The organism is Streptomyces sp. P1-3 (assembly GCF_050613155.1).
In the GTDB taxonomy this organism is placed as follows: domain Bacteria; phylum Actinomycetota; class Actinomycetes; order Streptomycetales; family Streptomycetaceae; genus Streptomyces.
Genome location: NZ_CP192512.1, coordinates 4,498,778 through 4,724,398, shown reverse-complemented (window position 1 = coordinate 4,724,398; position 225,621 = coordinate 4,498,778). Strand labels below are relative to the sequence as shown.

Genomic DNA, 225,621 nt, shown 5'->3' with positions numbered 1-225,621 from the left:
GTGGCGGCGCGCAGCAGCTGGGCCGCCGTCCAGTGGCCGCGCGTGCGGGTCCGCAGACGCTCGTCGAGTTCCATGGCGCGAGCCTCTTCAAACAGGTCGATGACCGCGTGGCTGTCGCTGCCCAGGCTCAGCGGGCTGCCCGCGCCCTGCACTCGCACGGCCGGGCCTATGCCGTCGGCCAGGTCGCGCTCGGTGGTGGGGCACATGCACACACCGGTGCCGCTGCCGCCCAGGAGCTCGATGTCCTCGGCGGTGAGATGGGTCGCGTGGACGGCCGTGGTTCGGGGACCGAGCGCCCCGTGATCGGCCAGGAGGCGGGTCGGGGTGCAGCCGTGCGCGGCGAGGCAGGCGTCGTTCTCCGCGGTCTGCTCGGAGAGGTGCACATGCAGCGGGGCGCCCCGGTCGGCGGCCCACCGGGCGACGGTGGACAGCTGGGCCGCGGGCACGGCGCGTACGGAGTGGATGGCCGCGCCGATCCGGGCGTGCGGGCGGTCGGTGAGCGCGGCGGCGCGCTCCGCCCAGCGGTCCGCGGTGCCGTCGCTGAAGCGGAGCTGGGGGACGGTCGGCGGTCGGCCGAAGCCGGCGGAGAGATAGGCGGTGTCGAGGAGGGTGATGCGGATGCCGGCTTCGGCGGCGGCCTCGATCAGGGCCTCGCCCATGGCGTTGGGGTCGTCGTAGCGGATGCCGCCGGGGGCGTGGTGGACGTAGTGGAACTCGCCGACGCACGTGATGCCCGCCAGGGCCATCTCGGCGTACACGGCGCGGGCCAGGAAGAAGTAGTTCTCGGGGGTGAGCCGGTCGGCGACCGCGTACATCACCTCGCGCCAGGTCCAGAAGGAATCGGGCGCCCGCCCGCCGGCCTGCGCCGCCTCGTCCGCCGCGGCCGCGTTCCCCGCCCGCGCCTCCCGAAGGACGCCGGCCCGCGCGGCACCGGCCTGGACGGTGCCGCGCAGGGCCCGGTGGAAGGCGTGCGAGTGGGCGTTGGCCAGGCCGGGGACGGTGAGGCCGGGGAGGCTGACGGCGCCGGTGGGCGGGTCGGTCACCCCGGTCCGTACGCCCGTGACGCGGCCGTCCGCGCCGGTCTCGACGACCACGCCCGACTCGACGCGGCTCAGGCCCGGCTCGGCGTGGCCCGGGTCCGGCCCGGCGGCGGCCGGGCCGGGTCCGGAGCGGCCCGGGCCGGGCGTGGCGGCCGCCGGGCCGGGCCCGGCCCCGCCCCCGGCCCGGGAGGGGCCGAGGAGGGCGTGCTCCAACCAGTAGGTCTGCGGTGTCAGCGACACGCGAGGCCCTCCAGTACGTCGGCGAGTGCGGTCACCCCGGCGAGGCAGTCGTCCTCGGCGGCCGTCTCGGCGGGCGAGTGCGAGACGCCCGTGGGGTTCCGTACGAACAGCATGGCAGTGGGCACGCAGCCGGACAGGATTCCGGCGTCGTGTCCCGCGCCGGTGGGCAGCACGGGGACGTCGCCCAGCAGGCCGGAGAGCCGGTCGCGCAGGGCGTGCCCGAACTCGACCACGGGGGTGAACGACTCCCGGGTCACGGTCACGTCCACGCCGTCGCGCTCGCCGCGCTCGACGGCCGCCCGTTCGATCTCGGTGACGACGGCGTCCAGGGTCTCCTGGTCGGCAGCGCGGGAATCCAGCCAGCCGCGGACCAGGGAGGGGATGGCGTTGACGCCGTTCGGTTCGACGCTGACCTTGCCGAAGGTCGCCAGGGCACCGGCGAGCCGGGCCTTCTTGCGTGCGGCGAGCACGGTGTTGGCGTAGGTCAGCATCGGGTCGCGGCGGTCTTCCAGACGGGTGGTGCCCGCGTGGTTGGCCTCACCGTGGAAATCGAACCGCCAGCGGCCGTGCGGCCAGATGGCGGAGGCGATCCCGACCGGGTCACCGGACAGGTCGAGGGCCCGGCCCTGCTCCACATGGAGCTCGACGAACGCGCCGATGCGGGCGAGCCGTTCGGGGTCGGGGCCGATGGCCTCGGGGTCGTACCCGGCGCGCTCCATCGCCTGGGGAAGGCTGATCCCGTCGGCGTCCCGGAGCCGGTGGGCGGCCTCGACGGTCAGCTGCCCGGCGGCGAGCCGGGAGCCGACGCAGGCCAGGCCGAAGCGGGCGCCTTCCTCGTCGCCGAAGTTGACGATGGCCAGCGGCCGGGTCGGCTGGGCCCGGCGCGAGCGGAGTTCGTCGAGTGCGGCGAAGGACGACACGACGCCGAGCGGGCCGTCGAAGGCGCCGCCGTCCGGGACGGAGTCCAGGTGCGAGCCGGTGACGACCGCGTCCCCGGCGGCGGGGTCGCCGAGCCAGGCCCACTGGTTGCCGTTGCGGTCGACCTCGTAGGCCAGTCCGCGGGACTCTGCCTGCGCCTGGAACCACGACCGGCAGTCGGCGTCGGCGCCGGTCCAGGCGTACCGCCGGTAGCCGCCGGTGGCCGCTTCGCGGCCGATGGGCAGCAGGTCAGCCCACATCTCGTGGAACGAGGTTGTGGGCAGTCGTTCCGCAGGGGCGGAACGGGTGGGCACAACCGGACCCGCACCCGGCGACGGTGCGCAACCCCCGGACCGGGGACCCGTTTCGTACGCGGCTGCGGGCCGGTGGTCGGGGTGTGCCCGCCCTCCCCCAGCGCTGCCGCTGGGAGGTGCCCCCAGCCCAGCGGGACGATCGCCCACACCCGGGTCTGGGTGGCTCACGAGTCCTCCCGCATGGGGATGCGGACACCCCGGTCCCGGGCGACCTCGTCCGCGCGGTCGTAACCCGCATCGACATGCCGGATCACACCCATCCCCGGGTCGTTCGTCAGCACGCGGCGGATCTTCTCGCCGCCCAGCTTCGTGCCGTCCGCGACCGTGACCTGGCCCGCGTGGATCGAACGGCCCATGCCCACGCCGCCACCATGGTGGATGGAGACCCAGGACGCGCCGGAGGCGACGTTGACCATGGCGTTGAGCAGCGGCCAGTCGGCGATCGCGTCGGAGCCGTCGAGCATCGCCTCGGTCTCCCGGTACGGGGAGGCCACCGAGCCGCAGTCGAGATGGTCGCGGCCGATGGCGAGGGGGGCCTGGAGCTCGCCCGACGCCACCATGTCGTTGAAGCGCTCGCCCGCGCGGTCCCGCTCGCCGTAGCCGAGCCAGCAGATGCGGGCGGGCAGGCCCTGGAAGTGCACCCGCTCCCCCGCCAGCTTGATCCAGCGGGCCAGGGACTCGTTCTCCGGGAAGAGGTCGAGGATCGCGCGGTCGGTCTTCGCGATGTCCTGCGGGTCGCCGGAGAGGGCCGCCCAGCGGAACGGGCCCTTGCCCTCGCAGAACAGCGGCCGGATGTACGCGGGGACGAAACCGGGGAAGGCGAAGGCGCGCTCGAAGCCCGCGAGCTTGGCCTCACCGCGGATGGAGTTGCCGTAGTCGAAGACCTCGGCACCGGCGTCCATGAAGCCGACCATCGCCGCCACGTGGCTGGCCATGGACTCGCGGGCCCGCTGGGTGAAGTCGGCCGGCTTCTCGGCCGCGTACGAGGCCATGTCCTCGAAGGCCACGCCCAGCGGCAGGTAGGACAGCGGGTCGTGGGCGCTCGTCTGGTCCGTCACGATGTCGATCGGCGCGCCCATCGCGAGCAGCTGCGGGACGAGCTCGGCGGCGTTGCCGAGGACGCCGATGGACAGCGGGCGGCGGGCGTCGCGCGCCTCGACGGCGAGCCGCAGGGCGTGGTCCAGCGAATCCGCCCGCACGTCCAGGTAGCGGTGCTCGATACGGCGCTCGATGGCGCGCGGGTCGCAGTCGATGCAGATCGCCACGCCGTCGTTCATGGTGACCGCGAGCGGCTGGGCGCCGCCCATGCCGCCGAGCCCGGCGGTCAGGGTGATCGTCCCGGCCAGGGTGCCGTTGAACTTCTTCGCGGCGACGGCGGCGAACGTCTCGTACGTGCCCTGGAGGATGCCCTGGGTGCCGATGTAGATCCACGAGCCCGCGGTCATCTGGCCGTACATGGTCAGGCCCAGCTGCTCCAGACGGCGGAACTCCTCCCAGTTGGCCCAGTCGCCGACGAGGTTGGAGTTGGCGATGAGCACGCGCGGCGCCCACTCGTGGGTCTGCATCACGCCGACCGGGCGACCCGACTGGACGAGCATCGTCTCGTCCAGCTTGAGGGTCTTCAGGGTGCGCACCATCGCGTCGAAGGAGCGCCAGTCCCGGGCCGCCTTGCCGGTGCCGCCGTAGACGACGAGCTTGTCGGGGTGCTCCGCCACCTCAGGGTCGAGGTTGTTCTGCAGCATCCGCAGGGCGGCTTCCTGCTGCCACCCCTGAGCGCTCAGCTCCGTGCCGCGCGGCGCCCGCACGGGTCGCGGTCCTGACATGGGACGTGCCTCCCTGCTTATCGACCTGGATCAAGTTATTCACATCTTGTCGCCCTTGAATACCTCTAGTCAACAGGGTCGGCGGGGGCGCGCCGGACCGGGTTCGGATGGTTGGCTGGGGTCATGGCCACCGATCCGCAGTGGGAACCGGCAGAGACGGCCGTACGGGTGGAGGCCGCCGTACGAGCGGAGGCGGCCCGGACGGAAACGCCCGTACGGGCGGAAGCGGCCGTACGGGCGGAGACCGCTGAGCCGGCGGGAGCGGCCGAGGAGGCCGACGCGGCCACGGCCACCGCCACCGACACAGCCACTGCCGCCGCCACGGCCTCGGCCGCTCGGCGCGAGCGCGCCGTCCGCGCCGCCGTGGCACACGGGCTGATCGGGCCCGACCGGCCCGTCGTCGGCCTGCTGGACGTCACGGGCATCCGGGCCGCCGCGGGCGCCCTGCGCGCCGCGTTCGCCGAGGTCACCGCCCCCGGCACGGCTGTGCTGCACGCGTTCGCCGTCAAGGCCGCCGCCCTCGTCCCCGTCCTCCGGCTGCTCGCGGACGAAGGGCTGGGCTGCGAGGTCGCCAGCCCCGGGGAGCTGGCGCTGGCCCGCGCGGCGGGCGTGGGCGCGGACCGTATCGTGCTGGATTCCCCCGCCAAGACCCCCGGCGAGCTGGCCGAGGCCCTCGCCCTCGGTGTCGCGGTCAACGCCGACAACCCCCAGGAGCTGGCCCGTCTCGACGCGCTGATCGCCGTCGTCCCGGGCCCGGAGCCCCGCTCCCCGATCGGTCTCCGCGTCAATCCCCAGCTCGGCGGCGGGGCCATCGACGCCATGAGCACCGCCACGGCGACCTCCAAGTTCGGGGTCGCGCTGCGCGACGCAGGAGCGCGGGAATGGGTCGTGCGCGCCTTCACCGACCGGCCGTGGCTGACCCGGCTGCACGCCCACGTCGGCTCCCAGGGCTGCTCGCTGGAGCTGTTGGCGGCGGGGGTACGGGCCGCGTACGAGCTGGCGGAGGAGATCAACCGGGCGGTCGGCCGCCGCCAGGTCGACACCCTCGACATCGGCGGCGGACTCCCTGTCAACTTCGCCTCGGACGAGGTGACCCCGGCCTACCGCGACTACGCCCGCGTCCTGCGCGCCGCCGCCCCCGGCCTCTTCGACGGCCGCTACGTCCTGGTGACCGAGTTCGGCCGCTCCCTGGTCGCCAAGTCCGGCACCGTGCTGGCCCGCGTGGAGTACGCCAAGTCGGCGGGCGGGCGCGCGATCGCGATCACGCACGCGGGCGCCCAGGTGGCCGTACGCACGGTCTTCGCCCCCGAGTCCTGGCCGCTGCGGGTGGCGGCGTACGACGCGGAGGGGCGCCCGAAGCCGGCGGGGGACGACACCGTGCAGGACGTCGCGGGCCCGTGCTGCTTCGCGGGCGACCTGGTCGCGGTCGGCCGGCGGCTGCCCCGGCTGGCGGCGGGCGACCTGGCGGCCCTGCTGGACACGGGCGCGTACTACTTCTCCCACCACTTCGCGTACAACAGCCTGCCGCGGCCCGCGGTCTACGGCTTCGCCACGGCAGAGGACGGGGACGTGCGCTTCGCGACCGTACGCAGCCCGCAGACGGTGGAGGAGCTCATCGCGGAGAGCGGCGGCGCGCACGCGGCGGCGCTGACGGGGCTGGGCTGACAGAGCTGGGCCGACAGGGCTGGGCGCTGAGGGCCCTCAGTCCGCGAACAGCCCCCGCGCCACCGCCCTCGCGTCGAACTCCTCCAAGCGCGCCTGCGCGTCCGGCAGCGCGTCGCACATCGCCTCCAGCAGCACCCGTCCCAGCAGCATCGGCGCGCACGCCGTGTCGAAGGCCAGGCCCGTACCCACCGCGGCGGGCAGCAGCAGGTCGCTGTGCCGGGCCACCGGGGCGAAGGCGCTGTCGGCGACGGTCACCACGGTCAGGCCCGCGCTCTTGGCGTACTCCAGCGCCTCGACCACCTCGCGCGGGTGGCGCGGGAGCGCGAAGCAGAGCAGGGCGGTGGCGCCCGCGCGGACGGCCGCGTCGACGCGGTCGGCCAGCATGGTGCCGCCCTCGTCCAGCAACCGGACGTCGGGGTGCACCTTGCGCGCGAAGTACGTGAACCCGCTCGCCTGGGCCGTCGCCGCGCGCAGCCCCAGGACGGGCAGCGGCCGGGACGTCGCGAGGAGCCGTCCGGCCCGGATCACGGGAGCGGGGTCGGCCAGCAGCGCGGCGAGGTGGCGCAGGTTGTCGATCTCCGCGTGCACCGCCTGCTGGTACTCGTTGTACGCACCACCAGGGGCGGGCGAGGCGGGCGTGACATCCCGCAGGTGCCTGCGCAGCGCGGGATAGCCGTCGAAGCCGAGAGCCACCGCGAACCGGGTCACGGACGGCTGGCTTACGCCCGCCAGCTCCGCGAGTTCGACGCTGGACAGGAACGGCGCGTCCGCCGCCCGCCCCACCATGCAGTGCGCGATCCGGCGCTGCGTCGGGGTGAGCCTGTGCCCCTCGAACAGCTTCTGCAGGCGGGCGGCGCTGTCCGCGGCGGCGGTCGGCTCGTACTCCGTACCCATGGCGTCCTCCTGCCCCAGCGTGCCCGGCCCCCGACGCGGATATTCACGCGCCTGCGGCTGTGCATGACTATATGCGGAAGCGGGGTGGGAGCAGCAGGACGCCAGTCCCCCGGGCGACGGGCCGGGCCGGCCCTCCCGGCGGCAGACCAGTCCGCTGGCGACGGGCCAGTCCCCCCGGCCGTACACCGGGGCCCCCGTCGGAAGGCCAGCCCCCGGCCCTTCGTCAGTCCCCCCGGCCGTACGCCTCCGTCGCGAGCCGCACCGCCGCGGCCACCCCCAGTTCCGGTTCCGCCTTGCGCAGCGCCCGGACCACCGACACCTGGTCGGTCTGCTCGTCGACGCCCGACCCTGCCAGCGCCCGCCGCACCCAGCGCACCCGCAGCTCGGCCTCCGTCAGCGCGGCCTGCTCGTTGACGAGGGCGACCGCGCGCTCCAGACCCGGGCGTTCGACCTCGTCGGCGGTGGCCAGCGCCCGCCTCAGGACATGGCCCAGCTCCTCCGCGTCACGCAGCACCAGCACATTGAGGCCCTGGTTACTGAAGCCGAGCATGCCACTCCTTGTCGCCCGCACGTGGGGATCCGTCCATCCAGAGATCCCGTCTCGCGCACCGTATGCCCGTCCGCACCTACGGGACATCAGCCGCCAGACCGTTTCCGCACCCCTCCTATGGGCGGGGGCGGGCTACGGGGCCATGGGCGGGGCCGGGTGCCGGGGCCGCGCCTCAGGCCGGCGGCAGCAGCTTCTTCTGCGGCTTGCCCATCGCGTTGCGCGGCAGCTCCGCCAGGAAACGGACCTTGCGCGGCCGCTTGTGTACGGAAAGCTGCCCGGCCACGAAGTCGGTCAACTCCTGCTCCGTCACCCCGTCGGCGACCACGTACGCGACGATCTCCTGGCCCAGGTCCTCGTGCGGCGCGCCGACGACCGCCGCCTCCCGCACCGCCGGGTGGTCCAGCAGCGCGTTCTCCACCTCGCCCGCGCCGATCCGGTAGCCACCGGACTTGATCAGGTCGGTCGAGGCGCGCCCGACGATCCGGTGCGAACCGTCCGCCTCGATGGCGGCGATGTCGCCGGTGCGGAACCAGCCGTCGGCGGTGTACGCCCCGGCCGTCGCGTCGGGCCGGTTCAGATACCCGTCGAAGAGCGTCGGCCCGGACACCTCCAACTCGCCGATGTCGGCGCCGTCCTCGGCCACCACCCGCGTCCGGACCCCGGAGACCGGGGTGCCCACATAGCCGGGCCGCCGCCCGCCGTCCGCCCGCGCCGAGACGGTGATCAGGGTCTCCGTCATGCCGTAGCGCTCCACCGGGCGCTGCCCGGTCAGCCGCGCGAGATCGCGGAAGACCGGCGCGGGCAGCGGCGCGCTGCCGGAGACCAGCAGCCGGGCCCCGCTGAGCGCCCGCGCCGCCGTCCCGTCCCGTACCACCCGGCCCCACACCGTCGGTACGCCGAAGTACAGGCTGCCGCCCGCCGCCGCGTACGCCTCCGGAGTCGGCCGGCCGGTGTGCACCAGGCGGCTGCCGGTGCGCAGCGCGCCCAGGACGCCGAGCACCAGCCCGTGCACATGGAACAGCGGCAGCCCGTGGACGAGGGTGTCCTCGGCCGTCCACGCCCACGCCTCGGCGAGCGCGTCCAGGTCCGCGGCGACCGCCTGGCGGGAGATGAGCGCGCCCTTGGGCGCGCCGGTGGTACCGGAGGTGTAGAGGATGAGCGCGGTGGACGCGGACTCGGGCTCGGGCTCCGTCCATGTGCCGCGCTCCCGCAGGTCCACGGGCACGGTCTCGACTCCCGCGCCGGTCTCGGCGGCGGCATCGGTGGCGGTCGTGTCCGGTCCGTCCAGGAGCAGGGCCGCGCCCGAGTCGCGCAGGATGTGGTCCCGCTCGACGGGCCCGGAGTCCGGGGGTACGGGCACGACCGGCACCCCGGTCAGCAGCCCGGCCACCACCGCGGTCACGGTCTCCAGCGTGGGGGTCGCCCGTACCGCGACCGCCGGTGCCCCCGCGATCCGGGCCGCGACGGCGCCAGCCGCGCCCAGCAGGTCCTCGCGGGAACAGGCGCGGCCCGCGACCGAGAGCGCGTCGGGGCGGTCGCCACCGGGTTCCGTGAGGGACGTCAGCAAGGGTGCGGCCACGGACTGCTCCTTCGGCAGGGGGCTTTTTCCCCCGGGTCGGTTGGGGGGCTAGCCCTACTTACAACGGCACTGCCGCGACCGTACCGTCAAGACCATGGACGCCCGCGACCCGGAGCTGAAGAGAGAACTCGACACCGCCATCCAGACCCGCAAGGAGCTGGGCGAGGAGTACGAGTCGGAGCTGGTCGACTCCTTCCTGGAGAAGGTCGAGCAGCGGTTCAACGACACCGCCGACCGCCATGTGCGCCGGCAACTGGCCGAACAGCAGATGGCGGCCGCCCGCGGCGCCCGCCCACCGGGCGGGGGACCGCCCGGGCTGGGCCAGGGGCTGGGGCTGGGCGAGCGCTTCGGCTTCGTGGCGGTGTCGTTGATCCTGGCGATCCCGCTGTCGGCGATAGCCGCGGCGAACGCGGGCCTGGAGGGTCTGCTGGTCGCCTGGGCCGGGATATTCGGAGTGAACGCGGTGCACGCGACAAGCGGCTTCGCCTGGCTCCGCCGCCACCGCGACCCCGACCACGCCCCCGAGCACGCCCCCGAGCACCGGGACGACGCCGACAACCCCGGTCCGCACATACAGAAATAGGGGGGGGGACCGCCGCACCCCGGTGTGAGCACCGAGGGCGGGACGACGGCGGTCCCCCACTGGGACGCGGGCCAGGTCAGGGCCGGCTGCCACGTCCGGGCGACCATGGAGGTCCGGGAGCCGCTCCGGAGGTCCGTGTCGCCGCACTTCGGGTGTCGGTGTCGTCCTTTCCGACGCCCCTTACTGTGCCGGACCTGTGTTAAGCGCGCGCTGCGGGCGCGTGACGCGTACGTACACCTTGCGGGACATCCGCGCCGATGCCCTTCACCGCATCGTCAGCTGACGGCCACTCAAGCCGACTTCGGGCTCTTGGCCAGGTACGCCAGCAGGTCCTGGCGGCTGACCACACCCTTCGGCTTGCCCTCTACCAGCACGATGGCCGCGTCCGCGCCATGGGATGCCAGCGCGGCCATCAGGTCCTCGACCGGCTCGCCCGATCCGACCTGCGGCAGCGGCGGGCTCATGTGCTTCTCCAGCGGGTCGCTGAGGGAGGCTCGCTGGGTGAACAGCGCGTCCAGCAGCTCGCGTTCGACGACCGACCCGATGACCTCGGCGGCCATCACGTCGGGGTGTCCGGCGCCCGGCTTGACGATCGGCATCTGGGAGACGCCGTACTCGCGCAGCACCTCGATCGCCTCGCCGACGGTCTCCTCGGGGTGCATGTGGACCAGCGAGGGCAGTCCGCCCTCCTTGCCCTCCAGCACGTCGCCGACGCGGACCGCGGGGCCGGCCTCCTCGAGGAAGCCGTAGTCGGCCATCCAGTCGTCGTTGAAGATCTTCGACAGGTAGCCGCGGCCGCTGTCGGGAAGCAGCACGACCACGACGTCGTCCGGGCCGAGGCCCTCGGCCACCCGCAGGGCGGCGACGACCGCCATGCCGCAGGAGCCGCCGACCAGCAGGCCCTCCTCCTTGGCCAGCCGCCGGGTCATCTGGAAGGCGTCCTTGTCGGAGACGGCGACGATCTCGTCCGCGACGTTCTGGTCGTAGGCGGTGGGCCAGAAGTCCTCGCCCACGCCCTCGATCAGGTACGGGCGCCCGGAGCCGCCGGAGTAGACCGAGCCCTCCGGGTCGGCGCCGATGACCTTGACGCGGCCGTCACTGGCGTCCTTCAGATAGCGGCCGGTGCCGCTGATGGTTCCGCCGGTGCCCACGCCCGCGACGAAGTGGGTGATCTTCCCCTCCGTCTGCTCCCAGAGCTCGGGGCCGGTTGTCTCATAATGCGAACGCGGGTTGTTCGGGTTGCTGTACTGGTCGGGCTTCCAGGCCCCCGGCGTCTCCGCCACCAGGCGGTCGGAGACGTTGTAGTACGAGTCGGGGTGCTCGGGGTCGACGGCCGTCGGGCAGACCACGACCTCGGCGCCGTAGGCCCGCAGCACATTGATCTTGTCCGTGGAGACCTTGTCCGGGCAGACGAAGATGCACTTGTAGCCCTTGCGCTGGGCGACCATGGCCAGCCCCACGCCCGTGTTGCCCGACGTCGGCTCGACGATGGTGCCGCCGGGCTTGAGCTCTCCGGAACGCTCGGCCGCCTCGATCATCCGCACGGCGATCCGGTCCTTCACGGATCCGCCGGGGTTGAAGTACTCGACCTTGGCGAGAACGGTCGCCCGGATGCCTTCCGTAACGTGGTTGAGCTTCACCAGCGGGGTATTGCCGACCAGCTCAATCATCGATTCGTAGTACTGCACGCCCTACTCCAGTGTCAGCGGGGTCTCCGCGGTCAAAGGGGCGGCCGCCGTCGCGGGGCCCGTGCTGCCAGCCTAATCGGCCGCCGACGCTCGACCGGCGCGTTGCACACAAGCGCGGGCGGGGCAAGGAAGGTGTGAGGAGCCTGGTGCGTTCGGGAGGTGGATGCGTCCCATGTCTTGGTCGAGGGCGAGGGTGGCCCGGCGGATCGCCGCCGCGGCGGCGTATGGCGGTGGCGGGATCGGGGTGGTGGGCGGGGTGGCCGTCGGGCTGCTGCTGACCGAGATGTCGCTGGCGAAGCGGGTCATCGGCGAATCGGAGGAGACGCCGCCGTGCGCGGACGGGCGGTACGGCTTCGCCCTCGCGCTCCGCAACGGGCGCAGTCCGCTGCGGCTGGCGTTCCTCGGCGACTCCACGGCGGCGGGTCAGGGCGTGCACCGGCCCCGCCAGACGCCCGGCGCGCTACTCGCCTCCGGTCTGGCGGCGGTCGCCGAATGCCCGGTCGATCTGCGGAACGTGGCGACTCCGGGCGCGCGATCCGACGACCTGGACCGGCAGGTGGACCTGGTCCTGGGGCCGCGCGCGCCGGGTACGGCGGGCGGGGACGCGGCGGTCGCGGGGACGGCGGTCGCGCACGCGGTGGTGGGCCCGGGCGCGGCGGAGGAGGCGGCGGACGCGGCGGAGGAGGCCGCGGCCGAGGAGGAGGCGTCGCTCGTCGAGCCGCCACCCGTGGAGCCGCCACCCCTCCCCGACGTCTGCGTGATCATGATCGGCGCCAACGACGTCACCCACCGGGTGCCGCCCGCCAGGTCCGTGCGCCTGCTGTCCGCCGCCGTCCGCAGGCTGCGGGACGCGGGCTGCGAGGTGGTCGTCGGCACCTGCCCCGACCTGGGCACCATCGAGCCCGTCTACCAGCCGCTGCGCTGGATCGCCCGCCGGCTCAGCCGCCAGCTGGCCGCCGCGCAGACGATCGCCGTGGTCGAGCAGGGCGGGCGCACGGTGTCACTGGGGGATCTGCTCGGTCCGGAGTTCGCGAAGAATCCGCGGGAACTGTTCGGGCCCGACAACTACCACCCGTCGGCGGAGGGGTACGCCACCGCGGCGATGGCGATCCTGCCGACCCTGTGCGGCGCACTGGGACTCTGGCCGGAGGAGACCCTGGAGCCGGCCCGCCGGGAGGACGTCATGCCGGTGGCCCGCGCGGCCGCGGAGGCGGCCGCCGAGGGCGGTACGGAGGTCACGGCCGCCCGCGGCCCGTGGGCGCTGCTGCGGCGGCGCAGGCGGCTGCCCACGGAGGCCGGGGCACCGCACCGGACCGCCGCGGAACCGTCCCTCCCCAACTGAGGCCGCCGCCCGGAGGCCGCTGCTCGGAGGCCGCCCGACGAGGGCGGTCGCTGAGCGTGCGCTTAGAAAAGAGTCCCGCATCACAGCCCACAAACCGTGACCCCCGCCATACGTACGGGTAACTTCCCCTTCAGTCCAGCCCTCTCCCCCATGGAGCCGTGATGCCCGAAGCCGTGATCGTCTCTGCCGCCCGCTCGCCCATCGGTCGCGCCTTCAAGGGGTCCCTCAAGGACCTGCGCCCGGACGACCTGACCGCGGAGATCATCCAGGCCGCACTCGCCAAGGTGCCCGAGCTGGACCCGCGCGAGATCGACGACCTGATGCTGGGCTGCGGTCTGCCGGGCGGCGAGCAGGGGCACAACCTGGGCCGCATCGTCGCCGTGCAGATGGGCATGGACCACCTGCCGGGCTGCACCATCACCCGCTACTGCTCCTCCTCCCTCCAGACCTCCCGGATGGCGCTGCACGCCATCAAGGCGGGCGAGGGCGACGTCTTCATCTCCGCGGGCGTCGAGATGGTCTCGCGGAGCGTCAAGGGCACCTCGGACGGGCTGCCGGACACCCACAACCCGCTGTTCGCCGACGCCGAGGCCCGCACCGCCGCGCGCGCCGAGCAGGAGGGCACCGACTGGCACGACCCGCGCGAGGACGGCCTGGTCCCGGACGCGTACATCGCGATGGGCCAGACCGCCGAGAACCTGGCGCGGCTGAAGGGCATCACCCGCCAGGAGATGGACGAGTTCGGCGTACGGTCCCAGAACCTCGCCGAAGAGGCCATCAAGAAGGGCTTCTGGGAGCGCGAGATCACCCCGGTCACCACGCCCGACGGCACGGTGGTGGCCACGGACGACGGCCCGCGCGCGGGCACCACGCTGGAGGGCGTGCAGGGCCTGAAGCCCGTGTTCCGCCCCGACGGCCTGGTCACCGCGGGCAACTGCTGCCCGCTCAACGACGGCGCCGCGGCCCTGGTCATCATGTCCGACACCAAGGCGCGCGAGCTGGGCCTCACGCCGCTGGCACGCATCGTGTCCACCGGCGTCTCCGGCCTCTCCCCGGAGATCATGGGGTACGGCCCGGTGGAGGCCAGCAAGCAGGCGCTCGCCCGCGCCGGACTGACCATCGGCGACATCGACCTGGTCGAGATCAACGAGGCGTTCGCCGCCCAGGTCATCCCGTCCTACCGCGACCTGGGCATCGACCTGGACAAGCTGAACGTCAACGGCGGCGCCATCGCCATCGGCCACCCCTTCGGCATGACCGGCGCCCGCATCACCGGCACGCTGATCAACTCCCTCCAGTTCCACGACAAGCAGTTCGGCCTGGAGACCATGTGCGTCGGCGGCGGCCAGGGCATGGCGATGGTCATCGAGCGGCTGAGCTGAGGCCCCGGCCGGGTTCCGGCCACCGCATCGGTTGTGACCGAATCTCCCCCAGGATGTGACCTAACTCCTGGGGGAGTAGCGTTTTCGCAGGTCAGAGGCGTACCGACCGCATGTGCGGGACGAAATGCCCACCCCTTTGGTGACGTTATGCACTGACAACCCTCTGCGCCACGGGCCAAGCTGAGGTAGGAATCGGGGATCAACCGCAATCGGGAGTACGTCAGTGAGCGCCATGACTCTTGCCCTCCTGCTGGCCGCGGCCGCCGCCACGGCCATGGGCGCCGCCGCCATGCACACCGCTCGCGGCCTCCGCCGGGAGATCGCCGAGCTGCGCATGGAGCTCGCGGAGACCGCCGTTGCGCACGCGCGCGGCGCCGCGTCGGTACCCATGCCGCGCACCACCCCCGCCGCCGAGATACGCGCCGCCGTCGCCGACGCCCTCGCCGAGGAGCGTGAGCGCGAGCTGGCCGAGGCCCGCGCGTTCTGGGCCGCGCAGGAAGCCCGCGACGTCAGCGCCGCGGCCGGCGCTCCCGACACGTCCTCGCTGCTGGGCGGGATGACCGGGCTCGCCGACGACCTGCTGGACGCCCCCCACGCCGAGCCCCAGATCTACGTGCCCCGGCAGACGGACTTCGCCGGGCTGGAGCCGCTGTTCGGCCCGGAGCCGTTCGACGCGGCCGAGGAGCTGGAGCTGGACGCGGACGTCGTGGAGTCCCCCGAGCTCGCCGCCGCGCGCCGCCGCCACCCCTCACACCCCGACTTCAGCCCGTCGCCGGGCATCAGCGACCACGACCGCACCGTGCACCGGCTCGCCGAGCTGTCCGACACCCGCACCCCGCTCGCCGACGTCCGGCCCGGCCCGCTCGGCACCCTGGACGTCTACGTCTTCGCCGACGGCACCACCATCTGCATGACGCCCGGCCACCGGGAGACCTCCGACCGGCTCGCCACGGCACTGCGCGAGGGCGTCGCCCCGGTGCTGCTCGGCAGCTCCGGTGTCTCCGGGGCCTACGCGCTGACCTTCGGCTGCGGCGAGGAGAACGTGTACGTCCTCGCGGACCGCGTCATCGCCTCGCTGTAGGACCCGGGGCCCGACGGAGACCCGCGGCTCGACGGGACGCGGACCCGACCCCGCGGCGGATACCAGGGCAAAGCGGTCTTCGCCGATCAAGGGGCGATCTTCGCCGCCGCCTCCGCCACCCGGTCCAGCGCCCGCGCCAGCACCCCCTCGTCTTCGGCCGACTCCCGGAGCGCTTCGGCCAGATCGTGCCCGGCCACGGCCACCTGGTCCCCCACCGCGAAAAGCCCCGCGTCCGGCACCGTACGCGGGGTGCGGCCCGGCTCCTCGACCTCCTGCGCCCACCGGGCCAACTCCCGTGCCAGCGCCAGCGCTTCGGCCGCCCCGCCCCGTTGCAGCGCGGACTGCGGCAGGGTCCGGAGCCGGTCGGCCAGCCGGTCGACAGCGGTCAGCAATGGCGTCACATCGTTCACGCCATGAGCCTATGCGCCGCCAACGGCCTGTTGCCAACGCGCCAACACTCAGGCACGGTGAGCTGAAGACGAGCCCCCAGGGCCGAAGTGGAACAGCGACTGGACACGCCGGAGGCGCCGATGTCCCACGTCTTCTCCGAAGAAACCCACCGGAACCTGCTCTCTCGAATCCCCGCATGCACCGGCCGTGAAGTCGCCGACTGGCTGCGGACGGTGGACGAGGGGCCCGCCCTCTTCCGCTTCGAGGAGAAGGTCAGCTGGCTGCGCGGCGCGCATGAGCTCGCGTACGGCCACGCCAAGGCGATCATCCACGAGCACGACCTGCGCCGGGCGGCGCGCAAGCTGCTGTAGCGGCCGTGCCGGCGGCGAGCCGACACGACGAAGGGCCCGCGGCGCAGTCGCCGCGGGCCCTTCGCTGCCGGTTGTGGCTGTCGCCGCCGATCACAACTCCCGCAGGATCGCGATCAGACGCAGCATCTCCAGGTAGATCCAGACCAGCGAGAGGGTCAGGCCGAAGGCGGCCATCCACGACTCCTCGCGCGGGGCGCCGTACCGCACGCCGTCCTCGATCTGCTTGAAGTCCATCGCCAGGAAGGCCGCGCCGAGCAGCACGCCGACGATGCCGAAGACGACGCCGAGGCCGCCGCTGCGGAAGCCGAGGCCGTCACCGCCGCCGAAGGCCGCGAACAGGAGGTTGACCGCCATCAGCAGCACGAAGCCGATCGCGGCCGCCATCACGAAGCGCATGAACCGCTGGTCGACCCGGATCAGCCGGGTCTTGTACGCCACCAGGACGCCGACGGAGACCGCCATCGTGCCGAGCACGGCCTGCATCGGGATGCCGGACCAGCGCTCGTTGAAGGCCTGGCTGATGACACCGAGGAAGACGCCCTCGAAGACCGCGTACGCGAGGATCAGCGCCGGCGAGGCCTTCTGCCGGAACGACTGGACGAAGCCGAGCACCATCGCGACGAGCGCGGCGGCGAAGCCTGCGCCCATCGGGAGCTGGGCGGCCCACGCCGCCGCGGCGGCGACGATCACGGTGCCCAGGGTGATCCCCGTCCGCATGACGACGTCGTCCATCGTCATCCGGCCGGTCTGCAGCGGGGCGACCGGCGGGGCGCCGTACATCTGCTGCATCTGCTCGGGCGTCAGGTTGTGCTGGTCACCGAGCGCGTACGGGTTGGTCGGCGGCTGGGTCTGGGCGTACGGGTTGCCCTGGGCAGCGGCGGGGCCCCCGGCCTGCGGCGCCGCGCCGAAACCGGCAGAGCCGCCGTCGCGGCCGAACCCCCGTCGCGAGAAGACCGGGTTGCTGCTCCTCATCTCACTCCTCCATGGCCGCCCTGCGCGACCTTGGGACAAGGGTAATGGCACAGCAAAGGATGCACCCTAGTGCCTGGGCAGGATCTTTGGAGGAACTTCGTCACGCCGCCCGGAGGGTTCCCGGGTGGCGGCGGGAACGGTGGGTGACGGAGTTCGCACGGAGCGTGCTCCCCTGAGACCTGGAGGTGCCCGGAGCCGGACTTGAACCGGCACGGCCCGAAGGCCAGCGAGGTTTAAGCTCGCCGTGTCTGCATTCCACCATCCGGGCTGGGCCCTCGTTCGAGCCACGCACACGACTCTCCCGAAGAGAGCAGAGACGAGCCTATCCGGGGAAAAGTGCCCGAACAGCGGATCGACGGACCGGGGTTGTCTTATTTTATTGGCAACTGAGGGTTCATCAGCAGGGATGCTGAGCCTCTGGCATATGCCAACGGCCTGTAGGGCCTGGTCACCGCTTGCGGTGCCGCCGTAACAGCGAATGACGAAAAGTCGACGTCTTCGTCAGAGTGGCCGAATACCGCCGACCGGGTGTCCTGTTGCCGCCGACGGGTGACCGCGGGGACGCACGTGCCTCTCTCCTACCTGAGGAGGACTCCCCTCCCCCGCAGTACCTCCCAAGTCCCCCTCAGGACGAGAGCACGGGCTGATCCCTCGGGCCGCTCGGGCAAGGACGATGGAGGAAGTCGCCGAGCGGCGCACGTCAGGCACTTCTCAGGCACTTCCGAACCGACAGGAGCTGTTGTCCGTGACCACCTTCCCCTCCGGCGTCGAGACCGGCCCCCGCACCACTGCTGCGGCCGCCGCCGCCAAGGACCTCACCAAGGTCTACGGACAGGGCGAGACCCAGGTGGTCGCCCTGGACGCGGTCTCCGTCGAGTTCCGGCAGGCTGAGTTCACCGCCATCATGGGGCCGTCCGGCTCCGGCAAGTCGACCCTCATGCACTGCATGGCCGGTCTGGACACCGTGTCCAGCGGATCGGCGCGGATCGGCACCACGGAGCTGACCTCGCTGAAGGACAAGAAGCTCACCCAGCTGCGGCGCGACAAGATCGGCTTCATCTTCCAGGCGTTCAACCTGCTGCCCACGCTGAACGCGCTGGAGAACATTACGCTGCCGATGGACATCGCGGGCCGCAAGGCCGACCAGGCGTGGCTGGACCAGGTCGTCTCCACGGTCGGCCTCTCCGGTCGCCTCAAGCACCGGCCGAACCAGCTCTCCGGCGGTCAGCAGCAGCGTGTCGCCGTAGCCCGCGCGCTGGCCGGCAAGCCCGAGATCATCTTCGCCGACGAGCCGACCGGCAACCTCGACTCCCGCTCCGGCGCCGAGGTGCTCGGCTTCCTGCGCAACTCCGTGCGCGAGCTGGGCCAGACGGTCGTCATGGTCACCCACGACCCGGTCGCCGCGTCCTACGCCGACCGGGTCGTCTTCCTCGCCGACGGCCGCATCGTCGACGAGCTGCGCGAGCCCACCGCCGACACCGTGCTCGATCGTATGAAGCGCTTCGACGCCAAGGGACGGGTCAGCTGAGCCGACGCCGCATCACCACAGCGCCCGACCACCGGCCCTCTCCACAGGACTGACCTGACCCATGTTCCGTACCGCCTTGCGCAATGTGCTCGCGCACAAGGCCAGGCTGCTGATGACGATGCTCGCCGTGCTTCTGGGCGTGGCGTTCGTCGCGGGCACCCTGGTGTTCACCAACACCGTCTCCGACGCCTACCAGAAGAGCTCCGAAAAGGGCTATTCCACCGTCGACGTGGCCATCCGCCCCGACGCCGACTCGGACGACGACCGTCCCGGCGCCGCGCCCCGGCTGAGCCAGGGACTCCTGGACAAGACCACCAAGCTGGAGGGCGCCGCCTCCGTCACCGGTCTGGTCTCCGGCTACACGGCCGTGGCCGACAAGGACGGCGACCTGCTGGGCAACGGCTTCGCCAACACCGGCGGCAACTACTACCCCGGCGCCGACGGCAAGGACTCCCGCTACACGCTGAAGGACGGCCGCGCCCCCAAGGCCGCCGGCGAGATCGCCCTTGACTCCAAGACCGCCCGCAAGGGCCACTACAAGGTCGGCGACACCGTGCGGGTCTCCGCCGACGGCCCCGTCCGCAGCGAGAAGCTGGTCGGCGTCGTCACCACCGACGACGGCAACGTCGCGGCCGGTGGCAGCCTGACCCTCTTCGACACCGCCACCGCGCAGAAGCTGTTCGCCAAGCCCGGCCAGTTCGACGAGATCCACCTGGCGGCGAAGCCCGGCACCTCCCAGGCCCAGCTGAAGGCCGCGGCGGACAAGCTCCTGCCCAAGGAGTCCGAGGCGGTCACCGGAGAGAAGCTCTCCGACGACCAGGCCAAGGAGATCGAGAACTCCATGAGCCCGATGCGGACCGGCATGCTCTGGTTCGCCGGTATCGCGCTGTTCGTCGGCATCTTCATCATCGCCAACACCTTCACCATGCTGGTCGCCCAGCGCACCAAGGAGCTGGCCCTGATGCGCGCGGTCGGCGCCAGCCGCCGCCAGGTGACCCGCTCGGTGCTGATCGAGGCCGGCTTCGTCGGCACGGTCGCGGGCGTCGCCGGTCTGGGCGCCGGTATCGGCATCGGCGCGGGCCTGCGCTCGCTGCTGAACTCCACCGGTGCCACCGTGCCGGACGGCCCGCTGGTCATCGGCACGAGCACGATCGTCACCTCGCTGGTCGTCGGCATCGTGGTGACGATGCTCGCGGCCTGGCTGCCGGGCCGCCGCGCCGCGAAGATCCCGCCGGTCGCCGCGATGAGCAGCGTGCACGCCGTCGCGACCACCCGCAGCCTGGTGGTGCGGAACTCCATCGGGGCCGTCTTCACCGGCGCCGGTGTGGCGGCCGTACTGGCCGGCACCACGATGGACGACGGTACGTCGGCCATGGGCTTCGGTGCGCTCGCCGTGCTGATCGGCGTCATCGTGCTCACCCCGATGCTCTCCCGGCCGCTGATCGCCGCCGCCGCGCCGGTGCTGAAGCTCTTCGGGATGTCCGGCAAGCTCGCCCGGCAGAACGCGGTGCGCAACCCGCGCCGTACGGCCGCCACGGCCTCCGCGCTGATGATCGGCCTCACGCTCATCACGGGCCTGACCGTGATCGCGGGCAGCCTCCAGAAGAGCATCGACAAGATGGCCGCCGACTCCTTCCAGTCCGACTACTTCGTGCAGATGGGCGACGACGGCAGGCCGCTCTCGCCGCAGGTCGCGAAGACCGTCAGCGGGCTGGACCAGGTCACCGCCTCCAGCGCGCTGCGGATGGCGCCGGTGCGGATCGCGGGCCACAACGAGGACGTCGGTGGCGTCGACGGCAAGCAGATAGACAAGCTGCTCGACCTCCCGTTCAGCGCGGGCTCCTTCTCCTCGGTCAACGGCGACAAGATCATCGTCGACGAGGACATGGCCGAGGACCGCGGCTGGAAGGTCGGTTCGTCCGTCCCGGTGACCTTCGAGGACGGCAAGACGTCCAAGCTGACCGTGGCGGGGATCTACGAGCCCAACGAGATCATCAGCGGCGTGATGATGGACAACACGGCTCTCACCCCGCACATGGAGACCATCAGCGACCAGATGGTCATGCTGAAGGTCAAGGGCGGTCCCTCCGACGCGGCCAAGGACAGCCTGAAGAAGGCACTCGGCGACAACCCGGCCATCAAGGTGAAGGACAAGGACGACGTCTCCAACGACATCGCGAAGATGTTCACCCTGATGCTGAACATCCTCTACGGACTGCTCGGCATGGCCGTGATCGTCGCGGTGCTCGGCGTCATCAACACCCTGGCGATGTCGGTGTTCGAGCGCTCCCAGGAAATCGGGATGCTGCGCGCCATCGGCTTCGACCGCCGCAGCGTCAAGCGGATGGTGCGCCTCGAAGCGGTGGTCATCTCGCTCTTCGGCGGGGTGCTGGGCGTCGGCCTCGGCCTGTTCTTCGGCTGGGCGGCCGGTGAGCTGATCGCCAGCGGGATGTCCAGCTACACCCTGGTCCTGCCCTGGGGCCGCGTGGTGGTCTTCCTGGTGCTCGCCGCGCTGGTCGGCGTGCTGGCGGCGCTGTGGCCCGCACGCCGGGCGGCCAAGATGAACATGCTGGCAGCCATCAAGTCCTCGTAGGACGCCCGTCGGCGGCATCGGGGCGGGGGCCCGGGACATGACGTCCCGGGCCCCCGCCCCTTTCCCTGCCCCGGTCCTCGGCCGGTCCCGGTGCTCAGCCGCGCCAGTCGCGGGCCCGCAGCGGCATCCCCGAGACTCCCGAATCCGGCGTGCGGACCGCGAGCACCTGGTCGACCCCGATCCGGTTGCGCTCGAAGGACACCGCGGAGGCCGCCATGTAGAGCCGCCAGACCCGGGCCCGGCCCGGGGAGGTGGCGCGCACCGCCGCCACCCAGTTCGCCTCCAGGTTGGCCACCCAGCGGCGGAGCGTCAGCGCGTAGTGCTCGCGGATCGCCTCCACGTCCCGCACCTCGAAGCCCGCCTCCTCCAGCTGGCCGACGGTGCGGCCGACCGGGGCCAGCTCACCGTCGGGGAAGACGTACCGGTCGATGAACGCGTCGACGCGGTACGCCTCCTCGTCCGGTTCCGGGCGCCGGGCGATCTGGTGGTTGAGCAGCCGCCCGCCCGGCACGAGCAGCCGGTGCAGGACGGCGGCGTACTCGGTGTAGCGCGTGGAGCCCACGTGTTCGGCCATGCCGATGGAGGACACCGCGTCGAACGGGCCGTCGGTGAGCAGCCGGTAGTCCTGTACGCGGATCTCGACCCGATCGGTGAGGCCGGCCTCCGCGACGCGCTTGCGGGCGTACGCCGCCTGCTCCTCGGAGAGGGTGATGCCGACCGCCCGTACGCCGTACTCGCGGGCGGCGTGCAGCACCATCGAGCCCCAGCCGCAGCCGACGTCCAGCAGCCGCTGGCCGGGCTGGAGGGCCAGCTTGCGGCAGATCAGGTCGAGCTTGGCGTACTGGGCCGCCTCAAGGGTGGGGGTGCCGTCGACGTCGTCCCAGTAGGCGCACGAGTAGACCATCGAGGGGCCCAGCACCAGCTCGTAGAAGGCGTTGCCGACGTCGTAGTGGTGGTGGATGGCGTCTTTGTCACGGCGCAGGGTGTGCAGGGGGCCGCGCCGCACCCGGACCTCCTCGCGGGGCGGCGGGGGCGGCAGCCCGGGGCCCGCGAGGGCGAGCAGCGAGCGGGCGGCGGCGCGCAGCCGGGGGTCGCCCAGCGCGCGCAGCGCGGCGGGCGCCGCCCGGCCGCGGTGGACGGCGGGGCGCTCCCACAGCAGTCCGGCCAGCAGGTCCAGCGCCTGGTACAGATCGCCGTCGATGTCGAGGTCGCCGGCCACCCAAGCGCGGGCCAGGCCCAGTTCGCCCGGCCGCCACAGCAGCCGGTGCAGGGCGCGGCGGCGGTGCAGGACCAGGGTGGGCACGCTGGGAGTGTCCCCGCCGGACGCGGTGGGAGGGCCGGCCTCGCTGCCGTCCCAGGCGCGGATGCGGACCGGGAGCGGGGCCCCGAGCACCTCCTCGGCGAGCGCGGTGAGCCGTCGGGCGGCGTCGGCCATGTCGCACACCTCCGTGAGGGTGAGTCAGAAAGGACCACCTCTCACGGTAACCGGGGCCCGGGCCGGCATGGGGCAGCCCGGGCACGCCGAAGGGCGTCCGCCCCACGGATTGGCGGACGCCCTCGGCGTCGGTGCGTACGGTCCGGCTGCCGCGGCCGGACCGGCGATCAGCCTGCCTTGGCCTGCTCGGCCGGGGTCTCGGCCTTCTTGGCGGCCGCGGCGGAGACCGGAGCCGCCGCCTCGTAGAACTCCTCGCGGGGGTTCTCGATGGCGCCCAGGGAGACCACCTCGCGCTTGAGGAACATGCCCAGGGTCCAGTCCGCCAGCACGCGGATCTTGCGGTTGAAGGTCGGCATCGCCATGCCGTGGTACCCGCGGTGCATGTACCAGGCCAGGCGGCCCTTGAGCTTGATCTTCGTCTTGCCGAAGACCAGCATCGCGACGCCCTTGTGCAGACCGAGGCCCGCGACCGCGCCCTTGTTGGCGTGCTTGTACTCGCGCTGCGGGAAGCCGCGCATGCCCGAGATGACGTTGTCGCCGAGGACCTTGGACTGGCGCAGCGCGTGCTGGGCGTTCGGCGGGCACCAGGCGCCCTCGCCGACGGCCAGGTCCGGGACCTGGGCGTTGTCGCCGGCGGCCCAGATGTAGTCGGTGCCCTGCACCTGGAGGGTGGGGGCGGTGTCGACGTGGCCGCGCGGGCCCAGCGGGAGGCCGAAGCGGGCGAGCGCCGGGTTCGGCTTGACGCCGGCCGTCCACACGATGGTGCTGGAGTCGACCTCGAGGCCGTTCTTGAGGACGACGTGGCCGTCGACGCAGGACTCCATGGAGGTCTTGAGGTAGACCTCGATGCCGCGCTTCTGCAGGTGCTCCAGACCCCACTGGCCGAGCTTCGGCCCGACCTCGGGGAGGATCTTGTCCGCGGCGTCGACGAGCACGAAGCGCATGTCCTCGCGCTTGACGTTCGTGTAGTACTTGCACGCGTCGCGGGCCATGTCCTCGACCTCGCCGATGGTCTCCGCACCGGCGAAGCCACCGCCGACGAAGACGAAGGTCAGCGCCTTGCGGCGGACCTCCTCGTCAGTGGTCGAGTCGGCCTTGTCGAGCTGCTCGAGCACGTGGTTCCGCAGGCCGATGGCCTCCTCGATGCCCTTCATGCCGATGCCGTTCTCGGCCAGGCCGGGGATCGGGAAGGTACGGGAGACCGCGCCGAGCGCGATGACGAGGTAGTCGAAGGGCAGCTCGTACGCCTCGCCGACGAGCGGCTGGACGACGGCGACCTTGCGGTCCTGGTCGATGGTCGAGACGCGGCCGGTGAGGACCTCCGCCTTGGGGAGCACACGCCGCAGCGGGACCACGACGTGGCGCGGGGAGATGCTGCCGGCAGCAGCTTCGGGAAGGAAGGGCTGGTACGTCATGTACGAGCGCGGGTCGACGACCGTGACGGTCGCCTCGCCGTACCGCATCTTCTTCAGAATGCGGCGCGCCGCGTACAGGCCTACGTACCCACCGCCTACTACGAGGATCCTGGGACGCTCCGTGGTGCTCATGTTTCGAGTATCCAGCACCTGTTGGAGGGGTGCTCGTGAGCCCCTTCACAAGCACGCCAGGGGCATCTGCTACACTCCGCCGCCACCGTGACCCACGCCATAGCCCTCCGGGGGAACCGGGACGCCCCGGGACACGTTAGTCACCCCTACTGAACAGGGATTGGGCCCCGGGAGGCGGGTGAACCACCCCCTCCGCACGCCCCGGCGGAACGCCGCGGGAACGCCCTGCCTGAGGGCCAACGGGCCCGGGTGACCCCCCAAACGGGCCCGACGGGGGCGGGAAGCGGCCGCAGGAGCCTCTTTTTCATGTGAAGGATTTCACGAAGTTTGTTTGAGGCGAGATGCCAGGCGGTGCCGGTGGGGCGCCAGTGGGGCTGTCAGAGATCGAACTCGCCGTCGCACACGCCGAGCGTGAAGGCTTCCCACTCGGCGGCGGTGTACCTCAGGACGGTGCCGTTCGGGTCGGCCGGGTTCCGCATCGCGACGGCCCCGCCAGGCAGCATGGCGACCTCGATCCGGTCACCCGCGTCGCTGCCGGGGGCGCTGAGCCAGGTCGCGCCGGAGAGATCGAGTGCGTAGAGCTCGGCCTTCTCGCGTTCGCTCGTCATCGGGCAGCCGGGGTCAGGGCGCCATCGGCGACGGCGGCCAGGAAGGCGGACCAGGCGGTGCGGGAGACGCGGGCGGCGGGGATGTCGGTGTTCTTGGAGTCACGCACGGCGATGGCGGGCAGGCCGGGGATGTCGGCGACCTCGACGCAGGCACGATCCCCAGAGGTGTACGAGCTCTTGAGCCACCCTGCGCCGGTGAGATCGGCCGCGTACAGCTCGGCCAGCTCACTCATCCTGGACCAGCTCCTTCTCGACGCGTTCGATCAACTCGAGGCTATCGTGCTCCGACAGCGCAGCGTCGGACAAGTTTCCGAAGATGCGGTTCATCCGCCGCACGATGAAGGGATCATCCCGGAAGTGCAAACCGCTCGCTGATTCCATCCACGCCGCATCCGGATCGATCCCCTGCCCGGAAGCGAAGAGGCTGAAGGCTCCCATGGCGGTTGCCGTGACCTCCGCAGCGAAGGGGAGCACCCGGAGCGAGATGTTGTCGTACGCCGTCGCCACATCCCGCAGATGGCGAAGCTGCGCCCGCATGACCTGGGCTCCGCCCATGCGCATGTGCAGCGCAGCCTCCGTGATCACGGCCTCATGCCTCATGGGAACGTCTTCCCGTAGGCGCTCCTGGCGGCGCAACCGCACCTCGACAAGCGTGTCGACCTGATCGGGCCCGAGGGCCACAGTCCCTCCAACGGTCACCGCACGTGCGTAGTCCGGCGCCTGGAGCATCGCGGGAATGAACACCTGCTGGTACTCACGGCAGAGGCTCGCTTCCGCCTCGTAGGACAGGAACTCGGCATAGTTGGCGACGACCACGTCCGCGTACGCCTGCCACCACGGCGGGGTGCGCTGCTTGCTCCTGGCGAACAGGTCCGCCAGTTCCTCACGCTTCTCCTCACTGACCTCGTACAGATCCATCAGGGCTTCGAGGTCCTTGCGGGTGCAGGTTCGCTTCCCTAGCTCGATCCGGCTGATCTTCGAGTTGTGGCAGTTGATCTCGGCTCCCACCTCGTCCAACGTCAAGCCGAGCCGGTCACGCAGTATGCGCAGCTCAGCCCCGAACTTGCGCCGCGCGGTGAGCGGACTTCCGCCGCCGACAACAGCCATAGCTCTACCCGTCTCCCCTTGCTGCATGTCCAGTTGACCAACCGTAGCGCGACGTCTGACGCTCACGCATCTGGATTGGCAATCTGCCAATCCTCAGCTTGACTGAGCAGCACCGTGACCTACACCATGTCGGCAGTTGCCGAGCGTGATGGCTCAACTTCGCTGCGACGCGAGGTGATTGCTGCCGCGCGCTCACGCTCTGGAGGTGCAGTGATGAGCAGCCAGAAGCCCCCGCCGAAGCAGCAAGACCGGCCCAAGCCCAGCTCCGACGAGCTCGCCCGCAGACAGGCAGAGCTCAAAGCACAGATCGAACGGCACTTCGCCAAGCTCCGTAAGAAGGGCAAGAGGTGAGCCGCGACATGCCTGTTCCGATCGTGCAAACCATGGCCGTCCCAGCCGACAGCATCAGGACGCGTGACGTCATCAGCGTGGGCGGAATCCCGCACACCGTCGCCGACGTGCGCGAACTCCCCGGCAACCGCAAGCGGCTCCAGTTCGAGGACGGCAACGCCTACGTCATCGGCCGCTCGGTCCTGATCGAGGTGACCCGCGTCTACGTGCCCGCGAACGCTCTCGCCCGCCAGCGGCCGACTGTCAGCGTCCCCCGAAGAGACCGACGTTTCGCCGTTCCCCAGGAACAGCACGACCACGCCGGCGCGGCCCGCACATGGCTGCACTCGCCGCCGACCATCCGCTGAACGCACTCCCGGACAGAAAGGGCTCGGCGCCATGCCCGACCCCGCGCCACCGCCACAGCCGCGCCTCGCCGACGAGCTACTGCGGCGCATGGCGGCCGATCAGTACGCGCGCGGCGTCCGCGCCGACGGCACCGTCGTCGCCCGCGATAGCGAGCTGATGCGCACCGTTGACGCCGACAACACCCAGGCTCTACAGCGGATCATCAACGACTACGGATGGCCGGGGCACTCCCTCGTCGGTGAGGAGGCGGCCAACGCCGCATGGCTCATCGCTCAGCATGCCGAGCTCGACTTCCAACTGCGCGCCCTCGACCTGCTCCGCGACGCCGTCGACCGTGGCGAAGCCACCACGACGCACCTCGCGTACCTCACCGACCGCTGCCTCATGCGCCAGGACCGGCCACAGCTGTACGGCACGCAATACCTGGACACCGGGGACGGGCGCGGCATGCGCCTGTGGGACGTCGCAGAACCCGATCGCCTCGATGCCCGCCGCGCCGAGGTCGGCCTCGGCCCGCAGGCCGACTACGAAGCCGTCGTCCGAGCAACGTACTGAACCGCGCCATGAGCGCCCCGACGGCCGCGGCAACGGCCGCCGAGGCAGAACGCCACCAGCGAATCAAGGAACTGACAACGTCATGCGCGACTTTATCGCCTGCCTGTACATCTGGTTAGCCGCGGAACTACGCCGCGCCTTGCGCACTGCCCACCGGCGCGCCCGCGCCTGGTTCTGGCTGCCGCCACCGCCGCCCGCACGCCCGGTTCTCCCGCCCGCCCCCGCCTACGCCCGCGGCCCCCTGCCCGCGCACGTGCTGGCGCGCCGCGCTCCCCTCGACGCCTACGAGGTCGCCCTGGTACGCCCGTACTACGTCACGTACGAACAGGCCCTGCGGCAAGGGGGCTCACTCCCGGCGTTCCTCGCTTCGAGGGGGCGGACTTTCGGCCGGGAAGAGGATCATGGTGAGAAGGCGGCGCGTGCGTTCCGGCGAGGGTTTGTTACCCATCCTGGAGCGGATGGCGGAGCGTACCTCGTCGGCCAGCTCGGCCATCTCGTCGTCGCTGAGCCAGAGCGAGAACTGCGGGTAGGACACCGCGTCGGCGACCGGGTCGACGTCGTCGCGGTCGAGATAGAGGTTGAACTCGGCCAGCAGGGATCCCACCACCGCCGTGAATCCACGCCGGTGATCTTCCGGCGCCATCGCCGCGACCGTGTCCTCGTCCAGTACCGCGCGCTTCTGATGCAGCCGGTAACGGCGCTCGACGGCGCCGCGCACCCGCTGCTCGCTCTCCACGTCGAGAAGGCCGCCGTCGACGAGCAGCCCGACGTGCCGGTACACGGTGGTCTTGGGGACATCGGGCATGCGGGCGCACAACTGGGACGTCGTCAGCGTCCGCCCGTAGAGGGCTTGCACGATGCGCAGCCGCAGGGGGTGCAGGAGCAGGTCTGCCGTATCCATCAACCCATTGTTCCCGCACCTGGTACCGTTCCCAAAGTTGGGAACGGTTGGTACTGATGCACCTCTCCGAAGGAGTCTTCGATGCGGCAGCACACGGACGGGCCTCACGGCGGGACGGCCGCCGATGTCTTACCGCCCGTGGGGCGCCTGTACGACGACGGCCGGCGCCTCTTCCTGCACCGCTCAGGCAGCGGTGGCCCGGCCGTGGTGTTCCTGCCCGGCGCGGGCATGGTCGGCCTTGACTACCTCAACATCCATGACGCGGCTGCGGAATTCACCACGTCCGTGCTCTACGACCGCGCCGGAACAGGCTGGAGCGACCAGGTGCCACTACCGCGCACCGGAGCCGAGGTCACCGACGAACTACGCCGCCTACTGCACGCTGCGGGCGTTCCGACCCCGTATGTGCTGGTCGGGCACTCCCTGGGCGGGGCCTACGCCCGCCACTACGCGCAGCGCTTCCCCGACGAGGTCGCCGGGCTGCTCCTGATGGAACCCGCCCATGAGGACTGGGACGCCCACATGCCGGACCCGCGGCTCATGGTGGAGGTGGAGGATCCCCACGCGGCGGCAGGCGAAGGAACGTCCGAGCCGGGCGAAGAGCTCCTCCAGCAGATTCGCGAGCTGTTCACACAGATGCTGGCGGGGTGGCCCGCCCCGATCCGCGAACGGATCGTCGACCTCCACCTCGACCCCGTACGGGGCCGCACGGGCCCGCGAGAGAAGAACTTCCGCACGCTCTACGGCGAACTCCGCCGCGCCGAAGACACCCCCGACGTGCCGACGATCGTGCTCACCGCCATGGCGCTCGACCCCATGATGTCGTGGTTCATGCCGGAACAGCTGGAGCGGCGGATGAACGAGGGCAAGCGCGCCCTCTACGAGGCACTGGCCGCATCCGTTCCCCACGGTGAGAACCGCGTGCTCGACGACGCCGGACACAACTGGCTGCACGCGCAACGCCCGGACGCCGTGCTCCAGGCGATCCGGGACCTGCTCGACCGAGCGGACACGTGACGGCGCGACGTCGCTGCGTGTCCGGCGGGACATCGCCCGCCGGACACGCTGTCCGCTGGTTGGTGCGGTTTCAGCCCTTGGGGGCTTCCACGATCTCACCGGTCGGCGCCTTCGCGTTGACCGGCGTACCGAACTCGGTCCACACGATGCGCGCGGAGCCGCCCTTGTACGGGCCCTCCTGCATCACCATGTAGGGCTTGCCCGTGGTCGCGACGTCGTACGTGCCCTTCTTGCCCTGGTTCTCGATGACGATCGGGATGACGGGCTGTCCCTCGAGCTCCGTGGCCGCGCCCTTGGTCATCTTGACGGAGGCCGTGTCCGGCTTGGTGAACTGACTCGTGTGGCAGTAGCTGGACAGGGCCTTCATGATGTCGTTGCTCTCCGAGCCGTGCATCCACTTGTCGGCGGGGACGGTGCTGCCGTTCTGCTTGGCCCAGTTGGTGAAGCGGGAGTCCACCTTGCCCCAGATGTCGTCGCCCTTGCGGATGATCTCGAACTTGCCGTGGTCCAGCAGGTCAACCGTGCCGACGCAGTCGGTGGCGGAGACCCGGAGATCGGTCTTGGCGTCCGAGCGCGTCTGCCGCTCATGGACCGAGCCCGCGTCGGCGTTCGTCTTCTTGCCCTTGTTGTAGATGTCGGCGGCGGAGAGCTTCTCGACGCCGTTCGGCTTGGCGTCCGCGCCGGCGGGGCTCTGCGACGCCTTGCCGCCGCCCGCCGGATCGTCGGCGGCCTCGTCGCCGTCGCAGGCCGTCAGCGGCAGCAGGATCGCGGCGCAGGCGAGCGCGGCGGCGGCGCGACGGACGGACCGGGCAGAGGTGTGCTTCATTGGGGACCCCATGATGAGCGATTGTGCTGAATGACGTGCACCATTCAATCGGTCGCCCGAGACACTTTGATCACGGGCGTGTCCGGGGTTGATCACAGGGGTGTCGGGGCGGACGGTGTCAGTCGTCGCTGGCACCGATCCACGGGGCAGGGGCCTGCCGCCAGGTTCCGGCGGCAGGCCCCCGTGAGGTCCCGTGGTGGTTCCGAGGTGTTGGTCAGACCCTCGGGGAGTCCGGCAGGGCCCAGGTCACGGCGCCCTTGCCGTCATCAGCCACGTCCCACTTGAGGGTGGCGTCCATCGTGTACTTCCCCTGCCGATCAGAGGTGTACGGGATGTATTCGCTGTGGGAGCCGGAGCTCTTCTCGTTGATGGAGCCGGCCAGGCTCGCGTTGCTGTAGATGCGGTTCCTGCCGGCCCACTCGACGCGCGAGTTGAGCTTGAAGCTGTTGAACCGCTTGTTGCCGAACCAGTCGGCGCCGCCGTCCCAGCTCACCACCGTCCTGGCGTTGAACTGGCCGTCGTGGCCGTTCGCGATGCAGTTCTTGGCCTTCACGGTCACGTCGGGCTTGCCCGGCAGGGCGATGGTGCGGCTGACCGTCTTGGAGCAGTGCCACTTCCACCCGGCGGCCTGCGCGGAGGTGCCGGCGGCGCCGAGCAGCAGGCCTGCGGTCATGGCCACGACAGCCGACGTGGCTGCTGCTGCGCGAATACCGATCTTCAAGGTACTTCCCCCATACATATGTGCTGACCCGCCGGCCGATGCGTCGGCGGGTCAGGCGATCCTAGGAGGGCGCTCGCGAGCGTGGTCCCCCGGGGCCGGACCGGGGCGGCCTCCAGGGTGCGCATTTCCGGCTACATCGCGGCAGGTCAGGACTCTTTCCGAGGCTCCTCGGACCGCTCTGCCACCGCGTACGCGAGGCCGTCGAGGATGTCGTGCTCGCTCACGACGACCTCCTGGGCGCCGGTCCGTTCCATGATCTTGAGGAGGACGAAGGCCCCGGCGGCGATCACGTCGACCCGGCCCGGGTGCAGCACGGGGTTCGCCGCGCGCTCGGCGTGGGTCGAGGTCAGCAGTTGCTCGGTGACCTCGCGGACCTGGTCCAGGGGGATCCGGGCGTGGTGGATCGCGGTGGAGTCGTACTCCTTCAGGCCCAGGGCGATGGCGGCGACGGTGGTGACCGAGCCCGCCAGCCCGACGAGGGTACGGGCCCGGGTCAGCGGCACCGCCTCCTCGGCGAGGTCGAGGGCCGCGGTGATGTCCGCCTCCATGGCGGCGATCTGACCGGGCGTCGGAGGGTCGGTGACCTGGCCGTCGACCACCAGATGGCGTTCGGTCATCCGTACGCAGCCGATGTCCACGCTGCGGGCCGCCTGAACGTGGGCGTCGCCGACGACGAACTCGGTGGAGCCGCCACCGAGGTCCACCACGAGATACGGCGGTTCGACGTGGCCCACCCGTCGCCCGCCACCACCCTCAATCGAAGGGCGCTCCGCGCCCCCTCCGATTCCGGCAGCCAGCTCCCTGGTGGCGCCGGTGAAGGAGAACTCCGCCTCCTGGTCCCCGCTGATCACCTCGGGCTCGACGCCCAGGATGTCCACGACGCCGCGGACGAACTCCGCGCGGTTCTCGGCGTCCCGGGAGGCCGAGGTGGCCGCGAAACGGACGCTGGTCGCGCCCAGGTCCGTGATGACGGCCTCGTACTCACGGCAGGCGGCGAAGGTCCGCTCCAGCGCCTCCGGGGCCAGCCGGCCCGTGCGGTCCACGCCCTGGCCCAGCCGGACGATCCGCATCCGGCGGTCGAGCTCGGTCAGCTCGCCCGTCACAGGGTCGACGTCGGCGACGAGGAGCCGGATGGAGTTCGTGCCGCAGTCGACGGCGGCTACGCGCTTCACCGTCAGCCCTCCTCGGTCTCGGGTGCCTCGGCGCAGGGGGTGACGCACGGGCCCTTGCGCCACCACTCCGGCAGCATCGCGATGGCCTCGTCGCCCAGCGGGTTCACGCCGGGACCGGCGGCCAGGGAGTGGCCGACCAGGACGTGCAGGCACTTCACCCGGTCCGGCATGCCGCCCGCGCTGGGGAAGCCCTCCAGCACCTCGATGGCGTCGCGCCGGGCGATGTAGTCCTCGTGGGCGGCGCGGTAGGCGGCGGCCAGCTCGGGGTCCGTCCCGAGCCGCTCCGTCATCTCCTTCATCACGCCCTCGGCCTCCAGGGTGCCGATGGCGGACGCGGCGCGCGGGCAGGTCAGGTAGTACAGGGTCGGGAAGGGCGTGCCGTCCTCCAGGCGGGGCGCCGTCTCGACGACGTCGGGGTTGCCGCACGGGCACCGGTGCGCGATGGCGCGCAGGCCGCGCGGCGGGCGGCCGAGCTGCTCCTTGAAGGCGGCGATGTCCGCGTCGGTGGGTGGGGTGGGCTCCGTCTGCGGAGGGGGCGTGTCCATGAGTGGCGGGTTCTCTTCGATATCGGTTGTGGAATGGGGCGACCGGATCGGTTGTGGAATGGGGCGACCGGCGGGCCCCGGGCTGCTGTGACGGCGGAGTCCGGTCAGCGGCGGGCGGCCGCGTCCGCCGTGTCCACACCGTCCCACAGGTTGCGGTACCACGGGCGATTAGCGGCCGCGCTGTGGTCGGCGGAGCGGTCGGCGTCCTGCGCGTCGCCGGCGACGCTGTAGCCGGTCTCCCCCGGCCGGACGTAGTGCAGCCGCTCGCGCGCCAGCCGTTCGATGTACGCGGGGTCCTGCAACCGCGCCTTCTCCTCGCGCAGCCGCTTCTCGTCGTCGCGCGCCTGCTGGGCCTGCCGCCGCTGGTCGGCGATCTCCGAGCGCTGGGAGATGTACTGGCGCATCGGATAGGCCAGCGCGATGACGAGGGAGCAGACGACCAGGGCCAGCATCGCCGCGCGGCCGGTGAAGCGGTTGCGGCGGACGCGCGCGCGGTAGACGCGGGCCGCTGCCTGCTCGCCGAAGCTCTTGAGCCTGGTCGCGGTGGAGAACCGGTCCCGGTCCCCGGCCATGTCCGCCTCCACTGCCTCGTCCGTGTGCGTCCGTACGTCGTCCGTGTTGCGTCCGTAGTACGTCGTCCGTGTGCGTACGTACGTCCCCGCACACGGTACGGGACCGGGTACGGGGACGTACGGACGACGGGCGGTCAGCCGTTCAGCCGGGCGTTCGGCCCCGGCCGGGCTTCGGGGGCTCTCAGCCCTTGAAGCGCGGGAAGGCGGAGCGGCCCGCGTACACCGCGGCGTCGTCGAGGATCTCCTCGATGCGCAGCAGCTGGTTGTACTTGGCGACGCGCTCGGAGCGGGCCGGGGCGCCGGTCTTGATCTGGCCGCAGTTGGTGGCGACGGCCAGGTCGGCGATGGTGACGTCCTCGGTCTCGCCGGAGCGGTGGGACATCATGCACTTGAAGCCGTTGCGCTGGGCCAGCTCGACGGCGTCCAGGGTCTCGGTCAGCGAGCCGATCTGGTTGACCTTGACCAGCAGGGCGTTGGCGGCGGCCTCGTCGATGCCGCGGCCCAGACGCTCCGGGTTGGTGACGAACAGGTCGTCGCCGACGAGCTGGACCTTGTCGCCGAGCTTGGCGGTGATGGTCTTCCAGCCGTCCCAGTCGTCCTCGAACAGCGGGTCCTCGATGGAGACCAGCGGGTACGCGGCGACGAGCTCGGCGTAGTACTCGGTCATCTCGGCGGCGGTGCGGGACTGGCCCTCGAAGTTGTACGAGCCGTCCTTGTAGAACTCGGAGGCGGCGACGTCCAGCGCGAGCGCGATGTCCTGGCCGGGGGTGTAGCCGGCCTGCTTGATGGCCTCCAGGATCAGGTCCAGGGCCTCGCGGTTGGAACCGAGGTTCGGGGCGAAGCCGCCCTCGTCTCCCAGGCCCGTGGACAGGCCCTTGGCCTTCAGGACGGCCTTGAGGGTGTGGTACACCTCGGTGCCCCAGCGCAGGGCCTCGGAGAAGGACTCCGCGCCGATCGGCGCGATCATGAACTCCTGGATGTCCACGTTGGAGTCGGCGTGCGAGCCGCCGTTGAGGATGTTCATCATCGGCACCGGCAGCAGGTGGGCGTTGGGGCCGCCCAGGTACCGGAAGAGCGGGAGGTCGGACGCCTCGGAGGCGGCGTGCGCGACGGCGAGGGAGACGCCCAGGATGGCGTTGGCGCCGAGCGAGGACTTGTCCGGCGTGGCGTCCAGGTCGAACATCGCCTGGTCGATCAGGCGCTGCTCGGTGGCGTCGTAGCCGACCAGCTCCGGGCCGATCTGCTCGATGACGGCGAGGACGGCCTTCTCCACACCCTTGCCGCCGTAGCGGTTCTTGTCACCGTCACGCAGCTCGAGGGCCTCGAAGGCGCCGGTCGAGGCGCCGGACGGCACGGCAGCACGGCCGGTGCTGCCGTCGTCGAGGCCGACCTCGACCTCGACCGTGGGGTTCCCTCGCGAGTCGAGGATCTCGCGAGCTACGACGACGTCGATGGACGGCACGAGGTTCTCCTTCGTTGGTCTGCGGCTTAGCAGCATGAGCCTAACCGGAGCGGCGGGCTGCCCCCGCCCGACGCCCGGCCTGTAAGACGCGGAGTGCCCGGACGGGCTGTCTCGACAGCCCGTCCGGGCCTGGGGCGGAGCCCCGGAGAAAGAGCGGGTCAGCTCAGGTGCAGGCGCTGGCCGGGTCAGCTCAGGTGCAGGCGCTGGCCGGGGTAGATCAGGTCGGCGTCGGCGACGACGTCGTCGTTCAGCTCGTAGAGCTTGTGCCAGCCGCCCTCGACGTGCCGGGCCTCGGCGATCGTGGAGAGGGTGTCGCCGGCCTTCACCGTGTACTCGCCGTCGCCCTTGGGCACGGCGCGCTCGGTGGAGCGGGTGGTGGGCGCCGGCTGGGCCTGGCGCTCGGTCTGCTGCGGGGCCTGCCGCTGGGGCTGCGCCTTCGGCTGGGCCGGGGTCTGCGGCTTCGGCTGGGCCTTGGGCTTGCTCTGCTGCTGCGACTGGGTGGAGGCCGAGGAGCCGCCCTCGTAGCCGCCGCTGGTCAGGTTCTTGCCGCAGACCGGCCAGGCGCCCTTGCCCTGCCCGGCCAGGACCTTCTCGGCTATCTGGATCTGCTGGTCCTTGGTGGCCTGGTCGGCGGTCGGGGCGAACGCGGTGCCGCCGTACGCGGCCCAGGTCGATGCCGAGAACTGCAGGCCGCCGTAGTAGCCGTTGCCGGTGTTGATCGACCAGTTGCCGCCGGACTCGCACTGGGCGACCTGGTCCCACTGGTTGGTGGTCGCCGCCGAGGCGTGGGTGGCGCCGAGCAGCGGGACCGCGACGGCGGCGCCGGCGACACCGGCGAGCGTGGCGATCCGGGTGGCCTTGGAGGGACGACGATGCTTGCCCTTGGACTTGAGCATGGTTGGTTCGTTTCCTCACCGACGCCTGCGAGGTGAGCTGTCGGGTTCGGGCGTGTGAGTGGCCCGGCCGGATGCGCTGCCGCGCACCCGGCTTCACCCCTAGCCGGCGGACCGGCGCAAAATCGTGGGTCCCCCGCTCCTGCCTTCGGCGCTTACGCGTCGACAACCCCCCGACCGTTGGCAGGACTCGGCGTGTCGGTCGGCGGTGCCCGCGGTGGCGAGCGATGACGACGGTAAGCACAGCCCCCGGGAGAGCTCAAACCCCAACATCCGTGGAAACTCAGCCCTGTTTGCGCCCAGGGAACCATCATCTCCGCAGGTCAGACCCACCCTGTTAAGGCGGGATAAGGCAGACACACCCGAAAATGCGAAGAGACTCATGTCTCATTTTCATCACGGCGGGCGAGATGGCCCGAACTAGCGTTCGTCGCCGTTCAGGACAAGGCGCTGACCTGGGAGGATGAGATCCGGGTCAGCGCCCACGAGGCTCTCGTTGGCGTTGTAGAGCGCGGGCCAGCCGCCGGGGACGTCGTGCTCGGCCGCGATGGCCGACAGGCTGTCACCGGAGCGCACCGTGTAACGGTCCCGGCCGTCGCCCGAGGGGTTCGCGCCGCGGTCGCCGTCGCCGCGCGAGGCATGCCGTCCGCCGCGCCGCTCGCCGTCGCCGGCGCCGTCGCCGGCGCGGTCGTCCGGTTCGCCGCGGTGCTTGCCGGTGCCGGGCTGCGGTGCGCGCCCGGGGTCGGCGTCCGGACGGGTCGGGGTCGCACCGTCGTCCGTACGACCGTCCGCGCCGTCGTCCGTACGGCCGTCCGCGGGGTCCTCCGACGGCGTGTGCGCCGGGTCGGCGTCCCGCTCCGGGTCCGTACGGTCCGTGGAGCCCTTGCCGTCCTCGTCGGCCTTGTCGCCCTTGCCCTCGTCGGCCTTGCCGTCTTCGTCGGCCCTGCCCTCGTCGGTCTTGCCGTCCGTGTCGGCCTTGCCGTCCTCGGGCGCCTTGCCGTCCGCGTCGCCATCCGTACGGTCGCGGTCCGCGTCCGACGTGTCGTCGGAGCCGGAGTCAGAGTCGGAGTCGGGCTTCTGGGTGGACGTGTCCTCGTCGGCGGGCTTCGTCGAGTCGGCGTCACCTCGGTCCGGCTCCTCGGCCCCGGTGGTGGGCGGCTGGGTGCTGCCGGGGTTCACCTCGGGAGCCTCGCCCCCGTCCTTGAGCCCGGCGTTCAGCGCGCAGCTGGGCCAGGCCTGCGGCCCGCGGTCGGCCAGCATCGTCTCGGCGACGGCTATCTGCTGCGAGCGGCTGGCCAGATCGGGACGCGGGGCGTAGGACGTACCGCCGTAGCTCTTCCACATGTCGAGGGTGAGCTGGAGGCCGCCGTAGAAGCCGTTGCCCGCGTTGGCACTCCACGTACCCCCGCTCTCGCATTCGGCGACCCGATCCCACGTGGCCGTGTCGGCGGCGTGTGCGCCGGTGGCGCCCAGGAGCGGAAGCGCGATGCTCGCGCCGGTCACCCCCGCCGCGACGACGATTGCCGGAGCCTGACGGGGGCGGCGGTGTCTACCGGTCCCGGAGCGCATGCGGTTGCCTCTCGTGTGGCGGCTGAGTTGAGGCTGAAAGATAATCCGACCGCCAACGAGTCACAAGCCGATGTAGCGGAGGTCACGCCCCGATCACGGTGCTGACCGCCCGTCAACTTCCTTCTGGGGTGAACGTTACGGGGAGCGTGCGCAGCCCTCGCATAATGAGTCCGCCGCGCCAGCGCAAATCGGACGGATCGCCGTCGAGCGCCAGGTCGGGGAGGCGGCTCAACAGGGTGGCGAGAGCGGTCCGCGCCTCCAGCCGGGCCAGCGGCGCGCCGAGGCAGTAGTGGATGCCGTGGCCGTAGCCGAGGTGCTGGTTGTCGGCGCGCGCCAGGTCCAGGACGTCGGGCCGTTCGAAGCGCTCGGGGTCGCGGTCGGCGGCGGCCAGGACGACCAGGACGGGGTCGCCTTCGGCGATGCGCTGCCCGCCGAGGACCAGCGGCTCGGTGGCGAACCGCCAAGTGGCGATCTCCACGGGGCCGTCGTAGCGGAGCAGCTCCTCGACCGCGGTGGCGAGCAGGGCCTCGTCGCCGTCGGCCAGCGCGGCCTGGAAGCGCTTCCGCTGCTCCGGGTGGCGCAGCAGGGCGTAGGTGCCGTTGCCGATGAGGTTGACCGTGGTCTCGAAGCCGGCGAACAGCAGGATGAAGGCCATGGCCGCGGCCTCGTTCTCGGTGAGGTGCTCGCCGTGGTCGCTGGCCCGGATGAGCCCGGAGATCAGGTCGTCGGCCCCGTCCTCGCGCAGCGACTCCCGCTTGCGGTGGATCAGTTCGGCCAGATACGTCCGCATCTTCTTCACGGACCGGGCGACGCCGCCGCGCGGCCCCCCGCCGTGGCGGATCATCATGCCCGCCCAGTCGCGGAAGTCGTCCTGGTCCTCGGGTGGTACGCCCAGCATGTCGCAGATCGCGTAGATGGGCAGCGGGAAGGCGAACTCGTGGATGAGGTCGGCCTCGCCGCGCGCCGCGAAGCCGTCGATGAGCCGGTCGGTCAGGTCCTGGACCCGCGGGGCGAACTCCGCCACGCGGCGCGGTGTGAACGCCTTCGACACCAGCCGCCGCAGCCGGGTGTGGTCCGGCGGATCGATGTTGAGCAGATGGGTCATGAGGCCCGCGCTGCGCTCCCCCGGGATGCCGACCTTCCCCTTGCCGTGGGCGTTCTCGCTGTGGTGAACGGGGTTCTTCGACAGCCGGGAGTCGGCGAGCGCCTGCCGCGCGTCGGCGTACCGCGTCACCAGCCAGGCCTCGACTCCGCTGGGCAGAGCGGTCCGGTGCACGGGGGCGTGGTCGCGCAGCCAGGCGTACGCCGGGTAGGGGTCGGTGGCGAACTCCCAGGTGAACAGGGGCGGCGGAGCGGGCACGGGGGAAAGCTGGTCAGGCACGTCGCGACCGTATCGCGCGGCCGTGCGCGGCGGATCGGGGCCGGCCGCGAGGGGCCCGGCGGTCGCGGCGGTCGCGGTCTGCCGCAAGGGACCCGGCGGCTATCAGGGACTCGGCGGTCACGGGCATCCGGCACCGCCGACCGGCCCGCACCGTTGGCCGCCCCGCACCACCGGCGGACCCGCGCCGCTTCCCGTCGCACCGCGCCGCACCGGGCCGTCCCACATCGCCGCCGTTTCTCGCCGCACCAGGCCGCACCGGGCCGTCCCACATCGCCGGCCGGCCCTCAGCGGCGGCCGGTCGTCGCGACACCCAGCCGTCGCGGCCGGGCCGTCAGCCGGTGCCCCACGAGCCGCTGCGTCCCGATGTCCACTTCGGCGGCGGCTCGTCGGTGTCCGACGGCTGGCTGCCGAAGTTGCCGAACTCGTACGGCATGTGCCGCACACCGTCGTGCGGGACCTCCATCGGCTTGCGGCGCTGCGTCTTCACGTCCGTCGGATGCGAGTCCTGATGCCCGGGCCCGTGATCCGGCGACGTCAGCCGACCGCTCTCGTACTCCTGCTCCGTCTCCCAGGCGCCGGCGCGCGGCTGAGGCTCCTGAGAGGGCGGGAGCTCCTTGTTCTTGACCCTGATGCCCAGCCACACGGCCAGGATGAGGCCGATGACGATGCCTATCCCCGCGACGAGCGGGCCGATGCCGACCAGGTGGTCTCGGGCCGCGAGCGGAACAGTGCTGTATGTGCCCATATGTTCTTCATACCCCTATTAGCGCCCTTGCGCGAGAGTGCGCCGGGTACGGGCCGGGGATGGGCGGGCCGGAGGTGGACCGGGGGTAGGCCGGGGCAGACCGGGGACGGGGACGGGCGTAGACCGGGACGAGCTGGGGGCAGACCGGGGACGGGACGGGCGCAGACCGGGACGGGCCGGGGGCAGACCGGGGACGGGACGGGCGCAGACCGGCGGCGAGCCGGGGGCAGACCGGGGACGGGACGGGCGCAGACCGGCGGCGAGCCGGGGACAGACCGGGGACGGGACGGGCGCAGACCGGCGGCGAGCCGGGGACAGACCGGGGACGGGACGGGCGCAGACCGGCGGCGAGCCGGGGACAGACCGGCGGCGAGCCGGGAGCAGACCGGCGCTGAGCCGGGGGGGCAGACCAGCGCTGAGCCGGGGGGGGCAGACCGGCGCTGAGCCGGGGGGGGGCAGACCGGCGCTGAGCCGGGAGCGCGTCCCCCGGGCCTGCGGGGGACGCGGCCCCCCGGGCCGTCGGCGGGAGCCGCGGGGTCAGACCGCGGCGTCCCCGGCCCGCGCGGCGCCGTCCCCGGCCCGCGCGGCAGCGTCCCCCGCCCGCGCGGCACCCTCCGCCGCGCCCTCCGCGGCGCGGATCGCGTCCCGGTAGGCGCGGGCCGCCGCCCGCAGCGCCGTCTCCGGCTCGACCCCCTCCGCCTCGGCGCGCAGCGCCAGGGCCAGCAGTTCGTAGCCCGGCCCCTGACCGGCGGGGACCGGCACCTCCAGTCCGGCGGTACGGGCCCGGGAGGCGAGCTTGGCGGTGAGCGCGAGGGCGGGCTGCCCCAGCGGCACCCCGTCGGTGACCGAGGTGCGCTGCTTCTCGATCGCCTTGGTGCGCAGCCAGTGCGCCTTGACCTCGTCGGCGGTCTCGGCGGTCTCCTCGCCGAAGACATGCGGATGGCGGTGGATGAGCTTGTCCACGATGCCGCCCGCCACGTCGTCGATGGAGAACGGCTCGTCCGGGTCGTCCTGGGCGATCCGGGCGTGGAAGACGACCTGGAGCAGCACGTCGCCGAGCTCCTCGCGCAGGGCCTCGCGGTCGCCCGCCTCTATGGCCTCGACGAGTTCGTACGCCTCCTCGATGCCGTACTTCACCAGCTCGGCGTTGGTGCGCTCGCCGCTCCACGGGCACTCGGCGCGGATCTGGTCCATGACCTGAACGAGGTCGAGCAGCCGCGCGCCGGGCAGGTCGTAGGAGCCGGGCAGCAGTTCCAGGTCGGGCATCTGCTCGCGGCCGGAGCCGGCCATCCGGGCCAGGCCGTCGGTGAGCGCGGACTCGCCCTCCGCGGAGGAGATCACCACGGCCGTGCGGCCGCCGTCGGCGCAGAAGTCCACCAGCTCGCGGGCGGCGGGTTCGGCCCGCTCGACCTCGATGCCCGCCTCCCGCAGATACGGCAGTTGGGGGTGGTCGAGGTCGGCGCACAGGACGCGGTCGGCGGCGCGCAGCGCCTGCCAGGCGGGCCAGGACAGCAGGCCGGGCGCGACGCGGTGACTGGTGGTGAGCAGGACCAGGCGGCCGGGGCCGCTGAGGCGGGGAACGTTCACGCTTCGAACGTAGCGCAGCGCCGCCCCCGACCCGACCCGCGCGCCCTCGCCCCGCGGCCCCGGAGCGGAGCGGAAACCCACCGATTCGCATATGCGAATGTGCCGCGCGACCCCTACTACTGACGCGTAACCCTTCCATTGTGATGTGACGTGTGAAATTTTACGTCTGACACACCGAACACGTGTCCATGTCAACACCCCCATCTCGTTCTCACCCCCCACGGGAGAGCAACAACACGGGAGAGCAACCATGCGATTGCCTTCGGCACGCAAAAAAGCGAGGTCGCTCGCGGCCCTCGCGCTGGCGCTCGGCGTCAGCGGCGGTCTGATCGCCGTCCAGGGGCACGCCGCCCCACCCGAGGCCTCCGGCCGACCCGGCACCCCCATATCCGCCGGGCCGTCCACCGCCGGACCGGGCCCCCAGGCCCAGCTGGGCGCCGTCCCGGACGCCGGTGGCCACGGGCACGACCACGGGCACGTGGACGGGCGGGCGCCGAAGCCCGCCGACCGCGCCCCGCTGACCGTCTCCAACGACGCCCAGCGGGTGGACTACAACCTGCGCGACAAGCCCACCCCGCGCAAGCGCCCCTCCATGCGACAGCAGCGGTCGGCACGCGCCGCCGCCGAGTGCAACGTCAGCGACTTCACCTCGAACACCGGTGACGCGCTGGTCGAGAAGATCAAGGGCGCGACGACCGAGTGCATCAACACCCTGTTCAGCCTGACCGGCTCCGACGCCCGCGGCGCCTTCCGCGAGGAGCAGATGGTCACGGTCGCCGACGCCCTGCGCGCCGGCTCCGCCTCCTATCCCGGCAACAGCTCCACGGGGATGCCGCAGATCGTGCTGTTCCTGCGCGCCGGGTACTACGCCCAGTACGGCCACCCCGACGACGTCGGCGAGTACGGCCCCGAGCTGCGCACGGCCATCCAGGGCGGACTTGACGCCTTCTTCGCCGCGGAGCACTCGAACGACGTCACCGACGCCAACGGCGAGACGCTGGCCGAGGCCGTCACCCTGATCGACAGCGCGTCGGAGAACGCCCGCTATCTGTCGATCGTCAAGCGGATGCTGACCGGCTACGACAGCAGCTACAACGACCTCTACTGGATGGTCACCGCGGTCAACAACGCCTACAGCGTGCTCTTCCGCGGCCACCAGATGCCGGAGTTCGTGACCGCGGTGGAGGGTGACCCGTCCGTCCTCACCACGCTGTCCGACTTCGCCCTCAACCACCTCGACCTGCTCGGCGGCAAGCAGAGCTACCTCGCCTCCAACGCCGGGCGTGAGCTGGCCCGGTTCCTGCGCCACGACTCCCTGCGCGAGAAGGTCCGGCCCATGGCCAAGGAGCTGCTCGGCAAGAGCAGCATCACCGGGCGCACCGCCCCGCTGTGGGTCGGCATCGCCGAGATGACCGAGGAGTACGACAAGGACAACTGCGCCGACTACGGCACCTGCGACCTCAAGGAACGGCTGATCAAGGAGGTCCTGCCGGTCCAGCACGACTGCGGCGACGGCATCACCGTCCGGGCGCAGGAGATCACCGGCCCTCAGCTGGACGAGGCCTGCGGCAGCCTCAAGAACCAGAACGCGTTCTTCCACGACATCGCCCGCGACAACGGTCCGGTGGAAGGCGACCTCAACGACACCATCGAGGTGACCGCCTTCGACTCCAGCACCGACTACAAGACGTACGCCGGGATCATCTACGGCATCGACACCAACAACGGCGGCATGTACCTGGAGGGCGACCCGTCCGCCGAGGACAACCAGCCCCGGTTCATCGCCTACGAGGCGGAGTGGCTGAAGCCGGAGTTCGCGATCTGGAACCTCAACCACGAGTACACCCACTACCTCGACGGCCGGTTCGACATGTACGGCGACTTCGAGGCGGGTGTCACCACGCCCACCGTGTGGTGGATCGAGGGCTTCGCCGAGTACGTGTCGTACTCCTACCGCAAGGAGTCCTACGAGAAGGCCATCACGGAGGCCGGCAAGCACACCTACAAGCTCAGCGAGCTGTGGAACACCACCTACGAGAACTCCAACACCACGCGGACCTACCAGTGGGGCTACCTCGCGGTGCGCTTCATGATGGAGAAGCACCGCTCCGAGGTGGACACCGTGCTCGGCTCCTACCGCACGGGTGACTGGGACGGCGCCCGGAGGTATCTGACCGAGTCCATCGGCGACCGCTACGACAGCGAGTTCGACAGCTGGCTGACCGAATGCGCGGAGGGCGCCTGCAAGGCCGCCTGATCCGACGAGGGGCGCCGGGCCTGTGGCCCGGCGCCCCTGACGTTTGTGACCTTTCCTACGCCTCCGTGGCGGCGTGCAGCCACGGCTCCCGGGCGAGCCTGGCCGTGCCCTGCGTGTCGTCCCACGAGCCGTACCGCGGGTTGACGTCGATGCGCAGCGCCTTCGAGGTGGCCGCGAAGGTCGCGTTGACCTTCCGCGGGCCGAGCTTGCGCAGGAGCTTGTCCCGGGTCAGATCCATCCGGACCTGGTCGTCGATCTGGCCGGGCGCGATGCCCTGCTGGAGGTACAGGGCGCGCACCCGGGCCGCCCCGCCCTCGTGCTCCGCGGCGTCCTTGAGGGCCTTCTGCACCTCGCGCCGCGTGACATGGACGCCGTTGTCCGCGCCCGCGCGCTCGATCACCCGGTACTGGATCATCCGGATCAGCGTGTCCTTGCTCAGCCGCCCCGAGTTGGCCACGAGCTGGTCGGCCTGCGGGGAGTCGCGCTGCGCGTCCCGTACCACCCGCACCTGGGCCTGGAGCTGTGCGACGGAGATCCGCTCGCCGTCCACGACCGCCGCGGCACCGGGGTGTGCGTCACTGCCGCAGGCGGTGAGCAGGGGGGTCGCGAGGAGCAGCGCGGAAGCGGCGGAGACGGAGAGTGCGGTGCGGCTTCGGAACATTCGTTGGCCTCCCGGCAGAGATCGTGCGGCGGTGCACGGACCTGGCGTTGATCGATGGTAGGGAGTCGGCGGCCGGGTAGCCACCGCTTCGACAAACGATTCGCCAGGGCTCGGGTAGCGCGCGGTCAGCCGACCGGCAGCCCGGTGTCCGGGCAGCCGTTCAGCACCCGCGCCATCGCGGCCTGCTCCGCCGGCGTCACCCACACCCCGTACTTCCGCTTCACCGCCACCTGGTGCGCGACGTAGCCGCAGCGGTACGCCCGGTTCGGCGGCAGCCACGTCGCGGCGTCGCCGTCGCCCTTGCGCCGGTTGGCCGAGGCGTCGACGGCGACCAGGTTCAGCGGGTCGTTGGCGAACGCCACCCGCTTGTCCCGGTCCCACTTCGCCGCGCCCTTCTGCCACGCGTCGGACAGCGCGACCACATGGTCGATGTCCACCTTGCTGCGGCCGCGTATGAAGGTGACGTCGCGCCCGGTGTACGGGTCGTTCCGCAGCGTGCCCGACGCCACCAGGCAGTCGCCGTCGCGGAACCGCACCCCGTCCAGGTCCCGCCTGAGGATGTCGTCGCGCGTACCGCAGCCGTTGCGGTCGGTGTCCACCCAGGAGCTGCCGAACTCCCGCCGGTCGTAGCCGGTGCGCGGCGCCCGGCCCTTGACGGTGAGCGCGGCGACCGCGTCCAGCGCCGGGCCGCCCGCCCGCGTCTCGCGGCCGGCGCCCGGGCTCCCGCCGCCGTCCTCGCCGCCACCGTCCCCGCCCGGGGCGCAGCCGCCCACCGCGAGCAGCGCGCCGAGCGCCGGCGCGACGAGCCACCCCTTCAACCGCCCCTGCAACCGTCCGCCCTCTTTCCCGTATCTTTTCGCACTGACGCCCACACGATATGGATTTCGAGGACCTTTGCATGGACATGGCTGCCGCAGCACCGTCCGGCACGTCGGCCCCGGACGCCGCGGCGGCGCCGAGGTCCTCCCGGTTGCGTGACCGGGCGGCGGCGCTGCGCCGGCCCGGGGCGGACCCGTACCTGCTGGCCGCCGTGCTCTTCGTCGCGTACGCCGCGCTGTCGGTGTCCCGGCACCGCCGCATGGAGGCCATGTCCTGGGACCTGGGCATCTTCGAACAGGCGATACGCGCCTACTCGCGCTTCCAGGCCCCGATAGCCGACCTCAAGGGACCCGGCGCGAACATACTCGGCGACCACTTCAGCCCCGTCACGGCGCTGCTCGGCCCGCTCTACCGGATCTTCCCCGGGCCCGTCACCCTGCTCGTCGCCCAAGCCGCGCTGTTCGCCGTCTCCGCCGTCCCCGTCACCCGGGTCGCCGCCCACCTCCTCGGCCGCGGCCGGGGCCTGCTGATCGGCATCGCGTACGGACTGTCCTGGGGCGTCCAGCGCGCCGTCGACTTCGACTTCCACGAGATCTGCTTCGCCGTCCCGCTGCTGGCGTTCGCCCTCGAAGCGGTCATACGGGAACGCTGGTACGCGGCGATGCTGTGGGCCGCCCCGCTGGTCTTCGTCAAGGAGGACATGGGCGTCACGGTGGCCGCCGTCGGCGCCGCCGTCCTGATCCGCACCTGGCGGCGGCGCGAGAGCCGGGTGCCGCTCGCCGCCATCGGGCTGATCGCCTTCGGGCTGATCGCCTCGGCGGTGGCGCTCGGCGTGGTCATCCCCGGCTTCAACGGCGACGGCGACTACGCCTACTGGCAGAAGGTCGACGGCGGTGACTCCGACGGCACCATCCCGTTCGACACCGCGCTGCGCACCCTGGCCTGGATCCTGCTGCCCACCACCGGACTGCTGGCGCTGCGCTCGCCGCTGCTGCTGGCCGCCGTGCCGACCATCGGCTGGCGCTTCGTCTCGCACGAGGAGTTCTACTGGGGCACCGACTGGCACTACAACGCCGTGCTGATGCCCGTCGTCTTCCTCGCCCTCGTCGACGCCCTGCACCGCTCCCGGGACAGCCGCCGCGCCTGGCTGCGCTCCTACAGCGGCCAGCTGCCGACCGCGGTCGCCGCGGCCGCCCTCGCGCTGACCAGCTCGCTCCCGCTGTACTCGCTGACGGAGCCGGACACGTACCGCAAGCCCGCCCGCGTCGCCGCCGCCGAACGGCTGCTGGCGAGGATCCCCGACGGGGCGACGGTCGAGGCGAACGTGGGGCCGATAAGCCGGCTCACCAGCCGCACCCGGGTGTTCTGGGTCGGCGACACCCGGGGGATCGCGCCGCGCTACATCGCGTTGCAGGAAGACGGCCCGCGGACCGCGCGCCACATGCTCGACTACGCGCGCCAGCTGCACCCCGACGCGGAGTACCGCTTCGTCGGCACCGCCGGGAACCTGTACGTCCTCGAACTGACCAGGGACTGAGCGGCGGACGCGGGGTCGTGCGGGGGCCCGCCCGACGGGACGGGCCCCCGCACGGGCCTACTTGGTGAGGTAGGCGCGGAGGATCGACTGGCTCACGGTGTTGCCCTGCTTGTCCGTGGCCTTGGCCTTGAACGAGACGCTCTTGCCCGCAGCCGGGTTCTTCACCGTCACCTTGCCGCCGGTGACGGTCAGCTTCTTCCAGTGCGCGCCGTCGTCGTAGCTGACGTGGACGGTCAGCGACTTCAGGTTGCCGCCGGCCGCCGCGCCCCGCACGGCGACCGGGACGTCGAACGTCGCGCCCGCCTTGGCCGTGCTGTCCGCGGCCAGCCGCGGGGTGAAGCGGACCACCGAGGCGGGCAGCCTCGTCCTGTCGGCGACCCGCTTGGAGGAGAAGGTCCAGGCGGCGGTGGTCTCGGTGGACACCTTGGCGATCTTGGCACTGCGGGTGACCGCCGTGGTGAGCTTGTAGTCGGCGCGGCCCGCGGGCACCTTGAACACGGCGCCCCCGGTCAGCGGGTCGTCGCTGGTGCCGACCTTCTCACCGCCGCGGTACAGCGTGGTGACCGCCTTGTCGTAGCCGGACCAGCCGTCGTTGCCCTGGCCGTCGGCGAAGAGCGGCAGCTCGCCGCTGATCTCGTCGCCCTCGCGGAACAGGCCCCTGTCCGGGCCGAGCCCGGGCCCGAAGACGCCGACGTTGAACTGCCGGACGTACGCGCTGCCGGGCCGGTACGCCTGCTCCCTGACCTCGTAGGCGGCCTCGACCTCGCCGTTGGCGGCGACCTGGTCGAAGGCGAACCTCCACTTCACGCCCCGGCCGTTGACGAAGACCGTGCCGGTGCGCGGCAGCTTGCGCTCGAAGGAGACGGCCACACCGCCGGTGTCGCTGCCGGTCTCCGGGAACGCCGCCAGATAGCCGGACTTGCCGGGTGCCGGCGCGCCCAGCTTCACGGTGACCTCGGCCAGCTCGGTGTCCTTCACATGCCGGACGAAGCCGGTGGCCAGCCTGGTCACCTTGCCGCCGTACGCCACGTGGTACTCGGGCCCGTCACCGCGCTTGAAGCTGTTCGCCACCTGCTGGGTGAGCTCGCCGGGGGCGGACTCCGGTCCGAGGTGGGCGGTGCGGAAGTTCTTGTACGAGTCCAGCCACCACCCGTACCCGGTGGCGTTGCCGCCGGTGAGGACGGTCATGTCGATGGGGGCGAACTCCGAGGTGGCCCGGTTGTCGGGCACGGTGATGTCGACCGGCTTGGCGGTGCGCGCGTCGATCGTCACCGTCGTGTTCCGGGTGATGTCGAGCTTGGGCTGGTTGATCCAGTCCGCGCCCTTGAACTCCTCGCCGCCGGAGACCAGCACGGAGCTGCTGAGGATGTAACGCCCCTTGGGGGCCCGGACCTTCGCCGCGCCGGTGGTCTGGTCGAAGCTCTGGTACCGGCCCTCGGCGAGGCCGCTGAGCCCCTGGAGGTCGCTCTGGAAGAACTTCGCGGGCCTGCCGTCACGCCCCAGGTGCCTGAGAGTCAGGTCGTAGGACTCGACCTCCCGCTCCACCGCCGCGGCCGTGCGGACGGCCTGCCCGCCGCCGGTGGCCGTGACGTACGCGCTGTACGCGCCGTCCAGGGTGCCGCCGAGGCGGGTGTCGGTGGTGACGGACGTGGTCGCGGTGCCGTTCGCCGGGACCGTGAGCCGCTTGTCCTTCAGCGTGAAGAAGCCCCCGGGTGCGGGCTTGCCGTCCGGCCCGGTGGCGGCGACGGCCAGGTCCAGGGTGACCGGCTTGTCCCCGAGGTTGCGGTAAGTCAGCTCCTTGGCCAGCGGCTTGTCGTCGGCGTGCGGCCAGGCCTGCGTGCCGAAGGAGAGCGAGACCTGGTCGGCGACGACCGACTGCTTGATCGCCTGGCGCAGGTCGATCCGGCCCGAGCCCTGCTGGAAGGCGCTGTAGCCCTTGCCGGGGGTGGTCGAACCGGTCAGCGCGGCCTTGATCCGGTCGCCGGACCAGTCGGGGTGCTGCTGGGCGAGGATGGCGGCGCTGCCCGCGGTGTGCGGGGCGGCCATGGAGGTGCCGGAGATGGCCACATAGCCGTCGGCGACCGGGGTGCCCTCCTCCGCGATGAGGCTGCCGGGCGCGGCCGCGGCGCCGATGTCCACGCCGGGCGCGGTCACATCGGGCTTGATCGCGCCGTCGCCGACCCGCGGGCCGGTGCTGGAGAAGCCGGCGAGCTTGTCCTTCTTGTCGACGGCGCCGACGGTGAGCGCGGCCTGCGCGCTGCCGGGTGAGCCGATCGTGCCCGCTCCGGGGCCCTCGTTGCCCGCCGAGATGACGAACAGCGTGCCGGTCCGGGCCGAGAGCTTGTTGACCGCGGCCTCCAGCGGGTCCTCGCCGGGGGTGTCGGTGCCGCCGAGGCTGAGGTTGACGACGTCCGCCTTCTCGGCCGCCGCCCACTCCATGCCCGCGAGGATGCCGGAGTCGCCGCCGGAGCCGCCGTCGTCCAGGACCTTGCCGTCGAGGATCTTCGCGCCGGGGGCGACGCCCTTGTACTTGCCGCCGGACTTCGCCCCCGTACCGGCGGCGATGGACGCGACGTGGGTTCCGTGGCCGACGCGGTCCTTGGAGTCGGTCGCGTCGGAGAAGTTCTTCTCGGCGATCTCCTGGCCGGCGAGGTCCGGGTGGGTCTGGTCGACGCCGGTGTCAAGGACGGCGATTTTGACGCCCTTGCCGTCGTACCCGGCCTTCCATGCCTCGGGCGCCCCGATCTGCGGCACGCTCTTGTCCAGATCGGCCTTGCGGATGCCATCCAGCCACACGGCGGCGATGCCGGACGCGGCCGTGCGGAACGGGCCGCCACCACCCGCCGGCCCGTCGGTGAGCGCGTCCCAGACGGCGCCGGCGTCCTGGCGCGGGGTGCTCACGGCGTCGGCGTTCAGCGTACGGAAGGTGCGGCGCACCTCGGTGTCCCCGGCGGCGCGCACCGCGGACCTGGCGGCGGGGTCGTCGCCCCGGTACGTGACGATCAGCCGCAGCCCGTCGCGCTGCCGCTCGAGGTAGTCGGGCCTGCTGAGCGTGGTGAGGTCGAACAGCCGCTGGTCGAGGCGGCCTTGGCTGATGAGCCGCTGGGCGTCGAGGGGCACCGCGTAGGTGTGCCCGTCGGCCTTCCGGATCTGGATGGGGATGTCTTCGCGCCCCTCGGCCCGCTTCAGGGCGGTGGGGCGGCCTGCGGTGTCGACCGCGATCCGGTCGCCGGTCAGGAGGGTGACCCACTGTGTGTCGGCGCTCCGCATGCCGTCGCCGACCGGGGCGCCGCCACGGTCCTGGGCCGCTGCCGGCGCGGCGGTCAGACCTGCCGTCATCGCTGTGGCCGCGGCCGCGGCTACGGTGGCGACCCATAACGCCTGTGCTTTTTTACGCAACTTCCCCCCAAGTGAGGACAGTTCACGAAAGGGGCTGTCATCAGCCCCTGCATACCGAGTATGCAGGGGGTGGTACTGACGTTCAACGGGGCGTCTGGAGTGGCAGGTTGGGGGCGGGGAAGACACGCGCCGGGCGGCGGTCGGCTGCCTGTTCGCTGCCGACCGCCGCCCGGCGGTGAGGGGTGCGGAGTGTGCTGGGGTCTGCTCCGCGCGGGGTCAGGAGCCGGTCGCGCTCCCCGCGACCCACTCGTTCCAGCTCATGTTCCAGCCGTTGAGGCCGTTGTCGGGCTTGATGGTCGTGTCGTCGGAGTTCTTGACCACGACCACGTCACCGATCTGCGTGTTGTTGAAGAACCAGGCACCGTCCTGGTTCGGGTCGCCCGCGCCCTTGGCGTCGTTCAGCCCCACGCAGCCGTGGCTGGTGTTGACCGATCCGAAGATCGAGTCGGCACCCCAGTAGTTGCCGTGGATGAAGGTGCCCGACGTGGACAGCCGCATGGCGTGCGGCACGTCCTTGATGTCGTACTCGCCCTTGCCGTCCTTGCCGGTGAAGCCGACGGTCGAGCCGTCCATCCGGGTCTCCTTGAACTTCTCGGAGATCACCATCTGGCCGTTGTAGGTCGGGTTCGCCGCGCTGCCCGCGGAGATCGGGATGGTCTTGACGGTCTTGCCGTCGCGCACGACCGTCATGGTCTTGGCCGCGACGTCGACCGTGCTGACCTGCGAGTGTCCTATCTTGAAGGTGACCGTCTTCTCCTGGACGCCCGTGACGCCGTTGGACGCCTCGACGCCGTCCAGGTCCAGCTTCATGGTGACGGTGGAGCCGGCCTTCCAGTACTCCTGCGGCCGGAAGTCCAGGCGCGTCGGGCTGAACCAGTGGCCGACGACCTGCTGGTTGCTGCTGGAGCTGACGGTGATGTGCGACTGCACGTCCTTCTTGTTGGTCACCGCCTTGTCGAAGTTGATCGACACCGGCATGCCGACGCCGACCGTGGCGCCGTCCTCCGGCGTGAAGTTGCCGATGAAGCTGTTGGTCGGGGAGACCGTGGTGAAGGACGAGTTCTCGGTGGCCTTGCGGCCCTCGGCGTCCTTCGCGACAGCGGTGATCTTGTACTGGGTGGAGCGCTCCAGCTGACCGGCCGGCTTCCAGCTGGTGCCGTCGGCGGACATGGTGCCGTTGACGACCGCGCCGGTGGCGGCGGCCGTCATGGTGACGCTGGTGAGCTTGCCGCCACTGACGGTGACCTTGGCGTCGCTGTTGATCCCGGCGTTGGTGGCGCCGTTCTTCGGCGTGATCCTTATTCGGGCGTCCGAGGCGTCCTTGGCCGCCGCCTCGTCGACCTGGGACGACTTGTCCTTGCCGGTGGCGTTGCCGCCGTCGCCGCCCTTGTCGTCCCCGCCGCACGCGCCGAGGGTCAGTACGCCGCCGAGCAGGGCGGCCACGGCCACCATGCCCTTGCGGCGCTTACCGTCCGTCATCACTGGTCTCTCCATCGCTGCTGGACCCCAAAAACCCCGAACCGGCGCACTCTTCGTACAAGCACTCCGGCCGTCCATGAAGAACGCCCCCACATGCCGGGCGGTTCCCAGATCAGTAAAACTGTGGGCGACGCCACTTAGCAAAAGCACCGGTCAGACGCGGCGTCCGACCGGTGCGTGAGGTGGTGCGCGATGCGCCGTCCAGGCCGCCTATCAGACGATCAGACGTCGTCGTCCATATCCCAGTCGTCCGCGTCCGGATCGTAGGCCGCGCCCTCGCTCGTCCAGGACGCCTTCGCCAGCTCAACGCCCGGCACCCCCTCGATCAGGCTGAACGGGTCGATGAGATACGCCAGGGCCTCGGCCTCGTCGTCGCGCACCGCGTCCTGCGCGTAACCGCGCTCCTCGTCGGGCATGAAGTCGTCACCGCCGATGTGGTCCAAGGCGGCCTTGGTCAGCGCGCCGGAGTCGGAGACCTCCAGCATGAGGTCAACCCGGATCCGGACATACCGTGATGTTTGTGTAGTACTCATGCTACGGAGCGTAAGGCGGCGGGGACCTCGCTTCCGCGCGACCCGCAGTTGTCACTACGATCGGACGCACGAGGCCAATTCACCGCAGCCTCAAGGGGGATGCATTCCGTTGACCGCACGCCGACCGCTGCTGACCGCCGCTGCCGCCGGCTCGCTGCTGTGCGCCCTGTGGTTCGTACCGTCCGCGAACGCGACCGCCGACAGGGACGACCGGTCCTCGACCGGTCAGACCCAGGTCGAGGAGGCCGAGGCCCCGGCCGCGTCCTCGGACGAACTGAACCTGGCCGACTCCGGCAGCATCGACGTCACCCCGTACCTCTTCGGCGGCACGGCGTTCCTGGGGCTGGGTGTGGCCATGGTGACCGCTTCCGTGCGCCGGACGCGCACGGAAGCGTACCGGGGCGCCGCGCTCTAGCCGCCGTGCCCCGCTCCGCGGCGGTTCAGGCGAGCGGTCCGGTGACCGCTTCCGCGGCCTCGACCAGGCCCCCGGAGCGCACGAACGCGTCCGCCGCGGCCAGGTCCGGCGCCAGGTAGCGGTCCCCGCCCGGCCCCTCGACCCCCGCGGCGCGCACCGACGCGAGCACCGCCCGGGTGGCGGGCCCGGGCGTCAGCCCCGTACGCAGCTCGACCGCGCGGGTCGCGGCCACCAGCTCGACGGCGATGACGCGGGTCAGGTTGTCCACCGCGGTGCGCAGCTTGCGGGCGGCGGACCAACCCATCGAGACGTGGTCCTCCTGCATGGCGGAGGATGGGATCGAGTCCACCGACGCGGGCACGGCGAGCCGCTTCAGCTCGCTGACCAGCGCGGCCTGCGTGTACTGCGCGATCATCAGCCCGGAGTCGACGCCCGCGTCGGCGGCGAGGAACGGCGGCAGGCCGTGCGAGCGGTTCTTGTCCAGCAGCCGGTCGGTGCGCCGCTCGGCGATGGAGGCGAGGTCGGCGGCGGCGATGGCGAGGAAGTCCAGGGCGTAGGCGACCGGGGCGCCGTGGAAGTTCCCGTTGGACTCCACGCGGCCGTCGGGGAGGACCACCGGGTTGTCGACGGCGGCGGCCAGCTCGCGGTCGGCGACCAGCCGGGCGTGCGCGAGGGTGTCCCGGCCCGCGCCCGCGACCTGCGGGGCGCAGCGGATGGAGTACGCGTCCTGGACGCGGGGCGCGTCGTCCTGGTGGTGCCCGGTGAGCCCGGAGTCCGCGAGCACCCGCAGCATGTTGTCGGCGCTGGCGGCCTGGCCGGGGTGCGGCCGGATGGCGTGCAGCTCGGGCGCGAGGACCTTGTCCGTGCCGAGCAGGGCCTCCAGGGACAGCGCGGCGGTGATGTCGGCGCTGGTGAACAGCCGCGCCAGGTCGGCGCAGGCCATGACCAGCATGCCGAGCATGCCGTCGGTGCCGTTGAGCAGCGCGAGCCCTTCCTTCTCGCGCAGTTCCACGGGCGCGATCCCGTGCTCGGCGAGCAGCTCGGCGGCGGGCCGTACGACGCCGTCGGGGCCCTCCGCGTCGCCTTCTCCCATCAGCGCGAGGGCGCAGTGGGACAGCGGGGCGAGGTCGCCGGAGCAGCCGAGCGAACCGTATTCGTGGACGACCGGGGTGATCCCGGCGTTGAGCAGCGCGGCCATGGTCTCGACCACGACGGGCCGCACACCGGTCCGCCCGGAGGCGAGCGTCTTGAGCCGCAGGAACATCAGCGCCCGCACCACTTCGCGCTCCACCCGCGGTCCCATCCCGGCCGCGTGCGACCGCACGATGTTGCGCTGGAGCTGCGCGCGCAGGTCGGGGCTGATGTGCCGCACGGCGAGCGCTCCGAAGCCCGTGGAGACGCCGTAGACCGGTTCGGGCTTGGCCGCCAGGTCGTCGATGACCTGCCGCGCCGCGGCGACGGCGGACAGGGCCTCGGCGGCCAGCTCGACCCGCGCGGCGCCGCGCGCCACGGCGATGACATCGTCTGCGGTCGTCCCGGACGACCCCACCACCACAGTGTGCATATCCATATTCAGGCACCCTAGAGACTGAATCGCGACCTGTCACCACCCGAGTTTCCGCAGCACCGACGTCCGTGGCGTCGCCCGGGGGCGCACCCGCACCCGGGCTACGGCCCCTGGCCGGGAGGCGCCGGACGCCCACGGAAGCGGCGGCGTTCGGCCGGCGGCGCCTGCGGCGGCGCGTCCGCCAGGCGCACCACCGGATCGTCCGGGCCGCCGTCCCGGCCCGCCACCACCGGCTTCTCCGAACGGGCCGCCTTCGCGCGGTATTGGGCCGCGTCCGCCAAGCGGAACAGCCGCCGCGCGCTGCGTACCGGGCCGATCGGGTCGCCCGTCGACGCGACCCCGCACGCAACACCCTCCCCTATCTCCAGCTCCGACGCCCTGCGGCACAGCTCGTCCGCCACCCGCACGACCTCGTCCGCCGAGGGGCCCACCTCCAGCAGGCAGAACTCGTCGCCGCCCAGCCGCGCCGCCAGCGCGCCCGGCAGCATCGCCCCGCACAGGGACAACACGGTGCCGAAGCGTTCCAGCAGCCGGTCGCCCACGGCGTGCCCCAAGGTGTCGTTGACGGTCTTCAGCCCGTTCAGGTCGCACACCACCAGGCTCACGACCGTGCCGTCGCTGCGGTGCGCCTCCAGCGCCTCGTCCAGCCGTATGTCCACCGCCCGCCGGTTGCCCAGGCCGGTCAGCGGATCGGTGAACGCCAGTCGGCGCGCCTCCTCCAGCCGCTCCGTCTGGGCGATACCCGCGGCCGTCACCGCCGCCAGCACCGTCGCGAAGTCCGCGTCACCGCGGTCGAACAGCGGCTCCCCCACCGCCCGCGCCACGTACAGCTCACCCCACGCCCGCCCGCGCAGCACGATCGGGGCGACCACGCAGCTGCTCCGCCCGCGCCGCCGCAGCGCGTTCACGCGCTGGTGGCAGTACGCCCCGTACGACCCGGCGCACGGGTCCGCCCCGGGCCCGGCCCCCGGGGGCTCGGCCACCTCCACCCAGGCGTGCGGTTCACCGCCGCGCGCCCACTGCTCGTGCAGGAACTCGGTGATCTCCGGGAACTCGTTCACCGGATAGCACTCGTTCTCCGGGAACTCCCGCTCCCCCGGGGCCAGCGCGCCCACGTTGGCCAGCACCCGCAGCCGCCCCAGCTCGCGCTCCCAGACGGATACGGCCGCGAAGTTCCCGCCCAGCGCGCCGCACGCGCGGTCCGCCGCGGACCGCACCGCCTCCGGCAGCGTGTGCGCGGCGGCCATGGCCTGCGCCAGCGCCACCACGGCCCTCATCCGCTCGCCGCCCCGGCCCGTATCGCCTGCCGCTTCGCCCGTCACCGCACCGCGCCTCGCATTCCGTCGCCGCGCACCCGCCGCGCGCCGCGCCATCCAGCGTAGGAACGTTTGACGGATTCCGCCCTCCCCGTTCGACGATCTCTGGCTTCCGCCTTCGGCGCCGGCGGGGTGGGGCCTTCACGGGGTGCGCGGTTGCGCCTGCGGCGGTGCGCGCGTGGTGCGCGCCCGTCGTGGCTGGGTCGGGGCCGCCGCCGGGTACCTCCTCGGTCGGCGAACCTACTGCTAGACCGCGGAGTGCGGGGCGAGATGTTCGCCGCGCTGCGGGGGCACCCGCCACGTCCCCTCACGCCGGACGCGCGACTGCCGCCCGGTGGGGGCCACAGTCCACGCCGATGCCACGGGGGCACACCCGTCACGTCCTCTTCCGTCGCCTTCGCGGCTGCCGCCCGGTGGGGCTCATCGCGCCAGGCGTAGCGGGGTGCCGGGCTCGGCTGCGATGATCCGGTCAACGATCGTTAACACCGGCTGCACCGGGAGGGCACACCATGACGGAAGAGCGGTTCGGCGAGTGGGTGGGCGTACGGCGGCACGGGCACGTGGCCGAGCTCGTACTCGACCGGCCCAAGGCCATGAACGCCGTCTCCACCGAGATGGCCAGGTGCATCGGGGCCGCGTGCACCGCCCTCGCGGGGGATCCCTCCGTGCGGGTCGTGGTTCTCACCTCCACGCATGAGCGCGCCTTCTGCGTGGGCGCCGACCTGAAGGAGCGGAACTCCCTTACGGACGCCGAGCTCGGCCGTCAGCGCCCGCTGGCCCGTGGCGCGTACACCGGGGTGCTGGAGCTGCCGATGCCCACCATCGCGGCCGTGCACGGCTACGCCCTGGGCGGCGGCTTCGAGCTGGCCCTGTCCTGCGACGTGATCGTGGCCGACCCGACCGCCGTGGTCGGGCTGCCGGAGGTGTCCGTGGGGGTGATCCCCGGCGGCGGCGGTACGCAGCTGCTGCCGCGCCGAGTGGGGGCCGCACGGGCCGCCGAGCTCATCTTCACGGCGCGCCGGGTGGCCGCCGACGAGGCGCGTGACCTGGGTCTGGTGGACCAACTGGCCGCCGAGGGCAAGGACCGGGAGGAGGCGCTGGCCCTGGCCGCCCGGATGGCCGCGAACTCGCCGGTCGGACTGCGTGCGGCCAAGAAGGCGCTGCGGCTGGGCCACGGACTGGACCTGCGGACCGGGCTGGAGGTGGAGGACGCGGCGTGGCGGTCGGTGGCCTTCTCCGCGGACCGGGCGGAGGGCGTCGCGGCCTTCAACGAGAAGCGGACGCCGGAGTGGCCCGGCGAGTAGCGTCCCGCGGCGGCCCCGCCGCCCACCCGCCACCCCGCGACGACGCCTGATGCGGCAGCCGCGAAGACGGCGGACGGGGACGTGGCAGGTGTCCTCGCGGCCCACTGTGGCGTCGGCGTGGACCATGGCTCCCGCCAGGCGGCAGCGCCGCGAGGACGACGGAACGGGACGTGATCCGCAGCCCACCATGGCGTCGGCGCGAGCCGTGGCCCCCTCCGGGCGGTAGCCGCGAGGACGGCGGGAGGGGGCATGACCCCGCACGTGGCGTCAGCGTGGACCGTGGCCCCCGCCGGGCGGCAGTCGCGCGTCCGGCGGAAGAGGACGTGACGGGTGGTGCCCCCCCGTGGCATCGGCGGGGACCGTGGCTCCCGCCGGGCGGCAGCCGCGAGGACAACGGAAGCGGACGTGACAGGCGCCCCCGCAGGCCACCGTGGCGCCGACGTAGGCCGTAGCCCCCGCCAGGCGGCAGCCGCGAGGACGACAGAGGGGCCTGACGGGCACCCCCGCAGCCCGCCGGGGCGTCGGCGTAGGCCGTAGCCCCCCACCGGGCGGTAGCCGCGAGGACGGTGGGAATGGGACGCGACGGGCGCCCCCGCAGCCCACCGTGGCGTCGGCATGGACCATGGCCCCCGCCGGGCGGCAGTCGCGCGTCCGGCGGGAGGGGACGTGGCGGGTGCCCCCGCAGCGCGGCGAACATCTCGCCCCGTACCCCGCGGTCTGCCAGTAGGTTCGCCGACCGAGGAGGTACCCGGCGGCGGCCCCGACCCACGCACGGACGCGCGCGCACCACCCACGCGCAGCTACGGGCGCAACCGCGCACCCCGCGAAGGGGCGCACCCCGCCACGTCAGCAGCCACGCGACACGGCGCGGCGCGGGGCGCCGCGAAGAGGGTCACCCCCGCCGCGTCAGCAGCCACGGCTCCACGACCCCGAGCCCCCGCACCGGCCGCTGCCACATCGGCTGGAGCGCGAACCGGTACACCGGCGGCTCCTCGCCCCGCTTCTCCGCCTCCGCGGCCGCCTCCGCCGCCTCCGCCTCGGATTCCGGCGCCTCCCCGGACCGCGCCAGTTCCTCCGCGAGCGCCCCGTCCACCAGCACCGCGTCCTTCGGCGCTATGGACGTCAGCCGGCTCGCCAGGTTCACCGTCGTACCGAAGACGTCGCCCATCCGGGTCGTCACCGTCCCGAACGCGATCCCCACCCGCAGCTCCGGCATCGTCTGGTCGTGCGCCATCGTCTCGATGAGCCGCACGCCGATCTCCGCCGCCGTACCGGCGTCGTCCGCCGAGTACAGCACCTCGTCGCCGAGCGTCTTGATCAGCCGTCCGCCGTGCGCGGCGACCAGGTCGGCGGCCGTCGTCTCGAACGCCTCGACCAGCTCGCCGAGCTCCTCCTCCTCAAGGCGCCGGGTCAGCCGGGTGAAGCCGACCAGGTCCGCGAAGCCGACCGCCAGTCGCCGGTCCACCATCTCCGCGTCGTCCTGGGCCTGCACCACGCGGCCCGTCGCCGCCGCCAGCTGCCGCCGGTAGACGTAGACGAGGAACTCCTCCAGCTCCGGGAGCAGCAGCTCGACCAGCGGGTAGGCGATCTCGGTCCGGGTGAGCCCCGGTTCCTGGGGCTCGGTGAGCCCCTCCAGGAACGAGTCGATCTGCCAGTCGGCCAGCCGCGCCGTCGTCTGCCCGGTGGACCGCGCGACCTGAATCGCCATCGGCTCGCTCAGCAGCCCGGCCTCCACCAGGCCGGAGAGCCGCCGCAGCGCCAGGACGTCGGCCTCGGTGAGCGCCTTGGCCTGCCCGATGTCGGCGAAGCCCATGGCGTGCCAGAAGCGGGTGGCCAGCTCGACCGAGACGCCCGCGCTGCGGGCCGCCTGGAAGGGGGTGTAGCGCCGCTCGGCACCGAGGATCAGCTGTTCCAGCCGGAGCGCGATCGAGTCGTCCTCGTCGGCGTCCTCGTCAACGGCTTTGTCAGCGGCCTTGTCGCCGGCCTTGCCGTCCACGGCCTCATCGGCAGCGCCCGTACCTTCCGCGACGGGACCAGCCACCCGACCCCCCGCGCCGGCACCCGCACCGGAACTGCGATCCGCACCGGGGCCCACACCGGCCCCCGCGCCGCGATCCGCACCGGCCCCGGCGCCGGAACCCGGGCCGGAACCCGCATCAGCATCAGGTCCCGCACCCGCGCCGCCGACGCCCACGTCCGCCGCCGTGTCCGCCTCCCGCGCAGAGCCCTCCGCCTCCCGCGCAGAACCCTCCGCCCCCCGCGCGGAGCCCTCCTCACCGGCCGAGCCGGACGCGCCGGACCCCGTGTCGTCGACGGTCACCGCCCGCCCCCTGTCCGATCCTGGCGCACTGCTTTCCGCTTCCCTCTCCGGCTGTGGTCCCGGTTACGGGTTCGCCCGCGGCCGCCCCGAGCTGGGCGGACCGCCTCAACGATACGTCAGGTGTGCCGTAGCTCACTCTTCCTCGGAAGCGGCGCGCAGATGCACGATGTCGCCCGCCGCGACCACTCCCTGCACCCCGCCCGCCATCGCGAGCACCAGCCGCCCGTCCCCGTCGACCGCGACAGCCTCCCCGACCGCGGACCGGCCACCGGGCAGCTCCGCCCGGACTCTCCGCCCGAGCGTCGCACACCCCGCTGCGTACGCCTCCTGGAGCCCGCTGGCCGCCGGGTCGCCGTCCGCGGCACGCCACTTCTCGTACCACTGCTCGATCGACCGCAGGACGGCGCGCAACACCGGGTCGCGGTCCGTCGTGGTCGCGCCCGCGAGCGCCAGCGAGCCCGCGGCGGGCACCGGCAGCTCCTCCGTACGCAGCGAGACGTTCAGCCCGATGCCCACCACCACGGCGTCACCGGTGCGCTCGGCGAGGATGCCGCCGGACTTGCGCTCCTCGCCGGCCACCGTCAGCAGCAGGTCGTTGGGCCATTTCAGCGCCGTGTCCACCCCGGCGGCGCGGGCCAGCGCGGCGGCGGTGGCGACCCCGGCGAGCAGCGGCAGCCAGCCCCAGCGGGCCGCGGGCACCCGTTCCCCGGGCCGGAACAGCATCGAGAAGAACAGCCCGGAGCGGGCCGGAGCGGTCCACGCCCGGTCCAGCCGCCCGCGTCCGGCGGTCTGCTCCTCGGCCACCAGGACCGCGCCCTCCGGTGCGCCCCCCTGCGCCCGGGCCACGAGATCGGTGTTGGTGGAGCCGGTGGACCCCACCACCTCCACCGAGGTCCACAGCCCGTCGGGCCGCACAAGCGCCCGGCGCAGGGCCTCGGCGTTCAGCGGCGGCCGGTCGAGGTCGTTCCATCTGCTGCCATGGGTGTCAGAAGGGCTCATATGGGCCAGCCTAGGGTCAGGAGGTGTGGCCAACGACGCAGTGCCACACCGCAGTCCCGCCGATACGCTACGAGCCGGTAGCCGAGGTGACCGACCCGGAAAACCCGTGAACGCCCCTTGATAAGCCCCAGCCCCTGACAGAAGCCCAGTGCCCCGAGGACGAGCAGGAGCCGCATCCCGATGTCCGAGCCGGAGATCGCCCCCGACAGCCACGACCGCCACACCACCGCGGGGAAGCTCGCGGATCTGCAGCGCCGTACCGAAGAAGCCGTGCACGCCGGGTCCGCGCGTGCGGTGGAGAAGCAGCACGCCAAGGGCAAGCTGACCGCGCGGGAACGGATCGACCTGCTGCTGGACGAGGGCTCGTTCACTGAACTGGACGAGTTCGCGCGGCACCGCTCCACGAACTTCGGGATCGACAAGAACCGCCCGTACGGGGACGGCGTGGTCACCGGCTACGGCACGGTCGACGGCCGCCCGGTCTGCGTCTACTCCCAGGACTTCACCATCTTCGGCGGCTCACTCGGCGAGGTCTACGGCGAGAAGATCGTCAAGGTGATGGACTTCGCGCTGAAGACCGGCTGCCCGGTCATCGGCATCAACGACGGCGGCGGCGCCCGGATCCAGGAAGGCGTGGTGGCGCTCGGCCTCTTCGCCGAGATCTTCCGCCGGAACGTCCACGCGTCGGGTGTGATCCCGCAGATCAGCCTGATCGTCGGCCCGTGCGCCGGCGGTGCGGTCTACTCCCCGGCGATCACGGACTTCACCGTCATGGTGGACCAGACCTCGCACATGTTCATCACCGGACCGGACGTGATCAAGACGGTGACCGGCGAGGACGTGGGCTTCGAGGCGCTGGGCGGCGCCCGTACGCACAACACCACCTCCGGTGTCGCGCACTACATGGGCGGCGACGAGAAGGACGCCATCGACTACGTCAGGGCGCTGCTGTCCTACCTGCCCTCCAACAACCTCTCCGAGCCGCCCGCCTTCCCCGAGCAGGCCGACCTCGCGGTCACGGACGAGGACCGGGAGCTGGACACCCTCATCCCGGACTCCGCCAACCAGCCGTACGACATGCACAAGGCCATCGAGCACGTGCTGGACGACGGGGAGTTCCTGGAGACCCAGCCGCTGTTCGCGCCGAACATCATCACCGGTTTCGGGCGTGTCGAGGGCCACCCGGTCGGCGTCGTCGCCAACCAGCCGATGCAGTTCGCCGGCTGCCTGGACATCGACGCCTCCGAGAAGGCCGCGCGCTTCGTCCGCACCTGCGACGCGTTCAACGTCCCGGTGCTGACCTTCGTGGACGTACCCGGCTTCCTGCCCGGCACGGACCAGGAGTACAACGGCATCATCCGGCGCGGCGCCAAGCTGATCTACGCGTACGCGGAGGCCACGGTCCCGCTGATCACGGTGATCACCCGCAAGGCGTTCGGCGGCGCGTACGACGTGATGGGCTCCAAGCACCTGGGCGCCGACCTGAACGTGGCGTGGCCGACCGCCCAGATCGCGGTCATGGGCGCGCAGGGCGCGGTGAACATCCTGCACCGCCGGACCATCGCCGCCGCCGAGGACCAGGACGCCACCCGCGCCGAGCTGATCGCCGACTACGAGGACACCCTCCTCAACCCGTACATCGCGGCCGAGCGCGGGTACGTCGACGCGGTGATCATGCCGTCCGAGACCCGCCGCCACATCGTGCGCGGGCTGCGCGCCCTGCGTAACAAGCGCGAGTCCCTGCCGCCGAAGAAGCACGGCAACATCCCCCTCTAGAAAGGGTTGTTTCCATGATCAAGGTCGTCCGTGGCAACCCCACCCCCGAGGAGCTGGCCGCCGCCCTGGCGGTGGTCCAAGCACGCGCGGCGGCCGCCGCTGCCGCCGCGCCGGGGCAGGGCATACCCGACGAGTGGGCCGACCCGGCCCGGACCATCCCCGGCAGCCGGGTGCCGCACCCCGGCCCCAAGGCGTGGCGCACCAGCTTCTGGCCTGCCTGAACCGGCCTCCGGCCGCCGGCCTGCCGGAACCGGTGAAATAGTGCTTCCCGGCCGTGGCGCCTGAGTACGCGTACTCAGGCGCCACGGCCGTCTCCGGAGCAGGATCGTCCGCATGCTGTGGTCCGACCCGCCCGATGAGCCGCCCGAGGAGCTGCGCCAGGTCCAGGAGAGGCTCCGGCGCGCGGGCGCGGTGATGGCCGTCGCGGTCCTGATCACGCTGCTGATCCTCAGCGCGGGATGATCTTGAGCACACCAGGGCAACCCCGCGGGCGGTTCGCGCCTCTTCCCTGGGAGGAGTACCACCGCCGGGCACAGGGGAGAGCCGCCTACCGATGAACAGACCGATACGCCACATCGCCGTCTTCAGCGGTCTGCTGATCCTCGCGCTGCTGCTACAGACCACCTGGCTCCAGTTCAAGCGCACCGACGAGCTGGCCAACCATGAGAAGAACACCCGCGTGAAGATCGCGGCGTACGCCCATCCGCGCGGCAACATCATCGTGGGCGGCCAGCCGATCACGGGCTCGGTGGAGACCGACAGCACGTACTACAAGTACAAGCGCACGTTCAAGGACGGCGCGATGTACGCCCCGATCACCGGCTACTCCTCCCAGACCTACGGCTCCACCCACCTGGAAGCGCTCAACAACAAGCTGCTCAGCGGCACCGACGACCGGCTCTTCCTGCAGAACACCCTCGACCTGTTCACCGGCGACGACCGGCGCGGCGGCGACGTGGTGACCACCATCGACCCGAAGGCCCAGAAGGCCGCCTACGAGGGGCTGGGCGACAAGACCGGCGCGGTGGTCGCCATCGACCCCAGCACCGGCAAGATCCTCGCGCTCGCCTCCACCCCGTCCTACGACCCGTCCGTCTTCGCCGGCTCCACCAAGAAGGACAGCGATGCCTGGGACCGGCTCCAGAAGGACAAGCGCAAGCCGATGGACAACCGCGCGCTCAAGCTGACCTACGCGCCCGGCTCCACCTTCAAGGTCATCACCGCCGCCGCGGCTCTGGAACACGGGCTGTACAAGGACATCGACGCGCCGACGAGGTCCCCGGACCCGTGGACCATGCCGGACACCAGGGTGCCCCTGCCGAACCACAGCCCGACCGCGCCCTGCAAGAACGCCTCCCTCAACGTGGCCATGCAGCACTCCTGCAACAACGTCTACGGCAAGGTCAGCTCCGACCTCGGCAAGGACGACATGCGCGAGACGGCCGAGAAGTTCGGCTTCAACAACCCCAAGGTCGACACCCCCACCCGCGCCGTCGAGAGCGTCTTCCCCGACAAGATGGACCGGCCGCAGACCGCGATGTCCGGCATCGGCCAGTCCAGCGTCCGCGCCACCCCGCTGCAGATCGCGATGATGACCGCCGCCATCGCCAACGACGGCAAGCTGATGAAGCCCTACATGGTCGACCGGCTGCGCGATCCCGACCTGGACACGCTGGAGAAGTTCGAGCCGAAGGAGATGTCCGAGGCGGTCTCCGAGGACACCGCGAAGAAGGTCCAGAAGATGATGGAGGACACCGCAGAGAAGGGCACCGGCCGCCCCGGCCGGATCTCCGGTGTCACCGTCGGCGCCAAGACCGGCACCGCCCAGCGCGGTGTGAACAACAACCTCCCGCCGCTGGCCTGGTTCATCTCCTACGCCAAGCAGGGCGACGGCTCACCGGTCGCCGTCGCGGTGATGATCGACCCCGATGACAGCATCCCCCGCGACCAGATCTCCGGCGGCGGGCTGGCAGGCCCCATCGCCAAGAAGGTCATGCAGGCGGTCCTCAAGAAGTGAGCCGTTACGCTGGGCCGCATGGCTGACCCCCGCACCGTCGTCCTCGCCTCCGCCTCCCCCGCCCGGCTGGGCCTGCTGCGGCAGGCGGGGCTCGACCCCGAGGTGATCGTCAGCGGGGTGGACGAGGACGCCCTCGACGCCCACTCACCCGCCGAGCTGGCGCGGCTGCTCGCCGAGGCCAAGGCCGCCGCGGTGGCGGCCCAGCCCGCGGCGGCGGGCGCGCTGGTCATCGGCTGCGACTCCGTGCTGGACCTGGACGGCCAGGCGCTCGGCAAGCCCGCCGACGAGGAGGACGCCACCGCCCGCTGGAAGGCGATGCGCGGCCGCTCCGGGGTGCTGCGCACCGGGCACTGCGTGATCGACACAGCCAGCGGACGGCGGACCTCCGCGACAGCCTCCACCACGGTCCGCTTCGGCGAGCCGACCGACGCCGAGATCGCGGCGTACGTGGCCAGCGGTGAACCGCTGTACGTGGCGGGCGCGTTCACCCTCGACGGCCGGTCGGCACCGTTCATCGACGGCATCGATGGCGACCACGGCAACGTGATCGGCCTGTCGCTGCCGCTGCTGCGCCGCCTGCTGGCCGAACTGGACGTGTCCATCACGGACCTGTGGACGCCCGAAAAATCCAGCCCGTCCGGCGATTGAGGACCGGGTCTGGGGCGGAGCCCTGGGGGCACCTCCCAGCGTTAGCTGGGGAAGGGAAGGGGCAGGACAGGGGACTGACTCCGGCGGCCGGATTCACGCCAGACCCGGGTCCGGGTCACCGGCGGGGTCCAGGGCGCCCCGGTCCGCAACCTCGCCGGAGGCATCGTCGTACGCCATCAGCGTCAGCACGATCAGCCCCAGCACCACCATCAGACCCGCGAACGCCACCCAGCCGACCAGACCGACCGTCAACGCGCCGAGCAGCCCGTGCACCACCGCGCAGACGATGAGCAGGATGCGGGCGAACCGGCCGGGGCCGCGGTCGCGGAGCGCCGCGCGCAGCAGCACCAGCCCGCAGAACAGCAGATAGAGGCCGAAGACACCGCCCATGGCCCAGGTGCCGACGGACATCGCGTCGGGGTCCATGCCGCCCATGGACATCTTCTGACGGTCGACCACCAGCCCGAGGATCCAGTTGAGCAGGGCGATGCCGACCGCTTCCACGATCAGTACCACTGCCGCCGCCGCGGCCACCGGCCTACGCGCCGTAGCACCCACCCTGTCCACCCCTTCCCCTGCCGGACTCCGGGCCGTTACCCCGAGTACGTTCGACAGCGGCACGCTACTAACGGGTAAGCCCCTGGACAAGGGGTCTGCGGCGGCTGACTGCGACTCGCGTCCACGCGGCAAAGTTTCCGCCCCCTGTTCGTAGGAATCCCACAAAGAAAGACGGTCCGGCGCTGCTCGCCGCGGCGGAGACCTTGGCCACACCACGAGCCCGCCGGTGACCCCGAAAACCGGGCGTACCGTGGAGCGACAAAGGATTTCGCAGACCGCCCAGAGGCTCCTTCACGCTCCGTGTGGTCAAGCTCACCCCCGGAGTCTCCTCGGCGCGGAGTGTCGCCAGTACCTAAACTCGGCTTGTTTCAAGGAGGGAGCCATCGTGCGCAAGGTGCTCATCGCCAATCGTGGCGAAATCGCTGTCCGCGTTGCCCGGGCGTGCCGGGATGCCGGGATCGCGAGCGTTGCCGTGTACGCCGATCCGGATCGGGACGCTGTGCATGTGCGCGCGGCTGATGAGGCCTACGCGTTGGGTGGTGACACCCCGGCCACCAGCTATCTGGACATGGCCAAGGTCCTCCAGGCGGCGAAGGACTCCGGTGCGGACGCGGTCCACCCCGGTTATGGGTTCTTGTCGGAGAACGCGGAGTTCGCGCAGGCGGTGCTGGATGCGGGTCTGATCTGGATCGGTCCGCCGCCGCAGGCGATCCGGGATCTGGGTGACAAGGTCGCAGCCAGGCATATCGCGCAGCGCGCGGGTGCTCCGCTGGTCGCGGGCACCCCGGATCCGGTCTCGGGTGCGGATGAGGTGGTGGCGTTCGCGACCGAGCATGGTCTGCCGATCGCGATCAAGGCGGCGTTCGGTGGTGGTGGGCGCGGGTTGAAGGTCGCCCGGACCCTGGATGAGGTTCCTGAGCTGTATGAGTCGGCGGTCCGCGAGGCGGTGGCGGCGTTCGGCCGTGGTGAGTGCTTCGTGGAGCGCTACCTGGACAAGCCCCGGCATGTGGAGACCCAGTGCCTGGCCGACGCCCATGGCAACGTGGTGGTGGTCTCCACCCGTGACTGCTCTCTCCAGCGTCGTCATCAGAAGCTGGTGGAGGAGGCCCCGGCTCCGTTCCTGTCCGAGGCACAGAACGCCGAGTTGTATGCCGCGTCGAAGGCCATCTTGAAGGAGGCCGGGTATGTGGGTGCGGGGACGGTGGAGTTCCTGGTCGGCAGCGATGGCACGATCTCTTTCCTTGAGGTGAACACCCGGCTGCAGGTGGAGCATCCGGTGACCGAGGAGGTCACCGGTATCGATCTGGTGCGGGAGATGTTCCGTATCGCCGATGGCGAGGAGCTGGGTTACGGCGACCCGGTGGTGCGCGGGCACAGCTTCGAGTTCCGTATCAACGGTGAGGACCCGGGTCGGGGTTTCCTGCCCGCCCCGGGCACCGTCACCGTGTTCACCCCGCCCACCGGTCCCGGTGTCCGTCTGGACGCGGGGGTGGAGTCCGGCAGTGTGATCGGTCCGGCGTGGGACTCGCTGCTGGCGAAGCTGATCGTGACCGGTGCGACCCGTGAGCAGGCGTTGCAGCGTGCGGGGCGGGCGTTGGCGGAGTTCCGGGTCGAGGGCATGGCGACGGCTATCCCGTTCCATCAGGCCGTGGTGGTCGACCCGGCGTTCACCGCCGACCCGTTCACGGTCCACACCCGCTGGATCGAGACCGAGTTCGTCAACGAGATCAAGCCGTTCGCCGCGCCGGCGGATGCCGAGGCCGAGGACGAGGCGGGCCGTGAGACGGTCGTCGTCGAGGTCGGCGGCAAGCGGCTGGAGGTCTCCCTGCCCGCGTCCCTGGGCGTCGCCTCCACCCCTGCGGGTGGCGGGGCGCGGAAGCCGAAGCGGAAGGCGGCGAAGAAGACCGGCTCCGCCGCTTCCGGCGACGCGCTGGCCTCCCCGATGCAGGGCACCATCGTCAAGGTCGCGGTCGAGGAAGGACAACAGGTCTGCGAAGGCGACCTCGTAGTCGTCCTGGAAGCGATGAAGATGGAACAGCCCCTCAACGCCCACCGCGCGGGCACCATCAAGGGCCTGACCGCCGAAGTCGGCGCGTCCCTCACCTCCGGCGCCGTCATCTGCGAGATCAAGGACTGAACCGGCACCACACGCCGAACGCCGACGGGCCCCCGGGAGATCTTCGCCGGGGGCCCGTCGGCGTGACGTAGGGGTGCCCGAGGGGCACAGAGCCGACGCTCAGCCGTCCCCGTCGGTCACGTCCTCCGGGAACGTCAGCTGCCGCCCCATCCACTCCAGGGACGCGGGCAGTTCCCGCCGCCACGTACGGAAGTTGTGGCTCCCCCGGTCCAGGACGATCGACTCGGCGCGCATCGGCGGCTTGACCGCGTCCAGGAACTCCCGCGCCTGCGGGTAGTTCTTCTCGCCCTCGCGGCTGGTGGCCACCAGGACGGACACCTGCGGCGCCGGAAGGTGCTTCAGCCGCCACAGCAGGTCGTGCTCCCGCATCCGGCGCAGCCGGGACTCTCCGCTGCCGAAGAGGTTCCCGGTCGTGGGGTCGTTCGTGACGCGGTAGTCGGGCGAGAGCGCGGCCGCCGCCGTGTACGTGTCGGGGTGACGCATGGTCAGCTGGAGTGCGCAGCTGCCGCCGGAGGAGTACCCGAGCGCGCCCCACGCACTGGGGTCGTGGCCCACGCGGTAGTGCCCCTTCAGCGCCTCGGGCAGGTCCTTCTGGAAGAAGGTCTCCGCCTGGGGTCCGCCGGGGACGTCGACGCACTGGGTGTCGCGCGGCGGGGCGATCGTGGGCCGGATCATCACGATGACGCTGGGCGGCAGCTTCCCCTCGCCGATCAGCTTTCCGGCGGTCTGCGGCACGCGCAGGTGCTGTGCGAGCAGGAACGATCCGCCGGGGTAGCCGCTGATAGCGACGATGACGGGGAACCGCTGCCGGTCGTACTGGCGCTGGAAGTACTGCGGCGGCAGGTAGACGTACGCCGGGGTCGCCCGCTGGCTGCGGCGCCCGAGGATCCGCACCGACTCGACCTTGCCGACCCGGTCCGGCGGGCCCTTGGGCAGCCCGTGGACCTTGTCCAGCTTCTCCGGGCCCGCGGGCTGGACCAGCCCGCCGGAGAGATCGCCCGGCTTTCCGTCCTCGCCCGGCTCACCCCATTTCGACAGGGCGGCGGGCGCGGTGTCGTCGTTGCCGAGCAACTCGTCCCAGGTGCCGTAGAACTGGAAGTTCGCGTTGACCGCGAGGGCGAAGGAGGTGACGATCGCCACCTGGGTGACCGCGATGGACCCGAGTCTGCCGAGCACGGCGGGTATCGTCCGCCCGGCGAAGCGCGGCCACAGCCAGACCGTGAGCCCCACGCTGAGCACGGCGACCGCGATCACCGTGTACAGCAGCGAGCGGCTGGTCAGTTCCATCATGTCGTCGTCTCCACTCTCGTCCCGCGCGCCCCCCGAGCCACGCGACATGGGGGATGGCGGTCGCGTGGCACGGCGTTGCGGGAGAGGGAAGGACTTCGCGTACTGTTCGCCGTCCCGCATCTGCCGTTGGCCTGGAGGTCACCGCCCGGTCACCGTCCCTCGGACTTCTCCCCCAGCGCGGCCTCTGGGGGCGCCCCCAGAGGTGCCCCCCAGGAGAAGCCCCCAGACGGGGCCATCCGGGGGGTGGCATGCTGGTTCCACCGGGCGCGGCCCCAAGAGCCGCGTGGCCCCGAGGACGGCCCGGAGCCCCACGGGCGGCCTGAGGAAGGAAGGACCGGCGATGGCGACCGAGACGGCGCAGACGCCAGCACGGCCCATGCGCGCGGACGCGCGTCGCAACTACGAACGGCTGCTGGCCGAGGCCCGCACGGCCTTCGCCGAGCACGGCACCGACGCGTCACTTGAGGACATCGCGCGCCGGGCGGGCGTCGGGATCGGCACCCTCTACCGCCACTTCCCCAATCGCACGGCCCTGATGGGGGCCGTGTTCTACGGCGAGATGGACGCGCTCATGGCGCGCTCGCGGGAGCTGGCGCGGGCGCCGCAGCCGTGCCGCGCGCTGGTGGACTGGCTGCGGGCGATCATCGATCACGCCAGCACGTACCGGGGCCTGTCGCAGGCGTTCCTCTCCGCGTCCGCCGGGGAGAGCACGGAGCTGTCCCGGTGCAGCGAGCCGCTGCGGGAGGCGGGCAGCGCGCTGCTGGCCCGCGCGCAGCAGGCCGGGTCGGTGCGGGCGGACGTCGAGATCACCGATCTGATGCAGCTGACGAACGCCATCGCGCTGGCGGTGGAACAGTCCCCGGACGACCCCGGATTGGCCGACCGCCTGCTGACCCTGACCCTGACGGGCCTCAAGGCCCGTTAGACGTGGGTTGTGGGCAGTCGTTCAGCAGGGGCGGAACGGGTGGGCACAACCCACCACCGGCCCGCACCCGGCGACGAAACAACAGCCCCAGCCGGGCTTCCACTACGGCAACGACGCGGCCCCCGCACCACTTCCCCGGCCGCCCGCCGCGAGGCGAAACCGCGTCACGGCCGTCCGCCGCGCGGCGACACCGCCACCCGCCCCCCCTCGCCCATCGGCACCGTCCCGCGCAGCTGTGATCCGCCGCCCGGCCCCTGCGGGTGGCCGCGGCGCGGGCCCGGCAGGGGCATGCCGTCATCGGTGCCGCGCCCCGGGGGGTGCTGCCCGGGGGTGAGGCGTGCGGTCTGCCGCGCCGACGACGGGCCCGACCCCGCCCCGGAACCCGAGGCCGCCCCCGGGCCCGCGCTCGCTTCGGCGCCGCCGGCCGGACCACCGGCCCCCTGGCCGGATCCCGCCCCCGGCCCGGCCACCGTGATCTGCACCCCCTGGTCGGCGAGGGCCTGGAGCTCGGTCGCGGCACGCTCCTCGTGCGCGGGCGGCTCGTCGGTCACCAGCCGGGTGATCACGTCGGTGGGCACCGTCTGGAACATGGTGTCGGTGCCGAGCTTCGTGTGGTCGGCCAGGACCACCACCTCCGCCGCGGCCTGCACCAGCGCCCGGTCGACGCTCGCCGACAGCATGTTGGACGTGGACAGCCCGCGTTCGGCGGTCAGGCCGCTACCGGAGAGGAAGGCACGGGAGACCCGCAGCCCTTGCAGCGACTGTTCGGCTCCGCTGCCGACCAGCGCGTAGTTCGAGCCGCGCAGGGTGCCGCCGGTCATGACGACCTCGACCCGGTTGGCATGCGCCAGCGCCTGCGCGACGAGCAGGGAGTTGGTGACCACGGTGAGGCCGGGGACGCGCGCGAGCCTGCGGGCCAGCTCCTGCGTCGTCGTCCCGGCGCCGACCACGACGGCCTCGCCCTCCTCGACGAGACCGGCCGCGAGGTCGGCGATGGCCGTCTTCTCCGCGGTCGCTAGGTGGGATTTCTGCGGGAAGCCGGACTCCCTGGTGAACCCTCCAGGCAGTACCGCACCGCCGTGCCGGCGATCGAGCAGCCCTTCTGCCTCCAGCGCCCGCACGTCCCGCCGTACGGTCACTTCTGAGGTCTGGACGACGCGGGCGAGCTCGCGGAGCGACACCGCTCCGTTCGCGCGCACCATTTCAAGGATCAATTGGCGACGTTCTGCAGCGAACACGAAACTGACAGTAACGCCAACGACCGTCTTGTTTCAGCGCCTTGCAGCAAATATCGGAAGTTGATCGGCTGCGACCCCGCCAGATGGTATAGGGGATGCCTCTCGGTTCCGATCAGGCTTCGCGCTGTGTCTTCCGCGTGTGCAGCTGCCGCGCCACCTCGGCGATGGAGCCGGACAGCGACGGGTACACCGTGAAGGCGTTGGCGATCTGCTCGACGGTCAGGTTGTTGTCGACCGCCAGGGAGATGGGGTGGATCAGCTCGCTCGCGCGCGGGGCGACCACGACGCCGCCGACCACGATCCCCGTACCCGGGCGGCAGAAGATCTTCACGAAGCCGTCCCGGATGCCCTGCATCTTGGCGCGCGGGTTGCGCAGCAGCGGCAGCTTCACCACCCGGGCGTCGATCTTGCCCGCGTCCACGTCCGCCTGGGAGTAGCCGACGGTGGCGATCTCCGGGTCGGTGAACACGTTCGCCGAGACCGTCTTGAGGTTCAGCGGCGCGACCGCGTCGCCGAGGAAGTGGTACATCGCGATCCGGCCCTGCATCGCCGCCACCGACGCCAGCGCGAAGACGCCGGTGCAGTCGCCCGCCGCGTACACGCCGGGCGCGCTGGTGCGCGAGACCTTGTCGGTTGAGATGTGCCCGGACTCGTGCAGCCGGACCCCGGCCTCCTCCAGGCCGATGCCCGCGGTGTTGGGGATGGAGCCGACCGCCATCAGGCAGTGGGAGCCGGTGATGACCCGCCCGTCGGCCAGCGTGACCTCGACCCGGTCGCCCACCCTCTTGGCGGACTGCGCCCGGGACCGTCCCATGACGTTCATCCCACGCCGCCGGAAGACGTCCTCCAGCACTGCGGCCGCGTCCGGGTCCTCGCCCGGCAGCACCCGGTCGCGGCTGGAGACCAGCGTCACCTTGGAGCCGAGCGCCTGGTACGCGCCCGCGAACTCGGCGCCGGTGACACCCGAGCCGACCACGATCAGCTCTTCGGGCAGCTCGTCCAGGTCGTAGACCTGGGTCCAGTTCAGGATCCGCTCGCCGTCCGGCAGCGCGTCCGGGATCTCCCGCGGGTGGGCGCCGGTGGCGATCAGCACTGCGTCCGCGGTCAGGGTCTCCTCGGTCCCGTCGGCGACCCGCACGACGACCTGGCGGGAGCCGTCCGGGGCCTGACCAGGGGCCAGCCGACCGCGACCGCGCATCACCCGGCCGCCCGCGCGGGTGACCGAGGCGGTGATGTCGTGCGACTGGGCGAGTGCGAGGCGCTTCACGCGGCGGTTGACCTTGCCCAGGTCGACGCCGACGACGCGGGCCGCCTGCTCCAGCGGCGGGGTGTCATCGGCGACGATGATCCCCAACTCCTCGTACGAAGAGTCGAAGGTCGTCATGACCTCGGCGGTGGCGATCAGTGTCTTCGACGGCACGCAGTCCGTGAGCACCGATGCCCCGCCCAGACCGTCGCAGTCGACGACGGTCACCTCCGCGCCGAGCTGGGCGGCCACCAGTGCCGCCTCGTAGCCGCCGGGTCCGCCACCGATGATCACGATCCGAGTCACATGTTCCATTGTCCCGCACCCATCAAAACCACTCCGCCCGGGGCCCTCGGTAGCGGCTCCCCCGCGCGCACCCGCCCGTATTCCATCCGTATGTCGTATGAATCTCTCTACGAGACTGCCACCTCAGAGGCCATCGCGCCGCACTCCCGTACCCTCGAAGTCATGTCGCTCTACGCCGCGTACGCCGGCAACCTCGACGCGCGGCTGATGTCCCGCCGCGCACCGCACTCTCCGCTGCGCGGCACCGGATGGCTCTCCGGCTGGCGGCTGACCTTCGGCGGCGAGCAGATGGGCTGGGAGGGGGCGCTGGCCACCATCGTGGAGGCCCCCCGGTCGCAGGTCTTCGTCGCGCTCTACGACATCGCGCCGATGGACGAGGAGTCCATGGACCGGTGGGAGGGCGTCGGACTCGACATATACCGCCGCATGCGGGTCCGCGTGCACACCCTCGACGGCGACGAGGCGGCGTGGGTCTACGTCCTCAACGGCTACGAGGGCGGACTGCCCTCGGCCCGCTACCTCGGGGAGATCGCGGACGCGGCGGAGTCGGCGGGCGCGCCGCACGACTACGTGATGGAACTGCGCAAGCGGCCCTGCTGAGCGCCTTCGGCGCGGAACGCGCGGGAACGCGCCGGGACCCCGAACGGCCCGGAAAGCCTGGACGACCTGGACCACGCACGTGCGGGAACGCACTGGACCACGAACGCGCCGGAACACGTGGGTCCGAACGCGCTGGAACACCTGGACCACGCGGACGCAACGGTCCGAACATCCGAACACAACGGTCCGCGGTCTGTCGGAACACAACGATCCGAACACCGCTTTCCGGTGCGTCTACGCGCGTAGGCGTTTAGCGGTTACCCTCGTCCGCGTGAACGCATCAGTTACTTCGGACATCCAGGGCGACCCCTACGCCGCCGCCGACGCCGCTGCCGCGCGACTGCGTGAGCTCACCGGTGCCGAGACCCACGACGTGGCCCTCGTTATGGGCTCCGGCTGGGTCCCCGCCACGGACGCTCTCGGCGCGCCGGAGCACGAGTTCCCGGTCACCGAACTGCCGGGCTTCCCGCCGCCGGCCGTCGCGGGCCACGCGGGCACGATCCGCTCGTACAAGATCAATGACAAGCGCGTCCTGGTCTTCCTGGGCCGCACCCACTTCTACGAGGGCCGCGGTGTGGCCTCGGTCGCGCACGGTGTCCGCACCGCCGCCGCCGCGGGCTGCAAGACCATCGTGCTGACCAACGGGTGCGGCGGCCTCCGCGAGGGCATGCGCCCCGGCCAGCCGGTGCTGATCAGCGACCACATCAACATGACCGCCACCTCCCCGATCGTCGGCGCGAACTTCGTCGACCTCACCGACCTGTACTCGCCGCGTCTGCGCGCGCTGTGCAAGGAGGTCGACCCGTCGCTGGAGGAGGGCGTCTACCTCCAGTTCCCCGGCCCGCACTACGAGACCCCGGCGGAGATCCACATGGCCCGCACCCTGGGTGCGGACCTGGTCGGCATGTCCACGACCCTGGAGGCCATCGCGGCCCGCGAGGCGGGCGCCGAGGTCCTGGGCATCTCGCTGGTCACGAACCTGGCCGCGGGCATGACCGGCGAGCCCCTCAACCACGAGGAAGTGCTCCAGGCCGGCCGCGACTCCGCCGCCCGGATGGGCAGCCTGCTGGCGCAGGTCCTGGACCGGCTCTAGGCCTCCCGGCGGGGCACCGTATTGCTCGTGTACGCGGGCGTCCGCGGCCGGTGGCCGGGGCGCCCGCGTCCGTGCGTGGGTCGGGGCTGCCCCGCAGGGGCAACCCCGGTTCCGGGTACCTGTACGCCCGTATCCATCGGCACCACCGCGACATGATCGACCCGACACCACCGACCGACCCCTCCGGAGGAGCACCCGTGGAGTCCGCAGAGTCCGCACTCATCGCCCGCGCCCGCGCCTGGCTGGCCGAGGACCCCGACCCCGACACCCGCGCCGAGCTCGCCAAGCTGCTCGACGCCGCGGACGTGGACGAGATCGGCGCCCGGTTCTCCGGCACCCTCCAGTTCGGCACCGCCGGACTCCGCGGCGAACTGGGCGCGGGCCCGATGCGGATGAACCGCTCCGTCGTGATCCGCGCCGCCGCGGGCCTCGCCGCGTACCTGAACGCGCAGGGCCACACCGGCGGCCTCGTGGTCATCGGCTACGACGCCCGCTACAAGAGCGCCGACTTCGCCCGCGACACCGCCGCCGTGATGACCGGCGCCGGACTGCGGGCCGCGCTGCTCCCCGGCCCGCTGCCCACCCCCGTCCTCGCCTTCGCCATCCGGCACCTCGGCGCGGTCGCGGGCGTCGAGGTCACCGCGAGCCACAACCCGCCGCGCGACAACGGCTACAAGGTCTACCTCGGCGACGGCTCCCAGATCGTGCCGCCCGCCGACGGCGAGATCGCGGCCGAGATCGCGGCCGTCGCCTCGCTGGACGACGTCCCGCGCCCGGCCGACGGCTGGGAGACGCTGGGCGACGAGGTCGTGGCCGCGTACCTGGCCCGTACGGACGCGGTACTGACCCCCGGCTCGCCGCGCGCGGTCGACGTCGTCTACACCCCGATGCACGGCGTCGGCCGTACCACTCTGACCGCCGCGTTCGAACGGGCCGGCTTCCCGGCGCCCACCGTGGTCGCCGAGCAGGCGGACCCGGACCCGGACTTCCCCACCGTCGCCTTCCCCAACCCGGAGGAGCCGGGCGCCATGGACCTGGCGTTCGCGACGGCGCGCGCGGCCGGCCCCGACATCGTCATCGCCAACGACCCGGACGCCGACCGCTGCGCCGTGGCGGTCCCGGACCCGGCGGCCGAGTCCGGCTGGCGGATGCTGCGCGGTGACGAGGTCGGCGCGCTGCTGGCCACGCATCTGGCCCGCAAGGGCGCCCGCGGCACGTTCACGACGACGATCGTGTCGTCCTCGCTGCTGTCCCGGATCGCGGCCGCCGCCGACGCCCCGTACGAGGAGACGCTGACCGGTTTCAAGTGGCTGGCGCGCGTCGACGGGCTGGCCTACGCCTACGAGGAGGCGCTCGGCTACTGCGTCGACCCGGCCGGGGTCCGCGACAAGGACGGCATCACCGCCGCGCTGCTCGTCGCCGAGCTGGCCGCCGTCCTCAAGGCGGAGGGCCGCACGCTGACCGACCTGCTGGACGAGATCGCGCTGGAGCACGGCCTGCACGCGACCGACCAGTTGTCCGTCCGGGTGGATGACCTGTCGCTGATCGGGGCCGCGATGCGGCGGCTGCGCGAGCAGCCGCCGACGGAGCTGGCCGGGCTCACGGTCGACTCCGCCGACGACCTGACCCAGGGCACGGAGACGCTGCCGCCGACGGACGGCCTGCGCTACCGGCTCTCCGGCACGGGTGCTGACGGCGTACGGTCCGCCCGCGTCGTGGTCCGCCCGAGCGGCACCGAGCCGAAGCTGAAGTGCTACCTGGAGGTCGTGGTCGGCGTCCCGTCGGCCGAGGCCCTGGAGTCGGCCCGCACGACGGCCGACCGCGTCCTGGCCGCGCTGAAGACGGACCTGGCGACGGCCGCGGGCATCTGACCGGCACAGCCACCGGCATCGGGGCTCCGCTCCAGACCCGTCGGTCTGGAGCGGAGCCCCGATGTGGTGAGGGCCGGCGGATCCCGGGCTTCGGTGGGCGACACAGCCCCGCCCCAGAGCCTGGGGCGCGGCCCGTCCCGGGCCTGGGGCGCACAGCCCGGTCCGGGAGCGTGGGGGCGCAGTCCGGCCGAGGCGCCTGGAGGCGCAGCCGTGCCCGGGAAGCCTGAGGCCCAGCCTCGCCCGGGGGGCCTGGGGCGCAGCCCCAGTTTCGGGAAGGGGCGGGTTAGGGGAATCCCACCGCACCCGCCGCCCCGGCCACCGCACACCGCCGCCCACGCCCACGCCCACGCCCACGGAAGAGTGCATCTCGTACTGCACGTGCAGCAGCTCCCCGGCGCGGCGGCTTCCCTCTCCGGAGACGCTGGGACTCCAGGCCCCCGCCACAGGAGTTGCTGCTGTGCTCCCCTACGCATCCCCTGAGACCTCGGCCGCGCAGGACGTCCCCGCCGCCGCGCCACCCGGCACCGCACCGGCCGCCGGGCCGCTCCCGCGATTCCACCGTGAGCTGCGCCGGGCCGCGCCCGCGCTGCTCGGTTACGCGGCCGTGCGGCTGCTGGGCATCGTCGTCCTCGCCCGCTGGGCGCACGCCAAGGGCCACGGGCTGTGGCCGCAGCTCGCGCACCAGTGGGACTCCAGGTGGTACCTGGGGATAGCCGATCACGGCTACGACCACGTCCTGACCGGCGCCCGCGACACATGCAACCTGGCGTTCTTCCCCCTCTACCCGGTGCTGGTCAAGGCCGTCGCCGGAGTCACCCCCGGCTCCCGCGCCACGATCGGCCTCCTCCTGTCCCTCGCCGCGTCGCTGGTGGCGGCATGGGGCGTCTTCGCGGTCGGCGACCACTTGCACGGGCGCAGGGTGGGGATACTCCTCGCCGTGCTGTGGGGCGCGACGCCGGTCGCCCTCGTCCAATCGATGGGCTACACCGAGTCCCTGTTCACCGCGCTGACGGCATGGTCGCTGTGGGCGGTGCTGACCGGCCGGTGGGTGTGGGCCGGGTCGCTGTCGCTGCTGGCGGGACTCACCCGGCCCACGGGGGTGGCGGTGGCGGCGGCGGTCATGGTCAGCGCGGTGGCCGCGCTGTGGGCGCGCAGGCACGCGGACCCGGACGCGATGCCGATGTGGGCGCGCAGGCACGCGGGCCCAGACGCGGCCGGGCCCTCACTCGGCCGCCGCGCGGCCCAGCCCGCCGTAGCGGCGGACCGGCCCCGGGCCCCGGCCCGGCCGTACGCCCAGCCGTGCGCCCGGCCGTGCGCCTGGCCGTGCGACACCGGCGGGACACGCCTGCGCGTCATCCTGGGCGCGGCCCTCGCCCCACTCGGCTGGCTCGGCTACCTCGCGTGGGTGGGCCACCGACTCGGCCGCTGGGACGGCTACTTCGCGGTCCAGAAGACCTGGACCAACGAACTCGACTGGGGCATACGCACCCTGCGGGACATACGCGGCAACCTGGTCTACCAGTCCCACCCCCAGCTGTTCCTGGTCGTGGTCTCGGTGACGCTGATAGCCGCCGTGGTCCTGTACGCCCTGTGCCTGGCCGACCGGCAGCCGCTGCCGCTGCTGGTGTTCACCGGGGTACTGCTGGCGATAGTGCTGGGCAGCGGCGGCGTGTACTTCCCACGAGCCCGGTTCCTGCTGCCCGCCTTCCCGCTCCTGCTGCCCATCGCGGCCGCGGTCGCGGGGGCCACGCGCCGTACCAAGGTGCTGGTGCTGGGCGGAGCGGCGCTGTCATCGGCGTACTTCGGCGCGTACATGGCCCTGGTCTGGCCCAGCGCGCCATGACAGACGCGCCATCACCATCACCGGCGACGACGGACCGGGAGAACCCGCCGAACCCGCCCGTACGCCGCCCGCTCAGCCCACCAGGAACAGCACAGCCAGCAGCACCGCCCCCGCCACCGCCGGAGCGAGGACCTCGAACGCCCAACGGACCTCCGGCTCGCCCTGTGCGGCCTCCCGCGAGGCGTTGTCCTCGGCCAGCTCCCGCAGGTCATCGATGATCTGGTCGGCAGGGGCGCGCAGCTCGACGTCCCCACCGCGGGTGTGCGCGGAGGTACGCCCGAAGGGGTCCTCAGCCGCCGCCCGCGACTGCTGCCGCGCGGCGCGCTTGCGCTGGCGCAGCGAGACGGGGATCGCCCAGAGCTGGTACGTGGCACCGCCGGCCAGCACCTCGCTGCTGTACCCGGCGCGTACGCCTTCCACGCAGCTCCAGGGCAGCGTGATCGTACGGAACGGGTTCCGCACCCGGAGCCGGTCCGCGCCCGCGAACACGGCGGGCCGCAGCGTGAACGCCACCACCACCGGCACCAGGCACAGCAGCCCGGCCAGCGCCAGCCACGGCGTACGCCCCTCGCCCCGGACCAGCGCGTCCCCGCCGAGCCACGCCCCCAGCGCCAGCAGCAGCACACCGCCAACGATCCCGCCGGAGGAGCGGAAGACGCGGTCGGCGTACTGCGGCTCCTCGGGCGGCTCGGGCTCGCGGGGTGCGGAGGAGGAGTGATCGTCGTCCGGGCTCGTCATGGGCCCGATTCTGCCTGAGGTCCCAGGCCACGGACGTTGCAGTACGGCATCGACTCACCGGCCGCCGCACGGAAGGGCTTCGCCCGGCCATCGGCTCTCAGGCGCCGGACGAGGCGGGTAAGAGACCCCTGGGACAGAAGCCGCGTACCGCGCCACGCCCCCATTGCACCCATACGACATCAAGGCGCCGCTCCAGCGCCCTCCCGCGCGAGCCACAGCCGAATGGACCCTGAAAAAGGGCCGTCCCTCACCGGCCGCTGAAAGATGTGCACATCGGCACCGCCGCAAGGAGCACGACCATGAGCCGCACCCTCCCCCTCCTCGTGACCCTGGCCTGCACCCCGGCCGTGGGCCTCCTCGCCACCCCACAGCCCGCATCGGCCGCCGCGCCCCGCAACCCCGTCGTGTTCGTCCACGGCTACCAGGGCTCGGCCGACGACTTCGCGGCATTCCGCCGGACCTTCCTCAATGCCGGCTACCGCCCCAGCGACCTCTACGCACTCGACTACCCGGACACGCAGACCAACGAGGTCACCGCACGGCAGTTGGCCGCACTCGTGAACACCGCCCTCACCAACACCGGAAGGTCCAGGGTGGACCTGATCGGCTACTCCATGGGCAGCCTCAGCGCGCGCTACTACCTGAAGAACCTCGGCGGCACGGACAAGGTGGCCCACTTCGCCGGCATCGCGGGCGTCAACCACGGCACGGTGACGGCCTACCTGTGCGGCCTGACCACCACCGATCCGGCCTGCCCGCAGATGGCACCGACCTCGACGTTCCTGACACAGCTCAACGCGGACGACGAAACCCCGGGCAGGACCACGGCGTACGCCACGTGGGTATCACGCTGCGACACCGTCATCGTCCCCATCACATCAGCCCGCCTGAAGGGCGCCGCCAACCACTGGACCAAGCGCTGCCCCGACCACGTAGGCACCCTTAACGACCCGACGGTCCAAGCCGAGGTGGTCGCACTGTTCGGCTCCTGACGGAACCGTCAGCCCCGTCGACGGTTGCGGCCGGCGTCGCCCGACACGCGAGTCAGTAGAGCTGGATGCGGGTCAGCACGATGTGTGGCGAGTCGGCGTCGGCGACGACGACGTACTCCGCGACGCCGAGCGCGCCGTCCGCGCCGAGTGGCATACGCCGCTGCTGAGGCCACTTCCCCGAAGCGGTGCTGCCCGGCACCATGCCACGGGTCTCGTTGATAGCCACCGTGGCGGCCGCGATCGCGCTGAACACGTCACCGGGCAGCGCCGGGTCCTTCAACAGTTCGGAGGCCTCTTCGGACAGCACACATGGCCAGCCCTCGGGTTCCTCGTCGTAGGGCTCACTCAACGGGCAGCCCCGCTCCCTGGCGGTGGGCGATGACATCGGCGACAGAGGTCGTCGGCAGCGTCCCGTTCAGGGCGGCCTCGGTGAGCCGGTCGCCGGACGGGTCGGTGTCGAGCATCGCCTCGCACCACCAGCGGCGCAGCACGGCCTCCGCCTTCTCCGGCGCCGCTGCCAGCAGCTCGCGATAGAACTCCATCCTCTTCACGCCGTCCAGCGCGGCCGCGATGCCCTCGGCGTTGCGCGGGACGCGGTCCGGCTCATGCGGGTGGACCGGCTGTGCGCTCATCGTCGTGCCCCTTCCGTCTGCTTCGAGTCTGCCGTCTTGCGAGGACCTGGTCGACCAGGTCGGCCCTTTTCCGGCGGCTTCGGCAACTCATGCATCGCCGAGGTCGACGGTAGCTCGTGCGCAAACCCCGATCGACTCAGCCGCCCCGGCAGTCCCGGCAGCGCCCCGGGGCAGCCGCACGAAAGGCCCGATCACACCCGTCGCAGTTCTGCAGCGGCATGACAGGCGGCGCGGACGGCTTGGTTCGCGGGCCGACGTCCGGTACGGGCTGCGGCGGCAGCAGTTCCCGCAGCCGGTGGCCGATGAGCCCCGCCGGGCGGGCCGTCAGCCGGTCCGGCAGCGCGGTGGTCAGCGCCTCGACGATCTCGTCCGGCCAGGCGCCCCGCCCGAACCAGGCATCGACGGCGGGCGCCAGCCGGGCGATGTCCCGCCCGGACAACGCCAGCCGCGCGTCCCGCCGCCGCAGGGCGGCGAGCACGCCGACGGCCTGCGGACTGGGAGCGGCGACCGGCGCGGGCCGGGGCTCGGGCTGCGGCTGGGGCGCGGGCTCAGGCTCCGGTACGGGCACGGGGTCCGGCTCGGGCCGGGGCTCGGGCTCCCGTTGCCGCTGCGGCGGCGGTACGGCGGCTACGGCGGCCGGGACCGCCGCCCGCACCCGCGCGCCCGGCTGGTCGTACACGAACGTCCGCGTGATCAGCGTCCCGCGCTCACCCCGCTCGACCCGCCGCTCAAGCCACCCCTCCGCCTCCAGCTCGCGCAGCGCGCGGCGGATGACGATGTCGCCTTCGGCGAAGTGGGCGCATAAGGCCTTGGCGGTGATGGGTGCCCCGTCGGGCAGCGACAGGATGTACGCGGCGACGCCGACGGTGACCGCGCTACCGCTGCGCTGGGCAAGGCGGTTGGCGAGGATGGTGAAGTTCTCGGTATGGCGGTGGCGTACGTGGACGACGCCACCGCAGGGCGCACTGGGCGCGCTAGGCTGCGCAATAGCCATCTGGAAGGGGTCTACTTCCTGATCGGTCAGGCCCTCGTCCGGGATGCCAGTCCCGGCGGGGGCCGAATGCTGTGTGCGGTTGTTGTGGCGAGCGTGAAGCGCGAGCGCGGCTCGCGTCAAGCCCAAGTCACCTGTACGGGTGATGGGTTGGGTAGGGCAGGGAGGGAAGTTTCTCTACCAGAGCCTTTAAAAGACCGCCCGGCCCACCGGAACCCGGCCCACCGGAACCCGGCTCACCGGGCCCCGGCTGCGGCCTGCGGCGTTACTGCCGCTACTGCTGCGCGGCGAACTCCACGAAGGCGGCCCACTCCTCGGGGTTGAAGGTGAGGGCGGGGCCGGTGCGGTCCTTGGAGTCGCGGACGTGGACGGCGCCGGGGCAGGCGGCGACCTCGACGCACGCTTCCCCCTCGCCGCCGCTGTAGCTCGACTTGCGCCACTCGACAGCGACTTCGACGCAGGCTTCGCTCTCACCGCCGCTGTAGCTGGACTTGAACCACGCCAGTTCGGTGCTCATCGCTCTCCCGCCAGAATGCGTTCGATCAGTGCCGCCGACGCCTCGGGGTCGAGGGCCTGCGATCGGATCGTGCCATACCGGTGGCTGAGGGTGCTGACGTCTTCCGGGTCCGAGACAAAGTAGCTGCCCCGCTGGCCCGCGACGTAGCCCATGGTGCGGTGCTCCGGGGTCTCCAGCAGGACGAACGGCCCGTCCGTTCCCGCGTTGGTCTCGCGGGAGTTCGGCATGACCTGAAGCTGAAGGTTGGGCAGTTGAGCGAGCTTCAGCAGATGACGCAACTGCCCCTCCCACACGTCCCGGCCCCCGAACTCCTTCCGCAGCACGGCCTCCTCCAGCACGAAGGCCAGCCGGGGTGCAGGCTTGCGGTGCAGCAGCTTGTGGCTCGCCATGCGGCGCTGCACGGCCCGTTCGATCTCGTCGTCCTCCATGCACGGGACCTGCGACCGGAAGACCACACGCGCGTACTCCTCCGTCTGCAACAGCCCGTGCAGGAAGTGAGTGCAGTAGACGAGCAGCGCCAGAGCCTCCTGCTGGAGGTCGGCGTACTCCTGATCCCACTCGGGGTGCTCCCCCAGGTGCTTCGCCGCCTCGATGAGCAACCCCATCGCGCCGAGCGCAGCGTCAACCGCCTCCACGTACGGCGGCTTCGGTGGTCGCTCACCCCGCTCCACCATGGCGATCATCGATTCCGAGTACGGAATCCGTTTCTCCAGGTCCTTCATGGTCCAGTCGCGCCGCTCCCGCAGCATCCTGGACTGGGCCCCGAAGATCTTCAGGCTGACGGGCGGGGTCTTCTTACGGGTCACGGCACGCCCCCTCGCTGACGCCGGTCGTATCGCGGCACACCGATCACACGACCGTCACACAGAGTCGCACGATCACGCCGATCCTGTGACCAGGCTAGACCCGACCGGGCACGCTGGTTGCCATGTCAAGGAAGCCCGACCAGCCAATCAACCCACCCTCGATCCAGGATCAGTTGAGGCCCGGCCTCCGCTTGCTCCCGTGGAACTCGCCCGACGGCAAACCGTGTTACGTCTCCCCCGCCCCCGACGGCTGCGACGGCTTCGTCTCGGACATGGCCGACAACGTCGAGGCCATCCAGCTCCGCATCGGCGAGGAGCTGCTGCTCCACACCCGCAAGATGCTGGACGACCCGTGCGTACCGCACCGCGAGTTCCGCTACGCCTCCGTCCGCCTCTCGGAGGCCCTGCGCGACGCCGTCCGCATCGCCCACAGCCGAGGCGCCCGGCTGGAGCAGGGCCATCCGAACACGTGAATACGTCCGTGACCGCAACCGAAAGCTTCGGGAAACCTGCATCATGGGGCTGCCAGCCCCGAGGATGGAGACCGGCCGCCATGACTGACCAACCTGAGCAGGCCCCCGCGTCACCCGAGCAGCAGATCACCGCGAGCGTGACCGTTACCGGAGCGCAGGCCGCCATACTGCGGGATCTGGCCGCCGTATTGGGGCGCACACCCGAGTCCCTCGCGCTGGAGTGGGCGGCCGGGGCCCTGGTGATTCCTTCCACGCCTCTTGGCGAGGACCCTGACGTACCCGAGTGGGGCCTCTTCGACGGACCGGCCGACCTGTCCGCCCGCACAGACGAATACCTGGGCGAGAGGTTCAGCCGGTGACCGACGCCCCCGCACCGGCGATCGCCGTCGTGGACACATGCGTACTGCTCGCGGCCTACAACCGCAAAGACGACAACCACGCGGCGGCGGTCACGGCGCTCAACAGCCCTCGCCTCCTGGTCGTATCCCCTCTGGTCCTGGCCGAGCTCGACCACCTGCTGACCGATCGGGCAGGGGAGCGCAGCGCCCTTGAGGCGGTGATCCGAATCGGCGCTCTCGCTCGCACTGGACACATCCGGATCGCGGCAGTGGACGGCAAACTGCTGTCCGAAGCCGAGGGGCTCATGTCGAGGCACTTCGGCCAGTCACTTGGGCTCGCCGACACCATCAACGCCGCACTCGCCTGGCGCCTGCACCGTCCTGTGATCCTCACGTTCGACCACCACTACTCCGACGTGCTCGCACCACGTACACGATCCGAGCGACGGCTCGAAGCCGTACCGGGACCGCTCCGCTGACCGTCCCGCAGGTCCAGACAAGGCCTCGCGCCCCGCGAACGGACTCCACGGCCGGAGGACGAGCAGCCAAGGAGGCAAGCTTTGGGGGAAGCACACCCGCTGGCCCGAACTGCGCGATGAAATCGTCGCCGAGTTCGAGAAAGCCGACTTCGAGGCCGGTAAGGAGCGGCTGCGAGTCGAGCGGCAAGCCGTGGCGGAACGTGAGCGCGAGCGCCGTCTGAGCGAGCTCATCGCTGAGTCCCGGGCCGTACACGGCGCGCCCACGGCCGAAGAGATCGCGGGGTTCGATGCGGCTTTCCAGCGGGCCAGGGAGAAGAGGGAAGGGAGTCGCTAGGCTGCCTTCAGCGACCTGCGGCGGGCTCGTGGGAAGAGACCCCACCCGGCCCCACCACCGAAGGAGACGCACGACTCATGGCCGTACAGCCCGACCCGCCTGGTTTCCGCGATCGCCGGGTCCACGTGATCCCACACACGATCAACGCCATCGGCGATGCCCTGACCGGCGAGAAGCGCGCCCGCTTCTACGCGGAGGTGCTGGCCGCCGAAGAAGGCGAACCCATCAACACGGTGATGCGGAAGTGGTGGATGGAGGCCATGTTCAACAAGGCCCCAGGCGCCGAGCGCAGCCGCGCCAACGCAGCCGCAGGCCGGAACCTCGTCCCCGTCGACCGTCTGGCCGCCCGCCTGGGAACCGCCGAATGAGCGACGAACGGCCCCGCCGTGGCTGGACGGCCTACGTCGAGGAGGAACCAGCCGAAACGATGCTTGACATGCCCCCGGACTTAGCCACCAGGGTCACCGACTTCATCGTGATCTTGGCGCGCGAGGGCGGTACCGCCGTCGACGCGGGCAAGGAACCGCCCGGCGACCCCATGGATGACCTCGGCGTTCGATACGGGGTACAGGTTCCGGGTGAGCCGGTCATCATCGAGTACACCGTCTACCGGGACATCCGCGAGTTCCGCATCCCCGTCCTCGTCTGGTTCCACTAACCGGCCAGCCGGAGTGAGAGACCCTGCGAGCATGCCCCTCACCGGAGCGCAGGCCGTCCGCATGGCAAACCCGGCCGACATCCTTGATCGCGCGCCTGCGGCCTGTGACCGCAGCCACATCCGGCCAACCCCCACCAAGGGGATGACAGGAAGCTACGCGCGTAGATATGCTCACCTGGTGACCATGCCCACCACAGTTCCCGCATACGGCAAAGACGCCGCGGAGCGACTGTCGTCGATGGCGGACGTGACCGCCTCCGACGCCACGCTGCGCCGCTTCCTGCACGGCCTGCCGGGCGTCGACGCGGTCGGTCTTGAGGGCCGTGCCGCGACTCTCGGCACCCGCTCGATCAAGACCACGGCCAAGGCGTACGCCATCGACCTGGCCATCACCATGATCGATCTGACGACCCTGGAGGGCGCGGACACCCCCGGCAAGGTCCGGGCGCTGTGCGCCAAGGGCGTCCATCCCGATCCCACCGACCGCACGGTCCCCAAGGTCGCCGCGATCTGCGTCTACCCCGACATGGTGGCCACCGCCAAGGAGGCCCTCGCCGGGTCCGGTGTCCATGTGGCCTCCGTCGCGACCGCCTTCCCGGCGGGGCGGGCCGCGCTGCCGGTCAAGCTGGCCGACACGCGTGACGCCGTCGCGGCGGGCGCCGACGAGATCGACATGGTGATCGACCGGGGGGCCTTCCTCTCCGGGCGGTACATGTCCGTCTTCGAGGAGATCAAGGCCGTGAAGGAGGCGTGCCGCCGCCCGGACGGGTCGGCAGCGCACCTGAAGGTGATCTTCGAGACCGGCGAGCTCCAGACCTACGACAACGTCCGCCGCGTCTCGTGGCTGTCGATGCTCGCGGGGGCGGACTTCATCAAGACCTCGACCGGCAAGGTGGCCGTCAACGCCACCCCGCCCGTCACCCTGCTGATGCTGGAGGCCGTGCGCGACTTCCACGCCATGACCGGGGTGCAGGTCGGCGTGAAGCCCGCGGGCGGTATCCGTACCACCAAGGACGCCATCAAGTACCTGGTGATGGTCAACGAGACCGCCGGTGACCTCTGGCTCGACCCCGACTGGTTCCGCTTCGGCGCCTCCAGCCTCCTCAACGACCTGCTGATGCAGCGCCAGAAGCTCAGCAGCGGTCGCTACTCCGGTCCCGACTACGTGACGGTGGACTGATCCGATCATGAACGCATTCAGTTACGCACCGGCGCCCGAGTCGCGCGAGGTCGTCGACATCGCCCCGGCGTACGGGCTCTTCATCGACGGCGAGTTCGCCGAGGCGGCCGACGGCAAGGTCTTCAAGACCGTCTCCCCCGCCTCCGAGGAGGTGCTGTCGGAGGTCGCGCAGGGCAGCGCCGAGGACGTGGACCGGGCGGTCAAGGCCGCCCGCAAGGCGTTCGAGAAGTGGTCCGCGCTGCCGGGCTCCGAGCGCGCCAAGTACCTGTTCCGGATCGCCCGGATCATCCAGGAGCGTTCGCGCGAGCTGGCGGTGCTGGAGTCGCTGGACAACGGCAAGCCGATCCGCGAGTCGCGGGACTTCGACCTGCCGACCGTCGCCGCGCACTTCTTCTACTACGCGGGCTGGGCCGACAAGCTGGAGCACGCCGGTTTCGGGGCCGACCCGAAGCCGCTGGGCGTGGCCGGGCAGGTCATCCCGTGGAACTTCCCGCTGCTGATGCTGGCGTGGAAGATCGCCCCGGCGCTGGCCTGCGGTAATACGGTCGTGCTCAAGCCCGCCGAGACCACCCCGCTCTCCGCGCTGTTCTTCGCTGACGTCTGCCGCCAGGCCGGGCTGCCCAAGGGCGTCGTCAACATCGTCACCGGCGACGGTGCCACCGGCGCCGAGCTGGTGGCCCACCCCGGCATCGACAAGGTCGCCTTCACCGGCTCCACCGAGGTCGGCAAGGCCATCGCCCGGACCGTCGCGGGCACGCACAAGAAGCTGACCCTGGAGCTGGGCGGCAAGGCCGCGAACATCGTCTTCGACGACGCTCCCATCGACCAGGCCGTCGAGGGCATCGTCAGCGGCATCTTCTTCAACCAGGGACACGTCTGCTGCGCGGGCTCCCGGCTGCTGGTGCAGGAGTCGGTCGCGGACGAGCTGCTGGAGGCGCTCAAGCGGCGGATGTCGACGCTCCGTATCGGTGACCCCCTGGACAAGAACACGGACATCGGGGCGATCAATTCCGCGGAGCAGCTGGCGCGGATCCGGTCGCTGGCCGAGGCGGGCGAGGCGGAGGGCGCCGAGCGCTGGGCGCCGGCCTGCGAACTGCCGGACACCGGGTACTGGTTCGCGCCGACGCTGTTCACCGGCGTCACCCAGGCGCACCGCATCGCGCGCGAGGAGATCTTCGGCCCGGTGCTGTCGGTGCTGACCTTCCGCACCCCGGCCGAGGCCGTGGAGAAGGCCAACAACACCCCGTACGGCCTGTCGGCGGGCATCTGGACGGAGAAGGGCTCGCGCATCCTGTGGATGGCGGACCAGCTCCGGGCCGGTGTGGTGTGGGCCAACACGTTCAACAAGTTCGACCCGGCCTCGCCGTTCGGCGGCTACAAGGAGTCGGGCTTCGGCCGCGAGGGCGGCCGTCACGGTCTGGAGGCCTACCTCAATGTCTGAGCGGCTGAACGTTCTCAAGACCTACAAGCTGTTCGTCGGGGGCAAGTTCCCCCGGTCCGAGAGCGGGCGGGTGTACGCGGTGACCGACTCAAAGGACAGGTGGCTGGCGAACGCCCCGCTGTCGTCGCGCAAGGACGCCCGGGACGCGGTCGTCGCGGCCCGCAAGGCGTTCGGCGGCTGGTCGGCCGCCACCGCCTACAACCGCGGCCAGATCCTCTACCGCGTCGCGGAGATGCTGGAAGGCCGCCGCGACCAGTTCATCGCGGAGGTCGCGGACGCCGAGGGGCTGTCCAAGTCCAAGGCGGCCGCGCAGGTCGACGCGGCCATCGACCGCTGGGTCTGGTACGCGGGCTGGTCCGACAAGGTCGCCCAGATCGCGGGCGCCGCGAACCCGGTGGCCGGGCCGTACTTCAACCTCTCCACCCCCGAGCCGACCGGCGTCGTGGCGGTCCTGGCCCCGCAGGAGTCCTCCTTCCTCGGCCTGGTCTCCGTCCTGGCCCCGGTGATCGTCACCGGCAACACGGCGGTCGTGGTCACCAGCGAGAAGTCCCCGCTGCCCGCCCTCTCCCTGGGCGAGGTGCTGGCGACCTCCGACGTGCCGGGCGGTGTGGTCAACATCCTGTCCGGCCGGACCGCGGAGCTGTCGGGGCCGCTGGCCGCGCACCAGGACGTCAACGCGATCGACCTCGCGGGCGCGTACGGGGAGCTGCACGGCGAGCTGGCCACGGCGCTGGAGACGGCGGCCGCGGACAACCTCAAGCGCGTGCTGCGTCCACAGGCTGTGGACTGGTCGGCGGCCCCGGGCACCGACCGGATGCTGGCCTTCCTGGAGACCAAGACGGTCTGGCACCCGATCGGGATCTGAACGGGATCCGACCGGCCTGAAGACGGACCTCGTCCGGCGCCGGGTCCCGTCCGATCCGGGCGCACGCCGGGTCCCGTCCGACCCCGCGCGCACAGGACAGAGGTACCGAGCGGCGGCTCCCGCACCGGCTCATGCCGGGCGGGAGCCGCCGTCGTATGTTCCCGTCGTGGGCGCCTTCGTACGCGCCGTACGTGCGGGCGTGGGTCAGCCCGGCAGCGCGTCGGTCGCCGGGCGGGTCGCCGGAATCTCACCGATCTTGGCGCCGTCCGACAGCGGTGCGGTGATCGACTTGGTGCCCGCCGGCTTGAAGTCGGCGATCTTGGTCTCGACCGAGTTGTTCAGCGGGTCGACAGGCGTCCTGGCCCACGGGTTGGCCTGGAGGTGCTTCAGCGTGCCGAGGGTGTTGGTCAGCGCGGCCGGCGCGGTGATGCCCCGGCCCTTGACCATCTTCGAGTTGAGCAACGGCACCGCGGAGGTGACGTTGACCGCGTCGGGCGTCGAGCCGGACGTGGCCGCGGCCTCCGACGCGCCGCTCCCGACCAGGGCCGCACCGGCGGCCGAGACGGCCAGTGTGGCCCTGAACAGGGCGCGCGAGCGGAGGCGCTGCGGAGTACGTGTGTGACGTGCAGATGAGGCCATGGCTACCTGCCAGTAGGTCGTTTACGTAATGGATCGACTGCGCAGCGTAGTTGAGGGAGGCCGGAACCGTCACTCCCAGGCCCCGGAGGGTCCCCCAGGCGGACTAATGCCGCACACTGGTGTCCCGTGACCTCCCATCCCGTCCCCGCCCGCGTCATCCTGCTGTCCGGCCCGTCCGGCTCCGGCAAGTCGTCGCTCGCCGCCCGCACCGGGCTGCCCGTCCTGAACCTCGACGACTTCTACAAGAACGGCGACGACCCCACGCTCCCGCAGCTGCCGGGCGGCGGAGGCACCGACTGGGACTCGCCGCGGTCGTGGGACGCGGACGGTGCGGTGGCGGCCATCTCGGCGCTGTGCCGCACGGCCCGGGCGAACGTGCCGGTCTACTCCATCGCCGCCAACGGGCGGGTCGGCGAGGACTTCCTCGACATCGGCCGCACCCCGCTGTTCATCGCCGAGGGCATCTTCGCCGCGGACATCATCGAGCCGTGCCGGGAGCTGGGCCTCCTGGCCGACGCGCTGTGCCTGTGCGGGCGGCCGTCCACCACGTTCCGGCGGAGGCTGCTGCGCGACCTGCGGGAGGGCCGCAAGTCCGCGCCGTACCTGCTGCGCCGCGGCTGGCGGCTGCTGCGCGCCGAACGCGGCGTGGTGACCCGGCAGACGGCACTCGGGGCGTACGCGTGCGGGAAGGACGAGGCGATGGGGCGGATCGCGGCGGCGGCCGCGGGGCAGCGCCGCGAGCGCGTGCGGAGCTGAGCTCTCTTTTTCCCCGGGGCTCCGCCCCCGGGCCCCCGTGACACGACGAAGCGGGACCGGACAGACTCCCCGACTGTCCGGTCCCGCTTCCGCGTTACCCCGCCACTCCCCCGAATGACGGGCCCCCGTGCTTCCCCCGTGCGTTCCCCCGTTTCCTGGTTCCCCCCAGTTCCCCCGCGTCCCCCGTTGGTTCCCCCGTACCTTCGCTCCCCCAGTCAGGCGACCAGTTCGCCGAAGGACTCTTCCTCGTCCCGGCCGAAGCTGAGGACGTCGTCCTCGCGCAGTCGGCGCAGCGAGCGCCAGATGCTGCTTTTGACCGTTCCGACACTGATGTTGAGAATGTCTGCGATCTCCGGGTCCGTCCGGCCCTCGTAGTAGCGCAGGACGAGCATCGTGCGCTGCGTCTCGGGCAGTCGGGCCAGGGCCTGCCACAGCACGGCGCGCAGCTCGGTGCCGCGCATCGCGTCCTGGTCCCCGACGGTCTCCGGCAGTTCCTCGGTCGGGTACTCGTTGAGCTTGCGCCGACGCCAGGCACTGATGTGCAGGTTGGTCATCGTCCGCCGCAGATAGCCGCCGACCGCCGCCTTGTCCGTGATCCGGTCCCAGGCCCGGTACGTCGAGAACAGCGCGCTCTGCAGCAGGTCCTCGGCCTCGAACCGGTCGCCGGTCAGGTGGTAGGCGGTGGCGTACAGGGAGGCGCGGCGCTCCTGGACGTAGGCGGTGAACGCCGCTTCGGCGTCCTCCCCCGTTGCCTGCGGCACAGGCGGTACGCCCATGCCCGTCGCAGGGTGCCGCTCCCCCGATGCCTCCCCGTACGAGCTTCCCCCGTCAATGGCCACCATGTACGGCGGCCGCTGACGTCCGGCGCCGCGAGCGCACCCCCGCCCGCTCACGACACCGGACTTCTCCGTGCTCCGACCGGCGTCGTGGCGGCGCGTGCGAATGACTGCGCTGGTTTTCGTGCTGTGCAGTGTGCTCATCTCGCGCCCCCCGTCGGTGGAGCCTGCTTGTTTCCGCTGGCTTCCGGGCCGTCGTTCTCCCGGTGCAGAGAACTCTGCCGGGCCAGTTTCATGGCGTTGTCCTCCGTGTGTCACAGGGCTGTCACAGGGGGAGGTGGTGTGTGGACGGCGTGGGGGCAACCCGGAGGAGCTCGGGGCAGGTCGAACTGGAGCCCCCCTGTAGTCCAGAATGACCAACGTGCCTTTCCTGTTGCTGATCGAGGACGATGACGCCATCCGCACGGCCCTCGAACTCTCCCTGACCCGCCAGGGCCACCGTGTGGCGACGGCGGCGACGGGCGAGGACGGTCTGCAGCTGCTGCGCGAACAGCGGCCGGACCTGGTCGTGCTGGATGTGATGCTGCCCGGCATCGACGGCTTCGAGGTGTGCCGCCGTATCCGGCGCACCGACCAGCTGCCGATCATCCTGCTCACCGCGCGCAGCGACGACATCGACGTCGTGGTGGGGCTGGAGTCGGGAGCTGACGACTATGTGGTGAAGCCGGTGCAGGGCCGGGTGCTGGACGCCCGGATCCGAGCCGTCCTTCGCCGCGGGGAGCGCGAGGCCAACGACTCCGCGGCGTTCGGCAGCCTGGTGATCGACCGCTCCGCGATGACCGTCACCAAGAACGGGGAGGACCTCCAGCTCACGCCGACCGAGCTGCGACTCCTCCTGGAGCTCAGCCGCCGCCCCGGACAGGCCCTGTCCCGGCAGCAGCTGCTGCGGCTGGTGTGGGAGCACGACTACCTGGGCGACTCCCGGCTGGTGGACGCCTGCGTCCAGCGGCTGCGCGCCAAGGTGGAGGACGTGCCGTCCTCGCCGACGCTGATCCGTACGGTGCGCGGCGTCGGGTACCGGCTGGACACCCCGCAATGACGACGAACCCGGCCGGCGCGGCGGCCCGCCACCAAGGCGGGGAAGACAGCCGTTGAGCGCCGAGAACGAAGAGCCCGGCCGCACCCGCGGCTGGGCGGCGGGCCTGCTGCGCTGGCTGAGTCTGCGGCTCCGGCTGATGCTCGTCTTCGCGCTGGTGGCGCTGGTCGCCGCGGTGTCGGCCTCCGGCATCGCGTACTGGCTCAACCGCGACGCCGTGCTGACCCGTACCCAGGACGCGGCGCTGGACGAGTTCCGCAAGTCGCTCAAGGACACCACCGGCGCGCTGCCGCAGGTGCCCTCGTGCCCGGACCTCCAGGACGCCGCGCGCCGGATGGCCGACAACACGCAGAAGTACCAGGTCCTGCTGCTCTCCCCGACGCAGGGGCCCGGGACCTGCCCGGCAGCCTCCGCCCCGGAGCTGTTCACCCTCGACGTGGTGCCCAAGACGCTGCGTACCGCGGTGAACGACAAGCGCGCGGTCGACGGCGCCAACAGCGCCCCGTACCACCTGTACTGGCAGCGGATCACCAAGGACGGCACGCCGTATCTGGTGGGCGGCGCCAAGGTGATCGGCGGCGGCCCGACCGCGTACATGCTCAAGTCGCTGGAATCCGAACGGCAGGACCTGAACTCGCTGGCCTGGTCGCTGGGGATCGCCACCGCGCTGGCGCTGATCGGCTCCGCGCTGCTGGCGCAGGCCGCCGCGGCCACGGTGCTGCGGCCTGTCCACCGGCTGGCCGAAGCCGCCCAGCGGTGGGGCGACGGCAAGCTGGAGACGCGGCTGGAGGTCTCCGGCTCCGACGAGCTGGCCAATCTGTCCCGGATCTTCAACCGGACCGCGGAGCGGCTGGAGAAGCGGGTCGAGGAGCTGAGCGCGCGGGAGGCGTCCAGCCGCCGCTTCGTCGCCGACATGTCGCACGAGCTGCGCACCCCGCTGACCGCCATCACCGCCGTGACGGAGGTGCTGGAGGAGGAGGCCGACGCGCTCGACCCGATGATCGCCCCCGCGGTGCAGCTCGTGGTCAGCGAGACCCGGCGGCTGAACGACCTGGTGGAGAACCTGATGGAGGTGACCCGCTTCGACGCGGGCACCGCCCGGCTGGTCCTGGACGACGTCGACGTGGCGGACCAGGTCACGGCCTGTATCGACGCGCGGGCCTGGCTGGACGCGGTGGAGCTGGACGCCGAGCGCGGGATCATGGTCCGGCTGGACCCTCGGCGGCTGGACGTCATCCTCGCCAACCTCATCGGGAACGCGCTCAAGCACGGCGGATCGCCGGTACGGGTCTCGGTGCGCACCGGGGAGGACGAGCTGCTGATCAAGGTACGGGACCACGGTCCCGGCATCCCGGAGGAAGTGCTGCCGCACGTCTTCGACCGCTTCTACAAGGCGAGCGCGTCCCGGCCCCGCTCGGAGGGCAGCGGGCTCGGGCTGTCGATCGCCCTGGAGAACGCGCACATCCACGGCGGCGAGATCACGGCCGTGAACTCGCCCGAAGGCGGTGCGGTCTTCACCCTGCGGCTGCCGCGCGACTCCTCACCGGTCGCCGGCAACGGGGACGCCGACTCCCCGGGCGCGGGCGGCGACGACGGCAAGGAGGACCCGCGATGAGCCTTCGGCGGCGGCCGGCCGCGGCCGACATGGGCCTGGGGGCACTGGCCCTGGGGACACTGGCCCTGCTGCTCACCGCGTGCGGCATCCGCGGGACGTCGGTGCCCGTCGACGCCGGGGCGGCCCCGTCCCGGGTGTCGTGCGAGACGCCGAGCGAGGACCGCTCCGCGCATCACGCGGGGTCCGTCCCGGTGACGGTGTTCCTCGTGTGCGCCTCGCAGCTGCACACCGTGCAGCGCAGCTCCCGGCACGCCGACGCGTACGCGGCCGACGAGCCCCTGCGGGCCGCCCGCGACCTGCTCGAACAGCTCCAGGAGCAGCCGTCGGCGGCTGAGGCGGAGGCGGGGTTCGACACCCAGGTGCGGGAGGACCTCGAGGTGTCGGGACCGGCCGAGGGCGACCCGGCGCGGACCCTGCGGCTGAGCCTGCCGCCCGCCGATCTGCCGGCGGCGGCGCTGGCGCAGGTGGTGTGCACGTTCGCGGGCTCGGCGGCGTCCGGCGGGGAGCGCGGGGTGCTGCTGAGCGGGCCCGACCGCGAGGAACCGGTCCAGCGCTACGAGTGCGACGCGCGGCTGCGGGACCACCCCAAGAGCGCGCTCATCTCCGGTGTGCCGGTCAGCTGACTCGCGCGCGGACGCCGTGCCGACGCACCGGTAACCGTGTTCTGACCAGCGCGGTGGATTCGGAACCGCGGGCCCCGCGGGACGCGTCTGGAGAGGCGTGCAGGGTCATGGTTCCGGCCGTACGGCCGCATTGCGCTTCCGCGCCGCGGGGTTCGCCCTCCTGCTCGCGCACCTCACGTTCGTGTGCTGGCTGACCCTGCGGCCGCTCACCGCGCCGTGGGTGTCGGCGTCGACGCTGGAGCCGCTGGCCTCGATCCGCGCCGATCTGGCGCTCGGGCCATGGCAGGCGGCCCGCAGCATCGGCGGCGAACTGCTGCTGCTGACGCCTTTGGGGGTGCTGCTGCCGCTGGCCGGGGGCCGGGCGGACGCCGGCACGGTCACCTCGATGGCGCGCACCGTGTTCACCGGCGCGATGACGTCGCTGACGCTGGAGCTGGCGCGGAGCTGGACCACCGGCCAGATGATCAACGTGGACGCGGTGCTGCTCAACACGGTCGGGGTGGCGGTGGCGCACGTGGCCGTGGTCCCGGCCGTACGGGCCCGGCTCCGCCGCCGAGCGGGACACGCACACCCCCCGATTCCCCCGGACCTCGTCCGGGGGAATCGGGCATCCGGCATGTGGGGCGGAGCCGCGGCTACTCCGGCTTCTTCGGCGGCTCGGGCTTCTTGTCCGGCGTCTCCGGCTGCTCGGACTTGCTCGGCGGCTCGGGCTTCTTCTCCGGCGTCCCGGACTTCTCCGGCGGCTCGGGCTTCCTGAGCTTCTCCAGCTTCGCGAGCTGCCGTTCCACGATGTGCTCCGGCACCCTGAAGCCCTTGCCGTAGTCCCTCAGGTCGAAGCCCGTGAACAAGGCGACGGTCCGGTCCGAGCGCACCGCCACGAAGTTCATCACGATCTTCTGGCCCTGCGACGTGGCCGTCATGCGGTAGGCGACCGTGTCGTCGCCGAACGACGGGGTCTTCTCCGCGTGGACCTTGGTGTACTGGGTCTTGGTCTTCTTGAGGGTGACCCCGAAGCCCGAACGGCACTCCGGGACGGCGGCCTTGAGGTCGCCGATGAGGCTCTTGGCGCGCTTGGCGGAGTACGAGCTGAGGCTGACGGAGACGCCCTTCGCGGGGTCGTCGGTCTTGTTGACGCCGCGGGCGACGGTGTCCTTCGCGTCCGGGCTCGGCTTGTCGCCGGTGGAGTGGGCGAGCGGCTGGCACTTGGACTTGTCGGCCTCCGGCTGTCCGCTGGACCAGTTGTCGGCCTTGCCGTCGGTGACCGTGTAGCCGGTGAGGTCCTTCGTGACCAGGGCGTACTGCTCCAGTGGGGACCGGCCCTTGTCGTCGTCTCCGTCGGAGCTGCCGCAGGCGGTGGTGAGCCCGAGGGCCGACAGGGTCACCAGTGCCGCCAGAACCGCTCTGCGCGGCCCGCTCATCCGCTTGTCCGTGTCCATGAACAACTGTGTTCACCCTGTCGATCGTCGCCGTACCGCGCCGGACCGCGCCGTGCGCCGTACCGACCTGCGATGTTGACATATGCCAGGTGGGCCGCACACCCGGTCACGGGTGTGGGACCCACCACGTGGTCACCGTGTCCGGGGCTGATCAAAGCCCGAGGGGGCCGCCGGGGCCGGCCGGGAGGTTGAAGCCGGTGACCGACACCACCCTGTTGAGGCTGGGCGCGAGACCGCCGAGCAGTCCCCGGTTCACCTGCTGCTGCGACTGCTGGAGCGGGCCCGACGCCTTGTCCATCAGCGGGCCGGGGGCCGCCTTCTGCATCACCGTGCCGACGGCCTGGTTGGTGGCGGCGGGCGAGAGCGCTCCGGTCGCCGGCCGGGTGACGTCACCGGCGCCCAGCGCGGAGGCCGAGCCGGACCCCGCGGCGACCGCCGCGGCGCCGAGCGCGATCACACCGAGGCTCTTGATGGTTCCCTGCTTCATATGAATTCTGTCCTTGATAGGGATCTTGAGCGGCATCGCACAAATTGCCAGGCTTTGGTCCCCGTCGCAAACATCAAAACGGCCGGGAGTTTCCTCCCGGCCGTTTTTTCCTTTTAACGGCAATCAGCCCTGCTCAGCGGCAGATCCGCTGGTCATCGGCGATACCGCGGCCGCCTGACGGAACAGCCATTCGGACTTCAGCTCGGCGTATCCGGGCTTGATGACGTCATTGATCATGGCAAGACGTTCGCCGAATGGAATGAACGCGGATTTCATCGCATTGACGGTGAACCACTGCATGTCGTCGAGTGTGTAGCCGAACGTCGAGACCAGGTGCTCGAATTCCTGGCTCATGCTCGTGCCGCTCATCAGCCGGTTGTCGGTATTCACCGTGATCCGGAAGTGCAGCCGGCGCAGCAGGCCGATCGGGTGCTCGCCGTACGAACTGGCGGCGCCCGTCTGGAGGTTGGAGGTGGGGCACATCTCCAGCGGGATGCGCTTGTCGCGGACGTAGTTGGCCAGCCGGCCCAGCCGGACGGTGCCGTCCTCGGCGACCTCGATGTCGTCGATGATGCGGACGCCGTGGCCGAGTCGGTCGGCGCCGCACCACTGGAGGGCCTGCCAGATGGACGGCAGGCCGAACGCCTCGCCCGCGTGGATGGTGAAGTGGTTGTTCTCCCGCTTGAGGTACTCGAACGCGTCCAGGTGGCGGGTGGGGGGGAAGCCCGCCTCGGCGCCCGCGATGTCGAAGCCGACGACGCCCAGATCGCGGTAGCGGTTGGCCAGTTCGGCGATCTCCAGGGCGCGGGCAGCATGCCGCATGGCGGTGAGCAGCGCGCCCACCCGGATGCGGTGGCCGTTCTCCTTGGCCCGCCGCTCGCCCTCGCGGAAGCCCTCGTTGACCGCCTCGACCACCTGCTCCAGGGTCAGGCCGGCCTCCAGGTGCTGCTCGGGGGCGTACCGCACCTCGGCGTAGACGACCCCGTCCGCGGCGAGGTCCTCGGCGCACTCGGCGGCGACCCGTACCAGCGCTTCGCGGGTCTGCATGACGGCGCAGGTGTGCGAGAAGGTCTCGAGGTAGCGCTCCAGCGATCCGGAGTCGGCGGCCTCGCGGAACCAGACGCCGAGCTTGTCCGGCTCGTTCTCCGGCAGGGCGTCGTAGCCGACCTCACGGGCCAGGTCGACGATGGTGCCGGGGCGCAGACCGCCATCGAGGTGGTCGTGCAGCAGCACCTTGGGGGCGCGCCGGATCTGTTCCGGGGTGGGGCGTTCCGTGGGGAGTTCGATGTTCTCGCTCGTCATCTCCGCACCATAGCCCCTACGCGCGTAGATCGCTCGTGAACGATACGCAACAGTGACCACAACGCGGGGTGGAGTACACCCGTGTGTCTGCCATCGTGTCGCCATGGGTCAGCAAACGTTGCCGGAACGGGAAGCCCGACTGGGACGTCCGATGGGCGCGGCGGCCGGTGGCCGCACCACGCACGGCGTGGTGCTGGTGCTGCCGGGCGGGGCCGCCGAGGGGACTCGGCGGGGCTCCTGGCTGGCCGCGCTGAACGCGCGCCCGCTGGCGCGCGAGCTCGTCAAGGCGGGCGCCGCCGACGGGCTGACCGCCCATGTCGTCCGCTACCGCTACCACGGCTGGAACGGTTCGGCGGCGCACCCCGTGGCGGACGCGAGCTGGGCGGCCGACGAGGTCGTACGGCGCTACGGCGACGTACCGGTGTGCCTGGCGGGCCACGACATCGGCGCCCGCGCCGCGCTGCGCGCCGCGGGGCACCCGGCCGTCGCCTCCGTGCTGGCGCTGGCGCCGTGGATCCCGGAGCGGGAAGCGGTCCTGGACCCCGACCCCGTCAAGCAGCTGGCCGGCCGGCGGGTGCTCATCGTGCACGGCACGGACGACGAACGGACCTGCCCCGACCTGTCCTACCGGTTCGCGGAGCGGGCGAAGAAGGCCAACCGGGACGTGTGCCGGTTCGAGGTGCACACCGAGGACCACTCCTTCGGGGCGCGGGTGAAGGAAGTGCTGGCCCTGTCGGCCGACTTCGCCCTCGGCTCCCTCTTCGGGCACGGCTTCTCGCGCCCGCTCACCGACGCGCTGGCGGCACCGCCGCCGCTGGGCCTGCGGATGCCTCTGGCGGTGGGCTTCCGCCGTACGAGGCACTGACCGGCCTGCCGGCGCCAGGGACACCGGGGCCGTGGGGCAGGGGCCAGGGACCTGGGCGCCACGGCCGGATCACGCCAGCAGGCTGCCCCGTTGGGCCAGGAGGAAGCGCTTGAACGCGGCCACCGGGGGCGTGTCCGGATGGCCCTCCAGCCACGCGACGCCGATCTCGCGGACCGCGCGCGGCGCGGTGACGGAGAGCTCGGCGACGCCCGGCCGCGGCACCGCCGGGGGCGGCAGGAGGGCGACGCCGAGGCCCGCCGCGACCAGACCGCGCAGGGTCTCCGCCTCCTCGCCCTCGAAGGCGATCCGCGGGGTGAACCCGGCCTCCGCGCACAGCGCGTCGGTGATCCGGCGCAGCCCGAAGCCCGGCTCCAGGGTCACGAAGAGTTCGGCCGACGCCTCGGCCAGCCGCACGCGCTTGCGCCGGGCGAGCCGGTGGTCGTCGGGGACGACCAGGCGCAGCCGCTGCTCGTCCAGCCGGCGGGCGACCAGGTCGGGTGCGTCCGGGACCGGCGAGGTCAGGCACAGGTCCAGCTCCCCGGCGCGCAGCCGGTCGAGCATCGCCTCGCCGTAGTTCTGGACGAGTTGGAAGCGGACGCGGGGGTGCTCAACCCGGAAGGCGCGGATCAGGCCGGGCACGGTCTCGGTGCCGAGGGTGTGCAGGAAGCCGAAGGCGACCTTGCCGCCGGCCGGGTCGGCGTCGGCCCGTACCGATTCGGCGGCGCGCTCCACCTCGGCCAGCGCGCGCTCGGTGGAGAGCAGGAAGGTGCGGCCCGCCGGGGTGAGCGCGACCGCGCGGCCGCGCCGGGCGAACAGCGCGACGCCCAGGTCCTGTTCGAGCCGGGCCATGGCGCGGCTGAGGGTGGACTGCGGTACGCCGAGTTCGTGCGCGGCGCGGGTGACGTGCTCGTGGCGCGCCACGGCGGCGAACTGCGCCAGCCGGGGAGCCAGCTCGGCCGCCCACGATCCGTGGTCGGCGTCGACTGTCACCGCGGTGTCTTTTTCGTTGCGGACGCGTGACACCGACCGCGCTGACCTCTGCTCATGCTGCACAGCATCGATTATGACCGGTCTGTGCATTGGACGCATGAGATGGAGCGTACATACATTCGGGGCATGCCTCCTGCTGATACCGGGGCGTCCACCGCTAGCCGTGTGGGCGCCTCCCCTTCGCCGTCCGTATCCACCGACTCCTCCGAGCGGCTGAGCCCGGGCGGCCCCGGCTACCGCCGGATGAGCTTCGCCCTCTTCGCCGCCGGGGTCGCCACCTTCGCGCTGCTGTACTGCACCCAGGCCCTGCTGCCCGCGATCTCCGCCGACCTCGGGGTCTCCCCGGACCAGGCCAGTTGGACCGTCTCCGCCGCGACGGGCGCGCTCGCGCTGGCGGTGCTGCCGCTGAGCGTGCTGTCCGACCGGTTCGGCCGGCGGGCGATGATGACCGCCTCGCTGTGCGGCGCGGCGCTGGTCTCGCTGCTGATCCCCTTCGCGCCGGACCTCGGCTGGCTGATCGCGCTGCGCGCGGTGCAGGGCGTGGCGCTGGCCGGGCTGCCGGCCGCGGCGATGGCGTACCTGGCGGAGGAGGTGCGCCCCAAGGCGCTGATCGGCGCGATCGGTCTGTTCGTGGCGGGCAACAGCATCGGCGGCATGTCGGGCCGGATCGTCACCGGCTGGGTGGCGCAGGCGTGGGGCTGGCGGGCGGCGCTGGGCGCGGTGGCCGTGCTGGCCGTGGCGTCCGCCGTGGTCTTCCGGCTGCTGATCCCCAAGGCGCGGCACTTCCGGCCGAGTCCGCTGAGCCCGCGCGCGGTGGCCCGTACCGTCGCCGGGCACCTGTCGGACCCGCTGCTGTGCCGGCTGTACGCGATCGGCGCGCTGTTCATGACCGTGTTCGGCGCGGTCTACACGGTGATCGGCTACCGGCTGGCGGGCGAGCCGTTCCACCTGCCGCAGGGTGTGGTGGGCTCCATCTTCCTGGTCTATCTGGTGGGTACGGCGTCTTCGGCGGCGGCCGGGCGGCTGGTGGGCCGGCTGGGGCGGCGCGGCGCGCTGTACCTGGCGGTGGGCACCACGGCGACGGGTCTGCTGCTGACGCTGACCGAGGCGCTGGGCGCGGTGCTGCTGGGCCTCGTCCTGATCACCGCGGGCTTCTTCGCGGGCCACGCGGTGGCGTCGTCGTCGGTGAGCCGGGCGGCCACCACGGGCCGCGCGCAGGCGTCGGCGCTCTACCAGACGGCGTACTACCTGGGCAGCAGCGTGGGCGGGGCGCTGGGCGCCATCGCCTTCAACGCGGCCGGCTGGGAGGGCACCGTGGTGCTGGGCCTGGTGGCGATGGTCGGCGCGGCGGGCATCACGCTGTACGCGACGCGCAAGGCGCTGGTGGAGCGGCGCGCCCTGGCGGCGGCCCGCTGACCGCCGGGCGCCCGGCGCCGCAGGGCACGCGGCCCGCTCCCCGCATCGGTTGGGGGCGGGCCGTCGGCGTACCCGGCAGCCCCGCGACAGGCCTCAGTACGCGAACTGCATGTACTGCGGCCGCTCGGGAAGCGGGGTGAAGCCGGCCTTCGCGTAGACCGGCTGGGCGTCCTCGGTCGAGAGCAGGATCCGCCGGAGCCCGTACGGGGCCAGGCACTCCCGGGCCGTGGCCGCCAGGGCGCCGCCGATGCCGTTCCCCCGGTGGTCCGGGGAGACGTAGACATCGCACAGCCAGCCGAAGGTGGCCAGGTCGGTGACGACGCGCGCATAGCCGGCCTGGGCACCGTCCGGGCCGTAGACGCCGAGGTTCAGCGAGGTCTCCATGGCGCGCCGGACGGTCTCCAGGCTGCGGCCGGTGGCCCAGTACGTGTCGGTGGACAGCCACCGGTGCACCTGGTCGAGGTCGAGCCGGTCCCGCTCGGTCGAGATCTCATACGAGCCGGGCAAACGGACGTTCACAACAGGCATGTTGACGGTCATGACTGACGATATCCGCTCAGGAAGCGGCCGATGCGGCCGATGCCCGCCTCCAGGTCGTCGGCGTACGGCAGCGTGAGGATGCGGAAGTGGTCGGGGCGGGGCCAGTTGAAGCCGGTGCCCTGGACCACCTGGATCTTCTCGCGCAGCAGCAGGTCCAGGACGAACTTCTCGTCGTCGTGGATCGGGTACACCTTCGGGTCGAGCCGGGGGAACGCGTACAGCGCGCCGCGGGGTTTGACGCACGACACCCCGGGGATCTCGTTGAGCTTCTCCCAGGCCCGGTCGCGCTGTTCGTGCAGCCGGCCGCCCGGCAGGACCAGGTCCTCGATGCTCTGGCGCCCGCCGAGCGCCGCCTGGATGGCGTACTGGGCCGGGGCGTTGGCGCACAGCCGCATGGAGGCCAGCATCGTCAGGCCCTCCAGATAGTCGCGGGCGTGCTGCTTCGGGCCGCTGACCACGACCCAGCCGGAGCGGAAACCCGCCACGCGGTACGCCTTCGACAGGCCGCTGAAGGTCAGGCAGACCAGGTCGGGGGCGAGGGTGGCGGTGTGGTGGTGGACCGCGCCGTCGTAGAGGATCTTGTCGTAGATCTCGTCGGAGAAGACCATCAGGTGATGGCGGCGGGCGAGGTCGAGGATCCCGTCGAGGATCTCGCGCGGATAGACCGCCCCGGTGGGGTTGTTGGGGTTGATGATCACGACCGCCTTGGTCCGGTCGGTGATCTTCGACGCCATGTCGTCCAGGTCGGGGTACCAGTCGGCGGACTCGTCACAGATGTAGTGCACGGGCTTGCCGCCCGCGAGCGTGGTGACCGCGGTCCACAGCGGGAAGTCGGGTGCCGGGATGAGGATTTCGTCGCCGTCCTCCACCAGCGCCTGCACGGCCATCGAGACCAGCTCGGAGACCCCGTTGCCGAGGAAGACGTCGTCGACGCCGACATCGGGCAGGCCGCGCTGCTGGTAGTGCTGGGCCACGGCGCGGCGGGCGGGGAGGATGCCGCGCGAGTCGGTGTAGCCGTGCGCCCGCGGCAGCATCCGGATCATGTCCTGGAGGATCTCCTCCGGAGCCTCGAACCCGAAGAGCGCGGGGTTGCCGGTGTTCAGGCGCAGCACGCTGTGCCCGGCCTCCTCCAGGGCGTCGGCGTGCTCGATCACCGGCCCGCGGATCTCGTAGCAGACCTCGCTGAGCTTGCTCGACTGCCGGAACTCCATGCGCTGGCCTTCCCGTCATCCCGTGCGCCGCCCGATGACGACGCCACTTGGTTCTACCAAGTTCGCGCTTGGAAAGTCCAACGACATGTCTAGACTGGGGCGCATGCCACGCCGAAGCTATGCCCAGTACTGCGCGATCGCGCGGGCCCTCGACACCGTCGGTGACCGGTGGACGCTGCTGATCGCGCGGGAACTGCTGGCGGGACCCCGCAGATACACCGACCTGCACGCCGACCTGCCGGGCGTCAGCACGGACATGCTCGCCTCGCGGCTCAAGGACCTGGAGCGCGACGGCGTCCTCACCCGGCGCAGGCTCGCCCCGCCCGCCGCGGCCTCGGTCTACGAACTCACCCCGCGCGGCCACGCCCTGCTGCCGGTCCTGAGCACCCTGGCCGACTGGGGCGCGGAGGGCCTCGCCGAGCGGCGCCCGACGGACGCGGTCCGGGCCCACTGGTTCGCGGTGCCGCTGATGCGGCGGCTGCGGGCGCTGTTGGGGGCGCGGGCCGGGGTGGTGGAGGTGCGGCTGCCGGAGGGGGTCTTCCACCTCCGGTTCGCGGCGGACGCGGAGCCGGCGTACGGGGACGGGCCCGCCGAGCGCGCGGACGCCGCGCTGGCGCTGGATGGCGAGGTGTGCGCGGAGCTGGCGCGCGACGCGATGACGGTGGCGGAGGCGGTGGCTTCCGGAGCGGTCCGGGTATCCGGCGAGGGAGCTGTGGCGGACGCGCTGCGGGGCGATGGCGTGTGACGGCACGCAGCCGCTGCCCCGGCGTGTGACGGCACGCGCCGCCGCCCTGGCGCGTGACGGCACGCCGCACAGGGCGCGCCCTCTCCGTCAGGAGGGCCGCGCCGCGCTGATCAGGCGGCGGGTGGGGCGACCAGGGTGTCGGGCTGGTTCGCGCGGCGCAGGGAGTCGGCGACGAATCCGGCGGCCTTCAGCTCCTCGACCAGGTCGCGGAGGAAGCGGACGGTCTCGGGCCGCCGGGTCCTGGTGGTGCCCACCGCCTGCCGGATCTGCATGAACCGGCCCTCGATCAGCCGGACTTCGGGATGCGCCGCCGCGAACTCCGTCATCGGCTGCCTGATGCCGGCCGCGACCTCCAGGCCCTCGGCGCGGAACGCGCCGACTCCTTCCTCGCCGCGCACGACGGTCGCGTGCCGGAGGGTGCGGGAGAGGTAGAGGTCGTATGCCGAGCCGCGCTTCACGCCGATCCGCACGCCCGCGCGATCGACGTCGGCGACCGTGGTGAGGGCAGAGTCGCGGGGCACGGCGTACACGCCCTCGATCACGACGTACGGCGCGGTGAAGGCGACCTCGGCCTCGCGTGCGGGCTCGACGGCCAGGAAGCACATGTCGGCCCGGCCCGCTGCCATGGCCTCGTACGACTTCCGGGCGGCGTCGAAGCAGACCAGTTCCACCGGCATGTCCAGCCGCGCGCCGACCTCACGCGCGATGTCGACCGTCACGCCGGTCGGTACCTGCGGCGTGCCCTGGGCCAGCACCGGGTTCCCCAGATTGATCGAGGCCCGCAGCACGCCGGTCGGCGCCAGGTCCTCGGCGATGGCAGCAGTCGCGATCCCCATGGGGCGGAGTGTAGGACACGCCCCCGGGACCCCGTTCGGGGGCGTTCCCTAGGGGGCTTGTGGGGGTAAACCCCCACCGACATCTGCCAGTTGGCAGGATGTCGCGGGCGCGGAAGCCGGGCGAGGCTGGTCCGTATGACGAAGTCCAAGCGCAACGCCGCCCTGCTCGCCGCCTCCGCCGCGGTCCTCGGTCTCACCGCACCGCTGACCGCCACGGCGTCGACCGTCGGCGCCCCCGCGGTGCCCACGTCCCTTGACTGGGCGAAGTGCGAGGGGCGCGGGCTCGACCCGCGGCAGGAGTGCGCGACCGTCGAGGTGCCGATGGACTACGCCGACCCCGGCGGCAAGAAGATCGGCATCGCCGTCTCCCGCATCCCCAGCGAGAATCCGTCCGCCCGCCGGGGCGCGCTGCTGCTGATCGCCGGCGGGCCCGGCGGTGACAGCCTCGGCGACCCTTCGGGCAAGGGACAGAAGCTGCCGCAGGAGGTGAGGGACGCGTATGACCTCATCGGGTTCGCGCCACGCGGCAACGCACCTTCGACTTCGGTGAGTTGCGAGGTCGAACCCGGTGACCTCGCCCTCACGAGGATGCGCCCCTGGCCCGCCCCCGACGGCTCCGTAGCCGAGAACATGGCCACCGCCCGGCGCGTGTCGGATGCCTGCGCGCGCAACGGCGGTGAGCTGATGAAGCACATCAGCACCAAGAACAACGCCCGCGACATCGACCGCATCCGGGCGGCGCTCGGCGAGCGCAAGCTGTCGGCGTGGGGCGTCTCGTACGGCACGTATGTCGGCGCCGCCTACAGCGAGCTGTTCCCACACCGCACCGACCGCATCGTGCTGGACAGCAACGGCAACCCCGACCCCGTGCGCGCGGAGCGCGCCTGGCTGCAGGCGCTCGAGGCGGGCGTCGAGGACACCTTCCCCGAGTTCGCCAAGTGGGCGTCCGCGCCCGGCAACCCGGACCGGGTCGCCGACACGGCGGCCGAGGTGCGCCCGCTCTTCCTCCGCCTCGCCGCCCGCCTGGACCGCGAGCCCATCCCCTGGCCCGGCGCCAATCCGGCGGAGCTGAACGGCAATGTCCTGCGTCAGACCATGCTGGACAGCTTCTACGACCCCGACGACTACCCGACCCTGGCCAAGCTGATGCTGGCCGCACGCAAGGGCACGGTGCCACCCGCGCCGCCGACCCCGCCGGAGGCGGCACTGCAGAACTACACCGCGGTCGGCGCGGCCACCATCTGCAACGATGCCGCCTGGCCGAAGTCGGCCACCGGGTACGAGAAGGGCGTCTCCGAGAGCCGGGCGAAGTACCCGCTCACCGCGGGCATGCCGAGGAACGCGATGCCCTGCGCCGCCTGGCCGTACCCGCCGAAGGAGGCCCCCGTACGGATCACCGACCGCGGCCCGTCCAACGTCCTGCTCATACAGAACGAACGCGACCCGGCCACCCCGCTGAGCGGCGCCCTGAAGCTGCGCGACGCCCTGGGCCGGCGCGCCACCATGGTGACCGTGAACTCCACCGGCCACGACGCCTACCTGGCCAACGGCAACGAGTGCGGCGACCGGACCGTCTCCCGCTATCTGGCGACGGGGGAACGGCCCGGTCGCGACATCTACTGCCGCTAGGCGATCGGAAGCCCGTTTCAGGCGATGCGGTCCAGCACGATCGGGTTCGGGGTGAACTCCGCCCCCGGGGCGGCGATCTCGACCGCGCCGTCCAGGGCCGCGAGCGCGTAGTCGTACTTCTCCGGGGTGTCGGTGTGCAGCGTCAGCAGGGGCTGGCCCGCGGTCACCGTGTCGCCCGGCTTGGCGTGCAGTTCGATGCCCGCGCCCGCCTGCACCAGGTCCTCCTTACGGGCCCGGCCCGCGCCCAGCCGCCAGGCGGCGACGCCCACGGCATACGCGTCCATGGCCGTGAGCACGCCGGTGCTCTGCGCGGTGATCACGTGCTGCTCGCGGGCGACCGGCAGCGGTGCGTCCGGGTCGCCGCCCTGAGCGGCGATCATGCGGCGCCAGTGGTCCATCGCGGAGCCGTCGGCCAGCGCGTCGGCCGGGTCCTTGCCCTCCACGCCCGCCGCGGCCAGCATCTCGCGGGCCAGGGCCACGGTCAGGTCCACGACGTCCGCCGGGCCGCCGCCCGCCAGCACCTCGACCGACTCGCGGACCTCGAGGGCGTTGCCGGCGGTGAGGCCGAGCGGGGTGGACATGTCGGTGAGCAGGGCGACGGTCTTCACGCCGTGGTCGGTGCCCAGGCCGACCATCGTCGAGGCCAGTTCGCGGGCCGAGGCGATGTCCTTCATGAAGGCGCCGGAGCCGACCTTCACGTCCAGCACCAGGGCGCCCGTGCCCTCGGCGATCTTCTTGGACATGATCGAGGAGGCGATGAGGGGGATGGACTCGACGGTGCCGGTGACATCGCGCAGCGCGTACAGCTTCTTGTCGGCCGGGGCGAGGCCGTCGCCCGCCGCGCAGATGACCGCGCCGACGTCCCGGAGGACGTTCAGCATCTCCTCGTTGGACAGCAGCGCCCGCCAGCCGGGGATGGACTCCAGCTTGTCGAGGGTGCCGCCGGTGTGGCCCAGGCCCCGGCCGGAGAGCTGGGGTACGGCCGCGCCGCAGGCGGCGACGAGCGGGGCCAGCGGAAGGGTGATCTTGTCGCCGACGCCGCCGGTGGAGTGCTTGTCCGCGGTCCGGCGGGGCAGGGAGGAGAAGTCCATCCGCTCGCCGCTCGCGATCATCGCGGCGGTCCAACGGGCGATCTCCGCCCGGTCCATGCCGTTGAGGAAGATCGCCATCGCGAGCGCGGACATCTGCTCGTCCGCGACCTCGCCGCGCGTGTAGGCGTCGATGATCCAGTCGATCTGGCCGTCGGTGAGGCGGCCGCCGTCGCGCTTGGCGCGGATGACGGAGATGGCGTCCATGGTGCGGGCAGCCTTTCTGATCACGTGCGTATCGCGTGGGTGACGCGATGGATGTGACGCACTGTGGTGCGGAGGTGGAATCCCAAGGGGCGTGGCCCCTGGCCTCGGGCCAGGGGCCACGCCCTTCGGACGGCGGCGGGGAGCCGCCTCCCGGTTACGCGTGTAGACCCTAACGCTGGAGGTCGGCCGGGCCGAAGGCGTCCGGCAGCAGTTCGGCCATCGGGCGGATGCCGGTGGCCGTGTCCACCAGGAGTTCGGGGCCGCCGTGCTCCCACAGCAGTTGGCGGCAGCGGCCGCACGGCATCAGGACGGCGCCGTGCCGGTCGACGCAGACGAACGCGGTGAGGCGGCCGCCGCCGGTGGCGAACAGCGCGGAGATCAGACCGCATTCGGCGCACAGCGCGACCCCGTACGCCGCGTTCTCCACGTTGCAGCCGCTCACGACGCGGCCGTCGTCGACGAGGGCGGCCGCGCCCACCGGGAAGCCGGAGTACGGGGCGTAGGCCCGGGACATCGCGTCCCGGGCCTCCGCGCGCAGCGCCTCCCAGTCGGGGGCGGTGCTCATGTCGCTCACTTGCCCTGTCCCTTGCGGTAGGGCCTGCCGATCGCCTTTGGCATCCGCAGCCGTTGCGCGGCCAAGGCCATGACCAGCAGCGTCACCAGGTACGGGGTGGCGCTGACCAGCTCGTTCGGCACGGTGTCGGTGAGCGCGTACCAGACGACCAGGACCGCCGCGACGCCGGCGTTCACCGCGGCCGCGACCATGGCCTTGCGGTAGACCTTCCAGGCGGCGAACAGGGCGAGGCCGATCGCGGCCAGGAGCAGCAGGGCGTGGACGGTCGGGCCGCCGTTGCGCAGTTGGAGCGCGTCGGTGTAGCCGAACAGGCCCGCGCCCATGGCCAGGCCGCCGGGGCGCCAGTTGCCGAAGAGCATGGCGGCGAGGCCGATGAAGCCGCGGCCGCCGGTCTGGCCCTCGTTGTAGATGTGCGAGCGGACCATGGCGAGGAAGACGCCGCCGAGGCCGGCCAGCGCGCCGGAGGTGACCACGGCCGCGTACTTGTACAGGTACACGTTGACGCCGAGGGACTCGGCGGCCGTCGGGTTCTCACCGCAGGACCGCAGCCGCAGGCCGAACGAGGTCTTCCACAGCACGAAGAACGTGCCGACGACGAGCGCGATGGCGACGAGGGTCAGGGCCGAGATGTCGGTGACGAGGCCGCCGAGGAGACCTGCGACGTCGGAGACGAAGAACCAGTGGTGCTTCTCGACGTCGGCGAGCCAGTCGGACAGGCCCGGCACGGTGAAGTCCTGGATGTCGTCGACCTTCGGCGACTGCCTGGGGCTGCCGCCCTCCTCCTCCAGCGGCCCGAACCAGCGCTTGGCCAGGTAGCTGGTGGCGCCGAGCGCCAGGATGTTGATCGCGACACCGGAGATGATGTGGTCGACGCCGAAGGTGACGGTGGCGATGGCGTGCACCAGGCCGCCGACCGCGCCGCCGAGGACGCCCGCCAGGACGCCGACCCAGGGGCTGGTCTGGTAGCCCGCCCAGGCACCGAAGAAGGTGCCGAGGATCATCATGCCTTCGAGGCCGATGTTGACCACGCCGGCCCGCTCGGCCCACAGGCCGCCGAGGCCCGCGAGTCCGATCGGGACCGCCATGGACAGGGCGGCGGTGACCTGTCCGGAGGAGGTGATGCTGTAGAACGCGTTCTGGTCCTTGGCCGAGACCAGTGCGCTCACCACCGACAGCAGGACCAGGGCTCCCGCGACGAGCAGCAGCACCTTGGCGAACGACAGCCGGCGCGGCGCCTCGGGCCGTACCGAGGTGGCGGACTTGGGAGTGGTAGCCGTGGCACTCATGCTGCCACCTCCTTCTTCTTGGCCTGGGCGGCGAGTTCCGCGCCGACGCGCTGCTGCTGGCGCTTGAGCGCGAAGCGGCGCACCAGCTCGTAGGAGATGACGACACACAGGACGATCACGCCCTGCATCACGCCGACGATCTCCTTGTCGTAGCCCTCGAACTCGAGCTTGCCCGCGCCGCGCTCCAGGAAGGTCCACAGCGCGGCGGCCAGCGCGATGCCGACGGGGTTGTTGCGACCGAGCAGCGCGATGGCGATGCCGGTGAAGCCGACGCCGGTGGGGAAGTCGGCGGTGAACTGGTGGGTGTCGTTCAGCACGGTCGGCATGCCGACCAGGCCGGCCACCGCGCCGGAGAGCACCATGCTGGTGATGATCATGCGCTTGACGTCGACGCCGCTGGCGCGGGCGGCGGACTCCGAGCGGCCCACCGCGCGCAGGTCGAAGCCGAAGCGGGTACGGGCCAGCAGGAACCAGTAGCCCAGGCCCGCCAGGGCCGCCACGACGATGAAGCCCCAGATCGGGTCCAGGCCGGGTCCTGCCGGGATGGTGAAGAAGTGGCTGGACTCCGGCAGCGGCTCGGTGGAGACGACGCCGGACTCCTTGTCGAGGACGGCGAGGCGGCCGTCCACCAGCAGGTAGCCGATCAGCGTGGTCGCCAGGAAGTTCAGCATGATCGTGCTGATCACCTCGCTGACGCCGCGGTAGACCTTGAGCAGGCCTGCGATGGAGGCCCACATCGCGCCGACCAGCATCGCGACGAGGATGATCAGCGGGATCTGGACGAACCCGGGCAGCGACAGGGCGCCGCCGACGACGGCCGCGAGGAACGCGGCGAGCCGGTACTGGCCGTCCACGCCGATGTTGAACAGGTTCATCCGGAAGCCGATGGCCACCGCGAGGCCCGCGAGGAAGTACCCCGTGCCCTTGTTGAGGATGTAGACCTGACTGTCGGACTTGGAGCCGTATTCGAACATGATGCTGAACGCGTTGAACGGCTCCTTGCCGGTCGCCGCCAGCACCAGTGCGGTCAGCAGGAACGCCGCGATCAGGGCCAGCAGCGGCGCCGCGATCGCCAGGACCACGCGCTCCTTGTCGATCCTGCGCAGGATCGACTGCGAGGAGCCCGCTGGGGCCTGCGTCTTCTCGGTGGTGTTCATCGGTCCTCTCCCCCGGCGTCCCGGCCTTCGTCGGTGGGGGTTTCGTGGTGCTCCAGATGGCCGGACGCGGCGCCGGTCATGGCCGAGCCCAGCTCCTCCGGGGTGATCGTGGCGGGGTCGGCGTCGGCGACGAGCCGGCCGCGGTACATCACGCGCAGGGTGTCGGACAGGCCGATCAGCTCGTCCAGGTCCGCGGAGATGAGCAGGACGGCGAGTCCCTCGTGGCGGGCCTCACGGATCTGGTCCCAGATCTGGGCCTGCGCGCCGACGTCCACGCCGCGGGTCGGGTGCGCGGCGATCAGCAGCTTGGGCTGGTGGCTCATCTCCCGGCCGAAGATCAGCTTCTGCTGGTTGCCGCCGGACAGCGAGGCCGCGGTGACCTCGATGCCGGGGGTGCGGACGTCGTAGTCGCGCACGATCCGCTCGGTGTCCCGCCGGGCGGCGGCCGGGTCCAGCAGGACGCCCTTGCTGTTGGGCTTCTCGGTGACGTGCCCCAGGATGCGGTTCTCCCACAGCGGGGCCTCCAGCAGCAGGCCGTGCCGGTGGCGGTCCTCGGGGATGTACCCGATGCCGTCCTCACGCCGCTTGCGGGTGGGCGCGTGGCTGATGTCGGCGCCGTCGAGGGTGATGGTGCCGTGGTCGGCGTCGCGCATGCCCATGATGGCCTCGACGAGCTCGGCCTGGCCGTTGCCCTCGACGCCGGCGATGCCCAGCACCTCGCCCTTGTGGATGGTGAAGCCGATCCGGTCCAGGACCGCGCGCTCCACCCCGTCCACGTCCCGCGCCATCAGGTGCAGGCCGTCGACGGTGAGCATGGCGACGTCGGTGACGGTGGACTCGCGGGCCTCCGGCGAGGGCAGCTCGCTGCCGACCATCAGCTCGGCCAGCTGCTTGGGGGTGGTCTCGGCGGGGACGACCGACGCCACGGTCGTACCGCGCCGGATGACGGTGATGTCGTCGGCGACCGACAGCACCTCGCCCAGCTTGTGGGAGATGAAGATGACGGTCAGGCCCTCGGACTTCAGCTCGCGCAGGTTGTCGAAGAGCGCGTCGACCTCCTGCGGGACGAGCACGGCGGTCGGCTCGTCGAGGATCAGGGTGCGGGCGCCGCGGTAGAGGACCTTGAGGATCTCCACGCGCTGCCGGTCGGCGACGCCGAGGTCCTCCACGAGGGCGTCGGGGCGCACCCCGAGGCCGTACGCGTCGGAGATCTCCTTGATCTTGGCGCGGGCGCCGGACCCGATGCCGTACAGCTTCTCCGCGCCGAGGACGACGTTCTCCAGCACGGTGAGGTTGTCGGCCAGCATGAAGTGCTGGTGCACCATGCCGACGCCGCGGGCGATGGCGTCCGCCGGGGAGTGCAGCTCCACCTGGGTGCCGTCGATCGCGATGGTGCCCTCGTCGGGACGCTGCATCCCGTAGAGGATCTTCATCAGGGTCGACTTGCCCGCGCCGTTCTCGCCGCAGAGGGCGTGGACGGTCCCGCGGCGCACGGTGAGGTTGATGTCGTGGTTCGCGACGACTCCGGGGAACCGCTTGGTGATTCCGTGGAGCTCTACGGCGACGTCTCCTGAGACGTCGGCAGGTGGCTCGCCCGGGACGGGCTTGGCGGCTTTGATGGCGCACTCCTGAGGGGTGGGACAGCGGCGGAAAGATCGCGTGGGGGGCGCGGCGTGCGATGGACCTGGCGGACGGTGCGTCATCCCCCAGGTCCATCGAACACGCTGTGGTGAGCTGCGGCCGGCGATCGGGCCGCGCTCGACGGGCCGGGATCAGCCCTTGTAGGTGTCGACCACCGTGATCTTGCCGTCGATGATCTTCTTCTTGGCCTCTTCCAGCTTCGGCTTGATGTCGTCGAGGAAGCCGCCGGAGTAGGACAGGCCCACGCCGTCGGTCTTCAGCGAGAACCGCTGGGCGCCCTCAAGCGGCTTCTTGTCCTTGAGGACGCTCTTGATGAAGTCGTAGACGGCGATGTCGACGTTCTTCACGGCCGAGGTCAGGATCGAGTGCTTGTAGGCGTCCAGGCTCGGGTCGGCGTACTGGTCGCTGTCGACGCCGATGGACCAGGTGCCCTTCTTCTTGCCGGTCGCCTCGATGGCGCCGGCGCCGGAGCCGCCGGCCGCCGAGTAGATCACGTCGATGTCGTTGGAGAGCATGCCGTCGGCGATGTCCTTGCCGCGGTCGGGCTGGCCGAAGCCGGACGCGTTCGGAGCGACCCACTGGACGTCCACGGTCGCCTTGGGCTTGGTGTCCTTGACGCCCTGCGCGAAGCCGCCGGCGAACTTCTTCAGCAGCGGCGCGCTGGAGTCACCGCCGATGAAGCCGACCTTGTCGGTCTTGGACTTCAGCGCGGCGGCGACACCCGCCAGGTACGAGCTCTCGTTCTCGGTGAAGACCAGGCTGGTGACGTTCGGGGCGTCGACGACGGAGTCGATGATCGCGAAGTCGGTGTCCTTGAACGCGTCTTCCTTGGAGATCTTGGTCACCGCGGCGTTGTACTTGAACCCGACGGCAATCACCGGGTTGTAGCCGGCCGTGGCCAGGTCCTTGAGCTTCTGGTAGCGGTCGGCGTCGGTGTCGGTCTCCTTGGCCGTCAGGTCCTTGCCCGCGACGTCGAATTCCTTCTTGGCCTTGTCGAAGCCCTTGGCGGCGGAGTCGTTGAACGAGTGGTCGCCGCGGCCGCCGACGTCGTAGGCGAGGCCGATGCCCTTGTCCTTGCCGCCCTCTTCGGAGCTGCTGCCACAGGCGGTGAGCGAGAAAGCGAGAGTCGCGGTGGCGATGCCCGCGACGGTGATCGTGGATACCCGGCGCACGAGGGGTCCCCTTCGGCTCGAAAGCGCCTCCTTTGGCGCTGGTTTCGCCGCATCGTAACGCGCGTAGATGTCAGATAAAGGGGTGCTTCGAAGCCGTTATCGGATCGTCGCGAACCTGGCTTGGCCGCCACGTCTACAGAAAGTGTCGATCATGTAAAAGTGGGTGTCCGGACCGAATTCCGGCCACCGCACGCGACCATTCCTACTACGGAACGTGACGATCGAGCATCGCCGCGGCCGTGAAGAGCTCCACACCGACCTGGATGGCCCCCTCGTCCACATCGAAGTCGCCGCGGTGCAGGTCGCGCCGCGTGGTGTCCCCCGGCCGCCGGACCCCGAGCCGGGCCATCGCGCCGGGCACGTGTTCCAGATACCAGGAGAAGTCCTCGCCGCCAAGGCTCTGCTCGGTGTCCTCCACGGAATCCACCCCGTGGCGCAGCACCATCGCCCGGCGCAGCAGCTCGGTGGAGGACGGCTCGTTCACCACCGGCGGCACCCCGCGGACGTACTCGATCTCCGACTTGGCGCCGTACAGGGCGGCGATCTCGTCGATCGCGGCGTGCACCAGGTCGGGGGCCTCGCGCCAGGCGGGCAGGTCCAGGCAGCGGACCGTCCCGGAGAGCTCGGCGCGCTGCGGGATGACGTTGCAGGTGTGGCCGGTCGCCAGCCGCCCCCAGGTCACCGCGAGGCCGGCGCGGGCGTCGACGCGGCGGGCCAGCAGCGCGGGAACCTCGGTGGCCACCTTGGCGGCGGCGGTCACCAGGTCGGTGGTCAGGTGCGGGCGCGCGGTGTGTCCGCCCGCCCCGTTCAGCGCGACCTCCAGCCGGTCGCAGGCGGAGGTGATCGCCCCCGTCCGCAGCCCGATCCGGCCCACCTCCACCTTGGGGTCGCAGTGCAGCGCCAGGATCCGGCCGACGCCGTCCAGCGCCCCCGCCTCGACCACGTCGGCCGCGCCGCCGGGCAGCACCTCCTCGGCGGGCTGGAACAGCAGCCGCACGGGATGCGTGAGCCGCCCCGCGCGGTGCATCTCGGCGAGGACCAGACCGGCGCCGAGGACGACGGTGGTGTGCACGTCATGGCCGCAGGCGTGCGCCCGGTCCGGGACGGTGGAGCGGTACGCCACGGTCTTGGTGTCCGGGATGGGCAGTCCGTCGATGTCCGCGCGGAGCGCCAGCATGGGCCGCGCGCCGACGGCGGTGTCCTTGGGGCCGATGTCGCAGATCAGCCCGGTGCCGGTGGGCAGCACCCGGGGGCTGAGCCCGGCCTGCTCCAGCCGGGCCTTGATCGCCGCGGTGGTACGGAACTCGCAGTTGCCCAGCTCCGGGTACCTGTGCAAGTCGCGGCGGAACGCGATGAGTTCGTCCCGCAGCGCCTCGGACAGCGTGCCGGTCGGCTCCGCGTCGACGGCGGTCACGGCGTCGGCGGTCACCGCGTCGACGGCGTCGACCGTGGCGACAGCGGCGGCAGGTTCGACCGCGGTGAGGGCCTCGGGACTCGTCGCAGGGGACATCACGTGGTTCACCCGATGAAGCGTATGCCGATCCATGCGGCGGCTGGGGCGCGATCAACGAAATTTCAGCCCCATAGGGGACGAAAACCCGGCCTGATCGCGCATGATCTCCCTTGTCAGGGGGTATACCGGCGCTTTTTCGGGACTGTCGTGAAGAAACGGGGTCTTCTCAGAGTGTGGACGGTGCCGACTTCAGGCGGTGCACATCGCGGGCCGTGCCCGTGACACCGGAGAGGAAGCCCTGGGCGCGCGGTGAGGCGTCACGCGTCAGCCAGGCCGGATCCACATCGCAGACCGCCACCCGCACACCGGTGCCCGCGAGCGCGAGCGGCAGCGTGTGGACGACCGTCGACGGGAAGCTGAGGATCGTACGCCCTATGGGACCGCGGCGGGCGATCAGCTCCAGCGGCAGATCGGGCCGTACGACCTCCAACCCGATCTCCGCGCTCACCCGGTGCAGCTTGTCCGCGCTCTCGCGGCGGTGCGCGAAATAGCGGGTGGCACCGTGCGTCCGGGCCAGCGCGGCGACCGCCTCCAGGTAGCGGTCCAGGTCCACCACCCCGGTCTCGACCAGCGACGTACCGACCAGGTCGGTGCCCTGGGTGAGGCGCGGGGGGCCGAACCGCGCGCGGGTCCAGGCGAAGGAGTTCGGGGTGACGGTGACGCCCGGCGGCGGCTCTACGGGCATCGAGCTGAACACCTCGACCCGGCGGTCCCCGCCGGGGGTGAGCCGACGGCGCGCCGTCGCGGACACGGGTGCGAAGACGACATCGCGGGCCCCTCGGCCGCTGCCGCGCCGATGCCAGCGCACCAGGCGCTCGCCCCTCGCCAGCTGGGAGATGAACTCCATCGTGGCCGTGCCGTCGTCCACGACGACCAGGTCGCGCGCGCGGGTGAGGGTCAGCAGGAGCTGGACGTAGCGGGAGAACGGGTCCCCGATGACGATCCGCTCGGCACGCCGCAGCGGGCCGGAGAGCCCGCCGACGGTGCGGAACGGCGCCGCCGCCCCGCCGCGCGCCTCCTCCCAGCGCACTGTGACGCCCTCGTCACGGGCGAGTTCCGCCATCCGGCGGAGCTGGCCACGGGTCATGGGGTCGTGCGGGGAGAGCACGACGATGGTGAGGTGCCCGACGGCACCGCCGAGCACGGGGGCGTTGACGGCGCCGGAACCGGTGACGTCCGGGCCGGGCTCGGCGCGGGCCCCGGCGTCCGGCGCCGCACCGCCGATGCCGCCCGCCTCCGGCCGGGCACCGGACGCGGTCCCGTGCCCGGCGGCGGGGTCCGCCCCTGGTCCGGGCGGCGGCCCGGCCGCGGACGGCGCCCCGCCCGGGGCGGCGGGTCCCGTACCGGACGCCGCCGGGGGCTCCGGGGCGGGAGCGGCCCCGGGGCCCGCGCCCTCCGCGGGCGCGGGCCCCGGCCCGGACGACGCCCCGGACAACGGGCCGTACGACGGGGCGGACACGCGAACCGCGCCCTCACCGGGCACCAGGCCCGGCTCGGACGCGGGTTCCGCGCCGGCGGGCGTCGCCCCCGGCCCGGAGGGGAGGGGTTCGCCCGCCGCCCGCAGGGCGTCGGTGTAGGCCCACTCCAGGACGTTCAGCAGCTGGACCGGGCTCTCCACGAAGGCGAGGGTCTCGGGCTGACGTGCCGCGTCGCGCGGCAGGGGCCGGATGCGGCGCGCGGGAGTACCTGCCGCATCCGGGGGCGGTGGGCCGCTCGGCGGCCCGGCCGGTGTCGTCTCCACCAGTGACCTGTCAGTCCTGTCCGGTTCCGGTCCCGTCGTCTCCAGTGCCGTCCCGTCAGACCGCGGCCGGCTCGCGGTCGCCCGCCTCGGCGACGACGCCCGCGACGCGGCGCAGCTTCTTCATCGGGCCGAGCTCGCTCTCGTAGACCTTCTTCACACCGTCGCCCAGCGACTCCTCCACGACGCGGATGTCGCGGACCAGGCGCTGCAGGCCCTGCGGCTCGACGGACGCGGCCTGGTCCGAGCCCCACATCGCGCGGTCCAGCGTGATGTGGCGCTCGACGAAGACGGCGCCGAGAGCGACGGCGGCCAGCGTGGTCTGCAGGCCGGTCTCGTGGCCGGAGTAGCCGATCGGGACGTTGGGGTACTCGGCCTGCAGGGTGTTGATCACGCGCAGGTTCAGTTCCTCGGCCTTGGCCGGGTACGTCGAGGTGGCGTGGCACAGCAGGATGTTCTCGCTGCCGAGCACCTCCACCGCGTGGCGGATCTGCTTCGGGGTGGACATGCCGGTCGACAGGATGATCGTGCGGCCGGTGGCGCGCAGGGCGCGCAGCAGCTCGTCGTCGGTCAGCGAGGCGGAGGCGACCTTGTGGGCCGGGAGGTCGAACTTCTCCAGGAAGGCGACGGCCTCGGTGTCCCACGGGGAGGCGAACCAGTCGATGCCGCGCTTCTTGCAGTGCTCGTCGATGGCGCGGTACTCGTCCTCGCCGAACTCCACCCGGTGGCGGTAGTCGATGTACGTCATCCGGCCCCACGGCGTGTCGCGCTCGATGTCCCACTGGTCGCGGGGGGTGCAGATCTCCGGGGTGCGCTTCTGGAACTTGACCGCGTCGCAGCCGGCGTCGGCCGCGGCGTCGATCAGCTTGAACGCGTTCTCCAGGTCGCCGTTGTGGTTGATGCCGATCTCACCGGTGACGTAGACGGGCTGGCCGGGGCCGGCGATCTTCTGGCCGAGGGCGCGGAGGCGGATGTTGGAGCTCACGTGAAACCTTTCGGAAGGTCCCGGCCGTCGAGGCCGGGGCGGAACAGAGTCGATTGGGCTGCGCTGCGGCGCCTGGTGGTGCGCGGTGATGCGCGCCGTTGCTTGAGGGGGTGACGGTGAAGGCGCCCCGGACGTCGGGTCAGGGCCCCGGACGTCGGGTCAGGACAGGTCCTTTCCGAGGAGCCACGTGGCGATCTCGCGGATCGCACCGTGCCCTCCTGGTGTGGAGGTCACCGCTCGGGCGGCTCCGCGCACGACGTCGTGCGCGGTGGCCACCGCTACCGGCCAACCGACCACGTCGAAGCACGACAAGTCGTTGACGTCGTTTCCGACATAGAGCACGCGCTCGGGGGCGATGCCCTGTTCCTCGCACCACTGCTTCAGTGCGAGATCCTTGCGGTCGATGCCGTGCAGCACGGGGATGCCGAGCTTGCGCGCACGCGCGGCGACGACCGGGTTCTGCTCCGTGGACAGGATCAGCAGCGCCAGCCCCGCGCGGCGCAGCGCGGCGATGCCGAGTCCGTCGCCGCGGTGCACGGCGACCAGTTCCCGTCCGTCGGAGTCGATCAGCACCCTGTCGTCGGTCTGGGTGCCGTCGAAGTCGATGACCACCGCGTCGATGTCGTCGCGGGTGGGGAGGCTGCCGGGGCGCGGGGCGTCCAGCAGCGGTGCGAGGGCGCGGGCGCGCGCCAGGTCGTGCGGATCGTCGATCTCCAGCACGCGGGCGGCGTCGGTGCGCACCAGTGCGGTGCGGCCGAAGAAGCGGTGCTTCTCGGTACGGAAGCCGTCGACGCGCATGGCGTACGCGGCGCCGGTCTCCAGCAGGTCCTGCGGGCGGTCCTGGCGGCGGGGGCGGAAGGACTTGTCGTGGTTGACGCCGTAGCCTCCTTCGGCGGCGTGGACCCCGATGTCGTGCCCGGTGGCGGCGGGGGCCGGGACCGTGCCGGTGGGGTGCGCCACCGGCCCGCGCGAGGCCGCCGCGGCGGCTCCCGCCGGAGCCGTGGGAGCCGCGGCCGAGGCGCCCCCGAGGGCCGGTTCCGCGGGCGTCGCCGGGTGCGCCGTCGCGTCATACGCGGCGAAGCCGCCGTCGTCCGCCGCGTCGCGCCAGATGAAGCCGTGGAAGGGCGCCACGGTCAGTGCGCTGTCGGCGCCGTCCTCCAGGACGGCCGCGACCACGCCGTCCACGTCCTCCCGGACGATGAACGGGCTGGTGCACTGCACCAGCAGCACGACCTCGGCGGTGGTGCGGTGCCTGGTCTCGAACGCGTCCAGCGCGTGCAGTACGGCGGCCTCGCTGGTGGCCGTGTCGCCCGCGATGGCCGTCGGGCGCTGGATCACCTCGGCGCCCGCGCCCCGCGCGGCGGCGGCGATCCCGGCGTCGTCGGTCGAGACGATCACATCCGTCACCAGGCGGCTCGCGCGGCACTCGCGGACGGCGCGGGCGACCAGCGGCACACCCCCCACGGAGGCGAGGTTCTTGGCGGGCACGCCCTTGGATCCGCCGCGGGCGGGGATCACGGCGACGACGCGCCGCTCGGGGACGGTCGGCATTGCGGCTCCTTCGGGGCCGTCGGGGCGGCTCACAGCGCCTCCCCGGTACGGCCGGTGACGGGGGCGACGCGCGGAGCACCGGGGCGGTGGCCGCCGCGCGCGCCTTCCTGCTGGGTGTGACGGCTGCCCGCGGCGCCGCCCATGCGGCGGATGACGAGCGCCACGCGCCGCACGCCGTGGCGGTACGCACCGCGCGCGCCCCGCCGCCAGGACGGCGGGGAGTGCCGGAGCTGCCGGAGCTGCCGGGCGTGTCGGGGCTGACCGGGCGCGGCGGACCGGCCGAGCTGGGCGGGCTCGGCGGGCCAGCTGGGCTGGCCGGGCTCGGCGCACTGGCCCGGCTGCGCCAGCCGCTCGGGCTGCTCGGGGTGTCCGCGCCACCCGGCGCCGCGGTTGTTCACAGCTCCCCCATCCGGCGGATGACGGGCGCCACGCGCTGCACGCCGTGGCGGTACGCGCCGCGCGCCGCCTCCCGCATCGTGTTGCGGACGACGCGCCGCAGCCCGCTGGGCTCGGCGTCCCCGGTGGGCGCGCCGGGCAGCGGGGTGCCGTCGGGCTGGAAGCCGTACCGGCCGAGGATGCGCGGCAGATATCCGGGCGCGGTGGTCGGCGTGTAGTAGGGGGACAGCGGCGGCGGTTCGGGTGCGGCGGCCAGTTCGGCGACCCGTTCGCGCGCCGCGTCGAAGGCGCTCCGGTACGCCTCCCCGGTGTGTACGCCCTGGCGGGCCACCCAGTCCGGGTCCGGCTTCGGCAGGTGCCCCGCGTCGAGCTGGTCCCAGGAGGCCAGGCAGCCGGAGCCCAGGAAGTGGTGGTTTCCGAGCGTCTCGCGGATGCCGAGGTCGGTCAGGACGGCGGTCGGGACGCCGCGGTGCAGCGACTCCAGGGCCGCGGTCGAACTGACCGTCACCAGCAGGTCGGCGGTGTCCAGGACCTCGCCCATGTTGCCGTAGGAGAGGCGGAAGTTGGGCGGGGCGCCGCCTTCGATCCTGGCCGCCAGTTTCTGGTACGGCAGTTCCTCGATGTGCGTGGTGTGCTCGCCGGGCTTGCTGCGCAGCTTCATCAGCACCTCGCGGTCGGGGTGCTTGCGCGCGTGTTCCACGGCGCGGCGCAGCAGGTACGCGCGGTCGGCGCGGTTGTCGGGGACGGACGGCTGGACGGCGAAGACCACGGTGCCGCCGGGGTGGGCCCGTCGCGCACGGGCGGCCGGGTCGTACGGGGCGCCGCCCAGGAAGGGCAGGGCGCACTCCACGACGCTGCGGGGGTCGGCGCCGACGCCGCGGTAGACCGCCCGGAACCGGTCGGCGTCGTAGGCGGAGTTGGCCAGCACCACATCGGCGCCGTGCCGCAGCAGCAGGCCGTCGGCGAGCTTCTCGTAGACGACGCCGACGTAGCCGGTGACGACCACGGGGCGGCGGGCGTCCGCGGCGTCCCCGGCGGGCGTCCGCCAGGCCCGCCCGAGTCCGTGCAGCATCGCCTGCACGGCACCGCCGACGCACGACAGCACGATCACGTCGTACTCCGAACCGCTGACGGCCCGTACGAACTCCGCGCCCGTGACCTCGCGCAGTGACTGGGCGCGTACCCCCACCTCGGCGAGCTGACGTACCGTCGGCGTCGCCCGGCCGCGCAGCAGGAAGCCGTCCAGCCGGGCGTCGTCCTGATCATCCGAAACCAGGCGGTGCGCGGTGAGCGCGCCCCACTTCCACCGGGTGTCGGAGTCGGCGAGCACTGCTGCGCGCAAGGGGGAATTCGTACGAGTGGGCACGTCGCCGACGGTAGGAAGCGATTCCGATTCTCCGCCCAACGCAGGTGCAACAAACGGTTAACAGCACGTCGACGCTTGGCGAAGCGGCAGGCCGGAGCGTCGGGTTAACCATTCCGACGTTCTTCGTTCACCTTCAGGTACACCACAGGTCAAGACGAATGCCAGACGGCGACCTACCGTCACCCGAGTGGTTAAGCTCTCCGTCATCGTGCCGTTCTACAACGTGCAGACCTATGCCCCTGACACCCTGAGAAGTCTGCGTGCGAACGCACGCGACGACTTCGAATTCATTCTCGTGGACGACTGCTCGGCCGACGAAACCCCGGAGATCCTGGAGCGCGCCGAGCGCGAGCTGCCGGGTGCGGTCCTGGTGCGGCACGAGAGGAACGGCGGGCTCGCCACCGCGCGCAACACCGGACTGGACGCGGCGAGCGGCGAGTACCTCACCTTCCTCGACGGCGACGACTGGCTCGCGCCGGGCTACTACGAACAACTGCTCGATGTCATCGAGGACTTGGGCGTGGACTTCGTCCGTACGGACCACGTCCAGTGCACCGCCCGCGCACGCACGATCCACCGGGTGCCGGTGGGCCGCCGCGGCGTGGTGATGAACCCGCGCGACGCCATCCTCCCCGCCGACCGCTCGACCTCCGTCGACTACGCCTACGCCTGGGCGGGCATGTACCACCGCCGACTGGCCGACGAGGGGCTGCTGCATTTCACGCACGGCCTGCGCACCGCCGAGGACCGGCCGTGGATCTGGCGGCTGCACCGCGAGGCGCGCACCTTCGCGGTGGTCGGCCTGCTGGGTGTCTTCTACCGGCGCGGAGTCGCCTCTTCGCTCACCCAGATCGGCGACGTACGGCAACTCGACTTCATCCGCGCATTCGATCAGGTTATCGAGGAAACCGCCCGGGATCCGGAGGCGGATAAACTCCTCCCGAAAGCCGTCCGAACGTATTGCGCCATCATCTCGCACCATTTGGGCAACATCGAAAGATTCGAACCCGCGGTCGCCCGCAAGCTGCGCGCCATGAGCGCGGCGGCGATGAAGCGCATGCCGCAGGACATACTGAAAGACGCGCTGAACTCCATGGATTATGAGCGTGCCGCACGGCTCAAGCGGCTCCGCCGCAGGCCCGTGGCCGGAGAGGTGGCGGCCTGATGCCCGCGCGCGGCGCACGCAAGCGCACCCAGATCTTCTTCGCCTCCACCCTCTACGGTGCCGCCACGCTGGCCGCCGCCCTGGACGCGGACCTCTTCGGACCGGCCGACCGACGGCTGCTGCTCGTCAGCAACAACGCCGCGACGCCGGAGACCACCCCGGCGCTGGACGAGATGCCGGGCTTCGAGCAGCTGCGGGACCGGTTCGACGGGATCCTGTCCTGGAACGAGACGATCCGCCCGTTCCACCCGGGCGGCTGGTCGCCGCGCGCCAACGACGTTCCGCTCTGGGAGCGGCATCTGCGGCTGCTGTGGGGCCTGGGCGACGACACGGTCGAACTGGCCGTGGAATCCATCCAGGTGGCCCCGGCGCTCTCCCTCGCCAAGCTCTTCCCCGACTCGCCGCTGGACGTCTACGCGGACGGGCTGATGAGCTACGGGCCGACCCGCAACAAGCTCGACCCGCTGGTCGGCACCCGGATCCGGCGGCTGCTCCATCTGGATCTGGTGCCGGGACTGAAGCCGCTGCTGCTCACCGAGTTCGGTGTGGAGCCGGAGATCATCCCGAGCGACGCCTTCGCCAAGACACTCGCCGAGCTGTCCCACGCCGCCCCCTCGACGCCCGAGCTGGACGCGCTGGGCGCGGCGGCCGAGCGGCCGGTGCTGCTGCTGGGCCAGTACCTGTCCGCGCTGGACATCCTCACCCCCGAGGAAGAGGAGCGGCTGCACGTCCGCATGCTGCGCGGCGCCTTCGCGCTCGGCCACCGCAACATCGTCTTCAAGCCGCACCCCACCGCCCCCGCCCGCTGGTCGCGGATGCTGGAGAAGGAGGCCGGGGAGCTGGGCGCCGAGCTGACCGTGCTGGACGCGCCGGTCCTGGCCGAGGTGCTCTACCAGCGGCTGCGGCCGACGCTGGTGGTCGGCTGCTTCTCCACCGCGCTGCTCACCGCGACCGCGTTCTACGGGCTGCCCGCCGCCCGGATCGGCACCGAGGTGCTGCTGGAGCGGCTGACTCCGTATCAGAACAGCAACCGGGTGCCCGTCACGATCGTCGACGCGCTGCTGCCGAACCTGGAGAACCGCGAGGCGGTCGCCGGCTGGACGCCCGCGGCCGGCGAGCGCACGGCGCGGGAGGCGGACCTGACCGGTCTGATCGCCGCGGTCGGCTTCGCGATGCAGGCACAGATCTACCCGCAGCTGCGGCCCGCCGCGGAGCGCTATCTGAGCAGGCGTCTGGACACGCACACCTGGCGCTACTTCAAGCGCCGCCGGCTGACCGCGCTGGCCCTGCCGGGCGCGGTCCCCTCCCAGCTCTCCTTCGTCTCCCGGAACGAGACCGTCCGCCGCGTTGCCCGCCGCGCCCGCGCGGTCCAGCGCAAGATCAAGAAGAAGACCGCACAGTAAGACCACACAGTAAGAAGACCACCCAGTGACAGCTCCCAGCAGCACGCTCCCGGCACCCCAGCCGGGAGTGTCCGAATCACGGCAGCGGGCGGAGATACGACCGGGGGCGCGCGGCCCGAAGAGCGCGTCCCCTTCCCGACCCGCTGCCCGGCTCCGCGCCCTGGACGGGCTGCGCCTGCTCGCCGCCCTCATGGTCGCCGCGTACCACTACGGCGGCCGCGGCGGCGAGATCTCCCAGGCGTGGGGCAGCTCGCCGCGTGACCAGTTCCCCACCGCCTCCGGCTACTTCGCCTACGGCTGCCTGGGCGTCCAGATCTTCTTCGTCATCAGCGGCTTCGTGATCTGCATGAGCGGATGGGGGCGGCCGCTGCGCGGCTTCTTCGCCTCCCGCGTCTCCCGCCTCTTCCCCGCCTACTGGGCGGCGATCCTCCTGGTCACCGCCGTCTTCGCGCTCCCCTGGGTCGCGTACCGGACGGTCTCCGCGAGCGACACGCTCCTGAACCTCACGATGATCCAGCAGCCGCTGGGCGCCGACCGGGTGCTCGGGGTGTGCTGGACCCTCTGGGCGGAGCTCCGCTTCTACGCGCTCTTCGCGCTCTTCGTCGTCCTGCCGGGCGCCAGCCGCCAGCGGGTGGTGCTGTTCTGCGCCGTGTGGACCCTGGCCGCGGCCCTGGCCGACGCCACTGACGAATCCTTCCTTCAGACCGTCCTGATGCCCGAGTACGCCCCGTACTTCATCGGCGGCATCGGCCTGTACCTCATCCACCGCTTCGGCCATGACGCGCTGGCCTGGGGCATCGTGGGCATGAGCTTCCTGGTCGGCCAGCACTACGCGGTCGCCGGGCTCTGGCACGCCTCCTCCGGCGGGGACGTCTTCTCCCACCGCAGCCAGCTCGGCATCATCGCCGTGGTGGCGTTCGGCTATCTGGCGGTGGCCCTGGTCGCGTGCGGCAGGCTCCAGTGGGCCGACTGGCGCTGGCTGTCGGTCGCGGGCGCGCTGACGTACCCGTTCTATCTGGTCCACGAGCACCTCGGCTGGGTGACGGTCCAGGTCCTCCACCGCGAGCTGGGCGTCCCGTCATACGCGACGTTCGCGCTGACCCTCGCGCTGATGCTGGTGCTGGCGTGGCTGCTGTACCGGTTCGTCGAGCAGCGGCTGACGCCCCTGCTGAAGCGGGCGCTCATGCCGGCGCGCTGAGCTCAGGCCCGCCCGGCCGACGGCGGCAGGGTCGCCTCGATGCCCGCGATGATCACGCGCAGCCCCTCCTCGAAGCGCTCCTCGTAGTTCAGGAACAGGTCCGCGCCCGCCGCCGCGGCGAGCGGGTGGTCCGCGCCGATGCGTGCCGCCCGCTCGTCGACGTCGTAGCCGGCGGCGCGCTCGCCGGGCGCGACCTGGACCGCCTGCTCCTCGGTCACGAAGCCGAGCGTGAAGGTGTACGCGATGAACGACGCGCGCGCGGCCGCGCTCGGGGTGAAGCCCGCGTCGACCAGGACGCGCAGGTGGGCCTCCATCGCGGCGGCGTGGCCGGTGTCGGTGAACCGGGTGCCGCTGAAGACCTTGGCGCCGTCGCGGTAGCCCAGCAGGGCCGCGCGCAGACCGCGCTGGGCCCGGGCGAGCTGTTCCTGCCAGCTGGCGGCGGGGGCCATGGGGGTGCGGGTCATCTCGCGGTGGATGGCGGTGGCCATCTCGTCCAGCAACTCGCCCTTGTTCTTGAAATGCCAGTAGAGCGCGGGCGCCTGGACGTTCAGCTCCTTGGCGATACGGCGCAGGGTGAGCCCCTCCAGTCCCACCTCGTTGAGCAGCCGCAGCGCGGTGTCCACCACCAGGGCGCGGTCCAGTCGCGTCGTCGCCATGGGGCCATTGTCCCTGCTCCCCTCACCGCGCTTGACAACTTAACAACGTTAAGCGCATCCTCGACACCATGGAACTTAACAACGTTAAGGAGCCGGTCGAGGTACTGGTCGTCGGCGCCGGGCCCGCCGGGCTCACGCTCGCCGTCGATCTGGCCCGGCGCGGCATACGGGCTCAGGTGGTGGAGCGCGGCGCGGAGCTGTTCCCCGGCTCGCGGGGCAAGGGACTCCAGCCGCGCACCCAGGAGGTCTTCGACGACCTCGGCGTCCTCGCGGCGGTGCGGGCCGCAGGGGGCCCGTACCCGCCGATGATGGGCTGGGAGGGCGACCGGCGGTCGGGCGCGTTCCAGATGATCGACAGCGCCGAGCCGACGCCGGACGCCCCGTACCGCAAGGCCTGGATGCTCCCGCAGTGGCGCACCTCGCGGATCCTGTACGCGCGGCTGCTGGAGCTGGGCGGCGGCGTGCGGTTCGGCACGGAGCTGATCGGCTTCGACCAGGACGCGGACGGGGTGGAGGCCCGGCTGCGGCACGCGGACGGGTCGACCGCGACCGTACGCGCCCGCTATCTGGCGGCGGCCGACGGCGGGCGGAGCACCGTCCGCGCCGCCCTGGGCATCGGCATGACCGGGGAGACCGTCGACCCGCGCCCGATGCTGGTCGCCGACGTCCGGATCGACGGGATCGACGCCGACCACTGGCACGTGTGGCGGCAGGCCCCGGGCGGCGGCTTCGCGCTGTGCCCGCTCGCCGGAACGGACCACTTCCAGGTACTCGCGCAGTACGAGGACGCCGACGCCGTACCCGGCACCTCGCCCGAGGCGGTGCGCCGACTGGTCGCGGACCGCACCCCGCTGACCGCCGCCGACGTCCGCGAGGTCCTGTGGGCCTCCGCCTTCCGGGCGCGGGCGGCGATGGCGGACCGGTTCCGGGACGGCCGGGCCTTCCTCGTCGGGGACGCGGCGCACGTCCACTCCCCGGCGGGCGGCCAGGGCCTGAACACCAGCGTGCAGGACGCCTACAACCTGGGCTGGAAGCTCGGCCAGGTGCTGCGCCACGGGGCCGACCCGGCGCTGCTGGACTCCTACGAGGAGGAGCGGCTTCCGGTCGCCGCCGGCGTACTGGGCATCAGCACCCGCATCCACCGGGCGGCCATGGCGGGCGACGCCGAGGGGCAGCAACGCGCGGCGGAAGTCCACCAGTTGGGGCTGACCTACCGGGGCGGACCGCTCGCCTCGGAACTACGGCCCGCACTGCCGCAGGACGCGCTACGCGCGGGCGACCGTGCCCCGGACGCCCCGTGCACCCTCCCGGACAGCACCCCCTACCGGCTGTTCGACGCCTTCCGGGGCCCCCACTTCACGCTCCTGGCACTGGGTGGGTGCGAACTGCCTCCGTACGAGGGGGATCTGCTGCGCACGTACGCGGTCGGCGGGCCCACGCCCGATCTGCTGGACCCCGCGGGCCACATACGCAAGGCGTACGCCGAGCGCGGCCTCTTCCTGATCCGCCCCGACGGGTACGTGGCCTTCGCGGCGGCGGACGACGCGGAGGGGGTGCGGGCACTGGGCGACTGCCTCAGGCGCTACGGGGTCCTGGACCGGGCGGCGACCCGGTGATCAGTTCGCCGCGAGCACGGCCAGGGCCTGCTCGGTGATGGCGTCCGGCCGGGCGCCGATGTCCAGCTCGGTGCCGCTCTCGTCGGGCTGGAGCGGTTCGAGGGTGGCGAGCTGCGAGTCCAGCAGCCTGCCGGTCATGAAGTGGCCCCGACGGGCCGCCATCCGCTCGGCGATCAGCGCGGGGTCGCCGGTGAGATGGAGGAAGAACAGGCCGGGGGCCGCCGCGCGGAGCCGGTCGCGGTAGGCGCGCTTGAGCGCGGAGCAGCTGACCACTCCGCCTCCGGCCAGGTGCCGGCGGGCCCAGTCGCCGATGGCGTCGAGCCAGGGCGCGCGGTCGGCGTCGTCGAGCGGGAGGCCGGCGGTCATCTTGGCGATGTTGGCCGGGGAGTGGAAGTCGTCGGCCTCGGCATACGGGACGCCGAGCCCGGCCGCCAGCAGCGCGCCGACCGTGGACTTGCCCGTACCGGACACGCCCATGACCACGACGACCTTAGGCGGGTTCATCGGAGCCACCTCGCTGCCTTCCTCGTTGTCTTCCTCGCTGTGCCTGTGGTGCCGCTCATCCGGCGACCGGCGACACGCCCGGCGGCCACCGCTCGTGCCAGCGCTGGTCCGCTTCCAGTTGCGCGGCGAGTGAGAGCAGCGTCGGCTCGCTGTTGGCCGGGCCGAGGAGTTGGGCGCCCAGGGGGAGGCCGTCGCCGGTCAGGGCCGCGGGGACGTTCACGCCCGGCCAGCCCAGTACGTTCCAGGGCCAGGCGTAGGGGCACGCCGCGATCATCGCCCGGTCCGTGGCCCAGCCCGACAGCCGGGCCATGGCGCCGACGCGGGGCGGGGGTACGGCCGTGGTCGGGGTCAGGACGACGTCGTACCGGCGGAACAGCTCGCCCACCCGGCGGCGCAGCGGGAGTTCGGCGGCGCGGGCCAGCCGCAGCGGTCCGCCGCCCAGGAGCCGGCCGGTGCGGGCGGCGGTGCGGGTGCGGGCGTCGAGCAGGGACCGGTCGGGGACGCGGTCCGCCCAGTCCCGCAGACCGGCCGTGGCGCGCGGTACGAAGACCAGGCCCACCTGCCCGTAGCGCGGATCGGCCTCCGAGACCTCGTGGCCGAGGGCCGCCAGCCGGTCCGCCAGCCGCAGCACGGCGGCGCGGACGGCGGGGTCGAGGCGGTGCGGTATGCCGGTGAACGCGGGCTTGAAGGACAGGGCGACGCGCAGCCGCCCCGGGTCGCGGCCGACGGCGGACAGGACGTCCACGGCGGGCGGGCGGTGCAGGTCCTCCGGGCGGTTGCCGGCGGCCGCGTGCAGCAGCAGCGCGGCGTCCGCGACCGTGCGCGCCAGCGTGCCGTGGCAGGTGATGCCGTTGAACGCCTCGGCGTCCGGCCAGGTCGAGATCCGGCCGCGCTGCGGTTTGACGCCCACCAGATGGGTCCAGGCGGCGGGGATCCGGACCGAGCCCGCGCCGTCGGAGCCGAGGGCGGCGGGCACCAGGGCGGCGGCGACGGCGGCCGCGGCGCCGCCGGAGGAGCCGCCGGGAGTGTGGCCGAGGTGCCACGGGTTGCGGGTGTCGCCGAAGGCGGGCCCCTCGGTGAACGGCCACTGACCCAGCTCCGGGGTGTTCGTCTTGCCGACGATCACCGCCCCGGCCGCGCGCAGCCGCCGCACCGCCTCCCCGTCCGCCGTCCTGACCGGGAAGTCGCCGCGGCAGCCGAAGGCGGTCGGCTCCCCCGCCACGTCCGTGTCGTCCTTGACCGCGACCGGCACGCCCAGCAGCGGCAGCCGCTCACCCGCCGCCAGCCGCCGGTCCGCCTCCTCGGCCTCCGCGAGCGCGGCTTCGGCCCGTATCCGGCGGAAGGCGTTGAGCGTGGCCCGCGTGGCGGCGATCCGCCTGAGCGACTCGGCCACCAGGTCGACGGAGGACACCTCGCCCTCGGCCAGCGCGCGGGCCTGTCCGGCCAGGCCCCGGGTCATGACGGCGGTCATGTGCGCCTCCTCGGCCGTGTGTGGGGGGGGCGACGACACCCCTCGAACACTCTGCCCCTCGAACAAACGGTAGTGCGCACGGGGTTGGCCGCGCAGCAGCACAACGCCTACGCACCTTTTTGTCAGTACTTGATCCTCCGGAGCGCCGCGAGGACGCTGGAGCACGACCCGCAAGGAACAGGAGTTCGAATGCACGCGAGCACGTCCGCCCAGGCACCCGTCACCGTCCTCGGCCTGGGCGCCATGGGCCAGGCCCTGGCGGCCGCCCTCCTCGACGGCGGCCACCCCACGACGGTGTGGAACCGCTCCGCGGGCAAGGACGAAGAGCTGGTCGCCAAGGGCGCCCGGCGTGCCGCCACGGCCGCCGAGGCCGTCGCCGCCGGCCCGCTGACCGTCGTCTGCATGACGGACTACGACGCCTCCCAGGCGGTCCTGGAGCCCCTCGCCGACACCCTGCGCGGCCGGACGCTGGTCAACCTCACCTCCGACACCCCGGAGCGGGCGCGGGAAGCCGCGCGGTGGGCGGCCGAAGCGGGCATCGACTACGTGGACGGCTCCATCATGGTGCCGACCCCGGTGATCGGCCTGCCCGACGCCCTGATCCTCTTCAGCGGCACGCGGTCCGCGTTCGAGGCACACGAGCCGAGCCTGCGGGCGCTCGCGGGCAACCTGCCCTTCCTCGGCACGGACCCGGGCCTCGCCGCGGTCTACGACCTGGCGATGCTGAACATCTTCTACTCCGCGTACGGGGGGCTGCTGCGCTCCTTCGCGATGGCGGCCGCGGAAGGCGTGACGGCCGCCGACTTCGCCCCGTTCGCGCTGGAGATCGGCAAGATCATGCCGCCGATCATCGAGGGGATCGCCACCGACATCGACGCCCGGACCTACCCCGGCGCACAGGCCAACCTCGCCATGATGGCGGCCGGCGTGGAGCACGTCCTCCACGCGGGCCGGGCGAAGGGCGTCGACATGACCGGGCTGGAAGCGGTCAAGGCGAGCGCCGACCGGGCCCTGGCCAAGGGCTTCGGTGAGCAGGGGTTCACCAGCATCTTCGAGGTGATGCGGACCGACGAGCCCGCGTAGGCCGTCCCGTACGCCGACCGCTCGGCCGTCCGTCAGAAGAGGGCCTGCTGCCCCGGTGCCGGCGGCTCGTCCGTGGCGAACAGCGGCGGCGCACCCAGCAGCGGCGCGAGGCGCCGCGAACCGGGGCAGGACACCAGGTCGTAGCCGGAGCGCCGGCCGGGAGGGTCGTGACGGGCGAACCGCCCGCCGACGACCGCGATCTGACGCGTGCAGACGGGGCAGGTGCGGCGCGGTGCGGACATGCCGCCAGTGTCGCGCACGGAGACGCGGTGGCGGGGGGCCAGGGGCGCCCGGAGGTGTGGGGCGGGGCGACCCGGGCGTCACAAGCGCGCCACGCGGACGCCGCCCGGCCCGGCGCACACCCGCCCGACGGCCCGCCGGGAGACAGCCCGCCTAGCCGCCGCCGAGGTCGTGGGCCAGCCGCTCGGCGGACTCGCGGGTGAAGCTGCCGCTGATCTGCACCTTGCCGCCGGTGATGGCGGTGAGAACCGACGGCGCGGAGAGCAGCTCGTGCCCGCGGATGACGGCGAGCTGGTTGGCCGGCGGCGTCCGGCCGGCCAACCGGCCGGTGAGGTCCGCGAAGCGCTTGGCGTCGCCGCTGGTCAGCTCGATGTTCACGATCCAGCCGCTGCCGTTCTCCGCGTCGTACTTCGCTTCGGACGACAGCGTGCCCGTGACCAGCATGCCGTCGGCGCCCCCTCCCCCGGAGGCGACGGTGAGGCAGCTTCCCGATGCCTCATCGGTGAAGGACGTGGCCGACTCGGTCGCGCAGGCGCCGGGCCGCTCCTGTTCCACCGCCACGAACCGCAGCGGTCCGCCCCGCACCGCGCGCGGGCTGCTCGACCCCGGGCCGGGGGCCGTGGCGCTCGGCTCTCCCCTACCCGGCCTCTTGCCCAGGAGGCCGCCGCCCTCGTCATCGTCATCGTCACCGCCGCATCCGGCGGTCAGGGTCCCCGCCAGTACCACCACCGCCACCGCCGTCGCGGCCCTGCCCGACCGACCGATCCGCACCAGCCCCGCCCCCCTCGACTCGCTGCTGAAACTCGCTGCTAAAAAGCGTCTGCCGGAACGTACGTACCCCACACCTCCCGCAACGCACCACACACTTCGCCCACCGTGGCGCGCGCCGCCAGCGCGTCCTTCATCGGGTACATGACGTTGACGCTCGCGGCGTCGGCCGCCGCAGCCTCCTTCAGCGCCGACAGCGCCGCGCTCACCGCCGCCCCGTCCCGCTCGTCCCGCAGTCTCGCCAGCCGCGCCACCTGCCGCGCCTCGATGGCGGGGTCGACCCGCAGCGGCTCGTACGGCTGCTCCTCGACCAGTTGGAAGCGGTTGACGCCGACCACGACGCGCTCATGGCTCTCCATCTGGCGCGCGATGCGGTACGCGTTCCGCTCGATCTCGCTCTTCTGGAAGCCCTGCTCGATGGCGGCCACCGCGCCCCCCATGCCCTCGACCTCCTCCATCAGCTCCACGGCGGCCCCCTCCAGGTCGTCGGTCATCGACTCGACGGCGTAACTGCCCGCGAACGGGTCCACGGTGGCCGTCACGTCCGTCTCGTTCGCCAGGACCTGCTGGGTACGCAGCGCCAGCCGGGCGGAGGTCTCGGTCGGCAGGGCGATGGCCTCGTCGAAGGAGTTGGTGTGCAGCGACTGGGTGCCGCCGAGCACGGCGGCCAGCGCCTGGACGGTGACCCGGACCAGATTGACCTCGGGCTGCTGGGCCGCGAGCTGGACCCCCGCGGTCTGGGTGTGGCAGCGCAGCGTCTGCGACCTGGGGTTGCGGGCACCGAAGTCCTCGCGCATGACGCGCGCCCAGATGCGGCGGGCGGCGCGGAACTTGGCGACCTCCTCCAGCAGGGTGGTGCGGGCGACGAAGAAGAAGGACAGCCGGGGCGCGAAGTCGTCCACGTCCATGCCCGTCGAGATGGCGGTGCGGACGTACTCGACGCCGTCGGCGAGGGTGAAGGCGATCTCCTGCGCGGGCGAGGCGCCGGCCTCCGCCATGTGGTAGCCGGAGATGGAGATGGTGTTCCACCTGGGGATCTCCGCCTTGCAGTAGCGGAAGATGTCGGCGGTCAGCCGCAGCGACGGGCCCGGCGGGAAGATGTAGGTGCCGCGCGCGATGTACTCCTTGAGGACGTCGTTCTGCAGGGTGCCGGTGAGCTGCGCGGGAGCCACGCCCTGCTCCTCCGCGACGAGTTGGTAGAGCAGGAGCAGCAGCGCGGCGGGCGCGTTGATCGTCATCGACGTGGAGACCTCGTCCAGCGGGATCCCGTGGAACAGCAGCCGCATGTCGTCGAGGGAGTCGATGGCCACTCCCACCTTGCCGACCTCCCCGTGGGCCAGCGGGGCGTCGGAGTCGTGGCCCATCTGGGTGGGCAGGTCGAAGGCGACGGACAGACCGGTGGTGCCGTGGTCGATCAGCTGCCGGTAGCGGGCGTTGGACTCGTCGGCGGTGCCGAAGCCCGCGTACTGCCGGATGGTCCAGGGCCGTCCCGTGTACATCGACGGGTACACGCCGCGGGTGTACGGATACCCGCCGGGCGCGCCCAGCCGCTGCGCCGGGTCCCACCCGGCGAGCGCCTCAGGTCCGTACACCGGCTCGATGGGGAGTCCCGACTCCGTCTCGCGGGCCATGGTTCACGCCTCCCGGTCCTTCGCCGGCCGGTCGCCGACGAAAACGATCACGTTCGGTCGAGTCAATCGCGTCCCAGGCGTTCACCGTGTCATTCGGTTCGGTCGACACGGAAAGCTTTGCCGCTCTTGTCGGATGTTCACCCCCTGAGGGGCGCGGGCATCAGAGGATGTGCGGGGAGAGTCATGCACCGGGAGGGGAAGCAGATGATCCGGATACGGTCATCCGTCATCCGCGTCGCGACGGCTGTCGCGGCGGCGACCGCGCTGACCGCGGGCTGCGGGGCGGGGGCGGCGAGCTCGGGAGTCTCCGGCGCCAAGGCCGCCGACCGGGGGAACCACACGCGGCAGGAGACGGACGGCGCCGGGGGCGACGGCGCGGCGGCGGTGGCCGCGCAGCGGCAGGCGGAGCGCGCCGCGGACCAGGAGGTGGCACTGGAGACCGCGCCCAGCGAGGGCGCGCGGAGCGCCAACGCGACGGGGGTGCCGCCCGGCAAGCTCAAGGGCAGGTCCGGCACGGTGACGGGCGCCGTCGGCGCCGTCGCCGCACCGGTGCCCGGGGTCCAGTCGCTCGGCTCGACGGGCACGAAGGTCCGCGAACTCCAGGCGCGACTGCTCCAGTTGGGGCTGTTCAAGCTCAATCCGACCGGGTATTTCGGCCCGATCACCCAGCGGTCGGTGCTGGCCTTCCAGCGCGCGCACGGCGTTCCCACCACCGGCAACGCGGGCCCGCTGACCTGGAAGGCGCTGAAGGCCAGGACCAAGGCGCCGACGCGCGACCAGCTGTACCCGGTGACCACACGCCCGGTCGCCAAGCCGGACAAGCGCTGTCTGACCGGCCGGGTGCTGTGCATCAGCAAGCAGAGCCGCACCCTGACCTGGATGGTCGACGGCAAGGTCCGCGGCGCGATGGACGTGCGGTTCGGCGCGCAGTACACCCCGACCCGCGAGGGTTCGTTCACGGTGTTCTGGAAGAGCCGGGACCACGTCTCGTCGATCTACCACACGCCCATGCCGTACGCGATGTTCTTCAGCGGCGGCCAGGCCGTGCACTACTCGTCGGACTTCGCCGCACGCGGCTACAACGGGGCCTCCCACGGCTGTGTGAACGTGCGGGACAAGGCGAAGCTCGCCAGTCTCTTCGAACAGGTGCGCACCGGCGACAGGGTCGTGGTGTACCGGTAGGGCGCGTCGACCGGGGGCCGGGGGCCGGGGCGCGCCACCGCCCCGGCCCCCGGTCATGGCCGGCACCGGCGACCGGGCCCCGGTCAGCCGGACGGCGGCGTCGGCGACCACACCCCGGCGGCGGTCCCGTCGCGGACGTGCTTCTCGTAGGCGGCGACCTTGCCGCTGATGATCTCCAGGCTCGCGTTCAGGTCGGAGATCCTGGCGCGCACGGCCTGTTCGTGCTCCCGCAGCAGCGCGAGGCGTTCCGCCTCGTTGCCCGGCCCCGACCGGACGAGCCGGGCGAACTCCTTCAGCGTGGCGATGGGCATGCCCGACGCGCGGAGCCGATTGCACAGCAGGAGCCACTCCACGTCCGCGGGTCCGTAGACCCGCTGCCCGCCGCCGGAGCGGGGGATCGGACGGAGGAAGAGGTCCTCGCGCTCGAAGAACCGCAGAGCGTGCACGCTCAGCCCCGTCGCCTCGGCGACCTCCCCGATCGACAGCTCACCCGCCCGCTTGCCCATGCCGCCGACGATACCTTGACCTAGAGCGCGGTCTAGATCCTAGGTTCGCGGACATGACGACGAAGCAACACAGGCTCGGCACCGGATTCGGTGCCCACAGCACGGCGGACGACGTCCTCGCCGGGATCGACCTGTCGGGCCGTACCGCACTGGTCACCGGCGGCTACTCCGGCCTCGGGCTGGAGACCACGCGAGCCCTCACTCGGGCCGGCGCGCACGTCATCGTCCCCGCGCGCAGGCCCGCGACGGCGGAGGAGGCCCTGCGCGGCGTGCCGCGGACGGAGGTGCGGGAACTCGACCTGGCGGACCTGGAGAGCGTCCGCGACTTCGCGGACCGCTTCCTGGACACCGGGCGCGCCCTCGACACCGTCATCAACGGCGCGGGCGTCATGGCCTGTCCGGAGACGCGCGTCGGCCCGGGCTGGGAGGCGCATTTCGCGACCAACCACCTCGGCCACTTCGCGCTCGTCAACCGGCTCCGCCCGGCGTTCGCCCCGGCCGGGGCACGGGTGGTGTCGGTGGCCTCGTCCGGCCACTTCCTCTCCGACATCCGCTGGCACGACCCGCACTTCCGCGACGGCTACGACCGGTGGCTGGCCTACGCGCAGTCGAAGACCGCCAACGCCCTCTTCGCCGTACGTCTCGACGCGCTCGGCGCGGGCAGCGGGCTACGCGCCTTCGCGGTCCATCCGGGCAGCATCCTGACCCCGCTGCAACGGCACGTCCCCCGCGACCAGCAGATCGCCCAGGGCTGGATCACCCCGGACGGCACGCCGGTGGCCGGTTTCAAGACACCGGCGCAGGGCGCGGCGACAGCGGTGTGGGCGGCGACCTCGCCGCTGCTCGACCGCCACGGCGGGGCGTACTGCCAGGACTGCGACATCGCCGCACCCGCCGACACCGACGACATGCTGATCGGCGGGGTGAAGCCCTGGGCCGTCGACCCGGACGCGGCGTCCCGGCTCTGGGAGCTCTCCGCGGAGCTCACCGGCCTGGACTCGTTCGGCCAGGGGCCGGGGAAGGCGGCGGTTTAGCCGCAAAGCCCGGGGCGCGGGTGGGGCCGGGGGAACGTGCCCCACCCGCGCCAGGGTTGCGCGGTGCCGTAGGTACGGGGGGAACCCCGGCTCCCGCGCGGCCGATGACCAGTCGGCCTTACTTCTTACAGCGTCACCGCTGAAAAAAACGTCACACCTGCGTTTCGCCGGTGCTCGGAGCGGTGGGGGAAGCCCCGGTGGACGTCGCCGTCGAGGTCGCTGTGGCGGGTGAGGTGGGGGTGGGAACGGGCGTGGCGGTGGAGTCAGGAGGCGGAGGGGGGCTTCCGGTCCCGCTGCCCGATCCTCCGCCGTTCTCACTGCCACCGCCACCGTTGGAGCCGCCACCATTGGTGCCGCCACCACTGGAGCCGCCACCGGAGCCGCCGGAACCCCCGCCGCCGCTCCCGCCGGAACCGCCCGAGCCACCGGAACCACCCGAACCACCGCCCGAACCACCCGAGCCGCCCGAACTGCCGGAGCCACCGCCGGAGCCGCCGGAATCGCCGCCGGTCTCACCCGCGTTCTTGACGACGCGCTCGCAGTAGGAGCGCACCGCCGCCGCGCCGCCCGCCGTCTGCTCCAGCCTCTTCAGCAGCGTCGGCTCGATCGCGGTCCCCTGTCCGGCCACGTACTGGCGGCAGACCCTCAGCACCCACTTCTGCTTGTCCGGGACCGGCGTCGAGCCGGTGTCCGGGCTCTCCGTACGGCCGTCCTCGCCGCCGTCCGCAGGTCTACCGCTCTCCTCGGCCCCGGGGCGCTCGTCCCCTTCGTCGTCGCGGTCACCCGGGCCCGCGCTGCGGCCGTCCGGACCGGTCGTCCCCGGCGACGGCGTGACCGCACCGCCGGAGATCTCCGGTCTGACCGAGGCACCGCCGGCCCCCGCCCCGGCGGACGCCGTCGTCGCGGGCCGCCGCTCGGTGTCGCTCTGGCCGAAAGGCGTCGGCAGGACGCCCACCCCGGCCGCGACGGCCATGCCGCCGAAGGCGCAGCCCGCCAGCGCGACGACCATGCCCGCGCGCAGCGGTCGGCGCAGCCGCGAGGGGTGGTCGGCGCTGAGGCGGCCCAGTCGCGGGCCGAAGGCCCGTATCCCCGCCAGCTCACTCGAACGCGTGGTTCCGGCGTCCCGTGCGGCGCGGAACGCGGCCACGGCCGCCTCCTCGCCGGGCAACGGCTCCACGGGCGGCGCGGGCGGCTCGGCAAGCGCCTGAAGCGCGGCGGTCAACCGCTCCGCTTCGGCGCGCGACCGCTCGCCTCGGCCCTCCGTGGTCTGGCGCGCATCGACCTGCTCACCGCGCAGCAACCGCTCCACGGCATCGTTGTCCAACCAGTCGTAGCGGTGGTCGTCGGCCATCACATGTCCTTCTGCGTACGCGCGCGCGAATCCGTCACACCGGCCGACTTCGCCGTCCCGCGCCGGGTTTCCCGCTGCGCGGGCACGCCGTCGAGCACCGCCTGGTCGCCCTCCGCGGCCGGGCCGAGCAGATCCGCGAGGCGGCGCAGCCCCCGGTGTGCGGCGGTGCGCACCGCACCGGGCCGCTTGCCGAGCACGTCGGCGGCGCTCTTCGCGTCGAGCCCGAGCACCACCCGCAGCACCACGGCCTCGGCCTGGTCCTGCGGCAGCTGCGCGATGAAGCCCAGCGTGCGGTCGGTGCCCAGCGCTTCCAGTGCCTCGCCCGCGGTGTCCGCGTCGGCGGGCCGGCCCTCCAGTTCGGTCTCGTCGCCGCCGATGGCCGGGCGGCGGCCGCGCATCCGGATGTGGTCGAGGGCCCGGTTGCGCGCGATCCGCGCGGCCCAGCCCCGGAAGCGGTCGGCGTCGCCGCTGAACCGGCCCAGGTCCCGGGCGATCTGCAGCCACGCCTCGGAGGCGATGTCCTCCGCGTCGGAGTCGCCGACGAGTGTCCGTACGTATCCGAGCAGGCGCGGGTGCACGGACCGGTACACCGTCCGGAACGCCGTCTCGTCCCCGCTCTGCGCCGCGCGCACCGCGGCGGTCAGTTCCGCGTCGTCCCCCTGCACGCCCTCTTCCCGCTCCACTCGGAGAATTCCACGCCCCGCGATGCCGACGCGGCTGCCGATGCCAATGCCGTAGTCAGCCGTGGCCGCCTCCCCGTCAGTAGCCGGCGGGGCCGGAGCCGTGGGGCGGATAGGACTGGCCGGGGCCCGGCTGGCCGTACGGCGCGGGGCCGGGCTGGCCGTACGGCGCGGCACCGGGCTGCCCGTAGGGCGCGGCGCCGGGCTGGCCGTACGGGCTCGCCGCACCGTAGGGGTTCGGCGCCCCGTACGGCGCGGGGCCGCCCTGCGGCGGGAGGGCGGCGCGCTGCTCCTGCATCGCCGTGATCTGGCGGACGACCATGATGGCCAGAATCGCCGCGGCGATCACGATGACCAGGCCGAGGATGCTGATGGCGACCCCGTTCCTGGCGTCCTCCACCACGCCTTCCACGTCCGAGGGTGAGGGGAACTTCCCGCGCTCGGCGTCGTCCTCGTAGTCCTGCATCTTGTTGTCGGCGACGGTGTACATGACGTTGCCGACAAAGCCGACGCCCGCGGCGGTCATGAAGGTCGCCCACCACGCGGTGAGCAGGCCGCGGCGGACGCCCTGCGGGCCCTGCGGCGAACTGGCGCGCCAGATGTCGTTGGCGATCTGCTTGGGGAACCACAGGTTGACCACGGGGGTGAACCAGGAGCCCGCCGCCCAGCCGGTGCTCATGCGGTGCTGGCCGGGGGCGAAGACCTCGGCGTTGCGCCGCAGCCGGTGGAACCAGATCACCCACACGATGATGATCGGGAGCGTCACCATGCCGTTGAGGACGTACATGGCCGCGTAGAAGCCGTCCGCGTCGTCGGCTTCGTCCTGGGTGACCGCCTTGTGGTCGAGGATGTCGCCGAGCACCGAGTACTGCCCGCCCCGGGCGACGAGCACCAGGATCAGCGTGAAGATGACGACGCCGAACAGCACCGTCAGCGTGGTCGCCAGGCCGCGCCGCAGGTCGACCCCGCCCGCCGGCATCCCCATCGCGGGCGCGGCCGGGTACGGCGTGGGCGCCGCCGGAGCCTGCGACAGCTGCTGCTGATACGTCCCGCACGCGGCACAACGCCCGTCCGGCCCGACGGCGGCAGCCCGGCAGTTCCCACACGGATACATTCTTCGAGTCCCCCAGGGACGTGGCCGGCTCCGGGCCACGTAAGGAATATGACCAACACACCGCACGGCGGCGCGGACCTGCACGTTACGGGCAGGGGCCCCGTCAAGTCCAGAGCGGCAGCGGGTGCCCGGGTGTGACGAAATCCCGGCGTGCGACGCTGTAAGTGATACGGGCTCCTGAGCGGGCCCGCCCTGGACGACGGTCGGGGCCTCTCCTGTGGGGGGTGGCGGCCCCGGCCGTCCCTTTTTCCCCGGCCTTCCGCGCCGCTTCCCCGCCGCCGCGTCTCGGGCTCCCTGGGCCGCATCTAGTCCACGCGCCCCGCCAGCACCGTGAAGTCCTGCCAGCTCAGGGCCGGTGTCCGCGGGTCCCACAGCCGCTGGGCCAGGGCCCGCAGCGGCAGCCGGATGCCGGCGGCCACCTGGTCCTGGGTCTGGGCGTCCGCCCGGTCACACCAGATGGCGAGCCTGCCGCCGAGTACCCGGTCGGGGCCGGTGGGCAGCCCGCCGGGGACCGGCCGGGTGCCGCGCAGTACCGCGGGGGACCACTGCTCGTAAATACGTTCACCTGTGGGGTAGCGGAACTGGTTCGGCTCGCCGAGTACGTAATAGAGGTACTCGTCGTTGAGGTTGACCACCTTCCAGCCCTCGGCCAGGTACTGCGCGGGCGGCCGGGCGCCGATCTCCCTGCCGGTCCAGTACTCGATCTGGAAGGCGCGGTCGGGGGCGACGACGCCGCCCCGGAAGAAGCCGTCGTTCCAGGCCTTGGGCGTCTTGCCGAGCCCGCGCACCAGCTTCGCCCGGTCGTTGAGCCAGTCGGTGGCCAGGTCCTGGACCCCGGCCCGGCCGCCGAAGTCGCGGCGGGCCGCCGCGGCGAGTCCGGGGTAGGACGCCTCGGGATCGCGGGCCGTCAGCGCGAGGTACTCGTCGCCGCCCAGGTGCCAGTACGGGCCGGGGAAGAGCGGGGTGAACTCGCGCAGCAGGTCGTCCACGATGTGGGCGGAACCGGGGTTCGCGATGTCGACGGAGCCGGGGACGGGCGTTCCGGAGGCCCTCCGCAGCCGGAGGTCGGGGTGGGCGCGCAGCACCGCGCCGAGGTGGCCGGGCGAGTCGAGTTCCGGGATGACCGTGATGTGCAGACGCGCGGCGAGCCGGACGATCCGCCGGACCTGGTCCTTGGTGAGGTGGCGGTCGGAGACGATCTCGGGGTGGGTGTCGCTCTGGATGCGGAACCCCTGGTCGTCGGAGAAGTGCAGGGCGAGCTGGTTGAGCTTGAGGTCGGCCATCTCCCGCAGCCGGGCCTCGATCCACTCGGGGGTGAAGTACTTGCGCGCGATGTCGAGGTGCAGGCCGCGCTGCGGGCGGTCGGGCCGGTCCTGGATCTCGCCGTCGGGGAGGCCGCCGGTGGCGCGTACGGCTTGCAGGACGGTGCGGGTGCCGTAGAAGACGCCCGCGTCGTCCGCGCCGGTGATCCGGACGCGGCCGTCGTGGACGGTGAGGGTGTACGCCTCCGGGCCGCCGCCGCGGCCGGACTCGACGGCGAGTTCCACATCGCCGCGGCGGGCCGGTCCTTCGGCGGTGGACAGCCGCAGCTCACCGGCGAGCAGCCGGGCCTCATCGGCGAGCGGGCCCTCGGGATCGGCGACGACGCGGCTGCCGCCGCCGTACCGCCAGCCGGGCCCGGAGCGGGTGTCGGCGGTCCGTACGGCGGGGATGGTGCGCGGTGGAGGCACCGGGTGGCTGGTCGGCGACGGGGTGGCGGAGGGCGCGGGAGAGGTCGAGGGCGGGGCGGTGGTCCGGGTGCGGTGGGGGCTGGAGCCGGGCTTGGGCCGGCCGTTCCCGTCGTCGCCGCCCCAGGCCAGGGTGATGAGGGTCACGGCGATGGCGGCGACGGCCACGACGACGGCCGTCCAGATCGCCGTGGGCCTGGATACGCGCGGCACCCTCATGGACGAAACCTCCTCATTACGCCCGAAAGTACGGGCGTACGCGGACTCCCGCATTCCGCACACCGCGACCGACTGGGCGCGTTCACGTCGAGATCCACGCAAGGGCCCGTCCGCCACGCAGGGGGAACCCTCCCGTCCGGGTGAATTGCGCGTATCCGCCGGACAGAGCCGGACATACCCCGTTACGGTTACGACGCTCCCGTCACTGAACCCCCCTCTGTCCCGCGCGCCCGAGGAGCCCACGCTGTCCAGCGACACTCCCGCCCCGACCTCGCCGGCCCGGCACGTCATACCGGGACCGCCGTCCCGCACCACCGCCGCCGCCGGACGGCACGCCTCCCGGAGCCTGGACCGCTTCAACACGGTGCCCGCCGGGGCCGCCGAGGCCGCGCTGCTCGCCTGCTGCGGCAGCCGCAGCTGGGCCCGGCGGATCGCGGCACACCGCCCGTACCCGGACCTGGAGTCCCTGCTGGCCGCGGGCGACGAGGCGAGCTACGACCTGACGGCCGCGGATCTCGCCGAGGCGCTCGCCTGCGAGGCGCACCCCTCGCACCACCCGCACCACCCGCACCCCGCGCGTCGGCCACGCGGGCTGATCTCGGCGGCCGCCCGGACCGCGCTGACCGCGGCGCACGCGGAGTACGAACGGAAGTTCGGCCATGTGTTCGTCATCTGTCTCGACGCGGTCCGCCCGGACGAGGCGCTCGACGCGGAGCTGGCGGCGATCCGCACGCGACTCGGTCACGACGAGGAAACGGAGACCGCGGTCTGCGCGGACGAATTACGCCGTATCGCCCGCGGTCGACTCAGACACCTCGCCGGATCCTGCCGTTAGATACCGTTTCGCCCCCGTGCGATAGCCCGTACGTGCCTGTTTGATCACACCGCTCGACCCCGAGCGGAGGAACCGACAACACGTCGCTACGATGGCCAGGGCCGGTGGACCGTACCCGGCCGGGCCCGACCGACAGCGAAGCCGGCAGGCCCCGATCCCCGCTCCCGGAGGGTTTTCCGTGCCGGCTGGAACGCTTTACCGCGGCCGGGAAGGCATGTGGTCCTGGGTGGCTCATCGAGTCACCGGTGTCCTCATTTTCTTCTTCCTGTTCGTGCACGTGCTCGACACCTCGCTCGTCCGCGTGTCGCCAGAGGCGTACGACGACGTCGTCGCCACGTACAAGAACCCCATCGTCAACCTGATGGAGTACGGCCTCGTCGCCGCAATCCTCTTCCACGCTCTCAACGGCCTGCGGGTCATCGCCGTCGACTTCTGGTCCAAGGGCCCGAAGTACCAGCGGCAGATGCTGTGGTCCGTGATGGGCATCTGGGTGGTGCTGATGGCCGGCGCCTTCTACCCGATCCTGCAGCACACCCTGCGTGACTGGTTCGGGAGCTGACGATGTCCACTGAGACGACTTCGACCGCGAGCGACGTGAACGACGTGAACGACGTCAGCCTGTACGACGTGGACAACCCGGCGCCGGTCATCGAGCCGCCGCGGGCCCGCAGCAAGAAGACGCCCAAGGCGACCCGTACCAACTTCGAGATGTACGGCTGGCTGTTCATGCGGCTGTCCGGCATCCTGCTCGTCGTCCTGGTCCTGGGCCACCTGCTGATCCAGCTGGTCCTCGACGGCGGCGTCAGCAAGATCGGCTTCGCCTTCGTGGCCGGCCGCTGGGCCTCGCCGTTCTGGCAGACCTGGGACCTGCTGATGCTCTGGCTCGCCACGCTGCACGGCGCGAACGGTCTGCGCACGGTCATCAACGACTACGCGGAGCGGGACAACACCCGCCTGTGGCTGAAGGGGCTGCTCTACACCGCCGCCACCTTCACCATCCTGCTGGGCACGCTGGTGATCTTCACCTTCGACCCGAACATCCGCTAGGCGTCGGGACACGAGGGACAGAGGAACCCATGAAGATCCACAAGTACGACACCGTCATCGTCGGCGCCGGCGGCGCCGGAATGCGCGCCGCCATCGAGGCGACGAAGCGCAGCCGCACCGCCGTCCTGACGAAGCTGTACCCGACCCGCTCCCACACCGGCGCCGCCCAGGGCGGCATGGCCGCCGCCCTCGCGAACGTCGAGGAGGACAACTGGGAGTGGCACACCTTCGACACGGTCAAGGGCGGTGACTACCTGGTCGACCAGGACGCCGCCGAGATCCTGGCGAAGGAGGCCATCGACTCGGTCCTGGACCTGGAGAAGATGGGCCTGCCGTTCAACCGGACCCCGGACGGCACCATCGACCAGCGCCGCTTCGGCGGCCACAGCCGCAACCACGGCGAGGCGCCGGTCCGCCGGTCCTGCTACGCCGCGGACCGCACCGGCCACATGATCCTCCAGACGCTGTACCAGAACTGCGTCAAGGAGGGCGTGGAGTTCTTCAACGAGTTCTACGTCCTGGACCAGCTGATCACCGAGGTCGACGGGGTCAGGAAGTCGGCGGGCGTCGTCGCCTACGAACTCGCCACCGGCGAGATCCACGTCTTCCAGGCGAAGGCCGTCATCTACGCCTCCGGCGGCTGCGGCAAGTTCTTCAAGGTGACGTCGAACGCCCACACCCTGACGGGCGACGGCCAGGCGGCGGTGTACCGGCGCGGGCTCCCGCTGGAGGACATGGAGTTCTTCCAGTTCCACCCGACCGGCATCTGGCGCATGGGCATCCTCCTCACCGAGGGCGCCCGCGGTGAGGGCGGCATCCTCCGCAACAAGGACGGCGAGCGCTTCATGGAGAAGTACGCGCCCGTCATGAAGGACCTCGCCTCGCGTGACGTCGTCTCGCGCTCGATCTACACCGAGATCCGCGAGGGCCGCGGCTGCGGCCCCGAGGGCGACCACGTCTACCTGGACCTGACCCACCTGCCGCCGGAGCAGCTGGACGCCAAGCTGCCGGACATCACCGAGTTCGCGCGGACGTACCTGGGCATCGAGCCGTACACCGACCCGATCCCGATCCAGCCGACCGCGCACTACGCCATGGGCGGCATCCCGACCAACGTCGAGGGCGAGGTGCTGGCCGACAACACCACCGTCGTGCCGGGCCTGTACGCCGCCGGCGAGGTCGCGTGCGTCTCCGTCCACGGCGCCAACCGCCTGGGCACCAACTCGCTGCTGGACATCAACGTCTTCGGGCGCCGCGCCGGTATCGCCGCCGCCGAGTACTCGGTGAAGGCCGACTACGTGGACCTGCCCGAGGACCCGGCGTCCCTCGTCGTCGAGCAGGTCGAGCGGCTGCGCGAGTCCACCGGCAACGAGCGGGTCGCCGAGCTCCGCAAGGAGCTGCAGGAGACCATGGACGCCAACGTCATGGTGTTCCGTACCGAGCAGACGATCAAGACGGCCGTCGAGAAGATCGCCGAGCTCCGTGCGCGCTACAAGAACGTGGCGATCCAGGACAAGGGCAAGCGCTTCAACACCGACCTGCTGGAGGCCATCGAGCTGGGCAACCTGCTCGACCTGGCCGAGGTCATGGCCGTCTCCGCGCTCGCCCGCAAGGAGTCGCGCGGCGGCCACTACCGCGAGGACTTCCCGAACCGCGACGACGTCAACTTCATGCGCCACACCATGGCGTACCGCGAGGTGGGCGACGACGGCTCCGAGTCGGTCCGGCTCGACTACAAGCCGGTCGTCCAGACCCGCTACCAGCCGATGGAGCGTAAGTACTGATGGCTACCCCGACCCTGGACAAGGTGGAGGCCGAGGCGAGCGCCTCGCCGTACATCACCGTCACCTTCCGGATCCGCCGGTTCAACCCGGAGGTCTCGGACGAGGCGATCTGGGAGGACTTCCAGATCGAGATCGACCCCAAGGAGCGGGTCCTCGACGGCCTCCACAAGATCAAGTGGGACCTGGACGGCTCGCTGACCTTCCGGCGCTCCTGCGCGCACGGCATCTGCGGCTCGGACGCGATGCGGATCAACGGCCGCAACCGGCTGGCGTGCAAGACCCTGATCAAGGACATCACCAGCCCGGACAAGGACGGCGCGTTCAAGCCGATCACGGTCGAGCCCATCAAGGGCCTCACGGTCCTGAAGGACCTGGTCGTGGACATGGAGCCGTTCTTCCAGGCGTACCGCGACGTGATGCCCTTCCTGATCACCACGGGCAACGAGCCGACGCGCGAGCGGCGGCAGTCCTCGGCGGACCGCGAGCGCTTCGACGACACCACCAAGTGCATCCTGTGCGCCGCGTGCACCTCCTCGTGCCCGGTGTTCTGGAACGACGGCCAGTACTTCGGCCCGGCGGCGATCGTCAACGCGCACCGCTTCATCTTCGACTCGCGCGACGAGGGCGGTGAGCAGCGGCTGGAGATCCTGAACGACAAGGACGGCGTCTGGCGCTGCCGCACCACCTTCAACTGCACCGAGGCGTGCCCGCGCGGCATCGAGATCACCAAGGCCATCCAGGAGGTCAAGCGCGCGCTGATCACGCGGCGCTTCTGACGGCCTTCCGCGTCCGCGGTCTGACCTGACAGGGCCCTGGCTCCCATGGGAGCCAGGGCCCTGTTCGGCTGTCTGGTCGACTGTCAGGTCGCCCGGCAGCGCCAGGTGTCGAGGACAGCCTGGACAGCGATTGAGACCTGGCCCTGCTCGGAGCGGTCGGCCCACAGGTGAGCGTCGTGCTTCGCGTCGGTCGACGACCTCACCGCCTACCTCGCCCGCCGCTGCCCCCGCCAGTCAGCTGTGGAGGGCCTCCGCAAACGCCTGGCCACCGCGCACGCGTAAGGTCAGATGCGGTCCAGCTTCCACAGGCGCCACATGCCGGTGCCGTCCGACAGGTACTCCGTGCCGGCGATGTCGTTGGTGCTGAGGATGTGGTCCTTCTGCTGCCAGATCGGGATCATCGGCACGTCCTCGGCGATGATCTTCTGGATGGCGCGGAAGTCCCCGACCGCGCGGGAGCGTTCGTCCTCGCGCTGCGTGGCGAGGATCAGGTTGTTGACCTGCTTGCTCTTGTAGCCGTTGTAGAAGACGGGTTCGGGGCCCACCAGCGGGGTGGTGAAGGTGTCCGGGTCGGGGAAGTCCGCGATCCAGCTGATGAGGAACGCGTCGAACTCGCCCTTGGGGAAGGCGTTGGTGAAGTCGTCCCACTCGCGCCGGTCCATCGACACCTTGAACAGCCCGGTGTCCTCCAACTGGCGCCGTACCGCGACCGCCTCCGCCTCGCTGGAGGTGCCGCGCGAGACGCCGAGGGTGAAGCGGACCGGCGTCTGGATCCCGGCCTCCTGGAGGATGGCGCTGGCCCGGTCGACGTCGGGCTTGGGGTAGACGTCGAAGAACGGGGTCTTGTGACCGCTCATGCCCTGCGGGATCAGCGAGTACAGCGGATCCACCGTACGGCTGTAAACATCGCGGACGATCTGCTCGCGGTCGATGATCGACGCGATGGCGCGGCGTATCGCCTTCTCCTTCATCGGCGAGTGGTCGCGCAGGTCGAGGACGAGCGAGCGGGTGCTCGCCGCCGAGATCTCCATGGACCTCAGGTCCGGGTCGGCCGGGTTGAGGTCGGCCAGTTCCTTCGGCGGCAGGCCGCCGCCGACCACGTCGATGTCCTTGCGCTGCCAGGCTCCGCTCAGGGCCGCGGCGGAGTCGAAGTAGCGGACGGTCACGGAGCCGCCCGTCCCGGCGGCGCCGTGGTACTCGCCGTTGGGCTCCAGCACCGCCTTCTCGTCGTCCTTGTAGTCCTTGAGGACGTACGGGCCCGATCCCGAGACCTTGTTGTCCGTGCGCAGCTTGTCCGCCGGGTAGAACTCGCGGTCCACGATCGACCCGGCACCGCTGGCGATCTTGTACGGGAAGGTGGCGTCCGGGCTGTGCAGTTCGAAGACGACCTTCAGGTCCCCTTCGGCGCGCACCGCCTTGAGGGTGTTCAGCAGCGGCTTGGGCCCCTGCTTGTCGCCGATGTCGATGATGCGGCGGAAGGAGAACTCCACATCCTCCGCCGTCATCTTGCGGCCGTTGGAGAAGTGCAGGTCGGGGCGGAGTTCGCAAACGTACTTCAGCAACTCGCCGCCGTCGAAGCCGCAGGATGAGGCCGCGTCCGGGACCGGCTCGCTGTCACCGGAGGTGAAGGTCAGCAGCGACTGGTAGAGGTTGCTGTACAGCGACCACGAGCCGCCGTCGTACGCACCCGCGGGGTCCAGCGCGGTGACGGCCTCGGTCGTCCCGATCCGGATCGGTTCGCCGTCCCCGTCCGACGAGGACACCAGCTGGAACCCGCCCACCCCGGCCGCCGCCAGGACCAGGCAGCCGACCGCTATCCGTACTCCTACCTTGCGCATCCTGTCCCCCTCCGGCACTGAGGCGGACGTACGTATGCATTCGCACATCCATCCCACGGTGGTTCAGCAGCCAACCACATGGAACATCAGTACGTCACCAACTCCCCTGCATCGTTTGCATCTTGTGTCCCTGGGCGTAACAAGCCGTCCGGGCAGGCACCGGCCTGTGCTGATAGGGCGATACGGACGGGGGGTCAGGCCCGGGTGGCGGCCAGCTCGACCACGGTGACGTCCGGCGGCGCCCCGACCCGGACCGGCGGGCCCCAGGCGCCCGCGCCCCGGGTGACGTACAGCTGGGTGTCGCCGTACCGCTCCAGCCCGGCGACGGTCGGATTGGCCAGCTCGGCCACGTAGTTGCCGGGCCACAGCTGGCCGCCGTGCGTGTGCCCGGACAGCTGGAGGTCCACGCCGTGTTCGACAGCGTCGTGGATCACCACTGGCTGGTGGGCGAGCAGCACCGACGCCCGGCCTGGGTCGCGGTCGCCGAGCGCCTTGGCGAAGTCGGGGCCCTGGCCGTCCCGTTCGCCGGCGATGTCGTTGACCCCGGCGAGATCGAACCCGGGCAACTCGGCACGGGCGTTCTCCAGCGGCCGCAGGCCGAGTTCGCGGACGTGGTCGATCCACTGCCGGGCGCCGGAGAAGTACTCGTGGTTGCCGGTGACGAAGTACGCCCCGTGGCGGGCCCGCAGCTCGCGCAGCGGCTCGGCGGCGGGGCCGAGGTCCTCGACGCTGCCGTCGACCAGGTCGCCGACGACCGCGATGAGGTCGGGGCCGGTGCGGTTGATCGTGTCGACGATCCGGCGAGTATGGGCGCGGCCGAGGATCGGCCCGAGGTGGATGTCGCTGACCACGGCGATCCGGAAGCCATGGGCCTGCCGGGGCAGCCGCGCGAGCGGCACGGTGATCCGCTTGAGCCGGGGCCCGCTGAGGACGGTGTACGCGCCGTACCCGACGGTCCCCGTGGCGACGGCGCCCGCCCCGAGGGCGACGGCCCGCGATACGAACAGCCGCCGCGAGGCCGCGGACTGGATCTTCGCGCCCGGCTCGACGTCCGGCCCCGGCCCCGGCCCAGCATCCGACCCCTGCTCGGCATCCGACCCCTGCTCGGCATCCGACCCCCGCTCGGCGTCCGCCCCCGGCTCGGCCCCCGGCCTCGGTCCGGTTTCCGGCCTCGGTCCGGTTTCCGGCCTCGGTCCGGTTTCCGGCCTCGGTCCGGTTTCCGGCCCGGGCTCCCCGTCGGACGTCGGCGTGCCCGCAGGCCGCGGGTCATCGCCGGAGCGATCCGCGCGGGCCGACGGCAGGAAACGCAGCAGCAGGGGCCGTACCGCCTCGCCCGCCAGCAACGCCAGCGTCAGATAGAGGACCAGCGCCAGCCACAGGTACCCCGGCCAGGCCAGCAGCCGCTGGACCGTGAACGGCGCGCCCGCGCGCCCGCTGACCAGCGCGGCGACGCTGACGAGCGGCAGGACGACGGCGGCCACCGTGCCCGCCCGGCGGGCCCGGCCGCCGGGGGCCGTGGTGTCGTGCACCAGCCGCCGCCACAGGTACCAGTGCACCCCGGCCAGCAGGCCGATCACCGCCAGCGCGATGAGCACGAAGACCGCGACCACGTCGTCCCCTTCCCCCGTCGTCCCCCGTTACGTCGTACGAGAGACCCGCCGTTACGTCCTACGAGTCAGGACTCGGCGTCGTTCCGGCGCAGGGCGCGCAGTCCGCGGAACCCGATCACACCGATCCCCGTCCCCAAGAGAAACGAGGTGATCGCAAGCAGCAGATGCACCCAGAAGTACGCGGTGGGGTCGCCGGAGTCGTCGAAGGCCAGGCCACTGCCGTCTTTCCATAGATTTTTGACGAAAGTGGACCAAATGACCCAACTCCATGCCCCGAAGGCGAGCAGGAACCAGGACACGGGGCGGCTGAGCTTCATGGGTTCCAGTATGGGCTCCGGCCGGGGCGTTCCCTCTCGTGGGTCCGGTTCGACCGTGCCGCCCGTCACGACTCGATCGCGCAGCGGTACGTTCACCTCCGTGTCCAGGACTTCCGCCGCCTCCGCCGCGGCCATGACCGTTGCCGTATCCCTGCTGCTCGCCACCGCGCCGGCGGCCCACGCCACCGGACCGCAGAAGGACAAGCCGCGCGAGCCCCAGCCGCCCGCGCGGATGTCCACGGTGGGGGGTGAGCGGCTCGGCCGGCCCGGGACCCAGGTGGCCCTCAAGCCGGGCGCGCCCGCCCTGCCGAAGAAGCTGTCCGCACGGTCGTGGCTGGTGGCGGACGCGGAGTCCGGCGAGGTGCTGGCCGCGCACAACGCGCACTGGCGGCTGGCTCCGGCCAGCACGCTGAAGATGCTCTTCGCCGACACGGTGCTGCCGAGGTTCCCCAGGACGGCGCAGCACAAGGTGCTGCCCTCGGACCTTGAGGGCATGGGTGAGGGCAGCAGCCTGGTCGGCATCAAGGAGAACTACACGTACACGGCGCACGACCTGTGGCTGGGCGTCTTCCTGCGCTCCGGCAACGACGCGGTGCACGTGCTCTCCGCGATGAACGGCGGCAAAGAGAAGACCGTCCGGGACATGCAGCGCCACGCCGAGGAGCTGAACGCGCTGGACACGCACGTGGTCAGCCCCGACGGCTACGACGAGAAGGGGCAGCTCAGCAGCGCGTACGACCTGACGCTGTTCGCGCGCTCCGGGCTCCAGAAGAAGGACTTCCGGGACTACTGCTCGACGCCGAGCGCGAAGTTCCCCGGCGAGTTCAAGAAGCCGGAGAAGAGCGAGAAGGGCAAGCCGGGCAAGCGGCAGCGCGAGTACTTCGCGATCCAGAACACCAACCGGCTGCTGACCGGGTCCGGGGTGCCGTTCTACAAGGGCATCGCGGGGGTGAAGAACGGCTCCACGACCGAGGCGGGCAACACCTTCACCGGGGTCGCGCAGCGCGGCGACCGGGTGCTGCTGGTCACCGTCATGAACCCGCGTGACGAGGAGCTGTACGGGGTCTACAAGGAGACCGCGCAGCTCTTCGACTGGGGCTTCAAGGCGGCCGGTTCGGTCGATCCGGTCGGCACGCTGGTCAAGCCGGGCAAGCTCACCGGGGACGGCGGCACCTCGGGCAAGGACGACAGCAAACCTGGCGACGGCAACGGGCAGACGCAAGCGTCGGCGGGCTCGGGCGACGGGTCCGGCGCCGGCGGCAAGTGGACGGCGGTGGGGCTCACCGCGGGTTCGGTGGCGGCTCTGGGCGCGGTGGCGTTCCTGGTGCGTCGTCGCTGGCCGCTTCCGCAGCCGGTGCGGCGGGGCGGCCGGGGCGACCGGGGCCGCGGCTGACGTCAGCGGCGGCGTCAGCTGCGGCGGTAGCAGCGTCGGCGTCGGCAGCGGCGGACTCGTCGTGGGTGGCGTCGGCGGCCGGGCCCGTGGCGGCTCCGGGGGCCACATCCTCACCGGTGCCGGGGGCCACGTTCTCACCGGTGCCCGGGGCCACATCCTCACCGGTGCCCGGGGCCACGTCCTCGCCGGTGGCGCCCGTGGCCGTCCAGGCGGCGCAGTACAGCGTCAGTTTCGCGGTGAAGTTGATCCACAGGAGCAGGGCGATGGGCACGCCGAACGCCCCGTACATGCTCTTGGCCGCGACGCCTTGCAGATAGCCGCTGAGCGCCAGCTTCAGCAGCTCGAAGCCGACCGCGCCGATGAGCGCGGCGACGAGGACCTGGCGGCGCGGCGGGTGCACGCCGGGCAGCAGCGTCAGGACGTAGCACATGAGGAGGAAGTCGGCGGCGACGGCGGCGGCGAACGCGGCGAGCCGCAGCAGCCAGCCGCCGACGCCGCCGGAGATGTCCAGCTGGTCCGCCGCCCACCCGACGGCGGTCACGGCGAAGGTGGAGACGGCGAAGGAACCGAGCGCGACCCCGCCGAGGCCCATGAGCACCCCGCCGTCCTTGAGTTTGCGCAGCACCGGGTTGCCGGTCTCGTCGTCCAGCTCCCATACGGCCCGCAGGCACTCGCGGAGCGAGCCGACCCAGCCGATACCGGTGAGGATCAGCAGCGCGCCCGCGACCGCTCCGACGGTGGCCGCGTTGTCCACCAGGCCGCTGAGGTCGAGCTGGCCGGAGATGCCGGGGACCCTCTCGGCGAGCTCCTGTTCCAGCTCGTCCATCCGGCGCTCGCTGAGCACGGCCGCCCCGATCGCCGCCGCGACCGTGATGAGCGGGAAGAGCGCCACGAAGCTGACGAACGTGATCGCGGCCGCCAGCCGGGTCCAGTGGACGCGGTCCAGCCTCTCGTACGCGCGCCAGGCGTGAGTGCCCATCAGGCGGGCGGCGAGCGGGCCGATCCACGGCAGCCGGGTCAACCAGTCCATCTTCCAGCCCTCACCGATTCGTCAGCGTTCATGCTTCTCCCGAACCCCGAACCCCGAACCCCGAGCCCGGAACACGAGGTTCCGGGTGCCCCAGAAGCGTAGGCAGGTGGCGAGCGCCATGCCGACTCCGGCACCGGAGAGGGTGTCGGCGCGGGCGGAGGTGAGCCCGAGGCCGTAGTGCGACACGAGCAGGCACAGCAACTGCACGGCGGCACCGGCGGCGTTGACGGCGCAGAAGACGGCGTACTGGCGGGCGCGGCGCACCGGGCGGTGGCGATGGCGGCGACGGCCGGGGTGGTGTCCGGGGTGGGACGGGGCACGGTGTACGACCGCGTTGCCGAGGTAGGCGACGGTGCACGCGGCGGCGAAGGACAGCGCCTTCGCGGACAGCGGCCCGAGCCCGGCGGCCCCGCGCAGCCAGACGAACAGCACGAGGTCGACGGCGTACGCGGCGGCCCCGGCGAGCGCGAACCCGGCCAGCTCGGGCAGCAGGGCCCGAAGCCGGGCGCGGACCCCGGCGGGACGAGGGCGCGGCGGGGCACCGGGACCGCAGCCGGGGCCGGAGCCGGGACCAGGACCGGCGGGACGGCGGAGCGGCACTTCGGGATCGGGGGTCCCAGGCGGCGGGGCACAGGGATCGACCGGTCCACGCGGCAGGGCACCGGGACCGGCGGGCCCACCCGGCAAGGCGCCGGGGCCGGCGGGACCACCCGGCGGTGCACCGGGACCGACCGGTCCACGTGGCGGGGCGCCGGCGTCTCCTGGAGCACCGGGCGCGCTCACAGCCCCGCGACCGCCAGGCCGTACAGCCCCATCCACGCCAGCGCGATCACCGCCAGCGGGCGGTCGCGCAGCACCACGTCCTCCGGCGCCCCGGCCGTGCCCCGGTCCGCGAACACGGCGTAACGCAGGACGGCGAGGATGAAGGGGATCATGGACAACTGGCGCCAGGGCAGCAGTCCCCCGCCACCTCCGACATCACCTGCCACGCCATTCACGCCATCCACCCCCTCCAGCGCCCACAGGCAGTACGCGAGCACCGCCACCCCGGCGGCGAGCTGCCAGACGAACCGCAGATAGCCGATGGTGTACTCGCGCAGTAGGGCCCGGGAGGCGCCCGTCGGGCAGCCCTCACCCCGGACCACCCGGCGGGCCATCAGCAGCGCCTCGCTGTACCGCTTGGCGGCCACCATGAACAGCGCGCCGAACCCCGTGGTGATCAGGAACCAGCGCGACAGCGGGATGCCGAGCGCCAGCCCGCCGACGACGGCACGCATCAGGAAGCCGGTGGTGACGACGGCCAGGTCGACGACGAGGATGTGCTTGAGCGAGACGCAGTAGGCCAGTTGCATACCGACGTAGGCGGTCAGCAGTCCGGCGGTGGCCGGGTTGCACAGCGCCGCGGCGACCGCCGGGGCGAGGACCGCGAGGAGCGCGCCGACGGCGTACGCGACGGGCCCGGGCACCTGTCCGGAGGCGACGGGGCGGCGGCACTTGTCGGGGTGCGCGCGGTCCGACTCGGCGTCGACGGCGTCGTTGATGAGGTAGACGGCGGACGCGGCGGCGGTGAACAGGGCGAAGACGACGGCGAGCCGGGCCAGTACGGGTCCCGAGCCGAGCTCGCCGGCGGCGGCGGGCGCGGCGACGACGAGCACGTTCTTCACCCACTGGCGCGGCCGCGCGGTGCGCAGCAGCCCGGCGGACAGCGACACCGCCTGCGCTCGCGCCGCGGCGGCGGTCGGCGGGGGTTGGGGCCAAGGTCGCGGCTGGGGCTCTTCGAGCAGCGTGTCCGGGTCAGTCACGGATGCCTCCGGATGCAGGGCAGCCAACCGCGGCACCCCGGCCGCTCCCGCCGAGCGGGCCGCGCGTCCACGGGTCGGCGAGGCGGGCGGTCAGGGCGCCCAGGAGGGCGCCCGCCGCGACGTCCGTGGGGTAGTGGACACCCGCCACAAGTCGTGACACGCACATCGCGGCCGCCACCCCCGGCAGCCATCGCCCAGTCGGCCGCAGCGTGCGGTAGGCGACCGCCGCCGCGGCCGAGGACGCCGCGTGCGAGCTGGGGAAGGAGTGCCGGGCCGCGGTGCGGACGAGGGGAGGGCGGCCGGGGAGTTCGGGGCGGGGCCGCCGTACGACCCGCTTCAGGCCCATGCTCGCCACGTGCGCCGCGCCGACCAGCGCCGTACCGCGCAGCCACGCGGCACGCCGCCCTGGGTCCGCCGCCCCGCCCGCCCGCACCGCTCCGGTCAGCCCGGCGGCGAGCCACAGCGCGCCGTGCTCCCCACACCAGGACAGCGCGCGGACGGCGGCGGCCACCCGCGGATCGCCCCCGCGGTCACGCAGCGCGATGAGCAACCGCCTGTCGAGCCCACCGCCACTCGGCGAGCCTTCCAGCCAGCCCGCCGCGAGCATCCCCACCACCCACTGGAACGGCACCGCCGCACCCGGTCCGGCACCGCCGCCCCGGTCGCCGCGCCCCCCTGGCCCGTTCCTCGTACTGGGCGCACCGCTTTGCGGGGCGCCTCCCGGCGCGCCCGTGCGGCGGCCGTCACCGCGACGGCCGCACGCGCGCGAACCAGGCACGGGGCCCTCGATCGGCCCCGCCGACCCCCCGGGCAACTGCCCCGCCGGTTCCCCGGGCAACTGCGCCGCCGACCCCCGAGGCAGCGGCGGCATCAGCCCCCCGGGCTGCGGCGACGTCGGCCACACGGGCGGCGCCGTGGGACCGCCGGACGGGACCACGGACGACGGCCCGGTCTCCGGCCGTGTCTCCAGCCCGGTCGGCCCCCCTTCCAGATGCGTCTCGTTCGGCGGCAGCGGACCCGCCCCCTCTCCTCCGTAGCTCCTCCATAGCGCGTTCCGCCTCGTCCGCCTCCGACTCTCCCCGCCCGGCCCCGGAGTTCCACGGCAATGTTGTCCGACACTCCGCTAATCACCCTTTTCGGCGAGAAAGGTGCGTATCTCCACACCATGGACGTGACGGGCGATACCGTCGCGGGCATGTCCCTTGTCACCGTCGGCTGGGGCCGCACCGCGCCCACCGCCGCCGCCCGGGTCCTGCGCCCCCGCTCGTACGAAGAGGCCGCCGAGGCGGTGCGGGGCTGCGGTGTGCGCGGGGGCATCGCGCGGGGACTGGGGCGGGCCTACGGGGACGCCGCCCAGAACGCGGGCGGCGCCGTCCTGGACATGACCGGCCTCGACCGGATCCGGGCCATCGACGCCGAGCACGGCGAGGTGGTCTGCGACGCCGGGGTGAGCCTGCACCACCTGATGGAGGTGCTGCTGCCGCTCGGCTGGTTCGTACCCGTCACCCCCGGCACCCGCTATGTGACCGTCGGCGGCGCGATCGGCGCGGACATCCACGGCAAGAACCACCACGTGTCCGGCGCCTTCTGCCGCCACGTACGGTCCCTGGAGCTGCTCACCGCCGACGGTTCCGTACGCACCCTCACCCCCGACATGGCCCTGTTCCGGGCCACCGCGGGCGGCATGGGACTGACCGGCGTCATCCTCTCCGCCACCCTCCGGCTGCTGCCCGTCGAGACCTCCTGGATGTCGGTGGACACCGAGCGCGCCCGCGACCTCGACGACCTGATGTCCCGGCTCACGGCCACCGACCACCGCTACCGCTACTCCGTCGCCTGGATCGACCTGCTCGCACGCGGCCGGGCCACCGGCCGGGCCGTCCTCACCCGCGGTGAGCACGCCCCGCTCGACGCGCTGCCCGCCCGCACCCGCCGGGCCGCCCGGACGCTGGCCTTCCGTCCCGGCCGGCTTCCGCCCCCGCCGCGCGGACTGCCCGGCAGGTTGCTCTCCCGTCCCACCGTGGGCGCCTTCAACGAGCTCTGGTACCGCCGGGCGCCCGTCCTGCGCACCGGTGAGCTACAGACCATCCCCGCCTTCTTCCACCCGCTCGACGGCGTGCCGCACTGGAACCGGATCTACGGCCGCGACGGCTTCGTGCAGTACCAGTTCGTCGTCGGCCACGGCCGGGAGGAGACCCTGCGCCGCGTCGTCCAGCGCATCGCGCGCCGCCGCTGGCCGTCCTTCCTGGCCGTGCTGAAGCGGTTCGGCGAGGCGGACCGGGGCTGGCTGTCCTTCCCTTCGGCCGGCTGGACGCTCGCGCTGGACATCCCCGCCCGGCTGCCCGGCCTCGGCCGCTTCCTCGACGCCCTGGACGAAGACGTCGCCGAGGCGGGCGGGCGGATCTACCTGGCCAAGGACGCCCGCGTACGGCCCGAACTGCTCGACGCGATGTATCCGCGGCTCACCGACTTCCGCACCCTGCGGCGCGCGATCGACCCGCACGGGGTGTTCACCTCCGACATGGCCCGCCGCCTGGCCCTGTGAGTCCGCGCCCCGCCCCACCCTCTGGAGCCTCCATGAAAGACGCCTTCGGCGCCCCGCAGTCCCTGCTCGTCCTCGGCGGCACCTCCGAGATCGCCCTGGCCACCGCCGCTCGCCTGATCGCCCAGCGCACCCGTACGGTCTGGCTGGCCGGTCGCCCCTCCCCCGCGCTGGACGCCGCCGCGGCGCGGCTGCGCACCCGGCCCGGCACCGATATCCGGACCGTCCCGTTCGACGCCCTCGACCCCGAGGCGCATGAGGCGACCCTCGGCAAGGTCTTCGCCGAGGGCGACATCGACATGGTGCTGCTGGCCTTCGGGGTGCTCGGCGACCAGGAGCGGGACGAGGCCGAGCCGCTCGCCGCCGTCCGGGTCGCCCAGACCAACTACACCGGCGCCGTGTCCGCCGCCCTGGTCTGCGCCCAGTCGATGCGCCGCCAGGGCCACGGCTCACTGGTGGTGCTGTCCTCGGTGGCCGCCGAACGCGCCCGCCGCTCGAACTTCATCTACGGCTCCAGCAAGGCCGGCCTGGACGCCTTCGCTCAGGGCCTGGGCGACGCGCTGCGCGGCAGCGGGGTGCATGTGATGGTGGTCCGCCCCGGTTTCGTACGGACGAAGATGACGGCCGGGCTGGCGGAGGTGCCGCTCGCGACCACCCCTGAGGCCGTCGCCGGCGCCATCGAGACCGGTCTGCGGCGGCGCAGCGAGACGGTGTGGGTGCCGGGTCCGCTGCGGCTGGTGATGTCGGCACTGCGCCACCTGCCGCGCCCGATCTTCCGCCGCCTGCCGCTGTGACCTACCCAGACCGGGCCTGTGACGTACCCAAACCGGGCCTGCGACCCGCCCAGACCGGGCCGAAGCGATGCGACGCGACGCGACCGGCCTACAGCGACGGCGCGGGCGGGCGGGAAAGGCGGCCCTGCCGGGGCACGCCCGGCGCCGCGCCGCCCCCGAAAGGGAACTCCCGCTCCAGCCGCCAGACCCCGTCCGCCCCCTGCTCGTACAGCGCGAAGCCGCTGATCGTCCAGGACGCCTCGAAGTCCGCCAGCTCCCGCTGCGCCCGGTCCATCGACTCCTCGTCGATGCCGTGCGCCACGGTCACGTGCGGGTGGTACGGGAACTGCAGCTCACGCTCGCACGGCCCGGAGCCCGCCCGGACCCGTGCCTGGAGCTCCGTGCACTGCTCCGCGCCCTCCACGATCGTGACGAAGACGACCGGGGACAGCGGGCGGAAGGTGCCGGTGCCCGACAGCCGCATCGGGAAGGCACGGCTCCCGGCCGCGACGTCCGCCAGATGCGCCTCGACGGCGGGCAGCGCGGAGACCTCGACCTCGGTGGGCGGCAGCAGCGTGACGTGGGTGGGGATGCCGTGTGCGGCACGGTCCCCGAAGCCCGCGCGCCGCTTCTGGAGGAAGCTGCCGTACGGCTCCGGGACCGCGATCGAAACGCCGAGCGTTACGGTCCCCACTGCGATCTCCCTCCTGGCTCTCGCGAGCCCCGGCTGCTGCACCCCGTGTCAGTGTGGCGGCTCCACCGCCCTCGCGGCTACCTACCTCGGTCCCCGGCGCACGGGCCCATAGTCCCTGCGCCGCCGGGGCCGCGGCCCGTGCTCGGCCGTCCGGTGCTCGCCGCTCAGTGCTTGGCGGGCAGGAATCCCATCCTGTCGTAGGCCAGGGCCAGTGTCTCGCCGGCGACGGCACGGGCCTTCTCGGCGCCCTTGGCCAGGATCTTGTCCAGCGTCTCCGGGTCGTCCAGGTATTCCTGCGTACGCGACCGGAAGGGCGTCACCCACTCGACCATGACCTCGGCGAGGTCGGTCTTGAGCGCACCGTACCCCTTGCCCTCGTACTTCGCCTCCAGCTCGGCGATGGAGCTGCCGGTGAGGGTGGCGTAGATGGTCAGCAGGTTGCTGATGCCGGGCTTGTTCTCCTCGTCGAACCGGATCTCGGTGCCGGTGTCCGTCACCGCGCTCTTGATCTTCTTCGCGGAGGCCTTGGGCTCGTCCAGGAGGTTGATGATGCCCTTCGGCGTGGACGCCGACTTGCTCATCTTGATCGCCGGGTCCTGGAGGTCGTAGATCTTCCCGGTCTCCTTGACGATGTACGGGTCCGGGATGGCGAAGGTCTCGCCGAAGCGGCCGTTGAACCGCTCGGCCAGGTCGCGGGTCAGCTCGATGTGCTGGCGCTGGTCCTCGCCCACGGGCACGTGGTTCGCCTGGTAGAGCAGGATGTCCGCGACCTGGAGGACCGGGTAGGTGAACAGGCCGACGGTGGTGCGGTCGGCGCCCTGCCGGGCCGACTTGTCCTTGAACTGCGTCATCCGGGAGGCCTCGCCGAAGCCGGTGAGGCAGTTCATCAGCCAGCCGAGCTGGGCGTGCTCGGGGACGTGGCTCTGGATGAACAGCGTGCAGCGGTCCGGGTCCAGGCCGGCGGCCAGCAGCTGGGCCGCCGCGATCCTGGTGTTGGCGCGCAGGTCCTTGGGGTCCTGCGGCACGGTGATCGCGTGCAGGTCCACGACCATGTAGAACGCGTCGTGGGTCTCCTGGAGGGCGACGTACTGCCGGATGGCACCGAGGTAATTCCCGAGGTGGAAGGAGCCTGCGGTGGGCTGGATACCGGAGAGCGCACGGGGACGGTCGAGGGCCATGGCACCCATTGTCTCAGGTGTCCGATGGTCCTCTCACCGGCCCCGTACGTCGGTCGACCGGCGACGGTCAGTCGGTCGGCAGGCCCGGCGCCGGGAAGGCCGCCATCAGCTCGGCGACCTCGGCGCGGATCTTGCCCAGCGTCTCCTCGTCGCCGGTCCTGGCCGCGTTCACGCCCCGGTCGATCCACTCCGCCACCGTCGCCATGTGCGCGGTGCCCAGGCCGCGCGAGGTCAGCGACGGGGTGCCGATGCGGACACCGGACGGGTCGAACGGCTTGCGGGGGTCGAACGGGACCGTGTTGTAGTTGACGACGATCCCGGCCCGGTCCAGGGCCTTGGCCGCCACCTTGCCCGGCACCTGCTTGGGCGTGAGGTCCATGAGGATCAGGTGGTTGTCGGTCCCGCCGGTGACCAGGTCGAACCCGCGCGCGAGCAGCTCCTCCGCCAGCGCCTTGGCGTTGGCGACGACGGCGTGCGCGTACGTGCGGAACGCGGGCTGCGCGGCCTCGTGCAGAGCCACCGCGATGGCGGCCGTGGTCTGGTTGTGGGGGCCGCCCTGGAGCCCGGGGAAGACGGCCTTGTCGATGGCCTTGCCCAGGTTCTCCGGCTCGCGGGCGAGCAGCATCGCGCCGCGCGGTCCGCGCAGCGTCTTGTGGGTGGTCGTGGAGATCACGTCGGCGTGCGGCACCGGGGAGGGGTGCGCGCCGCCCGCCACCAGCCCGGCGATGTGCGCGATGTCCGCGACGAGGACGGCGCCCACCTCGCGCGCGATCTCCGCGAAGGCGGCGAAGTCGATGGTGCGGGGCACCGCCGTACCACCGCAGAAGATCAGCTTCGGGCGCTCCTTGCGGGCCAGGTCGCGCACCTCGTCGAAGTCGACGACGCCGGTGTCCTGCCGTACGCCGTACTGCACGCCCCGGAACCACTTGCCGGTGGCGGAGACGCCCCAGCCGTGCGTGAGGTGGCCGCCCATCGGCAGCGACATGCCCATCACGGTGTCGCCGGGCTGGGCGAACGCCAGGTAGCAGGCGAGGTTGGCGGGCGAGCCGGAGTAGGGCTGGACGTTCGCGTGCCCGGTGCCGAACAGCGCCTTGGCGCGCTCCCGGGCCAGGTTCTCCACCTGGTCGATGACCTGCTGGCCCTCGTAGTAGCGGCGGCCGGGGTAGCCCTCGCTGTACTTGTTCTGCAGCACGGTGCCGCCCGCTTCCAGCACGGCGCTGGAGACGTAGTTCTCGCTGGCGATCAGGCGCAGGGTCGCCGCCTGGAGCTGTTCCTCGGCGCCGACGAGGGCGGCGAGCTCGGGGTCCGCGGCGGACAGGGCGGGGTGGGAGAGGGGCAGGCTCATGCGGTTCCTCCGGGGCGATCGGCTGATTCCGGTCGTGTTCCCGGGGTGCCCAGGCGGGCGGCACCTCGTGGTGGTTCGGGCCGATGGCGGCCTCGGCGCGCACCGCTCCCTCGTGGTTCGTTCCACGTTCGCCAGTCACGGCACGCGCTGCTCATTTTACGGCGGTACCGGCGCCGCCTCGGTCCGATACCCGCACACCCGGACGTACACCGAAAGGTCCCTTCGTAAATCGGCCATCCAGCGATAGAAATGAGCTGCAGCCAGCCGCAAGACCGAACGGAGCACACGTTGACGTCTACGGAACGCGCCATCGCCGCCGCCGAGGCCCACAGCGCGCACAACTACCATCCGCTGCCGGTCGTCGTCGCGTCCGCGGAGGGTGCCTGGGTGACCGACGTCGAGGGCCGCCGCTATCTGGACATGCTCGCCGGGTACTCCGCGCTCAACTTCGGGCATCGCAACCGCCGGCTGCTCGACGCCGCGAAGGCCCAGCTGGAGCGGGTCACCCTCACCTCCCGCGCGTTCCACCACGACCGGTTCGCCGACTTCTGCGCCGAGCTGGCGGAGCTGTGCGGCATGGAGATGGTGCTGCCGATGAACACCGGCGCGGAGGCCGTCGAGACGGCCGTGAAGACGGCCCGGAAGTGGGGCTACCGGGTCAAGGGGGTGCCGGACGGCCGCGCCAAGGTCGTCGTGGCGGAGAACAACTTCCACGGCCGTACGACGACGATCATCAGCTTCTCCACCGACGCGGAGGCCCGCGCGGACTACGGCCCGTACACGCCGGGCTTCGAGATCGTGCCGTACGGGGACCTGGCGGCGATGGAAGCCGCCGTCGACGAGCACACCGTGGCGGTGTTGCTGGAGCCGATCCAGGGCGAGGCGGGCGTGCTGGTGCCCCCGCCCGGCTATCTGGCGGGCGTCCGCGCGCTGACCCGCGAGCGGAACGTCCTGTTCATCGCGGACGAGATCCAGTCGGGCCTGGGCCGCACCGGCGCCACGTTCGCCTGCGAGCACGAGGACGTCATCCCCGACGTGTACGTCCTGGGCAAGGCCCTCGGCGGCGGGGTGGTGCCGGTCTCCGCGGTGGTGTCGTCGCGCGAGGTGCTGGGCGTGTTCCGGCCGGGCGAACACGGTTCGACCTTCGGCGGCAATCCGCTGGCCTGCGCCGTCGCCCTGGAGGTGGTCGCGATGCTGCGGACCGGGGAGTACCAGCAGCGGGCGACGGAGCTGGGCGAGCACCTCCACCGCGAGCTGGGCCTCCTGGCGGGCAGGGGAGCGGTCGAGGCGGTGCGCGGCCGGGGCCTGTGGGCGGGCGTCGACATCAACCCGGCGCACGGCACGGGCCGCGAGATCTCCGAGAAGCTGATGGAGCGCGGCGTGCTGGTGAAGGACACGCACGGCAGCACGATCCGGATCGCTCCACCGCTGGTGATCAGCAAGGAGGACCTGGACTGGGGCCTGGACCAGCTGCGATCGGTGCTGGCCGCGGACTGAGCGCGGGGCGTTGTAGGGCCCCCGCGCGCGGTGCACGCCGTGCGGGGGCCGTCCGGTGGCCGTACGTCAGCCCGGCTGCATCTGGGCCTTGACGTGGTTGATGACCTTGGTGAACTCCGCGGTCGGCGAGATGTCCAGGAGTTCGCAGTCCTCGAGCGCCACGGGGATGTGACCGGGCGCGAAGTAGAAAGCCTGCCCGGCCTCGTAGATCTCCTCGCCCTCCTTCCGCAGCATCTTCAGCCGCCCCGAGAACAGGTATCCCCAGTGGGGGCACTGGCACATGTCGCCGGGCAGGCCCTTCACACCCGGTGTCATGTCCGTGCCCTTGGGGAACTTGATGAACGCGGCGCACATGTCTCCGCCGATGTCCTGCAGGCGCACTTCGACGTCGCCGCTCTCGAACACGACAGGAGCGTCCTTCCGTGTCGTCGCTGTCATGACGTCCTCCATGACCGGACCAGTCTGGTCCCTTATGTCCAGTCTTGTCCCGGCCGGGACGGCACGTCAAAGGATCACGTGCGGCAGGAAGCGGGCGTACCCGTCGGTCACGAGCCCGGCGGACTCGCGGATGCCGAGCCCGGCCGCCTCGCCCTCGACGACCCATGCGCCCAGCACGACGTGGTTACCGTCGAAGGCGGGGAGCGGGGCGAGCGCCTGGTAGCAGCAGGGCTCGTCGCGCGTCTGGGGCGCCTGGCCGGCCGGGTGCACGGTCACCCCGGCCCCCTCCCGCCCGAGCAGCGGCTTGGCGACGCATCCGGTGCTACGGGCCAGCTCGCGGGGCCCGTCGAGGTACGCGGGCAGCAGGTTCGGATGGCCGGGGAACAGCTCCCACAACACCGCCAGCAACGCCTTGTTGGACAGCAGCATCTTCCAGGCGGGCTCGATCCACAGGGTGGAGCCGGTGCCACCGCCGTTGTCGAGGGTGTCCAGGACGTGCGACCCGAACCGGTCGGTGACCAGCCACTCCCACGGGTAGAGCTTGAAGCAGGCCCGGATGAAGCCGTAACCCTCGTCGACGAAGCGGCCGGAGATCCGGTCCCAGCCGATGTTCTCCACCGAGATCGCGCGGGCGTCCAGTCCGGCCTGCTCGGCGGTCTCCCGCAGATACGCGACCGTCATCAGGTCCTCCCCGAGCTCGTCGCCGGCGGAGTGCGCGAAGTGCACCGGCGCGCCGGGCGGCAGCAGTGCGGCCTGCCGCTTCCAGGCGTCCACGAGGCGTTCGTGGAGGGAGTTCCACTGGTCGGCGCCGGGGAACCGCTCCTCCATCCAGAACCACTGGGGGCTGGCGGCCTCCACCAGGGAGGTGGGGGTGTCGGCGTTGTACTCCAGCAGCTTCGCGGGCCCGGTGCCGTCGTAGCGCAGGTCGAACCGCCCGTAGAGGGAGGGGAGTTCGTCCCGCCGCCGCCAGGACTCGGCGACCCGGTCGGCGACGCGCGGATCGGTGATCCCCAGATCCCCGAACCGGTCGTGCTCCACGATGTGCGCGGCGGCGGCCAGGCACATGCGGTGCAAATCCTCCACGACCTCCTCCAGCGCCTCGACCTCGGGCAGTGAGAACGCGTAGTAGGCGCTCTCGTCCCAGTAGGGGCGGAGGGAGTCGTCGGGGTAGCGGGTCAGGGGGTAGATGAGCCCCTGCGCCTCGACGGTGGCCTGCCAGCCGGGTCGTGGCTCGATGGTGTGCCGCTCCATGGCTTCCGTACGCCCCTCAGCCGCCACCGGACCCTGAGCACCCGAAGCCGCCACGGCTCACCGCGCTCTTGTTGAAGCTGCCGTTGTCGGCGTATCCGGAGCTGCGGTCGGAGTCGTAGTACCACCGGCCGGAGTGGCTCGTGCCGTACGAGCTCCGGGACGTGGACGAGGAACTCTTGCAGGCACTGGAGTCGACGATCCGGTAGCCCTTGACGTAGTCGTAACTGTCCGGGTCGACACAGCGCTTGTCGGGCTCGGACGACCCGCAGGAGGTGAGCGCGGCGGCCAGTGCGCCCATGCCTCCCAGGATCACGGTGCTGGACCGCAGCCGTCGCCGCGTGGGCGTGTTCTCCATGACGCTCCCCCGTGTGTCGTCGTCCCTGCCGCCGAGCGGTACGCCGCACCACCTCGGCGCGGCGGGCGGACCGCTCAGGGTAACCGCACGGGTGTACGCCCGAGCGGCAGGGGCGTGGAGACCGAGTCACCGACGGCGGCCGGCCTCCGGGGCGAAGGGCAGCCCGGTCACCAGCGCGCGGCGGCCGACGACCAACGCCTCGCCGAGGAATCCGACGCCGATGGACAGCTGCGTGGACCGGACCTCCTCATGCATGCCCAGGGAGGCGGACAGCAGAGCGAACCCGGCGGACACCGCCAGGGAGACGACGATGACCAGGAAGGTTCGGCCGGTGTAGCGGTGCCACAGCACCCCGCCCTTGTCGAAGACCTGGATGGTCGCGCCGCGCACCGCACCCAGCGCGAGCCCCAGGGCGGCGCCCGCGACCACCCAGGCGACGTCGGCGCCGGTCAGCTCCTCGGCCTCGCACAGCGCCCAGACGCCGAGGCCGATCAGCACGACCGGCGGCGCGAACAGCTCGCGCGCGTTGAGCGGTTCACCGATCAGCCGCTTGACGACCACGCCGACAACCACGACGGCGATGACCGCCACGACCAGCCATGGGTGCATTCCCATCCCCCTGCTTTATAGCTTGACCATGCCAAAAAGAATTTAGCCCGATCGTGCTATAAAGGCAACGTGCCGAAGATCGTCGACCCCGAGGCCCGCCGCCGGGCCGTAGCCGAAGCCGTCTTCCGGGTCAGCGCCCGGGACGGTCTGGAGCACGCGTCGCTGCGCAACGTCGCCGAGGAGGCGGGGCTGGCCATCGGGTCGGTCCGCCACTACTTCCGCGACCACGCCGAGCTGATGCTCTTCGCGATGGACGAGCTGGCCCGCCGCGTCGGGACACGCATCCACGCCCGCGCCGAGCGCCTCCTGTCCCCCGGCTCCGGCATCGACCGCCTCGCCGCCACGGAGGAACTCCTCGGGGAGTTCCTCCCCTTGGACGCGGCACGCCACGAAGAGGCCGTCCTGCTCCTGGCCTTCACGACCGCGGCCCGCACTCGCCCCGAACTGCGCCCTCGCGCACACGAACTGGACGAGGGATCGCGCGCGTTGATCACCCGCGTCCTCCAGGAGGCGCAACGCATGGGCAGCCTCCCGCAGGACACCGACATCTCCCTGGAGAGCCTGCGGCTGACGGCCCTGCTCGACGGCCTCACCCTCCAGGCGGTCCTGCGGCCGGACCACATGACCCCGGCCGTGGTGCGGCGAGTGCTGCGCGGCCACCTGAAGTCGCTCAAGGGGAGCGCGTAGAGCGGTACCGATCAGCCGCGGCCGCGCAGCACGGCGACGGCCCGGTCGAAGGCGGAGTCGCGGCCTCGGGAGAACTCCTCCTCCGTGAAGACGGGTTCGGATATGTGCGGCGGTATGCCGGTCGCGTCGAAGGTCCGTCCGGAGCGCGTACGGAACACCTCGTTGGGCAGGCCGAACTCCCAGCCGTTCGGCAGGGCACGGACCATCACGTCCGAGAAGACGCCCTGAGTGGGCTCCCCGATCCGTATCGTCCGGCCGGGCCGGTCCATGAGGGCCTGGGTGAAGGTCTCACCCGCGCTGACCGTCGAGCCGCCCGTCAGGACCGCGATCGGACCGGTGTAGCGGGGGCCCGGTGCGGGGTGGACGGTGATCGGCTGGGGGCGGGTGAAGCGGGCCGGGTCGGCGGGGTCGTTGCGGGCCTGCTTGGCGTACGCCCGGTAGCCGCGGTCGGTGAGGCGCTCCGCGATCCGCAGCCCCAGGGCGTCGGATCCGCCGCCGTTGATCCGCAGGTCGATGATCAGGCCCCGCAGCCGGGCGGTGCGCCCGGCTGTGAGGACGGCGTCCAGGGCCCGGTCCAGTTCGGCGCTGTTGGCGGCGTAGCTGTTGTGCCGGTCGGCGGTGTAGCCGCCGAAGCCGGAGACGCGCAGATACCCCTGGTCGCCGGGCAGGTCGGCGTAGCCGATGCGGCCGCGCGCGAACTCCTGGAGCCGGTGGCCGCCGAGGTCGCGCTTCGTGATGTACGACGTGGTCCGCTTGTCCAGCTCCTCGCTCGGGACGACAGTGCCGGGACGGGGCCGCGCGAAGTAGCCCTTGGGGTGGGCGACGTGGACATGCGCGTCGTTCAACGGCTTGACCATCTCGCTCAGGACGGCGAACAGCTCGGCGTCGGACATCGCGGGCTGGACCTTGGGCCGGTAGCGGTCCCGGACCGCGTGCCAGTCGATCCCCTTGGCCGCGAAGAACGGGTAGTTCTCCTCGAACGTCTGCCAGAAGACATCGAAGGTCTCCAGAGGGCCTCTGGGCCGCTGGGCCTCCTTGCAGGCGCGGGGCAGCTCCTCCACGCGGCGCAGGCCCCGGTCCCCGGCCGAACCGTCGATGTGCAGCCAAGCCCGCTCCCCGTCCCGGCCCCGCTGCCCCTCCCGGCCCCCCAGCCCGTGCCCGTCGGTCCGCAGCCGGTAGACGGTCTTGTCGGCGCTGGCGTACCGGGCGGCCCCGTCACTGGTGCCGGTGCGCCGCGCGGAGTCCCCTTCGAGGCAGCTCACGCCGGTGGTCTGGTACTCCTGCATCCGCCCCCGCGAGACCTCCAGCACGGTGCCGTACCCGTCCATCCGCCACACTCCGTCCAGGGACGCGTCCGTGGCGCGCGCGGAGTCCTCGGGCAGCAGCATCACCCCGCCCGCGACAGCCAGCAGTGCGGCCGTGGTGGCGGCGGCCTTGGCGGTGGAACTCCTCAACAGCACGGTCGGGTCCTCCCATGGATCAACTCGCCTTCCGAGGACCATGGTCGTCTTCGCCGCCGGGCCCGAACCATCCTGCTGACTGCCGTTTCAGCAGGGGGGATATCCCCCGTATCGGCAGGGGCTCACGGCTTGCGCGTGCCGGGGCAGACCGCCCCGGAGGCGCCGCCCGGGAGCTTCGGGAGCGTCAGGCCGGTGAGGTAGCGGTCGACCGAGTCGGCGACGCACTTCCCGCCGAGGTCGATGACGGAGTGGCCCGTGCCCTCGTACGTCAGCAGCCGGGCACCCGGCAGCTGCCCGGTGACCCCCGTTGCCCAGGCGTGGCTTGTGGCCGGGTCGTGGCGGGCGTTGAGCAGCAGGACAGGGGGCGTCCCGGTGTGCGGTACATGCTGCGGGTTGCTCGTCGGCCGGGGCCAGCCCGCGCAGCGGGCGGACCACTCCTGGTACCAGGAGTTGCCCCGCGTGTGCGGCGCGGCCTTCCGGCTCGCCGTCCACAGGGCGGCGGCGTTCTCGTAGCCGGAAGGCCCGAAGCTCCAGTCGCCGCAGATCAACGGCGTCGGACGGCCCTCGTACACCGGATCGCCCGCGCCCTTGGGGAGCCTCGGCCTGGGAGCGGGCTTGACCGGCCGGTCGCGGATCGTGAGGGAGGCGAGGCCGTCGAACCAGCCGCGCCACGCCTCTTCCGTCTGATTGCCCAGGTAGGTCCTCTTCAGCAGGCTGCTCACGTCGACGGGCTCGCCGCCGTCCACCAGCTTTCCGCCCTCCGCGGCCGCGAAGAGCCGGTCCAAGCGCGTATCGGGGTTCCGCCCGTGCAGCGGGCACGCTTTGTCCCGCGCGCACCAGCGGGCCGCCGCGCGGTAAGTGTCCTCCTGGGCGCGTGCGGCGCCGGCGATGAAGGACGAGCCCTTCAGGCTGTGGTCGACGACGCTGTCCAGGGCCATGGCGCGAATCCGCTTCGGGAACTGCTCCGCGTACATCTCGCCGATGACGGTCCCGTACGAGATCCCGTAGTAATTGAGCCGCGGCTCCTTGAGGAAGACCCGCAGCGCCTCCATGTCCTTGGCGATGCTGACCGAGTCGACGTGGTCGAACAGCGGTCCGCTCGCTTTGCGGCAGCTCTTCGCGAGGGCCTTGTTGTAGCGGACCCGTTCGTCGTATGCCGCGCGGCTGTTCAGCACGATGGGCATCTGGTCGCCGTGCACGACCAGATGCTCGCCGCACCTGAGCAGGGTGTCGCGGGTGTCGAATGCCACGAGGTCGAAGCGCTTGCCGAACCGGGCGAACTTCCCCGCTCCCGAGCGGAGCTCCGCCGCGTGCAGCTCGCCGGGGCCGCCGTAATTGACGACCAGCGACCCGATACGCCGTCCCGGCTCGGTGGCGGGCCGTTTCACGACCGGCAGCTTGATCTGCGGGCCGTTCGGCGCCTTCCAGTCGACCGGTACGGAAAGCGTCGCGCACTGCACCCGCCGGTCGTCCGGGCACGCCTTCCACGAGGCCTTCGACGCGGCCTTGGCCACCGCCTTGGGCACACCCTTGGGCACCCCCTTGGCCGCCCGGTCCGCGCCCTGTCCGGCGACGGGAGCGGCATTCGCGGCGGGAGCGGCATTCGCGGCGTCGGCGCCCCGCGCGGTCATCACGCCCAGACCGCCCAGCAGTGCCACCGACAGCGTCGCCGCCAGTGCGGCACGGATACCCAAAGCATTCACGATGATTCTGATGGCCGGATACGCGCCCGGGTTCCAGCGTGCCGCCTCTGCCGGCCGCCGAGGCCTCCTCCTCCCCCGCCCGCTCCGGCCCCTGCTCCGGGCGGGTGAACTCGTACCGCGCCCCATACAACCGGACATATCTCGCAACTGTCTCATCCGATAGTGAGACAACTGGCGTGACCGCATGGGATGCGGCCGAACGCCCGCCTGCCTGTCTCTTTCTCTCTTTCCAGGAGATCAGCATGAAGACCCACGCACGCCGGATCCGTCGTGTCGCGATGGCCGTGGGCGCGCTGGCGCTCACCTCGGCGACGGTCACCGGAGCCGTCCCGGCCGGAGCCGCCGCGGGCACCTCCCCCACCGGAAGCCCGAGCCCCGTCCGCCAGCAGACCCAGCGGATCGCGACCAGCACCCTCGGGAAGGACCTCCAGGTCACCCTCACCGCCGTCCGCTCCACGAAGGACCAGCTCGCGGCTACGGTCGACCTGTCCACGTTCACGCAGGTCAACGGCGAGTGGCGGCTCCAGGACAAGACCAGGGTCGGTCAGAAGGACAGCTGGTTCTGGTTCCCGCTCACCGGGTCGCAGGCGGTGTGCGAGTTCTCCACGGCCAGCGCCGCACCGCAGCGCATCAGGGTGAGCCTGCTCGTCACCCCGTCCATCGGGTGCTCGCCGGTGCACAGGTTCCATCTGGAGAACGGGAAGATCGTCACCGGCTGACACCGCCGCGGACGGGTACGTTCGCGTACACGTTGACGCTCACGCACACGTTGACGCTCACACGCTCACGGCAGTACGCGGCAGAGCGCGTCCAGCGCGCCCGCGAAGGCGTGGTCGGGCGGGGTGCCGTACGCGAAGACCAGCGCGTCCGGCCCCTCGCCCTGCGGCCCGCCCGGCAGCCCGCCCGGCCCGCCCGTCCAGTCCGACCCGTCGCCCAGTGGCCCGTCCGCGTACCGGAACCGCGCCAGCCCCTCCAGCGCCAGCCCCTGCCAGGCCGCGCCCCGCACCACCGACCGCTCCGTCCCTGGCGGCAGTCGCAGCACCGCGTGCAGACCCGCCGCGATCCCGGTGACCTTGATGTGCGGCGCGCGTTCGGCGAGCGCCGCCACCAGCTGGTCGCGGCGGCGCCGGTAGCGCATCCGCATCACGCGTACATGCCGGTCGTACGCGCCGGAGTCGATGAACTCCGCGAGCGTGAGCTGGTCCAGGCCGCCGGACTGCCACTCCCCCGTGCGCTTGACCGCCAGCACCTCCTCCATGAGCTGCTCCGGCAGCACCATCCAGGCCAGCCGCAGCGCGGGAGCCAGGCTCTTGCTGGCCGTACCCAGATAGACGACCCGCTCCGGGTCGAGCCCCTGGAGCGCACCCACCGGCTGCCGGTCGTAGCGGAACTCGCCGTCGTAGTCGTCCTCCAGGACCAGCCCGCCCCCGCGCGACGCCCAGTCGACGACGGCCGCGCGCCGGTCCGGATGTAGTGGGACGCCGGTGGGGAACTGGTGCGCCGGGGTGAGCAGGACGGCGCGTACGTCCGGCAGCGACGCCAAGTACTCGGTACGAGCGCCGTGTTCGTCCACCGGAAGGGGTACGGTGCGCAGTCCGGCGCGGGCGAGTACGGCGCGGTGGAAGTCGAGCCCGTACGACTCGATGCCGACCGCGGGGCAGCCGCGCCGTTCCTTGAGCACGCGGCCGAGCAGGGCGAGCCCCTGCATGAACCCGGCACAGATCACGATGCGTTCGGGGTGGGCCCGCACGCCTCGGGCCCGCGCCAGGTATTCGGCGAGCACGCGGCGCAGCTCAGGTCGGCCCTGCGGATCGCCGTAGCCGAAGGCCGCGTGCGGGGCGGCGGTCAGGGCACGGCGGGCCGCGGCGAGCCAGGCGGCCCGGGGGAACGCGGAGACGTCCGGGGACCCGGCCGTGAGGTCGTAGGTGGGGCGGGGGGCCAGTCCGGCGGGCCGGGGCTCGCGCGGCGGCGCGGGCTCCGAGGGCACGACGCGCCGGGCGACACGGGTGCCGGAGCCCTGGCGGGCGGTGAGCCAGCCCTCGGCGACCAGCTCGCCGTAGGCGTCGGCGACGGTGTTACGGGCGATGCCGAGGTCGGCGGCGAGGGAGCGGGAGGAGGGCAGCCGGGTGCCGGGGGCGAGTCGGCCTGTGCGTACGGCGTCGCGCAGGGCGCGGATGAGCGCGGCCCGCACGCCGATCGCGCCGCGGCCGGCGGCCCCGGACGCCGTGGCCCCGGACTCCGCCCCCTCCCCGCGAGGCAGGTCCAGATGCAGATCGGCGCCGAAAGTGGCCCAGGAATCCTCCATGGAAATGGACCATACCCCTGGGCTTATGTCGCTCTAGCGTGGTGGTCATGACGACAGCTGAGAACACCCAGGTACAGCAGGAGCACAAGGCCCGACTGAACATCGCCGCCCACGTCCCCGCGGTCTACAAGGCCATGGTCAGCCTCGACGCGGCGGCGAGCAAGGGCCTGGATCCCGTCCTCGTCGAACTGGTCAAGGTACGTGCCTCGCAGATCAACCACTGCGCCTTCTGCCTCGACATGCACACCAAGGACGCGCGGCACGCGGGCGAGACCGAGGCGCGACTCTATCTCCTCAACGCCTGGGAGGAGGCGGCCGGTTACTACACCGAGAAGGAGCGCGCGGCACTCGCCCTCACCGAGGCGATCACCGTGCTGACCGACGGCTTCGTGCCGGACGAGGTGTACGAGCGCGCGGCCGCGCACTTCGAGGAGCAGGAGCTGGCCCAGCTCATCTCCATGATCATCACCATCAACGCCTGGAACCGGTTCGCCGTCACCACCCGCGCGGTGCCCGGCGCCTACCAGCCGGGGCAGCACGCGTGAGCGGAGCCCCGGTGCGCGCGGACGGGGCGGGCGGCGCCCCAGTGAGCGCGAAGACGGCGAGCGGCGCCCCAGTGAGCGCGTACCCGACGGGCGGCGCCCCGGCGAGCGGAGCCCCGGCCTTCCGCGCGCTGCACCACGGCCGCGCGCCGGACGACCCTCTGGTCCTGCCCGGCCCCTGGGACGCGGCCAGCGCCCGCGTCTTCGCGGACGCGGGCTTCGCGGCCCTGGCGACGCCGAGCGCGGGGGTTTCGGCGTCGCTCGGCTACCCAGACGGCGGCGCGACCCCGCCCGACGAGATGTTCGCCGCCATCGCCCGGATCGCCCGCGCGGTGGACGTCCCGGTGTCGGCCGACATCGAGGACGGCTACGGGCTCGCGGCGAAGGAGATCGTCGAACGGCTGCTGGAGGCCGGGGCGGTGGGCTGCAACCTGGAGGACTCCGACGCCGTGGCCAAACGGCTCAAGGACCCCCGGCGACACGCCGACTGGCTCGCCGAGGTACGCGCGGCGGCCGGTGACAGCCTGGTGATCAACGCCCGCGTGGACACGTTCGTACGGGGCGTGACCGGCGCCGAGGCGGCGATCGAACGCGGCCGCCTGTACGCGGCGGCGGGCGCGGACTGCGTGTACCCGATCGCGGCACCCCCGGAGCTGCTGCCCGAACTGGCGGCCGGGATCGGCACGCCGATCAACGCGATCGCGGGCGTGGAGGCGGGGGCGGGGGCGGATGCCGTACCACCGTCGCGGCTGGGCGAGTTGGGGGCGTCCCGCGTGACCTTCGGGGGCGGGCTGCACGGAGCGTCGATGGCGGCGCTGAAGGTGATGGCGGAACGGCTGCACGGGTCGTAGCCGTACGTACCCGCACATGGCCCCGTGTCCTTGTTGGCCCTTGCCACGGCGCCACGGGACCCGGGGCCACGGTCCCCGGGGACACCGGGCAACCGGGGCCACAGGGCCACGGCGGGGCATGCCGATATTCGGATGCGGGGCCATCCGGGTCGTGCATAGGGTCGACGCCCGTGGAACCCCTCAGCGAGAAACAGATCCGCTCATCCTTCGTGAACTGCACCAAGGGCGAGGCGGCGCGGCTACGGCTGCCACTCGACTTCGCCGAGCTGCCCTGGGAGGACCTGGACTTCCTGGGGTGGGTGGATCCGGGAGCGCCGCTGCGGGCCCATTTCGTGCTGCCCCGGGCGCAGGGCCCGTTGGGGATCTCTCTGCGCGTGCCCCCGGCGAGCCGCACGAGCGCGGTGAAGTCCCGTATGTGCGAGATCTGCCTGACGGCTCACGCCGCCTCCGGGGTCACCTTGCTCGTCGCCCCCTTGGCGGGCACCCGTGGCCGCGAGGGCAACACCGTCGGTGTCTACCTCTGCGCGGACCTCGCCTGCCCCCTGTACCTGCGCGGCAAGCGGCAGCCGAAGCTGCGGTCCGGGCTGTACGAGGAGACCCTGACCCTGGACGAGCGCCTCGCGCGCATGTCGGGCAACCTGGATGCCTTCGTAGGCAAGGTCACCGCGGGGTAAGCCCCTCGCGGACCTCACTCGCCCGAGCGGCACGCGACCACGCCGCACAGAGCGGCTGGGAAGAGCATCGCCGAGGCCCAGACGGGATTCGCGACCTTCGCGGAGGACCTCGACGAACGCTGCCGCTGAGCCGGGTCGGCTCGGCTCGGCTGGCCTAGTCCTTCTCGCCCATGGCGGCACGGAGCCAGTCGAGGGAGCTTTGGCCAAGCAGCCCGTCCGCGAGCCGCCTGGCCGTGTCGGTCACCAGCCGGCCGCGGCTGCTGTCGATCCAGCGCTGAGCGTTCGCGTAGCCCTGGGCCTTGTACTCGATCCCTTGCAGCAGGCATTCGAGCTTGTCCGCGTCCCGAGCGCACACCGCCTCGGCCGAATCCCTCGCCTCGTACTCGGCGACGATCCCCCGCACGGTCGAGGCGAGAGGCTCCGGCATGCCCGCCGTCTGGTCGGCGGTCACCTTCTGCGGACCGACGCTGGGGGTGTACTTCTTGCCCAGGTGGTTCACGTCCCCCGTGCGGGTCTCCTGGGAGTCGTGCCAGACCGCCATAAGAGCCGCCCGCGCGGGGTCCGCGCCCTCCAGCGTGGCGATGATCGAGGCGATGAGCGAAGTGCGCCAGGCGTGCTCGGCGACACTCTCCGGATCACGGACCCCGGCCATCCACCACCCGGTGCGCCGGGCGTGCTTCAGCGTGCCCGCTTCGAACAGGAAGCGCGTCACCGCGCGCAGGTCGTCAGCCACCGTCCGTCTCCTCCCATGTGCGGCTACAGGTTGTAGGCGCCATTGTCGGCAGCGGAGCGGCGGAATCATCGCGTCGTAAAAGGGCGCGTCAGGGAACGGGACGAGTTCACCGAGCCAGTAGTAGCCCCACCGGAGTACGCAGCCCGTGCCACCAGCGGGTTCTTGCCTGAAGCGTGCACCCGTAGGCGGACCCAACCGGTGAGCAGGTCGGACCTGATGTCCGCCACGTCTGCGGCAGGCCCGTACCGTGCACATTCGAGGTGCCCGCTCACAGCATCCGCGACGAGCGTTCCACCTCGATGAACGTCCCATCGATTTCCGGAACGCGGACCAGAGTCGCCAGCATGCAGCGGCCGACCGCGTCGAACTCGTAATTCCTGCAACGCTTCTGGAAAGCGATGAACGGCTCATATCCGAGGCCGCGCAGCATCGCGTGGACCGCGTCGACGTCGCTCACACGCGTTTCGTGCTCCGGCTTCGAGCCGGAGGCCTCGTCGACCTTGGCGCTCTTGAACGTGAGGAGCGAACGGGTCTCTTACGGGCCGTGCACGGTCCGCACCCGCAATTCACGATCGGACGCTCTGAGGCTGCCGGACCGGTCGTCGTAGTAGGTGTCGTGGTACACCTCCGGCCGCCCGGTGGCGCGCTCTTCCAGCGCGCGCAGCACGTTCTCCGGTGCGCGCACCCGGGCTTTCAGCTCAGCTTCGATCATCTGCCGCGCCTCTCCGCTCCGGCGGCTCCCCACAGTTCTCGCAGGCCAAGTGCGCTCACCGCCGCTCTTCTTCCCGCAGCGTCGGCCGGGGACGCCTCCAGTGTGGTCTACGCTGCCCGCATGATTCGCGCAGTGGTATTCGACGTCGGTGAGTGCCTTGTGGACGAGACACGCGAGTACGGAGCCTGGGCCGACTGGCTCGGAGTGCCCCGCCACACCTTTCACGCGATGTTCGGGGCCGTGATCGCCCAGGGACGCGACTACCGCGAGACGTTTCAGGAGTTCCGGCCCGGCTTCGACCTGTACGAGGAGCGTGAGAAGCGCGCCGCCGCGGGGCAGCCGGAGTGGTTCGGTGAGGGCGACCTCTACCTTGATGTCCGGCCAGCGCTCGCCGCGCTGCGTGAGGACGGGCTGTGGCTCGGCATCGCGGGGAACCAGACGGTGCGCGCCGGTCACATCCTCCGCGAGCTGTTCGCTGCCGACGTCGACCTGATCGGCACCTCCGACGACTGGGGCGCCAGCAAGCCCGACCCCGAGTTCTTCGCGCGCGTGGCCGACGTGGTGCCGTTCGAGCCCGGCGAAATCTTGTATGTGGGTGACCGGCTGGACAACGACATCCGTCCCGCCGTGACCGCAGGCATGCGGACAGCGCTGATCCGGCGCGGGCCGTGGGGCACGATCCAGCACCATGCCCCGGACGCCCGCCGCCTGCCGATCTTCCGCCTCGACAGCCTCGCCGAGCTGCCCGAGAGGATCGCCAAGTTCAACGCTGTAGAGCGCTGACCGTGGTACCCCAGCTGTAAAGGCGGTCGTCCAGGTCGCGCACGCACTGCTCGTTCTGCCACGGTCCAAGTGCGCGGCGTACTTCACGCACACGGTCCATGCCTGTGGCGTACCAGGTCACGGCGAGCTGGTCGAGGGCTCGCGAGGCGTACTCGCATGCCTGACGGGGGTCGCCTGCGGCCACTTCGACGGCAGCGAGATCGCCGTAGACCACAGTGCGCTGCTTGTCGGACTCCGGCGGCAGGTCGTCAAGCACCTGTGACAGGGTCGCGCGCGCCTGTGGCAGGTGACCTGCCTTGAGTTGCGTGTTGCCCTTGAAGGCAGCGAGCCGCGTGGCGTCGAACCAGTCCATCCATTCAGGGGTCGGCTGATCGGAGCCCGCCGCGAGTATGTCTTCGCCGTGCCTGATGAGGTTCAGCGCCGTGCGGTTGTTGCCGCATCGGGTCTCGCACTCGGCCTCGACAACGTCCAGCCACGCCAGGAACCGTGCCGACGCGGGGCCACGCCGAGCGTAGGTGCGCGCCGCGATCATTCGCTCAGCCGCCTCGTCACGACGTCCCGCCCAGCCGGGGATGAACGCCGTGTGCGCCAGGACTGCGGCGCCGAGAATCGGATCGTCGGCTTCACCGGCAGCCTGGAGAGCACGGAGCAGCGTTTCCCCCGCCTGTTCCGCTTGTCGAAGGTCGAAGAACTCGATACGGCCAGCGAGGAGGTAGGACTCGGCAAGCGCAGCAGCAACCGTGCGGCGGCAGCCGCCCGTTGTCTCAGACAGCAGAGCACAGCCAAGGCGTGCGTGCTGAAGCACCGTCGGGTGGAGTGTCGCGGGCGCGACCGACCAGTAGAGACGACGGTGGGATCGGGTCACACTCTGGAAGTCGGCTCCCACGCTTGCGGGTTGCGTGGCGCTCGCGTTCTGTGCGGGCACGGCGGCAAGGCCCACAGCGACCGCCGTTCCGGCTACGACGCTACGGCGGGCAGGCCCAGGGCACGCGGTTCCCTCGCCCCACGGCGGGGTGAAGCCCAGAGATTCGATGTCCTGTCCCAGCAGATGGGTGAGCAACTTCTGGCAATCGGGCTGAGGCCAGGGCGGGTTGGCTGACTCAGCGCCGCACTTGCCGCACGCCCACAGACAGCCCTCGGATGCCCAGGGAAAGTGCCACCTGGGTCATGGCTGTCGCCAGAGCCTGTTGAGAGCTGTAACCGGCAGCCGTACGTGCCGCCTTCAACTTGGTGTTGCCGGTGGGTCGGGACACAGTGACCTCCAAGTGGTCCGCTCCATGGGATCGTCCCACGATAGGCATCTTAAGAGACCTCTTATCGCCCTACCGAAGGAATATAAGTCCCCTTCAGGTCCCCTATAGGACCTTTCCAAGCCCTCGAATGGGACGTCGCTGGAGTCCACCCTGTTGTTCACGAGAGGGAGCAACAAGGATGGAGACACAGGGTGATGACAGGAACCCTGCCGTGGGCACCGCCCAACGGCGTGGATGTTGAGGCCTTACCGGCGGGACGCTTGTGGGACGCGGTGCGCGTGACCGAGCCGGTCGGGGCGCTGGCTCTCGAGGCGCTCGGCGACGGAAGCGGCGCCGTGATCGCGGACCTGTACGGACGGTCGCTGTACTGGCTCGTGACGCCGGGGTCTGCTGCGGACTGGCGTCTGCCGCATGTGAGCATGCTCGGCGCGAAGGCTCACGAGGTGACGTACGTGGGGGTGCCGCCCGCCGGGTGCGTACGAGGGCCGGGGGTGCACTGGCGCGTGCCATATGCGCGCGATCGGTATCTCACGGACCCGGACCGACTCCATCGGGCGCTGCTGTCGGCCCTCACCCGCACGCAGGTCTGCCGCCGCTGCGACACACCCACCACCGAGCCCGTGCCCGTCCACGTCACCCATGGCGCCAGCGGGCCCGGGCACACGCTCTACGCCTGCCCGCCGTGTGCCCCGCTGTACTCCGTACGGCACCAGGCGGTGCGGAGTCGGTGAGCACGGCCGACGCGTCCGAAGTCGATGTCCGGCGGCTGGCCTTGGACCAGATGCGCGGCTGGTACTGCGCGCTGTGCCGAGCGCGGCTGTTCGCCGACCGGTCCCTGGGGCGCTTCGAGATCACCTTCGGCCGAACGACAGAGACCGTCGAACTGTGGGCCTGCGCGCCGTCCTGCGAAGCGGTCCGCCAAGCCACAACACGCCGGTCTGCCTAGGCCGGCCGCGCCGACCCCCACAAGACCCCCGCCCCGGCCGCCGCATGTCTTGCCGGACCTGGCGACCGGAGCGGGACGGGCCCGAACGGGCCCCTGGCAGTGCGCCCCGGCGCCCGGAACACGCCGCGCGCCGACACACAGCACAGGAGGTTCACGATGCGCCACCCGCGCGAAGCGGTCAACCACGACCCCGAGGAAGACGACGGCCAGGGCGGCGGCCAGACAGGCGGTTGCGGAGACGGTGACGGCTGCGGCCGCCACTGACACCACGCATCAAGCACCACGCACCACGGTCCCCGCCCCACTACCCCGGCGGCGGGGACCGCACCCTGTTCACAACGAGGACCGATGACACCCACGCCGCCGCACCACCACGCCTACCTCTGGGTCGGCAACGGCCGGGCCCTGGTCAACGACGGCCCCCGCCGCCCCGTGCACCCCGACTTCCGTACCGCCGACGTACCGCCCCTGGAGCGCGCCCACTGGCTGCTCAAACCCGCCACCCGCATCGCGGGGACCTTCGCCCCGCACGACGCCGCCGACTGGTACGGCGCCCAGTTGGCCCAGTACGCGGACGCCATCACCGGTACGCGCGGACCTGCGCCCGACCGTGCCGAGACCATCCGCGGCCTCCGTGCAGGCGACGACATCGTCGGTGGATGGTGGCTCACCGGCGACCGGTTCCTGTCCCTGTCTCTGATCGCCTGCCCGCACCGTGTACGACCCGAATTCCCTTGCCCGCAGCGGTAGTCCGAGACGCCTGCTGACAGACTGTCTCTTCATGAGCGAACCGGAGTTCTGCCAGGGCGGCATCGGCGCCAGTGTCACGTTCGGGCTGCTGGCCGCGTGGGCCGTGCACGACGCGGAGGAAGTGGCCCTGGTGCCGGGCTGGGGCCGGGCCCGGGTGCCGGAGTTGCGGGAGCGGTTTCCGCAGGTGCCGGAGCGGATATGGCGGCGGTTGGAGTCCATCGACGAGCGGGAGTTCGCGACCGCCGTCGCCGGGATGGCCGTCCTGGTCGCCGCCGCGGCCGCCGACGGGCATCGAACCGGCGGGCGTTCCGCCTTCTACCAGACCGCGCTCAACGGATTCGGGCTGCACGGCCTGGTGCATCTGGCGCAGGCCGCTGCCGTCCGCGGGTACACACCGGGCTCGGCTACCTCGCCGCTGGTGGTCCTTCCCTTCACGCTCTGGGCCCGCGGGCGGCTTCGGCGGGCCGGGGTGCTGCGTCCCACACGGCCGCGCGACGCCGTGCAGGGGCTCGCGCTCGCCGCCGCGGCCACGGTCGGGTCGCACATGCTGGCGCGACGGCTTTCGGCGCCTCGCGGCGGCCAGGCAGTCGTCTAGGTCTCTAGGCCGCGACGGATCCCGTCTCGTCCGACCGCTCCACGATCACCAGCGTGCCGTGGCTGCCCCGGCGCACCGCGTGTGCCGTGTGCGCCGGGATGACGTACAGCTCCCCCGTCCGCACCGTCACCGGGTCGCCGGACACCTCGAGTTCGAGTTGTCCGGACAAGACCAGCAGCGCCTCGGGGGCCTCGTGGCTCTCCTCCTCCACCGGGAGTTCGTCCATCCGCAGCACCTTCACGCAGGCGGAGCCCACCCGTCCGAGGACGAGTGAGCTCCATGCCTGCGGGAGACCCGCTGCCGTCTCATTCAGATTGACCGGACTGACCGGACCACTCACCACGCGTCGCTCCTGCCGGCTTCCTGACGATCTCAAGGACGTCTTCGACGCTACGTGGCCAGGGCCTCCGGTTGGGAGACCGTTCGGCAAAGGATGAGGCGGCCCGCCGCGGAGGCCCGCTCCGGAACGTCCGTTGCGGGACGTCCGTTACGGGATCCACTTCTCCCACACCTCGGGGTTCTCCTTCACCCACTTCTCCGCCGCGTCCTCCGGTGAGAGCCCCTCCGACGCGATCAGCTCCGAGACCGCGTTCTGGTGCTCCTTCGTCCAGCGGAAGTTCTTCAGGAACTCGGCCGCCTTGCCGCCGTTCTTCGCGAAGTCCGCGTTGAGGTGCTTCTGCAGCGGCGTCGTGGGGTAGGCGCAGTCGACCGTCTTGGGATCCTCCGCGCCCTTCTCCGCGCACTCGTCCGTGTACTTCGGCAGCTTCACCTCGACCATCGGCACCTCGTTGAAGAGCCACTGCGGCTCGTACCAGTAGGTGAGGAACGGCTTCTTCTTCTTGGCGAACTGCTTGATCTGGGTGATCTGCGCCGCCTCCGACCCCGCGAAGACGACCTTGTAGTCCAGGTCGAGGTTCTCCACCAGCGCGGTGTCGTTGGTGATGTACGACGGCGAGCCGTCCATGAGCTGGCCCTTGCTGCCGCTCTCGGAGGTACGGAACTGGTCGGCGTACTTGTTGAGGTTCTTCCAGTCGGTGACGTCGGGGTGCGCGTCGGCGAAGTACTTCGGGACGTACCAGCCGATGTGGCCGGTGACGCCGAGGTCCCCGACGTTCGCGATGGTCTTCTTGTCCTTGACGTACCGCTGTTCCTGCTCCGGGTGGCCCCAGTCCTCCATCAGGGCGTCCACGCGGCCCTGGCTGAGCGCGTCCCAGGCCGGGACCTCGTCCACCTGGACCGTGTCGACGCGGTAGTCCAGCTCGTGCTCGAGCAGGTACTGGGCGACGGCGACGTTGGCCTGTGCGCCGACCCAGGACTGGACGGAGAGCGTGACCGTGTTCGCGCCGTCCACGTTGGCGTACGGCGAGGACTGCTTGGACATGTCGGCCTTGCCGCAGCCGGTGGCGGTGACGGCGAGGAGGGCCGCGGCGGCGGTGGCCGCCGCCGCGGTCAGGGTCGTGCTACGAGTGCGATGAGTACGAGTACGAGTACGCATACGGGCCATGTCAGGCCCCCTTCCGTGAGCGGCGCGCCGTCGGCTGCGTCACTCGGTCGAGCATCAGTCCCAGGCAGACGATCGCAGCGCCCGCCACCAGGCCGGTGGCCGGGTCGCCTTGGGCCAGGCCGAAGAGGACCTGGTAGCCGAGCGCGCCGGAGCCGACCAGGCTGCCGATGACGACGACGGCGAGGACCAGGACGACGCCCTGGTTGACGGCGAGCAGCAGCGCGGGGCGGGCCAGCGGGAGCTGGACCTGCCACAGCTGCTGGCGCGGCGTGGCGCCGAGGGAGCGCGCGGACTCCAGCGCGGCCGGGTCGACCTGCCGCAGCCCCTGGGTGGTGATGCGGATGACGGCGGGCAGGGCGTAGACGATGGCCGCGGCCGCCGCCGGGGCCCGGCCGACGCCGAACAGTGCGACCACCGGGATCAGGTACACGAACTGCGGCATCGTCTGGAAGACGTCCATTACGGGGCGCAGGATCCGTTCCAGGCGGGGGCTGCGGGCCGCCGCGACGCCGATGGCGAAGCCGAGGACGAGGGTGACGGCGACGGCCGCCAGCACCTGGGAGAGCGTGTCCATGGACGGCTCCCACACGCCGAGCACGCCGATCGCGGCCATGGCGAGGGTGGCGGTCAGGGCGGTGCCCCAGGTGCCGATGAGCCAGGCCAGGGCGGCGACGATCAGCAGCGCCGACCACCACGGCAGGGCCAGCAGGCCGTCGCGCAGCGGGTCGAGGATCCAGCGGACGTAGCGCGAGGCCCAGTCGGCGGTGCCGCCGACGACGGGCACGTCGGAGTACAGGTGGTCGACCATCCACTCCTTCGCGTCGTTGACGGGCTCGACTATGGCGACGGTCCAGCCGTCCGGCCACGTCAGGGCGCCCATGGAGCGGCCGACGAGGGCCACCGCCGCGGTGCCGACGGCGGCCGCGGCCCAGGCGGGCCAGCCGCGCAGCAGGCGCGGGCCGGTGGGTTCGGCCCCGGCGCGCTCGCCGGCCGCCGCCGTCGTGCGGTCCAGGACGACCGCGAGCAGCACGATCGGGATGCCCGCGGCCAGCGCCTTGCCGACGTCGACGGTGGACAGCGCCTGGTAGACGCGATCACCAAGACCGCCGCCGCCGATCATCGAGGCGATGACGGCCATGGAGAGCGCCATCATGATCGCCTGGTTGACGCCGAGGAGGAGCTCCTTGCGGGCCAGCGGCAGCCGCGCGGACAACAGCCGCTGCCACCCGGTGGCGCCGAGCGAGGCCACGGCCTCCAGCACGCCGGCGTCCGCCTGCCGCAGTCCGAGCGCGGTGAGCCGGGCCATCGGCGGAGCCGCGTAGACCACGGTCGCCAGCACCGCGCCGGGCACGCCCATCCCGAAGATCATGACGACCGGCAGGAGGTAGGAGAAGGCGGGCAGCACCTGCATGGTGTCCAGGACCGGCCGCAGCGCCCGGTGCGTACGGTCCGACAGCCCGCCGGCGAGGCCGAGCAGTCCGCCGATGACGACCGAGGCGGTGACGGCGACGACCATCAGCGCCAGCGTCTGCATCGTCGGCACCCACATGCCCAGCAGCCCGCAGACGGCGAAGGAGACCGCGGCGGTGACGGCGACGCGCACCCCCGCGACGCGCCAGGCGAGCAGGGTGGCCGCGGCCGTGGTACCGGCCCAGCCGAGGGCCAGCAGCACGACGTAGACGGCGCGGACGCAGACGATGATCGCGTTGCTGATGTGGCCGAAGAAGTAGACGAAGAGCGGGTGGCTGTCGCGGTTGTCGATGATCCAGTCGCTGGCGTCGCCGAGCGGCTCGGACAGGTCGACGGTCAGCGCGTCCGGCCACGTGCCGCTGGCCCACTTGGCGTGCGCCAGGGGTACGAGTACGGCCGCGAGGAGCGCGAGGACGACCAGCTTGGCCAGCGCCGGGCGCTGCCGGACGGCGGCCAGCAGTGAGCCCGCCGGAGCGTGGGCCGCGGCAGCCGCGTCGTCCTTGGCGACCTCGGTGGACGCCTGGTCGGTACGGGGGGTGGTGACGGCACTCATCGGCGTCTCCCGGGGTTCGTGAACAGGCCCCCCAAGGCGGACGCCCCCTTCGACGCGGCCCGTGCGGTGGTGCGGCCGCGCACCGCGTGCCGCTCCGCCACGCGGCCGCGGGCAACGCCGCGCGCCGCCGAGGGAGCCTCACGCAGGCGCCGCACACGTGCGGCGTGCCGCGTCCGCGCGGACGCGGACCCGGACGCGGATCCAGACGCAGGCCCGGACCCAGACCCAGACGCAGACGCAGACGCAGACGCAGACGCAGACGAGCGTGCCGATGCGGGCGTCGCGGGCACGGTCGGCGCCGGGCCGCGCGCCGCCGAGGCCGACGGTTCGGCCCGCAGGGCGCGTACGCGTACGGCACGCCCGCTGAATCGGGTGGTGGTGCCGGTCGGGGCGCCGACGGACACGGTGTCGCGCCGGATCCGGCGCTTCATGCGGGGCGTCACGCGGCCGCCTTCTCCGGGCGCAGGCCCGCGACCACCGCGAGCAGGCACTCGTGGTCGACCACCCCCAGGCAGCGGCCGTCCTCCATGACGCAGGCCGCGCCGCCGATGTGGGCGACGGTCTCGATGGCGTCGACAACGGCCGTGTCGGGGGCGAGGGCGCCGGGGTGGTCCTGGCCGCCGCCGCAGTCCCCGGCGCGCATGGCGGTGCGCACCGTCATGACCTGCTCGCGCGGCACGTCGCGGACGAAGTCCCGTACGTAGTCGTCGGCCGGGGAGCCGACGATCTCCTCGGGCGTGCCGAGCTGCACGATCCGGCCGTCGCGCATCAGCGCGATGCGGTCGCCGAGGCGCAGGGCCTCGTTCAGGTCGTGCGTGATGAAGACCATGGTGCGGCCCTCGTCGCGGTGCAGGCGGATGACCTCCTCCTGCATGTCGCGCCGGATCAGCGGGTCGAGGGCGCTGAACGGCTCGTCGAACAGCAGCACCTCGGGGTCCGCGGCGAGCGCGCGGGCCAGGCCGACACGCTGCTGCTGGCCGCCGGAGAGCTGGCCGGGGCGGCGGTGCTCCAGTCCGTCGAGGCCGACCTTCGCCACCATCTCGGCGGCCCTGGCGCGGCGTTCGCTCTTCGCCACGCCCTGGATCTCCAGGCCGTAGGCGACGTTGTCGAGGACGGTGCGGTGCGGCAGCAGGCCGAAGTGCTGGAAGACCATGGCGGCCCGGTGCCGGCGCAGGTCGCGCAGCCGGTTCTTGTCCATGCCCAGCACGTCCTCGCCGTCGATCTCCAGGCTGCCGGAGGTCGGCTCGATGAGGCGGGTCAGACAGCGGACGAGGGTGGACTTGCCGGAGCCGGACAGGCCCATGACGACGAAGACCTCACCCTGCCGTACGTCGAAGGAGACGTCCCGGACGGCGGCGGTGCAGCCGGTGCGCTCGCGCAGTTCGGCCGGGGAGAGCTCCGCGTCGGCGCTGCCCGGAACGTGGTCCGCCTTGGGGCCGAAGACCTTCCACAGGTGGCGGACGGAGAAGACGGGCTCGGTGGCCTTCGTGGCCTCGGCGGTCTTGGTGGCCTCGGTGGTCTTGGTGGTCTTGGTGGGCTCGGTGGGCTCGGTGGTCTTGGTGACGGAGACGGCCGTCTCCGTCTTGGGGTCGGCGTTCTTGGGGTCGGCGTTCATCACGCCTCACCTCCTTGGTCGGTGGCTTCGGCGAGCAACTCCGCGCACTTCTCCCCCACCATCAGTACGCCGATCATCGGGTTGACCGCGGGAATGGTCGGGAAGACGGAGGCGTCGACGACGCGGATCCCGTCCAGACCGCGGATCTTCAACTCGGGGTCCACCACGGCCGTTTCGTCGTCGGCGGCGCCCATCTTGCAGGTACCCGCCGGGTGGTACACGGTGTGGTGCGCCTTCCGCAGCAGGTCGCTCAGGCGCTCGTCGTCCGTGACGTCCGGGCCGGGGAAGACCTCGCGCTTGAGCCACTTGGCGAACGGCTCGGTGCGGGCGATCTCACGGGCGATCTTTACGCCGTCGACCAGGGTCCGCGCGTCGTAGCCGTCCTCGTCCGTGAAGTAGCGGAAGTCGAGGGCGGGGTGGGCCTCCGGGTCGGCGGAGGTGAGGTAGAGCCGTCCGCGGGCGCGGGACTTGGGGATGTTGGGGGTCATCGACACGCCGTGCTCGGGCCGTTCGTAGCCCAGCCGCTCCGGGTTGTCGGTGAACGGGATCTGGTAGAAGTGGAACATCAGGTCGGGCGCGTCCAGCGACTCGTCCCGGCGGACGAACAGCGCCGCGTCGGAGTCCATCGCGGAGTTCTCCGGCAGCGGCCCGTCGGTCTCCCACACGATCACCGACTCGGGGTGGTCCTGAAGGTTCTCACCGACGCCCGGCAGGTCGTGCACGACCGGGATGCCCAGCTCCTCCAGGTCCTTCCGCGGGCCGATGCCGGAGAGCAGCAGCAGCCGCGGCGAGTCGATCGCGCCACCGCAGACCAGGACCTCGCGCCTGGCGGAGATCAGCCGCTCCTCGCCGTCCTTGTTCCGTACGTGCACGCCGGTGGCGCGCTTGCCGTCCAGCTCCAGCTTGTACGCCCAGGTCTCCAGGAACAGCTCCAGGTTGGGCCGGTCCCCGGCCTCCATGTGCGGGTGGAGGTACGCGACGGACGCGGAGGAGCGCTTGTTGTTCTCCGGGTGGTAGGCGAGGTCGAGGAAGCCGACGCCCTCGTGGAACGGCTTGTCGTTGAAGCCGATCACCTCGGGGATGTCGAGGGAGGACTTGACCGCGTCGATCCAGTCCTTGGCGATGGCGTTCTGGTCCTTCTCGGCGACCCGCACGATGTTGTTGCGGAGCTTGCCGAAGTACGGCTCCATCGCGGACGCGCCCCAGCCGGTGGCACCCGCGGCCTCCCACTCGTCCCAGTCTGAGGGCAGCGGCTTGAAGGCGATCAGGGTGTTGTGGGAGGAGCAGCCGCCGAGCACCTTGGCGCGGCTGTGCAGGATGTGCGAGTTGCCCTGCGGCTGCTCGACCGTCGTGTACCCGTAGTCGAGGTCGCCGCCCAGCAGGCCCAGCCAGCGGCGCAGGGTGAGGACGTCCTCGCGGTCGATGTCGGACGGGCCGCCCTCGATGACGGCGACCGTGACGTCCGGGTTCTCGGTGAGCCGGGAGGCGATCACCGAACCCGCGGTGCCGCCGCCGATGACGACGTAGTCGTACTGGGACATGGGGAGGTACTCCTGTCGGTGGTGCAAAGGTGCGTCGCGTAATGGGTGTCGCGTCGTGGGTGTGGCGTCCTGGGTGTCGGGTCGAGGGGCGCTCAGCCCGCGAACCAGCGGACCGGCCGGGGCCGCAGGTTCTCGTAGACGTGCTTGGCCTCGCGGTACTCGGCGAGGCCGGTGGGGCCCAGCTCGCGCCCGATACCGGACTTGCCGAAGCCGCCCCACTCCGCCTGCGGGAGGTAGGGGTGGAAGTCGTTGATCCATACGGTGCCGTGCCGCAGCCGGGCGGCGATCCGGCGGGCGCGGGCGGTGTCGGCGGACCAGACCGCGCCCGCCAGCCCGTACTCGGTGTCGTTGGCCAGCGCGATCGCCTCGTCCTCGGTACGGAAGGTCTCCACGGTCAGGATCGGGCCGAACGTCTCCTCCCGTACGACCCGCATCTCGCGGTGGCAGCCTTCTATGACGGTCGGCAGGTAGAAGTAGCCGGTGGCGGGCCGCTCGGCGGAGGGTTCGGGCCGCCGGCCGCCGCAGCGCAGGCGGGCGCCCTCGGCGAGCGCCGAGGCCACGTAGCCCTCGGTCTTCTCCAGCTGCGCGGCCGACACCAGCGGGCCGCACTCCACGCCCTTCTCGGTGCCGCGGCCGAGCCGGATCCGCTCGGCGCGGCGGGCGAGCTCGGCGACGAAGCGGTCGGCGACGGACTCCTCGACGATGAGCCGGGAACCGGCCGAGCAGACCTGGCCGCTGTGGATGAAGGCGGCGTTCAGCGCCTGGTCGACGGCGGTGTCGAAGCCCTCGTCGGTGGCGCAGGCGTCGGCGAAGACGACGTTGGGGTTCTTGCCGCCCAGCTCCAGGGCCACCTTCTTGACACTGTCGGCGGCGGCCTTCATCACCCTCGTACCGCTGGCGAGGCCGCCGGTGAAGGAGACCAGGTCCACCTGCGGGTGCTCGGCCAGCCGGGCGCCCACGGGGTCGCCCGCGCCGGTCACCAGGTTGCCGACACCCGCCGGGAGCCCGGCCTCCACCAGCAGCCTCATCAGCTCGACGGTGGACAGCGGGGTGACCTCGCTGGGCTTGATCACGAAGGTGTTGCCGGCCGCCAGGGCGGGGGCGATCTTCCAGCTGGCCTGGAGCAGCGGGTAGTTCCAGGGGGTGATCAGCGCGCACACGCCGACCGGTTCGTGCACGACGACGCTGTGGATGTCGGGGCTGCCCGCGTCCACGACCCGCCCGCCGGACTCGTTCACGACGAGGTCGGCGAAGTAGCGGAAGGCGTCGGTCACGCAGTCGACGTCGACGCGCCCCTCTTCCAGGGTCTTGCCGGTGTCACGGCTCTCGACCAGCGCGATCTCCTCGCGGTCGCGCTGGAGCAGCTCGGCGACGCGGCGGAGCAGCGCGGCGCGCTCGGCGACGGGCGTACGGGGCCAGGGGCCGCTGTCGAAGGCGCGGCGCGCGGCGGCCACGGCCGCGTCGGTCTCCTCGGTGCCGCCCTCGGCGACAAGGGCGAGTGTGCTGGCGTCGGCGGGGTCGAGGACCTCCCGCTGCGCGCCGGACGCGGCCGCTCGCCACGCCCCGTCCACATGAATGGTCTCGACTGCCGACACTGCTGTTCTGCCTTCCGGTTCCGCGGGCCCGTCGCCCGTCGTTCTTCCGCTGGTCACACACCAACGACTGGGGTCGCCTAACCGGGGGGTCAATTTGTATGCGTAATTCATGCGTCAATGTGGCCCGCATCACTGGATACGCGACCGGCCGCCCGCCCGCTCGGCGACCGGCCGCCCGCTCGCTCGGCCGCGGAACATAGGGTGAAGCGCCCGTAAGCAAGCGTTTTCGATCAAGGGGTGGGGCGTCGAGTGACGGCGAGACATGGGGGGTGGGCCGTCGCCGCGTGCGCGGCCATGGTGATGGGGCTCACCGGCTGCGGCGGCGAGGGCGGCAAGGCCGGCGACGACGGCGGTAGCGACGGCGGCAAGGGCGGCGCGACCGAGAGCCCCACGAGCTTGGACATCGAGAGGCTGCCGGGGCCGGAGATCGCCAAGAGGGCCAAGGCGGAGCAGAGGGCGGCGACGTCCTTCCGCCTCGTGACCGGTACCCAGAAGCCCGAGGCGTCCGGAAAGTGGGACGTGACCATGGACACGGCGGGCAACTGCGTCGGTTCGTGGAGGCAGGACTCGCGGGGCTCGTACGAGGCGATCAAGCACGGCAAGAAGGCCTGGATCAAGCCGGACAGGCAGTTCTGGAACTACTCAGCCCGCCCGGAGAGCGGCTGGCCGGATCTGTTCACGGGGAAGTGGCTGCGCGGCACCCCGTCCAGCAAGATCCTCGAGAGCGTGTTCACGGCCTGCGACATGCGCCGCCTGGTCCACGATGCGACCTCCGTGCTGAATGACGACGTCACCAAGGGCCCGACGGTCATCGTGGAGGGCCAGAAGGCGATCACGCTCAAGGCCGAGGATCCGAAGACCGGCAACCCGGTGACCCTCTACGTCGCCACCGAGGGCAAGCCCTACCCCCTGAAGCTGGAGCAGGGCGACGAGACCGCCCCGACCACCGCGATCTTCACGGACTACGAGAAGCCGGTGCCGAACACGACGCCGCCCGAGGGCGAGACCGTCAACGTGGCACTGCTGGAGACCCCTGGCCGCCGGGCGGACTGACGCCTGCCCTCTGTGTGGCGTCGGCGGTGTCGACCGCCGGCACCGCCGCTCTCCATGGATACGCGACCGGCTGCCAGCACACTCGGCCATGGAAAGTAAGGTAAAGCGCCAGTAAGTAAGCAATTTTTTGATCAAGGGGTAGGGCGTCTCAATGAGAAAGAAGTACGGGGTGTGGGCCGTGGCCGCGTGTGCGGCCATGACGCTGGGACTCACCGGCTGCGGCGGTGACGACAAGAAGGACGACAACGGCGACAAGAGCCCCACCAAGCCGGCGGCTCCGGCCACCAACGGTGTGGAGAAGCTGACCGGCCCGGAGATCGCCGACAAGGCGAAGAACGAGCTCACGAGCGCCACGTCCGTGCGGATGAACGCCGAGGGCAAGGACGGCGGGCAGTCCATGAAGATGAACATGCTCATGGACAACAAGGGCGACTGCCGCGGCTCGATGACCATGGGCTCCCAGGGTTCGTTCGAGATCGTCAAGCTCGGCGACAAGGTGTGGATGAAGCCTGACGCCCAGTTCATGAAGACGATGTTCGGCGAGGACGCAGAGGTCACCAAGCTCCTCACGGGCAAGTGGATGTACGGCTCCACGACGACCGACAAGGACCTCAAGGACATGGCCGACGTCTGCGACCTGAAGAGCGTGCAGGCGAGCGCGGCCGGCAGCACCGAGCAGAACAAGTCCTTCACCAAGGGCACCGTGACCACGCTGGACGGCCACCAGGTCATCCCGGTCAGCGGCAAGAACGGCTCCGGCGAGCCGATCACGCTCAGCGTCGCGCTGGAGGGCAAGCCGTACCCGGTGAAGGTCGTGAAGACCGGGGCCGACTCGACCACCAGCACGCTGTCCGACTACAACAAGCCGGTGGGGACCGAGACCCCGCCGGAGACGGAGAGCATCGACATGGCGGAGCTGGAGAAGTCCGCCTGACCTGGCGGTCGCCGCGTCCCCGGCCTCCCAAGGGACGTCCCCACCCCCCACTTCGACGCCCCCCGGCGGCCCTCGGCCACCGGGGGGCCTCGCCCCTTCACGAGCAGGCCCTCGGGCCGGGTCGGGAACGGCCGAAGGGCCGTGCCCCGGAACAGTTCCGGGGCACGGCCCTTCGCAGCGGTACGGCTGTCAGACGCTGTCGGACAGACGCCGTCAGCTGTCAGACAGACACCGTCAGATGAGGCCGAGGCCGCGCACGGCGTCGCGCTCCTCCGCCAGCTCCTTCACCGACGCGTCGATGCGGGTCCGGGAGAAGTCGTTGATCTCCAGGCCCTGGACGATCTCGTACTTGCCGTCCTTGCAGGTGACCGGGAAGGAGGAGATGAGGCCCTGCGGAACGCCGTAGGAGCCGTCCGACGGGATGCCCATCGAGGTCCAGTCGCCCTCGGCGGTGCCGTTCACCCAGGTGTGGACGTGGTCGATGGCGGCGTTGGCGGCGGAGGCGGCCGAGGACGCGCCACGCGCCTCGATGATCGCGGCACCGCGCTTGGCGACGGTCGGGATGAAGGTGTCGGCCAGCCACTGCTGGTCGTTGACGACCTCGGCGGCGTTCTTGCCCGCGACCTCCGCGTGGAAGATGTCCGGGTACTGCGTCGCGGAGTGGTTGCCCCAGATCGTCAGCTTCTTGATCTCGGAGACCGGGGCACCGGTCTTCTGCGCGAGCTGCGAGATGGCGCGGTTGTGGTCCAGGCGGGTCATCGCGGTGAAGCGCTCGGCCGGTACGTCCGGCGCGGCGGCCTGCGCGATGAGCGCGTTGGTGTTGGCCGGGTTGCCCACCACCAGGACCTTGATGTCGTCGGCGGCGTGGTCGTTGATGGCCTTGCCCTGCGGCTTGAAGATGCCGCCGTTGGCCTCCAGCAGGTCACCGCGCTCCATGCCCTTGGTACGCGGGCGGGCGCCGACCAGCAGCGCCACGTTGGCGCCCTCGAACGCCGCGTTCGGGTCGTCGGAGATGTCGATGCCGCGCAGCAGCGGGAACGCGCAGTCGTCCAGCTCCATCGCGGTGCCCTCGGCGGCCTTGAGACCCTGTGGGATCTCCAGCAGGCGCAGCTTGACCGGCACGTCCGCGCCGAGAAGGTGACCGGAGGCGATGCGGAAGAGCAGCGCGTAGCCGATCTGGCCGGCGGCGCCGGTGACGGTGACATTAACGGGAGTGCGGGTCATGGCGGTCTCCTGCGCTGTGTTTTCTGATCGATCTCTTGGTGTCGAGATACCGGGCGTCAGGCTATCCGACCCTGGCGTACCGGGGCCCCGCCGCCCCTCTGTGTCCCTGCTCACCGCGCCGCGTCGTACGGGGTGCCCCCTCAGCGGCGTTTCACGCACACGGCGGCCGTCTGCTCACAAGGAGGGGGAGCGCAGACGGCCGCCTGGCGGCGCCCGTGGGGGGTCGGGCTGCGCCTGCCCCGAATCGGCCCGCGCATGCCCCCCGTTCGGGGGGCAGATTCGGCCAGAACTTGACGCGGTTTGACGCGGTTCTCAATCGGGCGGCGCCGGTGCGCGCGACATCTCCAGCGGTGGTTCCGGGGGTGACTCCGCGGGCGGTTCCAGCGGCTCTCCCGGCGACGGCGCCCCCTCAGGCGCCGAATCCCCGGTCGCCACCTCGCCGCCGGGAGCCCACTCGCCCGCGTCCTCCCACTCCCCTTCCGCGCCTTCCCCTCCGGCTTCGAGGGCCGGCTGGAAATCGTGCTCCCCGGACCCCAGGAGCACGGCGTCGCCTCCGGCGATCGCGGCGGTGAGCGTCACCCGATCCGGCGAGGCGGTCGCCAGCATCATCGTGCGGACGACGCCGTCCGACGCGGGCAGCGTCCGCGCGCTCCCGTGCTCCGACTCGATGAACAGGGACATGGCCTCGGCCTCGTCCTCGGCCTCCATCTCGCCCCACACGGTGTGGCACCGCGCGCTGTACCAGAGGCGCAACCGCACCACCTCGCGCACCTCCGCCTGTGCCAGGCGCTTGCCGTCGTCGTGACAGCCGTACTCGGCGGGGTCGCGGTTGGAACACTCCTCCGCCCGGCAGCTCTTGGCCTCCTTCTCCGTACGGGCCCGGTCCCCGAAGGCGACGGCCGCACCGCCCACGGCGGCGAGGACGCCGGCGCCGGCCAGCAGGGCGGCCATCAGCCGCCCCCATCGCCGCGCGGGCACAAGCACAGGCACAGGCACAGGCTCAGAAGCCTCGCCGAGGGGGTCGCGCGGGGCCTCGGCGGATGCCTCGGCAGGTGCCTCGGCAGTGGCGCCCGGTGGTTGCGGCGCCGCCTCGTCCCGCGCCCGCTCCCCTTCGCCCGTGCACGGCTCGTCCCGGAGCCAGGCCGCGTCCGCCAGCTCCCACAGCACTGTGAGCCGCCGCGGGTCCGCGCCCGCCACCGTGCCCAGCGCGAGCACCGCCTGCCGGGGCGGCATCTTCTGCCCGTTGAGGTACCGCTGCCATGACGACTTGCTGTACGCGGTCTTGTCCGCGAGCGCCACCAGGCTGAGCCCGGTGCGGTCCTTGAGCCGCCGCAGCTGTTCGACCAGATGCCGCACTTCCGACGGCAGTTCCCCGGACAGCGCTGTCCATCGCGCCACTGATCCCACCCCCGTGTGGACGCGTGCTTCTCCAGGCGCTAGACGGACCACGGTATCGCGGAGGGTTCCGCTCCGGTCAGCCGATGTCCCACTCCCGTCCCCGAACTGGCGCTGCTGCCATGGGCGTTCCCGCAGGCCAGGGGGTGGGACGTCCCACGATGTCCCACGCTGCCCGCCGCCGGTGGCCAGCCGGGCGGCGCGGCCCGCAGTCTCGGCAGGGCAAGCCGGGCGGCGCACCGCTCGCCCCGCCCGGTCCACGACTCAGGGGGAAGGAACCCATCGATGAAGACCCGTAAGAGCCTCGCGCTCGCGACAGCCACGCTGGCGCTCGGATCCGGGCTCGCTCTGGCAGCCCCGACCGCGCAGGCCGACGAAGCGCCTGCCCGTACCACCGCGGCCACCGCGCCCCAGGGCGATGCCGAGGCCCGTGCGACCTGGCACCGGCTCTGGGGACCCCACGGGATCACCCAGGCGGAACTGATCAACGGCCGCGGGAAGTGGACCTCGAACCAGTACAAGACGCCCACCTCCACGACCCGCGCGGTCCTGCGGTGCTGGAACACGCGGGAGAAGATGCGGGTGCGCATCTGGGACTCCGCGGACCAGCGGTGGGTCGGCAGCAGCGGCTGGCAGTACTGCAACCCCAACCGCTCGATGATCGCCGAGGCGCGGGTGAACGTGAACCACAAGCTGCGGGTCCGCGTCGAGGGTGACCAGGGCGCGCGGGTGACCACGTACTACCGCGGCTGAGCACGCACGACGGCGGCCCGCCCCTCCACCAGGAAGGGCGGGCCGCCGTCCGTATTCAAGGCATGTCGCTCAACGCACGGCCGCTCACCGCACCGTGAAGTGGACCACGTCCTCCAGGAACGGGACCTCCAGCCACGGATCCGGCTGGGCCATCATCGACAGCATCACGATCGCGAACCCCAGCCCGCCGTAGGTCAGCAGGTCGGTGAAGCGCGACCGCACCGCCAGCATCCCGACCTCGGGCAGCATCCAGCGCAGCACGGCGCCCAGCAGCAGCGACAGCCCGATGACGATCGTTCCGGGCCGGAACGCGTCGAGGGCGACGATCAGCAGTCCGAGGCCCACCCCGGCCATCACCGTGAGCAGCGGCCACTGCCGTACCGGGGCGGGGGCGTCGCCCGGCGCGGCCCGGCCGCCGCCCTCGGGCCGTGCCGTGTCCCGGGTGATCAGCGGGAAGCGGCGCGACTTGCGCGGTTCGGCAGCCACCAGGCCCTCCGTCGACGTACCCGGCTCAGCCGACATCGCCGATCCCGGCGGCCCGCTCGGCGGCTTCCACCACGTTGACGAGCAGCTGGGCGCGGGTCATCGGGCCGACACCGCCGGGGTTCGGCGAGAGCCAGCCAGCGACCTCGGCGACGCCCGGATGCACATCACCGACGATCTTGCCGTTGGCGTCGCGGGAGACACCGACGTCGAGGACGGCCGCGCCCGGCTTGACGTCCTCGGGCTTGACCAGGTGCGGCACGCCCGCCGCGGCGACGACGATGTCGGCCCGCCTGAGGTGCGCGGCCAGGTCGCGGGTGCCCGTGTGGCACTGGGTCACGGTCGCGTTCTCGGAGCGCCGGGTGAGCAGCAGCGGCATCGGGCGGCCGATGGTGACACCGCGGCCGACCACCACGACCTCGGCGCCCGCGATCTCCACGCCGTGCTCCCGCAGCAGCGTGACGATGCCGTACGGGGTGCAGGGCAGCGGGGCCGGCTCGCCCAGGACCAGGCGGCCGAGGTTCATCGGGTGCAGGCCGTCCGCGTCCTTGGCGGGGTCCATCAGCTCCAGGACGCGGTTCTCGTCGATGCCCTTGGGCAGCGGCAGCTGGACGATGTAGCCGGTGCACTCCGGGTTCTCGTTCAGCTCCCGGACGACCGCCTCGATCTCCTCCTGGGTGGCGGTGGCGGGCAGCTCGCGCTGGATCGAGGCGATACCGACCTGGGCGCAGTCTCGGTGCTTCCCGGCCACGTACTTCTGGCTGCCGATGTCGTCGCCCACCAGCAGCGTCCCCAGGCCGGGCGTGACGCCCTTCGCCTTCAGGGCCTCGACACGGGTGGCGAGGTCGGCTTTGATCGCGGCCGCGGTGGCCTTGCCGTCAAGAATCTGGGCGGTCATACGTCCATCCTCCCGGATGCCGGGGTGTCGGTGTCCATCAGGTCCGGTCGCCGCGCGGGCACGGCGGGGCGGGGCTCAGTGGAAGAAGTGGCGCGTGCCCGTGAAGTACATGGTCACGCCCGCCGCCTTCGCGGCCTCCACCACCTGCTCGTCACGGACGGATCCGCCCGGCTGCACCACGGCCTTGACGCCCGCGGCCGTCAGCACCTCCAGCCCGTCGGGGAAGGGGAAGAAGGCGTCGGAGGCGGCGTACGAGCCGTGCGCCCGCTCCTCGCCCGCGCGCTGCACGGCCAGCCGGGCCGAGTCGACGCGGTTGACCTGGCCCATGCCCACGCCGACGGTCGCGCCGTCCTTCGCGAGCAGGATCGCGTTGGACTTCACCGCGCGGCAGGCGCGCCAGGCGAAGGCCAGCTCGGCCAGCTCGTCGGCGTCCAGCGCCGCACCGGTGGCGAGGGTCCAGTTGGCCGGGTCGTCGCCGTCCGCCTGGAGCCGGTCCCTGGTCTGGAGCAGCACACCGCCGTCGATGGGGCGGATCTCCTGCTCCTGCGCGGGGGCGTCGGCGACCCGCAGCACGCGGATGTTCTTCTTGCGGGAGAGCACCTCGACCGCGCCGGCCTCGTAGTACGGCGCCACGATGACCTCGGTGAAGATCTCGGCGACCTGCTCGGCCAGCTCCACCGTCACCGGCCGGTTGACGGCGATGACGCCGCCGAAGGCGGACAGCGGGTCGCAGGCGTGGGCCTTGCGGTGGGCCTCGCCGACGTCCGCGCCGACCGCGATGCCGCACGGGTTGGCGTGCTTGATGATCGCGACGCAGGGCGCGTCGTGGTCGTACGCCGCCCGGCGCGCCGCCTCGGTGTCGACGTAGTTGTTGTACGACATCTCCTTGCCGTGCAGCTGCTCGGCGCCGGCGAGGCCGCACGGGGCGCCCTCGGCGGTGAAGAGCGCGGCGGGCTGGTGCGGGTTCTCGCCGTACCGCAGCACGTTCTTGCGCCGGAACGTCGCGCCCAGGAACTCGGGGAAGCCCGCGGTGTCGTCCTCGTCGGCCGCGTAGCCCTGGGCGAACCAGTTCGCCACGGCCACGTCGTAGGCGGCGGTGTGCTGGAACGCCTCGGCCGCGAGCCGCTTGCGCGACCGCAGGTCGAAGCCGCCGTCGGCGACCGCCTTGAGGACGTCCCCGTACCGCTCGGGGTTGACGACGACCGCCACGGACGGGTGGTTCTTGGCGGCGGCGCGGACCATCGACGGACCGCCGATGTCGATCTGCTCGACGCACTCGTCGGGGCTCGCGCCGGAGGCGACGGTCTCCCGGAACGGGTAGAGGTTGACGATCACCAGCTCGAACGGCTCGACGCCCAGCTCGGCCAGCTGCGCACGGTGCGCGTCCAGCCGCTGGTCGGCGAGGATGCCCGCGTGGACGCGCGGGTGCAGGGTCTTGACCCGGCCGTCCAGGCACTCCGGGAAGCCGGTCAGCTCCTCGACCTTGGTGACCGGGACTCCGGCGGCGGCGATCCTCGCCGCGGTCGAGCCGGTCGAGACGAGCTGGACACCCGCCGCGTGCAGCCCGCGGGCCAGCTCCTCCAGGCCCGTCTTGTCGTAGACGCTGACCAGGGCGCGGCGGATCGGGCGCTGGGTGGCGGTGGACTCGGCGGTGGACTCGGCGGGGGTGGCGGTCACGGGGGTCACGGGATTCTTACCTTTCGTCCCTCAATGCGGTAGCCGTTACGGGCCAGACGCCCTACGACATCGACGAGCAGCGAACGCTCGACTTCCTTGATCCGCTCGTGCAGCGCGGATTCGTCGTCCTCGTCCCGGACCTCGACCACGCCCTGGGCGATGATCGGGCCGGTGTCGACGCCGTCGTCGACGAAGTGGACGGTGCAGCCGGTCACCTTCGCGCCGTACGCGAGCGCGTCACGCACGCCGTGGGCGCCGGGGAAGCTGGGCAGCAGCGCGGGATGGGTGTTGATGAACCGGCCGCCGAAACGGGCGAGGAACTCCTGGCCCACGATCTTCATGAACCCGGCCGAGACGACGAGGTCCGGGGCGTACGCGGCGGTCGCCTCCGCGAGCGCGCGGTCCCACGCGGCGCGGTCGGCGTGATCCTTGACCCGGCACACGAACGTGGGGATCCCGGCGCGCTCGGCGCGTTCCAGTCCTGCGATCCCGTCGCGGTCCGCGCCGACCGCGACGATCCGCGCGCCGTAGCCGGCGGCACCGTGGTCGGCGATGGCGTCCAGGAGCGCCTGCAGGTTCGTACCCGAGCCGGAGACGAGGACGACGAGGCGGGCCGGAGCCGGGGAGGCCGGAGGAGCGGAGGGGGGCGGGGAGGCCACAGCGGGGCTCTTTCTCGCTGGCGATGCGGTTTGTGTGGTCATACAAGCCGACGCTGTGTCCAATTCCGGGGAACTCTACGAAGCCGCCGACCGTCAGCAACGATACCGGCACTTCACACGGCCCCCACGGGACGGGGGCGGACGCGAGAGGTAGCGTCTGGGCAGGCAGTCCCACCGACGCCCGGTGCGGACCGCCCGACACGTCAGACGTCGTGCCGACGCCGACGGACATCGGCGTCGCGCCAGTGCCGTGCGCGGGGTCACGTCGGCGCCGTGTGCGATGGACGGGTGCAGACGACGACACAAGGGGAAGACACACTCCACATGCCGGACCGACGCCGCCGCGCGGCTCACTCCCCCACACCGACCCCCGACCTCGCGGGGGGTGCGGCGATGAGGCGCGCCCGCACGCCGCACGCAGCGCTGCTGCGGGAGCGGCAGTCGCCGTCCTCCTCCGCCCCGCGGGGCGGCCAGGACGAGCACAACCCGTTCGCCCCGCCCCCCGAGGGCGCCCCGGACCAGCCCTGGCAGCCGCGCCACCCGGCAGGCGGCGACGGCGCGGCCCCGGGAGCCGACGGAAACGGACACGGGGACGGGCAAGGGAACGGGCAGGGGAACGGGAACGGCCCGACGGGCGAGGGCTCCGGCGGCCAGGACCCGCAGCAGCCGCAGCAGCCGCCGACCTGGGGCAGCCAGTGGAGCAGCCGCCAGCCCGGACGGCAGAGCGGCGGCTTCGGCAACGGTGGCTGGGGCGGCGCGGGCGGCTCCGGCGGCCCGGGCGGCTCCGGCGGCCCCGGCGGCCCCGGCGGTGGCAACCGCCCCTCCGGCCCGAACGGCCGGCGCGGCTCCGGAGGACTGCGCTGGGACCCGACGGACCCGGCCCAGCGGCGAGCCCGCTACGCCGTGCTGGCCGGCATGTGGGCGTTCTTCTTCGCGCTGTTCAGCCTGCCGGAGATCGCCCTGCTGCTGGGCTCGCTGGCGACGTACTGGGGCGTCAGCGCCCTGCGCGCCAAGCCGCGGCGCCCCGCACAGCCCGGCCCCGCGGCCCTGGACGCCCCGCCCCCGGCCCCCGACGCGGCCCGCGCCGCGCTCCCGGCCCCCCGCACCGGCTCGAAGCCGCAGGCGACGGCGGCGATCTGCGGCCTGGTGACGGGCGGCATCGCCCTCGCGATCGTGGCGGCGACGTTCAGCTCCCAGCTGATCTACAGCGACTACTACTCGTGCGTGGACGACGCGCTGACACAGAAGTCGCGCCAGGCGTGCGAGGACATCCTGCCGGAGCACCTCCGCCCGCTGCTGAGCACGGACGACTGACCCGGCCGCCGTCCGGCGTCACGGGAACCGGTCCTCCTCGGTGAACGGTTCCACGAAGACCGGGGCCCTGGTCAGCTCCGGTGGGACCGGTTCGCGCGCGTCGTCGGGGGGCGTCCACGTGCGGTCGACGGGCGGCGGGCCCTGCTGGGACCGCCGGGGTTCCGTGGGCCGCCAGTGGACCTGGTCCCGCCGGTACAGCCGCCTCCGGCGCCCGGCAGACGACGGACCGCCACCGGCGGAACCGCCACCGGCAGGGCCGGCAGCGGCGGGACGGCCCCCGGCAGGGCTCGCGGCCGCGAGGTCGGCGGCCCGGGGATCGGCCCGTTCCAGGGCGGCGGGCGCCGGAGCCGACCTCGGCCTCGCCCCCGGCGCCACGGAGTCCGCCGAGCGCGCCGTGCCGCCCGCTCCCACAGAACCCGCCGCGCCCTGGGAACCCGCGGAACGGCCCGCGGGACCGGCGGCGGCCGCCGTGTCCGCCTCCCCCGCGCCTCCTTCCGTACGCCGCCCCGTACCCCGCTCCGTACGCGGCCTGAGCGTGATCAGCCGCGCGCAGCTGTCCCACACGCGCCCCCGCCCGCGCCCCTGTCCCGATGCGCGCCGCTCCCGGGCGCGCGCCGACGCGGCGCGCACCCTCAGCCACCAACGCACCAGCAGCGCGCCCGGGATCCCGATCAGCGCCGTCCAGCCCGCCGCCACCGGGCCCACCGCCCACCAACTCGGGCCGAAGTCGGCCAGCCGCCCGGTGCCCACGGGGCCGCTCGCGAGGCCGGCGAGGAAGGCCGTCGCGGCACCGCAGCCCGCCGCGGCCAGAACCGCCGTCAGCGCCGTACGCCGCAGACTCCACGCCTGCACCGCGCCACCGCCTTGGCCGCCGGCCCGGTGGGCACTCTTCGGATAGCCGCTGCCGCGGTGGCTGTCCCGGGCGACGAAGACCGCCACCGACACCCCTGCCGCGACCGGCACCAGCCCCGCCAGCAGGCCGTGCAGCGTCCCGTCCGCGGCGCTGGCACCGGGCAGCGCGGCGAGCAGCGGGAAGTTCGGCGGGGCCGGATGTTCCGTGACGGCGAGCGGGGCGAACGCGCTGCCCGCGCCGACGGTGAACCCCGGCCCCAGTCCGTACGCCGTAGCCCAGACCACGGCGTTCGGCAGCAGCGTCACGCTGAGCAGCAGCACCGCGAAGCGGCCCGACCAGTCGTGGGTGAGCTGCGCGAACGCCCCGCTCATCGGACCCACATGGCACACCATCGACAGCGCGGTCAGCAGCGCGCCGCCCGCGACCGCCGCGAGCGTCGCGCCCGCCGCCGCGCGTGCGGCGGCGAGCAGGCAGGTGCGCGGCAGCCAGTCGGGGGGCCGCAGCGAGGCGGCGACCTGATCGCCGCCGGGTACGCGGACCAGCGCACCGCGTACGGCGGTGGGCAGCAGGCCGTACGGGCGGCCGCACCCGACCCACGCGCCCACCGCCGCGACGGCGAAGGTGACCACGGGCAGCCGCAGCAGCGCGCCGAACGGCTCGACGTGCACCGGGCCCTCCGCCCCGTAGACCACCGCCGCCAGCCCGACCACCAGGTATCCGGCGGACACCCAGAGGATCGCGCGGCGCGGCACGAGCGGCGGGGTCGACAGGGCGAGTTCGGAGGTCGGCGAGAGGGTGGTCCGGGGCACGGTCACCGGCTCGGGCGGTTCGAGGGCGTGCCGGGCGGCCCGGTAGAGCAGCCAGCAGGGCAGGGCGCTGAGCAGCAGCGGGGTCAGGCCGATGGGCGCGGGGTCACCGGACAGCGTCTCCGTACGCACGAGTTCGGCGCCGTGGGCGAGCAGCCAGAGGTCGGCGGCGAGGTGCAGCGCGCCACTGAAGCCGCTGTCGGGGTACGGCGAGGCGATCCACAGCAGGAGCACGGCGACGGCGAGCATGCCGAGGCCGAGCCCCGCGGCCACGGCCCCGCAGAAGAAGGCCTGGCCGACAGCGCTCGGATCACGGGCCGCCACGGCGAGGCCGGGCGAGGACAGCGACGGGCTGTGGTCGGTCGTCCGGGTCACGTGGTCATGCTGCCAAGAACATCCGTTTCATCCCCGCAGCGGGCGAATGATCGCCGTGTCGCTGAATATGTAGCCATGCATATTTTTGTACGAGTTTGCAGGTCGGCCGGGGGACGTGGGATACGAGCAGGGGGGCGGTGGATATGACGTCCGGTTTCCCGTCCCCCTCGCAGGCCGAGCCGTCACCGGATGACGAGGACACGCTCCCCCTGCCGGTGATCGGCGAACCCTCCGAACCGGAGCCCGGGCCGCGGCCCGGAGCCACCCGGCCCGCCGAACCGGAGCCCCGCACCACCCGCTCGGCCGAAACGGAGCCCGGTACCACCCGGCCGGTCGGGCCCGCCGCGGCGTTCGACGCGCTCTACGCCCGCCACATCGCCTCGCTGACCCACCAGACGTACCTGCTCACGGGCTCCGCGACCGCCGCCCGGCGCTCGGTCGAGGCCGCCTTCCGGCGGGCGTGGCAGCACTGGCCGGAGGTCGCCGTGGACGGCGACCCGGCGGGCTGGATACGGGCCGCCGCGTACGAGTACGCGCTGTCCCCGTGGCCGTGGCCGCGGCCCCGGTCCCGGTCCCCGAAGCGGCCTTCGATCGGAGGCCGCACCCGGATCCGCGACCGCACCGACGCGCGTACCGGCACGCGGGACGACCGGTCCCGGCTCGGCCCGGACCCGGAAACTCCCCGGCGCGCCGCGGCCGGGTCCCGGCGCGCCGCGCGGACACGGCCGCCGCTGCTCGACGCGCTCCTGTGCCTGCCCCGCTCCTACCGCCGCGCGCTGCTCCTCTACGACGGCGTCTGCCTCGGCCTCCCCGAGACCGCCGCCGAGTCGGAGGCGACCACGCGCGCCACCGCGAACCGGATCACGCACGCGCACGAAGCGCTCGCCGAGCGGCTGCCGGAGCTGCGGGAGGCGGCGCCCGCCGACCGGAGTCTGATCGTGCGTGAGCGGCTGGCCGAGCTGGCGGGCACCCAGCCGATACGTACGCGGGAGGCACGGGCCGTACGGCTGGCGGGGGAGCGCGCCGCGCGCCGCTGGACACGGGCGGCGCTCACACTCACGGCCGCGCTCGTGGTGGGGACGGGGCTGGCGACGGTGATCACGCCCGGCGGCGGCACCCCGGCGTCGGAGCCGGCACGCCCCTCGCCGACGGTGCCGGCCGGGCCGCCCGACGCCCCGCGCGCGGAGCGGGACTCCCCTCCCCGCCCGGCGCCCTGACCGCCGAGCGCCTGGGTGAGGACGGCCAACGACGGCCCGCGCAAGAGCCCCGCACGCCAAAGGGGCGTGGCCCGCACCTTCCGGTGCGGGCCACGCCCCTAACCCGTATGACGGCGAATCAGCCCGCGAGCGCCGCCCGCGCCAGACGCGCGGTCTCGGACGGCGTCTTGCCGACCTTCACGCCCGCGGCCTCCAGGGCCTCCTGCTTCGCCTGGGCGGTGCCGGAGGAGCCGGAGACGATGGCGCCGGCGTGGCCCATGGTCTTGCCCTCGGGCGCGGTGAAGCCCGCGACGTAGCCGACGACCGGCTTGGTGACGTTGGCCTTGATGAAGTCCGCGGCCCGCTCCTCGGCGTCGCCGCCGATCTCGCCGATCATCACGATCAGGTCGGTGTCGGGGTCGGCCTCGAAGGCGGCCAGGGCGTCGATGTGGGTGGTGCCGATGATCGGGTCGCCACCGATGCCGACGCACGACGAGAAGCCGATGTCACGCAGCTCGTACATCATCTGGTAGGTCAGCGTGCCGGACTTGGACACGAGACCGATGCGGCCGGGCTTGGTGATGTCGGCCGGGATGATGCCCGCGTTCGACTGGCCCGGCGTGATCAGACCCGGGCAGTTCGGGCCGATGATGCGGGTCTTGTTGCCCTTGGCCTGGGCGTGCGCCCAGAAGGCGGCGGTGTCGTGGACGGCGATGCCCTCGGTGATCACGACGGCCAGCGGGATCTCGGCGTCGATCGCCTCGATGACCGCGTCCTTGGTGAACTTCTCCGGGACGAAGATGACCGTGACGTCCGCGCCGGTCTTCTCGATGGCCTCGGCCACGGTGCCGAACACCGGGACCTCGTTGCCGTCGAAGTCGACGGAGGTGCCGGCCTTGCGCGGGTTCACACCGCCGACGATGTTGGTGCCAGAGGCGAGCATCCGGCGGGTGTGCTTCTGACCCTCGGAGCCGGTCATGCCCTGGACGATGACCTTGGATTCCTTGGTGAGGAAGATAGCCATGGTGTTGGTGTCCTCGTCCTTCTTACTTCGCAGCCAGCTCGGCGGCGCGCTCGGCGGCGCCGTCCATGGTGTCCACCTGCTGCACCAGCGGGTGGTTCGCGTCGGTCAGGATCTTGCGGCCCAGCTCGGCGTTGTTGCCGTCGAGGCGCACGACCAGCGGCTTGCTGACGTCCTCGCCCTTGGACTTGAGCAGCTCCAGGGCCTGCACGATGCCGTTGGCGACCGCGTCGCAGGCGGTGATGCCACCGAAGACGTTGACGAAGACGGACTTCACGTCCGGGTCGCCGAGGATGATCTCGAGGCCGTTGGCCATCACCTCGGCGGAGGCGCCGCCGCCGATGTCGAGGAAGTTGGCGGGCTTCACGTTGCCGTGGGCCTCACCGGCGTACGCGACGACGTCGAGGGTGCTCATGACGAGACCCGCGCCGTTGCCGATGATGCCGACCTCGCCGTCGAGCTTGACGTAGTTCAGGCCCTTGGCCTTGGCCGCGGCCTCCAGCGGGTTGGCGGACGCCTTGTCCTCCAGGGCCTCGTGCTCCGGCTGGCGGAACTCGGCGTTGGCGTCCAGGGAGACCTTGCCGTCGAGGGCGAGGACGTCACCGGAGGCGACCTTGGCCAGCGGGTTCACCTCGACGAGGAGCGCGTCCTCCGCGATGAAGGTCTTCCACAGGGTCACCAGGACCTCGGCGACCTTCTCGGCGACCTCGGCCGGGAACTTCGCCTGGGCGACGATCTCGCGGGCCTTCTCGATCGAGACGCCCTCGATGGCGTCGACCGGGACCTTCGCGAGCTTCTCGGGCGTCGTCGCCGCGACTTCCTCGATGTCCATGCCGCCCGCGACCGAGGCCATGGCCAGGAAGGTGCGGTTGGTGCGGTCGAGGAGGTACGAGACGTAGTACTCCTCGAGGATCTCCGGAGCGGTCTCGGCGATCATCACCTTGTGGACCGTGTGGCCCTTGATGTCCATGCCGAGGATGTCCGTCGCGCGGGCGACGGCCTCGTCGGGGGTGCCGGCGAGCTTCACGCCGCCGGCCTTGCCTCGGCCACCGACCTTCACCTGGGCCTTGACGACCGACTTGCCGCCCAGGCGCTCAGTCGCCGCGCGCGCCGCCTCAGGCGTGTCGATGACTTCACCGGCCAGCACCGGTACACCGTGCTTGGCGAAGAGGTCCCTCGCCTGGTACTCGAACAGGTCCACGCGCGTCCGTCCCTTTTCCCTGAATTCGCGGTTCGTTGTCTGCGCGGGCGTGCCGCGGTGGCAGCGTGAGGACGCGATCTTTTACGAGGGCGGCACACGTGCGCCGGATACGCGGCATGTCCGTCTGGCAGGTTATCCCCGCCGGAGGTGGGTCCCTAAATCACAGGTCACACTCGCGCGGTGATTACGGTCACAGAGCCCACCGGGGCCGGCGGCACCCGGAACTGAGGTCGCGGGCATGCGAAGGCCGGGCAGCCTTGTCCCCAAACAAGGCTGCCCGGCCGGTGACCCCGGCGCCGTTCGGCCGTACCGCCGTACGACCGAATGGCGGAGGGGACGCTGTGGGCTCTCGTGCCCTACGGCCCCGGGGGTGTCTCCCCGAGAGGCGTCAGATGCCCAGGCCGTCGGTGGCGGGCAGGGCCGGGACGGTCGTCGGCAGCTCGGCCGGAACGTCGGCCGGGACAGCCGGAACGTCCGCCGGGACGGTCGGCAGCGCGGTCGGGAGCTCGGCCGGAACGGTGGGCAGCTCGGCCGGGGCGGCGGGGACCGTGGGCAGGTCCGCCGGAACGGCCGGGACGGTGGGCAGGTCCGCCGGAACAGCCGGCGCCTCGGCCGGGACAGCCGGGACAGCCGGGACGCTCGGAACGCCCGGAACGGTGCCGGGCAGGCCCGGCAGCACCGGAAGCGCGGGGATGTTGGCGGCGTCGGTCAGGTCGGCGGGCAGGGCCGGGACGCCCGGGGTGCCCGGCACGGCCCGCTGAACACCGGCGACGGCGTCGGCGGCGGTCGTCTGCGCGTCGGCGACGACGACGGTGACCAGGTCCTGGGCGAACGGGGCGGCGTCGGCGGCCACGCCGTTCGCCAGGGTCTGCGCGTCAGCGGCCACATCGGTGGCCAGGGTCTGGGCCTTGCCCGTCACGGCGGTGGCGAAGACCTGCACGCCGCCGACGGTGCGCTGGGCGAACGGCACGGTACGCCCGGCGGCGTGGTCGGCCAGCTCGCCGGCGTTGCCGACCGCCCGCTGGGCCACCGGCGTCACCTGGACGACGACGCGGTGCGCGACGGGCGGCAGCACGTCGGTGGCGGCCTGGTCGACGGTCGGCCGGGCCTCGGCGATGACCTGCTGGGCGGCGCCGGTCAGCTGCTCGGGACGGATGCCGGCGCCGGACAGGGCGGACAGCAGGTTGTCGGCGGAGCCGGGGGTGGCGGGCAGCTCGGCCGGGAGCTGCGGGACGGCGGGCGCGGCCGGGACCGACGGGACGGCGGGGGCGCCGGGCAGGGAGCCGAGCACCGGGATGTTCGGAACGACGCCGGGCACCTCGCCGGTGGGCAGGTCGAGGTCGGCGCCCTTGGCCGCCTTCTTGGCGGTCTTCTCGGTCTGCTTGGCGGTCTTCTGGGCCGTCTTCACGGCCTTCTTCACGTCGGCGTTCTTCGCCTGGCCCGTGACCCCGTCGAGCGCGGGGACACCGCCCAGGCCGTCGATCGCGCCGGTGGCGCCGGAGACGTCCGGCAGGCCGCCGCCCACGGTGCCGTCCACCGTGTCGGTCGCCTGGGTCTTGGCACCGTCCACGGCACCCTTCACGGTGTCGGTCGCGCCGGTCGCGTCGGAGAGGTCGGGGGCGGGCAGTGCGCCCTTGGCCGTGTCGGTGGCACCGGTCACCGTGCTGGTGACGCTGTCGCTGGAGGGTACGCCCGGCAGCTCGTCAGCGCTCGCGGCGGCGGTGCCGAGGGCCCAGATACCGGTGGCGGTGGCGGCGACCAGGATGGAGCGACGCAGGTTCTTGCGCATGATGAGGGAAGTCCTTCGAATTCAGGAGGATTGGCGAATGGGCAGACCTGTCCACCCCCGCGCGGCAGGTCTCAGCAGACGGGGGAAGGTCTGCCCTAGCCAGGGAATTCGAGGACTTCGTTGAACCGCTCACGCGTCGCGCCGGAGCTGCCGGCGCCGACAGTGCCACGCGCCAGCCCGAACCGCGTCGCGTCGTACGGCGGCAGGGCGGCGTGCTGGTCCCCGCCTCGGGGACCGCTGTTGTCGCCGTTGACGTGGGACGCCGTCCCGCAGGGAGCCTGCGGAAGACGGCCCTGCGTCGGGGCACCGCCGCCGGGAAGGCCACTGTCGGCGGCGCGGACGACGGTGGAGTGGTGGCGCGCGGACTCGTGGGACGCGCTGTCCGGCACGTCAACGGGCGCCCAAGTGGCGTCCCATGCAAGGGAGTCGGCGGCCTCGGCGGCCGGGTCGCGGTCGTCGCCGGACGCGCCGTCACGCGGCTGCGTACGGGCGCCGTCCGGGCGCTGATCGCCGTCGGCGGGCGCGCCGGTGTGTGCGCCGGTGTCCGCGCCGAGCCTGTCGAGGGCATCGGCGGGCAGCCGCACGGGCAGCTCGTCGGCGGTGTCCCGCACGACGTCGGCGACCGGCTTCCCGGCCTTCCGCGCCTGCTCCTCGACCGGCCGTGCCGCGGTCCGCAGGGGGCTTCCGGCGGCCTTCACGGACGTGGCCGACGCCTGTACGCCGTCCTCGGTCCGCTCCCGCAGGGTGTCGGAGGTGCCGGAGTCGAACAGCCGGGCCTCGCCCGGCCGCTGCTCGTCCGCGCCACCGAGTCCGCCCTGCTGGGCGGCGTGCGCGCTGCCGCCGAAGACGGCCGCGAGCACCAGGAAGCCCCCGAGGAAGAGCATCCCCAGCAGCGCCCGCCGCAGCGCCACCGTGCGCGACGAGCGCACGGCGGCGAATGCGGCGGAAGCGACAGACAAGAGGGGGCCTTCCCTAAGGAACGGACAACAGCACACAGACCAGGTGAGGTCAGAGACGATCGGTCGGACGGACAGCGACACGTCCCGGCCGGTGGCTTGATCCTTGCATGACCTACGGGGGGCGGCGCAACCCCCCGGTTACCGATGCTCCGCCTTGTCCGGTATCGGCAATTGGCGCCTCTCGATGGCCGCCGCCATCACGTCGGGGAACAGGTCGGGCGTACAGGCGAAGGCGGGCGCGCCGAGCGCGGCGAGCGCCGCCGCGTGCTCGCGGTCGTACGACGGCGCGCCCTCGTCGGAGAGCGCCAGCAGCGTCACGAACTGCACGCCGGACGCCTTCATCGCCGCGACCCGGCCCAGCATCTCGTTCCGTATCCCGCCCTCGTACAGGTCACTGATGAGGACGACGACGGTGTCGGCGGGCCGGGTGATGCGCGACTGGCAGTACGCCAGCGCCCGGTTGATGTCCGTGCCGCCGCCGAGCTGGGTGCCGAACAGGACGTCCACCGGGTCCTCGATCTGGTCGGTCAGGTCCACGACGGCGGTGTCGAAGACGACCAGGCGGGTGGCGAGGGAGCGCATCGAGGCGAGGACGGCGCCGAACACGGACGCGTAGACGACGGAGGCGGCCATCGAGCCGGACTGGTCGATGCAGAGGATCACTTCCTTGCGCACGCCGCGTGCCGCCCGCCCGTAGCCGACGAGCCGCTCGGGGACGACGGTGCGGTGCTCGGGCAGGTAGTTCTTGAGGTTGGCCCGGATGGTGCGGTCCCAGTCGATGTCGCGGTGGCGCGGGCGGCTGATGCGCGCGGACCGGTCGAGGGCGCCGGTGAGCGTGGCCCGGGTCCTGGTGGCCAGCCGCTTCTCCAGATCCGCCACGACCTTGCGGACGACGGCCCGCGCGGTCTCCTTGGTGGTCTCCGGCATCGCCTTGTTGAGCGACAGCAGCGTGCCGACGAGATGGACGTCCGCCTCGACGGCCTCCAGCATCTCGGGCTCCAGCAGCAGCGCGGACAGGCCGAGCCGGTCGATCGCGTCGCGCTGCATGACCTGGACGACGGAGGTCGGGAAGTAGCTGCGGATGTCGCCCAGCCAGCGCGCCACCCGAGGCGCGCTGGCACCGAGCCCGGCCGAGCGCGGGCCGCCCTCCGCGCCCTGGCCGCCGCGCCCGGTGCCGTCCTTGGCGCCCCCGCCGTACAGCGCCTCCAGGGTGCGGTCCATGGCGGCGTCGCGGCCGCTCAGCGCGTACCCGGTGCCGTCGGCTCCGGTGCCTCCGGCCGCGCCGCCTTCGCCGCCCAGCACCAGCCGCCAGCGGCGCAGCCGCTCGGCGGTCGCGGCGTCGTTCATGTCGGACGTCAAGTCAGTCATCAGGCCGCCCCTGTGATCGTGTGCCGGTGGTCATCGGCGAGGCCGAGCAGCAGGTGGAGCGTGGGGAGCACGGCCGCCGCGCGGTCCTGGTCCAGGCCCGGGCCGAACCCGGGGGCGGGCGGCTCGGCCACGGGCCGCCCGCCGCCCGGGGAGGCGGCCGAGCTCGCGCCCCGGCGGACCAGTTCGCCCAGCGTGCGGCGGACGCCCGCTTCGTACGCGGAGAACGTGCGGCGCAGCAGCGGCAGCACGTCCGTGAACGCGCCGGCGGGCACGCTCGTGAGCCAGTCGTCGAGGAGGGCCAGCAGCCGTTCGTCGTGGACCAGGAGCATGCCGCCACCCGCTCCCCCGCCGGCGAACCCCTCGATCCAGGCGGCGGCTTCGGGCGGCTCGGTGCCCGGGGAGAGCGCGAGCCGCATCAGCCGGGCCGCCTCGCCCTCGGCCAGCCGGCCGTCGTCCAGCAGCAGCCGCGTGGCCCGGCCGCGCAGCAGTCCGGGGACACTGTCGCGGTCGGCGAGCAGGCGGAGGGCGCCGGTCCAGCGCGCTCTCAGCCCGTCGTCGGCCAGCAGCCCGATGGCCTGGTGCACGGCCTCCATATGGGCGCGCATCTCCGCCGCGCCGTCCGCGTCCAGCCCGGCGCAGGCCGGGGGCAGGCCGACGATGACCCGCTCGGCGAGCCCGGTGGCCACCTCGGCGAGCGCCGCCGTACCGGTGCCGCGCACATCGCCGTACCGCACGGAGCGGACCAGGGCGGGCAGCGCCTGCGCGAGGTGCCCGACGTCCGCGTCGAGTGCGGCCCGGTCGGCGAGCGCCCGCATCACGACGGGCAGGGCGTCGGCGAGGTCGGCGAGGAGGCAGCGCTCCGCCAGCTCGGTGATCTCGGCGAGCGCCGCCGCGCCCGTGGCCAGGCTCTCCGCCTTGGCGGTGGCGGCGGACGCCACAGTGGTGCCCCAGACGCCCGCCTCGGCGACCCGTACCGACAACTCCGGCTCCCAGCACAGCCGCCAGGTCTCCCGGAAAGTGCCGGTGGTGGCGCGCGCCGAGCGGGCGGGGCTGCCCCAGTCGACGCCGAGGAGCCGCAGCCGGTGCAGCAGCCGGCTGCGCGCGGCGTCGTTGTCCTTGCGCAGGTCCAGCTCCAGCTCGCGCTCCGACGCCTCGGGCTTGAGGCGCAGCGCACGCTGGGTGCGGGTGAGGTCGCGCTGGAGCGGAACCGCGGGGGCGGAATCCGGCACCTCGCCGAGGACGTCCCCGACCACGAGCCGGTCCCGTACGAGCGCGAGCGGCACATCGGAGCCGTCGCACATCACCGCGCGCGCCGCGTCGAGGGTCTCGGTGAGCCCGGCGAGCGGACGGCCGCGCATGACGGCGAGGGTCTCGGCGAGCCGTACGGCCTCGATGACATGGGCGGAGGAGACGCCGAAGTCCTCGGCGCGGAGGAGGGCGGCGACGTCGGTCAGCCAGCGCTCGATGGGCCGGTCGGGGGCGCGGAAGAGGTGGCCGTACCAGCCGGGTGAGGTGATTCCGGCGCCGTATCCGCTGGCGCGGGAGAGCCGGCGGTGGGTCCACGGCACCCAGCTCAGCTCGGCCTTGACCTTGGGCAGGCCCTTGAGGAGCCCGCGGTCGGCGGTCACGGTGGCCTTCTCGGACAGCGCGGGTACGTGCCAGGCCCCGCAGACGACGGCGATCCCGTCCCCGAACTCCCGCCGCGCCTCCCGCACCCGCAACCTCATGTGCGCCTCGCGGACGGCGTCGTGGGGCTGTCCGCCGTGCCCGTACTCGGCACGCAGGGCGGCCATGGCCTCCGCCAGCGCCTCGAACGGCGCAAGCGCGGAACGGACCGCGGCAGGCACCCTCGACACGCCGCCGTCCGCTGCGGCGGCCGCTTCAGGCGGCGCGTCACCCGCCGTGGTCAACGGGGTGGGTGACTCCCCGTCCGCCGAGCCTCCGGGCAGACGTCCGACCGCCCGGAGCGGCTCCGGGACGGCGGGGCCCGGGCCGGGGGCCCGGTGCTCGACGACGTCCTCCCACCAGCGCTCCGGGTCGTCGTAGCCGGCGGCCTGCGCGAGGACGGCGAGCGGATCGACGCGCGGGTCCGCCGCGGCAGCGTCCGCCGAGGCATCCGGGGGCGGTGCTGCGGCCGCCCCCGGGCCCGGTGTGCGCGTCCGCGGGCCCAGCGCGCCCGTTTCCGCGCCGTCGGCCGACGGCTCCGGCCGTCCGGCGCCCTCGTCGCCGCGGCCGCCCCCGCCGCGCTTGGCGCCGTCACCGCGAGCGCCCCCGCCGCGTTCGGCACCCTCGCCGCTCCCGGCGCCCTCGCCCCGTTCGGCCTGCTCGGCGCCTTCGGCGTCCGTCCGCTCCGCCAGCGCCAGCGACACCGCCGCCGGGAGGTCGATGAACCGCACCGGAACCCCGTGGGCCAGCGCCCACCGGATCGCCACCCACTCCGGCGAGAACTCGGCCAACGGCCAGAACGCGGCGCGTCCCGGGTCGTCGGCGGCGTGGGCCAGCAGCGCGACCGGCGGGCGCATGCCGTCCTCGGCGGCGAGCCCGATCAGCGGGTCCGCCTCCGGGGGCCCCTCGATGAGCACCGCACAGGGCCGGCAGGCGTCCAGCGCCGCGCGGACGGCCCGCGCGGATCCGGGGCCGTGGTGCCGTACGCCCAGCAGCACCGGGCCCGCGCCGGGTCCGCGGGCCTCGCCGTGTGACGCCGTCGTCACGCGCTCACCTCGCGGCATGCCCGGTAGAAGTCCTGCCACCCTTCCCGTTCGCGGACGACCGCCTCCAGATACTCCTGCCAGATGACGCGGTCGGCGGCCGGGTCGCGGACCACCGCGCCCAGGATGCCCGCGGCCACGTCCCCGGCGCGCAGCACGCCGTCACCGAAGTGCGCGGCCAGCGCCAGCCCGCCGGTGACCACGGAGATCGCCTCCGCCGTGGACAGCGTGCCGGAGGGCGACTTGAGCTTCGTGCGCCCGTCCGCCGTGACCCCGTCCCGCAGCTCCCGGAAGACCGTGACCACCCTGCGGAGCTCGTCCACGCCCTCGGGCAGCCGGGGCAGGTCCAGGGAGCGGCCGAGCTGCTCGACACGCCGGGCGACGATGTCGACCTCGGCCTCGGCGGTCGCGGGCAGCGGCAGCACCACCGTGTTGAACCGGCGGCGCAGCGCGCTGGAGAGCTCGTTGACGCCGCGGTCGCGGTCGTTGGCCGTGGCGATCAGGTTGAACCCCCGGACGGCCTGGACCTCCTCCCCCAGCTCCGGGATCGGCAGGGTCTTCTCGGACAGCACGGTGATCAGGGAGTCCTGCACATCGGCGGGGATACGGGTCAGTTCCTCGACCCGCGCGGTCATGCCCTCCGCCATCGCCCGCATCACCGGGCTGGGTACGAGCGCGTCGCGGCTGGGGCCGTGGGCGAGCAGCTGGGCGTAGTTCCAGCCGTAGCGGATGGCTTCCTCGGGGGTGCCCGCGGTGCCCTGGACCAGCAGCGTCGAATCGCCGCTGACCGCCGCCGCCAGGTGCTCGGACACCCAGGTCTTGGCCGTGCCCGGCACCCCCAGCAAGAGCAGCGCCCGGTCGGTGGCCAGGGTCGTCACAGCGACCTCGATGATGCGGCGTGGGCCCACGTACTTGGGCGTGATCACGGTGCCGTCGGGCAGGGTGCCGCCGAGCAGATACGTGGCGACGGCCCAGGGCGAGAGCCGCCAGCGGGCCGGGCGCGGGCGGTCGTCGGCCGCGGCGAGCGCCGCGAGTTCGTCGGCGAAGGCGTCCTCCGCGTGCGGCCGCAGGGCTGCGTTCGTCTCGTTCATCGCGTTCGTCGTGTTCGTCGTGTTCGTCGTGGGTCCGGGCGCAGTCGTGGTCACAGTTCCCCCAACTCGTCACTCAGTCCGTCTCCGGATGCGTTTCCCACCCTGCACCAGCCCACTGACAATCCGTCCTGGCCCAACGAACGTGCAGGTCAGGGCGATTGTCAGTGGGTGGCCGTACTGTCGAAGACATGAATCCGCAGGGGGAACGCTGGACGGCGGAACAGGTGCTCGCGCTGGCTCCTGACGCCGCATCACGCAAGGCGGGAAGCAAGCTGGCCGCGGCCGGGCCCTGGTCGGGAACCGGAGCCGGGACCGTGACGGCGGAAGGGCGCGGACAGGCCCTGTGGGGCCTGTGCAAGGGCAGCGGCAGCACGCCGTACCGGACGATCGTCGACCTCGGCGGGCCGAACGGCCCGGGATACAAGTGCAGTTGTCCGAGCCGGAAGTTCCCGTGCAAGCACGCGTTGGGCCTGCTGCTGCTGTGGGCGGGCGAGACGGGAGAAGGGAGCGTGCGGGAGGCGGAGGGACCTCCGGAGTGGGCCGAGCCGTGGCTGAGCGGACGGCGTGAGCGCGCGGAGCGCGGGGCCGCCGAGCGGGCGGACGGTTCCGGCGCTGCCGGTTCGGCCGGGGGTGGCGGCGCGGGTGCCGCCGATCCGGCCGCGGCCGGGCGGCGCGCGGAACAGCGGGCACGGCGGATCGCCGCGGGCGCCACGGAGCTGGAGCAGCGGCTGACCGACCTGCTGCGCACCGGACTGGCCGATGTGGGCGACAACCACGCCGACTACACGATGTGGGACGAGACCGCGTCCCGGATGGTCGACGCGCAGGCACCCGGCCTCGGCGCGCGCGTGCGCGAGCTGGGGGCGGTGCGCGCCTCCGGCCCCGGCTGGCCCGCCCGGCTTCTGGAGGAGTGCGCCCTCACCCATCTGCTCAACCGTGGCTACCTCCATATAGACGCGCTGACACCGGAGTTGGCGGCGACGACCCGGTCCCGGGTCGGCATCACCATGAACGCCGCGGAGGTGCTGTCCTCCGGCCCGGCCGTCCGGGATCGCTGGCTGGTCCTGGGCCGGCAGGACAGCGGCGACGGCAAGATCACCACGCGCCGGGTCTGGCTGCACGGCGAGCGTACGGACCGGATGGCGTTGCTGCTGTCCTTCGGGGCGGCCGGGCGGCCGCCCGAACCGGCCCTGCCCACCGGCCTCGTCGTGGACGCGGACCTCGTGTACTACCCCTCCGCCCGCCCACTGCGGGCAGCGCTCGGCACCCGCCACGGCCAACCGACACCGCCGCCGGACACGTCCGTGCCGCACGGCGTGGACATCCCCACCGCCCTGGAGGGGTACGGGGCGGCACTGCGCGACGACCCGTGGCTGGATGCCTGGCCCACCGTCCTGACCGGCGTCACCCCGATACCCGGCCCGGACGGCTGGCAGCTCGCGGACGCCCGGACGGCCTCCGCTCTCCCGGTGGACCCGCGCTGCCTGGCGCGCACGAACCTGTGGCAGCTGGCGGCCGTGTCGGGCGGCGGCCCGGTCACGGTCTTCGGCGAGTGCGGCCACCGCGGCTTCGCGCCGCTCACCACGTGGGACCCGCAGCCCGTGTCGCTGTGACCGCCCTGCCTCCCGGCAGCAGAACGACCCTGTACGGACTCGTACGTACGGACTTGTACGGAGGATCGACATGACCCGTACCGCCACCGGCCCGACCACCACCCTCCACACCTCGGGACCCGGCTCCGGCGCCGACCTCGCACCGCCGGAGGACGCGACCGCGGACGGCGCACCTGACGGCCCCGCGACCACCAGCGACGCCCTGGCCTCCGGCGGCGAGCCAGCAGACTCCCGCACCAGGACCGGCACCGACACTGACGCCCGCACCGAGACCGGCACCCGCACCGGATCCGGCCCCAGCCCCGGCACCGGCACCGGCACCGGCACCGGCACCGAGAGTCCGCCGCAGGACGGGACTGGCGCCATGCCCGGGGCCGTGTCCGGGACCGCCCCGTGGGGCGACCTGGTGGCGGCCGCACTGCTCGGGACGGAGCGGCGGGTGCCGCCCGTCCCCGTCCGCCCCGGGCAGGACGCGGCGGCCGGGCTGCTGGACGCCGCCGCGCTGAGCACGGTGACGCGGCGGGCGGGGCTGCGGCCCGCCGCCCCCTGGGCCCTGCCGGGGCCCGCGCCGGAGGATCCCCGTCCGCCGCTACCCCGGGCAGCCCGGCGACGGCTGGGGTTGCTGCTGGCCGACCGTTCGAGTCCCGGCCAGTCCGGTTCGCGGGCCGCGCCCGACCTGACCGAACTGCTGCCGCAGTGGCTCGCCATCGCCAACCGGCACGGTTACGGCGCGCCCGCCGCGCTGCTGCCCGCGCTGCTCGACACGGCGCGTGCCCGTACCGACCTGCGTCCCGAGGTGCTCACGTTCGCCGGGCCGCGCGGGCTGTGGCTGGCGCGGCTGAACCCGGACTGGAAGTTCGCGCTGCGCGGCAGCGCCGGCCGTGGCGCCGCGGCGGGGGCCGCGCCGCCGGAGTCCGCCGGGCCCGAGGCCACGGAGAAGCTGTGGCAGGAGGGGCTGTTCGCGGAGCGTGTGGCACTGCTCGCCGCGATGCGGCACCGCGACCCCGCGGCCGGTCTCGCACTGCTGGCGAGTACCTGGGCGACGGAGCGCGCCGAGGACCGGCTGATGTTCCTCGACTCGCTGCGCGACGAGCTGTCACAGCAGGACGAGCCGTTCCTGGAGCAAGCGCTGTCCGACCGCAGCCGCAACGTACGGGCCACGGCCGCCGAACTCCTGTCCGCGCTGCCCGACTCCGCGCTGGCAGCGCGGATGGCCGAGCGGTCGCGCGCGTATGTGACCCTCGAGCGGGCGGACGGGCGCGGCGCGGCACCGCGGATCGCGGTCGAGGCCCCGAGCGGGTGCGACAGCGGGATGCAGCGGGACGGCATCGTGGCGAAGGCGCCATCGGGGCGCGGGCAACGGTCCTGGTGGCTGGGCCAGTTGGTGGAGGCGACCCCGCTCGCGCGCTGGACGGAGTGGTTCCACGGCCGTACGGCGGAGGAGATCGTGGCGCTGCCGGTCGCCGATGACTGGCAGGCGGATCTGCACGCGGCGTGGTGCCGGGCCGCGGTCCGGCAGCGCGACACGGCGTGGTCGCGCGCGCTGCTGGGGGCGCCCGCGGAACCGCCGACCACCCCTGTCGGCACCGGCGACGCCGTGCTGGCGGCCGCGACTCTCACCGCGTCCTGGCGGGACCCGGCGAAGCTGCTCGCCGCGCTGCCACCGGAGGAACGGGCCGTATGGGTCGCGGAGTTCATCGCCGCGCACGGTCTGTCGGACGCGTTCCGGCTGCTGGGCGTGTGCGCGGTGCCGTGGAGCGAACCGCTGGGCCGGGCCGTGGTGGACGCGCTGGACATCGCGCGGGACGCGGGCAGTTACCCGTGGAGCTTCAGCGGGGTGATGGGGCTGGCCGAGCGCTGCCTGGACCCCGCGCAGGCGGACCGGCTGGAGGTGCTCACCGCGACACGGGACGAACCGGAGGACGGCTCACCGGGCGCGGTGGGGTACTGGTCGGAGACGTTCCAGCGGCTGGTGGCGACGTTGCGGCTGCGCGCCACGATGCGCAGCGAGCTGGAGCCCGTGGAGACCACGGACCGGGCCGCCCCATGACGGGGTGGCCCCCCGGCCCCGCGATCGCCGCGCCCCGGCCCGACCTGGGCACCGCGACAGGGTGCTCCCGCCCACCCCCTCTTGCGGACGGTGGACCGGGGCCGCCGCCCCCGGCCGCGCCGCCGACGCAGGCACGGCGCCTACGCGGGCAAGGCGCCTACGCGGGACCGCCGCCGACGCGGGCACGGCGCCCAGGTGCGCCGGGGCCACCATGGACGGGCGCGCCTGCGACGCCGGGCATGGCAGGCCGACCCCTGGCACAAGCCGGGCATGGCAGGCCAGCCCCTGGCACAAGCCGGGCATGGCAGGCAGACCCCCGGTACGACTGGTACGACTGGTACGACGCGTCGGGGCGTACCGCTATGCCGCCACCGGCCGCACGTTCTCCCGGACCCATTCCACGATCGACGTCGTCGTCGCGCCCGGCGTGAAGATCTCGGCGACGCCCTGCTCCTTCAACGGCGGGATGTCGTCCTCCGGGATGATGCCGCCGCCGAACACCTTGATGTCCTCGGCCTCGCGGTCCCGGAGCAGTTCCAGCACCTTCGCGAAGAGCGTCATGTGCGCGCCCGAGAGGATGGACAGCCCGATCGCGTCGGCGTCCTCCTGGATCGCGGTGTCGACGATCTGCTCGGGCGTCTGGTGCAGCCCGGTGTAAATGACCTCCATGCCGGCGTCGCGCAGCGCACGCGCGATGACCTTGGCCCCGCGGTCGTGGCCGTCGAGCCCCGGCTTGGCGACCACCACGCGGATCGGCCCAGTCACTCCCATCACTGCCTCCATGCCTCCGTGCACGACAGCCATTACCGGCCGTAAGCGGTGAACGAACGTTATCTCCAGCTTCGCGCAAGCAGCAGTTTCGCGGCGAGCGGGGAGGGGGAAATCACACATGGGACACGTTCACAGCCAGCCGCTCCGGGCCTCCCGTCACGGAGGGCTGCCAGGGAGCCGCAGCGGGGAAGCCGTATCGCCGCGCCGCATTCGGCGCGGCGATACGCACCCCGCCCCGGCTGCCCGTGAGGGCACACGGGGACCGAGCCCTCCCTGTGTCGCCGCCGGGAGGTCAGCCATGAGGACCTTGCCCTTCCCCCTCTCCCTCGTGTCCTCGCTGCGCTCCTCCGCCACGGTGATCCGGGCCACCGCCATGGACGCGGCCGTGCTCGCCGGGCACGTCGTCCTCTACCCCACCGGCCTGGCCCAGGAGCGCCCCGCCCCCGCCTCCCGCCCCGACGACCGCGGCACCGTCACCGACGCCATCACCGACGCCGACACCGACACTCCGCCCGGCGCCCGCCGGCTGCCCTCGGCGAACGAGGGCCGCCCTGTCGTCCTGCTGCACGGATTCATCGACAACCGCTCCGTGTTCGTCCTGCTGCGCCGCTCGCTGCGCCGACACGGCCGCCGGCACGTGGAAGCCCTCAACTACTCGCCGATGACCTGCGACATCCGTGCCGCCGCGGAGCTGCTCGGCGAGCATGTGGAGGGGCTGTGCGCCCGCTCCGGCCACGACCAGGTGGATCTGGTGGGGCACAGCCTGGGCGGCCTGATCGCCCGCTATTACGTACAGCGCCTGGGCGGTCACACCCGGGTGCGTACGCTGGTCACCCTCGGCACCCCGCACGGCGGCACCCGCGCCGCCCCCTTGCTGTCCGCGCACCCCCTGGTCCGGCAGATGCGGCCGGACTCCGAGGTGATCGAGGAGTTGCGGCGCCCGGCGCCCGGCTGCGCCACGCGGTTCGTGAGCTTCTGGAGTGATGTGGACCAGGTGGTCACGCCGGTCGAGATGGCATGCGTCGACCACCCCGACCTCCGCTCGCACAACGTGGAGGTGACCGGAATCGGACACCTCGCCCTGCCCGTGCATCCGGCCGTCGTCCAGGGGGTCCGGCGGTCGCTGGAGGAGACGGAGCAGGAGCCGGGCGACGCTTCCGGATCCGCTTCGGTTGCGTAACGACCCGGAAAATTACCGAACAGCAATCGAACGCCCGGCCAAGTTACGCCGCCCAGACAGCCGAAAGGCCACCAAATGCCCTTTCCTGGGCCCCATAAAACCTGTTGAAGATTGTCGCCGTCGCATACCGCCGGGTACAGTCGCCGCACTGAACCGCCCTGGGGGACCTCCCCCCGGACCCCCAGCTCCTACTGCCGAGGCGAAAGAGAAGTTGGTGGTGAACGACCGTCACCCGTCGGGTAACCCGACCCCGACCGTCCCCGCTCCTGACGCCTCCTACACCCAGCACTACGGGGCGTACGGCGAGCAGCAGGGCGCTCAGCACGCCTATGCCGGGTTTGACGGCTACTCCACCGGTACGTTCGACGCCCTCGGCGCCGCCTACGGCGAAGGCGACCCCCTCTACGGTTCCGTGCCGGGCGATCCCTACGGCGAGGTCGCCACCGGATACGACACGGGCCAGTACGGGACCGGGTCATACGACACCGGCCACTACGACACCTCCGGCCAGTGGGACTTCGGCGCCGCCGCGCAGCAGACCGCCGAGCCAGCCGCGTACGGCACCGGCAGCTACGACACGGGCAGCTACGACACCAGCGGTTTCGGCACCGGCGGTTACGACACCGGCGCCTACGACACCACCGGCCTGGACGGCACCGGCACCGGCACGGCGTGGGACACCGGCGGCTATCAGCTCTCCGCCGACATCCCCGGCCCGCACGACGGCTCCGCGGACACGACGGGCCAGTGGGACACGAGCGGTCACTGGGACGTCAGCGACGCGTACGACACCGATGCCGCCGCCGACACCGGCGCCCACGACACCGCCCTGTGGGGCGGGACCGGGACCTACGACGCCAACGGCGTCGACTCCGGCCTGACCCAGACCTGGGACGCCACCGCCTGGGCCACCGGTGACTCCGTCTACGAGCAGCAGTTGATCGGCCAGCCGTACGAGGCCGATCCGGCGACCGGGTTCGAAGCCGACTCCGCCACCGGGCCCGGCTTCGGCTCCGGCGCCGATGCCGACCTCCCCGAGTCCGGCACGGACTTCGGCCTCCCGGCCGACGCGGCGACCGCCCCCGGGTCGGCCGCCGGCGTCGACGCGGCCGGTGCCGACGACCGGGACGACGAGCCCGTACTGGTCTCCGCCGCCACCGGTCCCGGCGGTCCCCGCCGGAACGGCGGATCCCGCCGCGACAGCCGCGACAGCCGCAACCGCCGCCGCACGTCCTCCTCCCGCCCCAAGCGCTCCGCGCTGCTCACCGTCGCCGTGCCCTCCGTCGCCATCATGGGCGTGACGGCCGTCGCCGCGGCCGCCGTCGGCGGCATCGGCGGCGAGGACGGCAAGAAGGACGACTCGACGACGCAGGCCGCGCCCGACCCGGGCTCCGTCAAGCCCTCGGTGGCCAACAGCAAGATGGACACCCAGCTCGCCGGACTGGCCGACCGCGCCGACGACTTCGCCGACCGCGCCAACCGCACCCAGGAGCGCATCGACCTCAAGGAGCGGCAGGCGGCCGAGCGCAAGCGCAAGGCCGAGGAGGCCGCCCGCAAGGAGGCGCTGCGCCCCAAGTTCGCGCTCCCCGTGGCGCAGCACGGCCTCAGCGCCCAGTACGGCCAGGCGGGCATCAACTGGATGTCCGTGCACACCGGCATCGACTTCCCCGTCAGCTACGGCACGCCGGTCATGGCCGCCACCGACGGGACCGTCCGCACGCAGTGGAACAGCGCGTACGGCAACATGGCGATAGTCACCTCCCCCGACGGCACCGAGACCTGGTACTGCCATCTGAGCAGCACCAAGATCCGATCCGGTTCCGTGAAGGCCGGGGACGTCATCGCGTACTCGGGCAACTCCGGCAACTCCACCGGCCCGCACCTCCACTTCGAGGTGCGCCCGGGCGCCGGCTCGGCCGTCGACCCGCTGCCGTGGCTGCGCGGTCACGGCCTCGACCCGATGTAGGCCCTCAGACGGGCTTGTTTCCAAGCCCGTCCAGCAAGCCCGTCCAGCCATGACAGCCAGGACAGCGCCGAGCGCGGACAACGCCCGGCGCGACGCGAGCGCTAGAGCTTCTCCACCGGCGCGTACCGCAGCAGCAGCCGCTTCGGCTTCTCGTCGCCGAAGTCGATCGTGGCCTCCGCCCCGTCGCCGCTGCCCTTGACCGCCATCACCGTGCCCAGACCGAACGAGTCGTGCGTGACCCGGTCTCCGACGGCCAGCGAGACCACCGGACGGTCCTTGGCCCGCCGGGTCGCGAAACCGCTTGCACCGCCCGCGCCACCCCGGGCGCGCGAAGCGGAGAGCCCGGACGACAGGCCCGAGGTGATCGCCGACACCGCGCCCATCGAGGCCGACGGCGCCGACGGCCCCGTCCGCTTCCACTGCACGTACTGGTCGGGGATCTCCTCCAGGAAGCGGGACGGCGGGTTGTACGCCGGCTGCCCCCACGCGCTGCGCAGGGTCGACCGCGTCAGGTACAGCCGCTCCCGCGCGCGCGTGATGCCGACATACGCCAGCCGCCGCTCCTCCTCCAGCTCCTTGGTCTGGCCGAGGGCGCGCATGTGCGGGAAGACGCCGTCCTCCATGCCGGTGAGGAAGACGACGGGGAACTCCAGGCCCTTCGCGGTGTGCAGGGTCATCAGGGTGATGACGCCGGTGCCCTCCGCGTCCTCGTCGGGGATCTGGTCGGAGTCGGCGACGAGCGCGACCCGCTCCAGGAACTCCGCCAGGGTGCCCGGCTCCTCCTCGGTCCGCTCCTGCTCGAATTCCAGGGCGACGGCCGCCAGCTCCTGGAGGTTCTCGACACGGGTCTCGTCCTGCGGGTCCGTGGACGCCTGGAGCTCGGCCAGATATCCCGTACGCTCCAGCACCGCCTCCAGGATGGTGGCGGGTCCGGCGCCGGACTCCACGATCGTGCGCAGCTCCTCCAGCAGCACGTTGAAGCGCTTCACCGCGATCGCGGAGCGCGCCGCCATGCCGTAGGCGTCGTCCACGCGGCGCAGGGCCTGTGCGAAGGAGATCTTCTCGCGCAGCGCGAGGGCCTCGATCATGGCCTCGGCGCGCTCGCCGATACCGCGCTTGGGCACGTTCAGGACGCGGCGCAGCGGGACGGTGTCCTCGGGGTTGGCGAGCACCCGCAGATAGGCCAGGACATCCCGGACCTCCTTGCGCTCGTAGAAGCGCACGCCGCCGACGACCTTGTAGGGCAGGCCGACCCGGATGAAGATCTCTTCGAAGACACGGGACTGGGCGTTGGTGCGGTAGAAGACGGCGACGTCTCCGGCCTTGGCGTCGCCCGCGTCCGTCAGCCGGTCGATCTCGTCGGCGACGAACTGCGCCTCGTCGTGCTCGGTGTCGGCGACGTAACCGGTGATGGTGGCCCCGGCCCCGGCCTCGGTCCACAGGTTCTTGGGCCGCCGGTTCTCATTGCGCTCGATGACGGCGTTGGCCGCGCTGAGGATCGTCTGCGTGGAGCGGTAGTTCTGCTCCAGCAGGATGGTGCGCGCGTCCGGGTAGTCCTCCTCGAACTGGAGGATGTTGCGGATGGTGGCGCCGCGGAAGGCGTAGATGGACTGGTCGGCGTCGCCCACCACACACAGCTCGGCCGGGTCGAAATTGTCAGTGCCCGTGCCGACCAGCTCACGCACCAGCGTGTACTGCGCGTGGTTGGTGTCCTGGTACTCGTCCACCAGGACGTGCCGGAAGCGGCGGCGGTAGTGCTCGGCGACGTCCGGGAACGCCTGCAACAGGTTGACCGTGGTCATGATGAGGTCGTCGAAGTCCAGGGCATTGGCCTCGCGCAGCCGCGCCTGGTACATCGCGTACGCCTCGGCGAGCGTCTTCTCGAAGCCGTCGGCGGCCTGGTCGGCGAAGGTCTCCTCGTCGATGAGCTCATTCTTGAGGCTGGAGATCTTCGCGCTGAAGGACTTGGGCGGAAAGCGCTTGGGGTCCAGATCCAGATCCCGGCAGACCAGGGCCATCAGCCGCTTGGAGTCGGCGGCGTCGTAGATCGAGAACGAGGACGTGAAGCCCAGCTTCTTCGACTCGCGGCGCAGGATGCGCACGCACGCGCTGTGGAAGGTCATCACCCACATGGCGCCGGCGCGCGGGCCCACCAGCTCCTCGACCCGCTCCTTCATCTCGCCCGCGGCCTTGTTGGTGAAGGTGATCGCGAGGATGGAGCCGGGGTGCACCTTGCGCGCGCCGAGGAGGTGGGCGATGCGGTGGGTGAGGACGCGGGTCTTGCCGGATCCGGCGCCCGCGACGATGAGCAGCGGCGCGCCGTGGTGCTCGACGGCGGCCCGCTGCTGGTCGTTCAGCCCCTCCAGCAGCGCGGCGGAGTCCACGGCGGGGCGGGGCGCGCCGTTGCGGTAGTACGGCTCCCGCGCCTGACCGGCCTGGCCTGGCTCCCTGGGTACGGGCACGCTAAAAGTGTCGCCGAAGAGGTCGTGCGGCACCTCCTCCGCGGCCGGGCCGGCCGGATACCCGTCGTGCTCGGGGTCCTCCGGCGGTGGCGGAAGCTCCTCGGGGGCGGCTCCGGGTGCCGCGCCGTCGAGGTTCGCCAGGAAGCTGTCGTCAAAGAGGCTGCTGCTCATCGCCCACCGAGTCTAGGGCCCGGCACTGACAGCCGACACGACAATGTCACGGAAAGATCTCGGACAAATCGAACACCAGCCTTCCCAGGTGCCCCAGAGGTTGGCTAGCGTGCTCCGTCAGGCGGCCCGCTCCCTGCCGGCGACCGAAGCCGGCGCGTGCCGCCGCCGCCGAGTCCGGCCCGCCCATCAGGCGGTTCCGGAGCCGGGGACCCACCCGCACCATCTGGGGTGAATCGGCCCGTACGTCGCACGTACGGCCGTAGGGCAGCCTTCCGTACGCCCGAACCCGACAGCTAACCCGGTAGGCGGTCCACGGAAGGAGTCGCCTCCCTTGGCGTCGCACCGCAAACCGCGTCCCCGGTTGCTCGAATCGCCCGCCGGCCGCCGCACGGCCGTGGGTGTCACCACCGCCGCCCTCGCCTCGGTCACCCTCCTGTCGCAGACGGCGAACGCCGCGCCACGGGCGCCGAAGCCGACGGTCGAGGAGGTGAGGAAGAAGGTCGACGCCCTCTACCGGCAGGCGGGTACCGCCACGCAGAAGTACAACGCGGCCACGGAGGCCGCGGGCAAGCAGCGGACCGAGGTGAACCGCTTGCTGGACGAGGCCGCCACCCGTACCGAGAAGATGAACGAGGCACGGCGCACCCTGGGCGCGTACGCGGCCGCCCAGTACCGGCACGGCGGGATGGACGGCACCGCGACCCTGCTGCTGGCCGACGACCCGCAGGGCTTCGTCGACCAGAACCACCTGATGGACCGGCTCACCGGGCGGCAGAAGGACGCGGTCGACGACTTCCGTACGCAGCAGACGGAGCTGGCCCGGCAGCGCGGCAAGGCCACCCGGAGCCTGGCGGATCTGACCGCGTCGGAGCGGAAGCTCAAGGCCGAGAAGAAGACGATCCAGGAGAAGCTGTCCCAGGCCCGGGCGCTGCTGTCCCAGCTGACCGCGGAGGAGAAGGCACGGCTGGCGGCGCTGGAGAAGAAGAAGGAAGCGGAGGCGCGGCGCAAGGCGGCCGAGCTGGCGGAGAAGCAGCGGCAGGCGGAGGAGGAGCGCAGGCGCCAGGAGGAGCAGCAGGGGGACGACGGCAGCGGTACTGGTTCCGGCAGCGGCTCAGGCTCCGGCTCCGGCTCCGGCACCACGGACCCGTCAGCGCCCTCCGACTCCACCAAGGCCGCGCAGGCCGTGGCGTTCGCGCGCGCCCAGATAGGCAAGCCGTACGTATGGGGCGCCACCGGCCCGAACTCCTTCGACTGCTCGGGGCTGACCCAGGCCGCGTGGAAGGCGTCGGGGGTGACGCTGCCGCGCACCACGTGGGACCAGGTGAAGGTCGGCACGCGCGTGTCGACGTCCGAGCTCAAGCCGGGCGACCTGGTCTTCTTCTACGACGACATCAGCCACGTCGGGCTGTACATAGGCGACGGGATGATGATCCACGCGCCGAAGCCGGGTGACAACGTGAAGATCGCGCCGATAACCGAGATGCCGATCTACGGGAGCGTCCGCCCGGCGTAGCACCGGCCTGCTCAGAGCCTGCTCGGAGCCTCCTCGGGGGCTCCTCAGGTCCACATCACCGCGATGAAGATGTTGGCGGTGGTCAGCAGCCCGACGGTGCCGAGGAGCGGGGCGGGCACCTTCTCCTCGTCCCGCTTCACGTAGACCAGGCCGAGGATGACGACGAGCAGCGCCATCTTCACGCCGATCTTGACGTTGTCAAGGCTGTTGCCGTCGGCCTGGTTGAGCCCCACCAGCGCGATGCCCGTCACCAGCATCGTCAGCGCGCCGTGCAGCATCGAGGGCGACATCCGGGCCTCGCCCGCGCCTATCAGCTTCATCTGTGTGAGGAAGCCGCCGAGCAGCGCGGCGATACCGATGATGTGCAGGCCGACGAAGGCGTGCAGAGTTGCGTCCATGGCCTCGGAGCGTAGCCCGCGCCCGCGGCCGCCACGACGGCCGGGCCGGTCGCCTCGCGGCTACGGGCTACCGGCCACCGGCCACGAGCGACGGCGGACCACGGCCACCGTCGACGGGCCACCGGCCACCGGAGCCGACTCGGCATCGGGCGACTCGGCACCGGTGGCCGGTTCGCCCATAGCACCGCGAGCGTCCTCGCCGGGTGCGGATCGCCGCTTCGGTCATCCGCGTGCGCGAACGTTCCGGCACTCGGTGAGCCGACCGGTCAGCCGCGGTCCGCGATCCACCGAAATCGCTCATTCCCGGCCTTCACCGTGTCCTCGCCCGACGACGGGGTCTAGCTTCCTGCTCCAGGCGGCGGCCCGCTCCCCTGTGTACGGCGTCGGCCGTGCACGGGCCGCCGCCTCGCCCGCTCGGAAGGAAGTGACCCACCGCCGTGGCCTCGCACCGGAAGCCCAGGCAGCGTCCGTTCGCAGGCGGCACCGTCCGCCGGGCCGCGACCATCGCCCTGGCGGGCGCCGCGACCGCCGCCACGGCCCTCGACGGCACCGGGCACGCGGCGCCCCGGCTCACCCCGGCCGAGGTGAAGGCGCAGGTCGACCGCTACCACCGGCAGGCCGAGGAGGTCACCGAGCGCTACAACGGCGCGCGGGCGGACGCCGAGGCGGCGCACACGGCGTACGAGGCGCTGCAGGACGAGGCCGCCCGCAGGACGGACCGCCTCAACGCCTCCCGTAACGCGCTCGGTTCGTACGCCACCGCGCAGTACCGTTCCGGCGCCGTCGCCCCCGGCCTCCAACTCGCCCTGTCGTCCTCCCCCGAGGACTACCTGGACCGCGCCTCGCTCGCCGACCGCGCGGGCAGCCGCCAGGGCGCGGCCGTGGCCCGGCTGATCCGGCAGATAAGAGGGCTGAAGCAGGTACGCACCGAGGCGAGCGGCAAGCTGAGCGAGCTGAACCGCTCCCGCGAGGCACTGGCCCGGCACAAGAGGACCATCGAGAAGAAGCTCGACGCCGCGGAAGCGCTGCTGGACCGGCTGACGGCGAAGCAGCGGGCGAAGCTCCTCGCGGAGTCCGGCGGCGGCGACCTCACCGGCCACGGAGACGCGGTCGGCGGCGGCACCGGTGGCGGGGACGGCCGGGGAGGACACCAGCCGCACGCCGACCGCGGGACGGCCAGGGGGACCCGCACCCCCGTCACTCCCCCGACGGGCCGAGCGGCGCTGGCGGTGTCGTACGCGTACGGGGCGCTCGGCAAGCCGTACGTATGGGGCGCGACCGGGCCCTCCGGCTACGACTGCTCGGGGCTCGCCCAGGCGGCGTGGCGGGCGGCGGGCGTGGACCTGCCCCGCACCACGTACACCCAGATCACCACGGGGACGCGCGTCCCGCGATCCGAACTCGCCCCGGGTGACCTGGTGTTCTTCTACTCGGGCGTGAGCCATGTAGGCCTGTACATCGGCGGCGGCAAGATGATCCACGCCCCGCGGCCGGGCGCACCGGTGCGGATCGCGCCCATCGACGAGATGCCGTTCGCGGGGGCTGCACGCCCGGCGTGAGGGCCAGGATGCGGCCGAGTTGCGGCCAGAATAAGGATTCCTCCATGCGTAAGCACGCCCGGAACGGCCTCGTCGTCGCCTCTTCTCTGGTCACCGCGGTGGCCCTGGCCGCCCCCGCCTCCGCGGCCACCTCGTCGGCCACGGCGCACTCTGAGGGGTGTGGCCTACGAGGCCACGCCCCTCAGCGCATTCGCCCCATCTCCATTTCGGAGCCGGAATGCGTCAGGCCCGGCAGGAGCCAGTCCGTGAACGGGTCGAAAAGGACCAGGACGGCGAGGGCCAGGAAAACGACGCCCACCGCGGTGGCGACGTACGGGCCCCGGCCCCACAGCTTCTCGATGAAGATCACCGCCGCCACCCCGGCCATCGCCGCGACGTTCATGACGCCCAGCGGGACGAGAATCAGCATCAGCCCCCAGCAGCAGCCGACGCAGAACAGCCCGTGGTGGGCGCCGACGCGGAAGTCGCGGGCCCAGGGCCGGAAACCGGCGTAGCGGACCAGCTGCCCCATGGGGCTGCGGCAGTGGCGGAGGCAGACGTCCTTCAACGGGCCGAGCTGATGCAGCCCGGCCAGCGCGAACGCTCCCGCGCCGATCCAGCGCCCCGCCCCGGGGTGCTCGTCGACCAGGTCGCCGGTCGCGCCGAGCGCCGCGTAGACCAGCAGGCCGAACAGGCCCCAGGCCAGCAGATAGCCGCCCGTGAACTGGGCGACACGGGCCGCACGCGCCACGCCCACCGCCCGGCGGCGGATCCCCCGTACCCACGTGATCGCCACCGGCGCCACGGACGGCAGCATCATGGCGGCCATCATCACCAGCCACAGCCCCAGGAACAGGGGCAGCCCCATCCCCATCGTCCCCGGCTCGACCCCCATGTCGCGCGCCTGCGCCACGGTCACCAGCCAGGCGAGCAGCGCGAGCAGCGCCATCAAGGACCAGGCGTACGCGAGCGCCCGTGCGGGAAGCAGGTTCCCGTTCCGCAGGGGCGTCGAGGTACTGAGCCTGGCGCTCCGGAACATACCCTCAGGACATCACATATCGGAACGGAATTCCTGGATCCGGCGGGGACGCGGGGTGCACGATGGAAGGGAGCCCGCGGACGTCGTGAGGAGTCGCGAGAGGTCGCGGGAAATCGCGGGAAGCCGCGAGGAGGTGCCGCGATGACCGAAACCGCGCCGACCATCCCGAAGTGGCACGTCACCGGGGACTGGTTCGACACCTGCAAATGCAACGTGCCGTGCCCTTGCTCGTTCGCCCAGCCGCCCACCTTCGGCGACTGCGAGGGCGTCATGACCTGGCACATCCGTGAGGGCACCTACGGCGACGTGCGGCTGGACGGCCTCAATGTGCTGATCCTCGCGTCCTTCGTCGGGAACGCGTGGGCCGAGCACTCGGACGCGTACGCGGCCGTCTTCCTCGACGAGCGCGCCGACGACACGCAGCGCGCGGCCCTCCAGATGATCTTCGGCGGCGAGGCGGGGGGCTGGCCCGCCGACTTCGTCGCCATGTTCGACCCGGAGATGCGGGGCATGGACACGGCCCCGATCGAGTTCAGCATCGACGAGGACCTGGGCTCCTGGCGTTCCCGCATCCCCGGCCGCGCGGAGTCCAGCGCGGAGGCCCTGACCGGCCCGACGACGCCGGAGGGCGCACGGGTCCAGGTGCACAACCTGCCGGGTTCGGAGACGGGGCCGGGCCAGGTCGCGACCTGGGGCCGCTCGACGGCCGACCGGGCCGACGCCTTCGGCTTCAGCTGGAGCCGGGAGGGTCAGTCCAGCAAGCACATTCCGTTCGACTGGGCGGGGCCGGACGGCGCCTGAGTAACGCCGCCTCAGGGCTCAGGGGTGGCGCGGGCGCCGGAACCACTCGCCGGACGCCCGCTGGGAGAGCATCACCACGATCAGGATCCCGATCACCACCTCGATCAGCCCTCCGGGCCGCCCCTGCCCCATCGCCGACAGGCCGAAGAGGATCATCAGCGAGCCGAAGACGATCGCAGTCACCTTCGCCCCGCCGCCCGCTCCCCCGAAGCACAGCGCGCAGATCGCACAGCCGAAGGCGGGCAGCCCGGCCCCGACGACGTAACCGGCGGTGCGCGGATCCCCGCCGGCGAAGTTCAGCACACAGGCCAGCATCAGCAACCCGGCCATGACGAAGGCCAGCACCTGCGCCGTCCGCACCTGACTCGGCATGGCCATCGGCGCGCCGAAGGGCGGGTACGGAGCGTGGGAGCCTGCGTACGGGGGGTGTGGCTGCTGGGGATAGGGCGTGTACGGGGCGGGCTGCTGCGGCTGTTGGGCGTACTGGGGGTGCGGTGGGTGCTGGTGACCGAGCGGGCCCGGCGCATTCTGTGACATGCCCACGACCCTATGCCAGGGCGCCACTACGCCCCGGGTGCCGCCTACGTACGGGCCGCTGCGCGCAGGCGCTCAGCCCTGGCGTGGACTTCGGCGCTGGACAGGGCGGGGGCGTTCGGGCGTGGGGGTTCGCCTCGGCAGGTTCGGCAGAGGCCGCCGGGGAGTGCCTCGGGACGGCCGGGGATGCCGCAGTCGGTGCATTCCATGATCCAGCGGGGTGCTGGCGCCGTCGGGGGCTCGGCGGGCTCCGGGGGCATCTTGGCGGTGAGGCGGTTGCGGGCGAGGGCGCCCGGGGAGTGGACCTCGGACGGGAGTCCGGCCGTGAGGGCCGAGGCGAGGTGGGCGGGGCCGGTCCCGCGTGCCAGCCACTGGGCGGCGAGCGGTTCGAGGTCGGCGCACTCGGCGGCGGACAACGCCATCCGGGGTTCGGTACGGCCCAGGGCGGCCAGTGCGTCGTACGCGGGCGAGCGCGGGGTCCGTGGAGGCCGGGGGGCGGGTCGCTCGTCCGGCTGAACCTGGGGCGGGGTCCAGGGTTGGTTCGGTGCCGGTGCCGGTGCCGGTTCACGTGCCGGGGCAGGTGCCGGTGGTACGGGTGTCTCCCCTGCGGCGAAGGCGGCCCACCAGGCGTTGTCGCGCGGCTGGCGGGAGAAGAACGTCCTGGTCACCCACTGGGTGCGGCCCTCGTCCACGGTGCCGCTGAGGCGGCGGAGATGGCCCGCCTCGGACAGGGCGTTGAGGGCCGAGCGGACGGCCTGCTGGCCGTAGTCCGGTAGCTCCTTGGCCAGGGTCTTCGCGTCGATCGCGGCACCGTCCGGCAACCGGTCGATGTGCGTCGCGACGATCGCCTCACGGGTGGGGAGATGCGCGAAGTCGCCCCGGCGGCGCAGGGGTTGGTCGGGTGCGGAGCGCTTTCCGAAGCCCGGTTTGGCCATGGGGGGCGTCGCGCTCGGGCGCGGGGCATGGGTAGGGTTGGCGTCAGCCATGAGATCGACCTCGTAGGCGTGCGATCTTGCGGTCAGACCCCGGCTTGGTGTTCCAGCACCTGCCGGGGTTGTTTGTTTGCGCGCAACGCTAGACGGCCGCCACGAGCTGTGGCAAGTCCGTCACGAAAAGTCATCCCCGCTGGTATGCGCGGGAGTTGGGGTCGGGTTTGGGTGGGCGGGTGGGTTATGCAACCCACCCGTTCCTCAGAAAGAGAGCTCGGATCTCGGGGCTCGGCACCCGAAGCCCGGAACCCGAGCTCCGGGCCCCGGTCGCGATGGTCAGCCTGCGAGCACCATGAGGGAGAAGGCGAAGAAGAGGCCGATCAGTACGGGCCAATAGAGCAGCGCGGGCAGGAGATTGTCGCGCCACCCCAAGACGGCGGCTCTCGCCTCCGTACCCAGGAGGATCGAGTTCGCGAACATCCCGACGATCACGAGGTTCTGGGCGATGGCGAAGTACTCCAGATAGGTGACCGAACCGTCGCCTGAGATCTCTCGCAACTGCGCCTGATCCACGATCACGACCAGCAGAACGGTGACGGCGAAGGTGATCGCCGTCCAGGTGTTGAAGCCGAATCGGGGATGGCGGGCATCGTCGCGGGTGAAGACGAAGAGCGCCATGAACAACACGGCGGCGATGAACAACGATTGGACGAGCCTGCCCATGAGCGGGCCCGCGTATGACCGGGTGAGCCCGATGTTGAAATAGAGGTCAGGCGCGGCAGAAAAACCACTGACGTAGGGCGTCGCGCCGAAGGTCGCCGAATACGTGTGATCTCCGTAGCTGTAAGCGGTGTAGTACGGCCGCCAGCCCAGCGAGACGATGTCCTGGTCCAGGCCGTTGAGCGCCTTGTGCTGCCAGGGCGGGTACGAGGAGAAGTCCGGGATCAGGATCTCGTTCTTGAACGTACTGATCGTCCACATCCGGAGCCAGACGTTCTGCTTGTCCAGCGGGTATTCCCTGTAGACGAATTTCTCACGCAGCGTCAGGTGGAAGTGCCAGCCCCGTAGAGCGCGTCCCTCCGTCGTCTTCGTTTCGTAGACCTGCTTCATGTCGAAGCCGTCCGGGGCCTCTGGGAAGACAACCCCACGGCTGCTCTCGGGGACGTCATCGGTGTACCGCTGCCAGACGTACCCGCTTACGTCGACTTCCTCGGGGCCGGTGAACTTCACACTCTGGATGTAGAGACCGGTCGGGATCTTCTGGAGTGGCACGCCGGGCAGCCTCTTCGCGATATGAGCGTCGCTCTGGTGGACCGTGCCGACGGGGGTGCCGACCACTGTTGTGGTGTTCACGTCGGTGGCCGTGATGTGCCAGACGACGACCGTGCCGACGGCGAAGATCGTCATCGCGCCCACGCTCATCAGCCAGCAGCGCC

General features: G+C 72.1%; 204 protein-coding genes, 1 tRNA gene, 3 pseudogenes and 3 riboswitches (2 of these 211 only partly in view). Of the genes and pseudogenes, 83 read left to right on the top strand and 125 right to left on the bottom strand.

Annotated features, from left to right (window positions below):
• From ACQUSR_RS20525 to hutU, 3 genes are all read right to left on the bottom strand, one after another.
• Window positions 1-1,280 carry the 5' portion of a formimidoylglutamate deiminase gene (locus ACQUSR_RS20525; protein WP_431044044.1) on the bottom strand. The gene continues 271 nt to the left of window position 1, outside the view, so 1,280 of the gene's 1,551 nt are visible here — the first part of the coding sequence; the start codon lies at window positions 1,278-1,280; its stop codon lies beyond the left edge, outside the window.
• The gene (locus tag ACQUSR_RS20520) at window positions 1,271-2,458 is read right to left on the bottom strand and encodes an allantoate amidohydrolase (protein WP_431044043.1); all 1,188 of its coding nucleotides are present in this window, start codon (window positions 2,456-2,458) and stop codon (window positions 1,271-1,273) included. Before ACQUSR_RS20520 ends, ACQUSR_RS20525 begins: the two co-directional genes overlap by 10 nt.
• A 218-nt stretch (window positions 2,459-2,676) precedes the next feature.
• Window positions 2,677-4,335: a urocanate hydratase gene (gene hutU, locus ACQUSR_RS20515; protein WP_431044042.1), complete on the bottom strand. Its 1,659-nt coding sequence runs from the start codon at window positions 4,333-4,335 to the stop codon at window positions 2,677-2,679.
• 123 nt (window positions 4,336-4,458) lie between these two features.
• Between hutU and ACQUSR_RS20510 the strand changes: the two genes are divergently transcribed.
• Window positions 4,459-6,000: a diaminopimelate decarboxylase gene (locus tag ACQUSR_RS20510; RefSeq protein ID WP_431044041.1), complete on the top strand. Its 1,542-nt coding sequence runs from the start codon at window positions 4,459-4,461 to the stop codon at window positions 5,998-6,000.
• A 36-nt stretch (window positions 6,001-6,036) separates the two neighbouring features.
• On the opposite strand, the gene ACQUSR_RS20505 is transcribed toward ACQUSR_RS20510, so the two are convergent.
• The 3 genes from ACQUSR_RS20505 to ACQUSR_RS20495 all read right to left on the bottom strand — a co-directional run bounded on the left by ACQUSR_RS20505 (window position 6,037) and on the right by ACQUSR_RS20495 (window position 9,023).
• A complete protein-coding gene (locus ACQUSR_RS20505; protein ID WP_431044040.1) occupies window positions 6,037-6,894 on the bottom strand; it encodes a MurR/RpiR family transcriptional regulator in 858 nt (285 codons plus the stop codon).
• Window positions 6,895-7,117: 223 nt separating this feature from the next.
• On the bottom strand, window positions 7,118-7,444 hold the full coding sequence (locus ACQUSR_RS20500) for a hypothetical protein (protein ID WP_431044039.1): 327 nt from the start codon (window positions 7,442-7,444) through the stop codon (window positions 7,118-7,120).
• Window positions 7,445-7,616: 172 nt separating this feature from the next.
• Window positions 7,617-9,023: an acyl-CoA synthetase gene (locus ACQUSR_RS20495; RefSeq protein WP_431044038.1), complete on the bottom strand. Its 1,407-nt coding sequence runs from the start codon at window positions 9,021-9,023 to the stop codon at window positions 7,617-7,619.
• Window positions 9,024-9,117: 94 nt separating this feature from the next.
• Here ACQUSR_RS20495 and ACQUSR_RS20490 point away from each other — a divergent pair, with 94 nt between their 5' ends.
• Window positions 9,118-9,606 (top strand): hypothetical protein, encoded by a 489-nt coding sequence (locus ACQUSR_RS20490; RefSeq protein ID WP_431044037.1) that lies wholly within the window; start codon window positions 9,118-9,120, stop codon window positions 9,604-9,606.
• 290 nt (window positions 9,607-9,896) lie between these two features.
• Here the strand turns inward: ACQUSR_RS20490 and ACQUSR_RS20485 are convergent, their stop codons facing one another.
• Entirely contained in the window at window positions 9,897-11,294 is a 1,398-nt protein-coding gene (locus ACQUSR_RS20485) for a cystathionine beta-synthase (RefSeq protein WP_431044036.1), read from the bottom strand.
• Between the two features lie 172 nt (window positions 11,295-11,466).
• On the opposite strand from ACQUSR_RS20485, the gene ACQUSR_RS20480 reads away from it, so the two are divergent.
• The 3 genes from ACQUSR_RS20480 (at window position 11,467) to ACQUSR_RS20470 (ending at window position 15,099) form a co-directional block, all read left to right on the top strand.
• Window positions 11,467-12,636 (top strand): SGNH/GDSL hydrolase family protein, encoded by a 1,170-nt coding sequence (locus ACQUSR_RS20480; protein ID WP_431044035.1) that lies wholly within the window; start codon window positions 11,467-11,469, stop codon window positions 12,634-12,636.
• A gap of 161 nt (window positions 12,637-12,797) precedes the next feature.
• Window positions 12,798-14,018, top strand: coding sequence for an acetyl-CoA C-acetyltransferase (locus tag ACQUSR_RS20475; protein ID WP_431044034.1), 1,221 nt, complete (start codon window positions 12,798-12,800; stop codon window positions 14,016-14,018).
• Window positions 14,019-14,241: 223 nt separating this feature from the next.
• The gene (locus ACQUSR_RS20470) at window positions 14,242-15,099 is read left to right on the top strand and encodes a hypothetical protein (protein WP_431044033.1); all 858 of its coding nucleotides are present in this window, start codon (window positions 14,242-14,244) and stop codon (window positions 15,097-15,099) included.
• An 86-nt stretch (window positions 15,100-15,185) separates the two neighbouring features.
• Here the strand turns inward: ACQUSR_RS20470 and ACQUSR_RS20465 are convergent, their stop codons facing one another.
• Window positions 15,186-15,509 (bottom strand): hypothetical protein, encoded by a 324-nt coding sequence (locus tag ACQUSR_RS20465; RefSeq protein WP_431044032.1) that lies wholly within the window; start codon window positions 15,507-15,509, stop codon window positions 15,186-15,188.
• 120 nt (window positions 15,510-15,629) lie between these two features.
• On the opposite strand from ACQUSR_RS20465, the gene ACQUSR_RS20460 reads away from it, so the two are divergent.
• A complete protein-coding gene (locus ACQUSR_RS20460; RefSeq protein WP_431047736.1) occupies window positions 15,630-15,860 on the top strand; it encodes a DUF4287 domain-containing protein in 231 nt (76 codons plus the stop codon).
• A gap of 90 nt (window positions 15,861-15,950) precedes the next feature.
• Here the strand turns inward: ACQUSR_RS20460 and ACQUSR_RS20455 are convergent, their stop codons facing one another.
• Window positions 15,951-16,832 (bottom strand): Bax inhibitor-1/YccA family protein, encoded by an 882-nt coding sequence (locus ACQUSR_RS20455; RefSeq protein WP_431044031.1) that lies wholly within the window; start codon window positions 16,830-16,832, stop codon window positions 15,951-15,953.
• 186 nt (window positions 16,833-17,018) lie between these two features.
• Window positions 17,019-17,100 (bottom strand) — tRNA-Leu (locus tag ACQUSR_RS20450).
• 405 nt (window positions 17,101-17,505) lie between these two features.
• On the opposite strand from ACQUSR_RS20450, the gene ACQUSR_RS20445 reads away from it, so the two are divergent.
• Window positions 17,506-18,360, top strand: a complete 855-nt coding sequence (locus ACQUSR_RS20445) for an ABC transporter ATP-binding protein (RefSeq protein WP_431044030.1) — start codon at window positions 17,506-17,508, stop codon at window positions 18,358-18,360.
• A gap of 61 nt (window positions 18,361-18,421) precedes the next feature.
• Window positions 18,422-20,953, top strand: coding sequence for an ABC transporter permease (locus tag ACQUSR_RS20440; RefSeq protein ID WP_431044029.1), 2,532 nt, complete (start codon window positions 18,422-18,424; stop codon window positions 20,951-20,953).
• 94 nt (window positions 20,954-21,047) lie between these two features.
• On the opposite strand, the gene ACQUSR_RS20435 is transcribed toward ACQUSR_RS20440, so the two are convergent.
• The 5 genes from ACQUSR_RS20435 to ACQUSR_RS20415 form a co-directional block, all read right to left on the bottom strand.
• A complete protein-coding gene (locus tag ACQUSR_RS20435) occupies window positions 21,048-22,388 on the bottom strand; it encodes a class I SAM-dependent methyltransferase (RefSeq protein ID WP_431044027.1) in 1,341 nt (446 codons plus the stop codon).
• 167 nt (window positions 22,389-22,555) lie between these two features.
• Entirely contained in the window at window positions 22,556-23,935 is a 1,380-nt protein-coding gene (locus ACQUSR_RS20430) for an NAD(P)/FAD-dependent oxidoreductase (protein WP_431044026.1), read from the bottom strand.
• Between the two features lie 377 nt (window positions 23,936-24,312).
• Window positions 24,313-24,543, bottom strand: coding sequence for a DUF397 domain-containing protein (locus ACQUSR_RS20425; protein WP_431044025.1), 231 nt, complete (start codon window positions 24,541-24,543; stop codon window positions 24,313-24,315).
• Window positions 24,540-24,776, bottom strand: coding sequence for a DUF397 domain-containing protein (locus ACQUSR_RS20420; protein WP_431044024.1), 237 nt, complete (start codon window positions 24,774-24,776; stop codon window positions 24,540-24,542). Before ACQUSR_RS20420 ends, ACQUSR_RS20425 begins: the two co-directional genes overlap by 4 nt.
• A complete protein-coding gene (locus ACQUSR_RS20415; RefSeq protein WP_431044023.1) occupies window positions 24,769-25,650 on the bottom strand; it encodes a helix-turn-helix domain-containing protein in 882 nt (293 codons plus the stop codon). The genes ACQUSR_RS20420 and ACQUSR_RS20415 overlap by 8 nt, the downstream gene beginning before the upstream one ends.
• 213 nt (window positions 25,651-25,863) lie before the next feature.
• Here ACQUSR_RS20415 and ACQUSR_RS20410 point away from each other — a divergent pair, with 213 nt between their 5' ends.
• From ACQUSR_RS20410 to ACQUSR_RS20400, 3 genes are read left to right on the top strand one after another with little or no spacing between them, the layout of a single operon-like run.
• On the top strand, window positions 25,864-26,001 hold the full coding sequence (locus ACQUSR_RS20410) for a hypothetical protein (RefSeq protein WP_431044022.1): 138 nt from the start codon (window positions 25,864-25,866) through the stop codon (window positions 25,999-26,001).
• Window positions 26,002-26,033: 32 nt separating this feature from the next.
• Window positions 26,034-26,348 (top strand): hypothetical protein, encoded by a 315-nt coding sequence (locus ACQUSR_RS20405; RefSeq protein WP_431044021.1) that lies wholly within the window; start codon window positions 26,034-26,036, stop codon window positions 26,346-26,348.
• A 31-nt stretch (window positions 26,349-26,379) separates the two neighbouring features.
• Entirely contained in the window at window positions 26,380-26,904 is a 525-nt protein-coding gene (locus tag ACQUSR_RS20400; RefSeq protein WP_431044020.1) for a DUF6624 domain-containing protein, read from the top strand.
• Window positions 26,905-27,250: 346 nt separating this feature from the next.
• Here the strand turns inward: ACQUSR_RS20400 and ACQUSR_RS20395 are convergent, their stop codons facing one another.
• Entirely contained in the window at window positions 27,251-27,805 is a 555-nt protein-coding gene (locus ACQUSR_RS20395) for a helix-turn-helix domain-containing protein (RefSeq protein ID WP_431044019.1), read from the bottom strand.
• An 81-nt stretch (window positions 27,806-27,886) separates the two neighbouring features.
• Between ACQUSR_RS20395 and ACQUSR_RS20390 the strand changes: the two genes are divergently transcribed.
• A complete protein-coding gene (locus tag ACQUSR_RS20390) occupies window positions 27,887-28,822 on the top strand; it encodes an alpha/beta fold hydrolase (RefSeq protein ID WP_431044018.1) in 936 nt (311 codons plus the stop codon).
• A 70-nt stretch (window positions 28,823-28,892) separates the two neighbouring features.
• On the opposite strand, the gene ACQUSR_RS20385 is transcribed toward ACQUSR_RS20390, so the two are convergent.
• From ACQUSR_RS20385 to ACQUSR_RS20335, 11 genes are all read right to left on the bottom strand, one after another.
• Window positions 28,893-29,648, bottom strand: coding sequence for a hypothetical protein (locus ACQUSR_RS20385; RefSeq protein ID WP_431044017.1), 756 nt, complete (start codon window positions 29,646-29,648; stop codon window positions 28,893-28,895).
• Between the two features lie 214 nt (window positions 29,649-29,862).
• Entirely contained in the window at window positions 29,863-30,327 is a 465-nt protein-coding gene (locus ACQUSR_RS20380) for a hypothetical protein (protein ID WP_431044016.1), read from the bottom strand.
• A gap of 188 nt (window positions 30,328-30,515) precedes the next feature.
• Complete coding sequence (locus ACQUSR_RS20375) at window positions 30,516-31,541, bottom strand: exopolyphosphatase (protein ID WP_431044015.1); 1,026 nt, start codon at window positions 31,539-31,541, stop codon at window positions 30,516-30,518.
• Between the two features lie 2 nt (window positions 31,542-31,543).
• A complete protein-coding gene (locus ACQUSR_RS20370) occupies window positions 31,544-32,086 on the bottom strand; it encodes a DUF501 domain-containing protein (protein WP_431044014.1) in 543 nt (180 codons plus the stop codon).
• A gap of 104 nt (window positions 32,087-32,190) precedes the next feature.
• Window positions 32,191-32,658, bottom strand: coding sequence for an FtsB family cell division protein (locus ACQUSR_RS20365; RefSeq protein WP_431044013.1), 468 nt, complete (start codon window positions 32,656-32,658; stop codon window positions 32,191-32,193).
• Between the two features lie 181 nt (window positions 32,659-32,839).
• The gene (gene eno, locus ACQUSR_RS20360; RefSeq protein ID WP_431044012.1) at window positions 32,840-34,120 is read right to left on the bottom strand and encodes a phosphopyruvate hydratase; all 1,281 of its coding nucleotides are present in this window, start codon (window positions 34,118-34,120) and stop codon (window positions 32,840-32,842) included.
• Between the two features lie 185 nt (window positions 34,121-34,305).
• Window positions 34,306-35,016, bottom strand: coding sequence for a transglycosylase family protein (locus ACQUSR_RS20355; RefSeq protein ID WP_431044011.1), 711 nt, complete (start codon window positions 35,014-35,016; stop codon window positions 34,306-34,308).
• 7 nt (window positions 35,017-35,023) lie between these two features.
• Window positions 35,024-35,177: riboswitch (cyclic di-AMP (ydaO/yuaA leader) on the bottom strand.
• 256 nt (window positions 35,178-35,433) lie between these two features.
• Window positions 35,434-36,582 (bottom strand): transglycosylase family protein, encoded by a 1,149-nt coding sequence (locus tag ACQUSR_RS20350; RefSeq protein WP_431044010.1) that lies wholly within the window; start codon window positions 36,580-36,582, stop codon window positions 35,434-35,436.
• Between the two features lie 112 nt (window positions 36,583-36,694).
• Window positions 36,695-37,963, bottom strand: a complete 1,269-nt coding sequence (locus ACQUSR_RS20345; RefSeq protein WP_431044009.1) for a cytochrome P450 family protein — start codon at window positions 37,961-37,963, stop codon at window positions 36,695-36,697.
• 331 nt (window positions 37,964-38,294) lie between these two features.
• Window positions 38,295-38,708, bottom strand: a complete 414-nt coding sequence (locus ACQUSR_RS20340; protein ID WP_431044008.1) for a DUF6479 family protein — start codon at window positions 38,706-38,708, stop codon at window positions 38,295-38,297.
• Between the two features lie 537 nt (window positions 38,709-39,245).
• Entirely contained in the window at window positions 39,246-40,295 is a 1,050-nt protein-coding gene (locus tag ACQUSR_RS20335; RefSeq protein WP_431044007.1) for a nucleoside triphosphate pyrophosphohydrolase, read from the bottom strand.
• A gap of 250 nt (window positions 40,296-40,545) precedes the next feature.
• Here ACQUSR_RS20335 and ACQUSR_RS20330 point away from each other — a divergent pair, with 250 nt between their 5' ends.
• Complete coding sequence (locus ACQUSR_RS20330; protein WP_431044006.1) at window positions 40,546-42,552, top strand: collagenase; 2,007 nt, start codon at window positions 40,546-40,548, stop codon at window positions 42,550-42,552.
• Window positions 42,553-42,607: 55 nt separating this feature from the next.
• Here the strand turns inward: ACQUSR_RS20330 and ACQUSR_RS20325 are convergent, their stop codons facing one another.
• Both ACQUSR_RS20325 and ACQUSR_RS20320 read right to left on the bottom strand, forming a co-directional pair.
• On the bottom strand, window positions 42,608-43,213 hold the full coding sequence (locus tag ACQUSR_RS20325; protein ID WP_431044005.1) for a SurA N-terminal domain-containing protein: 606 nt from the start codon (window positions 43,211-43,213) through the stop codon (window positions 42,608-42,610).
• Between the two features lie 125 nt (window positions 43,214-43,338).
• Window positions 43,339-44,043 (bottom strand): HNH endonuclease family protein, encoded by a 705-nt coding sequence (locus ACQUSR_RS20320; RefSeq protein ID WP_431044004.1) that lies wholly within the window; start codon window positions 44,041-44,043, stop codon window positions 43,339-43,341.
• Window positions 44,044-44,111: 68 nt separating this feature from the next.
• Between ACQUSR_RS20320 and ACQUSR_RS20315 the strand changes: the two genes are divergently transcribed.
• Window positions 44,112-45,569: a DUF2079 domain-containing protein gene (locus ACQUSR_RS20315; protein WP_431044003.1), complete on the top strand. Its 1,458-nt coding sequence runs from the start codon at window positions 44,112-44,114 to the stop codon at window positions 45,567-45,569.
• Between the two features lie 57 nt (window positions 45,570-45,626).
• On the opposite strand, the gene ACQUSR_RS20310 is transcribed toward ACQUSR_RS20315, so the two are convergent.
• The 3 genes from ACQUSR_RS20310 to ACQUSR_RS20300 form a co-directional block, all read right to left on the bottom strand.
• A complete protein-coding gene (locus tag ACQUSR_RS20310; protein ID WP_431044002.1) occupies window positions 45,627-48,908 on the bottom strand; it encodes a S8 family serine peptidase in 3,282 nt (1,093 codons plus the stop codon).
• 276 nt (window positions 48,909-49,184) lie between these two features.
• Complete coding sequence (locus ACQUSR_RS20305) at window positions 49,185-50,462, bottom strand: L,D-transpeptidase (RefSeq protein ID WP_431044001.1); 1,278 nt, start codon at window positions 50,460-50,462, stop codon at window positions 49,185-49,187.
• A gap of 206 nt (window positions 50,463-50,668) precedes the next feature.
• Window positions 50,669-50,980 (bottom strand): hypothetical protein, encoded by a 312-nt coding sequence (locus ACQUSR_RS20300; RefSeq protein WP_431044000.1) that lies wholly within the window; start codon window positions 50,978-50,980, stop codon window positions 50,669-50,671.
• A 109-nt stretch (window positions 50,981-51,089) separates the two neighbouring features.
• Between ACQUSR_RS20300 and ACQUSR_RS20295 the strand changes: the two genes are divergently transcribed.
• Window positions 51,090-51,395, top strand: a complete 306-nt coding sequence (locus ACQUSR_RS20295; protein WP_431043999.1) for a hypothetical protein — start codon at window positions 51,090-51,092, stop codon at window positions 51,393-51,395.
• 25 nt (window positions 51,396-51,420) lie between these two features.
• On the opposite strand, the gene hutH is transcribed toward ACQUSR_RS20295, so the two are convergent.
• Together hutH and ACQUSR_RS20285 are read right to left on the bottom strand one after the other, a co-directional pair.
• Window positions 51,421-52,965, bottom strand: coding sequence for a histidine ammonia-lyase (gene hutH, locus ACQUSR_RS20290; RefSeq protein ID WP_431043998.1), 1,545 nt, complete (start codon window positions 52,963-52,965; stop codon window positions 51,421-51,423).
• Between the two features lie 98 nt (window positions 52,966-53,063).
• Window positions 53,064-54,209 carry a GGDEF domain-containing protein gene (locus tag ACQUSR_RS20285; protein ID WP_431047734.1) on the bottom strand — a complete coding sequence of 382 codons (1,146 nt, stop codon included), beginning with the start codon at window positions 54,207-54,209 and terminating at the stop codon, window positions 53,064-53,066.
• A 578-nt stretch (window positions 54,210-54,787) separates the two neighbouring features.
• On the opposite strand from ACQUSR_RS20285, the gene ACQUSR_RS20280 reads away from it, so the two are divergent.
• Window positions 54,788-55,582: an enoyl-CoA hydratase/isomerase family protein gene (locus ACQUSR_RS20280; protein ID WP_431043997.1), complete on the top strand. Its 795-nt coding sequence runs from the start codon at window positions 54,788-54,790 to the stop codon at window positions 55,580-55,582.
• A gap of 892 nt (window positions 55,583-56,474) precedes the next feature.
• Here the strand turns inward: ACQUSR_RS20280 and ACQUSR_RS20275 are convergent.
• Window positions 56,475-57,578 carry an adenylate/guanylate cyclase domain-containing protein gene (locus ACQUSR_RS20275; protein WP_431043996.1) on the bottom strand — a complete coding sequence of 368 codons (1,104 nt, stop codon included), beginning with the start codon at window positions 57,576-57,578 and terminating at the stop codon, window positions 56,475-56,477.
• A 456-nt stretch (window positions 57,579-58,034) separates the two neighbouring features.
• On the bottom strand, window positions 58,035-58,901 hold the full coding sequence (locus ACQUSR_RS20270) for a biotin--[acetyl-CoA-carboxylase] ligase (RefSeq protein ID WP_431043995.1): 867 nt from the start codon (window positions 58,899-58,901) through the stop codon (window positions 58,035-58,037).
• 180 nt (window positions 58,902-59,081) lie between these two features.
• On the opposite strand from ACQUSR_RS20270, the gene ACQUSR_RS20265 reads away from it, so the two are divergent.
• The 5 genes from ACQUSR_RS20265 (at window position 59,082) to ACQUSR_RS20245 (ending at window position 63,342) form a co-directional block, all read left to right on the top strand.
• Complete coding sequence (locus tag ACQUSR_RS20265; RefSeq protein ID WP_431043994.1) at window positions 59,082-60,677, top strand: acyl-CoA carboxylase subunit beta; 1,596 nt, start codon at window positions 59,082-59,084, stop codon at window positions 60,675-60,677.
• A gap of 14 nt (window positions 60,678-60,691) precedes the next feature.
• The gene (locus ACQUSR_RS20260; RefSeq protein WP_431043993.1) at window positions 60,692-60,898 is read left to right on the top strand and encodes an acyl-CoA carboxylase epsilon subunit; all 207 of its coding nucleotides are present in this window, start codon (window positions 60,692-60,694) and stop codon (window positions 60,896-60,898) included.
• Window positions 60,899-61,010: 112 nt separating this feature from the next.
• Window positions 61,011-61,139 (top strand): morphogenic membrane protein MmpB, encoded by a 129-nt coding sequence (mmpB, locus tag ACQUSR_RS20255; protein WP_431043992.1) that lies wholly within the window; start codon window positions 61,011-61,013, stop codon window positions 61,137-61,139.
• Between the two features lie 91 nt (window positions 61,140-61,230).
• A complete protein-coding gene (locus ACQUSR_RS20250; protein WP_431043991.1) occupies window positions 61,231-62,694 on the top strand; it encodes a peptidoglycan D,D-transpeptidase FtsI family protein in 1,464 nt (487 codons plus the stop codon).
• An 18-nt stretch (window positions 62,695-62,712) separates the two neighbouring features.
• On the top strand, window positions 62,713-63,342 hold the full coding sequence (locus tag ACQUSR_RS20245) for a Maf family protein (protein ID WP_431043990.1): 630 nt from the start codon (window positions 62,713-62,715) through the stop codon (window positions 63,340-63,342).
• 93 nt (window positions 63,343-63,435) lie between these two features.
• On the opposite strand, the gene ACQUSR_RS20240 is transcribed toward ACQUSR_RS20245, so the two are convergent.
• The gene (locus ACQUSR_RS20240) at window positions 63,436-63,900 is read right to left on the bottom strand and encodes a hypothetical protein (RefSeq protein ID WP_431043989.1); all 465 of its coding nucleotides are present in this window, start codon (window positions 63,898-63,900) and stop codon (window positions 63,436-63,438) included.
• A gap of 385 nt (window positions 63,901-64,285) precedes the next feature.
• Here ACQUSR_RS20240 and ACQUSR_RS20235 point away from each other — a divergent pair, with 385 nt between their 5' ends.
• Window positions 64,286-66,037: an acetyl/propionyl/methylcrotonyl-CoA carboxylase subunit alpha gene (locus ACQUSR_RS20235; RefSeq protein WP_431043988.1), complete on the top strand. Its 1,752-nt coding sequence runs from the start codon at window positions 64,286-64,288 to the stop codon at window positions 66,035-66,037.
• 99 nt (window positions 66,038-66,136) lie between these two features.
• Here the strand turns inward: ACQUSR_RS20235 and ACQUSR_RS20230 are convergent, their stop codons facing one another.
• Window positions 66,137-67,324 carry an alpha/beta hydrolase gene (locus tag ACQUSR_RS20230; protein ID WP_431047732.1) on the bottom strand — a complete coding sequence of 396 codons (1,188 nt, stop codon included), beginning with the start codon at window positions 67,322-67,324 and terminating at the stop codon, window positions 66,137-66,139.
• A 343-nt stretch (window positions 67,325-67,667) separates the two neighbouring features.
• Between ACQUSR_RS20230 and ACQUSR_RS20225 the strand changes: the two genes are divergently transcribed.
• A complete protein-coding gene (locus ACQUSR_RS20225) occupies window positions 67,668-68,252 on the top strand; it encodes a TetR/AcrR family transcriptional regulator (protein ID WP_431043987.1) in 585 nt (194 codons plus the stop codon).
• Between the two features lie 164 nt (window positions 68,253-68,416).
• Here the strand turns inward: ACQUSR_RS20225 and ACQUSR_RS20220 are convergent, their stop codons facing one another.
• Complete coding sequence (locus tag ACQUSR_RS20220; RefSeq protein ID WP_431047730.1) at window positions 68,417-69,454, bottom strand: DeoR/GlpR family DNA-binding transcription regulator; 1,038 nt, start codon at window positions 69,452-69,454, stop codon at window positions 68,417-68,419.
• A gap of 148 nt (window positions 69,455-69,602) precedes the next feature.
• On the bottom strand, window positions 69,603-71,051 hold the full coding sequence (locus ACQUSR_RS20215) for an NAD(P)H-quinone dehydrogenase (RefSeq protein WP_431043986.1): 1,449 nt from the start codon (window positions 71,049-71,051) through the stop codon (window positions 69,603-69,605).
• Window positions 71,052-71,204: 153 nt separating this feature from the next.
• Here ACQUSR_RS20215 and ACQUSR_RS20210 point away from each other — a divergent pair, with 153 nt between their 5' ends.
• The 4 genes from ACQUSR_RS20210 (at window position 71,205) to ACQUSR_RS20195 (ending at window position 76,449) form a co-directional block, all read left to right on the top strand.
• Window positions 71,205-71,642 carry a gamma-glutamylcyclotransferase gene (locus ACQUSR_RS20210; protein ID WP_431043985.1) on the top strand — a complete coding sequence of 146 codons (438 nt, stop codon included), beginning with the start codon at window positions 71,205-71,207 and terminating at the stop codon, window positions 71,640-71,642.
• A 271-nt stretch (window positions 71,643-71,913) separates the two neighbouring features.
• Window positions 71,914-72,735 carry a purine-nucleoside phosphorylase gene (locus ACQUSR_RS20205; RefSeq protein WP_431043984.1) on the top strand — a complete coding sequence of 274 codons (822 nt, stop codon included), beginning with the start codon at window positions 71,914-71,916 and terminating at the stop codon, window positions 72,733-72,735.
• 197 nt (window positions 72,736-72,932) lie between these two features.
• Complete coding sequence (locus ACQUSR_RS20200) at window positions 72,933-74,606, top strand: phospho-sugar mutase (protein WP_431043983.1); 1,674 nt, start codon at window positions 72,933-72,935, stop codon at window positions 74,604-74,606.
• Window positions 74,607-75,063: 457 nt separating this feature from the next.
• Complete coding sequence (locus tag ACQUSR_RS20195) at window positions 75,064-76,449, top strand: hypothetical protein (protein ID WP_431043982.1); 1,386 nt, start codon at window positions 75,064-75,066, stop codon at window positions 76,447-76,449.
• A gap of 72 nt (window positions 76,450-76,521) precedes the next feature.
• On the opposite strand, the gene ACQUSR_RS20190 is transcribed toward ACQUSR_RS20195, so the two are convergent.
• Window positions 76,522-77,187 (bottom strand): PH domain-containing protein, encoded by a 666-nt coding sequence (locus tag ACQUSR_RS20190; protein ID WP_431043981.1) that lies wholly within the window; start codon window positions 77,185-77,187, stop codon window positions 76,522-76,524.
• Window positions 77,188-77,486: 299 nt separating this feature from the next.
• Here ACQUSR_RS20190 and ACQUSR_RS20185 point away from each other — a divergent pair, with 299 nt between their 5' ends.
• Window positions 77,487-78,179 (top strand): esterase/lipase family protein, encoded by a 693-nt coding sequence (locus ACQUSR_RS20185; protein ID WP_431043980.1) that lies wholly within the window; start codon window positions 77,487-77,489, stop codon window positions 78,177-78,179.
• A 52-nt stretch (window positions 78,180-78,231) separates the two neighbouring features.
• Here ACQUSR_RS20185 and ACQUSR_RS20180 read toward each other — a convergent pair whose 3' ends face one another.
• The 5 genes from ACQUSR_RS20180 to ACQUSR_RS20160 form a co-directional block, all read right to left on the bottom strand.
• Window positions 78,232-78,528 carry a hypothetical protein gene (locus tag ACQUSR_RS20180; RefSeq protein WP_431043979.1) on the bottom strand — a complete coding sequence of 99 codons (297 nt, stop codon included), beginning with the start codon at window positions 78,526-78,528 and terminating at the stop codon, window positions 78,232-78,234.
• Window positions 78,521-78,811 (bottom strand): hypothetical protein, encoded by a 291-nt coding sequence (locus ACQUSR_RS20175; protein ID WP_431043978.1) that lies wholly within the window; start codon window positions 78,809-78,811, stop codon window positions 78,521-78,523. The genes ACQUSR_RS20180 and ACQUSR_RS20175 overlap by 8 nt, the downstream gene beginning before the upstream one ends.
• 136 nt (window positions 78,812-78,947) lie before the next feature.
• Window positions 78,948-79,805, bottom strand: a complete 858-nt coding sequence (locus ACQUSR_RS20170) for a hypothetical protein (RefSeq protein ID WP_431043977.1) — start codon at window positions 79,803-79,805, stop codon at window positions 78,948-78,950.
• A gap of 271 nt (window positions 79,806-80,076) precedes the next feature.
• Entirely contained in the window at window positions 80,077-80,319 is a 243-nt protein-coding gene (locus ACQUSR_RS20165; RefSeq protein WP_431043976.1) for a DUF397 domain-containing protein, read from the bottom strand.
• Window positions 80,316-81,125 (bottom strand): helix-turn-helix domain-containing protein, encoded by an 810-nt coding sequence (locus ACQUSR_RS20160; RefSeq protein WP_431043974.1) that lies wholly within the window; start codon window positions 81,123-81,125, stop codon window positions 80,316-80,318. Before ACQUSR_RS20160 ends, ACQUSR_RS20165 begins: the two co-directional genes overlap by 4 nt.
• A 122-nt stretch (window positions 81,126-81,247) precedes the next feature.
• On the opposite strand from ACQUSR_RS20160, the gene ACQUSR_RS20155 reads away from it, so the two are divergent.
• From ACQUSR_RS20155 to ACQUSR_RS20120, 8 genes are all read left to right on the top strand, one after another.
• Window positions 81,248-81,598 (top strand): hypothetical protein, encoded by a 351-nt coding sequence (locus ACQUSR_RS20155; RefSeq protein WP_431043973.1) that lies wholly within the window; start codon window positions 81,248-81,250, stop codon window positions 81,596-81,598.
• Between the two features lie 80 nt (window positions 81,599-81,678).
• A complete protein-coding gene (locus ACQUSR_RS20150) occupies window positions 81,679-81,957 on the top strand; it encodes a hypothetical protein (protein ID WP_431043972.1) in 279 nt (92 codons plus the stop codon).
• A complete protein-coding gene (locus ACQUSR_RS20145; RefSeq protein ID WP_431043971.1) occupies window positions 81,954-82,415 on the top strand; it encodes a type II toxin-antitoxin system VapC family toxin in 462 nt (153 codons plus the stop codon). Before ACQUSR_RS20150 ends, ACQUSR_RS20145 begins: the two co-directional genes overlap by 4 nt.
• A 411-nt stretch (window positions 82,416-82,826) precedes the next feature.
• A complete protein-coding gene (locus ACQUSR_RS20140) occupies window positions 82,827-83,117 on the top strand; it encodes a hypothetical protein (RefSeq protein WP_431043970.1) in 291 nt (96 codons plus the stop codon).
• Between the two features lie 68 nt (window positions 83,118-83,185).
• Complete coding sequence (locus tag ACQUSR_RS20135; protein WP_431043969.1) at window positions 83,186-83,407, top strand: hypothetical protein; 222 nt, start codon at window positions 83,186-83,188, stop codon at window positions 83,405-83,407.
• 184 nt (window positions 83,408-83,591) lie between these two features.
• Entirely contained in the window at window positions 83,592-84,587 is a 996-nt protein-coding gene (gene deoC / locus ACQUSR_RS20130) for a deoxyribose-phosphate aldolase (RefSeq protein WP_431043968.1), read from the top strand.
• A 7-nt stretch (window positions 84,588-84,594) separates the two neighbouring features.
• Window positions 84,595-86,028, top strand: coding sequence for an aldehyde dehydrogenase family protein (locus ACQUSR_RS20125; RefSeq protein WP_431043967.1), 1,434 nt, complete (start codon window positions 84,595-84,597; stop codon window positions 86,026-86,028).
• The gene (locus ACQUSR_RS20120) at window positions 86,021-86,893 is read left to right on the top strand and encodes an aldehyde dehydrogenase family protein (protein ID WP_431043966.1); all 873 of its coding nucleotides are present in this window, start codon (window positions 86,021-86,023) and stop codon (window positions 86,891-86,893) included. Before ACQUSR_RS20125 ends, ACQUSR_RS20120 begins: the two co-directional genes overlap by 8 nt.
• Before the next feature lie 204 nt (window positions 86,894-87,097).
• On the opposite strand, the gene ACQUSR_RS20115 is transcribed toward ACQUSR_RS20120, so the two are convergent.
• Window positions 87,098-87,532: a hypothetical protein gene (locus ACQUSR_RS20115; RefSeq protein ID WP_431043965.1), complete on the bottom strand. Its 435-nt coding sequence runs from the start codon at window positions 87,530-87,532 to the stop codon at window positions 87,098-87,100.
• Window positions 87,533-87,658: 126 nt separating this feature from the next.
• On the opposite strand from ACQUSR_RS20115, the gene ACQUSR_RS20110 reads away from it, so the two are divergent.
• Window positions 87,659-88,288, top strand: coding sequence for an ATP-binding protein (locus ACQUSR_RS20110; RefSeq protein ID WP_431043964.1), 630 nt, complete (start codon window positions 87,659-87,661; stop codon window positions 88,286-88,288).
• A 215-nt stretch (window positions 88,289-88,503) separates the two neighbouring features.
• On the opposite strand, the gene ACQUSR_RS20105 is transcribed toward ACQUSR_RS20110, so the two are convergent.
• Window positions 88,504-89,268: a SigE family RNA polymerase sigma factor gene (locus ACQUSR_RS20105; RefSeq protein ID WP_431043963.1), complete on the bottom strand. Its 765-nt coding sequence runs from the start codon at window positions 89,266-89,268 to the stop codon at window positions 88,504-88,506.
• 217 nt (window positions 89,269-89,485) lie between these two features.
• Between ACQUSR_RS20105 and afsQ1 the strand changes: the two genes are divergently transcribed.
• From afsQ1 to ACQUSR_RS20085, 4 genes and pseudogenes are all read left to right on the top strand, one after another.
• Complete coding sequence (gene afsQ1 / locus ACQUSR_RS20100) at window positions 89,486-90,163, top strand: two-component system response regulator AfsQ1 (RefSeq protein WP_431043962.1); 678 nt, start codon at window positions 89,486-89,488, stop codon at window positions 90,161-90,163.
• A 106-nt stretch (window positions 90,164-90,269) separates the two neighbouring features.
• Complete coding sequence (locus tag ACQUSR_RS20095; protein WP_431047728.1) at window positions 90,270-91,775, top strand: ATP-binding protein; 1,506 nt, start codon at window positions 90,270-90,272, stop codon at window positions 91,773-91,775.
• On the top strand, window positions 91,772-92,398 hold the full coding sequence (locus tag ACQUSR_RS20090) for a hypothetical protein (RefSeq protein ID WP_431043961.1): 627 nt from the start codon (window positions 91,772-91,774) through the stop codon (window positions 92,396-92,398). The genes ACQUSR_RS20095 and ACQUSR_RS20090 overlap by 4 nt, the downstream gene beginning before the upstream one ends.
• Window positions 92,399-92,495: 97 nt before the next feature.
• A pseudogene (locus ACQUSR_RS20085) lies at window positions 92,496-92,861 on the top strand (VanZ family protein); the annotation flags it as partial.
• A 172-nt stretch (window positions 92,862-93,033) separates the two neighbouring features.
• On the opposite strand, the gene ACQUSR_RS20080 reads toward ACQUSR_RS20085, so the two are convergent.
• The 3 genes from ACQUSR_RS20080 to ACQUSR_RS20070 all read right to left on the bottom strand — a co-directional run bounded on the left by ACQUSR_RS20080 (window position 93,034) and on the right by ACQUSR_RS20070 (window position 95,623).
• The gene (locus ACQUSR_RS20080; protein ID WP_431043960.1) at window positions 93,034-93,834 is read right to left on the bottom strand and encodes a hypothetical protein; all 801 of its coding nucleotides are present in this window, start codon (window positions 93,832-93,834) and stop codon (window positions 93,034-93,036) included.
• A gap of 151 nt (window positions 93,835-93,985) precedes the next feature.
• On the bottom strand, window positions 93,986-94,321 hold the full coding sequence (locus ACQUSR_RS20075) for a hypothetical protein (protein WP_431043959.1): 336 nt from the start codon (window positions 94,319-94,321) through the stop codon (window positions 93,986-93,988).
• 123 nt (window positions 94,322-94,444) lie between these two features.
• On the bottom strand, window positions 94,445-95,623 hold the full coding sequence (locus ACQUSR_RS20070) for an adenosine deaminase (protein ID WP_431043958.1): 1,179 nt from the start codon (window positions 95,621-95,623) through the stop codon (window positions 94,445-94,447).
• Between the two features lie 103 nt (window positions 95,624-95,726).
• Here ACQUSR_RS20070 and ACQUSR_RS20065 point away from each other — a divergent pair, with 103 nt between their 5' ends.
• Window positions 95,727-96,488: an alpha/beta hydrolase gene (locus ACQUSR_RS20065; protein ID WP_431043957.1), complete on the top strand. Its 762-nt coding sequence runs from the start codon at window positions 95,727-95,729 to the stop codon at window positions 96,486-96,488.
• A gap of 69 nt (window positions 96,489-96,557) precedes the next feature.
• Here the strand turns inward: ACQUSR_RS20065 and ACQUSR_RS20060 are convergent, their stop codons facing one another.
• Entirely contained in the window at window positions 96,558-97,568 is a 1,011-nt protein-coding gene (locus ACQUSR_RS20060) for a LysR substrate-binding domain-containing protein (protein ID WP_431047727.1), read from the bottom strand.
• A gap of 36 nt (window positions 97,569-97,604) precedes the next feature.
• Here ACQUSR_RS20060 and ACQUSR_RS20055 point away from each other — a divergent pair, with 36 nt between their 5' ends.
• Window positions 97,605-98,894: an MFS transporter gene (locus ACQUSR_RS20055; RefSeq protein WP_431043956.1), complete on the top strand. Its 1,290-nt coding sequence runs from the start codon at window positions 97,605-97,607 to the stop codon at window positions 98,892-98,894.
• Window positions 98,895-98,987: 93 nt separating this feature from the next.
• On the opposite strand, the gene ACQUSR_RS20050 is transcribed toward ACQUSR_RS20055, so the two are convergent.
• Together ACQUSR_RS20050 and ACQUSR_RS20045 are read right to left on the bottom strand one after the other, a co-directional pair.
• Window positions 98,988-99,422: a GNAT family N-acetyltransferase gene (locus ACQUSR_RS20050; protein WP_431043955.1), complete on the bottom strand. Its 435-nt coding sequence runs from the start codon at window positions 99,420-99,422 to the stop codon at window positions 98,988-98,990.
• Window positions 99,423-99,430: 8 nt separating this feature from the next.
• Window positions 99,431-100,645 (bottom strand): pyridoxal phosphate-dependent aminotransferase, encoded by a 1,215-nt coding sequence (locus ACQUSR_RS20045; protein ID WP_431043954.1) that lies wholly within the window; start codon window positions 100,643-100,645, stop codon window positions 99,431-99,433.
• A gap of 103 nt (window positions 100,646-100,748) precedes the next feature.
• Between ACQUSR_RS20045 and ACQUSR_RS20040 the strand changes: the two genes are divergently transcribed.
• Window positions 100,749-101,390 carry a winged helix-turn-helix transcriptional regulator gene (locus tag ACQUSR_RS20040; protein ID WP_431043953.1) on the top strand — a complete coding sequence of 214 codons (642 nt, stop codon included), beginning with the start codon at window positions 100,749-100,751 and terminating at the stop codon, window positions 101,388-101,390.
• 110 nt (window positions 101,391-101,500) lie between these two features.
• Here the strand turns inward: ACQUSR_RS20040 and ACQUSR_RS20035 are convergent, their stop codons facing one another.
• Window positions 101,501-102,226 carry a transporter substrate-binding domain-containing protein gene (locus tag ACQUSR_RS20035; RefSeq protein ID WP_431043952.1) on the bottom strand — a complete coding sequence of 242 codons (726 nt, stop codon included), beginning with the start codon at window positions 102,224-102,226 and terminating at the stop codon, window positions 101,501-101,503.
• Between the two features lie 135 nt (window positions 102,227-102,361).
• On the opposite strand from ACQUSR_RS20035, the gene ACQUSR_RS20030 reads away from it, so the two are divergent.
• A complete protein-coding gene (locus ACQUSR_RS20030) occupies window positions 102,362-103,855 on the top strand; it encodes an alpha/beta hydrolase (RefSeq protein ID WP_431043951.1) in 1,494 nt (497 codons plus the stop codon).
• Between the two features lie 17 nt (window positions 103,856-103,872).
• Here the strand turns inward: ACQUSR_RS20030 and ACQUSR_RS20025 are convergent, their stop codons facing one another.
• From ACQUSR_RS20025 to ACQUSR_RS19970, 12 genes are all read right to left on the bottom strand, one after another.
• Window positions 103,873-105,150, bottom strand: coding sequence for a thymidine phosphorylase (locus ACQUSR_RS20025; protein ID WP_431047725.1), 1,278 nt, complete (start codon window positions 105,148-105,150; stop codon window positions 103,873-103,875).
• Between the two features lie 169 nt (window positions 105,151-105,319).
• Window positions 105,320-105,715 carry a cytidine deaminase gene (locus ACQUSR_RS20020; RefSeq protein ID WP_431047723.1) on the bottom strand — a complete coding sequence of 132 codons (396 nt, stop codon included), beginning with the start codon at window positions 105,713-105,715 and terminating at the stop codon, window positions 105,320-105,322.
• A gap of 5 nt (window positions 105,716-105,720) precedes the next feature.
• On the bottom strand, window positions 105,721-107,010 hold the full coding sequence (locus tag ACQUSR_RS20015) for an ABC transporter permease (RefSeq protein ID WP_431043950.1): 1,290 nt from the start codon (window positions 107,008-107,010) through the stop codon (window positions 105,721-105,723).
• Complete coding sequence (locus ACQUSR_RS20010) at window positions 107,007-108,116, bottom strand: ABC transporter permease (RefSeq protein WP_431047721.1); 1,110 nt, start codon at window positions 108,114-108,116, stop codon at window positions 107,007-107,009. The genes ACQUSR_RS20015 and ACQUSR_RS20010 overlap by 4 nt, the downstream gene beginning before the upstream one ends.
• A gap of 47 nt (window positions 108,117-108,163) precedes the next feature.
• Complete coding sequence (locus ACQUSR_RS20005) at window positions 108,164-109,870, bottom strand: ABC transporter ATP-binding protein (RefSeq protein ID WP_431043949.1); 1,707 nt, start codon at window positions 109,868-109,870, stop codon at window positions 108,164-108,166.
• Between the two features lie 69 nt (window positions 109,871-109,939).
• Window positions 109,940-110,980 (bottom strand): BMP family lipoprotein, encoded by a 1,041-nt coding sequence (locus tag ACQUSR_RS20000; RefSeq protein ID WP_431043948.1) that lies wholly within the window; start codon window positions 110,978-110,980, stop codon window positions 109,940-109,942.
• A 205-nt stretch (window positions 110,981-111,185) separates the two neighbouring features.
• The gene (locus ACQUSR_RS19995; RefSeq protein WP_431047719.1) at window positions 111,186-112,490 is read right to left on the bottom strand and encodes an amidohydrolase; all 1,305 of its coding nucleotides are present in this window, start codon (window positions 112,488-112,490) and stop codon (window positions 111,186-111,188) included.
• A gap of 169 nt (window positions 112,491-112,659) precedes the next feature.
• Window positions 112,660-113,718, bottom strand: a complete 1,059-nt coding sequence (locus ACQUSR_RS19990; RefSeq protein WP_431047717.1) for a hypothetical protein — start codon at window positions 113,716-113,718, stop codon at window positions 112,660-112,662.
• Between the two features lie 571 nt (window positions 113,719-114,289).
• A complete protein-coding gene (locus ACQUSR_RS19985) occupies window positions 114,290-115,216 on the bottom strand; it encodes an N-acetylneuraminate synthase family protein (RefSeq protein WP_431043947.1) in 927 nt (308 codons plus the stop codon).
• 159 nt (window positions 115,217-115,375) lie between these two features.
• Window positions 115,376-116,767: a cytidylyltransferase domain-containing protein gene (locus tag ACQUSR_RS19980; RefSeq protein ID WP_431043946.1), complete on the bottom strand. Its 1,392-nt coding sequence runs from the start codon at window positions 116,765-116,767 to the stop codon at window positions 115,376-115,378.
• A gap of 29 nt (window positions 116,768-116,796) precedes the next feature.
• Window positions 116,797-117,165: a hypothetical protein gene (locus tag ACQUSR_RS19975; RefSeq protein WP_431043945.1), complete on the bottom strand. Its 369-nt coding sequence runs from the start codon at window positions 117,163-117,165 to the stop codon at window positions 116,797-116,799.
• The gene (locus ACQUSR_RS19970; protein WP_431043944.1) at window positions 117,162-118,529 is read right to left on the bottom strand and encodes a DUF6716 putative glycosyltransferase; all 1,368 of its coding nucleotides are present in this window, start codon (window positions 118,527-118,529) and stop codon (window positions 117,162-117,164) included. The genes ACQUSR_RS19975 and ACQUSR_RS19970 overlap by 4 nt, the downstream gene beginning before the upstream one ends.
• Window positions 118,530-118,716: 187 nt before the next feature.
• Between ACQUSR_RS19970 and ACQUSR_RS19965 the strand changes: the two genes are divergently transcribed.
• The 3 genes from ACQUSR_RS19965 to ACQUSR_RS19955 are packed head-to-tail and all read left to right on the top strand — an operon-like array spanning window position 118,717 to window position 122,295.
• Window positions 118,717-119,694 carry a glycosyltransferase family 2 protein gene (locus tag ACQUSR_RS19965; protein ID WP_431043943.1) on the top strand — a complete coding sequence of 326 codons (978 nt, stop codon included), beginning with the start codon at window positions 118,717-118,719 and terminating at the stop codon, window positions 119,692-119,694.
• The gene (locus ACQUSR_RS19960; protein WP_431043942.1) at window positions 119,694-121,097 is read left to right on the top strand and encodes a polysialyltransferase family glycosyltransferase; all 1,404 of its coding nucleotides are present in this window, start codon (window positions 119,694-119,696) and stop codon (window positions 121,095-121,097) included. The genes ACQUSR_RS19965 and ACQUSR_RS19960 overlap by 1 nt, the downstream gene beginning before the upstream one ends.
• A 25-nt stretch (window positions 121,098-121,122) precedes the next feature.
• Complete coding sequence (locus ACQUSR_RS19955; RefSeq protein ID WP_431043941.1) at window positions 121,123-122,295, top strand: acyltransferase family protein; 1,173 nt, start codon at window positions 121,123-121,125, stop codon at window positions 122,293-122,295.
• A gap of 2 nt (window positions 122,296-122,297) precedes the next feature.
• Here ACQUSR_RS19955 and ACQUSR_RS19950 read toward each other — a convergent pair whose 3' ends face one another.
• Window positions 122,298-122,951: a TetR/AcrR family transcriptional regulator C-terminal domain-containing protein gene (locus tag ACQUSR_RS19950; protein ID WP_431043940.1), complete on the bottom strand. Its 654-nt coding sequence runs from the start codon at window positions 122,949-122,951 to the stop codon at window positions 122,298-122,300.
• A gap of 68 nt (window positions 122,952-123,019) precedes the next feature.
• Here ACQUSR_RS19950 and ACQUSR_RS19945 point away from each other — a divergent pair, with 68 nt between their 5' ends.
• Window positions 123,020-124,567 (top strand): FAD-dependent monooxygenase, encoded by a 1,548-nt coding sequence (locus ACQUSR_RS19945; protein WP_431043939.1) that lies wholly within the window; start codon window positions 123,020-123,022, stop codon window positions 124,565-124,567.
• Here the strand turns inward: ACQUSR_RS19945 and ACQUSR_RS19940 are convergent, their stop codons facing one another.
• Entirely contained in the window at window positions 124,568-125,071 is a 504-nt protein-coding gene (locus ACQUSR_RS19940) for a gluconokinase (RefSeq protein ID WP_431043938.1), read from the bottom strand.
• A gap of 55 nt (window positions 125,072-125,126) precedes the next feature.
• Complete coding sequence (locus ACQUSR_RS19935; RefSeq protein WP_431043937.1) at window positions 125,127-126,542, bottom strand: amidase; 1,416 nt, start codon at window positions 126,540-126,542, stop codon at window positions 125,127-125,129.
• Between the two features lie 189 nt (window positions 126,543-126,731).
• Between ACQUSR_RS19935 and ACQUSR_RS19930 the strand changes: the two genes are divergently transcribed.
• The gene (locus ACQUSR_RS19930) at window positions 126,732-127,625 is read left to right on the top strand and encodes an NAD(P)-dependent oxidoreductase (protein WP_431043936.1); all 894 of its coding nucleotides are present in this window, start codon (window positions 126,732-126,734) and stop codon (window positions 127,623-127,625) included.
• 32 nt (window positions 127,626-127,657) lie between these two features.
• Here ACQUSR_RS19930 and ACQUSR_RS19925 read toward each other — a convergent pair whose 3' ends face one another.
• The 3 genes from ACQUSR_RS19925 to ACQUSR_RS19915 form a co-directional block, all read right to left on the bottom strand.
• Window positions 127,658-127,867, bottom strand: a complete 210-nt coding sequence (locus ACQUSR_RS19925) for a hypothetical protein (RefSeq protein WP_431043935.1) — start codon at window positions 127,865-127,867, stop codon at window positions 127,658-127,660.
• A gap of 151 nt (window positions 127,868-128,018) precedes the next feature.
• Window positions 128,019-128,636 (bottom strand): SecDF P1 head subdomain-containing protein, encoded by a 618-nt coding sequence (locus ACQUSR_RS19920; protein WP_431043934.1) that lies wholly within the window; start codon window positions 128,634-128,636, stop codon window positions 128,019-128,021.
• 38 nt (window positions 128,637-128,674) lie between these two features.
• Complete coding sequence (locus ACQUSR_RS19915; RefSeq protein WP_431043933.1) at window positions 128,675-130,264, bottom strand: acyl-CoA mutase large subunit family protein; 1,590 nt, start codon at window positions 130,262-130,264, stop codon at window positions 128,675-128,677.
• Window positions 130,265-130,447: 183 nt separating this feature from the next.
• On the opposite strand from ACQUSR_RS19915, the gene ACQUSR_RS19910 reads away from it, so the two are divergent.
• Window positions 130,448-131,446 carry a L,D-transpeptidase family protein gene (locus ACQUSR_RS19910; RefSeq protein ID WP_431043932.1) on the top strand — a complete coding sequence of 333 codons (999 nt, stop codon included), beginning with the start codon at window positions 130,448-130,450 and terminating at the stop codon, window positions 131,444-131,446.
• An 83-nt stretch (window positions 131,447-131,529) separates the two neighbouring features.
• Here ACQUSR_RS19910 and ACQUSR_RS19905 read toward each other — a convergent pair whose 3' ends face one another.
• Window positions 131,530-131,952, bottom strand: coding sequence for a MerR family transcriptional regulator (locus tag ACQUSR_RS19905; protein WP_431043931.1), 423 nt, complete (start codon window positions 131,950-131,952; stop codon window positions 131,530-131,532).
• 53 nt (window positions 131,953-132,005) lie between these two features.
• On the opposite strand from ACQUSR_RS19905, the gene ACQUSR_RS19900 reads away from it, so the two are divergent.
• A complete protein-coding gene (locus ACQUSR_RS19900; RefSeq protein ID WP_431043930.1) occupies window positions 132,006-132,986 on the top strand; it encodes an SDR family NAD(P)-dependent oxidoreductase in 981 nt (326 codons plus the stop codon).
• A 151-nt stretch (window positions 132,987-133,137) separates the two neighbouring features.
• Here ACQUSR_RS19900 and ACQUSR_RS19895 read toward each other — a convergent pair whose 3' ends face one another.
• The 4 genes from ACQUSR_RS19895 to ACQUSR_RS19880 all read right to left on the bottom strand — a co-directional run bounded on the left by ACQUSR_RS19895 (window position 133,138) and on the right by ACQUSR_RS19880 (window position 138,077).
• Window positions 133,138-134,337, bottom strand: coding sequence for a hypothetical protein (locus ACQUSR_RS19895; RefSeq protein ID WP_431043929.1), 1,200 nt, complete (start codon window positions 134,335-134,337; stop codon window positions 133,138-133,140).
• Window positions 134,337-135,002: an RNA polymerase sigma factor gene (locus ACQUSR_RS19890; RefSeq protein ID WP_431047715.1), complete on the bottom strand. Its 666-nt coding sequence runs from the start codon at window positions 135,000-135,002 to the stop codon at window positions 134,337-134,339. Before ACQUSR_RS19890 ends, ACQUSR_RS19895 begins: the two co-directional genes overlap by 1 nt.
• 94 nt (window positions 135,003-135,096) lie before the next feature.
• Complete coding sequence (locus ACQUSR_RS19885; RefSeq protein WP_431043928.1) at window positions 135,097-136,131, bottom strand: DUF4328 domain-containing protein; 1,035 nt, start codon at window positions 136,129-136,131, stop codon at window positions 135,097-135,099.
• 305 nt (window positions 136,132-136,436) lie between these two features.
• Window positions 136,437-138,077, bottom strand: coding sequence for a family 20 glycosylhydrolase (locus tag ACQUSR_RS19880; protein WP_431043927.1), 1,641 nt, complete (start codon window positions 138,075-138,077; stop codon window positions 136,437-136,439).
• Window positions 138,078-138,366: 289 nt separating this feature from the next.
• On the opposite strand from ACQUSR_RS19880, the gene ACQUSR_RS19875 reads away from it, so the two are divergent.
• The 5 genes from ACQUSR_RS19875 to ACQUSR_RS19855 all read left to right on the top strand — a co-directional run bounded on the left by ACQUSR_RS19875 (window position 138,367) and on the right by ACQUSR_RS19855 (window position 142,519).
• Window positions 138,367-138,912, top strand: coding sequence for a 2-oxo-4-hydroxy-4-carboxy-5-ureidoimidazoline decarboxylase (locus ACQUSR_RS19875; RefSeq protein WP_431047713.1), 546 nt, complete (start codon window positions 138,367-138,369; stop codon window positions 138,910-138,912).
• Window positions 138,913-139,090: 178 nt separating this feature from the next.
• Window positions 139,091-139,471, top strand: a complete 381-nt coding sequence (gene sdhC / locus ACQUSR_RS19870; RefSeq protein ID WP_431043926.1) for a succinate dehydrogenase, cytochrome b556 subunit — start codon at window positions 139,091-139,093, stop codon at window positions 139,469-139,471.
• Window positions 139,472-139,473: 2 nt separating this feature from the next.
• The gene (locus ACQUSR_RS19865) at window positions 139,474-139,959 is read left to right on the top strand and encodes a succinate dehydrogenase hydrophobic membrane anchor subunit (RefSeq protein ID WP_431043925.1); all 486 of its coding nucleotides are present in this window, start codon (window positions 139,474-139,476) and stop codon (window positions 139,957-139,959) included.
• A gap of 29 nt (window positions 139,960-139,988) precedes the next feature.
• On the top strand, window positions 139,989-141,743 hold the full coding sequence (sdhA, locus tag ACQUSR_RS19860) for a succinate dehydrogenase flavoprotein subunit (protein ID WP_431043924.1): 1,755 nt from the start codon (window positions 139,989-139,991) through the stop codon (window positions 141,741-141,743).
• Entirely contained in the window at window positions 141,743-142,519 is a 777-nt protein-coding gene (locus ACQUSR_RS19855) for a succinate dehydrogenase iron-sulfur subunit (RefSeq protein ID WP_431043923.1), read from the top strand. The genes sdhA and ACQUSR_RS19855 overlap by 1 nt, the downstream gene beginning before the upstream one ends.
• 284 nt (window positions 142,520-142,803) lie before the next feature.
• On the opposite strand, the gene ACQUSR_RS19850 is transcribed toward ACQUSR_RS19855, so the two are convergent.
• From ACQUSR_RS19850 to ACQUSR_RS19840, 3 genes are all read right to left on the bottom strand, one after another.
• A complete protein-coding gene (locus tag ACQUSR_RS19850) occupies window positions 142,804-144,357 on the bottom strand; it encodes an ABC transporter substrate-binding protein (protein ID WP_431043922.1) in 1,554 nt (517 codons plus the stop codon).
• Window positions 144,358-144,551: 194 nt separating this feature from the next.
• On the bottom strand, window positions 144,552-145,967 hold the full coding sequence (locus ACQUSR_RS19845; protein ID WP_431043921.1) for a metallophosphoesterase: 1,416 nt from the start codon (window positions 145,965-145,967) through the stop codon (window positions 144,552-144,554).
• Between the two features lie 65 nt (window positions 145,968-146,032).
• On the bottom strand, window positions 146,033-146,284 hold the full coding sequence (locus ACQUSR_RS19840) for an SCO4848 family membrane protein (RefSeq protein WP_431043920.1): 252 nt from the start codon (window positions 146,282-146,284) through the stop codon (window positions 146,033-146,035).
• 133 nt (window positions 146,285-146,417) lie between these two features.
• On the opposite strand from ACQUSR_RS19840, the gene ACQUSR_RS19835 reads away from it, so the two are divergent.
• Window positions 146,418-147,677 (top strand): D-alanyl-D-alanine carboxypeptidase family protein, encoded by a 1,260-nt coding sequence (locus ACQUSR_RS19835; protein WP_431047711.1) that lies wholly within the window; start codon window positions 146,418-146,420, stop codon window positions 147,675-147,677.
• On the opposite strand, the gene ACQUSR_RS19830 is transcribed toward ACQUSR_RS19835, so the two are convergent.
• The 4 genes from ACQUSR_RS19830 to ACQUSR_RS19815 form a co-directional block, all read right to left on the bottom strand.
• Window positions 147,565-148,707 (bottom strand): YihY/virulence factor BrkB family protein, encoded by a 1,143-nt coding sequence (locus tag ACQUSR_RS19830; RefSeq protein ID WP_431043919.1) that lies wholly within the window; start codon window positions 148,705-148,707, stop codon window positions 147,565-147,567. The genes ACQUSR_RS19835 and ACQUSR_RS19830 overlap by 113 nt on opposite strands.
• A gap of 21 nt (window positions 148,708-148,728) precedes the next feature.
• Window positions 148,729-149,199, bottom strand: coding sequence for a GtrA family protein (locus tag ACQUSR_RS19825; RefSeq protein WP_431047709.1), 471 nt, complete (start codon window positions 149,197-149,199; stop codon window positions 148,729-148,731).
• Window positions 149,200-149,486: 287 nt separating this feature from the next.
• Window positions 149,487-150,509: a decaprenyl-phosphate phosphoribosyltransferase gene (locus ACQUSR_RS19820; RefSeq protein WP_431043918.1), complete on the bottom strand. Its 1,023-nt coding sequence runs from the start codon at window positions 150,507-150,509 to the stop codon at window positions 149,487-149,489.
• Window positions 150,502-151,116 carry a phosphatase PAP2 family protein gene (locus ACQUSR_RS19815; RefSeq protein ID WP_431047707.1) on the bottom strand — a complete coding sequence of 205 codons (615 nt, stop codon included), beginning with the start codon at window positions 151,114-151,116 and terminating at the stop codon, window positions 150,502-150,504. Before ACQUSR_RS19815 ends, ACQUSR_RS19820 begins: the two co-directional genes overlap by 8 nt.
• Window positions 151,117-151,704: 588 nt before the next feature.
• Here ACQUSR_RS19815 and ACQUSR_RS19810 point away from each other — a divergent pair.
• Together ACQUSR_RS19810 and ACQUSR_RS19805 are read left to right on the top strand one after the other, a co-directional pair.
• On the top strand, window positions 151,705-153,054 hold the full coding sequence (locus tag ACQUSR_RS19810) for an FAD-binding protein (RefSeq protein ID WP_431043917.1): 1,350 nt from the start codon (window positions 151,705-151,707) through the stop codon (window positions 153,052-153,054).
• 32 nt (window positions 153,055-153,086) lie between these two features.
• Window positions 153,087-153,845, top strand: a complete 759-nt coding sequence (locus ACQUSR_RS19805; protein ID WP_431043916.1) for a decaprenylphospho-beta-D-erythro-pentofuranosid-2-ulose 2-reductase — start codon at window positions 153,087-153,089, stop codon at window positions 153,843-153,845.
• An 88-nt stretch (window positions 153,846-153,933) separates the two neighbouring features.
• Here ACQUSR_RS19805 and ACQUSR_RS19800 read toward each other — a convergent pair whose 3' ends face one another.
• The 3 genes from ACQUSR_RS19800 to glyA all read right to left on the bottom strand — a co-directional run bounded on the left by ACQUSR_RS19800 (window position 153,934) and on the right by glyA (window position 157,041).
• A complete protein-coding gene (locus tag ACQUSR_RS19800) occupies window positions 153,934-154,518 on the bottom strand; it encodes a 2'-5' RNA ligase family protein (RefSeq protein ID WP_431043915.1) in 585 nt (194 codons plus the stop codon).
• A gap of 164 nt (window positions 154,519-154,682) precedes the next feature.
• Window positions 154,683-155,696, bottom strand: coding sequence for a tryptophan--tRNA ligase (gene trpS / locus ACQUSR_RS19795; protein ID WP_431043914.1), 1,014 nt, complete (start codon window positions 155,694-155,696; stop codon window positions 154,683-154,685).
• 67 nt (window positions 155,697-155,763) lie between these two features.
• A complete protein-coding gene (gene glyA, locus ACQUSR_RS19790; protein WP_431043913.1) occupies window positions 155,764-157,041 on the bottom strand; it encodes a serine hydroxymethyltransferase in 1,278 nt (425 codons plus the stop codon).
• A 40-nt stretch (window positions 157,042-157,081) separates the two neighbouring features.
• Window positions 157,082-157,190, bottom strand: a riboswitch (ZMP/ZTP riboswitch).
• A gap of 139 nt (window positions 157,191-157,329) precedes the next feature.
• On the opposite strand from glyA, the gene rocD reads away from it, so the two are divergent.
• Window positions 157,330-158,538: an ornithine--oxo-acid transaminase gene (gene rocD, locus ACQUSR_RS19785; RefSeq protein ID WP_431043912.1), complete on the top strand. Its 1,209-nt coding sequence runs from the start codon at window positions 157,330-157,332 to the stop codon at window positions 158,536-158,538.
• A gap of 66 nt (window positions 158,539-158,604) precedes the next feature.
• Here rocD and ACQUSR_RS19780 read toward each other — a convergent pair whose 3' ends face one another.
• The 4 genes from ACQUSR_RS19780 to ACQUSR_RS19765 all read right to left on the bottom strand — a co-directional run bounded on the left by ACQUSR_RS19780 (window position 158,605) and on the right by ACQUSR_RS19765 (window position 161,197).
• Window positions 158,605-158,976: a hypothetical protein gene (locus tag ACQUSR_RS19780; protein WP_431043911.1), complete on the bottom strand. Its 372-nt coding sequence runs from the start codon at window positions 158,974-158,976 to the stop codon at window positions 158,605-158,607.
• A 66-nt stretch (window positions 158,977-159,042) separates the two neighbouring features.
• Window positions 159,043-160,227, bottom strand: a complete 1,185-nt coding sequence (locus tag ACQUSR_RS19775; RefSeq protein WP_431043910.1) for a glutathionylspermidine synthase family protein — start codon at window positions 160,225-160,227, stop codon at window positions 159,043-159,045.
• Between the two features lie 16 nt (window positions 160,228-160,243).
• Window positions 160,244-160,582, bottom strand: coding sequence for a hypothetical protein (locus tag ACQUSR_RS19770; protein WP_431043909.1), 339 nt, complete (start codon window positions 160,580-160,582; stop codon window positions 160,244-160,246).
• Between the two features lie 126 nt (window positions 160,583-160,708).
• Window positions 160,709-161,197, bottom strand: coding sequence for a DUF1453 domain-containing protein (locus ACQUSR_RS19765; RefSeq protein ID WP_431043908.1), 489 nt, complete (start codon window positions 161,195-161,197; stop codon window positions 160,709-160,711).
• Window positions 161,198-161,260: 63 nt separating this feature from the next.
• Here ACQUSR_RS19765 and ACQUSR_RS19760 point away from each other — a divergent pair, with 63 nt between their 5' ends.
• Window positions 161,261-161,878: a TetR/AcrR family transcriptional regulator gene (locus tag ACQUSR_RS19760; protein WP_431043907.1), complete on the top strand. Its 618-nt coding sequence runs from the start codon at window positions 161,261-161,263 to the stop codon at window positions 161,876-161,878.
• Between the two features lie 11 nt (window positions 161,879-161,889).
• Here the strand turns inward: ACQUSR_RS19760 and ACQUSR_RS19755 are convergent, their stop codons facing one another.
• Window positions 161,890-163,266, bottom strand: coding sequence for a S41 family peptidase (locus tag ACQUSR_RS19755; protein WP_431047705.1), 1,377 nt, complete (start codon window positions 163,264-163,266; stop codon window positions 161,890-161,892).
• A gap of 194 nt (window positions 163,267-163,460) precedes the next feature.
• Window positions 163,461-165,032, bottom strand: a complete 1,572-nt coding sequence (locus ACQUSR_RS19750; RefSeq protein ID WP_431043906.1) for an alpha/beta hydrolase — start codon at window positions 165,030-165,032, stop codon at window positions 163,461-163,463.
• A 251-nt stretch (window positions 165,033-165,283) separates the two neighbouring features.
• Between ACQUSR_RS19750 and ACQUSR_RS19745 the strand changes: the two genes are divergently transcribed.
• On the top strand, window positions 165,284-165,760 hold the full coding sequence (locus ACQUSR_RS19745; protein ID WP_431043905.1) for a hypothetical protein: 477 nt from the start codon (window positions 165,284-165,286) through the stop codon (window positions 165,758-165,760).
• A 65-nt stretch (window positions 165,761-165,825) separates the two neighbouring features.
• On the opposite strand, the gene ACQUSR_RS19740 is transcribed toward ACQUSR_RS19745, so the two are convergent.
• Window positions 165,826-167,346: a PLP-dependent aminotransferase family protein gene (locus ACQUSR_RS19740; protein WP_431043904.1), complete on the bottom strand. Its 1,521-nt coding sequence runs from the start codon at window positions 167,344-167,346 to the stop codon at window positions 165,826-165,828.
• Window positions 167,347-167,393: 47 nt separating this feature from the next.
• Between ACQUSR_RS19740 and ACQUSR_RS19735 the strand changes: the two genes are divergently transcribed.
• The 3 genes from ACQUSR_RS19735 (at window position 167,394) to ACQUSR_RS19725 (ending at window position 169,413) form a co-directional block, all read left to right on the top strand.
• Entirely contained in the window at window positions 167,394-167,891 is a 498-nt protein-coding gene (locus ACQUSR_RS19735; RefSeq protein ID WP_431043903.1) for a carboxymuconolactone decarboxylase family protein, read from the top strand.
• A 71-nt stretch (window positions 167,892-167,962) separates the two neighbouring features.
• On the top strand, window positions 167,963-168,739 hold the full coding sequence (locus ACQUSR_RS19730; protein ID WP_431047703.1) for an isocitrate lyase/PEP mutase family protein: 777 nt from the start codon (window positions 167,963-167,965) through the stop codon (window positions 168,737-168,739).
• A gap of 170 nt (window positions 168,740-168,909) precedes the next feature.
• Window positions 168,910-169,413, top strand: coding sequence for an FBP domain-containing protein (locus ACQUSR_RS19725; RefSeq protein WP_431043902.1), 504 nt, complete (start codon window positions 168,910-168,912; stop codon window positions 169,411-169,413).
• Window positions 169,414-169,567: 154 nt separating this feature from the next.
• Here ACQUSR_RS19725 and ACQUSR_RS19720 read toward each other — a convergent pair whose 3' ends face one another.
• Entirely contained in the window at window positions 169,568-170,146 is a 579-nt protein-coding gene (locus tag ACQUSR_RS19720; RefSeq protein ID WP_431043901.1) for an HD domain-containing protein, read from the bottom strand.
• A 289-nt stretch (window positions 170,147-170,435) separates the two neighbouring features.
• A pseudogene (locus tag ACQUSR_RS19715) lies at window positions 170,436-170,858 on the bottom strand (class IV adenylate cyclase); the annotation flags it as partial.
• A 120-nt stretch (window positions 170,859-170,978) separates the two neighbouring features.
• On the opposite strand from ACQUSR_RS19715, the gene ACQUSR_RS19710 reads away from it, so the two are divergent.
• A complete protein-coding gene (locus tag ACQUSR_RS19710) occupies window positions 170,979-171,641 on the top strand; it encodes an HAD family hydrolase (RefSeq protein ID WP_431043900.1) in 663 nt (220 codons plus the stop codon).
• Here ACQUSR_RS19710 and ACQUSR_RS19705 read toward each other — a convergent pair.
• Window positions 171,622-172,894: pseudogene (locus ACQUSR_RS19705) on the bottom strand (transcriptional regulator). The gene ACQUSR_RS19710 and the pseudogene ACQUSR_RS19705 overlap by 20 nt on opposite strands.
• Before the next feature lie 278 nt (window positions 172,895-173,172).
• Here ACQUSR_RS19705 and ACQUSR_RS19700 point away from each other — a divergent pair.
• The 4 genes from ACQUSR_RS19700 to ACQUSR_RS19685 all read left to right on the top strand — a co-directional run bounded on the left by ACQUSR_RS19700 (window position 173,173) and on the right by ACQUSR_RS19685 (window position 175,185).
• A complete protein-coding gene (locus ACQUSR_RS19700) occupies window positions 173,173-173,625 on the top strand; it encodes a hypothetical protein (protein WP_431043899.1) in 453 nt (150 codons plus the stop codon).
• The gene (locus ACQUSR_RS19695) at window positions 173,622-173,840 is read left to right on the top strand and encodes a hypothetical protein (protein ID WP_431043898.1); all 219 of its coding nucleotides are present in this window, start codon (window positions 173,622-173,624) and stop codon (window positions 173,838-173,840) included. Before ACQUSR_RS19700 ends, ACQUSR_RS19695 begins: the two co-directional genes overlap by 4 nt.
• Before the next feature lie 348 nt (window positions 173,841-174,188).
• Window positions 174,189-174,590, top strand: a complete 402-nt coding sequence (locus ACQUSR_RS19690) for a hypothetical protein (protein ID WP_431043897.1) — start codon at window positions 174,189-174,191, stop codon at window positions 174,588-174,590.
• Window positions 174,591-174,621: 31 nt separating this feature from the next.
• Window positions 174,622-175,185, top strand: a complete 564-nt coding sequence (locus ACQUSR_RS19685; protein WP_431043896.1) for an HXXEE domain-containing protein — start codon at window positions 174,622-174,624, stop codon at window positions 175,183-175,185.
• A gap of 4 nt (window positions 175,186-175,189) precedes the next feature.
• Here the strand turns inward: ACQUSR_RS19685 and ACQUSR_RS19680 are convergent, their stop codons facing one another.
• From ACQUSR_RS19680 to ACQUSR_RS19655, 6 genes are all read right to left on the bottom strand, one after another.
• On the bottom strand, window positions 175,190-175,411 hold the full coding sequence (locus tag ACQUSR_RS19680) for a cupin domain-containing protein (protein ID WP_431043895.1): 222 nt from the start codon (window positions 175,409-175,411) through the stop codon (window positions 175,190-175,192).
• Between the two features lie 261 nt (window positions 175,412-175,672).
• The gene (locus tag ACQUSR_RS19675; RefSeq protein ID WP_431043894.1) at window positions 175,673-176,689 is read right to left on the bottom strand and encodes an ABC transporter substrate-binding protein; all 1,017 of its coding nucleotides are present in this window, start codon (window positions 176,687-176,689) and stop codon (window positions 175,673-175,675) included.
• Between the two features lies 1 nt (window position 176,690).
• Complete coding sequence (locus ACQUSR_RS19670; RefSeq protein WP_431043893.1) at window positions 176,691-178,712, bottom strand: ABC transporter permease; 2,022 nt, start codon at window positions 178,710-178,712, stop codon at window positions 176,691-176,693.
• Between the two features lie 439 nt (window positions 178,713-179,151).
• Window positions 179,152-180,327 carry a quaternary amine ABC transporter ATP-binding protein gene (locus ACQUSR_RS19665; protein ID WP_431043892.1) on the bottom strand — a complete coding sequence of 392 codons (1,176 nt, stop codon included), beginning with the start codon at window positions 180,325-180,327 and terminating at the stop codon, window positions 179,152-179,154.
• On the bottom strand, window positions 180,327-181,868 hold the full coding sequence (locus tag ACQUSR_RS19660) for a GMC family oxidoreductase (protein ID WP_431043891.1): 1,542 nt from the start codon (window positions 181,866-181,868) through the stop codon (window positions 180,327-180,329). Before ACQUSR_RS19660 ends, ACQUSR_RS19665 begins: the two co-directional genes overlap by 1 nt.
• 92 nt (window positions 181,869-181,960) lie before the next feature.
• Entirely contained in the window at window positions 181,961-183,463 is a 1,503-nt protein-coding gene (locus ACQUSR_RS19655) for an aldehyde dehydrogenase family protein (protein ID WP_431043890.1), read from the bottom strand.
• Between the two features lie 249 nt (window positions 183,464-183,712).
• Between ACQUSR_RS19655 and ACQUSR_RS19650 the strand changes: the two genes are divergently transcribed.
• Together ACQUSR_RS19650 and ACQUSR_RS19645 are read left to right on the top strand one after the other, a co-directional pair.
• Window positions 183,713-184,516, top strand: a complete 804-nt coding sequence (locus ACQUSR_RS19650) for a hypothetical protein (protein ID WP_431043889.1) — start codon at window positions 183,713-183,715, stop codon at window positions 184,514-184,516.
• Window positions 184,517-184,667: 151 nt separating this feature from the next.
• Window positions 184,668-185,450 carry a hypothetical protein gene (locus ACQUSR_RS19645; protein ID WP_431043888.1) on the top strand — a complete coding sequence of 261 codons (783 nt, stop codon included), beginning with the start codon at window positions 184,668-184,670 and terminating at the stop codon, window positions 185,448-185,450.
• A 234-nt stretch (window positions 185,451-185,684) separates the two neighbouring features.
• Here the strand turns inward: ACQUSR_RS19645 and ACQUSR_RS19640 are convergent, their stop codons facing one another.
• A complete protein-coding gene (locus ACQUSR_RS19640) occupies window positions 185,685-186,674 on the bottom strand; it encodes a malate dehydrogenase (protein ID WP_431043887.1) in 990 nt (329 codons plus the stop codon).
• 312 nt (window positions 186,675-186,986) lie between these two features.
• Window positions 186,987-188,072 carry a helix-turn-helix domain-containing protein gene (locus tag ACQUSR_RS19635; protein WP_431043886.1) on the bottom strand — a complete coding sequence of 362 codons (1,086 nt, stop codon included), beginning with the start codon at window positions 188,070-188,072 and terminating at the stop codon, window positions 186,987-186,989.
• Window positions 188,073-188,354: 282 nt separating this feature from the next.
• Here ACQUSR_RS19635 and ACQUSR_RS19630 point away from each other — a divergent pair, with 282 nt between their 5' ends.
• Window positions 188,355-188,822 carry a hypothetical protein gene (locus tag ACQUSR_RS19630; RefSeq protein WP_431043885.1) on the top strand — a complete coding sequence of 156 codons (468 nt, stop codon included), beginning with the start codon at window positions 188,355-188,357 and terminating at the stop codon, window positions 188,820-188,822.
• An 84-nt stretch (window positions 188,823-188,906) separates the two neighbouring features.
• Here ACQUSR_RS19630 and ACQUSR_RS19625 read toward each other — a convergent pair whose 3' ends face one another.
• The 4 genes from ACQUSR_RS19625 to purN all read right to left on the bottom strand — a co-directional run bounded on the left by ACQUSR_RS19625 (window position 188,907) and on the right by purN (window position 192,581).
• Window positions 188,907-189,344 carry a DUF3017 domain-containing protein gene (locus ACQUSR_RS19625; RefSeq protein ID WP_431043884.1) on the bottom strand — a complete coding sequence of 146 codons (438 nt, stop codon included), beginning with the start codon at window positions 189,342-189,344 and terminating at the stop codon, window positions 188,907-188,909.
• The gene (locus ACQUSR_RS19620; protein WP_431043883.1) at window positions 189,334-190,203 is read right to left on the bottom strand and encodes a bifunctional methylenetetrahydrofolate dehydrogenase/methenyltetrahydrofolate cyclohydrolase; all 870 of its coding nucleotides are present in this window, start codon (window positions 190,201-190,203) and stop codon (window positions 189,334-189,336) included. Before ACQUSR_RS19620 ends, ACQUSR_RS19625 begins: the two co-directional genes overlap by 11 nt.
• Window positions 190,204-190,278: 75 nt before the next feature.
• The gene (gene purH / locus ACQUSR_RS19615; protein WP_431047701.1) at window positions 190,279-191,880 is read right to left on the bottom strand and encodes a bifunctional phosphoribosylaminoimidazolecarboxamide formyltransferase/IMP cyclohydrolase; all 1,602 of its coding nucleotides are present in this window, start codon (window positions 191,878-191,880) and stop codon (window positions 190,279-190,281) included.
• Window positions 191,881-191,885: 5 nt separating this feature from the next.
• On the bottom strand, window positions 191,886-192,581 hold the full coding sequence (gene purN, locus ACQUSR_RS19610; RefSeq protein ID WP_431043882.1) for a phosphoribosylglycinamide formyltransferase: 696 nt from the start codon (window positions 192,579-192,581) through the stop codon (window positions 191,886-191,888).
• 351 nt (window positions 192,582-192,932) lie between these two features.
• Between purN and ACQUSR_RS19605 the strand changes: the two genes are divergently transcribed.
• Complete coding sequence (locus ACQUSR_RS19605; RefSeq protein WP_431043881.1) at window positions 192,933-193,853, top strand: hypothetical protein; 921 nt, start codon at window positions 192,933-192,935, stop codon at window positions 193,851-193,853.
• 18 nt (window positions 193,854-193,871) lie between these two features.
• Here the strand turns inward: ACQUSR_RS19605 and ACQUSR_RS19600 are convergent, their stop codons facing one another.
• Window positions 193,872-195,887 (bottom strand): cell division protein PerM, encoded by a 2,016-nt coding sequence (locus tag ACQUSR_RS19600; RefSeq protein ID WP_431043880.1) that lies wholly within the window; start codon window positions 195,885-195,887, stop codon window positions 193,872-193,874.
• 143 nt (window positions 195,888-196,030) lie between these two features.
• On the opposite strand from ACQUSR_RS19600, the gene ACQUSR_RS19595 reads away from it, so the two are divergent.
• Window positions 196,031-197,104 carry an RNA polymerase sigma factor gene (locus ACQUSR_RS19595; RefSeq protein WP_431043879.1) on the top strand — a complete coding sequence of 358 codons (1,074 nt, stop codon included), beginning with the start codon at window positions 196,031-196,033 and terminating at the stop codon, window positions 197,102-197,104.
• 118 nt (window positions 197,105-197,222) lie between these two features.
• Here ACQUSR_RS19595 and sucD read toward each other — a convergent pair whose 3' ends face one another.
• The 7 genes from sucD to ACQUSR_RS19560 all read right to left on the bottom strand — a co-directional run bounded on the left by sucD (window position 197,223) and on the right by ACQUSR_RS19560 (window position 207,220).
• The gene (gene sucD / locus ACQUSR_RS19590; RefSeq protein WP_431043878.1) at window positions 197,223-198,107 is read right to left on the bottom strand and encodes a succinate--CoA ligase subunit alpha; all 885 of its coding nucleotides are present in this window, start codon (window positions 198,105-198,107) and stop codon (window positions 197,223-197,225) included.
• Window positions 198,108-198,129: 22 nt separating this feature from the next.
• Complete coding sequence (gene sucC, locus ACQUSR_RS19585) at window positions 198,130-199,305, bottom strand: ADP-forming succinate--CoA ligase subunit beta (RefSeq protein ID WP_431043877.1); 1,176 nt, start codon at window positions 199,303-199,305, stop codon at window positions 198,130-198,132.
• Window positions 199,306-199,693: 388 nt separating this feature from the next.
• Window positions 199,694-201,094 carry a hypothetical protein gene (locus ACQUSR_RS19580; protein ID WP_431043876.1) on the bottom strand — a complete coding sequence of 467 codons (1,401 nt, stop codon included), beginning with the start codon at window positions 201,092-201,094 and terminating at the stop codon, window positions 199,694-199,696.
• A gap of 95 nt (window positions 201,095-201,189) precedes the next feature.
• Window positions 201,190-202,053 carry a hypothetical protein gene (locus tag ACQUSR_RS19575; protein ID WP_431043875.1) on the bottom strand — a complete coding sequence of 288 codons (864 nt, stop codon included), beginning with the start codon at window positions 202,051-202,053 and terminating at the stop codon, window positions 201,190-201,192.
• Between the two features lie 138 nt (window positions 202,054-202,191).
• Window positions 202,192-203,421: a VWA domain-containing protein gene (locus ACQUSR_RS19570; protein ID WP_431043874.1), complete on the bottom strand. Its 1,230-nt coding sequence runs from the start codon at window positions 203,419-203,421 to the stop codon at window positions 202,192-202,194.
• Window positions 203,421-206,150 (bottom strand): DUF5682 family protein, encoded by a 2,730-nt coding sequence (locus ACQUSR_RS19565; protein WP_431043873.1) that lies wholly within the window; start codon window positions 206,148-206,150, stop codon window positions 203,421-203,423. Before ACQUSR_RS19565 ends, ACQUSR_RS19570 begins: the two co-directional genes overlap by 1 nt.
• A complete protein-coding gene (locus ACQUSR_RS19560) occupies window positions 206,129-207,220 on the bottom strand; it encodes an ATP-binding protein (RefSeq protein WP_431043872.1) in 1,092 nt (363 codons plus the stop codon). Before ACQUSR_RS19560 ends, ACQUSR_RS19565 begins: the two co-directional genes overlap by 22 nt.
• 188 nt (window positions 207,221-207,408) lie before the next feature.
• On the opposite strand from ACQUSR_RS19560, the gene ACQUSR_RS19555 reads away from it, so the two are divergent.
• Both ACQUSR_RS19555 and ACQUSR_RS19550 read left to right on the top strand, forming a co-directional pair.
• Window positions 207,409-208,833 (top strand): SWIM zinc finger family protein, encoded by a 1,425-nt coding sequence (locus ACQUSR_RS19555; protein ID WP_431043871.1) that lies wholly within the window; start codon window positions 207,409-207,411, stop codon window positions 208,831-208,833.
• Between the two features lie 364 nt (window positions 208,834-209,197).
• Window positions 209,198-210,883, top strand: a complete 1,686-nt coding sequence (locus tag ACQUSR_RS19550) for a DUF5691 domain-containing protein (protein ID WP_431047699.1) — start codon at window positions 209,198-209,200, stop codon at window positions 210,881-210,883.
• Window positions 210,884-211,243: 360 nt separating this feature from the next.
• Here the strand turns inward: ACQUSR_RS19550 and ACQUSR_RS19545 are convergent, their stop codons facing one another.
• Window positions 211,244-211,654, bottom strand: a complete 411-nt coding sequence (locus tag ACQUSR_RS19545; protein WP_431043870.1) for a cobalamin B12-binding domain-containing protein — start codon at window positions 211,652-211,654, stop codon at window positions 211,244-211,246.
• A gap of 298 nt (window positions 211,655-211,952) precedes the next feature.
• Between ACQUSR_RS19545 and ACQUSR_RS19540 the strand changes: the two genes are divergently transcribed.
• Both ACQUSR_RS19540 and ACQUSR_RS19535 read left to right on the top strand, forming a co-directional pair.
• Window positions 211,953-212,834, top strand: coding sequence for a lipase family alpha/beta hydrolase (locus ACQUSR_RS19540; protein ID WP_431043869.1), 882 nt, complete (start codon window positions 211,953-211,955; stop codon window positions 212,832-212,834).
• 217 nt (window positions 212,835-213,051) lie between these two features.
• Window positions 213,052-214,800, top strand: a complete 1,749-nt coding sequence (locus ACQUSR_RS19535) for a peptidoglycan DD-metalloendopeptidase family protein (RefSeq protein ID WP_431043867.1) — start codon at window positions 213,052-213,054, stop codon at window positions 214,798-214,800.
• Window positions 214,801-214,901: 101 nt separating this feature from the next.
• On the opposite strand, the gene pcrA is transcribed toward ACQUSR_RS19535, so the two are convergent.
• Window positions 214,902-217,433, bottom strand: a complete 2,532-nt coding sequence (pcrA, locus tag ACQUSR_RS19530) for a DNA helicase PcrA (protein ID WP_431043866.1) — start codon at window positions 217,431-217,433, stop codon at window positions 214,902-214,904.
• Window positions 217,434-217,589: 156 nt separating this feature from the next.
• A riboswitch (cyclic di-AMP (ydaO/yuaA leader) is annotated at window positions 217,590-217,756 on the top strand.
• Between the two features lie 8 nt (window positions 217,757-217,764).
• Between pcrA and ACQUSR_RS19525 the strand changes: the two genes are divergently transcribed.
• Window positions 217,765-218,946, top strand: coding sequence for an NlpC/P60 family protein (locus ACQUSR_RS19525; RefSeq protein ID WP_431043865.1), 1,182 nt, complete (start codon window positions 217,765-217,767; stop codon window positions 218,944-218,946).
• Between the two features lie 44 nt (window positions 218,947-218,990).
• Here the strand turns inward: ACQUSR_RS19525 and ACQUSR_RS19520 are convergent, their stop codons facing one another.
• On the bottom strand, window positions 218,991-219,344 hold the full coding sequence (locus ACQUSR_RS19520; RefSeq protein ID WP_431043864.1) for a hypothetical protein: 354 nt from the start codon (window positions 219,342-219,344) through the stop codon (window positions 218,991-218,993).
• 437 nt (window positions 219,345-219,781) lie between these two features.
• Here ACQUSR_RS19520 and ACQUSR_RS19515 point away from each other — a divergent pair, with 437 nt between their 5' ends.
• Window positions 219,782-220,903, top strand: coding sequence for an NlpC/P60 family protein (locus ACQUSR_RS19515; protein ID WP_431043863.1), 1,122 nt, complete (start codon window positions 219,782-219,784; stop codon window positions 220,901-220,903).
• A gap of 181 nt (window positions 220,904-221,084) precedes the next feature.
• Here ACQUSR_RS19515 and ACQUSR_RS19510 read toward each other — a convergent pair whose 3' ends face one another.
• Window positions 221,085-221,921 (bottom strand): DUF2182 domain-containing protein, encoded by an 837-nt coding sequence (locus ACQUSR_RS19510; protein WP_431043862.1) that lies wholly within the window; start codon window positions 221,919-221,921, stop codon window positions 221,085-221,087.
• Between the two features lie 141 nt (window positions 221,922-222,062).
• Between ACQUSR_RS19510 and ACQUSR_RS19505 the strand changes: the two genes are divergently transcribed.
• Window positions 222,063-222,722, top strand: coding sequence for a DUF1326 domain-containing protein (locus tag ACQUSR_RS19505; protein ID WP_431043861.1), 660 nt, complete (start codon window positions 222,063-222,065; stop codon window positions 222,720-222,722).
• 18 nt (window positions 222,723-222,740) lie between these two features.
• Here the strand turns inward: ACQUSR_RS19505 and ACQUSR_RS19500 are convergent, their stop codons facing one another.
• From ACQUSR_RS19500 to ACQUSR_RS19490, 3 genes are all read right to left on the bottom strand, one after another.
• Window positions 222,741-223,259: a hypothetical protein gene (locus tag ACQUSR_RS19500; RefSeq protein ID WP_431043860.1), complete on the bottom strand. Its 519-nt coding sequence runs from the start codon at window positions 223,257-223,259 to the stop codon at window positions 222,741-222,743.
• A gap of 44 nt (window positions 223,260-223,303) precedes the next feature.
• The gene (locus ACQUSR_RS19495; RefSeq protein ID WP_431043859.1) at window positions 223,304-224,242 is read right to left on the bottom strand and encodes a hypothetical protein; all 939 of its coding nucleotides are present in this window, start codon (window positions 224,240-224,242) and stop codon (window positions 223,304-223,306) included.
• A gap of 279 nt (window positions 224,243-224,521) precedes the next feature.
• Window positions 224,522-225,621, bottom strand: partial view of a hypothetical protein gene (locus tag ACQUSR_RS19490; protein ID WP_431043858.1) — the 3' portion only. The gene runs 226 nt beyond the window's last position; the window shows 1,100 of its 1,326 coding nt (coding positions 227-1,326); its start codon lies off the right edge, out of view; it ends in the stop codon at window positions 224,522-224,524.

Coding starts and splice junctions, on each gene's coding strand:
- ACQUSR_RS20520 (WP_431044043.1), bottom strand. CDS start 2,458: ATGTGGGCTGACCTGCTGCCCATCGGCCGCGAAGCGGCCACCGGCGGC.
- hutU (WP_431044042.1), bottom strand. CDS start 4,335: ATGTCAGGACCGCGACCCGTGCGGGCGCCGCGCGGCACGGAGCTGAGC.
- ACQUSR_RS20510 (WP_431044041.1), top strand. CDS start 4,459: ATGGCCACCGATCCGCAGTGGGAACCGGCAGAGACGGCCGTACGGGTG.
- ACQUSR_RS20505 (WP_431044040.1), bottom strand. CDS start 6,894: ATGGGTACGGAGTACGAGCCGACCGCCGCCGCGGACAGCGCCGCCCGC.
- ACQUSR_RS20500 (WP_431044039.1), bottom strand. CDS start 7,444: ATGCTCGGCTTCAGTAACCAGGGCCTCAATGTGCTGGTGCTGCGTGAC.
- ACQUSR_RS20490 (WP_431044037.1), top strand. CDS start 9,118: ATGGACGCCCGCGACCCGGAGCTGAAGAGAGAACTCGACACCGCCATC.
- ACQUSR_RS20480 (WP_431044035.1), top strand. CDS start 11,467: ATGTCTTGGTCGAGGGCGAGGGTGGCCCGGCGGATCGCCGCCGCGGCG.
- ACQUSR_RS20475 (WP_431044034.1), top strand. CDS start 12,798: ATGCCCGAAGCCGTGATCGTCTCTGCCGCCCGCTCGCCCATCGGTCGC.
- ACQUSR_RS20460 (WP_431047736.1), top strand. CDS start 15,630: ATGTCCCACGTCTTCTCCGAAGAAACCCACCGGAACCTGCTCTCTCGA.
- ACQUSR_RS20455 (WP_431044031.1), bottom strand. CDS start 16,832: ATGAGGAGCAGCAACCCGGTCTTCTCGCGACGGGGGTTCGGCCGCGAC.
- ACQUSR_RS20445 (WP_431044030.1), top strand. CDS start 17,506: ATGGAGGAAGTCGCCGAGCGGCGCACGTCAGGCACTTCTCAGGCACTT.
- ACQUSR_RS20440 (WP_431044029.1), top strand. CDS start 18,422: ATGTTCCGTACCGCCTTGCGCAATGTGCTCGCGCACAAGGCCAGGCTG.
- ACQUSR_RS20435 (WP_431044027.1), bottom strand. CDS start 22,388: ATGGCCGACGCCGCCCGACGGCTCACCGCGCTCGCCGAGGAGGTGCTC.
- ACQUSR_RS20430 (WP_431044026.1), bottom strand. CDS start 23,935: ATGAGCACCACGGAGCGTCCCAGGATCCTCGTAGTAGGCGGTGGGTAC.
- ACQUSR_RS20425 (WP_431044025.1), bottom strand. CDS start 24,543: ATGACGAGCGAACGCGAGAAGGCCGAGCTCTACGCACTCGATCTCTCC.
- ACQUSR_RS20420 (WP_431044024.1), bottom strand. CDS start 24,776: ATGAGTGAGCTGGCCGAGCTGTACGCGGCCGATCTCACCGGCGCAGGG.
- ACQUSR_RS20415 (WP_431044023.1), bottom strand. CDS start 25,650: ATGGCTGTTGTCGGCGGCGGAAGTCCGCTCACCGCGCGGCGCAAGTTC.
- ACQUSR_RS20410 (WP_431044022.1), top strand. CDS start 25,864: ATGAGCAGCCAGAAGCCCCCGCCGAAGCAGCAAGACCGGCCCAAGCCC.
- ACQUSR_RS20405 (WP_431044021.1), top strand. CDS start 26,034: ATGGCCGTCCCAGCCGACAGCATCAGGACGCGTGACGTCATCAGCGTG.
- ACQUSR_RS20400 (WP_431044020.1), top strand. CDS start 26,380: ATGCCCGACCCCGCGCCACCGCCACAGCCGCGCCTCGCCGACGAGCTA.
- ACQUSR_RS20395 (WP_431044019.1), bottom strand. CDS start 27,805: ATGGATACGGCAGACCTGCTCCTGCACCCCCTGCGGCTGCGCATCGTG.
- ACQUSR_RS20390 (WP_431044018.1), top strand. CDS start 27,887: ATGCGGCAGCACACGGACGGGCCTCACGGCGGGACGGCCGCCGATGTC.
- ACQUSR_RS20385 (WP_431044017.1), bottom strand. CDS start 29,648: ATGAAGCACACCTCTGCCCGGTCCGTCCGTCGCGCCGCCGCCGCGCTC.
- ACQUSR_RS20370 (WP_431044014.1), bottom strand. CDS start 32,086: ATGGACACGCCCCCTCCGCAGACGGAGCCCACCCCACCCACCGACGCG.
- ACQUSR_RS20365 (WP_431044013.1), bottom strand. CDS start 32,658: ATGGCCGGGGACCGGGACCGGTTCTCCACCGCGACCAGGCTCAAGAGC.
- ACQUSR_RS20355 (WP_431044011.1), bottom strand. CDS start 35,016: ATGCTCAAGTCCAAGGGCAAGCATCGTCGTCCCTCCAAGGCCACCCGG.
- ACQUSR_RS20350 (WP_431044010.1), bottom strand. CDS start 36,582: ATGCGCTCCGGGACCGGTAGACACCGCCGCCCCCGTCAGGCTCCGGCA.
- ACQUSR_RS20340 (WP_431044008.1), bottom strand. CDS start 38,708: ATGGGCACATACAGCACTGTTCCGCTCGCGGCCCGAGACCACCTGGTC.
- ACQUSR_RS20330 (WP_431044006.1), top strand. CDS start 40,546: ATGCGATTGCCTTCGGCACGCAAAAAAGCGAGGTCGCTCGCGGCCCTC.
- ACQUSR_RS20325 (WP_431044005.1), bottom strand. CDS start 43,213: ATGTTCCGAAGCCGCACCGCACTCTCCGTCTCCGCCGCTTCCGCGCTG.
- ACQUSR_RS20315 (WP_431044003.1), top strand. CDS start 44,112: ATGGACATGGCTGCCGCAGCACCGTCCGGCACGTCGGCCCCGGACGCC.
- ACQUSR_RS20310 (WP_431044002.1), bottom strand. CDS start 48,908: ATGACGGCAGGTCTGACCGCCGCGCCGGCAGCGGCCCAGGACCGTGGC.
- ACQUSR_RS20305 (WP_431044001.1), bottom strand. CDS start 50,462: ATGGAGAGACCAGTGATGACGGACGGTAAGCGCCGCAAGGGCATGGTG.
- ACQUSR_RS20300 (WP_431044000.1), bottom strand. CDS start 50,980: ATGAGTACTACACAAACATCACGGTATGTCCGGATCCGGGTTGACCTC.
- hutH (WP_431043998.1), bottom strand. CDS start 52,965: ATGGATATGCACACTGTGGTGGTGGGGTCGTCCGGGACGACCGCAGAC.
- ACQUSR_RS20285 (WP_431047734.1), bottom strand. CDS start 54,209: ATGGCCGCCGCGCACACGCTGCCGGAGGCGGTGCGGTCCGCGGCGGAC.
- ACQUSR_RS20280 (WP_431043997.1), top strand. CDS start 54,788: ATGACGGAAGAGCGGTTCGGCGAGTGGGTGGGCGTACGGCGGCACGGG.
- ACQUSR_RS20270 (WP_431043995.1), bottom strand. CDS start 58,901: ATGAGCCCTTCTGACACCCATGGCAGCAGATGGAACGACCTCGACCGG.
- ACQUSR_RS20265 (WP_431043994.1), top strand. CDS start 59,082: ATGTCCGAGCCGGAGATCGCCCCCGACAGCCACGACCGCCACACCACC.
- ACQUSR_RS20260 (WP_431043993.1), top strand. CDS start 60,692: ATGATCAAGGTCGTCCGTGGCAACCCCACCCCCGAGGAGCTGGCCGCC.
- mmpB (WP_431043992.1), top strand. CDS start 61,011: ATGCTGTGGTCCGACCCGCCCGATGAGCCGCCCGAGGAGCTGCGCCAG.
- ACQUSR_RS20250 (WP_431043991.1), top strand. CDS start 61,231: ATGAACAGACCGATACGCCACATCGCCGTCTTCAGCGGTCTGCTGATC.
- ACQUSR_RS20245 (WP_431043990.1), top strand. CDS start 62,713: ATGGCTGACCCCCGCACCGTCGTCCTCGCCTCCGCCTCCCCCGCCCGG.
- ACQUSR_RS20230 (WP_431047732.1), bottom strand. CDS start 67,324: ATGGAACTGACCAGCCGCTCGCTGCTGTACACGGTGATCGCGGTCGCC.
- ACQUSR_RS20225 (WP_431043987.1), top strand. CDS start 67,668: ATGGCGACCGAGACGGCGCAGACGCCAGCACGGCCCATGCGCGCGGAC.
- ACQUSR_RS20220 (WP_431047730.1), bottom strand. CDS start 69,454: ATGGTGCGCGCGAACGGAGCGGTGTCGCTCCGCGAGCTCGCCCGCGTC.
- ACQUSR_RS20215 (WP_431043986.1), bottom strand. CDS start 71,051: ATGGAACATGTGACTCGGATCGTGATCATCGGTGGCGGACCCGGCGGC.
- ACQUSR_RS20210 (WP_431043985.1), top strand. CDS start 71,205: ATGTCGCTCTACGCCGCGTACGCCGGCAACCTCGACGCGCGGCTGATG.
- ACQUSR_RS20190 (WP_431043981.1), bottom strand. CDS start 77,187: ATGACGAGCCCGGACGACGATCACTCCTCCTCCGCACCCCGCGAGCCC.
- ACQUSR_RS20185 (WP_431043980.1), top strand. CDS start 77,487: ATGAGCCGCACCCTCCCCCTCCTCGTGACCCTGGCCTGCACCCCGGCC.
- ACQUSR_RS20175 (WP_431043978.1), bottom strand. CDS start 78,811: ATGAGCGCACAGCCGGTCCACCCGCATGAGCCGGACCGCGTCCCGCGC.
- ACQUSR_RS20170 (WP_431043977.1), bottom strand. CDS start 79,805: ATGGCTATTGCGCAGCCTAGCGCGCCCAGTGCGCCCTGCGGTGGCGTC.
- ACQUSR_RS20165 (WP_431043976.1), bottom strand. CDS start 80,319: ATGAGCACCGAACTGGCGTGGTTCAAGTCCAGCTACAGCGGCGGTGAG.
- ACQUSR_RS20155 (WP_431043973.1), top strand. CDS start 81,248: ATGTCAAGGAAGCCCGACCAGCCAATCAACCCACCCTCGATCCAGGAT.
- ACQUSR_RS20150 (WP_431043972.1), top strand. CDS start 81,679: ATGACTGACCAACCTGAGCAGGCCCCCGCGTCACCCGAGCAGCAGATC.
- ACQUSR_RS20140 (WP_431043970.1), top strand. CDS start 82,827: ATGGCCGTACAGCCCGACCCGCCTGGTTTCCGCGATCGCCGGGTCCAC.
- ACQUSR_RS20135 (WP_431043969.1), top strand. CDS start 83,186: ATGCCCCCGGACTTAGCCACCAGGGTCACCGACTTCATCGTGATCTTG.
- deoC (WP_431043968.1), top strand. CDS start 83,592: ATGCCCACCACAGTTCCCGCATACGGCAAAGACGCCGCGGAGCGACTG.
- ACQUSR_RS20125 (WP_431043967.1), top strand. CDS start 84,595: ATGAACGCATTCAGTTACGCACCGGCGCCCGAGTCGCGCGAGGTCGTC.
- ACQUSR_RS20120 (WP_431043966.1), top strand. CDS start 86,021: ATGTCTGAGCGGCTGAACGTTCTCAAGACCTACAAGCTGTTCGTCGGG.
- ACQUSR_RS20115 (WP_431043965.1), bottom strand. CDS start 87,532: ATGGCCTCATCTGCACGTCACACACGTACTCCGCAGCGCCTCCGCTCG.
- ACQUSR_RS20105 (WP_431043963.1), bottom strand. CDS start 89,268: ATGAGCACACTGCACAGCACGAAAACCAGCGCAGTCATTCGCACGCGC.
- ACQUSR_RS20090 (WP_431043961.1), top strand. CDS start 91,772: ATGAGCCTTCGGCGGCGGCCGGCCGCGGCCGACATGGGCCTGGGGGCA.
- ACQUSR_RS20080 (WP_431043960.1), bottom strand. CDS start 93,834: ATGGACACGGACAAGCGGATGAGCGGGCCGCGCAGAGCGGTTCTGGCG.
- ACQUSR_RS20075 (WP_431043959.1), bottom strand. CDS start 94,321: ATGAAGCAGGGAACCATCAAGAGCCTCGGTGTGATCGCGCTCGGCGCC.
- ACQUSR_RS20070 (WP_431043958.1), bottom strand. CDS start 95,623: ATGACGAGCGAGAACATCGAACTCCCCACGGAACGCCCCACCCCGGAA.
- ACQUSR_RS20065 (WP_431043957.1), top strand. CDS start 95,727: ATGGGTCAGCAAACGTTGCCGGAACGGGAAGCCCGACTGGGACGTCCG.
- ACQUSR_RS20060 (WP_431047727.1), bottom strand. CDS start 97,568: ATGCACAGACCGGTCATAATCGATGCTGTGCAGCATGAGCAGAGGTCA.
- ACQUSR_RS20055 (WP_431043956.1), top strand. CDS start 97,605: ATGCCTCCTGCTGATACCGGGGCGTCCACCGCTAGCCGTGTGGGCGCC.
- ACQUSR_RS20050 (WP_431043955.1), bottom strand. CDS start 99,422: ATGCCTGTTGTGAACGTCCGTTTGCCCGGCTCGTATGAGATCTCGACC.
- ACQUSR_RS20045 (WP_431043954.1), bottom strand. CDS start 100,645: ATGGAGTTCCGGCAGTCGAGCAAGCTCAGCGAGGTCTGCTACGAGATC.
- ACQUSR_RS20040 (WP_431043953.1), top strand. CDS start 100,749: ATGCCACGCCGAAGCTATGCCCAGTACTGCGCGATCGCGCGGGCCCTC.
- ACQUSR_RS20035 (WP_431043952.1), bottom strand. CDS start 102,226: ATGGGGATCGCGACTGCTGCCATCGCCGAGGACCTGGCGCCGACCGGC.
- ACQUSR_RS20030 (WP_431043951.1), top strand. CDS start 102,362: ATGACGAAGTCCAAGCGCAACGCCGCCCTGCTCGCCGCCTCCGCCGCG.
- ACQUSR_RS20025 (WP_431047725.1), bottom strand. CDS start 105,150: ATGGACGCCATCTCCGTCATCCGCGCCAAGCGCGACGGCGGCCGCCTC.
- ACQUSR_RS20020 (WP_431047723.1), bottom strand. CDS start 105,715: ATGAGCACCGCCCCCGACTGGGAGGCGCTGCGCGCGGAGGCCCGGGAC.
- ACQUSR_RS20015 (WP_431043950.1), bottom strand. CDS start 107,010: ATGAGTGCCACGGCTACCACTCCCAAGTCCGCCACCTCGGTACGGCCC.
- ACQUSR_RS20005 (WP_431043949.1), bottom strand. CDS start 109,870: ATGACGCACCGTCCGCCAGGTCCATCGCACGCCGCGCCCCCCACGCGA.
- ACQUSR_RS19995 (WP_431047719.1), bottom strand. CDS start 112,490: ATGTCCCCTGCGACGAGTCCCGAGGCCCTCACCGCGGTCGAACCTGCC.
- ACQUSR_RS19980 (WP_431043946.1), bottom strand. CDS start 116,767: ATGCCGACCGTCCCCGAGCGGCGCGTCGTCGCCGTGATCCCCGCCCGC.
- ACQUSR_RS19960 (WP_431043942.1), top strand. CDS start 119,694: ATGCCCGCGCGCGGCGCACGCAAGCGCACCCAGATCTTCTTCGCCTCC.
- ACQUSR_RS19950 (WP_431043940.1), bottom strand. CDS start 122,951: ATGGCGACGACGCGACTGGACCGCGCCCTGGTGGTGGACACCGCGCTG.
- ACQUSR_RS19945 (WP_431043939.1), top strand. CDS start 123,020: ATGGAACTTAACAACGTTAAGGAGCCGGTCGAGGTACTGGTCGTCGGC.
- ACQUSR_RS19940 (WP_431043938.1), bottom strand. CDS start 125,071: ATGAACCCGCCTAAGGTCGTCGTGGTCATGGGCGTGTCCGGTACGGGC.
- ACQUSR_RS19935 (WP_431043937.1), bottom strand. CDS start 126,542: ATGACCGCCGTCATGACCCGGGGCCTGGCCGGACAGGCCCGCGCGCTG.
- ACQUSR_RS19930 (WP_431043936.1), top strand. CDS start 126,732: ATGCACGCGAGCACGTCCGCCCAGGCACCCGTCACCGTCCTCGGCCTG.
- ACQUSR_RS19925 (WP_431043935.1), bottom strand. CDS start 127,867: ATGTCCGCACCGCGCCGCACCTGCCCCGTCTGCACGCGTCAGATCGCG.
- ACQUSR_RS19915 (WP_431043933.1), bottom strand. CDS start 130,264: ATGGCCCGCGAGACGGAGTCGGGACTCCCCATCGAGCCGGTGTACGGA.
- ACQUSR_RS19910 (WP_431043932.1), top strand. CDS start 130,448: ATGCACCGGGAGGGGAAGCAGATGATCCGGATACGGTCATCCGTCATC.
- ACQUSR_RS19905 (WP_431043931.1), bottom strand. CDS start 131,952: ATGGGCAAGCGGGCGGGTGAGCTGTCGATCGGGGAGGTCGCCGAGGCG.
- ACQUSR_RS19900 (WP_431043930.1), top strand. CDS start 132,006: ATGACGACGAAGCAACACAGGCTCGGCACCGGATTCGGTGCCCACAGC.
- ACQUSR_RS19895 (WP_431043929.1), bottom strand. CDS start 134,337: ATGGCCGACGACCACCGCTACGACTGGTTGGACAACGATGCCGTGGAG.
- ACQUSR_RS19885 (WP_431043928.1), bottom strand. CDS start 136,131: ATGTATCCGTGTGGGAACTGCCGGGCTGCCGCCGTCGGGCCGGACGGG.
- ACQUSR_RS19880 (WP_431043927.1), bottom strand. CDS start 138,077: ATGAGGGTGCCGCGCGTATCCAGGCCCACGGCGATCTGGACGGCCGTC.
- ACQUSR_RS19865 (WP_431043925.1), top strand. CDS start 139,474: ATGTCCACTGAGACGACTTCGACCGCGAGCGACGTGAACGACGTGAAC.
- sdhA (WP_431043924.1), top strand. CDS start 139,989: ATGAAGATCCACAAGTACGACACCGTCATCGTCGGCGCCGGCGGCGCC.
- ACQUSR_RS19855 (WP_431043923.1), top strand. CDS start 141,743: ATGGCTACCCCGACCCTGGACAAGGTGGAGGCCGAGGCGAGCGCCTCG.
- ACQUSR_RS19850 (WP_431043922.1), bottom strand. CDS start 144,357: ATGCGCAAGGTAGGAGTACGGATAGCGGTCGGCTGCCTGGTCCTGGCG.
- ACQUSR_RS19840 (WP_431043920.1), bottom strand. CDS start 146,284: ATGAAGCTCAGCCGCCCCGTGTCCTGGTTCCTGCTCGCCTTCGGGGCA.
- ACQUSR_RS19835 (WP_431047711.1), top strand. CDS start 146,418: ATGACCGTTGCCGTATCCCTGCTGCTCGCCACCGCGCCGGCGGCCCAC.
- ACQUSR_RS19830 (WP_431043919.1), bottom strand. CDS start 148,707: ATGGACTGGTTGACCCGGCTGCCGTGGATCGGCCCGCTCGCCGCCCGC.
- ACQUSR_RS19815 (WP_431047707.1), bottom strand. CDS start 151,116: ATGCTCGCGGCGGGCTGGCTGGAAGGCTCGCCGAGTGGCGGTGGGCTC.
- ACQUSR_RS19810 (WP_431043917.1), top strand. CDS start 151,705: ATGTCCCTTGTCACCGTCGGCTGGGGCCGCACCGCGCCCACCGCCGCC.
- ACQUSR_RS19805 (WP_431043916.1), top strand. CDS start 153,087: ATGAAAGACGCCTTCGGCGCCCCGCAGTCCCTGCTCGTCCTCGGCGGC.
- trpS (WP_431043914.1), bottom strand. CDS start 155,696: ATGGCCCTCGACCGTCCCCGTGCGCTCTCCGGTATCCAGCCCACCGCA.
- glyA (WP_431043913.1), bottom strand. CDS start 157,041: ATGAGCCTGCCCCTCTCCCACCCCGCCCTGTCCGCCGCGGACCCCGAG.
- ACQUSR_RS19780 (WP_431043911.1), bottom strand. CDS start 158,976: ATGACAGCGACGACACGGAAGGACGCTCCTGTCGTGTTCGAGAGCGGC.
- ACQUSR_RS19775 (WP_431043910.1), bottom strand. CDS start 160,227: ATGGAGCGGCACACCATCGAGCCACGACCCGGCTGGCAGGCCACCGTC.
- ACQUSR_RS19770 (WP_431043909.1), bottom strand. CDS start 160,582: ATGGAGAACACGCCCACGCGGCGACGGCTGCGGTCCAGCACCGTGATC.
- ACQUSR_RS19765 (WP_431043908.1), bottom strand. CDS start 161,197: ATGGGAATGCACCCATGGCTGGTCGTGGCGGTCATCGCCGTCGTGGTT.
- ACQUSR_RS19755 (WP_431047705.1), bottom strand. CDS start 163,266: ATGCTGCTGCCCGAGGACTCCGCGCGCGCCACGGACGCGTCCCTGGAC.
- ACQUSR_RS19745 (WP_431043905.1), top strand. CDS start 165,284: ATGAAGACCCACGCACGCCGGATCCGTCGTGTCGCGATGGCCGTGGGC.
- ACQUSR_RS19740 (WP_431043904.1), bottom strand. CDS start 167,346: ATGGAGGATTCCTGGGCCACTTTCGGCGCCGATCTGCATCTGGACCTG.
- ACQUSR_RS19735 (WP_431043903.1), top strand. CDS start 167,394: ATGACGACAGCTGAGAACACCCAGGTACAGCAGGAGCACAAGGCCCGA.
- ACQUSR_RS19710 (WP_431043900.1), top strand. CDS start 170,979: ATGATTCGCGCAGTGGTATTCGACGTCGGTGAGTGCCTTGTGGACGAG.
- ACQUSR_RS19690 (WP_431043897.1), top strand. CDS start 174,189: ATGACACCCACGCCGCCGCACCACCACGCCTACCTCTGGGTCGGCAAC.
- ACQUSR_RS19685 (WP_431043896.1), top strand. CDS start 174,622: ATGAGCGAACCGGAGTTCTGCCAGGGCGGCATCGGCGCCAGTGTCACG.
- ACQUSR_RS19680 (WP_431043895.1), bottom strand. CDS start 175,411: ATGGACGAACTCCCGGTGGAGGAGGAGAGCCACGAGGCCCCCGAGGCG.
- ACQUSR_RS19675 (WP_431043894.1), bottom strand. CDS start 176,689: ATGGCCCGTATGCGTACTCGTACTCGTACTCATCGCACTCGTAGCACG.
- ACQUSR_RS19670 (WP_431043893.1), bottom strand. CDS start 178,712: ATGAGTGCCGTCACCACCCCCCGTACCGACCAGGCGTCCACCGAGGTC.
- ACQUSR_RS19665 (WP_431043892.1), bottom strand. CDS start 180,327: ATGAACGCCGACCCCAAGAACGCCGACCCCAAGACGGAGACGGCCGTC.
- ACQUSR_RS19660 (WP_431043891.1), bottom strand. CDS start 181,868: ATGTCCCAGTACGACTACGTCGTCATCGGCGGCGGCACCGCGGGTTCG.
- ACQUSR_RS19645 (WP_431043888.1), top strand. CDS start 184,668: ATGAGAAAGAAGTACGGGGTGTGGGCCGTGGCCGCGTGTGCGGCCATG.
- ACQUSR_RS19640 (WP_431043887.1), bottom strand. CDS start 186,674: ATGACCCGCACTCCCGTTAATGTCACCGTCACCGGCGCCGCCGGCCAG.
- ACQUSR_RS19630 (WP_431043885.1), top strand. CDS start 188,355: ATGAAGACCCGTAAGAGCCTCGCGCTCGCGACAGCCACGCTGGCGCTC.
- ACQUSR_RS19625 (WP_431043884.1), bottom strand. CDS start 189,344: ATGTCGGCTGAGCCGGGTACGTCGACGGAGGGCCTGGTGGCTGCCGAA.
- ACQUSR_RS19620 (WP_431043883.1), bottom strand. CDS start 190,203: ATGACCGCCCAGATTCTTGACGGCAAGGCCACCGCGGCCGCGATCAAA.
- purN (WP_431043882.1), bottom strand. CDS start 192,581: ATGACCACACAAACCGCATCGCCAGCGAGAAAGAGCCCCGCTGTGGCC.
- ACQUSR_RS19605 (WP_431043881.1), top strand. CDS start 192,933: ATGAGGCGCGCCCGCACGCCGCACGCAGCGCTGCTGCGGGAGCGGCAG.
- ACQUSR_RS19595 (WP_431043879.1), top strand. CDS start 196,031: ATGACGTCCGGTTTCCCGTCCCCCTCGCAGGCCGAGCCGTCACCGGAT.
- sucD (WP_431043878.1), bottom strand. CDS start 198,107: ATGGCTATCTTCCTCACCAAGGAATCCAAGGTCATCGTCCAGGGCATG.
- ACQUSR_RS19580 (WP_431043876.1), bottom strand. CDS start 201,094: ATGCGCAAGAACCTGCGTCGCTCCATCCTGGTCGCCGCCACCGCCACC.
- ACQUSR_RS19570 (WP_431043874.1), bottom strand. CDS start 203,421: ATGACTGACTTGACGTCCGACATGAACGACGCCGCGACCGCCGAGCGG.
- ACQUSR_RS19565 (WP_431043873.1), bottom strand. CDS start 206,150: ATGCCGCGAGGTGAGCGCGTGACGACGGCGTCACACGGCGAGGCCCGC.
- ACQUSR_RS19560 (WP_431043872.1), bottom strand. CDS start 207,220: ATGAACGAGACGAACGCAGCCCTGCGGCCGCACGCGGAGGACGCCTTC.
- ACQUSR_RS19555 (WP_431043871.1), top strand. CDS start 207,409: ATGAATCCGCAGGGGGAACGCTGGACGGCGGAACAGGTGCTCGCGCTG.
- ACQUSR_RS19550 (WP_431047699.1), top strand. CDS start 209,198: ATGCCCGGGGCCGTGTCCGGGACCGCCCCGTGGGGCGACCTGGTGGCG.
- ACQUSR_RS19545 (WP_431043870.1), bottom strand. CDS start 211,654: ATGGGAGTGACTGGGCCGATCCGCGTGGTGGTCGCCAAGCCGGGGCTC.
- ACQUSR_RS19540 (WP_431043869.1), top strand. CDS start 211,953: ATGAGGACCTTGCCCTTCCCCCTCTCCCTCGTGTCCTCGCTGCGCTCC.
- pcrA (WP_431043866.1), bottom strand. CDS start 217,433: ATGAGCAGCAGCCTCTTTGACGACAGCTTCCTGGCGAACCTCGACGGC.
- ACQUSR_RS19520 (WP_431043864.1), bottom strand. CDS start 219,344: ATGGACGCAACTCTGCACGCCTTCGTCGGCCTGCACATCATCGGTATC.
- ACQUSR_RS19510 (WP_431043862.1), bottom strand. CDS start 221,921: ATGTTCCGGAGCGCCAGGCTCAGTACCTCGACGCCCCTGCGGAACGGG.
- ACQUSR_RS19505 (WP_431043861.1), top strand. CDS start 222,063: ATGACCGAAACCGCGCCGACCATCCCGAAGTGGCACGTCACCGGGGAC.
- ACQUSR_RS19500 (WP_431043860.1), bottom strand. CDS start 223,259: ATGTCACAGAATGCGCCGGGCCCGCTCGGTCACCAGCACCCACCGCAC.
- ACQUSR_RS19495 (WP_431043859.1), bottom strand. CDS start 224,242: ATGGCTGACGCCAACCCTACCCATGCCCCGCGCCCGAGCGCGACGCCC.